General features: G+C 41.9%; 202 protein-coding genes, 5 pseudogenes and 1 riboswitch (2 of these 208 only partly in view). Of the genes and pseudogenes, 86 read left to right on the forward strand and 121 right to left on the reverse strand.

The features are described from left to right. The 4 genes from SNR28_RS17880 to SNR28_RS17895 form a co-directional block, all read right to left on the reverse strand. Positions 1–669, reverse strand: partial view of a methyl-accepting chemotaxis protein gene (locus tag SNR28_RS17880; protein WP_375754019.1) — the 5' portion only. It extends 1,236 nt beyond the left edge of the window; only the first 669 of its 1,905 coding nucleotides appear in the window; the start codon lies at positions 667–669; its stop codon lies beyond the left edge, outside the window. A 230-nt stretch (positions 670–899) separates the two neighbouring features. Further along, positions 900–2,975 (reverse strand): response regulator, encoded by a 2,076-nt coding sequence (locus tag SNR28_RS17885; protein WP_375754020.1) that lies wholly within the window; start codon positions 2,973–2,975, stop codon positions 900–902. Then, entirely contained in the window at positions 2,968–4,179 is a 1,212-nt protein-coding gene (locus tag SNR28_RS17890) for an FIST signal transduction protein (RefSeq protein ID WP_375754021.1), read from the reverse strand. The genes SNR28_RS17885 and SNR28_RS17890 overlap by 8 nt, the downstream gene beginning before the upstream one ends. A gap of 91 nt (positions 4,180–4,270) precedes the next feature. Beyond that, positions 4,271–4,636, reverse strand: a complete 366-nt coding sequence (locus tag SNR28_RS17895; protein ID WP_375754022.1) for a hypothetical protein — start codon at positions 4,634–4,636, stop codon at positions 4,271–4,273. Between the two features lie 252 nt (positions 4,637–4,888). Here SNR28_RS17895 and ccoN point away from each other — a divergent pair, with 252 nt between their 5' ends. From ccoN to ttcA, 11 genes are all read left to right on the forward strand, one after another. Next, entirely contained in the window at positions 4,889–6,316 is a 1,428-nt protein-coding gene (ccoN, locus tag SNR28_RS17900; RefSeq protein ID WP_375754023.1) for a cytochrome-c oxidase, cbb3-type subunit I, read from the forward strand. 12 nt (positions 6,317–6,328) lie between these two features. Continuing rightward, the gene (ccoO, locus tag SNR28_RS17905; protein WP_375754024.1) at positions 6,329–6,949 is read left to right on the forward strand and encodes a cytochrome-c oxidase, cbb3-type subunit II; all 621 of its coding nucleotides are present in this window, start codon (positions 6,329–6,331) and stop codon (positions 6,947–6,949) included. An 11-nt stretch (positions 6,950–6,960) separates the two neighbouring features. Then, the gene (locus tag SNR28_RS17910; RefSeq protein ID WP_375754025.1) at positions 6,961–7,137 is read left to right on the forward strand and encodes a cbb3-type cytochrome oxidase subunit 3; all 177 of its coding nucleotides are present in this window, start codon (positions 6,961–6,963) and stop codon (positions 7,135–7,137) included. Beyond that, positions 7,137–8,114, forward strand: a complete 978-nt coding sequence (gene ccoP, locus SNR28_RS17915; RefSeq protein WP_375754026.1) for a cytochrome-c oxidase, cbb3-type subunit III — start codon at positions 7,137–7,139, stop codon at positions 8,112–8,114. Before SNR28_RS17910 ends, ccoP begins: the two co-directional genes overlap by 1 nt. Positions 8,115–8,246: 132 nt before the next feature. After that, positions 8,247–8,726, forward strand: coding sequence for a FixH family protein (locus SNR28_RS17920; protein ID WP_375754027.1), 480 nt, complete (start codon positions 8,247–8,249; stop codon positions 8,724–8,726). 18 nt (positions 8,727–8,744) lie between these two features. Further along, on the forward strand, positions 8,745–11,114 hold the full coding sequence (locus tag SNR28_RS17925) for a heavy metal translocating P-type ATPase (protein WP_375754028.1): 2,370 nt from the start codon (positions 8,745–8,747) through the stop codon (positions 11,112–11,114). Then, complete coding sequence (ccoS, locus tag SNR28_RS17930) at positions 11,107–11,274, forward strand: cbb3-type cytochrome oxidase assembly protein CcoS (RefSeq protein WP_375754029.1); 168 nt, start codon at positions 11,107–11,109, stop codon at positions 11,272–11,274. Before SNR28_RS17925 ends, ccoS begins: the two co-directional genes overlap by 8 nt. Further along, positions 11,267–11,935, forward strand: a complete 669-nt coding sequence (locus SNR28_RS17935; RefSeq protein WP_375754114.1) for a sulfite exporter TauE/SafE family protein — start codon at positions 11,267–11,269, stop codon at positions 11,933–11,935. Before ccoS ends, SNR28_RS17935 begins: the two co-directional genes overlap by 8 nt. A 101-nt stretch (positions 11,936–12,036) precedes the next feature. Continuing rightward, positions 12,037–12,786 carry an FNR family transcription factor gene (locus SNR28_RS17940; protein WP_375754030.1) on the forward strand — a complete coding sequence of 250 codons (750 nt, stop codon included), beginning with the start codon at positions 12,037–12,039 and terminating at the stop codon, positions 12,784–12,786. A 178-nt stretch (positions 12,787–12,964) separates the two neighbouring features. Further along, a complete protein-coding gene (gene uspE, locus SNR28_RS17945; RefSeq protein ID WP_375754031.1) occupies positions 12,965–13,912 on the forward strand; it encodes a universal stress protein UspE in 948 nt (315 codons plus the stop codon). A gap of 121 nt (positions 13,913–14,033) precedes the next feature. Beyond that, a complete protein-coding gene (ttcA, locus tag SNR28_RS17950; protein WP_375754032.1) occupies positions 14,034–14,963 on the forward strand; it encodes a tRNA 2-thiocytidine(32) synthetase TtcA in 930 nt (309 codons plus the stop codon). Positions 14,964–15,026: 63 nt separating this feature from the next. Here ttcA and SNR28_RS17955 read toward each other — a convergent pair whose 3' ends face one another. Genes SNR28_RS17955 through SNR28_RS17965 form a run of 3 tightly spaced genes read right to left on the reverse strand, consistent with a single transcriptional unit; the run spans position 15,027 to position 17,309 of the window. After that, positions 15,027–15,677, reverse strand: coding sequence for a DUF2987 domain-containing protein (locus SNR28_RS17955; RefSeq protein ID WP_375754033.1), 651 nt, complete (start codon positions 15,675–15,677; stop codon positions 15,027–15,029). After that, the gene (locus tag SNR28_RS17960; protein ID WP_375754034.1) at positions 15,677–16,459 is read right to left on the reverse strand and encodes a glucosaminidase domain-containing protein; all 783 of its coding nucleotides are present in this window, start codon (positions 16,457–16,459) and stop codon (positions 15,677–15,679) included. The genes SNR28_RS17955 and SNR28_RS17960 overlap by 1 nt, the downstream gene beginning before the upstream one ends. Beyond that, positions 16,452–17,309: a hypothetical protein gene (locus tag SNR28_RS17965; RefSeq protein WP_375754035.1), complete on the reverse strand. Its 858-nt coding sequence runs from the start codon at positions 17,307–17,309 to the stop codon at positions 16,452–16,454. The genes SNR28_RS17960 and SNR28_RS17965 overlap by 8 nt, the downstream gene beginning before the upstream one ends. Before the next feature lie 331 nt (positions 17,310–17,640). On the opposite strand from SNR28_RS17965, the gene potA reads away from it, so the two are divergent. The 4 genes from potA (at position 17,641) to SNR28_RS17985 (ending at position 21,535) form a co-directional block, all read left to right on the forward strand. After that, positions 17,641–18,741 carry a spermidine/putrescine ABC transporter ATP-binding protein PotA gene (gene potA / locus SNR28_RS17970; protein WP_375754036.1) on the forward strand — a complete coding sequence of 367 codons (1,101 nt, stop codon included), beginning with the start codon at positions 17,641–17,643 and terminating at the stop codon, positions 18,739–18,741. Beyond that, on the forward strand, positions 18,728–19,591 hold the full coding sequence (gene potB / locus SNR28_RS17975; RefSeq protein ID WP_375754037.1) for a spermidine/putrescine ABC transporter permease PotB: 864 nt from the start codon (positions 18,728–18,730) through the stop codon (positions 19,589–19,591). The genes potA and potB overlap by 14 nt, the downstream gene beginning before the upstream one ends. Beyond that, the gene (potC, locus tag SNR28_RS17980; RefSeq protein WP_375754038.1) at positions 19,588–20,358 is read left to right on the forward strand and encodes a spermidine/putrescine ABC transporter permease PotC; all 771 of its coding nucleotides are present in this window, start codon (positions 19,588–19,590) and stop codon (positions 20,356–20,358) included. Before potB ends, potC begins: the two co-directional genes overlap by 4 nt. Positions 20,359–20,482: 124 nt before the next feature. Continuing rightward, positions 20,483–21,535 carry an extracellular solute-binding protein gene (locus SNR28_RS17985; protein WP_375754039.1) on the forward strand — a complete coding sequence of 351 codons (1,053 nt, stop codon included), beginning with the start codon at positions 20,483–20,485 and terminating at the stop codon, positions 21,533–21,535. Positions 21,536–21,742: 207 nt separating this feature from the next. On the opposite strand, the gene cobB is transcribed toward SNR28_RS17985, so the two are convergent. Both cobB and SNR28_RS17995 read right to left on the reverse strand, forming a co-directional pair. Beyond that, positions 21,743–22,474 carry a Sir2 family NAD+-dependent deacetylase gene (cobB, locus tag SNR28_RS17990; RefSeq protein WP_375754040.1) on the reverse strand — a complete coding sequence of 244 codons (732 nt, stop codon included), beginning with the start codon at positions 22,472–22,474 and terminating at the stop codon, positions 21,743–21,745. Positions 22,475–22,625: 151 nt separating this feature from the next. Beyond that, on the reverse strand, positions 22,626–23,846 hold the full coding sequence (locus tag SNR28_RS17995; RefSeq protein WP_375754041.1) for an ammonium transporter: 1,221 nt from the start codon (positions 23,844–23,846) through the stop codon (positions 22,626–22,628). A gap of 399 nt (positions 23,847–24,245) precedes the next feature. Between SNR28_RS17995 and SNR28_RS18000 the strand changes: the two genes are divergently transcribed. After that, positions 24,246–26,591 carry an AAA family ATPase gene (locus SNR28_RS18000; protein WP_375754042.1) on the forward strand — a complete coding sequence of 782 codons (2,346 nt, stop codon included), beginning with the start codon at positions 24,246–24,248 and terminating at the stop codon, positions 26,589–26,591. 1 nt (position 26,592) lies between these two features. Then, positions 26,593–27,468: a mechanosensitive ion channel family protein gene (locus tag SNR28_RS18005; protein ID WP_375754043.1), complete on the forward strand. Its 876-nt coding sequence runs from the start codon at positions 26,593–26,595 to the stop codon at positions 27,466–27,468. 47 nt (positions 27,469–27,515) lie between these two features. Here the strand turns inward: SNR28_RS18005 and SNR28_RS18010 are convergent, their stop codons facing one another. After that, the gene (locus tag SNR28_RS18010; protein ID WP_375754044.1) at positions 27,516–28,949 is read right to left on the reverse strand and encodes a sigma-54-dependent transcriptional regulator; all 1,434 of its coding nucleotides are present in this window, start codon (positions 28,947–28,949) and stop codon (positions 27,516–27,518) included. Positions 28,950–29,136: 187 nt separating this feature from the next. Here SNR28_RS18010 and mobA point away from each other — a divergent pair, with 187 nt between their 5' ends. The 3 genes and pseudogenes from mobA to SNR28_RS18025 all read left to right on the forward strand — a co-directional run bounded on the left by mobA (position 29,137) and on the right by SNR28_RS18025 (position 30,520). Next, positions 29,137–29,724: a molybdenum cofactor guanylyltransferase MobA gene (gene mobA / locus SNR28_RS18015; RefSeq protein ID WP_375754045.1), complete on the forward strand. Its 588-nt coding sequence runs from the start codon at positions 29,137–29,139 to the stop codon at positions 29,722–29,724. Further along, positions 29,717–30,235 (forward strand): annotated as a pseudogene (gene mobB, locus SNR28_RS18020) (molybdopterin-guanine dinucleotide biosynthesis protein B); the annotation flags it as partial. The gene mobA and the pseudogene mobB, both read left to right, overlap by 8 nt. Positions 30,236–30,259: 24 nt before the next feature. Beyond that, entirely contained in the window at positions 30,260–30,520 is a 261-nt protein-coding gene (locus SNR28_RS18025; RefSeq protein WP_375754046.1) for a DUF2960 family protein, read from the forward strand. Positions 30,521–30,602: 82 nt separating this feature from the next. On the opposite strand, the gene nagK is transcribed toward SNR28_RS18025, so the two are convergent. The 3 genes from nagK to SNR28_RS18040 form a co-directional block, all read right to left on the reverse strand. After that, positions 30,603–31,511, reverse strand: a complete 909-nt coding sequence (gene nagK, locus SNR28_RS18030; RefSeq protein WP_375754047.1) for an N-acetylglucosamine kinase — start codon at positions 31,509–31,511, stop codon at positions 30,603–30,605. A gap of 144 nt (positions 31,512–31,655) precedes the next feature. Continuing rightward, complete coding sequence (locus tag SNR28_RS18035; RefSeq protein WP_375754048.1) at positions 31,656–32,393, reverse strand: tRNA-uridine aminocarboxypropyltransferase; 738 nt, start codon at positions 32,391–32,393, stop codon at positions 31,656–31,658. Between the two features lie 124 nt (positions 32,394–32,517). Further along, a complete protein-coding gene (locus SNR28_RS18040; protein ID WP_375754049.1) occupies positions 32,518–43,413 on the reverse strand; it encodes a retention module-containing protein in 10,896 nt (3,631 codons plus the stop codon). Between the two features lie 162 nt (positions 43,414–43,575). On the opposite strand from SNR28_RS18040, the gene SNR28_RS18045 reads away from it, so the two are divergent. Further along, positions 43,576–43,929 carry a DUF2750 domain-containing protein gene (locus SNR28_RS18045; RefSeq protein ID WP_375754050.1) on the forward strand — a complete coding sequence of 118 codons (354 nt, stop codon included), beginning with the start codon at positions 43,576–43,578 and terminating at the stop codon, positions 43,927–43,929. 59 nt (positions 43,930–43,988) lie between these two features. Here the strand turns inward: SNR28_RS18045 and queC are convergent, their stop codons facing one another. Next, on the reverse strand, positions 43,989–44,702 hold the full coding sequence (gene queC, locus SNR28_RS18050) for a 7-cyano-7-deazaguanine synthase QueC (protein WP_375754115.1): 714 nt from the start codon (positions 44,700–44,702) through the stop codon (positions 43,989–43,991). A gap of 123 nt (positions 44,703–44,825) precedes the next feature. Between queC and SNR28_RS18055 the strand changes: the two genes are divergently transcribed. Further along, positions 44,826–45,632, forward strand: a complete 807-nt coding sequence (locus SNR28_RS18055) for a Cof-type HAD-IIB family hydrolase (protein WP_375754051.1) — start codon at positions 44,826–44,828, stop codon at positions 45,630–45,632. A gap of 69 nt (positions 45,633–45,701) precedes the next feature. Here SNR28_RS18055 and SNR28_RS18060 read toward each other — a convergent pair whose 3' ends face one another. The 8 genes from SNR28_RS18060 to SNR28_RS18095 form a co-directional block, all read right to left on the reverse strand. Next, positions 45,702–47,939, reverse strand: a complete 2,238-nt coding sequence (locus SNR28_RS18060; RefSeq protein ID WP_375754052.1) for a diguanylate cyclase — start codon at positions 47,937–47,939, stop codon at positions 45,702–45,704. Positions 47,940–48,024: 85 nt separating this feature from the next. Then, positions 48,025–48,504, reverse strand: coding sequence for a GNAT family N-acetyltransferase (locus SNR28_RS18065; RefSeq protein ID WP_375754053.1), 480 nt, complete (start codon positions 48,502–48,504; stop codon positions 48,025–48,027). Between the two features lie 108 nt (positions 48,505–48,612). Continuing rightward, the gene (locus tag SNR28_RS18070; RefSeq protein ID WP_375754054.1) at positions 48,613–50,490 is read right to left on the reverse strand and encodes a propionyl-CoA synthetase; all 1,878 of its coding nucleotides are present in this window, start codon (positions 50,488–50,490) and stop codon (positions 48,613–48,615) included. A 20-nt stretch (positions 50,491–50,510) separates the two neighbouring features. Then, a complete protein-coding gene (gene prpF, locus SNR28_RS18075) occupies positions 50,511–51,704 on the reverse strand; it encodes a 2-methylaconitate cis-trans isomerase PrpF (RefSeq protein ID WP_375754055.1) in 1,194 nt (397 codons plus the stop codon). 10 nt (positions 51,705–51,714) lie between these two features. Next, the gene (acnD, locus tag SNR28_RS18080) at positions 51,715–54,294 is read right to left on the reverse strand and encodes a Fe/S-dependent 2-methylisocitrate dehydratase AcnD (RefSeq protein WP_375754056.1); all 2,580 of its coding nucleotides are present in this window, start codon (positions 54,292–54,294) and stop codon (positions 51,715–51,717) included. Positions 54,295–54,370: 76 nt separating this feature from the next. Continuing rightward, entirely contained in the window at positions 54,371–55,501 is a 1,131-nt protein-coding gene (prpC, locus tag SNR28_RS18085; protein ID WP_375754057.1) for a 2-methylcitrate synthase, read from the reverse strand. 109 nt (positions 55,502–55,610) lie between these two features. Continuing rightward, the gene (gene prpB, locus SNR28_RS18090) at positions 55,611–56,498 is read right to left on the reverse strand and encodes a methylisocitrate lyase (RefSeq protein ID WP_375754058.1); all 888 of its coding nucleotides are present in this window, start codon (positions 56,496–56,498) and stop codon (positions 55,611–55,613) included. Then, a complete protein-coding gene (locus SNR28_RS18095; protein ID WP_375754059.1) occupies positions 56,495–57,202 on the reverse strand; it encodes a GntR family transcriptional regulator in 708 nt (235 codons plus the stop codon). The genes prpB and SNR28_RS18095 overlap by 4 nt, the downstream gene beginning before the upstream one ends. 300 nt (positions 57,203–57,502) lie before the next feature. Here SNR28_RS18095 and SNR28_RS18100 point away from each other — a divergent pair, with 300 nt between their 5' ends. The 3 genes from SNR28_RS18100 to SNR28_RS18110 all read left to right on the forward strand — a co-directional run bounded on the left by SNR28_RS18100 (position 57,503) and on the right by SNR28_RS18110 (position 60,545). Further along, positions 57,503–58,465: a tripartite tricarboxylate transporter substrate binding protein gene (locus tag SNR28_RS18100; protein ID WP_375754060.1), complete on the forward strand. Its 963-nt coding sequence runs from the start codon at positions 57,503–57,505 to the stop codon at positions 58,463–58,465. Positions 58,466–58,576: 111 nt separating this feature from the next. Continuing rightward, positions 58,577–59,008: a tripartite tricarboxylate transporter TctB family protein gene (locus SNR28_RS18105; RefSeq protein WP_375754116.1), complete on the forward strand. Its 432-nt coding sequence runs from the start codon at positions 58,577–58,579 to the stop codon at positions 59,006–59,008. A gap of 10 nt (positions 59,009–59,018) precedes the next feature. After that, complete coding sequence (locus tag SNR28_RS18110) at positions 59,019–60,545, forward strand: tripartite tricarboxylate transporter permease (RefSeq protein ID WP_375754061.1); 1,527 nt, start codon at positions 59,019–59,021, stop codon at positions 60,543–60,545. 34 nt (positions 60,546–60,579) lie between these two features. Here the strand turns inward: SNR28_RS18110 and SNR28_RS18115 are convergent, their stop codons facing one another. Continuing rightward, a complete protein-coding gene (locus tag SNR28_RS18115) occupies positions 60,580–61,281 on the reverse strand; it encodes a response regulator (protein WP_375754062.1) in 702 nt (233 codons plus the stop codon). After that, positions 61,278–62,762, reverse strand: a pseudogene (locus SNR28_RS18120) (ATP-binding protein); the annotation flags it as partial. The pseudogene SNR28_RS18120 and the gene SNR28_RS18115, both read right to left, overlap by 4 nt. 69 nt (positions 62,763–62,831) lie before the next feature. On the opposite strand from SNR28_RS18120, the gene SNR28_RS18125 reads away from it, so the two are divergent. The 5 genes from SNR28_RS18125 (at position 62,832) to SNR28_RS18145 (ending at position 69,087) form a co-directional block, all read left to right on the forward strand. After that, positions 62,832–63,848, forward strand: a complete 1,017-nt coding sequence (locus SNR28_RS18125) for an IS110 family transposase (protein WP_375748966.1) — start codon at positions 62,832–62,834, stop codon at positions 63,846–63,848. Positions 63,849–64,396: 548 nt separating this feature from the next. After that, positions 64,397–65,815 (forward strand): TolC family protein, encoded by a 1,419-nt coding sequence (locus SNR28_RS18130; RefSeq protein ID WP_375749947.1) that lies wholly within the window; start codon positions 64,397–64,399, stop codon positions 65,813–65,815. After that, positions 65,812–66,786: an HlyD family secretion protein gene (locus tag SNR28_RS18135; RefSeq protein ID WP_375749948.1), complete on the forward strand. Its 975-nt coding sequence runs from the start codon at positions 65,812–65,814 to the stop codon at positions 66,784–66,786. The genes SNR28_RS18130 and SNR28_RS18135 overlap by 4 nt, the downstream gene beginning before the upstream one ends. Positions 66,787–66,788: 2 nt before the next feature. After that, on the forward strand, positions 66,789–67,940 hold the full coding sequence (locus tag SNR28_RS18140; RefSeq protein WP_375749949.1) for an ABC transporter permease: 1,152 nt from the start codon (positions 66,789–66,791) through the stop codon (positions 67,938–67,940). 4 nt (positions 67,941–67,944) lie between these two features. Continuing rightward, a complete protein-coding gene (locus SNR28_RS18145) occupies positions 67,945–69,087 on the forward strand; it encodes an ABC transporter permease (RefSeq protein ID WP_375749950.1) in 1,143 nt (380 codons plus the stop codon). 32 nt (positions 69,088–69,119) lie between these two features. Here SNR28_RS18145 and SNR28_RS18150 read toward each other — a convergent pair whose 3' ends face one another. Beyond that, complete coding sequence (locus SNR28_RS18150; RefSeq protein ID WP_375749951.1) at positions 69,120–69,857, reverse strand: chromosome partitioning protein ParA; 738 nt, start codon at positions 69,855–69,857, stop codon at positions 69,120–69,122. A 20-nt stretch (positions 69,858–69,877) separates the two neighbouring features. After that, entirely contained in the window at positions 69,878–70,036 is a 159-nt protein-coding gene (locus SNR28_RS18155) for a hypothetical protein (protein ID WP_375749952.1), read from the reverse strand. Between the two features lie 300 nt (positions 70,037–70,336). Continuing rightward, positions 70,337–70,436, forward strand: a riboswitch (glycine riboswitch). A 111-nt stretch (positions 70,437–70,547) separates the two neighbouring features. Here SNR28_RS18155 and SNR28_RS18160 point away from each other — a divergent pair. Further along, positions 70,548–71,921 carry an alanine/glycine:cation symporter family protein gene (locus SNR28_RS18160; RefSeq protein ID WP_375749953.1) on the forward strand — a complete coding sequence of 458 codons (1,374 nt, stop codon included), beginning with the start codon at positions 70,548–70,550 and terminating at the stop codon, positions 71,919–71,921. A gap of 69 nt (positions 71,922–71,990) precedes the next feature. Here the strand turns inward: SNR28_RS18160 and SNR28_RS18165 are convergent, their stop codons facing one another. Continuing rightward, positions 71,991–72,629 (reverse strand): LysE family translocator, encoded by a 639-nt coding sequence (locus SNR28_RS18165; RefSeq protein WP_375749954.1) that lies wholly within the window; start codon positions 72,627–72,629, stop codon positions 71,991–71,993. A gap of 110 nt (positions 72,630–72,739) precedes the next feature. Between SNR28_RS18165 and SNR28_RS18170 the strand changes: the two genes are divergently transcribed. Further along, positions 72,740–74,341: a carboxypeptidase M32 gene (locus tag SNR28_RS18170; protein WP_375749955.1), complete on the forward strand. Its 1,602-nt coding sequence runs from the start codon at positions 72,740–72,742 to the stop codon at positions 74,339–74,341. A gap of 126 nt (positions 74,342–74,467) precedes the next feature. On the opposite strand, the gene SNR28_RS18175 is transcribed toward SNR28_RS18170, so the two are convergent. Further along, positions 74,468–76,030, reverse strand: a complete 1,563-nt coding sequence (locus tag SNR28_RS18175) for a diguanylate cyclase (RefSeq protein ID WP_375749956.1) — start codon at positions 76,028–76,030, stop codon at positions 74,468–74,470. Between the two features lie 512 nt (positions 76,031–76,542). Next, positions 76,543–77,565, reverse strand: a complete 1,023-nt coding sequence (gene trpS / locus SNR28_RS18180; protein WP_375749957.1) for a tryptophan--tRNA ligase — start codon at positions 77,563–77,565, stop codon at positions 76,543–76,545. 339 nt (positions 77,566–77,904) lie between these two features. Between trpS and SNR28_RS18185 the strand changes: the two genes are divergently transcribed. The 4 genes from SNR28_RS18185 to SNR28_RS18200 all read left to right on the forward strand — a co-directional run bounded on the left by SNR28_RS18185 (position 77,905) and on the right by SNR28_RS18200 (position 82,883). Continuing rightward, the gene (locus SNR28_RS18185; RefSeq protein WP_375749958.1) at positions 77,905–78,027 is read left to right on the forward strand and encodes a hypothetical protein; all 123 of its coding nucleotides are present in this window, start codon (positions 77,905–77,907) and stop codon (positions 78,025–78,027) included. A gap of 842 nt (positions 78,028–78,869) precedes the next feature. Continuing rightward, on the forward strand, positions 78,870–79,508 hold the full coding sequence (locus SNR28_RS18190; RefSeq protein WP_375749959.1) for a hypothetical protein: 639 nt from the start codon (positions 78,870–78,872) through the stop codon (positions 79,506–79,508). A gap of 82 nt (positions 79,509–79,590) precedes the next feature. Then, positions 79,591–81,264: a relaxase/mobilization nuclease domain-containing protein gene (locus SNR28_RS18195; RefSeq protein ID WP_375749960.1), complete on the forward strand. Its 1,674-nt coding sequence runs from the start codon at positions 79,591–79,593 to the stop codon at positions 81,262–81,264. A gap of 779 nt (positions 81,265–82,043) precedes the next feature. Then, positions 82,044–82,883: a hypothetical protein gene (locus tag SNR28_RS18200; protein WP_375749961.1), complete on the forward strand. Its 840-nt coding sequence runs from the start codon at positions 82,044–82,046 to the stop codon at positions 82,881–82,883. Between the two features lie 62 nt (positions 82,884–82,945). On the opposite strand, the gene SNR28_RS18205 is transcribed toward SNR28_RS18200, so the two are convergent. Together SNR28_RS18205 and SNR28_RS18210 are read right to left on the reverse strand one after the other, a co-directional pair. Further along, positions 82,946–83,356 (reverse strand): hypothetical protein, encoded by a 411-nt coding sequence (locus SNR28_RS18205; protein WP_375749962.1) that lies wholly within the window; start codon positions 83,354–83,356, stop codon positions 82,946–82,948. A 9-nt stretch (positions 83,357–83,365) separates the two neighbouring features. Beyond that, positions 83,366–83,593 (reverse strand): hypothetical protein, encoded by a 228-nt coding sequence (locus SNR28_RS18210; RefSeq protein WP_375749963.1) that lies wholly within the window; start codon positions 83,591–83,593, stop codon positions 83,366–83,368. Positions 83,594–83,997: 404 nt separating this feature from the next. On the opposite strand from SNR28_RS18210, the gene SNR28_RS18215 reads away from it, so the two are divergent. Together SNR28_RS18215 and SNR28_RS18220 are read left to right on the forward strand one after the other, a co-directional pair. After that, positions 83,998–84,351, forward strand: coding sequence for a hypothetical protein (locus tag SNR28_RS18215; protein WP_375749964.1), 354 nt, complete (start codon positions 83,998–84,000; stop codon positions 84,349–84,351). A gap of 60 nt (positions 84,352–84,411) precedes the next feature. Then, a complete protein-coding gene (locus SNR28_RS18220; RefSeq protein WP_375749965.1) occupies positions 84,412–84,915 on the forward strand; it encodes a hypothetical protein in 504 nt (167 codons plus the stop codon). A gap of 566 nt (positions 84,916–85,481) precedes the next feature. On the opposite strand, the gene SNR28_RS18225 is transcribed toward SNR28_RS18220, so the two are convergent. From SNR28_RS18225 to SNR28_RS18250, 6 genes are all read right to left on the reverse strand, one after another. Next, on the reverse strand, positions 85,482–87,377 hold the full coding sequence (locus SNR28_RS18225) for a hypothetical protein (RefSeq protein ID WP_375749966.1): 1,896 nt from the start codon (positions 87,375–87,377) through the stop codon (positions 85,482–85,484). 292 nt (positions 87,378–87,669) lie between these two features. After that, on the reverse strand, positions 87,670–87,945 hold the full coding sequence (locus SNR28_RS18230; RefSeq protein ID WP_375749967.1) for a hypothetical protein: 276 nt from the start codon (positions 87,943–87,945) through the stop codon (positions 87,670–87,672). A 43-nt stretch (positions 87,946–87,988) separates the two neighbouring features. Next, the gene (locus SNR28_RS18235) at positions 87,989–88,471 is read right to left on the reverse strand and encodes a hypothetical protein (protein WP_375749968.1); all 483 of its coding nucleotides are present in this window, start codon (positions 88,469–88,471) and stop codon (positions 87,989–87,991) included. A 44-nt stretch (positions 88,472–88,515) separates the two neighbouring features. After that, positions 88,516–88,731: a hypothetical protein gene (locus tag SNR28_RS18240; RefSeq protein ID WP_375749969.1), complete on the reverse strand. Its 216-nt coding sequence runs from the start codon at positions 88,729–88,731 to the stop codon at positions 88,516–88,518. Between the two features lie 40 nt (positions 88,732–88,771). Further along, the gene (locus SNR28_RS18245) at positions 88,772–90,433 is read right to left on the reverse strand and encodes a methyl-accepting chemotaxis protein (protein WP_375749970.1); all 1,662 of its coding nucleotides are present in this window, start codon (positions 90,431–90,433) and stop codon (positions 88,772–88,774) included. Between the two features lie 19 nt (positions 90,434–90,452). After that, positions 90,453–90,815 (reverse strand): DUF413 domain-containing protein, encoded by a 363-nt coding sequence (locus SNR28_RS18250; protein WP_375749971.1) that lies wholly within the window; start codon positions 90,813–90,815, stop codon positions 90,453–90,455. Positions 90,816–91,086: 271 nt separating this feature from the next. Here SNR28_RS18250 and SNR28_RS18255 point away from each other — a divergent pair, with 271 nt between their 5' ends. Further along, entirely contained in the window at positions 91,087–91,914 is an 828-nt protein-coding gene (locus SNR28_RS18255; RefSeq protein WP_375749972.1) for a mechanosensitive ion channel family protein, read from the forward strand. A 23-nt stretch (positions 91,915–91,937) separates the two neighbouring features. On the opposite strand, the gene SNR28_RS18260 is transcribed toward SNR28_RS18255, so the two are convergent. The 7 genes from SNR28_RS18260 to SNR28_RS18290 all read right to left on the reverse strand — a co-directional run bounded on the left by SNR28_RS18260 (position 91,938) and on the right by SNR28_RS18290 (position 98,316). Beyond that, positions 91,938–92,837, reverse strand: coding sequence for a LysR family transcriptional regulator (locus SNR28_RS18260; protein WP_375749973.1), 900 nt, complete (start codon positions 92,835–92,837; stop codon positions 91,938–91,940). Positions 92,838–92,898: 61 nt separating this feature from the next. Then, complete coding sequence (locus tag SNR28_RS18265) at positions 92,899–94,242, reverse strand: magnesium transporter (protein WP_375749974.1); 1,344 nt, start codon at positions 94,240–94,242, stop codon at positions 92,899–92,901. A gap of 7 nt (positions 94,243–94,249) precedes the next feature. Continuing rightward, positions 94,250–94,699, reverse strand: coding sequence for an ATP-dependent zinc protease (locus tag SNR28_RS18270; protein WP_375749975.1), 450 nt, complete (start codon positions 94,697–94,699; stop codon positions 94,250–94,252). A 22-nt stretch (positions 94,700–94,721) separates the two neighbouring features. Continuing rightward, a complete protein-coding gene (locus tag SNR28_RS18275; RefSeq protein WP_375749976.1) occupies positions 94,722–95,729 on the reverse strand; it encodes a succinylglutamate desuccinylase/aspartoacylase family protein in 1,008 nt (335 codons plus the stop codon). Then, entirely contained in the window at positions 95,729–96,634 is a 906-nt protein-coding gene (rimK, locus tag SNR28_RS18280; protein WP_375749977.1) for a 30S ribosomal protein S6--L-glutamate ligase, read from the reverse strand. The genes SNR28_RS18275 and rimK overlap by 1 nt, the downstream gene beginning before the upstream one ends. A gap of 129 nt (positions 96,635–96,763) precedes the next feature. Then, positions 96,764–97,603 carry a hypothetical protein gene (locus SNR28_RS18285; protein WP_375749978.1) on the reverse strand — a complete coding sequence of 280 codons (840 nt, stop codon included), beginning with the start codon at positions 97,601–97,603 and terminating at the stop codon, positions 96,764–96,766. After that, positions 97,603–98,316: an IclR family transcriptional regulator gene (locus tag SNR28_RS18290; protein ID WP_375749979.1), complete on the reverse strand. Its 714-nt coding sequence runs from the start codon at positions 98,314–98,316 to the stop codon at positions 97,603–97,605. Before SNR28_RS18290 ends, SNR28_RS18285 begins: the two co-directional genes overlap by 1 nt. Positions 98,317–98,565: 249 nt before the next feature. On the opposite strand from SNR28_RS18290, the gene maoP reads away from it, so the two are divergent. Further along, a complete protein-coding gene (gene maoP, locus SNR28_RS18295) occupies positions 98,566–98,853 on the forward strand; it encodes a DUF413 domain-containing protein (protein ID WP_375749980.1) in 288 nt (95 codons plus the stop codon). A 257-nt stretch (positions 98,854–99,110) separates the two neighbouring features. On the opposite strand, the pseudogene SNR28_RS18300 reads toward maoP, so the two are convergent. Beyond that, positions 99,111–99,313 (reverse strand): annotated as a pseudogene (locus SNR28_RS18300) (IS5/IS1182 family transposase); the annotation flags it as partial. A 251-nt stretch (positions 99,314–99,564) separates the two neighbouring features. On the opposite strand from SNR28_RS18300, the gene SNR28_RS18305 reads away from it, so the two are divergent. Together SNR28_RS18305 and SNR28_RS18310 are read left to right on the forward strand one after the other, a co-directional pair. Next, a complete protein-coding gene (locus SNR28_RS18305; protein WP_375749981.1) occupies positions 99,565–100,761 on the forward strand; it encodes a type III PLP-dependent enzyme in 1,197 nt (398 codons plus the stop codon). Between the two features lie 335 nt (positions 100,762–101,096). Beyond that, on the forward strand, positions 101,097–102,257 hold the full coding sequence (locus tag SNR28_RS18310) for an MFS transporter (RefSeq protein WP_375749982.1): 1,161 nt from the start codon (positions 101,097–101,099) through the stop codon (positions 102,255–102,257). Positions 102,258–102,663: 406 nt separating this feature from the next. On the opposite strand, the gene SNR28_RS18315 is transcribed toward SNR28_RS18310, so the two are convergent. Further along, positions 102,664–103,392, reverse strand: coding sequence for a hypothetical protein (locus tag SNR28_RS18315; protein ID WP_375749983.1), 729 nt, complete (start codon positions 103,390–103,392; stop codon positions 102,664–102,666). Between the two features lie 227 nt (positions 103,393–103,619). Here SNR28_RS18315 and speA point away from each other — a divergent pair, with 227 nt between their 5' ends. From speA to SNR28_RS18340, 5 genes are all read left to right on the forward strand, one after another. Continuing rightward, a complete protein-coding gene (gene speA, locus SNR28_RS18320; RefSeq protein WP_375749984.1) occupies positions 103,620–105,530 on the forward strand; it encodes a biosynthetic arginine decarboxylase in 1,911 nt (636 codons plus the stop codon). Continuing rightward, positions 105,531–106,457: an agmatinase gene (speB, locus tag SNR28_RS18325; protein WP_375749985.1), complete on the forward strand. Its 927-nt coding sequence runs from the start codon at positions 105,531–105,533 to the stop codon at positions 106,455–106,457. A gap of 392 nt (positions 106,458–106,849) precedes the next feature. After that, a complete protein-coding gene (locus tag SNR28_RS18330) occupies positions 106,850–107,275 on the forward strand; it encodes an Hsp20/alpha crystallin family protein (RefSeq protein ID WP_375749986.1) in 426 nt (141 codons plus the stop codon). 215 nt (positions 107,276–107,490) lie between these two features. Next, complete coding sequence (locus SNR28_RS18335; RefSeq protein WP_375749987.1) at positions 107,491–107,724, forward strand: hypothetical protein; 234 nt, start codon at positions 107,491–107,493, stop codon at positions 107,722–107,724. Positions 107,725–107,797: 73 nt separating this feature from the next. Continuing rightward, positions 107,798–108,781, forward strand: a complete 984-nt coding sequence (locus SNR28_RS18340; protein WP_375749988.1) for a YiiX/YebB-like N1pC/P60 family cysteine hydrolase — start codon at positions 107,798–107,800, stop codon at positions 108,779–108,781. 85 nt (positions 108,782–108,866) lie between these two features. Here SNR28_RS18340 and SNR28_RS18345 read toward each other — a convergent pair whose 3' ends face one another. The 3 genes from SNR28_RS18345 to SNR28_RS18355 all read right to left on the reverse strand — a co-directional run bounded on the left by SNR28_RS18345 (position 108,867) and on the right by SNR28_RS18355 (position 110,903). Then, positions 108,867–109,157, reverse strand: a complete 291-nt coding sequence (locus SNR28_RS18345) for a chaperone modulator CbpM (RefSeq protein ID WP_375749989.1) — start codon at positions 109,155–109,157, stop codon at positions 108,867–108,869. 25 nt (positions 109,158–109,182) lie between these two features. After that, a complete protein-coding gene (locus SNR28_RS18350) occupies positions 109,183–110,124 on the reverse strand; it encodes a DnaJ C-terminal domain-containing protein (RefSeq protein WP_375749990.1) in 942 nt (313 codons plus the stop codon). Between the two features lie 275 nt (positions 110,125–110,399). Further along, positions 110,400–110,903 carry an MgtC/SapB family protein gene (locus tag SNR28_RS18355; protein ID WP_375749991.1) on the reverse strand — a complete coding sequence of 168 codons (504 nt, stop codon included), beginning with the start codon at positions 110,901–110,903 and terminating at the stop codon, positions 110,400–110,402. 378 nt (positions 110,904–111,281) lie between these two features. Here SNR28_RS18355 and SNR28_RS18360 point away from each other — a divergent pair, with 378 nt between their 5' ends. Further along, positions 111,282–114,674 (forward strand): mechanosensitive ion channel domain-containing protein, encoded by a 3,393-nt coding sequence (locus SNR28_RS18360; RefSeq protein WP_375749992.1) that lies wholly within the window; start codon positions 111,282–111,284, stop codon positions 114,672–114,674. Between the two features lie 493 nt (positions 114,675–115,167). Here the strand turns inward: SNR28_RS18360 and SNR28_RS18365 are convergent, their stop codons facing one another. From SNR28_RS18365 to SNR28_RS18385, 5 genes are all read right to left on the reverse strand, one after another. Next, on the reverse strand, positions 115,168–116,424 hold the full coding sequence (locus SNR28_RS18365) for a Y-family DNA polymerase (RefSeq protein WP_375749993.1): 1,257 nt from the start codon (positions 116,422–116,424) through the stop codon (positions 115,168–115,170). Further along, positions 116,424–116,831, reverse strand: coding sequence for a S24 family peptidase (locus SNR28_RS18370; RefSeq protein WP_375749994.1), 408 nt, complete (start codon positions 116,829–116,831; stop codon positions 116,424–116,426). Before SNR28_RS18370 ends, SNR28_RS18365 begins: the two co-directional genes overlap by 1 nt. A 384-nt stretch (positions 116,832–117,215) precedes the next feature. Further along, positions 117,216–117,767: a hypothetical protein gene (locus tag SNR28_RS18375; RefSeq protein WP_375749995.1), complete on the reverse strand. Its 552-nt coding sequence runs from the start codon at positions 117,765–117,767 to the stop codon at positions 117,216–117,218. A gap of 32 nt (positions 117,768–117,799) precedes the next feature. Beyond that, positions 117,800–118,513, reverse strand: a complete 714-nt coding sequence (locus tag SNR28_RS18380; protein WP_375749996.1) for a hypothetical protein — start codon at positions 118,511–118,513, stop codon at positions 117,800–117,802. A 7-nt stretch (positions 118,514–118,520) separates the two neighbouring features. After that, positions 118,521–119,492, reverse strand: coding sequence for a helix-turn-helix transcriptional regulator (locus tag SNR28_RS18385; RefSeq protein WP_375749997.1), 972 nt, complete (start codon positions 119,490–119,492; stop codon positions 118,521–118,523). Between the two features lie 219 nt (positions 119,493–119,711). Here SNR28_RS18385 and SNR28_RS18390 point away from each other — a divergent pair, with 219 nt between their 5' ends. Continuing rightward, positions 119,712–120,077, forward strand: coding sequence for a hypothetical protein (locus tag SNR28_RS18390; RefSeq protein ID WP_375749998.1), 366 nt, complete (start codon positions 119,712–119,714; stop codon positions 120,075–120,077). On the opposite strand, the gene SNR28_RS18395 is transcribed toward SNR28_RS18390, so the two are convergent. The 12 genes and pseudogenes from SNR28_RS18395 to SNR28_RS18450 form a co-directional block, all read right to left on the reverse strand. Continuing rightward, the gene (locus tag SNR28_RS18395; RefSeq protein ID WP_375749999.1) at positions 120,074–120,673 is read right to left on the reverse strand and encodes a metallophosphoesterase; all 600 of its coding nucleotides are present in this window, start codon (positions 120,671–120,673) and stop codon (positions 120,074–120,076) included. The two genes, SNR28_RS18390 and SNR28_RS18395, sit on opposite strands and share 4 nt — an antisense overlap. A 240-nt stretch (positions 120,674–120,913) precedes the next feature. Beyond that, the gene (locus tag SNR28_RS18400; protein ID WP_375750000.1) at positions 120,914–121,558 is read right to left on the reverse strand and encodes a hypothetical protein; all 645 of its coding nucleotides are present in this window, start codon (positions 121,556–121,558) and stop codon (positions 120,914–120,916) included. Positions 121,559–122,190: 632 nt separating this feature from the next. Next, positions 122,191–123,093: a recombinase family protein gene (locus SNR28_RS18405; RefSeq protein WP_375750001.1), complete on the reverse strand. Its 903-nt coding sequence runs from the start codon at positions 123,091–123,093 to the stop codon at positions 122,191–122,193. Positions 123,094–123,265: 172 nt separating this feature from the next. Continuing rightward, entirely contained in the window at positions 123,266–123,802 is a 537-nt protein-coding gene (locus tag SNR28_RS18410; protein ID WP_375750002.1) for a hypothetical protein, read from the reverse strand. 81 nt (positions 123,803–123,883) lie between these two features. Continuing rightward, positions 123,884–124,792 carry a hypothetical protein gene (locus SNR28_RS18415; protein ID WP_375750003.1) on the reverse strand — a complete coding sequence of 303 codons (909 nt, stop codon included), beginning with the start codon at positions 124,790–124,792 and terminating at the stop codon, positions 123,884–123,886. Between the two features lie 94 nt (positions 124,793–124,886). Next, a complete protein-coding gene (locus SNR28_RS18420) occupies positions 124,887–125,351 on the reverse strand; it encodes a hypothetical protein (RefSeq protein WP_375750004.1) in 465 nt (154 codons plus the stop codon). A gap of 141 nt (positions 125,352–125,492) precedes the next feature. Next, entirely contained in the window at positions 125,493–125,789 is a 297-nt protein-coding gene (locus SNR28_RS18425) for a hypothetical protein (RefSeq protein WP_375750005.1), read from the reverse strand. A 161-nt stretch (positions 125,790–125,950) separates the two neighbouring features. Further along, positions 125,951–126,079, reverse strand: a pseudogene (locus SNR28_RS18430) (hypothetical protein); the annotation flags it as partial. Positions 126,080–126,147: 68 nt separating this feature from the next. Continuing rightward, the gene (locus tag SNR28_RS18435; protein WP_375750006.1) at positions 126,148–126,786 is read right to left on the reverse strand and encodes a hypothetical protein; all 639 of its coding nucleotides are present in this window, start codon (positions 126,784–126,786) and stop codon (positions 126,148–126,150) included. A gap of 83 nt (positions 126,787–126,869) precedes the next feature. Beyond that, on the reverse strand, positions 126,870–127,271 hold the full coding sequence (locus SNR28_RS18440) for a hypothetical protein (RefSeq protein WP_375750007.1): 402 nt from the start codon (positions 127,269–127,271) through the stop codon (positions 126,870–126,872). A gap of 1,060 nt (positions 127,272–128,331) precedes the next feature. Next, a complete protein-coding gene (gene xseB / locus SNR28_RS18445) occupies positions 128,332–128,544 on the reverse strand; it encodes an exodeoxyribonuclease VII small subunit (RefSeq protein ID WP_375750008.1) in 213 nt (70 codons plus the stop codon). Then, on the reverse strand, positions 128,544–130,280 hold the full coding sequence (locus tag SNR28_RS18450) for an exodeoxyribonuclease VII large subunit (RefSeq protein ID WP_375750009.1): 1,737 nt from the start codon (positions 130,278–130,280) through the stop codon (positions 128,544–128,546). Before SNR28_RS18450 ends, xseB begins: the two co-directional genes overlap by 1 nt. Before the next feature lie 307 nt (positions 130,281–130,587). Here SNR28_RS18450 and SNR28_RS18455 point away from each other — a divergent pair, with 307 nt between their 5' ends. The 9 genes from SNR28_RS18455 (at position 130,588) to SNR28_RS18495 (ending at position 140,736) form a co-directional block, all read left to right on the forward strand. Beyond that, positions 130,588–131,199, forward strand: coding sequence for a restriction endonuclease subunit S (locus SNR28_RS18455; RefSeq protein WP_375750010.1), 612 nt, complete (start codon positions 130,588–130,590; stop codon positions 131,197–131,199). A gap of 12 nt (positions 131,200–131,211) precedes the next feature. Beyond that, complete coding sequence (locus tag SNR28_RS18460) at positions 131,212–132,729, forward strand: type I restriction-modification system subunit M (RefSeq protein WP_375750011.1); 1,518 nt, start codon at positions 131,212–131,214, stop codon at positions 132,727–132,729. Then, positions 132,719–134,008: a restriction endonuclease subunit S gene (locus SNR28_RS18465; RefSeq protein ID WP_375750012.1), complete on the forward strand. Its 1,290-nt coding sequence runs from the start codon at positions 132,719–132,721 to the stop codon at positions 134,006–134,008. The genes SNR28_RS18460 and SNR28_RS18465 overlap by 11 nt, the downstream gene beginning before the upstream one ends. A gap of 61 nt (positions 134,009–134,069) precedes the next feature. After that, entirely contained in the window at positions 134,070–134,891 is an 822-nt protein-coding gene (locus SNR28_RS18470) for a DUF6933 domain-containing protein (RefSeq protein ID WP_375750013.1), read from the forward strand. Between the two features lie 15 nt (positions 134,892–134,906). Further along, complete coding sequence (locus SNR28_RS18475) at positions 134,907–135,998, forward strand: PD-(D/E)XK nuclease family protein (RefSeq protein WP_375750014.1); 1,092 nt, start codon at positions 134,907–134,909, stop codon at positions 135,996–135,998. A gap of 11 nt (positions 135,999–136,009) precedes the next feature. Continuing rightward, entirely contained in the window at positions 136,010–139,282 is a 3,273-nt protein-coding gene (locus SNR28_RS18480) for a type I restriction endonuclease subunit R (RefSeq protein WP_375750015.1), read from the forward strand. Next, entirely contained in the window at positions 139,282–140,058 is a 777-nt protein-coding gene (locus SNR28_RS18485; RefSeq protein ID WP_375750016.1) for a M48 family metallopeptidase, read from the forward strand. The genes SNR28_RS18480 and SNR28_RS18485 overlap by 1 nt, the downstream gene beginning before the upstream one ends. 29 nt (positions 140,059–140,087) lie before the next feature. Continuing rightward, the gene (locus tag SNR28_RS18490; RefSeq protein ID WP_375750017.1) at positions 140,088–140,261 is read left to right on the forward strand and encodes a hypothetical protein; all 174 of its coding nucleotides are present in this window, start codon (positions 140,088–140,090) and stop codon (positions 140,259–140,261) included. Beyond that, a complete protein-coding gene (locus tag SNR28_RS18495) occupies positions 140,254–140,736 on the forward strand; it encodes a DUF1643 domain-containing protein (RefSeq protein ID WP_375750018.1) in 483 nt (160 codons plus the stop codon). Before SNR28_RS18490 ends, SNR28_RS18495 begins: the two co-directional genes overlap by 8 nt. A gap of 48 nt (positions 140,737–140,784) precedes the next feature. On the opposite strand, the gene SNR28_RS18500 is transcribed toward SNR28_RS18495, so the two are convergent. The 12 genes from SNR28_RS18500 to SNR28_RS18555 all read right to left on the reverse strand — a co-directional run bounded on the left by SNR28_RS18500 (position 140,785) and on the right by SNR28_RS18555 (position 153,535). After that, entirely contained in the window at positions 140,785–141,030 is a 246-nt protein-coding gene (locus SNR28_RS18500) for a hypothetical protein (RefSeq protein ID WP_375750019.1), read from the reverse strand. A 277-nt stretch (positions 141,031–141,307) separates the two neighbouring features. After that, positions 141,308–143,683: a hypothetical protein gene (locus SNR28_RS18505; protein WP_375750020.1), complete on the reverse strand. Its 2,376-nt coding sequence runs from the start codon at positions 143,681–143,683 to the stop codon at positions 141,308–141,310. Positions 143,684–144,065: 382 nt separating this feature from the next. Further along, positions 144,066–144,650, reverse strand: a complete 585-nt coding sequence (tmk, locus tag SNR28_RS18510) for a dTMP kinase (RefSeq protein ID WP_375750021.1) — start codon at positions 144,648–144,650, stop codon at positions 144,066–144,068. Continuing rightward, positions 144,638–145,894, reverse strand: coding sequence for a B12-binding domain-containing radical SAM protein (locus SNR28_RS18515; RefSeq protein WP_375750022.1), 1,257 nt, complete (start codon positions 145,892–145,894; stop codon positions 144,638–144,640). The genes tmk and SNR28_RS18515 overlap by 13 nt, the downstream gene beginning before the upstream one ends. A 100-nt stretch (positions 145,895–145,994) precedes the next feature. Beyond that, positions 145,995–146,315, reverse strand: a complete 321-nt coding sequence (locus tag SNR28_RS18520) for a hypothetical protein (RefSeq protein ID WP_375750023.1) — start codon at positions 146,313–146,315, stop codon at positions 145,995–145,997. Positions 146,316–146,378: 63 nt separating this feature from the next. After that, positions 146,379–146,963 (reverse strand): hypothetical protein, encoded by a 585-nt coding sequence (locus SNR28_RS18525; RefSeq protein WP_375750024.1) that lies wholly within the window; start codon positions 146,961–146,963, stop codon positions 146,379–146,381. Next, complete coding sequence (locus SNR28_RS18530; RefSeq protein ID WP_375750025.1) at positions 146,950–147,879, reverse strand: hypothetical protein; 930 nt, start codon at positions 147,877–147,879, stop codon at positions 146,950–146,952. The genes SNR28_RS18525 and SNR28_RS18530 overlap by 14 nt, the downstream gene beginning before the upstream one ends. Further along, positions 147,872–150,583: a CHAT domain-containing protein gene (locus SNR28_RS18535; protein ID WP_375750026.1), complete on the reverse strand. Its 2,712-nt coding sequence runs from the start codon at positions 150,581–150,583 to the stop codon at positions 147,872–147,874. The genes SNR28_RS18530 and SNR28_RS18535 overlap by 8 nt, the downstream gene beginning before the upstream one ends. A 72-nt stretch (positions 150,584–150,655) precedes the next feature. Next, complete coding sequence (locus SNR28_RS18540) at positions 150,656–151,429, reverse strand: hypothetical protein (RefSeq protein WP_375750027.1); 774 nt, start codon at positions 151,427–151,429, stop codon at positions 150,656–150,658. 71 nt (positions 151,430–151,500) lie between these two features. Beyond that, positions 151,501–152,622: a hypothetical protein gene (locus SNR28_RS18545; RefSeq protein ID WP_375750028.1), complete on the reverse strand. Its 1,122-nt coding sequence runs from the start codon at positions 152,620–152,622 to the stop codon at positions 151,501–151,503. Positions 152,623–152,935: 313 nt separating this feature from the next. After that, positions 152,936–153,163 carry a DUF6765 family protein gene (locus tag SNR28_RS18550; RefSeq protein ID WP_375754117.1) on the reverse strand — a complete coding sequence of 76 codons (228 nt, stop codon included), beginning with the start codon at positions 153,161–153,163 and terminating at the stop codon, positions 152,936–152,938. 21 nt (positions 153,164–153,184) lie between these two features. Further along, complete coding sequence (locus tag SNR28_RS18555; protein WP_375750029.1) at positions 153,185–153,535, reverse strand: hypothetical protein; 351 nt, start codon at positions 153,533–153,535, stop codon at positions 153,185–153,187. A gap of 468 nt (positions 153,536–154,003) precedes the next feature. Here SNR28_RS18555 and SNR28_RS18560 point away from each other — a divergent pair, with 468 nt between their 5' ends. Continuing rightward, positions 154,004–155,491 carry a hypothetical protein gene (locus SNR28_RS18560; protein ID WP_375750030.1) on the forward strand — a complete coding sequence of 496 codons (1,488 nt, stop codon included), beginning with the start codon at positions 154,004–154,006 and terminating at the stop codon, positions 155,489–155,491. A 181-nt stretch (positions 155,492–155,672) separates the two neighbouring features. On the opposite strand, the gene SNR28_RS18565 is transcribed toward SNR28_RS18560, so the two are convergent. Next, positions 155,673–157,580 carry a recombinase family protein gene (locus tag SNR28_RS18565; protein ID WP_375750031.1) on the reverse strand — a complete coding sequence of 636 codons (1,908 nt, stop codon included), beginning with the start codon at positions 157,578–157,580 and terminating at the stop codon, positions 155,673–155,675. Between the two features lie 78 nt (positions 157,581–157,658). Here SNR28_RS18565 and SNR28_RS18570 point away from each other — a divergent pair. Then, positions 157,659–157,937, forward strand: a pseudogene (locus tag SNR28_RS18570) (carboxypeptidase M32); the annotation flags it as partial. 72 nt (positions 157,938–158,009) lie between these two features. Here SNR28_RS18570 and SNR28_RS18575 read toward each other — a convergent pair. Genes SNR28_RS18575 through SNR28_RS18585 form a run of 3 tightly spaced genes read right to left on the reverse strand, consistent with a single transcriptional unit; the run spans position 158,010 to position 160,710 of the window. Further along, complete coding sequence (locus SNR28_RS18575; RefSeq protein ID WP_375750032.1) at positions 158,010–158,678, reverse strand: Crp/Fnr family transcriptional regulator; 669 nt, start codon at positions 158,676–158,678, stop codon at positions 158,010–158,012. A 42-nt stretch (positions 158,679–158,720) separates the two neighbouring features. Further along, entirely contained in the window at positions 158,721–159,248 is a 528-nt protein-coding gene (locus tag SNR28_RS18580) for a hypothetical protein (RefSeq protein WP_375750033.1), read from the reverse strand. A gap of 49 nt (positions 159,249–159,297) precedes the next feature. After that, positions 159,298–160,710, reverse strand: coding sequence for an alkyl sulfatase dimerization domain-containing protein (locus tag SNR28_RS18585; protein WP_375750034.1), 1,413 nt, complete (start codon positions 160,708–160,710; stop codon positions 159,298–159,300). A 139-nt stretch (positions 160,711–160,849) separates the two neighbouring features. On the opposite strand from SNR28_RS18585, the gene SNR28_RS18590 reads away from it, so the two are divergent. Beyond that, the gene (locus SNR28_RS18590) at positions 160,850–161,356 is read left to right on the forward strand and encodes a hypothetical protein (protein ID WP_375750035.1); all 507 of its coding nucleotides are present in this window, start codon (positions 160,850–160,852) and stop codon (positions 161,354–161,356) included. Here the strand turns inward: SNR28_RS18590 and SNR28_RS18595 are convergent. Together SNR28_RS18595 and SNR28_RS18600 are read right to left on the reverse strand one after the other, a co-directional pair. Beyond that, the gene (locus tag SNR28_RS18595) at positions 161,342–161,980 is read right to left on the reverse strand and encodes a Crp/Fnr family transcriptional regulator (protein WP_375750036.1); all 639 of its coding nucleotides are present in this window, start codon (positions 161,978–161,980) and stop codon (positions 161,342–161,344) included. The genes SNR28_RS18590 and SNR28_RS18595 overlap by 15 nt on opposite strands. Positions 161,981–162,121: 141 nt before the next feature. Next, on the reverse strand, positions 162,122–162,886 hold the full coding sequence (locus SNR28_RS18600) for a hypothetical protein (RefSeq protein ID WP_375750037.1): 765 nt from the start codon (positions 162,884–162,886) through the stop codon (positions 162,122–162,124). Between the two features lie 503 nt (positions 162,887–163,389). On the opposite strand from SNR28_RS18600, the gene SNR28_RS18605 reads away from it, so the two are divergent. The 6 genes from SNR28_RS18605 (at position 163,390) to SNR28_RS18630 (ending at position 169,306) form a co-directional block, all read left to right on the forward strand. Next, a complete protein-coding gene (locus tag SNR28_RS18605) occupies positions 163,390–163,953 on the forward strand; it encodes a CBS domain-containing protein (protein ID WP_375750038.1) in 564 nt (187 codons plus the stop codon). An 84-nt stretch (positions 163,954–164,037) separates the two neighbouring features. After that, on the forward strand, positions 164,038–165,567 hold the full coding sequence (locus SNR28_RS18610) for a hypothetical protein (protein ID WP_375750039.1): 1,530 nt from the start codon (positions 164,038–164,040) through the stop codon (positions 165,565–165,567). A 121-nt stretch (positions 165,568–165,688) separates the two neighbouring features. Continuing rightward, positions 165,689–166,645 (forward strand): diguanylate cyclase, encoded by a 957-nt coding sequence (locus tag SNR28_RS18615; protein WP_375750040.1) that lies wholly within the window; start codon positions 165,689–165,691, stop codon positions 166,643–166,645. A gap of 319 nt (positions 166,646–166,964) precedes the next feature. Next, positions 166,965–167,696 carry a nucleoside recognition domain-containing protein gene (locus SNR28_RS18620; protein WP_375750041.1) on the forward strand — a complete coding sequence of 244 codons (732 nt, stop codon included), beginning with the start codon at positions 166,965–166,967 and terminating at the stop codon, positions 167,694–167,696. Beyond that, on the forward strand, positions 167,696–168,163 hold the full coding sequence (locus SNR28_RS18625; protein WP_375750042.1) for a YjiG family protein: 468 nt from the start codon (positions 167,696–167,698) through the stop codon (positions 168,161–168,163). Before SNR28_RS18620 ends, SNR28_RS18625 begins: the two co-directional genes overlap by 1 nt. Before the next feature lie 9 nt (positions 168,164–168,172). Continuing rightward, a complete protein-coding gene (locus SNR28_RS18630) occupies positions 168,173–169,306 on the forward strand; it encodes a M20 family metallopeptidase (RefSeq protein WP_375750043.1) in 1,134 nt (377 codons plus the stop codon). Positions 169,307–169,393: 87 nt separating this feature from the next. Here SNR28_RS18630 and SNR28_RS18635 read toward each other — a convergent pair whose 3' ends face one another. The 3 genes from SNR28_RS18635 to hrpA form a co-directional block, all read right to left on the reverse strand. Then, positions 169,394–170,206 carry a substrate-binding periplasmic protein gene (locus tag SNR28_RS18635; protein WP_375750044.1) on the reverse strand — a complete coding sequence of 271 codons (813 nt, stop codon included), beginning with the start codon at positions 170,204–170,206 and terminating at the stop codon, positions 169,394–169,396. 243 nt (positions 170,207–170,449) lie between these two features. Further along, a complete protein-coding gene (locus SNR28_RS18640; RefSeq protein WP_375750045.1) occupies positions 170,450–170,932 on the reverse strand; it encodes an outer membrane beta-barrel protein in 483 nt (160 codons plus the stop codon). A gap of 90 nt (positions 170,933–171,022) precedes the next feature. Then, on the reverse strand, positions 171,023–174,943 hold the full coding sequence (gene hrpA / locus SNR28_RS18645; RefSeq protein WP_375750046.1) for an ATP-dependent RNA helicase HrpA: 3,921 nt from the start codon (positions 174,941–174,943) through the stop codon (positions 171,023–171,025). A 161-nt stretch (positions 174,944–175,104) separates the two neighbouring features. On the opposite strand from hrpA, the gene SNR28_RS18650 reads away from it, so the two are divergent. After that, entirely contained in the window at positions 175,105–175,461 is a 357-nt protein-coding gene (locus tag SNR28_RS18650; RefSeq protein ID WP_375750047.1) for a hypothetical protein, read from the forward strand. Here SNR28_RS18650 and SNR28_RS18655 read toward each other — a convergent pair. Then, the gene (locus tag SNR28_RS18655; RefSeq protein ID WP_375750048.1) at positions 175,458–176,180 is read right to left on the reverse strand and encodes a sulfite exporter TauE/SafE family protein; all 723 of its coding nucleotides are present in this window, start codon (positions 176,178–176,180) and stop codon (positions 175,458–175,460) included. The two genes, SNR28_RS18650 and SNR28_RS18655, sit on opposite strands and share 4 nt — an antisense overlap. Positions 176,181–176,316: 136 nt before the next feature. Between SNR28_RS18655 and SNR28_RS18660 the strand changes: the two genes are divergently transcribed. Further along, positions 176,317–176,763, forward strand: a complete 447-nt coding sequence (locus SNR28_RS18660; protein WP_375750049.1) for a TerB family tellurite resistance protein — start codon at positions 176,317–176,319, stop codon at positions 176,761–176,763. A gap of 21 nt (positions 176,764–176,784) precedes the next feature. Here SNR28_RS18660 and SNR28_RS18665 read toward each other — a convergent pair whose 3' ends face one another. Next, positions 176,785–177,003, reverse strand: a complete 219-nt coding sequence (locus SNR28_RS18665; protein ID WP_375750050.1) for a hypothetical protein — start codon at positions 177,001–177,003, stop codon at positions 176,785–176,787. A 106-nt stretch (positions 177,004–177,109) separates the two neighbouring features. Further along, on the reverse strand, positions 177,110–177,640 hold the full coding sequence (locus tag SNR28_RS18670; RefSeq protein WP_375750051.1) for an exonuclease domain-containing protein: 531 nt from the start codon (positions 177,638–177,640) through the stop codon (positions 177,110–177,112). Positions 177,641–177,867: 227 nt separating this feature from the next. On the opposite strand from SNR28_RS18670, the gene SNR28_RS18675 reads away from it, so the two are divergent. The 3 genes from SNR28_RS18675 to SNR28_RS18685 are packed head-to-tail and all read left to right on the forward strand — an operon-like array spanning position 177,868 to position 183,136. Continuing rightward, entirely contained in the window at positions 177,868–178,506 is a 639-nt protein-coding gene (locus tag SNR28_RS18675; protein ID WP_375750052.1) for a DUF2760 domain-containing protein, read from the forward strand. Next, positions 178,506–180,347 carry an Hsp70 family protein gene (locus SNR28_RS18680; RefSeq protein ID WP_375750053.1) on the forward strand — a complete coding sequence of 614 codons (1,842 nt, stop codon included), beginning with the start codon at positions 178,506–178,508 and terminating at the stop codon, positions 180,345–180,347. The genes SNR28_RS18675 and SNR28_RS18680 overlap by 1 nt, the downstream gene beginning before the upstream one ends. Further along, positions 180,344–183,136: an Hsp70 family protein gene (locus tag SNR28_RS18685; RefSeq protein WP_375750054.1), complete on the forward strand. Its 2,793-nt coding sequence runs from the start codon at positions 180,344–180,346 to the stop codon at positions 183,134–183,136. The genes SNR28_RS18680 and SNR28_RS18685 overlap by 4 nt, the downstream gene beginning before the upstream one ends. A 62-nt stretch (positions 183,137–183,198) precedes the next feature. On the opposite strand, the gene SNR28_RS18690 is transcribed toward SNR28_RS18685, so the two are convergent. The 8 genes from SNR28_RS18690 to SNR28_RS18725 form a co-directional block, all read right to left on the reverse strand. Beyond that, positions 183,199–183,672, reverse strand: a complete 474-nt coding sequence (locus SNR28_RS18690; RefSeq protein ID WP_375750055.1) for a DUF2947 domain-containing protein — start codon at positions 183,670–183,672, stop codon at positions 183,199–183,201. Between the two features lie 21 nt (positions 183,673–183,693). Continuing rightward, complete coding sequence (locus tag SNR28_RS18695; protein WP_375750056.1) at positions 183,694–184,284, reverse strand: HD domain-containing protein; 591 nt, start codon at positions 184,282–184,284, stop codon at positions 183,694–183,696. Then, positions 184,285–184,866 carry a ribosomal protein S5-alanine N-acetyltransferase gene (gene rimJ, locus SNR28_RS18700; protein ID WP_375750057.1) on the reverse strand — a complete coding sequence of 194 codons (582 nt, stop codon included), beginning with the start codon at positions 184,864–184,866 and terminating at the stop codon, positions 184,285–184,287. Next, positions 184,866–186,413 carry a transcriptional regulator TyrR gene (gene tyrR, locus SNR28_RS18705; protein ID WP_375750058.1) on the reverse strand — a complete coding sequence of 516 codons (1,548 nt, stop codon included), beginning with the start codon at positions 186,411–186,413 and terminating at the stop codon, positions 184,866–184,868. The genes rimJ and tyrR overlap by 1 nt, the downstream gene beginning before the upstream one ends. A 96-nt stretch (positions 186,414–186,509) precedes the next feature. After that, positions 186,510–187,535: a YcjF family protein gene (locus SNR28_RS18710; protein WP_375750059.1), complete on the reverse strand. Its 1,026-nt coding sequence runs from the start codon at positions 187,533–187,535 to the stop codon at positions 186,510–186,512. After that, positions 187,532–188,920, reverse strand: a complete 1,389-nt coding sequence (locus tag SNR28_RS18715) for a YcjX family protein (protein WP_375750060.1) — start codon at positions 188,918–188,920, stop codon at positions 187,532–187,534. Before SNR28_RS18715 ends, SNR28_RS18710 begins: the two co-directional genes overlap by 4 nt. A 123-nt stretch (positions 188,921–189,043) precedes the next feature. Continuing rightward, complete coding sequence (locus SNR28_RS18720; protein WP_375750061.1) at positions 189,044–189,229, reverse strand: hypothetical protein; 186 nt, start codon at positions 189,227–189,229, stop codon at positions 189,044–189,046. 141 nt (positions 189,230–189,370) lie between these two features. Beyond that, complete coding sequence (locus tag SNR28_RS18725) at positions 189,371–190,882, reverse strand: fumarate hydratase (RefSeq protein WP_375750062.1); 1,512 nt, start codon at positions 190,880–190,882, stop codon at positions 189,371–189,373. A 147-nt stretch (positions 190,883–191,029) separates the two neighbouring features. Here SNR28_RS18725 and pabB point away from each other — a divergent pair, with 147 nt between their 5' ends. From pabB to SNR28_RS18760, 7 genes are all read left to right on the forward strand, one after another. Beyond that, positions 191,030–192,412 (forward strand): aminodeoxychorismate synthase component I, encoded by a 1,383-nt coding sequence (gene pabB, locus SNR28_RS18730; protein WP_375750063.1) that lies wholly within the window; start codon positions 191,030–191,032, stop codon positions 192,410–192,412. After that, positions 192,413–193,015 carry a CoA pyrophosphatase gene (locus SNR28_RS18735; protein ID WP_375750064.1) on the forward strand — a complete coding sequence of 201 codons (603 nt, stop codon included), beginning with the start codon at positions 192,413–192,415 and terminating at the stop codon, positions 193,013–193,015. Between the two features lie 64 nt (positions 193,016–193,079). Continuing rightward, positions 193,080–193,550: a GNAT family N-acetyltransferase gene (locus SNR28_RS18740; protein ID WP_375750065.1), complete on the forward strand. Its 471-nt coding sequence runs from the start codon at positions 193,080–193,082 to the stop codon at positions 193,548–193,550. Positions 193,551–193,754: 204 nt separating this feature from the next. Then, positions 193,755–195,155 (forward strand): asparagine--tRNA ligase, encoded by a 1,401-nt coding sequence (asnS, locus tag SNR28_RS18745; protein WP_375754118.1) that lies wholly within the window; start codon positions 193,755–193,757, stop codon positions 195,153–195,155. 247 nt (positions 195,156–195,402) lie between these two features. Beyond that, positions 195,403–196,878, forward strand: coding sequence for an HD-GYP domain-containing protein (locus SNR28_RS18750; protein ID WP_375750066.1), 1,476 nt, complete (start codon positions 195,403–195,405; stop codon positions 196,876–196,878). A 196-nt stretch (positions 196,879–197,074) separates the two neighbouring features. Next, positions 197,075–198,265 (forward strand): amino acid aminotransferase, encoded by a 1,191-nt coding sequence (locus SNR28_RS18755; protein ID WP_375750067.1) that lies wholly within the window; start codon positions 197,075–197,077, stop codon positions 198,263–198,265. A 752-nt stretch (positions 198,266–199,017) separates the two neighbouring features. Further along, a complete protein-coding gene (locus SNR28_RS18760) occupies positions 199,018–199,443 on the forward strand; it encodes a MarR family winged helix-turn-helix transcriptional regulator (RefSeq protein WP_375750068.1) in 426 nt (141 codons plus the stop codon). A 43-nt stretch (positions 199,444–199,486) separates the two neighbouring features. Here SNR28_RS18760 and SNR28_RS18765 read toward each other — a convergent pair whose 3' ends face one another. The 7 genes from SNR28_RS18765 to SNR28_RS18795 all read right to left on the reverse strand — a co-directional run bounded on the left by SNR28_RS18765 (position 199,487) and on the right by SNR28_RS18795 (position 206,801). Continuing rightward, positions 199,487–200,233 (reverse strand): TetR/AcrR family transcriptional regulator, encoded by a 747-nt coding sequence (locus SNR28_RS18765; RefSeq protein ID WP_375750069.1) that lies wholly within the window; start codon positions 200,231–200,233, stop codon positions 199,487–199,489. A gap of 334 nt (positions 200,234–200,567) precedes the next feature. Then, positions 200,568–203,681 (reverse strand): efflux RND transporter permease subunit, encoded by a 3,114-nt coding sequence (locus SNR28_RS18770; RefSeq protein WP_375750070.1) that lies wholly within the window; start codon positions 203,679–203,681, stop codon positions 200,568–200,570. 3 nt (positions 203,682–203,684) lie between these two features. Next, complete coding sequence (locus SNR28_RS18775) at positions 203,685–204,770, reverse strand: efflux RND transporter periplasmic adaptor subunit (protein WP_375750071.1); 1,086 nt, start codon at positions 204,768–204,770, stop codon at positions 203,685–203,687. Between the two features lie 75 nt (positions 204,771–204,845). Further along, positions 204,846–205,469, reverse strand: a complete 624-nt coding sequence (locus tag SNR28_RS18780) for a TetR/AcrR family transcriptional regulator (RefSeq protein WP_375750072.1) — start codon at positions 205,467–205,469, stop codon at positions 204,846–204,848. An 18-nt stretch (positions 205,470–205,487) separates the two neighbouring features. Then, positions 205,488–206,012 (reverse strand): cytochrome b, encoded by a 525-nt coding sequence (locus SNR28_RS18785; RefSeq protein ID WP_375750073.1) that lies wholly within the window; start codon positions 206,010–206,012, stop codon positions 205,488–205,490. 10 nt (positions 206,013–206,022) lie between these two features. Further along, positions 206,023–206,349, reverse strand: coding sequence for a c-type cytochrome (locus SNR28_RS18790; protein WP_375750074.1), 327 nt, complete (start codon positions 206,347–206,349; stop codon positions 206,023–206,025). An 8-nt stretch (positions 206,350–206,357) separates the two neighbouring features. Next, positions 206,358–206,801, reverse strand: coding sequence for a hypothetical protein (locus SNR28_RS18795; RefSeq protein ID WP_375750075.1), 444 nt, complete (start codon positions 206,799–206,801; stop codon positions 206,358–206,360). Between the two features lie 114 nt (positions 206,802–206,915). Here SNR28_RS18795 and SNR28_RS18800 point away from each other — a divergent pair, with 114 nt between their 5' ends. Continuing rightward, the gene (locus SNR28_RS18800; RefSeq protein WP_375750076.1) at positions 206,916–207,359 is read left to right on the forward strand and encodes a MarR family winged helix-turn-helix transcriptional regulator; all 444 of its coding nucleotides are present in this window, start codon (positions 206,916–206,918) and stop codon (positions 207,357–207,359) included. Positions 207,360–207,473: 114 nt separating this feature from the next. Here the strand turns inward: SNR28_RS18800 and SNR28_RS18805 are convergent, their stop codons facing one another. Then, positions 207,474–208,358 (reverse strand): MBL fold metallo-hydrolase, encoded by an 885-nt coding sequence (locus SNR28_RS18805; protein WP_375750077.1) that lies wholly within the window; start codon positions 208,356–208,358, stop codon positions 207,474–207,476. A 400-nt stretch (positions 208,359–208,758) separates the two neighbouring features. Between SNR28_RS18805 and SNR28_RS18810 the strand changes: the two genes are divergently transcribed. The 3 genes from SNR28_RS18810 (at position 208,759) to SNR28_RS18820 (ending at position 210,835) form a co-directional block, all read left to right on the forward strand. After that, complete coding sequence (locus tag SNR28_RS18810; protein ID WP_375750078.1) at positions 208,759–209,367, forward strand: substrate-binding periplasmic protein; 609 nt, start codon at positions 208,759–208,761, stop codon at positions 209,365–209,367. Positions 209,368–209,656: 289 nt separating this feature from the next. Next, positions 209,657–210,052: an antibiotic biosynthesis monooxygenase family protein gene (locus SNR28_RS18815; RefSeq protein ID WP_375750079.1), complete on the forward strand. Its 396-nt coding sequence runs from the start codon at positions 209,657–209,659 to the stop codon at positions 210,050–210,052. 114 nt (positions 210,053–210,166) lie between these two features. Continuing rightward, the gene (locus SNR28_RS18820) at positions 210,167–210,835 is read left to right on the forward strand and encodes a hypothetical protein (RefSeq protein ID WP_375750080.1); all 669 of its coding nucleotides are present in this window, start codon (positions 210,167–210,169) and stop codon (positions 210,833–210,835) included. Between the two features lie 453 nt (positions 210,836–211,288). Here SNR28_RS18820 and SNR28_RS18825 read toward each other — a convergent pair whose 3' ends face one another. Together SNR28_RS18825 and SNR28_RS18830 are read right to left on the reverse strand one after the other, a co-directional pair. Continuing rightward, entirely contained in the window at positions 211,289–212,305 is a 1,017-nt protein-coding gene (locus tag SNR28_RS18825; RefSeq protein ID WP_375748966.1) for an IS110 family transposase, read from the reverse strand. Between the two features lie 119 nt (positions 212,306–212,424). Then, complete coding sequence (locus tag SNR28_RS18830; protein ID WP_375750081.1) at positions 212,425–213,078, reverse strand: outer membrane beta-barrel protein; 654 nt, start codon at positions 213,076–213,078, stop codon at positions 212,425–212,427. 167 nt (positions 213,079–213,245) lie between these two features. On the opposite strand from SNR28_RS18830, the gene SNR28_RS18835 reads away from it, so the two are divergent. The 3 genes from SNR28_RS18835 (at position 213,246) to SNR28_RS18845 (ending at position 216,747) form a co-directional block, all read left to right on the forward strand. After that, positions 213,246–215,132: a DUF294 nucleotidyltransferase-like domain-containing protein gene (locus tag SNR28_RS18835; RefSeq protein WP_375750082.1), complete on the forward strand. Its 1,887-nt coding sequence runs from the start codon at positions 213,246–213,248 to the stop codon at positions 215,130–215,132. 2 nt (positions 215,133–215,134) lie between these two features. Continuing rightward, a complete protein-coding gene (locus tag SNR28_RS18840; RefSeq protein ID WP_375750083.1) occupies positions 215,135–215,851 on the forward strand; it encodes a 3'-5' exonuclease in 717 nt (238 codons plus the stop codon). Positions 215,852–216,003: 152 nt separating this feature from the next. Beyond that, positions 216,004–216,747, forward strand: coding sequence for a dienelactone hydrolase family protein (locus tag SNR28_RS18845; protein ID WP_375750084.1), 744 nt, complete (start codon positions 216,004–216,006; stop codon positions 216,745–216,747). 86 nt (positions 216,748–216,833) lie between these two features. Here SNR28_RS18845 and SNR28_RS18850 read toward each other — a convergent pair whose 3' ends face one another. The 13 genes from SNR28_RS18850 to SNR28_RS18910 form a co-directional block, all read right to left on the reverse strand. Continuing rightward, positions 216,834–218,417 (reverse strand): BCCT family transporter, encoded by a 1,584-nt coding sequence (locus tag SNR28_RS18850; protein ID WP_375750085.1) that lies wholly within the window; start codon positions 218,415–218,417, stop codon positions 216,834–216,836. A 189-nt stretch (positions 218,418–218,606) separates the two neighbouring features. Next, the gene (locus SNR28_RS18855) at positions 218,607–219,245 is read right to left on the reverse strand and encodes a response regulator (RefSeq protein WP_375750086.1); all 639 of its coding nucleotides are present in this window, start codon (positions 219,243–219,245) and stop codon (positions 218,607–218,609) included. Continuing rightward, positions 219,221–220,606, reverse strand: coding sequence for a cache domain-containing protein (locus tag SNR28_RS18860; protein ID WP_375750087.1), 1,386 nt, complete (start codon positions 220,604–220,606; stop codon positions 219,221–219,223). The genes SNR28_RS18855 and SNR28_RS18860 overlap by 25 nt, the downstream gene beginning before the upstream one ends. A gap of 108 nt (positions 220,607–220,714) precedes the next feature. Further along, positions 220,715–221,998, reverse strand: coding sequence for a TRAP transporter large permease subunit (locus SNR28_RS18865; RefSeq protein ID WP_375750088.1), 1,284 nt, complete (start codon positions 221,996–221,998; stop codon positions 220,715–220,717). Further along, complete coding sequence (locus tag SNR28_RS18870) at positions 221,995–222,546, reverse strand: TRAP transporter small permease subunit (RefSeq protein ID WP_375750089.1); 552 nt, start codon at positions 222,544–222,546, stop codon at positions 221,995–221,997. The genes SNR28_RS18865 and SNR28_RS18870 overlap by 4 nt, the downstream gene beginning before the upstream one ends. Before the next feature lie 145 nt (positions 222,547–222,691). Further along, the gene (locus SNR28_RS18875) at positions 222,692–223,789 is read right to left on the reverse strand and encodes a TRAP transporter substrate-binding protein (protein WP_375750090.1); all 1,098 of its coding nucleotides are present in this window, start codon (positions 223,787–223,789) and stop codon (positions 222,692–222,694) included. A gap of 340 nt (positions 223,790–224,129) precedes the next feature. After that, complete coding sequence (locus SNR28_RS18880) at positions 224,130–224,501, reverse strand: MarR family transcriptional regulator (protein ID WP_375750091.1); 372 nt, start codon at positions 224,499–224,501, stop codon at positions 224,130–224,132. Between the two features lie 194 nt (positions 224,502–224,695). Beyond that, entirely contained in the window at positions 224,696–225,349 is a 654-nt protein-coding gene (locus tag SNR28_RS18885) for an MBL fold metallo-hydrolase (RefSeq protein ID WP_375750092.1), read from the reverse strand. Between the two features lie 69 nt (positions 225,350–225,418). Continuing rightward, positions 225,419–225,955: a DUF882 domain-containing protein gene (locus SNR28_RS18890; protein ID WP_375750093.1), complete on the reverse strand. Its 537-nt coding sequence runs from the start codon at positions 225,953–225,955 to the stop codon at positions 225,419–225,421. Between the two features lie 74 nt (positions 225,956–226,029). After that, the gene (locus tag SNR28_RS18895) at positions 226,030–227,589 is read right to left on the reverse strand and encodes a murein L,D-transpeptidase (RefSeq protein WP_375750094.1); all 1,560 of its coding nucleotides are present in this window, start codon (positions 227,587–227,589) and stop codon (positions 226,030–226,032) included. An 83-nt stretch (positions 227,590–227,672) separates the two neighbouring features. Further along, on the reverse strand, positions 227,673–228,776 hold the full coding sequence (locus tag SNR28_RS18900) for a DUF1513 domain-containing protein (RefSeq protein ID WP_375750095.1): 1,104 nt from the start codon (positions 228,774–228,776) through the stop codon (positions 227,673–227,675). Next, a complete protein-coding gene (locus SNR28_RS18905; protein ID WP_375750096.1) occupies positions 228,757–229,770 on the reverse strand; it encodes an imelysin family protein in 1,014 nt (337 codons plus the stop codon). The genes SNR28_RS18900 and SNR28_RS18905 overlap by 20 nt, the downstream gene beginning before the upstream one ends. A gap of 10 nt (positions 229,771–229,780) precedes the next feature. Then, on the reverse strand, positions 229,781–230,686 hold the 3' portion of the coding sequence (locus SNR28_RS18910) for a di-heme oxidoredictase family protein (RefSeq protein WP_375750097.1). 480 nt of this gene lie beyond the right edge of the window; only the last 906 of its 1,386 coding nucleotides appear in the window; its start codon lies beyond the right edge, outside the window — the gene reads right to left on this strand; it ends in the stop codon at positions 229,781–229,783.

The raw sequence follows: 230,686 nt of genomic DNA on the forward strand, positions 1-230,686 counted from the left end.
GAATGTAGCTTGATCGGTTAAGGTATTCGTCGCTTCAATTTGTGGATGATTAGACGCTAATACCGCACTGTTTTGATCAAGAATAAAAGCATAAGCGCCTTCAATATCGATGGAGCTAACAATGTCATTCAATCTATCAAGTGTGATGTCCGCTATCAGAGCACCGTTAGGAATCTTTTCGGCAACGCTAACCATGGTTGTGTTAGTCGTATGATCCACATAGATGTCAGTATAGAAAACACCGTTAGCTTTCTGAGCATCTTTATACCAAAAGCTTTCTGCAGGTTTGTAACTTTGAGGGGCAACACCATTGTCCCAACCTTCCACGTTCAAATCGTTTGTATAGGCACTATTGTCACTGTATCCCACAGTGAGTATCTCTATGCCACTAGCTCGACTATAGGAGGTAAGTCTTTCTACATCACCTCCAGCATAATCCGGATTGCGTCTATAATCATCGGCCATCCCGGCAACTGATACGCCGATGTTGTTCATAAAAGTATGAACTTCACCACTTTCAGATTTGGCTCTCTTAGATGTAGAGTCAGAGATGGTTTCCTTCAGCGTATTGTATTCACTTTTGTAAGATACGTAATTAACGATACCTACAGATAGTGTGATCAGAATTGAAGTTGAGATAAGGAGAGATTTCTTAAAGCCAAGCTGCATAAGGTTACCGCCAGAAATTTTATACAAGTTTGAAGCAATATTCTTAGGCAGGCGCCTTTATTGCTATCTAATTTCAGCGATTCTACTCATTATGGCGTATTAAACTGTTACTAATATCTCAATTAGTCAATAAGTTACATTAATGTATTGATAAGTTGATCAGAACGGAATATCGATGTTAAAAAGCATGATATTGAGAGTCAGGACTGTGAAGTGGAAGTGATAATTTGTTATTTCCTATACTCCTCTAATATATTTTTAAGCTCATCAATACGTATTGGTTTGGTAATGAAGCCATTCATTCCTGCTTTTAAACACTTTTCTTTGTCACTTTCCAGGGCATGCGCTGTTAACGCAATAATCGGAGTATTGACCGACTTTCTTCTGAGTAACTCTGTTGCCTTCAACCCATCCATAATGGGCATAGATACGTCCATAAAGACTAAATCAAAATATTGATTGGTTTGAGTTTGATCCAGTAATAAGTTTACCGCCTCTCTTCCGTCACAGGCGAGTTTTACTTTATGCCCCAATCTTTCAAGTAACAGTTGAATTACCTTTTGGTTGGTTTTGTTGTCCTCTACTAAGAGAATACTTTTATTTTCAGTACAAGGCATACCTGTATCCGAGCAAGTCTCTTTAGCAACTGAGTTAATTCGAACCACAGGCAGGTCAACTTGAAAAATACTTCCCTGACTTAATCGGCTAGTCACAGATATACTCCCGCCCATTAAATCAATTAAATGCTGAGTGATGGTCAAGCCAAGACCGGTTCCGCCATATTCGCGGGTAATTGAGCTATCTGCTTGTTGAAAGGCATTGAACAAGTATTCAATTTTCTCTTCTGCAATACCAATTCCGGTATCAGCCACTTCGATTCGAATTTTATCCTTTTCGATCATTGCTATAGTGATATCAACCGAACCGTTAGACGTGAACTTAACTGCATTACCCACCAGATTAAATAACACCTGTGTCAATCTTACTGGATCGATATGAATATGCTCGGGTATCTCAGACCCTATAGTTAAGTTAAGAGACACGCCTTTTTTGCTCGCATGTGCTCGATGGTGGTCGATACTATTGGAAATCACTTCTGGCAAATTTGCCTGTTGTGCATTCAGCGAAAAATGTCCGGATTCGATTTTTGATAGGTCGAGAATATCGCTGATAAGGACGTTCAGTAGTTCCGCTGACGATTCCATTTTACCGAGCAATTCATATTGAGACGGCGATATTTTGTCACCCTGTAACACATCCACGTAACCAAGAATGGTGTTCAGAGGTGTTCTGATCTCGTGGCTCATCACTGCCAGAAACTCAGATTTAGCATTGCTCGCTTTTAACGCTTGCGCACGGGCTCTTTCGAGCTCAAAAATTTGCGCTTTCTTGTCAGTGATGTCTTTCGCAGAACCTCGGTATCCTTTGTAGGTTCCGTAATCATCGAAATAAGGTTTACCGCTAACACTAATATACCTGTTTCCATCTAACTCTACTTCAATCTCTTCAAATGGTGCTAATTGGCTTGTCGCCACAGCGATAGTATGAAGTCCTCTGGGTTTTGTTACCTTAGCTAAACCATCCAGAATGTTTTCATTAACTTTCACAATTGAAGATCGTGATGAAGTTTGATAACGAATATTTAAGTTGCTATCTGTTTCCCATAACCAGTCCCCTACAGACTGAGCAAAATCAATAAATCGTTGTCGGTTGTCCGCCAACTCTCTTGTTCTTGCAGTCACCAGTTGTTGCAGTTTTTCTTTCTGGTCGATGTCGTGAATAGCTCTTTCGACGAGAGGCATTAATCGGGTTAAGGTGTTTTTAGACTCAGTATTTAGCTGCCCTTTTTTACTCCCTACGAGTACGATGACGGATTCACTGACTTCGGACGATACACCACAAATTAGAGCAGATTGAATAGAGTTCTTTACTCTGGAGTCAAAGCTTTTAAAAAATTCGGTTTGTCCGGGATCAAATAAAACGATGCACTCACCAAGGATCGCTCTGGTGAATTTGGAGTCTTCTTTCCAAACCGTATTTTCAAATAAAGGATTGGTACACAAGAAGGTATTGTAAGATGTTCTGCTATCACTTTTTACGAGAACTAAAGCATTGTCGAAATGAATGTACTTCTTGAGTACTTTAAGAAGAGCGTTGAATATTTGATGTCTGTTTTCTGCACCACTTAAAGAAGTAATAGCAGAGAGAACCGCATCACTTTCCTCAGCGAGTTTCCGCTCTCGGTAACGACTTTTTTCTAACTCTACCAGTGCTTCCTGAAGCTCTTCGTTTTTAAAATCATTCATAGTGGTTTGCTTTAGAATAGAAAATGGCCGAGGAAACCATCAAATTCCCATGAGCATTCTCTCCGTTGATAAAACAACCTTGCTCTCCAAAGGTAAATGGGCAGATAAAGGGGTGATTTCCGTATGCTTTTGCCATTGATTCATACACCTTATCGGCCTTATCCAGGATGATACTCATAGAGCCCGCACAAAAAATGTTTACTCCTCCGAATAAAGAGATATCGGTTGGGTGAGCATTAATGGCTGATTGAGTCACCATGCCGGCCCTTTTTATCAGTTGCTCTTTACCGCCAGCCAAAAGGTGCACACGATCACCTTCATCTATGTTAGTAAACAGAGGTATGCCGTCAGGAGTAATATCTAATGGATGGGAGAGCTTAAAATACGGAGACCCAAAAACTTCTCCGGCAACCCTTCCCAGAGGATAGATCGCTGTTAGTTTTTTATAGTCCCCCTCTTCTACCACCTTAGAAAAATGCGCTTTTACCCAGTTGGAATAGACATCACTTGCATTTTCGCCATCGATTTCTAGTAGTGTTCGACCACTGGTTTTAGTGGCAATGCCTTGAAAGTCGGTTGGAAAATGGCCAGAACTAAACGCGGTTGAAGATTGCACTGAGGAATAGAGTACCGAAACAGACAATCCAGAATGGCTGTATTGGTTATCACAAAGGATGCTCCATTTGTTTTCCAGATTATTATCTGCTGCCGAGCCACCGATAAGGTTAACGTTTCCTCCAAGTCTGCTTTCAATCGATTCAACCAGACCCTCTTCGTGACCAATAGTCGAGTGAAGAATCACGAGACTTGGCAATTCTCCTATTCTATTTGCTTGTTCAATGGCTCTATCTAATGTTTTTTGCGCTAACTCTGATATGTCTTGCTGTGAACACTCTTTCGCTGGGAAGTGTTCTAACGCACTACCAAATCCAGCTAATTGAGAGTTATCGAAAAAGGCAAGAATTGCGACAACAGGGCCTTCGTGGTACCCCTCATCCGTTACAACACCCTGGAAGGAGCTACAACCTTGGATTATGGATTCTGAAAACGTGCCAGACAACGCACTAGAAAGGAGAGGAACAGAATACTCCTCCGTGTAATAACAAACGATGAATGCAGGTCGATCTGAACCTAGCTTCTTCGCTATTTCTGCTACCGCTTCTGATTCACTTCTATTGTGACTAAAACAAGAGTGGAGCTGCATAATCGTAAAACCAATATATCCTTTATCGGTGGACACTCAAAAGAGTTGTAGCGATATAGTATATAACACTGTAATTGATGGAAAGTTCAAATTATTGATTAAGGTTAACTATGATGCTTTCTGCAGTATTTTCATCTTTGATTTTCAACTGAGCCATATTACTTTGCAGTAGGATCGTTAAAGATCCTTGTTGCTGCATCAGAAGTCCCTCTCCTTTTGTTAACTCAACATTAAGCTTTAGATCACCACTAACTTTAGACTTGTACTCTTTTAAATCTTCATTCCAAATGAACTCCAATTGATGTCCATCAATGTGGCTAATGCATGCTTTTTGGGGAGTACAGTCTACAACCGTCTGAAAGTGCACAAAAGTTCGCCAAAAGAAAGCTGTAATTAAGACAATCATCATGATTAATATATGTACTAATCGCTGTTTTGTTAGTCGTTCGGCTGCCATTTTTATATCCGTGATGCAACAAGCTTCAAAGTTTTAGAAATAAATGTTCTAACAATCAAAAAATTAGAGGTTAACTCATTGTCATTAAAATGTTAAATCCATTATCATTGTGAGGAATATGTTATTTATCCTAAGGGAAATTACAGGAAATTCTAACTCATCAGCGCATATTCCTGTAATTCCTAAAATAGCATTCTGACATTGAAGTCGTTTAATAAGTAAAGTAGTCAATCATAAACTGGAAGCATGATAATGAGCCAAGTAAATCAGCTTGAGCACAATTACAACTATACCGTCGTACGTCAATTCACCCTGGTAACAATACTATGGGGAATTGTAGGTATGGCCGTTGGTGTTCTTATTGCTGCTCAACTCGTCTGGCCACAGCTAAATTTCGATACGCCGTGGCTTACATATAGTCGTTTACGCCCGCTTCATACGAACGCGGTTATTTTTGCATTTGGTACCAGTGCACTGTTCGCAACCTCTTATTACGTTGTGCAGCGTACATGTCAAACGCGCTTGTTTGGTGGAGTTTTAGTCCCGTTCACATTTTGGGGATGGCAGGCGATTATTCTCTCTGCAGCCATCACACTACCTTTGGGATATTCAACAGCGAAAGAATATGCAGAGCTTGAGTGGCCTATCGATATCGCAATTGCGGTAGTTTGGGTAGCTTATGCGGTCGTGTTCTTTGGTACGTTAATTAAAAGAAAAACATCTCATATTTATGTAGCAAACTGGTTCTTTGGTGCGTTTATCATCACCGTAGCAGTTCTGCACATCGTTAACAGTGCAGCAATTCCGTTATCTGGTATGAAGTCATATTCAGTATATTCTGGTGCTGTCGATGCCATGGTTCAGTGGTGGTATGGTCACAACGCAGTAGGTTTCCTACTGACTGCAGGTTTCCTAGGTATGATGTACTACTTCGTACCTAAGCAGGCTGAACGTCCTGTCTACTCTTACCGTCTGTCTATCGTGCACTTCTGGGCGCTTGTTTCTCTATACATTTGGGCCGGCCCTCACCACTTGCACTACACTGCGCTTCCAGACTGGACACAGTCACTGGGTATGGTGATGTCTTTGGTACTATTTGCACCGTCATGGGGTGGTATGATCAACGGTATCATGACACTTTCTGGTGCATGGCATAAACTTCGCTACGACCCTATTCTACGTTTCCTAATTGTTTCGCTTTCTTTCTACGGTATGTCGACCTTTGAAGGTCCGATGATGTCGATTAAGACCGTTAACGCCCTGTCGCACTACACAGACTGGACGATTGGTCACGTACACTCTGGTGCACTTGGTTGGGTAGCGATGGTTTCAATTGGTTCTGTATACCATCTGATTCCAAAACTGTTTGGTCAGGAAAGAATGTACTCTGTAAGCCTTATTAACGTTCACTTCTGGCTTGCTACAATTGGTACGGTTCTTTATATCGTTGCTATGTGGATCTCTGGTGTAATGCAAGGCCTTATGTGGCGCGCAGTAAACGCAGACGGAACACTAACATACAGTTTCGTTGAATCTGTACAAGCTTCTTACCCGTTCTACACAGTTCGCTTTATCGGTGGATTAATCTTCCTGTCCGGTATGTTCCTGATGGCTTATAACGCATATAAGACCATTAAAGCACCTAAAGATAGCCTTAAAGCTATCGAACAACCGGTATAAGGAGGTTATAGAATGAGTTCCAATTCAAATAATCGCCATGAAATTGTCGAGAAAAACGTTGGTTTGCTGGCCATTCTTATTGTTGTAGCCATCAGCTTCGGTGCATTAGTAGAAATTGTTCCGCTAATGTTCCAAAAACAAACGAATGAACCGGTTGAAAACCTAAGACCTTACACAGCGCTTGAAATGGAAGGCCGTGATGTATATATCCGTGAAGGATGTAATACTTGTCACAGCCAGATGATTCGTCCTTTCCGTGCTGAAACAGAGCGTTACGGTCACTACTCAGTAGCTGGCGAATCTGTATGGGAACACCCATTCCTATGGGGTTCTAAGCGTACAGGTCCAGATCTAGCTCGTGTAGGCGGACGTTACTCTGATGAATGGCACCGCGTGCACCTAATCGACCCACGTGCGCTTGTTCCTGAATCAAATATGCCTGGTTTCCCTTGGCTCGAAGAGAATGTTCTTGATGGTGAATTAACGCCTAAGAAACTTCAGTTGTTCCGCGATCAGTTTGGCGTTCCATACACTGATGAGCAAATTGCAAATGCTAAGAAAGATGTTGAAGGCAAAACAGAAATGGATGCTCTGATTGCTTATCTTCAGTCTCTTGGTCATGCGATGAAGTAAGGAGAATAGATATGGATATTGGTACGTTCCACGGTCTTTGGACTCTTACTTTATTTATTAGCTTCCTTGGTGTGGTTTGGTGGGCTTACGGTAAGAGCCGTAAATCCCGTTTCGATGAAGATGCGAATCTTGTCTTCGCTGATGAACCACCAAAACCTGAAAAATCAGAACAAGGAGTGAACAAATAATGACAACTTTCTGGAGTCTATGGATTATTTTATTAACGCTCATCACTCTGGTTGGCTGTGCGGTCATTCTGGTTTGGTGTCTACGCGATAATATGGGCGTTCCTGACGGTGAAGATATGGGACATGAATACGATGGTATTCGTGAACTCAACAGTCCACTACCAAAATGGTGGAGCTATCTTTTTGTCGGAACATTTATTTTTGCTGCTATTTATCTGGCGCTATATCCTGGCATGGGTAACTTTAAAGGTTTCCTTGGCTGGACTAGCTCGGATCAGACAGTGACAACGCTTGCACAGTCAAAAACTTCGATTGCTGACTCTCAGAGCAACAAACAGCTCGATCAGTATGCTCGTGAGTTAGGCGAAGCCGAAGAGTACTTTGGTGAAGCATTTAAACGTCTGGCATACAAAGAAGATGGCAGTGGCTTCCGCTCTATCCCTGAGATTGCTCAGAACGAAGATGCAATCAAGGTAGGTCAGCGTTTGTTCTTACAGAACTGTTCACAATGTCACGGTTCTGATGCACGCGGTCAGAAAGGTTTCCCTAACCTTGTTGACGATGCATGGCTATATGGTGGTGAACCTGAAGCGATTCTGACAACCATTATGGATGGTCGTATCGGTCAGATGCCACCGTGGCAGGCAGCACTTGGCGATGATGGTATTCGCGAAGTGGTTACCTATACACTTAGCCTGTCTGGCCGTAAAGTCAACGCTCGTGAAGCTGCGGCTGGTAAGAAACGCTTTGTCGTTTGTGCTGCCTGTCACGGCACAGATGGCAAGGGTAACCCTGCAGTCGGTGCACCGGATCTGACAGACAAATACTGGCTATTTGGTGATTCACGTGCAGAGATCACTGCAACGGTCGCAAACGGTCGTTCTGGTGTAATGCCTGCATGGAAAGACATTCTGGGTGAAGACAAAGTACAGCTAGTTGCTGCTTATGTCTGGAACCTAAGAAACGCTGAGAAATAATCAAACTTAAGCCCCATAACATGGGGCTTTTCTTGATCTGTTCCTAATTTTTATATTTATTGTTTTTTTAAGCCCAATATTTAACATGAATCAATGTTAAATTCATAACTCTTTCAGTCGTAGAGATTTTTTATGGTTAAGCCTTGGTATAAACAGTTCTGGCCCTGGTTTCTTATCGCATTGCCTCTTTGTGTTGTTATCGCCAGTTTTACAACACTCGCTATTTTTTCTAAAAATTCCGTTAACCTGGTTGCTGAAGATTATTACAAAAAAGGTAAAGCAATTAATATCGATCTGTCTCGCGTAAACGCAGCGAGCGGACTAAAGATAAAAGCTTCCGTTCATACCGAAGGGAATCAAGTCATTGTTGATTTTGATAAAGGGGAATTAAACCATTACCCTGCCCTGAATGTAATTTTTACCCACCGTACACTCGCTAATCAGGACTTTCATGTCCTGCTTAGTTCAGATGCGAATGGTGTTTATCGCCATACTCTTGAAGAACAAATTACTGGTCCTTGGTTTGTAGAGTTAGAACCTCACACTAAAGAGTGGCTTGTACAGGGAAAAGTAACATTCCCATCATCTACGCCTACAGCACTTTCTAAATAACAAACGCAGGGATATTCTATGTCAAAGAGCTGTTATCACTGCGGTGAACCGGTTCCCGATAACACGCATTTTCATATTGAAATACTAGGCGAAGTTCGGGAGATGTGTTGCCCTGGATGCTTTGCTGTAGCAGAAACCATCGTAAATAGTGGACTGGTTAGTTACTACCAATATCGAACGGAACTTGCAGACAAAGCAGACCTTGTGCCCGAACAACTGCAAGCGCTGGTCAACTATGATAATGAAGAGGTTCAGTCGGAGTTTGTTCGCAAATCCGATAATCAATCCGAAGTGACACTGTCATTAGAGGGTGTTACTTGTGCTGCTTGCGCCTGGCTAATTGAAAAGCAGATGAATGATAAGCCAGGTGTCGATTCAATCCGAGTAAATACAACCACTAACCGTGCCATCCTTCGTTGGGATAACACGCAAGCAAAACTGAGTGAACTCCTCTCTTCTATTCATCACTTGGGATATAAAGCAGCACCTTTTGAGGCCGATGCCTACGAGGCTTCCTACCAGCAGTCCATGAAACAATACCTTTACCGCCTTGGTGTTGCTGGCATAGCTACAATGCAAGTAATGATGCTTGCTGTCGCCCTCTATTTTGAAATGTTTAGCGATCTTGACGCAGAGTTTAAGCAGTATTTTAGGATTGTTAGCCTGATTTTTGCTACTCCTGTTCTCTTATATTCTGCTCTACCGTTTTACCTAAATGCATGGCGAAGCATTCGAGGCCGTACTTTAGGCATGGATGTCCCGGTATCTATCGCATTAATATTTGCCTATATAGCAAGCTTTGTAGCCGTTGTTGGTGAAAAAGGTGAGGTGTTTTTCGAGTCGATCTCAATGTTCACTTTCTTTTTGCTACTTGGCCGCTTTCTCGAAATGCGAGCGAGACGTAAAGCCGCAGCAGCCAGTGCCAACCTTCTGAAGCTGATCCCTGCAATGGCGACAAAGATCGATGGTTCTCAGGTACCGGTGAAGACCCTTAAAAAAGGAGACAAGATACGCGTTCTTCCTGGCGAACATATCTCCGCAGATGGCGTTGTTCAGAAAGGCCGTATTCATGTAGACGAGTCAATGTTAACCGGAGAATCCATCCCTGTAGTAAAGAGCGTTGGTGATCAGGTCTATGCTGGTACTTTGAACACGGATGAATCTTTTGAGCTGGAAGTGACTCAAAGTAAAGCAGAGTCCATGTTGTCCAACATTGTACGCCTTCAGGATGAAGCTCAGCTATCAAAACCTAAGGTTGCAGAAATTGCAGATATCGTCGCAAGGTACTTTGTTGCTGCGATTCTGATTATTGCAGCAGCAACCTGGTTCTACTGGCAGCAAAACAAACCAGAAGACGCTTTCTGGATCATGCTTGCTGTGCTGGTAGCCACTTGCCCTTGTGCCCTCTCGCTAGCGACTCCGACCGCCATTACTTGTGCTACCTCCAGACTTGGTGATCTCGGTATTTTGCTTAGAAAAAATCATGTGTTTGAAACGCTTTGTAAGGTAAACCATCTTGTCATAGACAAAACAGGAACCCTAACCGAAGGAAAAATAGAGATCGATTCGGTCGAAGTATTCAATGGCTTTGATGAATCACTGGCGTGCGCTATAGCTGCTACAATGGAAAAACACGCGAATCACCCCATAGCAAAAGCGTTCAATAAGTTTGATACACTCGATGTTGACGTTGATAGTGCTAAAAACATTATCGGGTCCGGAGTCAGTGCGAACTGGAATCAAAAGGAATGCCGTATTGGTAATGCTCGTTTTGTTTTATCTAACGAACAGATCCGTGATTCAGCATCAGTATACCTGTCCGTCGATGGTGCGCATGTTGCCACTTTCAAATACAGAGACCCTATTCGCAATGAAAGTATCAATTTTATTTCCAAAGTGTCTAACGCAGGTATAAAGACAACGTTATTAACTGGAGATACAGCAGTTAACGCTGAACATGTTGCAAAAGAGATTGGTATCGACTCTGTAGTAGCAGACGCCTCACCTACGGGAAAACTGGATTACTTAAACAGTCTTGAAAGTGACGATATTACTTTGATGGTCGGTGACGGAATTAACGATGCACCAACTCTGGCTGGAGCGCACTTGTCTGTTGCAATGGGTGGAGGCACTGACATAGCAAAAGCATCAGCGGACATGGTTTTGTTAGGTGATAAATTGGATAAATTGTTAGCAGCCCGTCAACTTGCATTGAAAACCCGCAGTATAATCAGACAAAATCTACTTTGGTCTCTTGGATACAATGTTCTTATTTTACCTTTAGCAGTAGCCGGACTCGTTGCCCCTTATATTGCGGTTGTAGGAATGTCTGCCAGCTCAATCATCGTAGTTTCGAACTCTTTAAGGTTGTTAAAACAAAATGGCTAGTCTTTATATTCTCATACCAATTGCAATAGTGTTCGTTTGTCTGGCGGTGGCTGTTTTTATTTGGGCTGTAAAAAGCGAACAATTTGAAGATCTTGAACGTCATGGCTCAAACATCCTGTTCGACGAAGACGATAAAGTAAAAGATAAAGATGATAACTAACGATTGGTTAGGCGCTTTCATGATAGGTGTGCTGGGTTCAGCACACTGCATGGGAATGTGCGGTGGCATCGCATCAGCGATTGGACTTACTTCTGATTCTAATAGCGGGAAAGTATTAACTCCGCTTTTCTATAATACCGGACGACTACTGAGTTATGCTCTGACGGGCGCTATAGTCGGTGGCGTTGTTGCAAGTGCGTCACAGATCGCCACTGATTTTGCAGCACTAAACTGGCTTAGGTTACTTTCAGCCATCGTGATGATTGTTTTAGCACTCTATATTGGTAATTGGTGGCAAGGTTTACTCGCTGTAGAAAAGCTTGGCCAGCATATTTGGAAGTACATTTCTCCGCTTACGACCAGACTTCTACCACTAAAATCACCGGCTCATGCCATTCCGCTCGGGTTCTTGTGGGGTTGGCTACCATGCGGGCTTGTCTATTCAACATTAACCTGGGCAGCAGTCTCAGGAAGTGCTTTAAATGGCGCCATCATCATGCTGGCGTTTGGGGCAGGAACATTACCTGCAATGCTGGCCGTTGGCGTTGGTGCAAGTTATCTGACCAAGATTAAGAACTCTACCCTATTTCGACAAATAGGTGCGGCAATTTTGCTCGCATATGGTGTATTCATCATTACTGAAACAGTACGACTTTTATAACACTTTTGATATCTTTCTGTAATCGTAAGGTTTTTTTAGCTGTCCTTTACGGTATTGCAATGCTAAAATATTGATGTATATCAAATAGTGACTTGGAAGTTATGATTTCGGAAAAACCAGCTACAAAAAGAATTCAATCCGGTGGTTGTGCAATTCATTGCCAAGACTGCAGTATCTCTCAGTTGTGTATCCCGTTTACACTTAATGAATCAGAGTTAGACCAACTTGATCAAATTATTGAACGAAAAAAGCCTATCCAGAAAGGACAAGAGCTATTTAAAGCTGGTGACGAACTAAAGTCATTATATGCTATCCGTTCAGGAACCATTAAAAGCTACACCATCACTGAACAGGGTGACGAACAGATAACAGCGTTCCATCTTGCAGGCGATCTGGTTGGATTTGATGCCATCAATGGAAATGCTCACCCCTCTTTCGCACAAGCTTTGGAAACATCCATGGTTTGTGAAATCCCTTATGAGATCCTTGATGACCTGTCTGGAAAAATGCCTAAATTACGTCAACAAATCATGAGATTGATGAGTAGCGAAATTAAAGGTGATCAGGACATGATTCTGCTACTTTCAAAGAAAAATGCAGAAGAGAGACTGGCAGCATTCCTGTTTAACCTTTCGACTCGATTCTCTCAACGCGGATTTAGCCCAAGGGAGTTCAGGCTAACAATGACGCGTGGTGATATTGGTAACTATCTTGGTTTAACCGTTGAAACAATCAGTCGACTACTGGGACGTTTCCAGAAATCTGAAATCCTGAGTGTTAAAGGTAAATACATCACTATTCTGGACCATGATGAGCTGAAAATTCTGGCTGGAATTTCACCTGAAGAGTGACACCTCAGTCAGCACTCAATTTCAATAGATAAATACCCGAAGTGGCTCGACTAAGAGCCACTTCATGTTTCTGCCTATCCTACTTCTATTTTGCTAAAAATTTCACTCTAAATAAGCTACATTTAAGTTGAAGGAACGATTTAACTCTTTGGTTCTTCTCCATAAATAAGGAGCTTTCATGAGTATTTACAACAAGATTCTGGTCGTTGCGGACGTCAACAATGAAGCCCAGTCAGCACTAGCGAGAGCAATGCAGCTGGCTCGTAAGAGCACCTCGAAAAGCCATATCACTTTCTTCCTGTCTATCTACGATTTCTCTTATGAAATGACATCGATGTTATCTAGCGATGAAAGAGATGCAATGCGTCGTGGTGTAATACAGCAACGTGAAACCTGGATGAGAGAAGTTGCCGCTCCCTATATAGACGATACTGTTGATTTTGATGTGAAAGTTGTCTGGCACAACCGACCATACGAAGCCATTGTCTCTCAGGTGTTCTCTGGTAAGCATGAGATTTTGATTAAGGGTACAAGAAAACATGATGTGTTAGAGTCCGTTATCTTCACCCCAACTGATTGGCACTTGTTAAGAAAATCACCTTGTCCGGTGCTTCTGGTGAAAAATCACGAGTGGCCTGAAAATGGCAACATTGTGGCTTCAGTACATGTCGGTTCAGAAAACCCAACGCATATTGATTTGAATGACTGCATGGTTGAACAGTTAAAGAACTTATGCCGACGTTTAGATGCAACCCCGTATTTGGTGAACACCTATCCGGTTACGCCAGCCAACATTACCATCGAATTACCAGAGTTTGACCCCGCTACTTATACAGACGCGGTCCGCGGCCATCACCTGAAATCCATGAAAGCCTTAAGACAGAAGCATGGAATAGAAGAAGAAAACACCCGAGTGGAGCAAGGATTACCCGAAGATATTATTCCTGCCGTTGCCAGTGAACTTGATGCGGGTCTTGTCATTTTAGGTACAACAGGTCGCACCGGTTTATCGGCTGTTTTCATCGGAAACACCGCAGAACACGTAATAGATAAAATTAATTGTGATGTGTTGGCACTGAAACCGGCCGGATACATCAGTCCTCTTGACCCGGAAAATGTTGAATAGCCAAGTATTTTCTTCAAGAAATCCCCGGCCTTAATCGTCGGGGATTTTTTATAACTGGAATATCCAAAAATTATCCGTATCATACCCTCTCCGAATTGTACAAGGTTACGACAGCAACATTATGACTGAACAGAATCAAGAGCGTACCAAAGCTCAGCAATATAACTTCAATAAGCTACAAAAGCGTATTCGCCGCAACACGGGTCAGGCTATCGCTGATTTCAACATGATTGAAGAAGGTGACAGGGTAATGGTATGCCTATCTGGCGGTAAAGATAGTTTTACAATGCTGGATATCTTAATGAGCCTGCAAAAGAGTGCTCCAGTTTCTTTCGAGCTAATCGCTGTAAACCTTGACCAAAAACAACCAGGCTTTCCTGAACATATTCTTCCTGAGTACCTGAATAGTCTTGGTATTGAATACAAAATAGTAGAAGAAGACACCTACTCGATTGTTCAAGATAAGATCCCTGAAGGCAAAACAACTTGTTCGCTTTGTTCACGTCTGCGCAGAGGCATCTTATACCGCACAGCTAAAGAGCTCGGTGCTACTAAAATTGCTCTTGGTCACCATCGTGACGATATTCTAGAGACTTTGTTCCTGAACATGTTCCATGGCGGCAAAATGAAAGGTATGCCACCAAAACTGGTATCTGACAATGGCGAACACGTTGTAATTCGACCACTTGCCTATTGCCGCGAAAAAGACATCATCAAGTACGCTGATATGCGTGAGTACCCTATTATTCCATGCAACCTTTGTGGCTCTCAGCCAAACCTTCAGCGCCAAAACATCAAGCAGATGTTGAATGCATGGGACAAGCAATTCCCGGGTCGTATTGAAACCATGTTCAGAGCAATGCAAAACGTTGTTCCTAGCCATCTAGCCGATTACGAACTATTCGACTTCAAATCAATCAACCGAGATTCAGGGGTCATTAATGGTGGTGATATCGGCTTTGATAAAGAAGAGTTTCCTGCTCAATCACCAAATAACGATGACGTTGTAGAGTTTGACCCTTCTCTCCAGCTGGATGTCACAAACCTATAAGCTTTCGAGCAGACTAAAAAAACGGGCTTTAAAAAGCCCGTTTTTTGTTGGAAGTGGATTACCCTATTTTGCAGAAGGCAACCAGGGTAAAATTCTTTTTGTTTTATACGGTAACTCTAAATACCCATCTGGAGCTATGTCGGCTAGCAAAATACGCGCGCGTCCGTTCTCGATAGGAACACTCTTACCGTTGGAAAGCATGACATTCCCCTCCTGCTCAGCGAACTCCAGAGTTACTCCCTCTACATCAGGTGTAAAGAAACTGGCAAACATACCTCCTAGAGATTCCAGTATCTCCTGCATTTGAGGTAATAGAGGTTCAAGTTCCTGATACGATACTTTTCCTTCTAACTGCTTCTTACCCATCACTACGACAGAGTAATCACATCGACGATCCTGTGGGGTTTGAATGAAAACTAGCGGGTTGGCTGACTTTAAATTGCCGTCCAGTGGTACCAGTACCTCGTTCACATCACTGATGCTTAACTCTTCGTAATGCTGCTCTTTTTCCATCCAAGCTTTTTTAATCTCGCATTGAGTTTTATATTCAGCATCATTGAAAAATATAGCTACTTTCACATCGGTGAACTGTTCTTCAGCATTATATTTAAGCTGCGAATACAGCTTAGAGTATGTGAACATATATTCCTGAGCATTGACGCTAGGAGCCAATAAACACAAGCTGGCAGCGAAGGTACAAAGTCTTTTTATCATTATTGGGTCGTCCAGTATTTTTTATTCACTCGAATCATGGCCTGTAGATCATCAACATAATCCTGGCCTCGTTCAGAGTATCGTAGCAATCCTTGAGTGAGCTTAATCGCAGCATTGGTGTCGAGGAGGCTACTTCCATCTTTCACCAGGTCTGCACGAATTTGTCTTAGCTCACGATAAGCGTTGTTTCTATTTACGTTCATGAAGTAAGCATGAACAGAAGCGTTGACGGAAGGAAACTTTGCAACTTCGTGGGTTGCGCCTTCACTCCTCTTCAACGGAACAAGTCCACACCCTTTGCTATAACACCATTGTCCAAAATAGTTATTAGCTTCAACCGCGAACCGAGATGTTCCCCAGGCAGATTCATTCGCTGCTTGTGTAAGAACAAGTGCTTCAGGAAGCACGTTGACCTTAATTAAAGCTTGATCGAACCAGTCTGAAGTTATTTCCGTTTCAGGTAAATCTACTTTATAGCGCTCTGAAATACGACCAATGAACTGAATCTGCTCTTCTGTAAAAGATCGAAACGAAATCAGTTTCTGCATCGCACTCAACTGATTTCGTTCATTTTCGATGCGCTCATTTTCTACCTGAACTCCAGTACGCATATAATCAAAAAATGCAGCTTTCTTTTGGCTCACATCCGTAATTGAAGAGAAATCAGGACGCTCATCCAGCGTAATGTCCGTTGGTTCTTCTGCCTTCTCTTCTTTAATAAAGGGATAAAAAATAGCGATGACCAGAAAAATGGCCACCGCTAACTGAATTAGTTTACGCATTAAAAATCTGAGAGTCCTTCGAATCGTTATTCTCTTTATCTTCGGAGTCTGAAGGCCCTGCGTCATCTTCATCATCACTATCGTCGTCATCATTAACTTCGTTTGTGGTGACTATCTTTAACGTTATGCCAAACATATTCCTGTAAATAATGCCCTTTACATGGAAAAACATAGGCAATACAAGAATCAAAAGAAACCCATAGAAAACTGCAGCGGTCACAAATGCTAGCATCATGACTAGGTACAGAGTTGCCACTGGAAACAACTTTTTGTTCACGGCTCTGAGTGAAAGAAACAGTGAACGCATCGGTGATACTCTTTTTTCACAAATCAGCAGTACAGCATTACTAAAGGCAATTGAAAAGTACATGGAAAGTAGTGGCAATAACATTCCAGCGATACCTTGCAACAGCAAACCAGCCAGTGTCGCAACAATCACAGGAATGGTGAACTGAAGCCCCTTAAAGATATGTCTCGAGTAGGTCTTCAACCCTGCCGCATGACTCATCGCCATCAGACTGACACCAGCAAAGATGGGTGCGCTTACCACTTCATAACTGAAATTTGCAACAAATACGGCCTGAAATACATTCGGGTCTAGTGTTTCAGGGTTTTGAATCATCTCTATGATTTGCCACGGGTCGCCAATCTGCATCTGTAGTGCAGTATAGAAAATGGCAGCCTGTACCAGCAAAAGGAAAAGGATAGCTGGTGAGAAAGAGAGGAAGTTTCGCAGTGTAAATTTCCACGCCTCCTGAAGCACAGGTATTACTTTTAGTTCATAGTCACCGGATAGCGCTTTTTCAACAGAACCACCCAGATTGAATGTTTTATCGACACTTTTGTTCATATATACATCCGAGGCTCAACTTAACTCAGCCTCTAAATTAAAGATGTTTCACAGTATACTGAATTGTTAAGCTTTCTTAAAAGCTTATCTAATTGTGAAAATGTTAAATTATACTAATTGCTCATTCATTCCTCAGGTTTTGCTGCTTCTATCCATCCCTGTATCTCTTCAGAAACAAAATAATTACAAGAAATTGTTGTAAAAATACTTTATTACGAAATAAACGCGTACTATGATTCACGCAAACTTTGATAGGTAGAATTATCTTCGATTCTATTACACTCGCGTTTTCGCATATTTTTTTAGGAGGTGAGAGGAATTGGAAAGAAAAATGAGTTCTGGGCATCCAGTTGTAAAACTGGAAAACGTGTCTAAAAGCTTTGATGGAAAACAGGTAATTAGCGCATTAGACCTTACGGTGAATGATGGTGAGTTTTTAACCATCTTAGGACCGTCAGGTTGCGGCAAAACTACAGTATTGCGAATGATAGCTGGGTTCGAAACCCCAGATAGTGGCCGCATCATACTTGATAATGATGACGTTACCGAAGTTCCATCAGAAACACGTCCGGTAAACACCGTATTCCAGAGCTATGCTCTATTCCCTCACATGACGGTATTTGAAAACGTCGCCTTTGGATTGAAGATGCAGAAAGTACCTGCTGCTGAAATTGGTCCACGAGTTATTGAAGCATTAAAAATGGTTCGACTCGAAGATATGGCTCAACGTAAGCCCCATCAGCTATCTGGTGGTCAACAACAGCGTATTGCGATTGCCAGAGCGGTTGTCAACAAGCCAAAAGTTCTTTTGCTCGATGAATCTTTGTCTGCACTAGATTATAAGTTACGAAAGCAGATGCAGATCGAGCTTAAACAGCTACAGCGTCAGCTCGGTATCACCTTTGTTTTTGTCACGCATGATCAGGAAGAAGCACTGTCCATGTCTGATCGTATCGTCGTGATGCGAGAGGGCGTAATCGAACAGGACGGTACCCCAAAAGAAATATACGAAGAACCTAAAAACCTATTTGTTGCAAAGTTTATTGGTGAAATTAACGTTTTCGATGCTAAGGCCATTAGCCGAATAGACGAGAAACGAATCAGAGCCGAAATCGAAGACTTTGAAGCCATTGTCTACTATGACAAAGCATTTGTAGAAGGCGAAAAGCTACAAGTTTTGTTGAGACCAGAAGATCTGCGCCTTGAAGAAATCAAAGAGAGCCAAAGCAAAGGTATCGTTGGCCATGTTACTGAGCGAACCTACAAAGGTATGACGCTCGACTCTGTCGTCGAGTTGACTTCGGGCGAAAAAGTCATGGTTAGTGAGTTCTTTAACGAAGATGATCCCGATGTCGATCACTCACTCGGTCAAAAAGTCGCTGTAACCTGGGTTGAAAGCTGGGAAGTGGTACTAAAAGATGACAACAAGTAAAATTAGCCTCGAAAAGGTAATTGTATTTCTGATTGTTAGCTGGCTGCTGCTCTTTGTATTTTTGCCAAACTTAATGATCATAGGAACCAGTTTCCTTACCCGAGACGAAGCAAACCTTATCGACCTCACGTTGACACTTTCTAACTATGTAAGGTTAGCTGATCCGCTATATCTGAAGGTGCTGATGCACTCTTTCTATATGGCGAGTATTGCAACGCTTCTTTGTCTGGTAATCGGATATCCATTCGCCTATATCATCGCAAAGATGCCAGTTAATAAGCGACCTATTATGCTTTTTCTGGTTATTGTTCCGTTCTGGACCAACTCATTAATCCGAACTTACGGACTCAAAATAGTGATTGGTACTCAGGGCATATTTAACAAGTCGCTAATGTATCTAGATATCATCGATAAACCATTGCGAATCATGTACACCGAAACCGCGGTCATGATAGGTCTGGTTTACATCCTACTACCGTTTATGATTCTCCCGCTCTACTCTGCAATAGAAAAGCTGGATCATACTTATATAGAAGCCGCTAAAGATCTAGGGGCCAATAAACTTCAGACCTTTATAAGAGTCATTCTACCGTTAACCATGCCTGGCATTATAGGTGGCTGTCTGTTGGTTCTGCTTCCTGCCCTTGGCATGTTCTACGTTTCAGATTTACTGGGTGGAGCTAAAAACCTACTGGTCGGTAACGTTATTAAGAGTCAGGTCCTTAATGCCAGAGATTGGCCATTTGGTGCGGCTACCAGCATTTCGCTTACCGTCGCAATGGCTATCCTGCTTTATGCGTACTACAAAGCCGGGAAAATGCTTAACCGTAAAGTGGAGCTGGAATCATGAAGAACCTATTTAAGTTCAGCTTTATGGGGTTGGTATATCTATTTTTATACCTACCTATCATCGTTCTTATCGTTAACTCATTTAATGCCAGCAAGTTTGGTATGAAATGGGGTGGATGGACAACCAAATGGTACAGCGCTCTGGTAAATAACGATAGTCTGATGCAGGCAGCATGGCACTCCATCAACATAGCGGTATTTTCGGCTACAGCAGCAACGATTCTAGGTTCACTGACTGCAGTTGCTCTTTTCCGTTATCGTTTTAGAGGAAAAGGAGTAGTAAATGGCCTGCTTTTTGTCGTTATGATGTCTCCTGACATCGTGATGGCCATATCGCTGCTCGCGCTGTTTTTGCTAATGGGAGCGCAGTTAGGGTTCCTGACACTCTTGATAGCCCACATAACCTTCTGTCTCCCGTTTGTTGTTGTTACCGTATATAGCCGCCTAAATGGGTTTGACGTCAAAATGTTAGAGGCTGCAAAAGATTTGGGCGCGGGTGAATGGGTTATTCTGAAACAAATCATCCTGCCTCTGGCAAAACCCGCAGTTGCTGCTGGTTGGTTGCTCAGCTTTACGCTCTCATTGGATGATGTGATCATCAGTTCATTCGTTACCGGGCCAACCTACGAAATTCTACCTCTTAAGATCTACTCTATGGTTAAGGTGGGAATTTCCCCGGAAGTGAATGCTCTCGCTGCGGTAATGTTAGTGGTTTCTCTTGTACTGGTATTGTTTTCTCAGCTACTTGCCAGAGAAAAAATAAAGTAAGCATATATATCTAATTTTCAAACTTAATTATCTGGTTTAGAATTCGTGAGAATGACTAAAGCGGATGGTAAATGTGACGCTTAGTCGAATAATCAAGTGTCATTGTCAAAAAAATGGAAATGTCATGAAAAACTGGTCAAAAACTTTTAAGAGCGCTTTGTGCGTTGCAATTTCGAGTGTCGTAATCGCTTCACCTGCTATCGCAGATGACAAAGAACTCTACTTCTACAACTGGTCTGAATATATTCCAAACTCCGTTCTGGAAGACTTTACTGAAGAAACCGGCATCAAAGTTATCTACTCTACATACGAGTCAAACGAGACGATGTATGCCAAACTTAAAACTCAGGGTAAAGGCTACGACCTTGTTGTACCTTCAACGTACTTCGTATCGAAGATGCGTAAAGAAGATATGCTTCAAAAGATCGACAAAGAAAAACTATCACACTTTAAAGATCTGGATCCCAACTACCTGAACAAGTCTTTTGACCCAGGCAATGACTACTCTATTCCATACATTTGGGGTGCAACCGGTATCGGTGTTAACTCTGATATGCTGGATAAATCTTCCGTTAGCAGTTGGGACGACCTGTGGGATCAGAAATGGGAAGGTCAGCTGATGATGATGGATGACTCCCGCGAGTTTTTCCATATTGCTCTGGTTAAACTAGGCTATTCAACGAATACGACTAATCCAGACGAAATCAAAGCGGCTTATGAAGAGTTGAAATCGCTAATGCCAAACGTGCTAGTGTTTAACTCGGATTTCCCAGCGAATCCATACCTAGCCGGTGAGACGTCTTTAGGAATGTTGTGGAATGGCTCTGCTTATATGGCGAGACAAGAAGGCGCTAACATCGAGATCGTATGGCCTGAAAAAGGTGCGATTTTCTGGATGGATAGCCTGGCGATTCCAGCAGGTGCTGTAAACACAGACGCTGCGCACAAGATGATAGACTTCCTACTTCGCCCAGAAAACGCAGCGAAGATCGCGCTAGAAATTGGTTACCCTACTCCGGTTAAATCGGCTTATCCTCTACTTCCTAAAGAGTTCGCTGAAGACCAGAATGTATTCCCACCACAAGAAGTGATGGACTCTGGTTTCTGGCAAGATGAAGTTGGCGAAGCAAGTGCACTTTATGAAGAGTACTTCCAGAAGTTAAAAGTAAATCAGTAATAATCTGATTTCATTGTATAAAAAGAGCGGCTCAATAGCCGCTCTTTATCATTTTTGCCAACCATAATGTGAAAGCGATTACTGGATATGCTCTACTCTGCCCAACCGCTGTTTTAATGAAAGGTTATCAAAATAAAGTTCATCTATTTTGCATGTTGGCTCCGTAGAGCATAACCAGCAACCGCACCAAGCTCTTTACTTAAAAAGTTATGCCCTCTTTGCTTCTAAATGGGCAAGCAGTTCCTCGACTAACTGAGGCACTTCAATACTTGCTTTTCCATAACGCTTTTCTTCAAACTCGGACTCTACAGCACTCGGCTCAAGATTTATCTCAATGGTGTGTGCGCCATGCATTCGTGCATCGTGAACAAAACCAGCTGCCGGATACACCACACCAGAGGTACCAATAGAGATAAACAGATCAGCTTTTTCCAGAGCGTCATAAATATCGCCCATTCTCAGAGGCATCTCACCAAACCAAACAATATGCGGTCTCATTTGAGCGGGAATTTGGCAACAATGACATAACTCGCCCGTAAGAATGTCGTCTTTATGTTCTACAACCTGTCCTGTCTCAGAGCATCGCGCTTTGAGCAGTTCACCGTGCATATGAATTATGTTAGAAGTTCCGCCTCTCTCGTGCAAATTATCGATATTTTGGGTAATGACCGTCACCGTACCATCTAATTCGGCTTCAAGTCGCCCTAGTGCAATATGAGCGGCATTAGGCTTAATCGAATCGCTCTGAAGTTTGCGTCTGCGCTTGTTATAGAAATCCTGAACCAGATCCGGGTTAGCGTGAAAACCTTCCGGAGTAGCAACATCTTCAATTTTGTGGTTTTCCCACAGCCCGTCCTGAGCTCGAAATGTTTTAATACCTGATTCAGCAGAGATACCAGCGCCAGTAAGAATAACGATATTTCGGTATGGGAATGCCATAGTAATAAGTCCTTTTTTGCCAATCCGTCTTTAAGTAAAGTTTAGCACTTAGGAAATATCACTTATAGAGATAAGGTTTTAGACAATGGTCGTAAAAAAACGGTGAGAACACCGTTTTTCTAACTCAAGTCATACTTTGTGCGTAAAGACATTACTCTTCATTTACAGAACTTATCTTGTGAATAGCTAAGTCAGCACCATTGAACTCGTCTTCTTCCGACAAGCGCAATCCAGTAACTTTGTTAAGTACACCGTATACAAGACCAGCACCAGCGACAGCAACAACGATACCCAGAATAGTACCAAGTACCTGAACAATTAAGCTCACACCACCTAGACCACCCAGAGCCGACTGTCCAAAAATACCAGCAGCAATACCACCCCATGCACCACAAACACCATGTAATGGCCACACACCTAATACATCATCGATTTTGGTTTTGTTCTGCATAAAGGTGAAAAGCCACACGAATAGCACGCCAGCAACACCACCAGTAATTAACGCACCAAGTGGGTGCATTAAATCGGAACCCGCACAAACAGCAACCAATCCTGCTAATGGACCGTTATGAATAAAGCCTGGGTCATTTTTGCCAGCGACAAGTGCTGCAAGAATACCACCGACCATCGCCATCAACGAGTTCATTGCAACTAAACCGCTTATGCCATTAAGTGTCTGTGCGGACATTACGTTAAAGCCAAACCAACCTACGCAAAGTATCCAAGCACCCAACGCTAGGAAAGGTATGTTAGAAGGTGCAAAGTTAGTGTGCTTGCCAGCGCGAATACGCCCTTTACGCATACCAAGGAAGATCACCGCAACCAGTGCAATCCATCCACCAACCCCATGAACCACTACCGAACCTGCAAAATCATGGAAACCAACACCAAAGGAAGATTCGAACCAGCCTTGTATACCAAAGTTACCATTCCAGATTATCCCTTCAAAGAAAGGATAAACTAAACCAACGGTGAAAAACGTCGCAAGAAGTATTGGATAGAATCGAGCCCGCTCTGCGATACCACCAGAAACAATAGCTGGAATAGCGGCAGCAAAAGTAAGAAGGAAAAAGAATTTAACGAGCTCGTACCCATTACCCGCAGAGAGCGTTTCTGCACTTGCGAAGAAAGTTGCATCGTACGCAACCCAGTAACCGATAAAGAAATATGCGATAGCCGAAACGCCAAAGTCTGCAAGGATCTTTACCAGTGCGTTTACCTGATTCTTTTTACGAACAGTACCCACTTCAAGAAATGCGAAGCCAGCGTGCATCAAAAATACCATGATGGCACCAAGCAAAAGAAATAGTGTGTCGGAACTCTGTGTCAGAGCCTGAACTGCACCGTGAACCTGTTCAATATTGTTACTCATTCTAAATACTACTCCATGTAACCGCACAGCTTTAGTGCGCTTTTATATCTTTCTAACCAAAATGGTTAATTTCGTTAGGATGGAGAGCTATCAGCAATTACCGTACCATATACAACACCAGTGGACATCACCTCAGATAATTCACCTATCCAACTGATTTATAAATAGTTAAAGATACATCTCATTTATGCTTAAGTATCAATCTAAACGGGATCAACAACTCAATGGCACCATCATGGTGCGAAGATGCACCGATTTGGAATACTCCATTGAACTGCATAAACACGAGCGGAGGCGGATGTCAGGAAACAGACAAAATACCATTATGCAACTTGGTATATATCTATTTTTATCTAAAATTGGGAACGAAAATAACGAAGTTTCAGTTGGTTAGCTTATATGTTCTGCAAGAATCTGCACCGTTTATTGTTATCTATGGTGCTTTTAATATTCTCCTTATCGGTTTTTGGTTGGGAGTATCACCATGACACAGGCCCCAGAATCAGTAACTCTGCTCGGGAAATCGCATACGAAATCACATTACTCCCCGATCCTCTTTACGTGACAAGTCAGGACGCTGAGAAAGTGCGTCAATTGATGAATGCTGTCATCAGCGATCAGGATATGCATTCTAATAAACTCTCTACTTCTATCGCTTTATATCATGACTCAAATGGAAACAAGGAATGGAACAATGCCGAGTTCCATTACCATACCCTCTCTAGCCTCAGTGATAGTAAACAGGCCCTATTAGATTTAAGCACAAACGAGACAAGAGACCAGCTCACCGGATTTGGCCCTAAAGGTGTGACTCAGTTTAGGAAAGAGCTACAACTTATCAAACTTAAGACTGAATACCTGGCTTTGTTCCAGGTAAGAAGTTTTCATTCTTTTGTTAGAGATATCTACATATCTCCAGTACCAGTCATCTCCACCGCCGTTAAAGTTATTTTGGTCTATCTGGTGCTAACCTGGTGGCTAGCAAACAACAAACGGCTAATAAACAAGTTCAAGCAATCTAAGATTGAAAACAGCACTCAGCCACCAATGTGGGCAAAGGTCGCCTGGTATGTGTTTAAAGCTAACGTAGCAATAGCATGGTTAATAGCTATAACCGTCACGCTTCAAATAGTGTCTGCGCTGCCCAGCCTTCAACATCTGGTGTTTTTAGAAATCTTCACCTGGTGGGTACTTGGAGGATCAATTGCAATTAGTCTTATATTAGAATTTGTTGCTCGACACTCGAAAACGTCAAACCAAAAGATAATCGCTTTGCGACTTTCAACAGTCAGAAGATATGTGTGGAGCATTATTTGCGCTGGTGTCGTTTTACAAATTTCTATGCGCATCTTAGGTAAAGGGACCATTTATTATTGGATAAGCAGTACCTTCACAATCTGGTTCGCACTCATTACCGTTCTAACCCTCCGAAATTGGCGTCCAGTCGTGTTTGCTAGTGCCGAAAAAATCGTAGAGAAACCACCAGTTGTCACATGGTCAATCCAGAAAAAAGATGCCTTTGTTCTGGGCTTGATAGCGACTGTCATCGTAATTGGCTGGCTTATATCCCATAGAGCCAAGTCGGCCGTAGTTTCGGTGCTCTCAAGATACAAAATATTTGGTCAGGTTTTAGCGTATCTCTTTAGGATCGAAATCGCGAAACAAAACAACAACTCGGATGCGAATAAAAACCTGGTGCGAGTGCGCGGAAATGAAGCTTTTGAGTATGTTCTTCCCGGTAGCGAAGACTCAAAAATTACCGACTATGGTGCATCTGAAATCAAGCAACTCTCTAAGTTTGTGCTGACCGATAGCCCCGCAGTTTGCGTTATTTCCGGGGAACGAGGCATAGGAACCACAACATTCCTACGTCAAATTCTTCACAAACTAAAGAATGGTACCCCTATTTATATCAACTGCCCGTATGCCGGTTATACTGCTTTGTTGCAACAACTCTCGCCAAGTTTAGGCCTCGATGAAGATGCATCTGAAATCCAAATTCTCACAGCATTGAGAAAAAGTAACACCAACTATTTAATTACTGTAGATAACGCTCAAAGGTTAGTTAAGCCAATGGTTGGAGGCTTATCAGAACTCATCAGGTTTACCAACCTTTTACGACGTTCTAAAAAGAATCACCGCGCACTTCTTGCTATTGAAAAGTCAAGTTGGAGATTTGTCGACAGAGCAAGAGGAGAACGACTGCTGTTCGATTGGGTTGCATTCTTACCTCGCTGGAGTGAGTTACAAGTCTCAGAACTACTTACAAGCCGTATAAATCAGAGTCGACATATCTCGTTTGAAGGCCTCACGGTTCCCAAACAATGGGACCACGAAGACATGAGCGAAGATGAGCGAGCCAAGCGTGGATTTTTTCGGGTGTTATGGCACTACTCAGATGGTAATCCTACGGTGGCACTACGTTTCTTCCGCTTCTCTCTCAATAGAAATAAAGAAACTGAACAAGTTGTCGTCCGATTGTTTCATGCCCCTTCTTCACAGGAGTTAGAGAAGATGCCCAAGCCGATGCTCGCAGTGTTGCGCTCGATTGTTCAACTTGAGGTTGCTTCACCTGAAGAGTTATCTGATTGCACCCAGCTCAGTATCGCAGAGGTCACAGGTACGCTCCGATACTTCCAAAGCCGTGGTTTTATTGAATGGAGTGAAGAAAAAGCAAGGGTCTCTGACCATTGGTTTAGGCACATAACAAACGTGCTTCATCGACAACATCTATTGGTGAAATAAAATGATCTTGTTATCGATAATATTATTGACGTTAAGCCCAACGGTTTACGCTGTTGAAGGCGTCCCGGACATAAAGAAAATTGAGGAGTTTGCCAGTCTGATACGTTGGAGCGGTGTCTTGCTCTCTTCAGGCGTTATAGGTGGAACCTGGTTACTGCTGCGATTTATTGATTCTGTAGTAGAAGGCATCAGCAATCAATTTGTGCAATATAGAATGGTGCTACAAAAGCTTCAGTCATTCTTCCAGTTTTTTATCTATATCACAGCTGGTCTTGTTGTGTTTATGATGAGCTTTCGCATTAACGATCATATTCTCGCGCTTATTGGGGGTACTTTAGCCGTGTCCGTTGGTTTCGCACTCAAAGATCTGGCTGCGTCTTTCATAGCGGGGCTTACGGTCATGATTGATAGGCCCTTTCAGGTTGGTGACCGCGTCACATTCGAAGGTAACTACGGAGATATAATCACGATTGGATTACGCTCAGTTCGGATGAGAACACTGACTGATGACATAATCACCATTCCAAATAATAAGTTTCTTAATGAAGTCACCATGAGCGGCAACTATGGTGCGTTGGATATGCAGGTGGTCATCCCCTTTTTTGTCGGAATAGATCAGAACATCACTCTTGCCAGAGATTTAATACAGGAAGCAGCTGCATCAAGCCGCTACATCCATTTACCAAAACCTGTCACGGTTCTGGTTAAGCAAACAATTACTGAGAGCTATCTTGCTATTCAGTTAACTTGCAAAGCCTATGTTGTTGATACTGCGTACGAGAAGTTATTTGAAACGGATATCACGTTAAGAGTAATGAAAGAGTTTCAAAAGAATGGTATCGAGCCACCGCGTATAGCGGTGAACTCTCATCATTAATTGCGGGTTAGGATTAAGGCAGTTGCCAGTACTCTCTACGGTCTGCCTTACTCCTCTTTATCCCATAGCTTAAACTTACGCTCTAATGTCTTTCGTGCGACTCCAAGTTGTTTAGCTGCTGCGGACTTGTTTCCATCGTTGTAGTCCACTACCTGCTGAATATGTGCCTTTTCAACGTCCTTAAGCGTCCAGTCCAGCGGGTAACCGTTCGCCATATCCGAACCTAAGTCTGGTATCGTTGCTGAGTCTACCTGGTTTGAAGCCACCATAGAGATTCCGGCATTTTTATAACCCGTTATATCAAACCCAAGTTCACGCCAGTGTTGCGTTGGAGGCTTTCCAACAAGAATACATCTCTCGATAATGTTTTTTAGCTCTCGAACATTCCCCGGCCATTCATAATGAAACATGGATTTGATGTCATCTTCTTCCCACTCAAACGATGTTTCATTGCCCTGCTCCTCAAGTATTTGTTCAGTAAAGTACTTTACCAAAGCATTGAGATCCTCTTTGCGCTCTCTAAGAGGAAGCAAATCGACACAAAGTACACTGAGTCGATAATAGAGATCTTCGCGAAATCGACGAGCTCTTACGGCTGTTTTAAGGTCTTTATTGGTCGCGGCAATAATTCTGACGTCGATAGGGGTATGGTTAATCTCATCACTTACACGCATGCATCGCTCATCGATGATCCTTAAAAGCGCTCCCTGAATCCCCATAGGGAGTTCGCTGACCTGATCGAGAAACAATGTTCCACCTTTAGCAAGCTGAAAGACATTGTCACGCCTGCCAAAGAACTCTTCGTTGAGCTGTTTTTCTGATGCGCTGCAGTTAACAGGAATGAAAGGACCACAACGATGACTATGATGGTGAAGCCCTCTTGCGACTAGCTCCTTCCCTGTTCCTGACTCGCCTTCGATGAGTACAGGAGCCTTAGAAGGAGCTAACTGCTTTACCGTTCGGAGCAGTAGCTTGGTAGCTTCCGATTCCCCGACGATTTCATCCGAGTAATATCGCCTCAAATCTCTGTTCTGCGCAATCGCAGTTCGTTGATGAATAATGCGATCAGCACAACGCTTTATTGACTCAATGACACGAGGGTATTCGAAAGGCTTAAGGATGAGATCACAAGCCCCTATCCTCATCTGAGACACGGCTATAGAAACCGATTCTCGTTCGGCTGTATAGATAACACAACCAGGTACTTTATCACCACTTAAGTAATCAGCATCCCAGTTGCTTCCCTCCATCGCTGGGGGATTAATATTTAGAAGGATAATATCATAACGTTCAAGGACGCTAGATTCTGACTCAGAGACACCTGATATTACGCTCACGCGAAATGAGATCGCTGACAGTAACTCGGACAGCTTTTTTTGAATCGTGACATCGTCATCAACTATTAATACTGATAAACCTTTGTAGCGCGGTTCCACTGTTAATTTGTGAGCGAAAGAAATAGAATTTGCCGAGTTATTCATAAAGACAGTTATTGTTGTTCTTTATGCGCAAATAGTTGCGCAAATACCACTATGAACGCGATACCATATCAAAATCTTTTATCACACACTACAATTTTATTATGTGTCGTGTTGTATATTTTGTTTAAAAAGAAATCAACTTGTCTATAAGTTATTGGAATAATTATTGTTGCCGGGAAAGATTAAATTGAAAAAAAGAAACAACCTGAGCTGGACGATCCTCGCAGGAGGAGAAGCTAAAAGAATGGGTGGCTCAGATAAAGGATTAATAAATCTAAATGGCAAGCCTTTAATTGAACATGTACTCGATGTATTGACACCTCAAATCGCTACCATTTCAATCAGTGCAAACCGAAATATTGAAATATATCAGAAATATGCCCCTGTCATTAGCGACGAACGGGAGGGATTTCAAGGACCATTAGCTGGCATTGAGCGCGGAATAATGAACTCAGAATCCGAATGGGTGGGATTTGTTCCATGTGATTCACCAAACATCTCTGATGATCTGGTTTCGAGATTAAGCAGCAAACTAGACCCTGAGGTTGATATTTATGTGGCTTCCGACGCCAACAAACTTCAGCCCGTATTTAGTGTTTGGAATAAAAAAGTGCTACCAAAGCTGACTAACTATCTCGAGAACGGTGACCGAAAGATCATGCTTTTTTTCAAAAGCTGCAACACGGTTTCCGTCGACTTTAGTGACATACCGGAAATCTTTGCCAACCTAAACTCAAAAGAAGATTTGATTAAATTTGGAAACAACCATGATTAAGCGCCCTAACCTTCCACTTTTAGGATTCGCAGCATATAGCGGAACAGGAAAAACAACTCTATTAGAAGCTCTGCTGCCTTTGATTCGTCAACAGAACATTCGTGTTGCAGTACTAAAACACGCTCACCACGATTTTGATGTTGACCAACCAGGAAAAGACAGTTATCGACTTCGCAAAGCTGGTGCTGATCAAATGCTATTGGCTTCTGGAAACCGTCACGTATTGATGACTGAAACACCGGAAGAAGAAGCGAGCTTTGAATATCTGCTTAGTATGTTTGACCACTCTAAGTTGGATTTAATTCTCGTCGAAGGGTGTAAAACCCTTTCTTTTCCTAAGATAGAGCTACACCGAGATGAAGTTGGTAAACCCTGGCTTTATACAGACGATAGCGATATCATCGCCATCGCAGCAGATTGTACGCCGGTGACAGAGACACAGTTACCCGTGTTAGACATTAATGACATTACAGCAATCAGCCAATTCGTTGTTGATTACACAAAAAGTTTTATCCCAGAATCAGAGTAGTAACCTATGGCACGCACCATTATTTATGTATACAAGAAACAAGAAAAAACACTGGCCTTTTCTTACGAAAAGCATCGTACAATACATGAGGCGGTGGCTGAGGCTGAAGGAATTGACCTTACGGACTATCTGAAAATGGAACAGCAAATTGAAGCCGTATCTGACACCAAAGCAGTGAGAGATTACAGAGATTCTTATTTCAAAAAGATGGGTTTCGGAAAAATAACGCTAGCACAGAAAGAAAACAAAGGTGTAGGTAAAAAGTAAACATCTTGCTTTTCAACATAAGCTAATTCAAAAACGGGCAACTATCAGAGTTGCCCGTTTTTATATCAATCATATTCTGGAATTACTTGATATTCAGGAACGCAGCGCCACGTACACCGCCTGAATCACCATGTTTCGCCTTGATAATCTTAGGGCATTTCGCCACAGAAAGAAGATACTTAGGAATTCGTTTAGGCATCTCTTCGTAGATAAGATCGTAGTTCGAAAGACCACCACCCAGAGCGACAACATGCGGGTCAAACGCGGTGAACAAGTTAGCAAAGCAAATCGCCAGTAGTTCCATAAAACGCTCAACATGCTCGACCGCTTTCTCTTCACCTTCAGCCTGCGCTTTAATGATATCGATCGCTTTCTTTTTCTCACCGTAGTAGTGAGTGTATAGCTGTTCGAAACCACGACCAGAGAGGTAGTTATCAAGACAACCCTTCTTATCACAACCACAGTCAAAGATTGGCGCATTCTCACCTAAATGGAACCATGCATCCAAAGGAAGACGCATATGGCCTACTTCGCCAGCAACGTTGTTTCGGCCAGAAAATACTTTACCGTCAAACACAAAACCACCACCGAAGCCAGTACCAAGAATTAGGCCTGCTACTGAAGGTTCACCCTGAAGATCTTCATCCCAAGCTTCAGATAGTGCGAAACAGTTTGCATCGTTTTCTACCTTCACTTCACGGCCAATACGCGCTTCTAGATCTTTACGAAGTGGTTTACCTTTTGCAGCAGGAATATTTACGGTTAAAACAGTACCATCATCAGCATCTTCCATACCTGGCAGACCAATACCAATTTTGCCCGTAGTTTCCAACTCCGCATCGTACTTTTCAACAAGACCAGCGAGTGTATCTACCAGCAGTTGATAATCATCACCTGGTGTCGGCACGCGTTCAGTTGCAACGCGTTCAAGTTTATCGTTAAAAGCACCAAACTCAATCTTAGTGCCACCGACATCAAAGCCATAGTACATAGTTATTCTCTCCTAGAAATACGTGCTCCAAACGCGGAACACAAATAAAACTCTGTGCATTATCCATATCTCACGCGTGGTCGTCCGTGACGCAAGACAAATAAATTCTTTTGATACAACTTGTTGAGCGACTTATCACCAGATTTAGTCCCTTACGCAGTCTGACATACCCAAGTAACGCTTGAGCGCTGGGCGGGTTAAATCTGTTCTCAATCTTGTTTTGCTCAGCAAATAGCTTTCCCGAAATACAGCAAACCAGCTAGATAATACTTTAGATGCCGCAGGCTGAGACAATTGTTCCAGAACTAAAGAAGCCACTTCTGCTGTGGACAGATGGTTTTCATTATCAGAACTTCTCATTATGTATTCAGATACTTTTTCAGGTGTGACTGAGATGACTGGAAACCTATCCAGATATGGCGATTTTCTGAAAATTCTTCTCGCTTCACGCCAACTTCCGTCAATAAATATTAACAGCGGTGTTTTATCTCCCTGCATCATGGAGTCCGATTCGCTGACAATTCTCGCCTTGTTCTCCACATACTCTTGCGGGAAAACCACAACAGGTTGGTAGTTTGGATCATCGAGGAGTACCAGCAACTCTGAGGCTGGCTCTGTTCTGGACCATTGAAAGCAGAAAGTATTTTTTATCGTATCAGCAATTAGCCTGCCAGTATTACTGGGTTTAAGCACTTCATTTTCGGACATGATAATAAGTGCAGAAACATCGGTATCTATATCCGGCTGATGCTCGCAAATACAAAAGTTCTTTGCGATACAACAGCGCTCGCAGCGGTCAACTTTCGCTCCTCTGGCGCGAAATGGTCGCGTCGAGGCTTCTTTTCTGGAATCGATCAGTTTATGAACAGCATGAATTCTCATTGGGTCATGAGCCTAAAGCATTATCTGGCAAAAACAGGGATTGTACTTATCACTGTCCACAGGTCAAAGAAAAAGGGCTTACTTGAATAAAATAAGCCCTTTCGTACAACGATTATTATCAGAATCAATCTAAATTCATATTGCTCACCAAAATAGAAAACAGATCGTCTGATATTCCCGTTCCACCACTGATGCCATTTTCAAAGCTAGTGATGTCTTCATCGCTTAGGTGTTCCAGCTTGATGGTCTGCGTTCTGGCATCCGCCCCACTCCCAACGGTGATATCCATCGTTACGGATTTATTAGTTGCATCCGTAACATCCGTCTGGATATTCGATAGCAGCGTATTCATTTCATCGGCTGAAGAGTGATCTTGCAACAAATCACCAAAGTGCAGCTTATCTTCACCAAGGTTAAAGTCGGTAATCGTATCTGTGGCACCATTATCAATGGAAGCGTCAGACCAGGCGAAAGTATCAGCACCTATGCCACCTGTCATTTGGTCGCTTCCAAGGCCACCTATTAATACGTCATTGCCCTCACCGCCGAGTAGGATATCGTCACCCTCACCACCGATAAGAATGTCATTACCATCCCCACCGGAAATGGTTACACTCTGATTTGTTGTATTTACCAGGTGATCTTCCCCAGTGGTTCCGTCAATACTATTCCCAACATCCAGCGTCACGATTAAGCTGGTATCAGATGTTTGTGGCGATGCATCCCCATCTTTCGCAACAGCAGTAATCTTGATGTCACTTGTTTCAGTAACACCATCTACTCTTACTTCAATGTTCGCGGAGGCAGAAGCGATGGTATAAGTACCGTTCGAAGAAAGAACCTCACTCCCATCAACCCAGATCGATGCACCAGAAGGAACGTCGGTCACCTGCAGGGACACTATTTCCGTTGCACTGGCTTCCTGCATTGAACCAACAATACTCGCGATCATAATAGATGCAGCAGTACTGCTATTTATGGCTGCAACATAACGGTCTCTTTCTGTGGATAACAAAGGTATATCACTTATAGGATTCACCGTTACGGTGGCGGTTGTGGTTATCTGATTACCAGTGCTATCTTCAACAACATAAGTAATGATTTCCACGCCATTAAAGTTCTCAGCTGGTTTGTAATCAAAGATCCCGTTACCTTTATCGGTAAACACTCCACCTTGGTTACCTGAAACAGAAACGACTGACAACGAGTCTCCATCTGTGGCGATATCAGCGTCGCTAATTCCGGTCAGCAAGTTCAGCGGAGTTGTACTATCTTCATTTACCGATGTTGTAAGCGGTGTGTCTACTACCGGAGCATCATCTTTCGGTGTGATGTCAATCGTTACAACCTGCATGTCGAAGGCATCTACGTCGGTATCACTCGCTTCTGTCGTAGCGGAATCTCGTTGTCCATTATCGTCCGAGTATGCCTTGATGGTCACTTCCGGATTCCAGGTACCTGAAGAGTTGTTGTTTAGGTCCAATCCATTCATATCAAGCTCAACACTGCTCACTTGTTGCAGATTGGTTTCAACGATCCAGGCTCCGGTATAAGTACCGTTTACCATTTCAGGTTGAGCCTTATATTCATATGATGCTGCAGGATTTGTCGGATCGAACGCTGTTTTACTTGGTATCCCGATTAGAGCACCTTCCGGTACATTTTCAATACGTAAGTAGACTGTTTCTGCTGGATTTTCACCCGATAAAGAAGTAGAAAGTTCACCATCAATGACTTTGGCATTTATTGCGATCGTTACTTTCTCGCCTTCATCCAACGATACTGATGAATCTATACGCGTGTCGATAGTATCTGCAACAGGATTTACAGTAAGATTTATGTCTCCGGTTTGTTCTTTTGGCTCCTTGTCATCTTTTTCCTGTGTGTAAACAACATACCCTAAAGTAACGTCCCCACTGAAGTCTTCTGCTGGGATTATCTGAATTCCCGATAAATCAACAGTACCATTGTTTACGACACTCATGTCCAGGATTCTAATACTCCACTCACCATTGCCATTGTTACTCACTGTAAACTGGCTTGAGTTACTCGCCTGAACCAGGAAATCATCCGGAACGCTTGTTAGTTTGAATGACACAAACTCTTCAGATCCATCAGTGTCATCAAGTGTAAAGTTGAGTCCCGTCAGTGATATAGATGTGTCTTCATCGCCACTGATGTTCTTATCGCCCAAAGAAGCAGTCGTTACACCATCCACTACAGATTGAATATCAAAAGAAACCGTCGCATTGAAATTGGTATCGGTGACAGTAACACCCGCCCCTAAACCAGATGTTTTATCTATTATCGTCCCGCTCAAAGATAAGGTAACATCATCTCCAGAGTAGTCTTTCGGAGGCGTGTACTTAATACCACTCAAGACTGTTTCCATATCGGCTACACTAGCATCTATAGTAATCGAGCCATCCGCTCCCTGAGTCACACCTGTTGTTATATTGGTTGTGATAACACCGCCAACATTGGTGTCAGGAGTAATCGTAAGTGTTGAGAATGATTCTAGCCCCTCAGACAAGTTAGTACTGCTATCTTTCCATTCAAAGTGGTTTAGATTTAACTTTATCTGACTATCTTCATAAGCTTTACCTGCTTCAGGAGATTCTACCCCCGGCTCACCATGCTGGGCTTCACCATTTACACCATCAGTTACGATTCCCTGAACAATATCGTACTCACCATCAACCAGCGACGTATCTTTCACCCCATCAATAACAGGGGTTACTTCTACCGTGATGTTTCCAGATTGTTCGTTCTCATCACCAGATGTTATGTCAGTGACGATAACTGTATAAGGAACTGATAGTTGGCCTGCATAATCAGCCGGAAGCGTTAATGACAACTCACCCAGAGCATCTGAATTTAAAGTGCCATCTGCATTAATATTGGTGCTGGAAATAGTAACGGGGAATTTTTTACCATCAACAAAGTTATCTTCACCATTGTTAGAAGTAACGCTGGTGCCTTTCGGTGCATTAGTAAAATCAAATACCAAAGTGATCTGGTCTTGAGACAAATCACTCATAGTTGATGGATCTATCTTGATAGCACTTTCCATCAAACCATCAAGGTCAACAGATGGAATTTGATCCTCTAAACCTTGAACTACAACATCATCGGTTATTGGAGTGGCAGCTATCGTATCGACACTATTGTTAGTATCAGGATCTTCAAATATAAATGACACCGTTTTGGACGTTACTTTAGAAGAAACTGGATCAGACTCGTCCCCCATATCTGTTGCAGTGGCATGTATTTTCACATTTAACGTTGCAAGAGAATCATCGAGGTTATAAAGACCATTTGGCGCATTTATCGCAAAGTCTGATTCACTAGTGACAATCCACTGACCACCACCAATATTCACTGCCCCTGAGACAAACAGCTGATCAAGCAAGTGCTCCTCATTTGCACTAAGAACACCACCGCTTCCAAAACCGAAGTCAACAATGACCTGATCCACTTTTTCCACTGAATCATAGCTGCCTGATATTCCGGTATCCAGATCGGCGAAGTTAATCGAGTAATCGCTACTAGATGGGTCATTAACAGTAAACTCTGCCTTGCCCCCACTAATTGATTGCACTCCAGAAACGTCAGCACCGGATTGAGTAACATCAAGATCACTATGTTCAAGCGTTGCACGAAGATTGACGTTGACTGAGCCTGTGTATACTGCTTCGACTTCAACCAAGTTGCTGTTTGTTGACACATCAGATGTATCAGTATCTATCTCTTTAACCGTAACAGACGTATTGATAGAAAAATCTTCACTCGAGTCTTTTGGTGTGGTCGACGTGATCTTGAGATTACCTTTGGTAAGCTCTGCACCATCATTGGCAACGATGGTAACCTGCTCAGTGGCATTAAATGTATAAGATGCGCCTGCTGGCGTAATAAGGTCACCATTTGACGCGTACAGCTTGTAAGAACTGCTTGTTTCTATAGTTAGCGTAATACCATCTAAATTACTGCCACCACCCACAACAACTTTACTGACAAACTCTTTGTCGCCAGATTCCGAGTCATTAAGTTGCTGCCCTTGAGGATACCAATCAATATCAACGCCATTAGTACTATCTTCTTGCCCAGAAACACTGTTTGAATAAACACTGTTCTCAAACCCGGTGATTTCAGGCGTGACTTTAATATCAATGCGTTTAGTTGTGGTCGACACGTTGCCATCATTCTCGGTTACGATAATGTCAGCAAACAAATGGATATCATCTGTCGTGTTGTTAGTTGGAATAACCTTTATATCCGATCCCGTTTGCAGTTCGTACTTAGGGTAGCCATCCGCGGTTGTCCCAACATACGTAGTATCAATCCCGTTGCCTGTGTCAGCATCAACTATTTTGTACTCACCGGTACTGCCATTGTTACGTATTACTAACGTTATCTTTTCAGAGCTGTCTTCGCTGACGTTCTCATCAGCTCCACCTTCTCCACTGAATAGTTTGAAATCTAGTGTCGCTTCACCATTTTCGGAAATCGTTGTTTCTATGCCGTCAGCACTCTCGATCCAAGTGTTGGTCGTCCCTGTAGTGGATATTACGCCTTGATCGGCAATGCCCTTAATATCAACATAAATGCTACTGCTTCCGATCACCTGTGTATCTGTACCCTCTCCAGTGGAAAGTTGCGCGGTATCTTTGATCGATGCAGTTACGTTAATGTTGAAATCTATATTACTTTCGGCTGGTAATTTAAAAGTCACCAATCCATTAGAAATATCCGTATAATCCAGCTCAATCGGCTCGTCACTTCGTGTATAAGTATGGCCTGGCGCAGAAATTGAAGCGCCCTCTGGTAAACCAGTTATCGATACCAATACACTTTCCGAACCATCCGAAGAATCGTCCCCTCTATTGACCGTAATATGGTCATTGAGATCAAAAGAGCTATCTTCTTCAATACTTACTCTACTCACCGTCAGAAGAGCTGAATCCACATCAGCCACTGGCTCCACATCGTAAACCAAGTCTACTTTGTCGACGTCAAGCGTTTCAGCTTTCTCTGTATTAATCAATTTACCCTGTTCTTCAGAGATCGCACTGGCTTTAAAAGAAATCTGTCCACTAAACTGCGTCAAAGGTTCAACGACGACTTTACCTTGCTCAATATCGTCAGCATCCAGAATATAGTAGTAAACTCCGTTATCTTCCTTTGGTGTTACAACCTGCCCATCAACGATAAGTTGGTAATTCTTGGGTGAATCAGTTGCAGCATCTATCTCTCCTGCAGGAATCTCGAGTCGATATTCGATAATTTCTTCGTCGGTTGGATCAGAAGGCTGAGCGTTGAGTTTAACAACGACGGTTTCACCCTCAGAGATAGTCTCATGCTCTTTATGTGTGTCTGAATCTGATTTATCCCAAACAGGATTATCTGCAATTGCCTCAACTTTTATTTTGATATTGCTGTTACTGACATTTTCATCTTTGGCATCATCACGGCTAACACGAGCATCTAATACAAAAGTGTCGTACTTATTATCTGTAGTTGAGAAATCTTCCTCGGGAATAAAATAGATACCGCTAATCGTTACATTTCCATCGCTATCCGGTGCACTTATCAGGCTAGAATCGGTAACGGTATACCAACCAGGTTTAGTGGTGTTGTCCAGTAGTACATAGCTACCACCTGACAATGTGTAGAACTTCCCAGCTTGGTCACCCTTGGTATCTAGTTCCTTGATATAAAAAGCAGAAACTGTCTCGTTCGAATCCACATCACCAACATTAACCGTAAAACTTAGTTGCTTAGGTGTTAGCACATTGGAATCTGAGTTGTCATGAGCATCCTGACTTCCCTGATCTTCAACAACTGTTACTTTTTGTTTTGTGATAGATGAGTTTCGGTCATCAATATAGATTTTGAGTGGTTCGGTAACAATATCATTGTCACCATCAGTTGCTTTTACATAAAGCGGAATATGAATACCATTCGCACCAAAAGGTAGGTCATCACCACTTCCTGTAAAGGTTACTTTCCCATTAAAACTGTTATTTACATCCAGCGTACCAATTTCGTAAACCACTGAGTTAAAGTTATATTTTAATGTATAAACTGTTGTATCCGTTGTTGATTGCTCAAGGATGATGTTGGCGAGGTCTAGATCATAAGCACCAGGGAAGTTAGCTGCGATATCCGCGTCACTTTCGGGTAATACAATCTCTATATTTTGAATGCTATCGGAGCCTGCATGCCCATCTTCTGTTTTATTGTTGTTATCACTAAATACATCAATCGTCTTACTCTTAGTCTGATTCTCGTCCCTTTTTATATACAGATTCTCTCGCAACTCAGGCGTATCATCGGTAACAGTAACATCAAGACTAAAGTCTGAAGACTTATCTCCATCAGTATCGACGGCAATAACAGGAATATCTATTAGCAACTCGGTATCTGAGTTTGTTTTGTCATGATCCAAAGTTTCTAGCAGCTCAAATGAGTAATTACCATTCTGAGATACCTCAACGACAAATGCATCACTATCTAAAGTGCCATCACCATTACTATCAAAACGTCCGGTATATTGCTTATCGGGACTACCACCCGGAGACGTTGTTTCCACTAGCGTGATAGGTTTTCCGTCAGTAGAAAGGCTATTCTGAGTATTAAAGTTAGTTACGTTGATTTCATAATGATCAATGGCATCACTACCAGCATCAACGCTAATACTGCCTTGTTTTGTGGTTGCGACCGAATCCGGTTGAGAGCCATCAGATAGATTCGATTCATTTAAGCTTAACGGAGTATTTCCAGTGATCACCGGATCTGTTCCATCATCAATTTTTACGTTGATTTCAGCACTGGTGGTATCACCGTCGGTGTCTGTGGCTTTGATTTCTAAATCAAAATCACTGGCACTCACTCCAAGGCTATCACCATCTGTCGCGTTATCCTGATCGATTGGCAGATACTGCTTCACCGTGTACTCACCACTCAGGTTTGAGTTCAGAGTCAGCGTCATGACGGTTTCGTTACTGCCGTCCACTTTTACAGTGATCGTCTTGCCATCGGATGAGAGCTCATAACTGGTCTCTCTATCGTTACTGGTTAGGTTGTTCAAAATGGTTTGAGTCGCAGCAGGAATGACCCACTCGACATCTTCAATCGCGTCTGAGCCTTTCGAAAGCGCAACAGACTCTGTCGCTGTTAGGGCATGACCATCTGTACCATCTAATGTCTTCGTTTCTATCAATGTAACTGAGCTGTTCGTATTCCCTACCGTCGCGTTAGCACCGTCTACAATCTCGATAGCGACGCTTGCGGTCGTTTCATCTCCGTCTGTGTCTGTGGCTTTGATTTGCAAATCAAAATCACTGGCGCTCACTCCAAGGCTATCACCATCGGTCGCGTTATCCTGATCGATTGGCAGATACTGCTTCACCGTGTACTCGCCACTCAGATTAGAGTTCAGAGTCAGCGTCATGACGGTTTCGTTACTGCCGTCCACTTTTACGGTTATGGTCTTGCCATCTGAAGAGAGCTCATAGCTGGTCTCTCTATCGTTACTGGTTATGTTGTTCAAAATGGTTTGAGTCGCAGTAGGAATAACCCACTCCACGTCCTCAATTGCGTCTGAGCCTTTCGAAAATGCAACCGACTCGGTCGCTGTTAGGGCATGACCATCTGTACCATCTAATGTCTTCGTTTCTATCAATGTAACTGAACTGGTCGGATCCCCCACCGTCGCGTCTGGACCATCGACTATCTCGATAGAAATGGTTGCTCTCGTCTCATCTCCATCCGTGTCTGTGGCTTTGATTTGCAAATCAAAATCACTGGCACTCACACCAAGGCTATCACCATCGGTTGCGTTATCCTGGTCGATTGGCAGGTACTGCTTCACCGTATACTCACCACTCAGGTCTGAGTTCAGGGTCAGCGTCATGACTGTTTCGTTGCTGCCGTCCACTTTTACGGTTATGGTCTTGCCATCGGAAGAGAGCTCATAGCTGGTCTCTCTATCGTTACTGGTTATGTTGTTCAGGATGGTTTGAGTCGCAGTAGGAATAACCCACTCCACGTCCTCAATTGCGTCTGAGCCTTTAGAAAAGGTAACCGACTCTATCGCTGTCAAGGCTTGACCATCTGTACCATCTAATGTCTTCGTTTCTGTTAATGTAACTGAGCTGTTCGGCTCCCCCACCGTCGCGTCCGGACCATCGACTATCTCGATAGAAATGGTTGCGGTCGTCTCATCTCCATCCGTATCTGTGGCTTTGATTTGTAAATCAAAATCACTGGCGCTCACACCAAGGCTGTCACCATCGGTCGCGTTATCCTGATCGATTGGCAGGTACTGCTTCACCGTATACTCACCACTCAGGTCTGAGTTCAGGGTCAGCGTCATGACTGTCTCGTTGCTGCCGTCCACTTTTACGGTTATGGTCTTGCCATCGGAAGAGAGCTCATAGCTGGTCTCTCTATCGTTACTGGTTATGTTGTTCAGGATGGTTTGAGTCGCAGTAGGAATAACCCACTCCACGTCCTCAATTGCGTCTGAGCCTTTAGAAAAGGTAACCGACTCTATCGCTGTCAAGGCTTGACCATCTGTACCATCTAATGTCTTCGTTTCTGTTAATGTAACTGAGCTGTTCGGCTCCCCCACCGTCGCGTCCGGACCATCGACTATCTCGATAGAAATGGTTGCGGTCGTCTCATCTCCATCCGTATCTGTGGCTTTGATTTGTAAATCAAAATCACTGGCGCTCACACCAAGGCTGTCACCATCGGTCGCGTTATCCTGATCGATTGGCAGGTACTGCGTCAACGTGTACTCACCGCTAAGATTGGAGTTCAAGGTCAGCGTCATGACTGTTTCGTTGCTGCCGTCCACTTTTACAGTTATGGTCTTGCCATCTGAAGAGAGCTCATAATTGGTCTCTCTATCGTTACTGGTTATGTTGTTCAAAATGGTTTGAGTCGCAGTAGGAATAACCCACTCCACATCCTCAATTGCGTCTGAGCCTTTCGAAAATGCAACCGACTCGGTCGCTGTTAAGGCATGACCATCTGTACCATCCAATGTCTTCGTTTCGGTCAATGTAACTGAGCTGTTCGTATTCCCCACCGTCGCGTTAGCACCGTCTACAATCTCGATAGCGACGCTTGCGGTCGTTTCATCTCCGTCCGTGTCTGTGGCTTTGATTTGTAAATCAAAATCACTGGCGCTCACACCAAGGCTGTCACCATCGGTCGCGTTATCCTGATCGATTGGCAGGTACTGCATCACCGTGTACTCACCGCTAAGATTGGAGTTCAAGGTCAGCGTCATGACTGTTTCGTTGCTGCCGTCCACTTTTACGGTTATGGTCTTGCCATCTGAAGAGAGCTCATAATTGGTCTCTCTATCGTTACTGGTTATGTTGTTCAAAATGGTTTGAGTCGCAGTAGGAATAACCCACTCCACGTCCTCAATTGCGTCTGAGCCTTTCGAAAATGCAACCGACTCGGTCGCTGTTAGGGCATGACCATCTGTACCATCTAATGTCGTTGTTTCTGTCAACGTAACTGAGCTAGAAGAGTTACCAACTGAAATGTCAGCACCATCCGTAACATTAAAATCAATAGAATTAGTGACAATGTCACCATCATAATCGGTCGAAGTTACTGGCAGAGAAATATTCGTGATATCTAAGCTGGTATTAGATTCTTCTAATGGCTGGCTGAGAGTCAGAGTGTAGTTCCCATCAAGGCTTACTGTTGCTTGCAGAACAGAAATCGTAGGATCGTCTGCCAACACAACTGTTAGCGTTCTTCCATCATCAGACAGGCTTGCGACAAGACTTGAATTATTGGACAGAAGACTGTCAAACTGAGTTAGTACACTCTCATCAAATCGAATATCTTGAAGCGCATCAGAGCCAATCTCAAAGACTTGGCCGCTTGTTGCAAATGGGGTTGACGTTGATAGATCCGTGGCCTCGGTATAATCGATGTTAACTGGTGTAGCACTCTGGTTTGCACCATCGACAATCGTAATAGTGAGTTCGAGCGGGTCTAACAGTGTGTTTCCACCTACGTCTTCACCCTGAATTGAGATATCAATTTCCAGATTATTATCTGTAAAACGAACTAAACCAGTGGAACCTGCAGAAACATTGTGATCAATCGCTCTCTCAATTGTGGTTGTAAGTGACAGTGTGACATTAGCACCTGCAGAAACTGTATCTATATCGATGGTCAGTACTGTTTCGCCATCTTGGGTACCCACAATAGAGTTAGATGCTGCATCGTAAACAAAGGAAACGGGCGAACCTGACGATGTAATTTCTGCATTTAACTCCGCGAGTAACGCAGTTAGAGACGCATCTGTCGGAGCAAAAGTTGTTGGGTCTAATGCCACTGAGCCCGCAACGATGGTTGCTTCTGTGACAGTAGTTTGAGTATAGCTGTCATCTGATAAACTCCCCTCTGACACCGAAGTAGTAATTGAAAGCCCACCTTCTGCCGGGAAAAGAATATTGTTGTCGTCAAGATCGTCGTCTTCTGATGCTCTTTGCAAGCCAATTGTATCGAACTGTGTAGAGGCTAAGTTTTCTGCACGCGTGGCAGTGATCGTTACCAGACCATTGTTTGAGGAGCCCGCGCCACCAGCTCCAGCCGCAGGACCCGCAGCAGGTGCTTCCAAAATTTCGGTCGGGTCTTCACCAGCCAAAATGGCGGCCTGAATAGCGTCCAGATCTAGAGTATCTTCGCTGGGAGAAGCTGGATTCTGATCAACAACAATATCAGTATTAACCGGAGCAACCGTCAGTTCGACATTGCCGTATTCATATGGGTTCAAGCATGCAACACAGTTACGTTCAACCAAAAACGACTGTCCCTGAACATCTATTACGATTTCACCGTCGCGAGAAGAGAAGACAATGTCATCCCCTTGTAATTGCATATCAGGTGTAATGAGTACCGCAGCGTTACCTGGTCTCACTAAAATCGCATCACCCTTTACATCGACGACTTTGGCTGAAGCGTTTAGGACCTGCTCTCTCATAACTCTTACCTCAGAAGATCTATCAAACTTATTTACTAATAATAATGTTTATTAACAATTAACACTATTGTATTAAACATAGTCCTTTCTTACTAGATATGGGTGCGTTTCATCACTGCGAAATGATATAATTAACTAACCATTCCTATTGAGAACGATAAAATGACTAAACTTACGAGTGACATTCAGGCAAACCTAGAGCTGTTTGTACAGGAAACTAAAGAAAACAACTTAGTTTGGGGTCTTAGAAACAGTGAAGAAGGCTGGCTAGCATGTGACTCTTCGGAGTTTGAAAACAGCGAAGTAATGCCTTTTTGGTCATCTAAAGAAGATGCTGAGTTTCACAATGTAGAAGAGTGGGCTGAGTTTGAAGTGCTAGAAATTCCGCTGGATATTTTCGTAGAAGATTGGCTGATCACGCTAGCTGAAGACGGTGTACTGGTTGGTACAAACTGGAATAGCGGGTTGGAAGGTAAAGAGATGGAGCCATCTGAGCTGGCTAAAATGTACCTCTAATTACTAACGCTTTCAGATACTTTAAGGGTGAGTAGTTCTCACCCTTAATCATTTTTGCGTTATGAGTTTTGCTGTTTCTTTTCTAAAGACAACATAACTTCCTGTTGGTTGTCTAAGTACTCATCTAACCCTGCTTTTCTTAGCGAACAAGCCGGGCAATCGCCACAACCATCACCAATAACCCCGTTGTAACAAGTTAAAGTTTGATTCCTAACCAGTTCAAGCGCCTTATATTGATCAGCAAGCGCCCAGGTTTCCGCTTTGTTTAACCACATTAGTGGCGTTTTAATCTCTAGTTCACGATCCATGCCCTGAACAAGCGCACTATTCATTGCTTTTACAAAATCGTTTCGGCAATCAGGATAACCTGAAAAATCCGTCTCGCAGACACCAGTAATCACTGTAGAAGCTCCAATTTGATAAGCATAGATGCCGGCTAATGTGAGGAAAAGAATGTTTCTTCCCGGAACAAAGGAGTTAGGAAGACCATTTTCTTGCAGCTCATGAGAAACAGCAATGTCATCGCGAGTCAACGAGCTGATAGCTAACTCATTGAGCAAACTGACATCCATCACTTTATGATTCTTAATACCCAGCTCTGCAGTTAATTTCTGAGCAACTTCAATCTCAGCCTTATGTCGCTGACCATAATCGAAGGTAATTGCATGAACTTCATCATACTCTTTGATCGCTTGAACCAGGCAGGTCGTAGAGTCCTGACCACCACTAAAAACAACAACTGCTTTATTCACTCTGACACCATGTAGAACTATCTTAACGTTGCAGGGACATTAGTTTAATCCCAAAACAATATCAACTAACTTTAACTATCAATTCCAAGTCATATTGCTTATCCTTGCCGCGATTTTAGATTTTTCTTTTTTGATGGGTAAGTTATGTACAAGTTAGTTGCATTAGATATGGATGGAACACTCCTGAACTCCGATAAGGTGATTACGGAGAAAAACAAGAAGGCAATCCTTGAGGCCAAACAAGCCGGAACTAAAGTCGTTCTTGCGTCAGGCCGACCTTTGGAGGGTATGACCCGTTATCTGGAAGAGCTTGGACTCACCACCGAAAATGATTACGTCATTTGTTACAACGGTTCACTAGTAAAACGAGTCTCTACTGGTGAAACAATCCGTACACAAATCCTTTCAGGTAAAGATGCAAAAAGATTGGCGAAAATTGCTAAAGAGCAAAACAGTTACATCCACGCATTCAGTCCAGAACGTGGCTTACTAACACCAAAAAATAACCCTTACACCGAACATGAGGCTGTCATCAACGGTGTGGAAATCATTGAGTTTAATTTTGATGAACTGAGTGACGATGAGCAGATCATTAAGGCGATGATCGTCAACGAAAAAGAAGCATTAACACAAACCATTAATGAACTCCCAACAGAACTTTACGAAGACTACACCATTGTTCGCAGCGCTGATATCTTTCTTGAGTTTCTAAATAAGGAGAGTAATAAAGGCGTTGGCGTGCAATCTGTGGCTCAGCTATTTGGCATCGACTCTAAAGAGGTTATCTGTATGGGAGACGCTGAAAACGACCACCATATGATTAAGTATGCCGGTTTAGGTGTCGCGATGGAAAATGCGACTGAAGATACCAAGGCCATTGCCGATCATATTACTCACAGCAATGACGAATCTGGTGTTGCCAGCGTCATTGAGCAATACATCCTCTCTTAAGTAAAAAACACGCCACCAGCAAACTTATCAACTATAGCTCATGAGTTTCATAGGTTTGCTGGTTAGTACTTACAGATAAGAAACCCTGTTCCTGCCGTTATTTTTAGATAGGTAAAGCGCTTTATCCGCACGGGATACAAGACTATCAGCCGTGTCGTCTGCACCATATGTCGCTGAGCCGAAGCTCGCGGTAATCTTTTCATCTTCCGGCAGCAGTTGTTCACAAGCTTCAAGTAGTTCCCGTAAATGCTCAGCCAACTTCATCACACCTTCTTTATCGGTATGGGGGCAAACAATTAAGAACTCTTCCCCACCCCAACGGCCGATATAGTCAACAGAGCGAATGCTTTCTTTAAACAGTCTGGTGGTATGCTTTAAGACCTCATCTCCGGTCTGGTGCCCATGAGTATCATTAATGGACTTAAACCTGTCGATATCGACCATGACGACACCTAAATCATGAGAATCGTATCGCTTAGCGGTTTGAATCTCCTCATGTAAAACTGACTCGATTTTCGCTCGGTTACACAATCCTGTCAGCGCATCGGTATCAGACAGCAATTTCAGCTCTTCGTTTTTCTGCCTTAACACATCCTGTACTTCCTGCAGTTTTTCCAATGCCTGTTCAGTATGAAGCTTTTCTCTTCTGACACGGGTATTCCATACCGCACTTGCAACTAATAGCATTGTGGCTGCGATAAGCACTACTAACAACAATGTGTAATCGATGGTTTCAACCTTATGCAACGTAAACCATTTTTCCCGGATCAACATATGATCAGACGGAGATAAGTTTTTATACCCTTTCGACAAAATAGAGGCGAGTTCGGGCCATTGCTTTGGAGCAACAAAGCTAAAGTGAACGTTGCCATACTCTGTTGGCGCAGCAACCTTGATATTTTTTAACTCGCCACTTGCCATTAAATAATTGGCAATAGCCAGGTTTCCTATGTAGGCGTCAGCCTTTCCTTCGTCAACGACTCTAAGTGCTTCCATAGAGTTCACTGCGTTGATAACTTGAATATCAGGATAATCTCTTGCGAGCCATTTATTGGTTAGATAGCCGCGTTCTAGCACAACTGTCTTTGACTTCAGCTCTGTGAGCGCACTAATAAACGACGAATCTTTATGACTGATAATGACCATGGGATACGAAAGGTATACGTCACCAAAAAGAACCCTTTTACTCCTCTCCTCAGATTTCACCATCATGGTTACGGTATCAAATAGACGCTCTTGCTTATCTATCTCATCGATGGCCTGAGATGGTGTCATTTCTGTGGCAACAAACTCTGCGTTGAATCCTATCTGGTTGGCTATCAGTGTGATGTAATCAACGGCAAGCCCTTTGGCTTCACCATTCTCTTGATATTCGAATGGTGCACCATTGGGCCGGACGCGAAAGCGAATTGTAGGATTGCTTTCAATAAACTCCAGCTCATTAAAAGTAAGTTCATTTGGACTGTGGTTTATCACCGATTCAGACAACCAAAAATTGAATATTCGCTGATGAGTGCTTTCCGGAATCGCGTTCGCTAACTTGCTCATAATATTATGAAGCAAAGGCTCGTCATTTCTGGTGCCAATGGACTGTTTCCAACTATCAGCAAATGTCCCGTTGATCTTTATTCTTTCAAAGTAGTGATTTTGTATTATGTATGCAAGAACACCTAAAGTACCGGCCACACCATAGGATTTACCGTCAGCGACCAGTTCCAACCCTTGCTCCAGGTTGGCAACTTCAATGAGTTTCAGGTTAGGGTAACTTTGGCGAATATAAGTCGTGGACGCATAGCCTTTTACAACCGCAACCGCTTTCCCATCCAACGCTTTTAGGTTGTCAATCATAGGTGCGTTTGACAGTGTCGCCAGCGCAAGTGAGGTATCAAGATAGCCTTCCGTGAAGTCCAAGTACTCTCGTCTATCAGGTTTGTTAACCAGGGCAGTCACAAGATCACAATCACGGGATTTAGCAACCTTCAATGTGTCACCCCATGAGTGAGTTGGCACAAACTCAAATGGAATGTTTAATGTAGTTGAGAACAAATTGACGTAGTCAGCCGTCATACCTATCAATTCATTGCTGACATTTTTTGAATACGGCATCCAATCAGGATCACCGCAAAAAGTAATCTTCTTCTTTAAGATTAAATATCTTTGCTCTTCACCTGTAAGTTGAACGTTGAGAGCAAGCTCAGCAGGTTCAGACGCGCGAGTTACAGATACAGAAAAGAGCTGAGCAAGAGTTACGATGCACAGAAAACATATCTTGAAAAACTGACAGCTGTTTAGGTACTGCTTATACACTCTTTAATTACCCGCATAATCCTAGCTTTCATTTATTGACAACATAAATGTTAGAGCGAAATACAATCAAAACAAAGTAGGTTATTCAATTTTTGAGTGTTTTCCTTAAATAATGAATGTGATTTTTAAAGTCCATCTTGTTATATAAATTGATAGCAGACTGGTTAAAATCCCACACTTCCACAAAGACTTGCTTCACGCCAAAGTCTTCAAACATCTCTTCCATTTTCAATATTAGGCGCTTTGCCACGCCCATATTTCTATATTCTGGGTAAACATACAATTCATCGACGCTGCCCATCTGAACCGGCTTACTTATGGTTGATAGCAGTTCACAAAAATGCCCTGTAACGAAACCAACTATCGCGCCCTCGACTTCCGCTACATAAATTAAACACTGAGGATCATCTAGATAAGTAGATATGTTTTTTTCTAACTGAACTTCTTCAGGCGTTTTAAAATGTTCTGGCTGTGCAAGGTGATGATATTGATGTAGCAAATACATCTGCTCATTTAGCACATCTAAGTCTGTTAACCGAGCGGGACGGATGGTTGGTGTATTCACAATAAGAACCTGAATAACAAGATATTAACTAGAGTATACATACAAAAGCTAAGGGCGATAACTTTTAAGTTATCGCCCCTAAAATTATAGCAATCAGTATAATTTTATTTACTGATGCAATACCTTCTCGATTTCATTCAGACTCGTAGGGTCATCGATGGTTGAGGGAACCGTATATTGTTCACCATCGGCTATCTGACGAATGGTTTTACGAAGGATCTTGCCTGAACGAGTTTTCGGCAGTCGATCCACCACCAGTGCGTGTTTAAAACAAGCAACCGCACCAATCTCTTCGCGCACCTTGCCAACCAACTCACCTTCTAACTGAAGATCGTCGACCTTCACCCCGTCTTTTAACACCACGAAACCCAGTGGTAGCTGACCTTTAAGGTCATCGTGAACACCTACAACCGCACATTCTGCAACTGCAGGGTGGCCGCCAACAATCTCTTCCATTTCACCGGTAGAGAGTCGGTGTCCAGCGACATTAATGACATCATCAATACGGCCCATAATGAACAGATATCCGTCATCATCAAGATAACCACCATCACCTGAAACGTAATAGCCTTCAAACTGACTCAGATACCCAGTTTCGAACCTGTCGTGATTTCTCCAAACCGTTGGTAAACAACTTGGTGGTAAAGGAAGTTTCAATGAAACAAATCCCTGTTGGTTTGCAGTAGTAGGTTCACCTAACTCATCCAGAATCTCTACTTTGAATCCCGGAATAGGCTTGGTTGCAGAACCCGGTTTCACCGCCATCGTTTCGATTCCCGTTGGGTTGCCTGAAATAGCCCAGCCCGTTTCAGTTTGCCACCAGTGGTCGATAACCGGTTTAGAGGTTTGTTGTTCAACCCACTCCAATGTTGGCGGATCTAATCGTTCCCCCGCCATAAAGATGTTCTCAACGGAAGAGATGTCATACTTCAGCAAGTGCTCTCCGTTCGGATCTTCTTTTTTAACCGCACGAAATGCAGTTGGTGCAGAGAACAGAGCGTTAACTTTGTACTCATCACACACACGCCAGAACGCACCCGGGTCAGGAGTGCGAACAGGTTTTCCTTCGTACATAATGCTTGTACATCCATGGATTAGCGGAGCGTATACTATATAAGAGTGACCGACCACCCAACCAACATCAGAAGCTGCCCAGAACACACCGTCCTGATCGATGTTGTAGACAGTACTCATGCTGTACTTCATGGCAACAGCGTGGCCGCCATTATCTCTCACCACGCCCTTGGGTTTACCTGTCGTACCCGAAGTATAAAGAATATAGAGTGGATCGAGCGAGTTAACTGGCACACAGTCACGTGGCTTGGCATTCTCTACCGCTTCTTTCCAGTCGACGTCGCGCTCATGATTCAGCTCTGCTTCTTCTTCCTTACGCTGGAACAGAATCACTTTTTCTGGCTTCCAGCGACTGTCCATAATCGCTTTATCAACCAGAGGCTTATATGGCAATACCTTATTAATCTCTATACCGCATGAGGCCGTCATGATCACTTTTGGCTCGGCATCTTCAATTCGAACCGCAAGTTCGTTTGGTGCGAAACCACCGAACACCACAGAGTGAATCGCACCAAGTCTCGCACAGGCAAGCATCGCAATGGCTGCTTCTGGGATCATTGGCATATAAATAACGACACGATCCCCTTTAGTGACCCCCTGCTCTGCCAGCATACCCGCTACTTTGGCTGTTTGGTCTCGCAACTGTAGGTAGGTATACTTTCTCTTGGTTAACGTCACCGGAGAGTCATATATCATGGCGATTTTATCACCACGCCCCTGCTCAACATGGTAATCCAGTGCCATGTAACAGGTATTCATCTCACCGTCGACAAACCAACGATCAATGCCATTTTCATCCTTTGCAAGGATAGTTTCCGGGAACTTATACCAGGAAAGTTGTTCAGCCTGTTGTTTCCAAAACTGTTCCGGTTGTTCTATTGAGAATTGATACTCTTTTTCGTAGGCAGACATATTGCTTCCTCCAGTATGTCTTATATAGTTTCACGCGGTACTCGCGCCCAACCTTCCATAATTACCCGGGCACTGCGACTCATGATCGCTTTTTCCACTACCCAGCCTTTATCTGTTTTTCCTGCTTTTGCTCCGACTTTTAGTGTTCCTGAAGGGTGACCAAAAGTGACTGACTCTTTCTCACCGCCACCAGCGGCCAGATTCACCAGAGTTCCCGGAACACTCGCAGCCGACGCAATCGCGACAGCCGCAGTTCCCATCATGGCGTGATGTAACTTGCCCATGGACAAAGCACGCACCAACACGTCGATATCATTCGGTTCTACTCTGGTGCCACTCGAAGAAACATAGCTTTCTGGCTTGGCCACAAACGCCACTTTAGGTGTGTGTTGCCTCTGCTCCGCTTCAGAAATATCGCTAATAAGTCCCATCTTGAGCGCACCATAAGCACGGATGGTTTCGAACATCTTCAGTGCTTGTTGGTCGTTGTTGATATCGTCTTGCAACTCAGTGCCTTTGTAATTGATGGATGAAGCATCGATAAACACCGTTGGTATGCCGGCACTGATCATGGTTGCCTGCATCGACCCCACACCAGGAACCTCTAAATCATCAATCAAATTCCCGGTTGGGAACATGGAACCGTCACCATCTGCCGGATCGAGAAAATCAACCTGAATCTCTTCCGCAGGAAAGGTCACACCATCCAGCTCAAACTCTCCGGTTTCCTGAACACAGCCATCTACGATTGGCACATGAATATGGATAGATTTACTGATATTGGCCTGCCACACCTTCACTACGACGGTGCCGTTTTCAGGGATACGATCCTCTGGGATCAAGCCACTCTGGATGGCGAACGGCCCGACTGCAGCAGAAAGATTTCCACAGTTGCCACTCCAGTCGACAAATGCTTTGTCTATGGAGACCTGTCCAAACAAGTAATCTACATCGTGATCCTGCTGGGTGCTTTTAGAAACAATAACAGTCTTACTGGTACTTGAAGTTGCTCCTCCCATACCATCAATCTGTTTCGCATAAGGATCCGGGCTTCCTATGATTCTCAAAAATAGCTTGTCTCTAGCAGAGCCTGGCTGTTGAGCTTCTTCAGGAAGATCTTCCAGATTAAAGAACATCCCCTTGCTAGTCCCACCACGCATATAAGTAGCAGGGACACGAACCTGAGAGCGAATAGTCGTTGTATGCGTCGTCATATTCACTCTCCTAGCTTGCGAGGAAGTCTTGAGCAAAGCGTTGAAGTACACCACCCGCTTTGTACACTGAAACTTCATCCGCGGTGTCCAGTCGACATGTCACGGCAACATCTAGCTTCTCACCATTTGCTCTGGTGATAACCAAAGCAAGGTCTGTCCCCGGTTTGATATCTCCGACCACATCGTAAGTTTCGGTTCCATCCAACTCTAAAGTCTTACGTGTTACACCGTCTTTGAATTGAAGTGGAAGCACACCCATACCGACTAAGTTGGTTCTGTGGATTCGCTCAAAACCTTCAGCTGCAATGGCTTCGACACCGGCCAAACGTACCCCTTTTGCAGCCCAGTCACGGGACGAACCCTGACCATAATCAGCACCGGCAACAATAATCAAAGGCTGCTTTCTGTTCATATAGGTTTCAATCGCTTCCCACATGCGAGTCACTTTGCCCTCTGGTTCGACACGAGCCAATGAACCCTGCACGACTTCACCGTTTTCCAGAACCATTTCATTGAACAACTTAGGGTTAGCAAACGTCGCGCGCTGTGCTGTCAAATGATCACCACGGTGCGTTGCATAGGAGTTAAAGTCCTCTTCCGGAAGCCCCATCTTCGCCAGATACTCACCGGCAGCGCTACTTGCAAGAATGGCATTAGAAGGCGACAAGTGATCCGTTGTGATATTGTCAGGAAGAATCGCCAGTGGTCTCATCGATGAAAGCGTGCGCTCTCCGGCTAGTGCGCCTTCCCAATATGGAGGCCTGCGGATATAGGTGCTTTGTGGACGCCAGTCATAAAGCGGAGAGCCTTTTTCAACATCGTCATCCAGCTTAAACATCTGAATGTAGATCTGGTTAAACTGCTCTGGCTTCACGTGCTTGTTTACGACTGCATCGATTTCAGCATCGGACGGCCATAAGTCATTGAGATATATTGGATTGCCATTTTGATCGGTTCCTAAGGCATCACGCTCTATATCAAAACGCATGGTACCAGCCAAAGCATAAGCCACAACCAAAGGTGGGGAAGCCAAAAATGCTTGTTTAGCGTATGGATGAATCCGGCCATCGAAGTTACGGTTGCCTGAAAGTACCGCTGTCGAATATAAATCACGCTCGATGATTTCGTTTTGGATTTTAGGGTCCAGAGCGCCACTCATACCATTACAGGTAGTACAAGCATAAGCCACGATACCAAAGCCAAGTTTTTCCAACTCAGGCAACAAGTCAGCGTCTTCAAGATACAGTTTTGCCACTTTAGAACCTGGCGCGAATGAGGTTTTCACCCATGGTTTGCGTACCAGGCCCAGTTCGTTCGCTTTCTTCGCCAATAAACCTGCTGCAACCACGTTTCTTGGGTTACTTGTATTGGTGCAAGAGGTTATGGCAGCAATGATCACGGCGCCATCTGGTAATAGACCGTCCTCTTGATCCCAACTCTGAGCAATGCCTTTCTCTGAAAGCTGAGATGTCGGTAAACGACGATGTGGATTAGAAGGACCAGCCATGTTCCTTTCAACAGTAGAAAGGTCAAATTCCAGTACACGCTCATACTCTGCCGTGTCTAAGTCATCAGCCCACAAACCCGTGTGTTTAGCGTACTGTTCTACTAACTCGACTTGTTTTTCATCTCTACCAGTTAGTTTTAGGTAGTTAATGGTTTGTTCATCGATGTAGAACATACCCGCGGAGGCACCATATTCTGGCGTCATGTTCGAGATAGTCGCTCTGTCTCCGATCGTCAGATCTTTAGAACCCTCACCAAAGAATTCAAGGTAACAGGAAACAACACGTTCACTGCGCAAAAACTCTGTAATCGCCAGAACAATATCAGTGGCAGTAATTCCGGGCTTTCTCTTACCAGTTAGCTTCACACCGACAATATCCGGCAGTCGCATCATTGATGGACGGCCAAGCATAACGGTTTCCGCTTCAAGACCACCAACACCAATGGCAATCACGCCAAGCGCATCAACATGTGGAGTATGGCTATCCGTACCAACGCAGGTATCCGGGTAAGCAACGCCATCTTTTAACTGGATAACCGGAGACATTTTCTCCAGATTGATCTGGTGCATGATGCCATTGCCCGCAGGAATTACGCTGACATTCTCAAATGCGGTTTTACACCACTCAATGAAATGGAATCGGTCTTCATTGCGTCGATCCTCAATCGCACGGTTTTTCTCAAATGCCTCTGGGTCAAAGCCACCATGCTCAACAGCAAGAGAGTGGTCGACAATCAATTGTGTTTCAACAACAGGGTTTACCTTCGAAGGGTCGCCACCTTGCTCTGCAATAGCATCTCGCAAACCAGCCAAATCCACCAGAGCCGTCTGACCCAGAATGTCATGACAAACCACCCGTGCCGGATACCAGGGGAAATCCAGATCGCGTTTGCGTTCTATTAGCTGTTTTAGGCTATCGGTTAGCGCTTCAGGTTCACAGCGACGAACTAATTGCTCCGCCAGAACTCGGGACGTGTATGGCAACTTTTCATAAGCGCCTTGTGAAATATTATTGACTGCCTCTCTGGTATCGTAAAAATCCGCATTGCTCCCGGGCAATTTCTTTCTGAACTGGGTATTCATAGCTTCCATCCATGATATTTCTCATCAGCAGGCACCTATAAAACGCTGCCTGCTGATTCAACTTATTACCTTACAATCAAGAACGCTGCTCGATTGGTAACCAATCCTGATGTTCAGGTCCATCATAGTCCGCACTTGGACGAATGATTCGGTTATTGGCACGCTGCTCGTAAACGTGTGCAGCCCACCCCGTCAAACGGCTCATTACAAAGATTGGGGTAAATAATTTGGTTGGAATATCCATAAAGTGATAAGCCGAAGCATGGAAAAAGTCAGCGTTACAGAAAAGATCTTTTTCACGCTTCATCACTGATTCGACACGTTCAGAAACCGCGTATAAATGGGTATCTCCTACCGCCTGCGAAAGCTCTTTGGACCAACGTTTGATAAGCGCATTTCGAGGATCAGATTCACGATATACCGCATGTCCAAAGCCCATAATTTTCTCTTTGGCTTCAAGCATCGCCATTGTTTTTTCTTCAGCTTCTTCTGGAGACGTCCAGTTCTCAATCATCGCCATGGCTGCTTCGTTCGCACCACCATGAAGCGGACCGCGAAGTGTGCCTATCGCAGCTGTAATACAAGAGTGGATATCAGACAAAGTTGAAGCACAAACACGCGCTGCAAATGTCGATGCATTAAACTCGTGCTCAGCATAAAGAATTAGTGAACAGTGCATGACTTGTTTATGCAGTTCTGTCGGTTCTTTGTCGGTAAGCAGTTTCAGGAAGTAACCACCAATCGTATCTTCGGACTGATCTTCCGTGTCGATTCGCACACCATCGTGACTGAAACGATACCAGTAACAGATAATGGCAGGGAAAACCGCCAGCATTCTTTCCGTAGCAGCCTGCTGCTCAGAAAAATCCATTTCCTGTTCAAGATTACCCAACACTGAACAGCCAGTACGCATAACATCCATCGGGTGCGCTTCTTTAGGAATCAGCTCTAGCGCGGATTTTAGCTCCGCCGGAAGACCACGCAGACCAACCAGTCGCGTTTTATAGTCATCTAACTCTTTTTGATTCGGTAAGTGACCTTGCAGCAGCAGGTAAGCTACTTCTTCAAACTGTGCGTTATTCGCTAAATCGGTAATGTCATAACCACGATAGGTTAGCCCAGTTCCGCTCTTCCCTACGGTACATAACGATGTTGTTCCGGCACTCTGTCCTCGTAATCCTGCGCCACCTAGTTTCTTGTCAGGCATGACGAACTCCTTTTCCAGTGTTGCGATGTACTCACCGCATTGTTTACGTATTGATTAGTAGATAAATATTTAATAAATAAGTAGTTAATAAATGTTTAGTCATTCGTTGTTATTTTTGTGAAAACAACTTATCCAGTTTGTCTTCGTAGTCGTGATAATTCAGGTGTGCGTAAAGCTCTTTACGCGTTTGCATGTGCGGAACCATGGCTTCCTGGTTACCTGTTTCCAGCAAATGTGCGTAAACCATCTCTGCTGCTTTGTTCATCGCACGGAATGCACTTAACGGATACAAAACCATATCCACACCGTGAGCAGCCAGCTCTTCACCACCGTAAAGTGGCGTCTGACCAAACTCAGTAATATTGGCTAAAATCGGAACATGTTTACCTGTGGCTGACTGGAGCGCAGAAGAGAATTTCTGATACTGCTCGAGTTCTGTCATCGCTTCCGGAAAAATCATATCCGCACCGGCTTCGATACACGCAATTGCTCGCTCAATAGCAGAATCGATACCTTCAACCGCTAGCGCATCGGTACGAGCCATAATGACAAAATCACTGTCATTTCGGGCATCAACAGCAGCTTTGACTCTGTCAACCATCTCTTCCTGACTAACAATCGCTTTGTTAGGTCTGTGTCCACAGCGCTTTTGCGCTACCTGATCTTCCATATGCACAGCGGCAGCACCTGCTTTTTCCATCGCTTTGATGGTGCGGGCAATGTTGAAAGCACCGCCAAAACCCGTGTCGATATCCACCATAAGAGGCAGGTCGCAAGCGTTAGTGATACGATCAACATCAACAAGTACATCGTTCAATGTTGTTATACCGAGATCAGGCAGTCCATAAGAGGCGTTGGCAATACCACCTCCAGATAAGTAAATTGCCTGATGTCCGACATTTTTTGCCATCATGGCGCAATACGGGTTTACAGTGCCGACAATCTGTAGAGGATCATTTTCCTGAACGGCAACTCTGAATTTTTTCCCCGGACTCATGACGCATTCTCCTTTGCAGTTTTCATCTGTTGTTCAATTAGGATTTGGCTACCAGATATGTGCCTTCTCATCAGCAACTCTGCTAACTCTTCATCTCGGTTTTTAATGGCATTCAGAATCATGCGATGCTCATCTAAAGCGTGTGAAGGTCGAGAGTGCGTTGAAGGAGACTGATAGCGATACATTCTCAATAGGTGGTACAGTTCATCGCAAAGCAGTGATACAAGCTTGCTATTACGACTCGCTTTAATGATTTGGTAATGGAAATCGAAGTTACCCTGTTGATGGATATAGGACTTTCCATCGACGTCGTCAATGTATTGGGAGTGAGTGTCTAACAATGACTCTAGCTGATTCACTTCACTCTTGGATATATGGCGAGCTGCAAGCCGGGCAGCCATACCTTCAAGAGACTCACGAACCGCATATAACTCACATAGGTGTTCCTGTGAAAGTGTGATGACACGAGCACCTACATGAGGGATTCGCTCAATTAACCCAAGGCCTTCAAGACGCATAATGGCTTCGCGAAGCGGGCCGCGGCTAACACCCAGCTTCTTCGCTATCTCAGGCTCAGATATCTTCGCCCCCGAAGGCAAATCGCCTTCCACAATGGCTTCAACCAGATACTCCGTCAGGTTATGGGACTTTGTCCCTTCTTTGTCTGACGTTTTAAAGTCTACTTTGTCGACAATATTACTCACCTGACACTCACCTCTTTACATAAATGTTAACAATGTAACCGTTATGTACAGAAAATAGCCTATGTAACGGGAGAATTACAAGCACATTGTCGACAATTACTACCAAGGTCTAATAAGAAAGGTCCATTAGCGTGAACTTTATGAACAAAATAGACAGAAAAGAGCTAAATCTCATTATCTCCATAATCTAATAAATACGTTAACCATAATGTAACATTTCTACTGCTTTTAATAATAAACCCGGCGCTACAACTACCGGGAACAACGTGAATAAGTTAAGTAGACAAAAGGAATGTAACGATGTTTAAACCTGTTCTTGTATCAACCTTGATAGCGACAACACTTTCATGGAATGCCTTCGCAGCAGACATGGAAAAAATTCACTTTCTCATCCCTGGTGGCGCAGGCGGTGGTTGGGATATGACAGCCCGAGGAACGGGTGATGCGCTTGTTAAAGCAGAGATTGTCGACAAAGTTTCATTCCAGAACCTTTCAGGAGGCGGCGGTGGTAAGGCCATTGCTCACCTGATAGAAACCGCAGCGCGCCAAGGCGACACTTTGATGGTGAACTCCACACCGATTGTTGTACGCTCTCTCACTGGGGTATTTCCACAATCATTCAGAGATTTAACTCCTGTAGCCGCCACCATTGCTGATTACGGCGCTATCGTTACCTCTCCTGACTCAAAGTACAACACATGGGAAGATGTCGTCGCCGACTTCAAAGAAAATCCTCGTAAAGTGAAAATAGCCGGAGGTTCCGCCAGAGGCAGCATGGATCACCTTGTTGTTGCAGCAGCGTTCAAGGGAGAAGGTTTTGATGCTAAAGCCGTACGCTACATCTCTTATGATGCTGGTGGTAAAGCGACGGCAGCCCTACTCTCAGGAGAAACTCAGCTGCTTTCGACCGGTCTTGGCGAAGTTTTAGAAATGTCTAAATCCGGTCAAGTTAAGATCTTAGCAGTTACCGCACCTAAACGTCTGCCGGCCGCACCAGATGTCCCAACGCTAACCGAATACGGTAATGAAACTGTGTTTGCTAACTGGCGTGGATTCTTTGCAGCTCCTGGAACCAGTAAGGAAAAAATCGCTGAATATAACCAAGCACTAAACAAGATGTACGGAACCAGTGAGTGGGCAGTGGTCAGAGATAGAAATGGTTGGATCGACAATTACAAACCAGATCAGGAATTTTATTCGTTCCTTGAAGATCAAGAAGAAGTTATGGGTTCACTGATGCGTGAGCTTGGCTTTCTTAAATAATAAATAAGCAACACCTGACCTGAATCATTAAGGTCAGGTGTCATTTTTATCTGGAGTTCAATTGTGGCCGCTCAATCTAACCCTTTGTTATACAGAGATCGTATCGGGGCAATGATATTTCTTATCGTTAGCCTTTGCTACGGTTATCAAACCTCTCTCATACCCATGTTTCCAGGGGACGAGTATGAACCTTTCACTGCGAGAACACTCCCTACTCTATTAACCGCAATAGGTGTTGTTCTGTCCTTAATTCTATTGGTAACCGCAAAACCAGACACCGATAGCGGCGCCATACTAAGCTTCAACTGGAAGTTGTTGCTCGCTTTTATCGCGCTCATGGCACTTTACGGATTGGGCCTCACCTATCTTGGATTTGTGCTCGCAACAAGCCTGTTTTTGATGGCTGGCTTCTATCTGCTTGGAGAACGACGAAAGTCTGTTCTTTTTGGGGTATCTTTCCCCTTTGTCGTCGCTTTTTATCTTTTGTTAACGCAGGTTCTCGATATTTATTTAGAACCTGGTTATCTGTTCCTGCTGTTCTAGGAGAGCAATCATGTTAGAAGGAATCTTTGCAGGTCTTTCCACTGCTGTTATGCCATTCAATATTCTAATGGTGGTAGTTGGTTGTTTTGTGGGCACTTTTATCGGAATGTTGCCAGGTCTGGGGCCTATCTCTGCGATTGCCTTAATGATCCCAATTACTTATGGGCTAGAACCTTCATCAGGGCTCATTCTAATGGCCGGTGTTTATTACGGAGCCGTATTTGGTGGATCAACCTCTTCAATCCTGATTAACGCGCCTGGTTGTTCTTCCACTGTGGTTACGGCTTTTGATGGCTATCCCATGGCGCAAAAAGGCCAGGCGGGTAAGGCACTGGCTCTTGCCGCATACTCGTCATTTACTGGTGGGACCCTCTCTGCAATTATGCTGCTTGTTGCCGCACCCGCGCTTGCGAGTGTTTCGCTCAGTTTCCAGTCATCGGATTATTTTGCATTAATGCTTGTTGGCCTTTCCGCGGTAGCTGCATTCGCAGGGAAAGGACAAGTGATTAAAGCCTGGATGATGACCATTCTCGGGCTAATGCTATCAACCGTTGGTCTGGATAAAGGCGTAGGTGTTGAACGCTTTACCTTCGGCCTGACTGACCTGATGGATGGCTTCAGCTTTTTGCTGCTCGCAATGGCGACTTTTGCTCTAGGCGAAACACTAATGGGTATACTGAAACCTGAAGCCGATACCCGCTCTGAAGAACAGCAAAAGATGAGCGACATCGGCAGCATGAAGGTGACCAAAGAAGAAATCAAAGAAGTTGCCCCAGTTTCAATCCGTTCATCTATCGTAGGATTTTTTACCGGTGTCCTGCCAGGCGCCGGTGCCACTATTGCAGCATTCCTTAGTTATGGAATGGAGCGAAATCTGGCTCCGAAAAATAAGCAAAAAGAGTTTGGTAACGGGAGCATTCGTGGGTTAGTTGCGCCTGAGAGCGCCAATAATGCCGCCTCTAGCGGGTCGTTCGTACCACTATTAACTCTGGGTATTCCAGGTTCAGGTACGACCGCAATTATGTTAGGGGCTCTAATTGCCTATGGCATTCAACCCGGACCAAGGCTCTTTGTCGATAACCCTGAGGTTTTCTGGTCGGTCATTATCTCAATGTATTTTGGCAATATTGTGCTGGTTATTCTGAACCTGCCTTTGATTCCCTATATTTCGAAGCTGTTAGCAGTACCAAGAACCGTATTGCTACCTATGATATTGTTTTTCTCTATTACCGGCGTTTATCTGGTTTCATTCAACACCATGGATGTGTTTATCATGCTGATAATCGCGGTTGCAGCGATCGCATTGAGGCTGGCTAACTTCCCGCTCGCACCGCTCTTGCTTGGTTTTATCTTGGGTGGCTTGATGGAAGAAAACTTACGACGCGCACTCATGATCTCAGACGGTGAGCTTAGTTTCCTATGGGAACGTCCTCTCACACTCATCTTTACGTTTATCGCACTTCTAGTGTTACTCAGCCCCGTGTTTGTGGCTGCCACTAAAACGTTTAGAGCAAAAAGCAAAGTGGTCAAATCTTAATATCTGTACATCAAACTAACAGAACGGCAAGCCATTAAAAAGCTTGCCGTTTTTTTCTGTAACTACGTTCTGGCCTGCCCACCGTACCATAGCTTAAGTCAGCCTCTAACTCGCCATTGGTGATCAGAAACTCTAGGTAACGCCTTGCTGTTGTTCTGCTTGCTCCAATCGCCTCACCTGCTACATCCGCAGTAAAGTCATCTTGTGAATTAAACAGTGCACGAATTTTATCTAAAGTCACTGCATCTATTCCTTTCGGCAGAACAGTTTTAGTTGGTAAACTGGATGTCTCTGATGAGGCTGACTCTGTACTCAAAAACTTATCTACCATCGCTTGATCGATATCGGTCGTATGACTGAGCTTTTCTCTCTTGCCCAAATAAGTTTCCAATGTCGCCTTAAGACGCGGAAACATCACCGGTTTTAAAAGATAATCAACCACCCCGCCTCTCATCGCTTCTTGCAGCGTATCAACATCTCTGGCAGCAGTTATCAAGATGACATCACTCTCTTTTCCATCTTGTCTTAGCGCCCGCAGCAGTTCCAAACCAGTACCGTCAGGCAGAAATACGTCGAGCAATATCAAATCTGGGGTGTAAACCTCAAGCAAGAGCTTTGCTTCCATTACCGATGTTGCTATCCCTTGAATCTCTATTCCGTTCATCTGTTGCAGATACTTCTGATGCAACTCTGCGATTGCTGGGTCATCTTCGATTATTACTACCCTAGTCTTCATTTCTTCCTTTCCTTAGGTATATATGCGGTTACACGAGTACCCGTTGGACTTAGTGCCATCATCTCAAGTTGCCCTCCGTAGTGCTTGATAAGTCGGTTCACCAAAAACAGTCCCACTCCTCTGTTACCAGGATTACTAGAATCCGCTGATTTTGTTGAAACGCCCCGATCTAGCAAAGCAGCCGTCGCCATCCCTTCCGGCAAACCTGCACCAGAGTCTTCTACTTCTAAGATTATTTCTGTACCAAAATCTGATACCGAAAGTTCGATGACTCTGGCAGCTTCATCACTTGCGCTGTAACTCAAAGTGGCATCAAATGCATTGTCTATCAGATTGCCTAGTATCGTCGTAATATCTTCAGCATTAATGTTGTCTGGCAACTCAGAAAGCCTCGATCCGTTTTCGATGCTAAGCTCTAACCCTAACTCTCTCGCCCTTTCCGCTTTGCCCAGAATCAATCCAGCAACCAGAGGATCGTCGATCGCTGAGCGAATAAACGAAATCATGCTTTGATAGTGCTCACTTTCTTGCCCTATTAACGTGTTAACCGCTTCCATTTCATTCATTTGAATTAAGCCAGCGATTGTATTCAGTTTATTTCGATGCTCGTGCGTTTGCGAACGCAGCATATCTGCGTAACGCTTTGTCTGAGCGAGTTGTTGTGTTAACTCTGATATCTCATCACGTCGTCTGAAACTTGATACCGCCCCATAAACTTTTCCATCTACCATTATTGGATTTCTATTAGCGACTATGTTTTGCTCATTGACGTATAAGTTGGCGTCATGTTCTGCTTTTCCTGTCTCTAGAACATCCCCTAAATCACTACCCGGCAAAGCTATTTCTACAGGCCTATCAACTATATTTTCACGATCTAACTTTAGTATTTCACACGCACTTTTGTTGACTGAACGAACAACACCATTTTTATCAATACTGACAACACCTTCTTCAATCGTACTGAGAGTAACGTCCAGCTCCACATACAGTTTTCCTATTTCTTCGGGTTCGAATCCAAGTATCGCTTTTTGAAATCTCTTCGATACATAAATAGCCAACAGCGTATTAACGGCTAGTACAACCAATGCCAAAGAGATCAGAAAATAGAGAAAGGGTTCTACTCGATCTTCTAGTGAATCCAGCAGATAACCAACAGAGATAACGCCAATAATGTTTCCGGACTTATCGAAAATTGCTGTTTTACCTCGCACCGACTTGCCCAAAGACCCTACCGCCGCTGAAATGTACGACTCACCATTTTGCAAGGCTCTAGTGTTGTCACCTCCTTTCATCGGCAAACCTATTCGTTCATCCAAAGGATGTAGCAACCGCACACCTTTTTTATCACCGATCACGATGAAAGTTGCTCCAATATGCTCTGTGAAATCTCGTATCTCCTGTTTCAGGTGAATCGCAGATCCACTATTAACCGCTGCGATCACTCTGTCGGACTTGGCAAGAAACTGGGAAACGCCTAATGCTAATTAGATGGTACGCCCCTTCATTCCACTACACTCGATAGTATTGAGGAAAGGGAAAAGGTGACCATCATGCTCAACACACACATTATCGGCATCGACTTAGCAAAACATGTTTTTCATCTTGTCGGCCACGATTTTTCGGGCCGGGAGACTTTTCGCAAAAAACTATCCAGACAGAAAACACTTCAGCTACTTTCAGTTCATGAACCAGTCATCGTAGCAATGGAGTCATGCGGTGGGTGCCATTGGTTTGCTCGAAAATGTCAGGAATATGGTCATCACGTTAAACTGCTCCCTGCACAATATGTAAAGCCTTACGTCAAAACGAACAAAAACGACTTCATTGATGCTGATGCAATAGCAGAAGCAGCTATGCGACCTAAGATGAGGTTTGTTTCGCCAAAGAGTGAGCAAGCACAGGTAGCTATAGCAATCCGTAGGATTCGGTCTGGTTATATTAAAGAACGAACTGCTTGTATGAATCGAATAGGCTCTATGCTTCTTGAATTTGGTATCAGCTTTCCCCGTGGCCATCATTACATGAAAGGGCTTTTTCAGTGGTTGGCAGATAAAAAAGAGCCTGTACCACCACTATTGATTATGGAATTAAGACAGCAACTAGATTATTACAATCTCTTAAACCAATGGATAAAAGAGCAAGAGAAGAAACTTGAACAGCTTAACGAAGGGAATGAACTCATGGGTTTATTGCAGAGTGTTCCAGGCATAGGACCTATGACGGCTTCTTGCTGCTTGTCGGCGGTAAGTGATCCACAAGACTTTTCAAATGGAAGAAACTTTGCTGCGTGGATTGGTTTAGTACCTTATCAGTACTCAACAGGGGGTAAGCCTCGAATGCTTGGTATATCAAAGCGTGGAAACAAAGAACTGCGAGAGCTGTTCATTCACGCTGCGAGGTCAATTCTATGGCGAGATTCCTCGGTAGAGCGGTACTTTGGCCCTTGGTTAACTGAAATGAAACGCAGGAAACCGTTTAATGTAGCTGTTGTGGCACTGGCTAATAAATTGGCCCGAATATCTTGGTCAGTTATGGCAACACGAAAACCGTTTGAAGTAAGAGTTTAAACCAAGTTTGCAAATGATAATGAAAGATGACAAGACGGTCAGACCACCAGATTGAAGACCTGAGGGGCAAAACAGCAACTTAAGTAGTGCTTTCACGCTTATGAGGACAATCTGGCGCGGATCTCATCGTAGAGCGGGACTAATGAATAAAAGTCCATATAGACTCTGAATACATTGGCGCAAACCAGCTCAGTTATTTTAAGTTATCTACTTGCAAAACTGGGGCGTACCATACATTTTTGCCCCATATCTTGTTGCTGGCTGTTAAGAATGTAGAAGAATCCCGACCAAGAAAGGACTAAAAGTTGGATAAGCCCGGAAAAGGTCATGATAAGTATCAGACGCTTTCTGAAACCAATACTGCTCCAGTTCACACTCACCTCTTCCAATAAACAGATTATTTACATAAAAGTTACATATATATCTACATTAAGGAAAAAGTGTAAATTTGGACAAAGTTTTTTTCATTTTATTGGTGTGACGCACTGAATAAATTTTAAATTAGAGTTTATACTCTAATGATTCTCCAATTTGATGATTTAGTTACCATGAATTCAAAGCGATTCAAGTCAGGTCTACTGGCTTTTTTTGTAGCTGGCGCATGCACTAGTGTTTATGCTCAGCCAATAAGCTTTAGCGATGCATGGCATGTACTGCAGCAAAATAACAACTCAATTGCTGCTCAACGCGCCAATGTTGAACGCTACAAACAAAACGAAAAATCAAAAGACAGCTTAAACTATCCTTCTGTAACGCTTGGTGCGACTTATACCCGACTGGATGACGACGTTAGCCTATCTGGCGATGATCTCCTCCATAGTCTTGACGCCAAAAGCGCAGCAACCTTATCTGCTGTTTTAAAAAATATGGGCATCACCGGCAACCCAGTTTCTACGATAGCTGAGAGAGACGTATTTAACTCATCCGTAAGAGCAGTTTGGCCTATTTATACTGGTGGCCGGATTTCTTCCGCTCAGAATATTGCGTCGGGCCAGACTGATGAAGCCGTTGCTGATCTCGCAATGGAAACTATGCATCGCTATCAGGATCTCGCTCGCTACTATTTTAGTGTGGTGCTTGCGAAGTCTGTTGTAGAGACCAGAAAAACCGTTGAAGCAGGTTTATCAAAGCACCTGGAGTTCGCTATAAAGCTCCAGGATCAAGGGCAGATAGCAAAGGTAGAACGCCTTCAGGCAGAAGCCTCTTTAGATCATGCGATAGTAGAAAGAAAGTCCGCTGAAAAAGACTTAGAAATTGCACAGTCTGCGTTAACGGAAATCCTCAACCAAGCCCAAATGGTCTCACCTGATACTCACCTGTTTATCAACGAGTCGTTACCCAAGGTAGAACTCTTTATTGAGCAAACGCTGGCGACTTATCCGGGGCTGGATTTACTGAGTGCGAAACAAAAACAAGCCACCAATTTGATAAATGTGGAGAAAGGCACTTACTACCCGGAGGTCTATCTTTACGGCAACTACACACTTTATGAAGGTGAAGAGCTGGCAAACAAGATGACGCCCGATTGGTTAGTCGGTGTGGGTGTCAGTATCCCGCTTATCGATTCATCCGGTCGAAGTGAAAATGTTCAGGCAGCTAAATCAACCTTGCTTCAAGTCAATCACCTTAAAGCACAGGCTAATCAGGATCTCACCGTACTGGTAAAAAAAACTTACTTTCAGGCCGAGCAGGCAATGCAAGAAGCCACGGGTTTAAACTCAAGTCTCAATCTTGCACGCGAAAATCTTAAACTTCGAAATAAAGCTTTTAGTCAGGGACTATCGACATCGCTTGATGTTGTTGATGCTGAGTTATATATGGCGCAGATCGAAACTCAACAACTTGTCGCAAAATATAACTACCTTATCGCCCTGAACGGTCTGCTGGCAGTTTCTGGCCAGATGGATACCTTTATGAAATATGAACTAGACGCAAACCAAAACAGCAATACTAAGGAGAAACTATGAGCGCTGTAAAATCTTCGGTATTTGCTGTAGCGGGCATCGCTGTAGCCGGATGGATCGGATATAGCTTTTACGAAGCATATCAACCTCAACCCGTAAGGCTTCAGGGGCAGATTGAAGCTCAGCAATATAGCATTTCATCAAAGGTTCCCGGACGAATTGAAAAAGTCTATGTGCATAAAGGTGATCAGATAAAACAAGGCGATCTGGTTTTCTCAATATACAGCCCTGAGATTAATGCACGCCTTGAGCAAGCGATAGCAGGCAAAGATGCTGCCAGTGCCCTTGCGCAGGAAGCTGAAAATGGAGCCCGGGAGCAACAGATCAGAGCCGCAAAAGATCAGTGGCAAACGGCTAAAGCTGCCTCACAATTGGCAGAAAAAACCTATAAGCGTGTTGATTCACTCTACAAAGATGGTGTCGTAGCAGAGCAGCGCCGTGACGAAGCTCAGACCCAATGGCAAGCTGCCAAATACACTGAAAGTGCTGCTTATCAAATGTATGAAATGGCCAAAGAAGGTGCGAGAAGCGAAACCATCAAAGCAGCGACGGACAGAGCAAAAGCGGCCGCCGGTAAAGTCGCGGAAGTCGAAGCCTACGCTGAAGATACTCAAATCAAGAGTTGGTTTAATGGTGAAGTATCTCAGGTCTTACTTAACGGAGGAGAGCTGGCGCCACAGGGATTCCCAGTTGTTACGGTTGTTGACTTAAACGATGCATGGGCAGTCTTTAATGTCCGGGAAGACCTATTGAAGAACTTCAATAAAGGCAAGGAGTTTGAAGCATTTGTACCTGCGCTGGACAAAGATGTTCGTTTCAAAGTCAGCCACATTTCTGTAATGGGGAACTTCGCCACGTGGCGTTCGACGGACGCAACCCAGGGCTTCGATCTGCGTACTTTCGAAGTTGAAGCGAAACCGGTAGAACCTACTGAAGGTTTGCGTGTTGGTATGAGTATCTCGGTAGAGCTGTAGATATGAAAGGCAACTCATTATCGCAGTTACATGTCCTCAGGAATGACTGGTGGTTAATCGCTTGTTTAACAGTGATACCAGTGGTTCTTGCGTTGTTAGTTTGGCAGATATTCTCTGCTAACATCGTACGCGATCTTCCTTTTGGTGTGGTATCTGATTACGAGACACAACTATCCAGATCTTTAGTGCGAGATTTCGATGCGACACCAACGCTCTCTGTTACAAAACACTTTGTTAGTACCGAAGAAGCAAAAATCGCTATGAGAAACAATGAGATTTACGGTTTCGTCACCATCCCCAGAGATTTTGCAGAACAGGTATATCTTGGCAAACAGCCGCAGGTTTCTATCTTTTACAACAGTCAATACATACTGATCGGCCGCTTAATTAGTAGTGCTTCGGCTTCTGTACTTGGCACCTTTAATGTGAAGGTAGGTACCGTAAGTGCTCTGACTTCCGGGAACAACACTTTTGCTAGTGCGCTTGGACGTTCAGTGACGATACAAAACCAGATAACGCCACTGTTCAACAAAAATACGAACTACAACCAGTTTTTAGTTGGGGCAGCGGTACCTGCGATTTGGCAAATCATCATTGTCGTCGGAACAATTCTGGCCTTAGCCGCAAACCACAGGATTTACGGATTAGAAGCCATGCTTCAATCCGGTGTGTTGCGATCGGTTTTAAACATATCATCATTCTATTTGCCATTTTATCTTGCTCAGGGTGTCGCATTTGCCTTTTTCTTTTACGTGATATTAGGCTGGCCGATGAATGGAAGTTTTGCTGCACTATTTTTTGCTCAGCTCGTCACCACGATAGCGTGCATTTTTATGGGAAGTTTTTTTTATTTCCTTACTCTGGACCCAGCCAGAGCAATGAGTTTTGCAGGTGCCTTTACTGCCCCAAGCTTTGCCTTTATGGGAGTAACCTTTCCAGTTTCAGACATGGGAAGCGTAGCGCAGTTCTGGCGTGATTTACTTCCAATCAGCCATTATATTGAGGCACAGATAGCGCAGTCTAGTTACGGCGTCACCAACTGGCTTACCATCGAAAGCCTAGTGCCTATGCTTTGGTACTTGGTACCTTTCGCACTCGTTTCACTATTGGGTAAAAAACATTTAGCCAAAATTCATCAAAGTGCGGAGGGATAATACCGTGGCATTCTCTCAGTTACTTAAACACGAACTTCAGGCAATTTTTTCAAACCCAATTATCTTGCTGACGATATTCGGTGGCGTTTTCTTTTACTCTATCTTGTATCCTCTTCCCTATTCACATCAAACCCCAAGAGAACAAACGGTTTCTGTAGTAAATCTGGATAACAGTGCGGTAAGCCGGCAATTAGAACGTATGGTGGATGCGACACCACAAATAAAAATCGTTAACCGAAGCTACTCTATAGAAGAGGCAAAACAAAGATTTCTCTCCGGAGAAGTCAGTGGCGTATTTGTTATTCCAAGACACTTCTATAAAGATCTTTTGTTAGGTCGCGCTCCCGTCATCTCCTATGCCGGAGATGCTTCTTTCTTTTTGGTGTATGGCACCATTGTAGAAGGTTTATCCAAAGCTTCAGGAACGCTAGCAGCTCAAGCTCGGGTTAGCCGATTGCTAATGGAGGGAGAGTCTGTTTCATCGGCTTCGAGCCACCATTCCGCACTAAGTAGCAACCTGAAGCCAACATTTAACCCTACCGTGGGATACGTCGATTATGTTGTCCCTGCTGTATTTGTCCTTATCTTACAGCAGACACTCATTATGGGCGTGGGAATATTAGGTGGAACACAAAAGTACGGGTATGGGTACTGGAATAAGAAATCACCACTTTCCATCATCACGGTTCGTACCACGATATTTGCAATAATCTACTACGTACTTGCTATGTACTACATGGGATCTAGCTTCGAGTTCTACAGTATTGTCAGACTTGCCAGTATAGAGGCGATTTTATTCATACTTGCGCCCTTTATTCTTGCATCCGTGTTTATTGGCATCGTTTTGGGAGCAATACTTCCAAGGCGAGAGTTAGTTACCGTTGTAGTTTTACTAAGCTCTATGCCCCTGATATTTAGTGCTGGCTTTATCTGGCCGACAGAAAGCCTACCGGAACTAATTGTCTGGTTATCGGAGTGTTTCCCATCGACGTTAGCAATTCAATCCTTCCTGGCCGTCAATCAGATGGGCGCGTCTCTGTCTGAAGTAATACCCAAAATTGCACATTTGTGGGGTTTAGTGTTCTGTTGGGGATTAATTGCTTTTGTTACTTACAAAAACGCACTCAAACAAATAGAGCCGGCATGAGCCGGCTCCATTTTATGCAAACACCCTATCAATTATATTCCAACTGAATCAGCAATTTTTTGAATTTCCAGTAAATCGAGCTTATGCACTTCAATCATTTGGTCGATTTGGGATAAGTTAGAATTTGCCTCGTCCTGCTTATCACAAGACTCTTTAGATGCATCCCAGGATTTTCCATCTAAATAAATATCGCACTCTTTTTTGTAGCGCTCTAACTTAGGTAAAATCTGCTCTCGTTCGGCTTGTAGTTTGTCTAGTTCTTGCTTGATTGACAGTTCTCGTTGAAAGAGTTCTCGTGATCGCTCAAGTACAATTGCCTGCATCTCACCCTGTTTATTCAAATCCGAGATGCTTTTTTCTAATTCCTGAAGCTGCGCTCTTAAATCGCTTATTTGAGATTCGAGGTCCAGGTTCACTTTTTCAAGCTCTGTAACCATACCCTGAGAAGCGGCCAACTCTTCAACGTGAATCTCTCGCTCTTTTTCTAACTTTGCAGTCAGTCTCGTTTCGATTTCAGAATCAATTTGTGCTTCTTTTTCTTCAACTTCAGTGACAACCTGCGATTTGGCTTGCTTTAACTCATCAATTTGAAGCTCAAGTTCTTGATAAGCGGTTTCCCACTTACCCTTAGTGAGTACAGAACCTGCTAGGCCACCCAGCGCTAACCCGAGTACCGCAGCAATCACAATATAAAGAATGGTATGCTTGTCGCGTTCTTCAATAACGACCACATCATCTTCTTCATGTAAGTTTTCATTGTCTCTGTTCACTCAATACTCCGAATTTATGCTTAGCGAAAAAGCTCGCTCAAAACGATCATAACCGTATACACAGCCAGTCCGATAATTGCGGATACGACTACACCACGTTGTACTTTTTCGTTGGTTCGGTATTTAAACAAAACCACGGCCAACGCCAATAGCGCTGCTATTGCTAACAATCGAGTCATAGTTCCTCCTAACTTCTTATATTTATAGCATTTAAATAAGTGTATTACGTCAATTAGCTGCTAATTAGATCGTAAATGATGAATTAATATCCAATCATCAAAAAGTGTGATGACAAACAAATTTTTTTGTGTAGAATTCGCAACACAGAATAACTGTAACTTACCAAAGTTCAGTTGTTTGTTTCGATGAAGGCTACAGGAGAAGGTATTTCGTGCTTCATTCTTGTTAAGAATAAGTAACAAAATATCGCCGAAGAAGTAAATCTTTCAGGTGCGAAGCAATTCGCGGGGACTGTAGTTGGAGAAGCCTCTGGAGAGAGTCGTTAAATCGGCCGCCGAAGGAGCAAGCCAGATCCATGATCAGGTGAAACTCTCAGGTACAAAGGACAGAGGAGTGGAAAGACCGATCTATACGTCTTCGTATTCTGATACATGCGCGTTTTAAGGTTAATTTATATTAACCACCCTTTCCCTCTTCTCCTTAAATATTATGTTTTATTAAGGGGAACTCATGAACGATATTCAATCTCTATTACAAACCATAGACAGCTTTGTCTGGGGACCACCACTACTTATTCTACTTGTTGGTACAGGTGTTTATTTCACTTTTAGCTTAGGCTTACTCCAGTTTCGTCACTTGCCAACCGCTTTAAAGTTCGTATTTTCCAAGTCCGGAAACAACAACTCAAAAGGTGATGTATCGAGTTTTGCTGCACTATGTACAGCATTATCGGCCACAATCGGTACGGGTAACATAGTTGGTGTCGCTACGGCAATCAAGCTTGGTGGACCAGGCGCGCTATTTTGGATGTGGCTTGCTGCACTGTTTGGTATGGCAACTAAATATGCAGAGTGTCTGCTGGCAGTAAAATACCGGAAGACAGATGACAAAGGTCAGATGGTTGGCGGACCTATGTACTACCTCCAGTATGGTGTAGGTTCGAAAGCCCTGGCTATTTTCTTTGCTATTTCAGCGCTTGGTGTTGCATGCTTTGGCATTGGTACCTTCCCGCAGGTAAACGCGATCCTTGACGCATCAGAGTTGTCATTTGGTGTATCTCGTAACACTTCTGCAGTAGTACTCACCCTGTTGGTTGCCGCGGTTACGATTGGCGGAATCAAATCAATTGCTAATGTAGCGGGCAAAGTTGTTCCTGCAATGGCTGTGTTTTATGTGCTGGCGTGTGCAAGTGTATTGGTTTCAAACGCAAATCAACTACTCAACGCTATCGAGTTAGTTGTTGTGTCTGCATTTACATCAACAGCAGCAACAGGTGGGTTCTTGGGTGCTAGTATCATGCTGGCGATTCAGTCGGGAATTGCCCGTGGTGTCTTCTCGAACGAATCAGGGCTCGGTTCTGCGCCTATGGCAGCGGCTGCGGCTAAAACCGACTCTTGTGTTCGTCAAGGTTTGATCTCCATGACAGGTACTTTCTTCGATACCATCATCATTTGTACTATGACAGGCTTGGCTCTGATCATGACAGGTGCGTGGCAAAGTGATTTTGCTGGTGCTGCTATGACAACACACGCTTTTGCGGTTGGCCTGAACTCTGAGACTATCGGACCTATGATGGTAACAATTGGCCTGATGTTCTTTGCCTTTACGACGATTCTTGGTTGGAACTATTATGGTGAAAGATGTGTGGTTTTCCTGCTTGGAACTAAGGCTGTTCTACCGTACAAGGTAATCTTCCTTGCGTTGGTTGCATCAGGAGCTTTCCTTCATCTGGATATGATCTGGTTGATTGCCGATATTGTGAATGGATTAATGGCAATACCAAACCTGATCGGTTTGATTGCTCTGCGTCATATTGTTATTGAAGAGACTAAACTGTTCTTTAGTAACCCTAGTGATGAACATGATTTAGTCAGCCAGAGCTAAAACCAAAGAAGCGCCTCGTTTTCGAGGCGCTTCTTTTTTCTATCTAATCAGCACAAGGTTTAAAGCTTGTTAAACCTGCGTATCATCAAGAATTAGCTTAAATCCCAAAAAGATCAGAACGCTTCCCGTCACACCTTCCATCTTATTGATGAGCGATCCATTTGAAACCAACTTTTTGGCCGAGTTTAATGCACCAGCCAAACCACATTGCCACGCCATCGCAACAAAAAAATGAATGCCTGCAAGTACCAGAGACTGAATAATTGGCGAATGCTCAGGGTTGATAAACTGAGGTAGAAAAGCGAGATAGAACACAGCGGTTTTAGGGTTTAATACGTTCGACAAAAATCCCTCTCGGAAAGAACGTTTGGCATTAAACTCAAGCATACCTTGACCGGATACATCCATATTGCCACTGTTTTTCAACATTGACCGAATTCCACCGATACCTAACCAGATTAGATAGCATGCACCTACCATCTTCATGGCCTGAAATAGTTCGGCAGATTGCAGCAATATTGCAGATACACCGATAGCAGACAACGTCGCATGAATAAACAAACCAAAACAAATCCCGAGGCTCGTCACCACCCCATCTTTTGCTCCCGAACGACTTGTGTTCTTAATCACCAACGCGGTATCCAATCCCGGTGTCAGTGTCAGTACCGTAATAGCTATTAAAAAAGCTTCAAAATTTTGAATATACATATAAGCAACAACTCCTTTGCTGACGTTATATCAATATTACTTTTACTTTCCAACTACCTTTAGTGATTGATACACTTGTTTCCTTATTTAAAAAGTCACGGATTACAAACATGAGCTCATATAAAAAACTAACAGAGCACTTCAAAAAGATATCTCATTTCAATCACCTCTCTGCGATCTGCGGATGGGACCAAGCATCAATGATGCCTTCTGGCGGTAACCAGGCTCGATCCGAAGCGATGGCAGAGCTATCGGTTCATATTCACAAACTTATGACTCAATCAGAGCTTGGAGAATTATTTGATAAGGCGGGTGGCGAATCTCTCTCTACTGATGAAAGTGCATCACTTAGAGAAATGAAAAGACAGTGGCAACAGGCAAATGTATTGCCTGAAGAGCTTGTTCAGGCTAAATCACTCGCAGGTTCGAAATGTGAGCACGCCTGGAGAAGTCAGCGCGGTAAGAATGACTGGACAGGATTTGAAAAGAACTGGGCAGAAGTTGTAAAGCTATCTAAAGAAGAAGCTCAGATTCGAGCAGAATCTCTTGGCACAACACCTTACGATGCAATGCTCGATCTTTATGAACCGGGGACAACAACAGAGTCGTTAAACAAAACATTTTCTGATGTGAAAGAATGGCTTCCTGGGTTGATCGATGAAGTCATCGAAAAACAAAAAGCTGAGAGCTATATTGCGCCAACAGGAAAGTTCGCGGTTGAAGAACAGAAGGCGCTTGGTTTAGAAGTAATGGAGCTGCTACAGTTCGACTTTAACCATGGCCGACTTGATGAGAGCGTACACCCATTCTGCGGTGGTGTTCCGTCTGATGTCAGACTTACGACTCGCTACGATGAAAACGAGTTTGTTCAGTCCCTCATGGGTATCGTGCATGAAACCGGTCATGCTCGTTATGAACAAGGCTTACCAACATCACTTGCAGGCTTGCCGGCGGGTGAAGCTCGATCGATGGGTATCCATGAGTCTCAGTCTCTGTTCTTCGAAATGCAGGTAGGTCGTAGCGACGAGTTTATTAAACACCTTGCTACCAAAGCAGCACAGCACTTTAACGTTGAAGATCCAAAAGTGCTTTCACTGGGTAACTTCCATAAGATTTACACGAGAGTAGAAAAAGGCTTTATCCGTGTTGATGCAGATGAGCTCACCTACCCTGCGCACGTAATCCTACGCTACGAGATTGAACGCGACCTAATTAATGGTGTGATTAAACACACTGACGTGCCTGAACTTTGGAATCAGAAGATGCAAGCGTATCTTGGACTTTCAACTGAGGGCAACTTCAAAAATGGCTGTATGCAAGACATACATTGGACCGACCCCAAACGAACAGTCATCACTAACTCCCAAAGCACTGATAAAAAAGAGAAAAGGCTATTCAAACATAATTACAAAGATGGTTGCATGCAAGACATTCATTGGTGTGATGGAAGTTTTGGGTACTTCCCTTCTTATAGTTTAGGTGCGATGTACGCCGCTCAATTCATGGCTTCTATGAAGAAAACTGTAGACGTCGACGGTGCTATTAGAGCTGGTGATCTTACGCCTATCTTTACTTGGTTAAGCGATAACATCTGGAGTAAAGGAAGCTTGCTGACAACTGATGATTTAGTGAAACAAGCTACAGGAGAAGTATTAAATCCTAATTTCTTTAAAGCCCATTTGGAGAACAGGTATCTTAGATCACAAAGATAAAGTTACACGGTGACGTAGTGTTCAGTTACCCTTCTTTTTTGTCGAGGGAACCATACAGTTCCCTTAGTTATGCCTAAATGAGTTCTACTCTTGATACACCAACCATCAAATAAATAAGGGGTGCCCTCAAAAAACGACTTTATTCTTACCTGTTCCTTTAGCCTGATATAGAGCTTTGTCTGCTCTAGCCAAAACCGAACCTACGCCTCTATCTTCCACCTGATATTCTGACGCACCTACACTGACAGTAGCGCAGAGAATGTATTGTTCAAACTGTATCCTGAGCTTTTCAACTTCTAATCTTACTCTTTCGGCTGTCTCTAATGCTTGTTGGCGTGTGGCATTTGTTAAAATAACAGCAAACTCTTCACCGCCTATTCTAGCAACGACATCTGATCTACGAGATACTGAGATAAGCGCTTTCGCTACGTTTTTAATGACACTATCACCAGCGGCATGACCATAAGCATCATTTATCTTCTTAAATCCGTCGATATCAAGCATGATAACAGTGTAATTATTGCCAGTTCTTTGGGTTTGGTTATGAATTAACTCACCTAATTCAAAAAATGCTCGACGATTACTAATACTAGTAAGCTCATCAACTCGAGCAATTTTTTCTGCTTCCTGATGAAGAATCGATAGCTCCTTAGTACGCTCATCAACCTTTTTCTCTAGAAGTTTCCGTTCTTTAGATAGAGCGTTTTTAACTACTTTGAGTTTCCCATTGTAGATAATGAGCACTATCAATAGCACCACTAAGACTAGCGAGAAGACTGTGAAAATAACTGCTTCCTTTTTGTGCTCCTCCCATAAAGAAGGGGGTCTGTACCGAATTTCAGCTTTATCACTGATTTTGCTCTGGTATCCCCAACGAACGATTTCATTCCAGTCGTAAACAAACTCAAAACCATTGTGGAAGAACTTTACTGGGTTGCCCTCAATGATGTCCAGAATTGCTTCTCCAGCCATCATCCCAAGCTCTGTTGGAGAATGCAGATAACCGCCAACCGAACCGAAGCCTAGTTCAGCAACCGATGTTGCGAAAATTGGTACGTCGGCTACGTTATGCAACTCTTCGAGAACAAAGACAGGTGGCAAACCTTTACCCTCATGTTCCCGATAGATAGGAGTAAAAAAGACTGCATTAATACTTGGTATTTCCGAGATTGCTTTTGTAAGAGCATTTAAGCTTTGGTTTTCTAAGGTTTTATAGTTTACACCTATCTGCTCCAGTTCATGAGTAATACTTTCTAGCCTATGTACGTCGCTGGGCTTATTTGTGTCCCCAACTATAAAAAAGGTTTCTGGATTGGACAAACGAATGGCTTCCTTGACCATTAATGAATAGTCAATCTCTGTCTCTATGATTACCACTCCATCTATCTCGTTGATGTTGTGAGACTTTGGTTGAACTAGAATTCGCGTGGAAGTAGAAAAAAGGTCAGGATGCTCAATTGAGAAGTGTGATGCAGCGGGGCCAGCTGAGATAAATATGTCTGGCGTTTTGTTGTCAAACTTCTTTTTTAAATAATGATACATGGCATTGTGTTGTCCTACTTCATCGAATCGTCCAGCATCAAGATGGTCTGTGTAGAAAACATATGGCCGAGTGGATTGATCGAGGTTCTTCCTAACCCCCTGACTAACAGACTCAGTCCATGGGGACTCAGAGCTACCCGAACCCAAAAAAAATACTCTGGTAGGTTGTGGTACCTCGTAAGAGAGGGCTTTAAAAGAAGCCAAAACTGCTAATAGGGAGACGCTTAACCATCTCTTAATTAAGTACATGTTACTTATGACACTGCTCAAAGTAGCTACTCATGAAGATAATTGTATGCATCTCATTTCGCTATTAAATTTATATCAATGAATTTAGCACAAAAACATAAAAGACGGTCAAGAGTATCCTTTAGCCAAGAGCTGCATATGTGATGCTCAAGTTGAATTGAATAACATTCGACCACCTTTGTATAACTTAGCTCCTTGAAAAAGTGGTAATAGTGGAAGTTTATGCCCAACTTCGTGTTTAAGTCCTTCGCTGGCGGGAGAAAATGTCCCATGAGCACTTTCTCCCGAAACTATTCATATAGCGCTCGTTTCCTGCTACGGTGGGTATTGCGTACCAATGCAACTCGGATCACTTCGGGAACATTACTCGCTAATTTGAGTTGAGTCTCCCGAAGCACGGGCTGTTCAGTTCAAAGGATATTCAGTCCAAATATATCTTTGATATCAAAAAGTACGCTTTCCGTTTTCTCTTTAGATACATGGTTTCCTTTAGCCAAAATGTCGATTAACTGGGCTCTATCATCTAATAGTTCTGCTCTTTTCGCTCGAATAGGTAGGAGTAGTTCTTGCAGGCATTCTTCAAGGATTTTTTTTGTTGTACCATCACCAAGACCTCCTTGTTGGTAGTGCTCCTTCAATTGAGCGATGTAGTCTGAATCTGGGTGAAATGCATCAAGATATGTAAAAACAACGTTTCCTTCAACACAACCAGCATCCTCAATCTTCAAGTGATTTGGATCGGTATACATTGATTTTACGGCAGCACTGATCTCCTTCTGGGAAAAACCAAGGTTGATAGCATTGCCCATTGATTTTGACATCTTGTTCTTTCCGTCTGTGCTAGGTAGACGTGATGCATTACTTAGTAGTGGGCGGCATTCATTGAGAACTGTTTTTCCTGCTAGGGTATTTATTTTCCTTACAATCTCATTCGTTTGTTCAAGCATAGGCAGTTGATCATCCCCAACAGGAACGAGAGTCGCGTTGAAAGCCGTGATGTCGGCGGCCTGAGAAATTGGATATGCCAAAAAGCCAGCAGGGATTGAGCGTTTGAAACCTTTATTTTTAATCTCACTTTTCACCGTAGGATTTCGCTCCAACCGCGCTATTGTCACAAGATTACTGTAATACATCGTTAGCTCAGCTAATGCGGGTAATTGGGACTGGAGACAAATTGTTGTTTTGCTCGGGTCGATGCCTACCGCAAGATAATCTGCGACGACATTAAGTATATTGGAAGATACCTTAGATGGATTGTGAGCGTTATCTGTTAGACCCTGCATGTCAGCGACAAGAATAGTCTGGTCGTGAACATGTTGCAAAGAGACACGCTGCTTCAGAGAACCGATATAATGGCCAAGATGCAATGGGCCCGTAGCTCTGTCACCTGTTAAAATGATTTCTGATTTATCAGAGGGTTGATTAGTGTTCATGATTTGATCTCCTAGTATGCAAATAGATCGCTACTGGAGATAATGAGAACACAGTCCTAGCTACCTTCCAGCAGCTTAAGAATGTGAGAATCCCGTGCCGCTCTAGTTAGAGCGCCACCAAAAGAAAAATGATGAAGGTGTTGTGGTACGTTTCATCCCAACAAGCTAACAATCATTAGTTTTAACCTCAACCCCTGAATAAACCATTACCAGATTGATTTCTCCGAATCTTAAGAAGTAGCTATTTTAAGAGCGTTTTCATTCTCTTCGGGTATGAGCTAGGTATTGCATACGTGGTGAAGACATCTGCATAAAGCAAACCTGAACCACAGATTGAAGGTGGCAGGAACTGTCCAGTTCTGCTCAGACTCACCACTGCTGGCAACGGTTGATTTTGTCATTTGGGGATACGAGAAGTTATTTGAAAATGATGTACACTGGATCACTGCATCAGTAAATTAATCATAAAGAAACACAGCTATCGGTTTTTAGCCTAAATAGATTGCACAGAGAAGAGTACCAGTGTTCGGGAAGTCCAGAATTTAAGTGTTCGGATGTCTAGAATAGCTGATCGGTTAACTCCTAATAGGCATTTACAACATCAGACTGAGCAGTACGCTAGTCCTTATCTGACTCAGACGATAAATTATTTGAAGATCTAGAGTATCTAATGATAGCGACCTAGATGAGTTTCAGGGTAATTGTTCGCAAAAAACAGCGTCAGCATTACCAAAGCACACCAATCGAACCAGGAAGAAATCCTTCTTAGTTCACAATTTCAGAGGGCTCACAGCCCTCTTTCATAGCAATTCACCTCATTTTTCTGACTCATTTAGGCTCAGCCGCACTTTTTTTCTGAAAAAATTATGTTATGGAATTCGATATTTCTATTTTTCAGAATACATTCAATTTTTATTATTATGCAATTTATTAATAATATCAGATAACTCTGATCGAATAATAATAACTGCAAGTATAACAAACAATAAATATAAAGTCAGTTGATTATTAAAATTATTAGTTTTAATATATTCTTAAGCACTGATAAATATTAAGTGTATCTCTTTAAAAATATATTAATTGAAACGCACACTGTCAAAGCGACCAATATTCCAATCGTAAGGCAGTGACACTATTAAAAAACACGGAAACAAGCCAGTACTAAATATTTCTCGTACCTCGAAATATATTAGCAGCTTGTCCTGCGGAGCAATCCTCACTACGTTGCGGTGCTCGACCCTTTCGGGTCTGCGCTGGTCGCTCCGCTCTAACTACCAAAAACAATAATAATAAAGGTATTAAATATGAGTATTTTTAAATTAAGCATTAGAGAAAAACTAGACAGATTGACTAAAACCCAACTCATCAACTTTAGACAGGAAATCTTTGACGGTAAACACCGTAGCCTTGGTGCTGAGGGAGAAGTTGAACTCCTTCGCCTAATAGAAACAAGAATCAACAAGGATAGAAGAGGTCGCCCAAGGAAGAATGAGGCAGATAGATGTAGCAAGCAGATCAAAATCAACGTCACCCCTGCTGAGCAAGCTGAGCTCAAAGCTCGAATGGAAAACCTGGGCTACACGAAGCTATCAACTTACATGAGAGACATGACTCTCAACCTAACCCCTGAACTAAGGGTGAAGACCATAGAGAGACCTGCGCATGATGAAGAACTTCTGGAGAGTATAAACGAGGATATTCAATTCATGAGTCTCCAGTTAATGCATGCAGTACAGGGAGAGGTTCTGGGCTTAGAAGCCGCTCAGGAAATCATTAGACATTTATCGTCAGTTCAACAATCCATCATCGAGAGAGAGCAAAGAGAGCTCAACGAGTACAACGCTGACTTTGCTCTGTTGCTTGCTAACCAGCTCTTAAGCAAGGAACAGCTTGAGATGCTATTGAACTTCAAAGAGTCTAAAGAGGCAGCTCAGCACTATTAACTAAAAAGGGGCACTCCGTGCCCCCTATCCCGCCCCAAGGGGCAAATTCATCAATCATAATAACAATAATAATGGTGAACCTATGATTCATAAGATATTTAAAACTAAAAAAGCAAGCAAGCGTCAATCCCTAGAAGCTGGCGCAGAGGCACTAGCAAACTATGGAGCTGGCACAACAAAAGACCACAACACGACGGAAATCAGAGTTTCATACGCTGCTGGCAAATCAAAGCCTCATAGCGAGGAAGATGTCATTACAGAAAAAACTGAGTTTCTACTAGCTCACAATATCACCTCCCCGCTTCCAATATTGACCACCCCACACCTTAAAACTCATGAAATGAATTGGTCACAAATTGGACGTGAAATCGTAGAATTCAAAAGCATCAGCGGCATGCAGAAGGCGACCAGCCATAGAATGATTTCATTAAGAGAGGGAGAAAGTTTAACTCCAGCCCAATGGAGAAGGTTGGTTAAGGATTACATGAGGGGAATGGGCCTTCACAATACTAAATACGTCACATTCATCCACAGGGATACTAATAAGCAACACATTCACATCATCTCAGGCCACATTGATGTCAAATCCAAAAAGGTAATCAATCAATGGCAAAACCACAAAGTGGCTACTCAGCTAATGAGGAAATTCGAGAAGGAATATGGATTAGAAGCAGTTGCCAACCCAGGCGACACATTCAATCAGACTACTACAACTAAACATAATGAAGACGTTCCAGACAAGGGTAAAACTAAGCATGTAAGTGGTGGTGATAAAGCCCAGATCAAACGCAAAATTGATTTTGTTCAGAAGCAAAACCTGAAGCTAGGTCATACCCCCTCCCTCCCCGAGTTTATAGAGCAGCTAAATGCCGTGGGAGTTCAAGTAAGACTCTCATATAAAACTATCGCAGACCAATTCCCTTCGGGTATGTCGTACAGATTAAACAGGTACGAAAAAATCAGAGGAAATGCCGCACATGGCAACACTAATGCCAAGGATGCCAATAAACGTGCCGCAGGTGGCAAAGTCAGTGCCAAACCGTACTTCAAAAGCTCTAAACTGGGCTCTGGGAATGTTTATTCATTCGATCATCTAAAAGGAGCTGGAGCATTCACACTAAGCTCTGAAGACGGTCAAGCTCTTAAGCGACTAAAGATGAGAGAAGAGTCTAGGGCATATGGCGTAGCCAAAGATGAGAGGCCAACCATCAGTCCTGAGCGCTTCATTACAGAGGATATGAAGCACATCAATGTAGTCCTCAGATTCAGGGAGAAAGACCTCGCCAAGCTCAAGGCTGTCCTAAAGCATTCGCTTCTCAGGACATACATCCAGCTCTATAATCCAGCAGGTTCAAAATGCTTTGATTCAAAACTCAACGCTTACGTATTTAGAGTAAGAATCAACAAAAAATGGCATAAAGAACCACTCGCAAAGGAATGGATTAACACTCCACCGAAAAAAATGAGCAAAGATGAATATCTAACAAAAATGGACAGAAAACTGGCTGAAATGGTTATAGAGTTCATTGAGACTCTACTCGCAATGCTTGGCTTTGGACAACCAGAGATTGAACCAGAAAGTCACCTTGGAGACTATCAGTCGCAGACTGATTTCCAGCTCAGTCGTGACGATGGACTTGGCACCGTTCTGACTATTGAAGACATCCTGAAAGCGATAGAGGACGCTGGAGCTGGAGGTCACATCAGTAGATACAATGCCCTGTGTGAAGAGTACGGCCTTACTGTCAAGAAGTAGTTTGTAACAAAAACGCCCCAGCGAGCTGGGGCGTTAATACAGGAATTTGTGTTTTTAACGTGGGGATGTTCCTACCACCACAAATGACAGAGGTTTGTGTGTTTAACGAGAGGATTCCTCTACCTGCTCAAAAACTACTTTCGTGCTCAAAAACTACTTTCGTAGCGACATGCAAGCTCTCATGATGAGTTGCAACTAATGCTTACACTGGTACAGTGTAGATGATATCAGTTCTGTATACAACCCAGCCCCCTTAATGGTAGCAACGTCCAACTAGGAAGAGTTTCTTCTTAGTTCCTCTTTGTAAACAACCCAGCCACCCTCGCGGTGGCTTTTCATGGCTAATCACTAATTGTGCAGTTCTACTCCTGTCGGTTTACCCGACATAGAACACGAGAATCAGTAGTCAGATCTACGAAAGATGCTCGTAAGGTTCACTTCAACCCCGAAGAACAGAATACTCAAAAGTCGAACGCAAAGCCCAGCAAATAACTGTAAATAAACGAATAAAATCCCACTCAACCACCCTTCTATCTTAAATTATATTATTTATTAGTTAGATTCTGAAAAGTAATATTTACAACATATTTAATCGAACTTGAATAATATCTATATCCTTCTATATTTTTATTTAAAACAATATACACAACTAATATTATTTGTCAGGTTATACTTATTAAAATGATCTTCTAAATTGATAATTATATATATTGACACCAATATTATTTAATGATAGCTTTTATATACACTAACAATAAAAATAATAAATGGTGATTATAATGACTCTCCAAGAAGCAATTAAAAATGTGAATATTGAACTTTCCATCAAACTAAAAAAAGAAAAAGTTTCGGTATCTTACAACTGTCCAAAATTAAAATCAGGATCAAATATAGTTGATGTTCGAGCTATCGTTACAGAATATGGCGAGGATGGTAGGCAGGAATCCAGATCAAAATCTCAGTCAATCATTAAAGTTGATCTGCGAAAAATAGCTAAAGTACCTAGTGAGCACGAGCTTGAACTAGAATATTCAACTAAATACTTCAGAGACAATGCAGACATCATGAGCCTTCAGCAACGCGAATACGCAAAAATCAAAAGGTATTGCGTGGCAGCTATCGCAGCAAATAGGGCTGAAAGGGCTGCAAAACTTAGAGGTAGAGCCGTAATTTTTGGCGACACAGAAATTCATCAATGTGCTGCATCAATTCACGAGCTTTGCGCATGGATAGATGATATCGAAGATGTCGATGAGCTTAAGGCCGACGAAGCACAAGATATTCAACAAGCTGCGGCAAGGCTGGAGTCGATTTTGGAAAAACTGGGTTACGAGAGAAGATCGTTCAACACTGAAAAATACGAAAATGATGAAATAGCGCAAAAATTAGACGACAAATACGATGTATTCAACAGAAGAACTAGAGTTGGCAAAGGTATAACTAAAGAGCAAAAAGAAGGAGAGTTGAAGCAACAAAGAGCTGATCGAATGATGAACTGCGATGCATCAGCTATAGACCCTCTTTCTGACACAGTGACAATAAATACTGTATCGAATACGAGAGTTGCTTTTGAAGAAGCAGCAGGAAGGAAAGTAAAAGAGGGAAAAAGGCAGAAATAGAAACTCGACCAATTCGACGAAGTCGGCAACAGCTAGCATATAGAGGGCTCAGCGAGCCCTTTTTAACCATATTTAATACCCCGCCCCTTCTCAGCAGCCAGCTCTAATAATGAGATGAGCCCCCTAAGTTCAGAGCGTCTCAGAGAGAAAAATATCAGAAATTCTCTGGCTCTTGTGTAGTCTAGAGACTCAAGAAATTCATCCACCTCATCAAACTTGTTTGCAGGATAAAACTCAGCATAATCTCGAAAACTATATGACCTGATACTTTCCAGTTTTAGCGCGACTTCACTGTAAACCTCAGCGCACCTCTGAGAAGAAACTTCCCCATCCGCATCGATGAATAACGACTGAAGCGACAGATCGAACTCGTAATCTATTGCAGACAAGAAATCTCTAAATATTTCAAATCGATAAAAGCTAAAGTTCAGACTTGCACCTTCTTCATTGCACATGTTGATTGATATTCCCATTTATACCTTCTACTCATCATTAGAGTCATTAACAGCACTCTGAAGCGACTCATCTTCATCCATCGAAGAACAAAAGCGCTTCTCAACTTCAATCACTTGATTCGTCTGAGTATCAAAACTCAAAGAGGTATGCTGCCTAAAATCAAATCCATCAGGTAACTCATATCCAAATTCACGAAGCCGATCCCGTGCCTCCTGCTCTGACATTATCTCAAGATTCAGTTTAATGATATCCATTGCTCCTGTATTCCTGTATGTATAGAATTTAGTATAGACGTATACAACGTGCTTTTAAATAAATTTTCACATAAACAAATTTCAGCCTCACCCTATTATTATAACTAATATATTATTTATAATAATCGCCTATCAAAATGCACAAAGATTATTTTTTACTTGCATTTCTAAAAACACTAATTTATATTTAGATCAGCCTTTCGATATGCAGATGTTAAATCCATATCCAAATAATAGTCAATAATACTTTAGGCAGGCTCACTTAAGTGAGCTTAGTTAACAGTGTTTTGACAGTTTGGAGAATGAAATGAACATACTGAAGCCATACCTATACAAACCTCCTTAACTCCACCATCTTGATATGTAAGTTTTTATATTTTTAACAGGATACTGGAGTTCACATTATGGATATAAAACAACCCACTATAAAGAAATGCGTTTTTTATATAAACGAACATTTTGATACGATCAAGAACAAAGATACGATCGATATCTCATCTCCACCATTTTATATCGAAGAGAATCTTTTTAATTTAATTCTCAACGGTGTCGTGATTATTAAGGATAATAATCGCATATCAGAAGGTGAATTTATCATGAAAATGAAGTCAACTAAAAGAGCTGTCGAATATAAACTAGGTGGATTTGAAAATTTCAGGGAACTTGTTTTAGGTGAGGACATTCATTTTGATGTAATTAGTGATTCGAAACTTATGCCAGGATCTGAAAATGTATACTTGCTTGACCAGTTTCGCTAATTTAAAGGGATAGCCACTTTAAGGAGTGGCTATAAAACACACCAACCATGGTCTTTTAATATGATTAAGTTTGATATAGGTTCCCCCCAGGAAATTGAACACATAATCTACATGGATGAAGAATATCCGACATTACGTGTCTTAGAAAAATTACCCGATGTGGCAGATTTCATTCGGGCCCCTAGGCTAATCTGCATGATGATAATATTTAAAATCATCTTCAAATTGGAAATTGAAAATTTCGACTATGATGGTCAAGAGTTTAAGTTCGAACACAGCGACTCTGACCGTGTTGAAGAGCTATTTGATCTATATAAGTCAGTTTTCGAAAAGTACAGCCAGTATTTGGTTATTCTTTACGAAGATAGTGACGGACTTCCACAAACTAGGTTTGAAACTGACGTTAATCTAAAACCAAAAATCATTAAGGAAACTAGAGAACAGTTTAAGCAAATCGATCTGCTTCAAGTTGCTAATGGAGTCATCATTGATGCTATCAGCATAAGGAAATTTGGCGGCTACTCAGAGCTAATAAATCGGATTAACTCAGCTCCTATTAGCTAAAGAACTGGTATTAATAACCAAATGCCCATGAACCCAAGAAAATCTCAATCGTAATGAGTTGCTTGCGCTCTCCTCAAAGAAACGTAACGCTCACAACATAAAATTTCATCATGGGCAAATATTCTTAAGATGACCACCATTTGATATCAATTAGTTGTGTTAATATATACTGTACTTCCATTAATCCACTTGGAAATATTACTTAAGAAGTTCAGGTGTATCTTACTGAGTTTTGTATTGTGACATCTTCACAAGACTTGATGATTATCGTAATCATAGTGCCTTCCAGTGCCTATTTCACGAACATATCTATATATACACCTCTAGCACAGTTATTTGTGACATAGCTTACAATCGACTTTCGGATTACTTTAAGTGTCACTAATTATAAAACGGTACAACTCATTAAAACTGTATCAGTAAAGGATAATAAACCGTATCATTTAGAAACCTGAATGAGACTACGCTAAAACATCTATTATCGTGAACTGCATTTTTATATGTCAAGCATATATACGGAAAAAAGTCAGAATACCTGCATATGTCTTTGCGTATGTACAAATTGCCTAATTTTCACATACAGATATAGAAAAGAAGTGAGAGTTTAAACATCTTTCAGAAAACACATTCAGTAGTTCTCTAATAAAGTCATTATACTCCCGCTCCATTACCTCACATCCCTTATATGGAGCTCCGTTGAAATAACGTGATAATGAGTCAGCATTTATGATAATAGTGTAATCATGTATATCATTTCCAGCCATTCGTAGTGCTCTTTCAAGCTCTAAGGCAAGTGTTTCTGTGGTGGCCATATTGGATAAATACATATCCGTTATGTAAAGTACATGTCCGTAAACTCCACTAAACATTTCGTCATTATTCTGAGCATATGTCGATAGCTCATGAAGCTCACTACTTATTGAATACATTAATTGAGCATGAGTTCCCAACACAGATAGATCATTTAGATTGGAAATAGATGTTCCATGAATTACAAACTCTGTTCTAGAGTGACTATTGACTCTTTCAACGGTCAAATATTCCATTGTAAAGGGTATGATAAAAGGCAGGCTCTGAAAATACTCCTCAGCTTCCTCTTCGGCTTCTTCTCGTGCGTCTTCGATAATAGCCTCAAGCTGCTTAAAATTTAGCTCACCGCATCTTACGGCCTCTTCTAGCTTATTTCTTAGCCTACACTCATCGAAATTGACAAAGTCATTTACTGCTTCATCCTCTACATTAATTAATATATTGTGATATCCAAGCCTATCATCTTGCCTAGAATATGGCGTTATAAAAACATGTAAGTTATCTGGTGACTGATAATGTCGACTGAACTCAGACTGTTCTTTTATAAACCACTTGTCTGAAAAAAGCTGCGGTGGTTCGTAGGGAACGAACGTCAAATCCCAGAGCGTTTTTGTCCAATCTTCGTGCATTTTGAGCCACTGCTCAGCAAGAGTTTGAAGTTCCTTTGTGAATGCTTTGCTCCAAAAAAATTTCTCATAAAACTCGTACTTAGCTTTTGAAAAATCCTCTATGCAGGGTTTTACACTATCAAGCTCAGACCAAATGAGGGTGTCATACTCTTTGGAAGACAATATCATTTCGTTAAGAATACAATGGCCTTGAATGTTTTGTATTAACTCACCATAGAGATTGTCAGTTAGTGAGTGCACTAACTCTTCAGAACGAGCCATATTATTGGGTGGACATGGCTTACCTAGGAAAATATTTGATAGGTGCTTCACTACATCTGAAAACAAGAATGATGCAAGAAAACTTATATCTATCTTTGCTCCTCTTTTGATCATAAGCGGCTTTTTGCACAACTCTCCAGCAACTTTCTTAATGTGCAAAGAGTTATATTTATCCCAATAACTAAAGCACATGTCTTTGATATTTTGGCCCACGCGTTGTGCTATTCGATCTGTTGTGTCTGACTCAGAAAACAGGATGCTTGGTTCTACTGTGATAGAATTGATATACCTTGAAAGGTTAGTTTGACTTGCGCTAAGCCATGTACCCTCTCCACTCGGTGTCAAACCTTTTGGGATTGGTTCTTCCAGCAACGCATCTATAGTTTGATCCTTTCCAAAAAGAGAGATGATAGATGCGAAGCTATCCTTGTTAGCTTCTGTCTGTAAGTCACTAACAATTGCTTTCCATACCAGACTCCGTTCCTCTTTAGACAGATGAAATCGTTCTGGAAATGGGAAATTTGCAAGCGAGAAATGAGTTGCTATCTTGTATGTTTCTAAGAACACATTATTTAGCGTATTCGGGAATGTGTCATCAAATTCCAGAGGAAGGTTTTCCAACAACAAAGTAAGTGTCCTATGTCCAAATGCTTTCGCTGTAGCATCACTAACGTTAGAAAGCTCTATCTCTACTTTATTGCTATTTAAAACACTATGAATATGTCGGCATAATAACGAAAAAGCTTGTCCATCAACAATCACTAGATTCACCCTTTAGCATAACATTTGTATAATCCTAGAATTTGTTGGCTTGAATGACTAACAATGTATCAAATGTTTTATTCAGTATGAACTTGACTCTAATAACTACATTTGGGAACTAGTACGAATAGAAATGTCGTAGATTAAAGTTAGTAACATAAAAGCTATGTATCATCCTCTTCATCATTATCTTCAATGATGAAGATAATCGAAATAAACAATCTACATTCTACTTTTCGGCAATCGTCAATTTAGCCAATTAACCCATATGGAAATAACAAAATTGTTTTAATCATATTATTTTCTTAAACCCATCCCCTTCAAATGATATAGCTATTTCTGATAACTCATTCAAAGCCGCTAAGTTCTCGGGGGTTTTATTATATCCCGTCGGCATGTTCAACGACAGAATCTTTTCCCTACCAGGAAATAGCATAATAATCAGCTCGTCTATTATGTAGATCGGATTGGCTATGCCCCAATAATCTCTAAGCCTCTGGTTTGCATCTGGGTCTTTAACCGACAAACATCCTTGTAAGCCCCTATATTTGTATCTAAAATCAACCATTGATGTTTACTCACCGTAAAGTATGAAACCTATACACCCCCTCTTAGTCAGTACGTAAAAAACTGTAGTTTTCTTGATAGTCGGCAGAAGAACCATTAAATAATTCATTATCCAATGTTATAAATTGAACTGCTGTTACACCCTCTACTTCAAGTTCAGTCAATACAACAGTGTTATCAACCAACCTGACCTTATCCAATCCACTACATACGTCAAAACTAGGACTAAAACGAACGTTATCAGCTCCGACCTCAATAAAAGATACGACATCTTGACAATGGTTGCCTCCAGTACTGGCCATAAGGACAATGTAATCCTTACCTTCAAGACCACCTAAGTTTTGTGCTTTAACATCCATCCATTCACTATAGCCTATAACTTTGTCAGCAAATATATAGCTTTGCGAAAACCAGTCTCTCGTTGCTTGGTTATTTGTAATTGTTAAACTTCCATATGGAGTATTTAGGGTCTGTTCAGCGCAAATAAAAGCGCTGAACAATAAAAAAACTAATGGATACTTATTCATTGTCTAGTTATTTATCCTTGACCAGTGGTATCAAAACCACAAAGTCATATTAGACCTATCGTATCTTCTGTGGACACAACTCCAGAAGCATTGATGCTATAATCCATTTCAAAGTTAAACTCACAACATGGGCAAATATCATGCTCTGTTAAACTATTACTGTGAGAGAGCGTAAAATAACAATTGGGACAGACTTTTTTACCAAGGTTGGCGTTTAATTCGCTTTTTATTTGCCGTATTTTCTTTACTGTAATGGTCATTTCGACCTCCTCAAATTTCAACGACCAAATCTAATTAAAACTAGAATCTAAACTGAGATACCAACTTATATAAATCATCAACTTGTTCACTTAACTCTTGACTCTTATTTCTGTTTAATCTGCTTAAATCAGCAGATTCATCACTCTGTTCAGAAATTTTCACAATTCTCTCTGAAATATCATTGCCTACTAATGATTGCTCTTCAGTAGCTGTTGCTATAAGAATGTTCACTTCTGCAATATCACTTATAGCATTTTGTATTTGTTCCAGAGCTTTCTTAGCTTCATCAACTTTCTTTACTGTATCTTCACTTTTATCGTGACTACTATGCATCGAGGATACTGCGCTATTTGTAGTAGACTTCAGTACCATCGTCATTTCTCGAATTTCCTCAGTACTGTCTTGTGTTCTACTCGCAAGCTTACGAACCTCATCAGCCACTACAGCAAAACCTCTTCCTGACTCTCCTGCTCTTGCTGCTTCAATGGCAGCATTCAGAGCAAGCAAATTAGTTTGCTCTGCGATGTCTTTAATCACTTCTAGTGTTAACGTTATGCTTTGAACATTGTCTTCCAATTGGCTAATTACATCGCTGGTATCAGATATTTCCGAGGCTAATAAACGCACAGAATCAACAGATTCATTCATTATGTTAGATACTTCTGAAGCAAAATTATCTGCATTAGTTACCGAAGTTGCCGCTTGCTGAGCATTCTGAGAAATTTCACCCGCAGTAGTAGTCAACTCAACCATCGCAGTTGCAACTTGATCAGTTTCCTCTCTTTGAGACGCAGCTATAAGATCTACGCTCTCTGCTCTTTCAGTAATTGACGCTGTTTCCTTCAACACTTCACTACTTACATCATTGATTCGCTTTATAATTCTATGAATTTTATTTATAAACTCATTGAAATATGTTCCTAACTCAGCGAATTCAGGTATTGAATTTTGGGGTAGTCGGTCTGAAAGGTTAGCCTGACCACTAGAGAAATTTTTCAAAGCTACCGTTATCTTTTGCAATGGATTAGTTATCGTTCTTGAGAAGAAAATGGCACAAATCATAGCAACGATAAAAGTAGTGATTAGTATCGTTGCAATATCAACTAAGACTCCATTAACACGCTCTTCAACGTTTCGCTCGATCTTAGATACCATGTCATCAAGTGAATCAACGTAGAAACCTAACCCAATAACCATATCAAAAGCAGGCATGTAAACTGAGTAAGAGATTTTTTTCTGCTCTTTCCCTCCAACTAATGGCGGCATGTAATACTCAGTAAAATCACCTGCTTTCGCATTTCTTATGATCTCTTTGATATAGTAATTTCCTTTGGAGTCCTTGGCATTTAAAAAACTTTTACCAACATCGGTGCCTTTGTCACCGATAAACATCCGAACACCATTTGTCGAGTACCCAAAAAGATAACCATCTTCACCGAATTTAAGACTCTTAAGTCTATTGATTACTATTGGTTTGTTCGCAGGGTCATCAATCAATTCAGAAACTGATGACATCGCTAAATCTAAAAAGTCCTTAAGATCGTCCTTCTTCACTGAAATAAGATTACTGTGCGACGCTTCAATCTGCTCCTTTGCAAGCCCTTTTGTATCCATATAGGTGACAATGAGCACTGCCAACGAAACAAATAGTAGCGGTAGCAATACAAGTAAAAAAATACGGTTCTTAATGCTTATCTTCATGGGTACTCTTAAGTTTCAATTAATATTCTTCAGCTAATTCTTCAGAATCGGAAGTGTCAGACTCAAAAGTTTCCTGATGTTTACTTCTTCCGTTCAAAGTATGAAAACTCTTTCTTCCTCTAGCGAGTTGAACGTATTTCAACCATGTCTGCTCTATCTTTGATTTAGCCTTACCTGGATTACGTAATACTTTCAAAAAGTGTTTTTCTTCTGGGTTTTCTGGGAATATGTCTCCCAGCTCCAATGCCAACAACGTTTGACCATAAGAGCTTAGAATGTCATCTTCAGCTATAGTAAAATATCCAGACTTTCCAAACCCACGCGGAAAGGCTTTATTGTCATAGAATCGTCTTTCACCGACTCGAATATTGCTATCAACCATTTCTTTATCCTCAAAGACACTAATTGGTCTGCTTCGAGCCAAAGGTATTTGCTAATTGATAATAAATCCAGCTAATAATTTTTTACGTAACCACAAATATTATCTATTAAAAACATAAACTTATTGACAAATAATTTTTATCATAACCATAAAAATTATTGTCCTTAAAATTCAAAAAAAATGGCCTTCACCTAGTGACAGAAGAAGACTTTTACCTATAATTGCCGCTCATTTTTTATCCTAATAAATCATTCAAACAAAGAGCAGAACAATGTTCATTCCAGAACTTCCAATACCCCCTAAAGTAACGTTTACTATCGCCCTCATTTTTGGGGTTTGGGCGATTAAATGTCTTTGGATTACGGCTATCAAACGATCTCACCGTCCATTAGAAGAAAGGCAGAAAAACTGGATAAGTGTAGTTAAAAATTTGAGTAACCTTGGGGTGGCTATTGGTATAGCGTTCGTTTGGCTATCCGAGCTTCAGAATTTCGCCATATCAGTAGCAGCATTTACTGTTGCTATTGTTATTGCAACAAAAGAGTTATTGCAGTGTTTTCTTGGTTTCTTCACTTGGGTAACTAATCGTCCGTTTCGTGTCGGAGACTGGATAAAGATCAATGATCAATACGGAGAAGTGGCAGATATTGATTGGATTAAGTTTCGTTTGCTTGAGGTCGATTTTGAAAACGGCTACACATACACAGGTCGTTCAATTACCGTAATGAATAGCGCTTTACTTACACAACCCGTAATAAGTCTAAACTTCATGCGAAGATATGTGATGCATAAGTTTTCTATTTATAGAGATAACAGCGTAAATTTATTTGAGCTTAGAGAACCAATAACTGACAAGATAAATGAGCTGATTAGTCCTTTCAAGGAAGTAGCATCACGTTACTCCAACTTGATAAGTAAAAGACTAGAGATCGAAGCAACCTCAATAGAGCCATTTATTGATATTCACACTACAGATTTGACACATCAGGTAATATCTATAACGATTTTCTGTCCTACAGAAGAAGCTCATCAAATAGAACAAAAGATCACAGAATGTTTTATGGCGCTCTGGTATGAGCGCCTTAAAAAAGAATCCTAAAAGGAGGATATTTAGAAGCAGACTTAACCTTCTTCATTAAGTTCTGCTTCACTAGCCTGAACCAAGCTATAGGCAGTTGACGGGTCAATATTCTGAATAAGTTTCTCGACCTCCTGAATTGCCTCGATAGAAATACTTTTCTTGCGATAACTCAAATAGAGTGGTCTATCCAACTCCATACTGTTTTCAACACCTAGTAATTGCCCTGAATTTAAAAATGGTTCAACAACTGACGCAGGCAAATAAGCACTCCCTCCTTTTTCAAGAATAAAGTCCAAAGCGATACGCCCAGTCGATGTCCTTAGATATGGGGCATATTTCTGAGGGTGTCGTGATGCGTGTTCTGAAGCAAAAGCTGTTCCCCAATCTACATAGACATAACGTTCAGAGAGTGCTTTCTCTACATCACAATGATCGGTTGATACTAAAACTAAAGTTAAATCTGCTACTTTTTTACATTCCAACTCTTCTGCCTTTAATGGATCAAAAGCAAACGCCATATCAAGCGTCCGCTCTATTAATCCACGGTTAATCTGATCCCTACTTAACACTTCGGCATTAAAACCATAACCCTGGAATGCATCTGTCACGACGCTGAGGCAGTTTTGTAGGTATGCATCCCAGATATTAGGCGTTCCCGCAATCGTTAACTGTAGCGCCTTGGAGCTTTCCAATGATAGCTCATACTTAGCCTGCTGAAGTGTTTTCACCATTACTTCAGCGTAACTGACGAGCCTTTCACCAGAAGATGTCAACTTGATGTTATTCCGATTTCTGGTAAACAGCACTGTGCCAAAATAACTTTCTAATTGCTTGATACGAGCACTCACCGCTGCTTGAGTGATATGCAGGTTTTCTGCGGCTCGTCCAAAATGTCTAACTCGAGCCAGTTCTAAAAATGTACTTAGTACTCTTACGTCCACTTTTTACTCTTTAATAAATTAGTAAGTCACGGTGTATATTATGTAACTATTTGATCGCACTCTAAACTAAAAAGATAGCACCCAACCCTAAAAACACCAGAAAACCCACAACATCCGTCACAGTTGTTAGTACCACTGAGCCCGCTACCGCAGGGTCAATATTAAACTTCTTAAGTGTAAACGGAATTAAAGTTCCAGATGCAGCCGCAGCTAAACTATTTACTGCAATCGCACAACAAATGATCAGCGCTAATGGTAAAGAAGCAAATACATAGTAAACAATACCACCTATTACTGTTCCCATAACAAGGCCGTTGATTGCAGCTATCTTTAACTCTTTGTTGACCAACAATTTCAAGTTACTTTGATGTAGGTGGTTTAATGCTATCCCTCTTAGAGATACGGCTAAAGTCTGACTTCCAGCAATGCCTCCCATACTCGCAACAACAGGCATCAATATAGCCAACGCTACAACTTGTTCCACCACACTATCGAAAATGCCTATAATTGCAGATGCAGCAAATGCGGTAATCAGATTTATAACTAGCCATAAAGCTCTTAAGCGTGTTGCAACTCTAAGCGGAGTAAAAAGGTCTTCTTCGCTTTTAACATTCTCTGGGACAACAGCTTGTAAACTAAGCTCACGCAGTGTTAATGCTATGGTCGTCATTGACATAATACCCATCACTTTTCCACCCGCAAGAACTGGGAACCATGTAGCAGTACCATCTATCGATATTTGCTTACAAACTTCATTGATATCCTGAGTATCTTCGAGTAATGGTGTCACCATGGCAAGCGCCTTCAGCTTTACATCATTGTCATAAATCAATAGAGTGTCGGGATCCACCGTCCCAACGATTCCCGAAGAATCACGGACAACAATCAACCGTATAGGGCTCTCTGCTCTCCTGGCAATTTCGTTCTTGATTCGGCCTACGCTATTTTTTGTATTTGCTACTAAGAAAAAAGGTTCAGCATAGCGCCCAACTTTATCGTCTTCGTAAGAAAGAGCTTGTTGGATATGAGCGACCGTTTCTGAACTTTGTGTTAGAAGATATTCGTCGACAAAGTCTGTTGGCAAAAAATCTGAAAAAGTGATTACGTCATTTTCAGTAATATGAGACAGCCGTTCATTTGCTAGCTCCTCTGAAAGAGAAGCATGTATATGCTTAGCCGTCTCATACTGTAAAAAGTTAAGAATAGTCCAATATTTTTCAGCAGGGAGGGCTTCAATAATAGTTCGTCTATGCGGAACATGGACAGACTCCAGTATGTTTGCAACCTCGGTCTCTTGCCTTTCATGGAGAAAAGTCAAATTCTCATTTGACTCAATAGCAGTTATACACTCTGCCAGTAAATCTGAACTGTTTTCCATTACTTGCTGTTGGTTGAAGTCTGTCATTATATTTTTACCCTGAACTTGGTTCTTTTGGTTCATCTATTAAAGTAAATGCTTTACTGGGATCAACATAGACTCGATCTCCCATCCCTTCCCGTCCCAATAGCATCAAGTAGCTCATTTCCTGTCGATTAGTTAACGTTATTTCGATAGGCCATGTTCGGCCACCTATACCAAAGTTAGTTTGAATTACATAGCGTTGTTCCGATTCGCCATTAGACGATTTAATCTTTCTTGAATCCACAACAGGTGCAGAACATTTTACGGTTTGCTCAAGGTTATAAATGTCTGGGTGAAGATCAAATTCGACAAATAATTTTCCTTTCTTCCGAAACCTACGAATATTGTCCACATGGAGTGAAGAAGTTTTTGCCCCAGTATCGACACGAACTTCCAGGTCAAAAATACCGAGTTCTGGCAGATTGCACAGCTCAAGGTTCCCGATAATTAATCTGTCCATTGAATCTCTCAATATCTCTTTATTAATTGAGGATGGTTTCTTGCATTAACTCAATATGCTCAGCAACATCATCTTCGTCTTTACCAAAGTATGCGATGTGGAACATCGCATCCCCTTCCTGAACTAGTGGTATATTCTGTTTACCAATAACAATGCCTGATCTGGTAGAAACTACCTTTTGGATTAGTTCTCCAAGAGGAGAGTTAATTTCCGCCAGAGTTTGACCCTTTTCTACTTGTTCACCCAATTTGGCAAACTCGTTAACAAATCCACTCCCTGTAGCCCGAATCCATTCACTCTTGTTCGCGACAAAAGGTTCTATCTTACGTTTTCGACTGCGACGTTTTCTCAATACCCCAAGGCTCATCAACACATTCAATACACCTTTTACGCCAGCTTGAATGGATAGTTCGTCAAAGCGGAGCGCTTCTCCCGCCTCATATAGAAGTATTCGGGTATCATTTTCGGTAGCAGCTTCACGAAGAGAGCCGTCTCTCAGCACCGAATTGAGAAGCACTGGGACACCAAACACTTCAGCAAGCTTTAACGTTTCTTCATCACTCAAGTCAGCTCTTATCTGTGGTAGATTTGACCGATGTATTGCTCCCGTATGAAGGTCGATACCATAGTCACAATGCTTTACGATGTTTTTCATAAAATTATGAGCTAACCTTGCAGCAAGTGACCCTTTTACCGAACCAGGAAAACTTCTGTTTAAATCCCTTCTATCTGGCAAATATCGGCTTTGGTTCAAGACACCATACACATTCACCATCGGAACAAGAATCAAAGTCCCTCTTATTATGTTCAGGTTTGATTCGATTAATCGCCTGATAATTTCGATGCCATTTAGTTCATCACCATGTACTGCCGCACTGACAAATACTGTTGGGCCTTTTCTAGTTGCTCGCTGTACATGAACAGGTATAGAAAGTTCCGTATCGGTATAAAGCCTTGCAACTGGTATATCTATTTGATATTTCTCACCTGGTTTAATATCAACATTTGCGATCGACAGTACATTGGACATCAGCCTTTTCCTCTCGTTCTATTTGCATTTGGCTTAGCACTTTTTTCGATAAAGTCGAATATCATTCCAGCAACATCTTTACCCGTTGCCGTCTCAATACCTTCTAAGCCAGGTGAAGAGTTGACTTCCATAACAACAGGGCCATTGTTTGATTGAAGAATATCTACTCCACATAAGTTTAGCCCCATTGCTTTTGCTGCATTCACCGCTGTCATTCTTTCTTCTTTAGTCAAACGAACTAGCTGAGCACTGCCACCTCTATGCAGATTCGACCTGAATTCACCTTCTTCTGCTTGACGTTTCATGGCAGCTATCACCCGATTTCCTACCACAAAACAACGAATATCAGCACCGCCAGCTTCTTTAATAAACTCCTGAACCAATATGTTCGCTTTCAATCCCATGAAAGCTTCAATGACACTTTCAGCAGCCTTATTAGTTTCTGCTAGTACAACACCAATGCCTTGCGTACCTTCCAACAGTTTGATCACCAATGGAGCACCACCTACGTTTTTGATCAAATCCTGAATTTTATCTGGTTTGCTAGCAAATCCTGTTCGAGGTAATCCAATTCCTTTTCTGGACAATAGCTGAAGCGATCTCAATTTGTCGCGAGAACGACTTATCGCAATTGACTCATTCACACAGAATGTTCCCATCATTTCGAACTGACGTACAACTGCTGTACCATAAAATGTAATTGACGAGCCAATCCTCGGTATCACTGCATCATATTGAGGTAAGTCTTGACCGTGATACCGTACTTTAGGATTGCTACTGGTAATATCCATATAGCAATGCAGAGTATCAATAATATCAACTTGATGACCTCTAGCTTCACCTGCTTCTTTCAAACGACGAGTAGAGTACAAAGATTCATTTCTAGACAAAATAGCAATACGCATAAAACTTTCCAACTATGTGAGAATTAATATGGCGCGAATTTATCTGCGATTGGATGAATTTGAAAGCAAATAAATTCTATCTTTACGATAAAAATATTTTTCAATAAAAATTAGTAAAACTACATTGTATTAGGCAGCATAATTTACGTCCTCTCTTTTGGCTCTTATAACATCCAGTACTTTCTTTGCCTCATTAGAAAAAATCAAATTCTCCGAATCTCCAGTCAAATGAACTAATGAAACCTTATTGGATTTCATTAACGTTTGAATAATTGACAACACCGTTTCAAACTCTAAGGCAAACGGAGGGTTAATGGTCATCCCTCGAACTATCGTTCTAAGATCAATATTCAATGCGATGCAATCATTTCTGTATATAAACGTTTCCAACTCTCTATATAATTTACTAGAGTTCATTGGGCTGAATAGAGCGCTACTCACCCAACGAACACTCATCGACTTCGCCATGTTTATATCGCTAGGGGAAATGGCATCTTCATAAATACCCAGGCTTAACAATTCCACATCCGATTTTTCTGTCATTATGCTGCTGAAATTTTGCATGGGTACGAAGCTAATACCACTCGTTAAGTCAATATTTTGATTGATATTGACGACACCGACCTTTTGAGAACTAAAGTCTGCAATGCATTCAGTGAAACTTTCGCAACTATTTGAAATAACAACAGGCAATGCCCTGTACTCGAGTAAAGAATGGACATACCTCGAGAACTCCATAATTTCTACAATGTTTGTCGATGTGATTGGAAAATAACCGCCATTTGTCATGCGAGCGCCATAAGGTGCATCGGTAAATCCATACCAATAAAACACATATTCAAGAGCCTGTTCCGCTTCATCGTAAAGCAAATAACTGTCTTCTGTTGCCTTTATACAGGTTCCAACCAACACCAGTTCTTTACCAAAATTTCTTTTTTTATAAAACCTTTGAAATAAACGCTTAAACATCAATCCATTCCACTCAATATTGAGGCTTCATTTAATAAGTTTTGGAGCACTAGTTGTGTCATTCCATCCGTTCTTCTTTGTGGAGACATAATAGATAGCGCCCCTACCACGGTTTTCTTATGTTTGACTGGCACACTAATTCCAACAACGCCTTCGTTGTACTCTGAATAACTAATGCAAAACCCGTCTTTTTTTATCTTCGATATCTCTGATACCCACTTGGGACTATCTATATCAACTCCATAAAATTGCGCCACTTTCCTTTGTCTTCCTGAGGGCAAGTTTGCAAGTATTATTTTTGATGTTGCCCCCTTCACTAACGGTTGGGTTTGACCGATTTCAAAAGAGCACCTGAGTGCATTATGACTTTCCCTGCTTTCAACACATAACGCATGGTAACCAGCGGGTACCATATAGACACTTGTTTCCCCAGTGATATCTCTCAAGCGTTCTAAGGTGGCTTCAATTTCTTTGCTTTCTCCTTTAGTTTTTTCATAACTTTTGGTTAACAATAAAGAGGTTGAGCCAATAAAAATCTCTTTTGTTATTGGATTTTCCTCGATGTAGTTCCAATCTTTTAATAAAGAAATATATCGATAAAGACTGCTAAGAGGCATACGTAAATCATGACCAAGTACCTTTATACTGACAGGAAATCCATATGTTGAAATTTGCGTCAATATTAGAAACGCTTTGTCATTTGTATTACTCATAAAAACCATCTAGTTACAAATTTAGAAATCTTCTCGATTTTTGAGAAAAATATTTACCTAACCTGATAATAAACTGTGACGTATAAATCACCAAAAAAATCTAATCAAAAAATTTTAATCGTGAAGGAAAATAATATTTATCCTATTCATTGATTAATATATTTTGTTGCACAGATAAATTATTTTAGTTAGCTATTATTTAATTATGCTGATATTAAGGATTTCAGTTTAAACAGCGTGGTGTTAAAGATGAAACACATTAGCTTTCGTATGGGGCAACACAACTTCGAAGATGTTGTGAATTTTCCTGAAGGATTCGTTAAATCTGGATTGTTTAGTGATGCTGAAGAAGAAATCTTGGTTTACTGGGGGGAAACCATGCATGGTTTAGACATTGGAGAACTATTTCCCGAAAACCAAGAAGAAGAGCATTTTGTTCGAGTGTTAGACAATCCGAAACTAGCCAACTCTTCTTTTGAAAAAATTTGGCTTAAATATCGAAAAATTGCAAATAATTACCTGCCAAAAGAACAATGAGACTAATACTCACCTTTTCGAGTCGCTCCCTTTTCTTAAGTGAACTACTGTTAGTAATAATAAGAAAAACCAGAACTTTAGGTTAAATCATGCTTGAGTACGTTCAAAATAGTAGCCTTATAAAACAACTATTGATGGTGGCATTACTGCTCATCTGTTTTCGGCTTATTAAAAAACAGGCCTACTACTGGTTAACTGCACTTGGGCGTTGTTGATCAATTCAGCCTTGGGAGCGATTGAGCTCTCTGGGTAGCTTCTTAATAGCTCAGTCTCTGACGAACAGGCATACCAAGCCCAGTGCGTTTGCTCAATACCTTTACGTTAGCAAAGATTTTACCTACTTGGTCATTGTATTTTCTCAATGTCACTTCCCACTGAGCAGTTGCTTATAGCGATACATCGCAGTCCCAACCAACGAACGCTGGTGATAACAGTTGTCCGTTTTCCATTGCTCCAGTTGGTCAAACATTCAAAACACAAGATAACGAAACCACAGGTTGAAAATATATTCGAAATTTTTGTTGCGCAGACATTAATCACGCATTAATATCCGCTCGCTTCTTGCTGATAGCCAATCCGAGTACATCACATTTTGCTATGTGACAAGGCGATAGAGCAACTATCCAAGAGTGACTTTGACTGCGGTTCCCGTGTTTATTGACGCTCACTTTTCAAAATTGCTTGAAAGGTTATCTTTTTAGGAGGTTGCTTATGGCACATGCAGCGTTAGATTTTTCAGCTTTTTCTCCTCCAGTACTCAATACTGAAGAAACTCAATTAATCGAATCTTCTGTAAGACAATTTGGCTCTCCGTTGCTACTTCTAGACTGTAACGTAGTACGGGAACAATATAGAGCACTTAAAGCTGCTCTACCGAATGTAACTTTGCACTTCGCTTTAAAACCATTACCAGATCCTGCTGTTATAAGAACATTGCTGTCTGAAGGTGCGTGTTTTGATCTCGCTACATCTGGTGAAGTTGACCTCGTTGCATCCCAAGGAGTTCCAGCAGAAAAAACCATTCATACTCACCCAATTAAAAGAGACCAAGATATTCAGGATGCTCTAGACTACGGATGCAGGGTATTTGTCGTTGACAATATTAACGAGCTAGAGAAGTTTCTTCGTTATAAAGACCGTGCTGAAATCCTAGTTAGATTGAGTTTTAGAAATGAAGAAGCGTTTGCGGACTTGTCCAAGAAGTTTGGATGCAGCCCCGATCTCGCCATCGAAATCATATCTCGAGCCAAAGACCTAGGTATTTATATCAAAGGGCTATCATTCCATGTTGGTTCTCAAACAACGAATCCGAATAAATACGTTGATGCTATTGGTGTATGTTGTAATTTAATGAACAAAGTTGTTTCATTAGGATTGCCAGCACTTAGCATGTTAGATATCGGAGGCGGATTTCCTGTATGTTACTCGAAACAAGTTCCCTCAATAGACGAGTTCTGTAAACCAATTAATGAAGCGATATCTAACCTTCCAGAGACAGTATCGGTCATTGCAGAACCTGGACGTTTTATTGTCGCACAATCAGTAATGAGCATTGCTTCTGTTATGGGACAGGCTGAAAGAGATGGTAGAACCTGGTATTACTTAGATGATGGAATTTATGGTTCTTTTAGCGGCTTAATGTTTGATGAAGCAGAGTATCCCATTCTAACAATCAAACAGAGTACACTTTGTTACACAAGCGTTTTAGCAGGGCCAACATGCGATAGCATTGACATAGTTGCTGAAGAAATCATGTTACCGAAGCTAGAAAACGGAGATTTGATCGTGGGTCGTATGATGGGTGCTTATACGAGTGCAACAGCAACAGACTTCAACTTCTTTAAACGAGCAAAAACAGTCGTTTTGAACGAGTTCTCAGACAATAAAATTTTACTCTTAAGCGAATAGTAAGGTCGTCCTTTTAAAATAAATCTCATAGGTTTGCGCTTGTTGTATTGCTCCAAATAATTTAGGTCTGCTCAGTAATTTATCTCCCTTTGAACTAAGATAAGTTACTGACGCAGCAATGGCTCAGTAACTTTACAAATTACGTCGACCACGTTTTCTACCATTTTATAATTGCCGTAAACTTCGATAATTAAGCGTAACAACGACAAACGTTCGTTATCTTGAAGATAAATTTATTTCGTTTTACTAGAATCCCACAAAGCCTCATAGTCGCGCAAAACATACTAAAACCCTCTCAACTAAAAATTTTCGCGATTAATTTGGAGATTCTGCTAGTGGATAACACTACTGATATAGCAGCAAGCACTGGTTACAAGGTGCCCATTTTTGCCCTATCACTTTATGCTGTCGCCTCAGGTTATTTGATGAGTCTTATACCCTTAATGCTAAGCGACTATGCTATCGATTTTAATCAAGCAAGTTGGTTAGCTAGTTCCTATTTTGCTGGGTTACTTATAGGAGCATTAATCGTTGAGCCTTTTATAAAGCAGTTAGGTCATCGCAATGCTTTAGTTACCTGCTTATTGTTGTTTATGATCACTATCATAGTCCTGCCTATCGCACCTTCAGCACAAGTATGGCTTGCTGCCCGATTTACGGCAGGTATCGTAGTCGCTGGTGTGTATGTAATCATTGAATCCTGGTTATTGGTAGGAGATGAATCAAATCGAGTAAAGCGGTTCGGATTGTACTTAGGGTTTCTCAATGGTGGTTCCGCTTTAGGGCAGTTGGGTATTGGTTTTATTGGTGTTCATGGAGGCACTCCATTTGCAGTAATACTTTCAGTATTGGGCGCTGCAATTCTCGTAATGTTTTTGGTTCCAACTCAACAGCCTCCAAGTACAACTTCTACCTCGTTCTCATTCAAACAAGCATCAAAGCTAAATCATGCTGCTATTATTGGTTGTATTGTTTCAGGCTTAACTCTGAGTGCAATCTATGGATTAATGCCAATGGAGTTGTTGAACCGAGAAATATCACAATCAAGCTTAAGTACCTTAATGGCAACAATCATCTTAGGCGGGATGGTAATACAAACTATCATTCCTAGACTAGTTCGCAACCTTGGTCATACACTGTCGATGGGATTACTATGTTTAGTTGGTGTATTTGCTTTAGGTCTGGTTGTTCTGAGCAACAACCTAAGTGTGTTGACAGTCAGCTCATTCTTGATCGGTATGGCCGCTTTTTCACTTTATCCGATAGCAATTAATCTTGGATGCAATAAACTTGATGAAAGCCAAATCATTTCTGTAACCCAAATGATGATGTTTTGTTATAGCATAGGTTCAATAGCTGGCCCAATGATAGCTAGCCAGTTTATGACCAATGCCCAAGGCTTAATGGCATACTTACTAGCTATATTGATGTCCACAGCTATTTTCATGCTCATTATTAGTATTCGAGCTAAAAATCATTTAGCTACAGGAAAATAAAAAGAACATAGCCTAATATTAAATTTATTAGGGATATTAGTTATCACATGAAAAATCATGTGTTCATTAATACGCCGTATAGGTTAAGAGTGTATGCAGAAAGAAAAGCACCATGTCTCTGTACCGAGACATGGCAATCAACAAAGAACTATATTATAAGAACAAATGTTAGCATCAATTTATTCATAGTTGTCTTGTTGATAATTAGCTAAGAGTTTTGAGTCCAAAAAACATCATTTAAAATGAAAGAAAACTAACACTGTCTAACAACGTGTTAGGGAGTAACCATCATTGAAAACAACAATCACATTATGCACAAAAGACATTTGCATTAGCAACAAATTATTTTAATTGTTTTGAATAAAATAATTTATAGACTACCATAAAATATAATTATTACGGTTGACTACTTGAGTACATCACTCTTGAGTTTAGGTGATACTCCTATCAACTCTTTGGTATCTGATTTTATTAATGCTGCACTCGTTTTAATTTCTAATGTAAATGCTTTGATTATAACGGTGTCTGCAAAAGTCAGGTATGAATAGTTCTTGAATGCAGATGCTTCCTGCCTTGCGTATTTAGCAGTAGCTACCAATTCTTTTAGGTTCGATAAATCGTATTTAAGAGCTTCAGTTGACAAGTCACCTCCTTCCATAACTTTTAACTTATTGTCCAAGTTGACAATAATAGCACTTAAATCTGAAACAACGGCTTTAAGCTTTGCTAGTGCCATATTCGCAGCTTCAACCATACAATGATTTTCAGCTTTCAAATTATTCCTAGTCGATTTTTCAACATCGTGCAACGCAAGATTAGGATGAGCATAATTCTTTTGTTTCAATAAAGGAATCATATAAGTAATAGCTTTGTCTATCTTACCGTTTCTATTTAGATCACACTCATCTAGAACCTTTTTGGGTATCTCTGAAAACTTTAAATCATCTTGACATTTTAACTCACTCTCAAGATTGTCCCATTCCTTCCAACTCATTCCTGTTTTTTTAAATGAACCAATTATGCCATTACTATCAAAGTCACAATTTTCTAAAATGTTTATTTTTGATGGTGCTGCATTAGCATTTATTACGTAGTTAAGTATTGTTAATAGCGCGAGGCTAGTTACTAGTTTCATTGATAGTTAACAATAGAATATTTCTAACATCCACAAACATTACCATCATCGGACATAAATATCTAAAGAACGAAAACAATTTATTTTTATAGTTACGATTAATAATTTTTTGACATTTAATAAAAGGGACTTGTTAATACGATAACTAAATACATTTGAAGTAATACTTCATCTGATAGATTATTTATTCTCCAAATAACTATTTACTTTTCGTGAGAGCGATAGCATTGAAGACGTACAAATCATTAGGACAGATACGTTCTGATTTTAATGTTAATTACTGGACTGGTGGTTTTTTTGGGGTCGACGAACATGGTGACACCTATGTTAATCCCAAGCTAGATCCAAACCATCAATACACTTTTAAGAAGCTAATTGTAGAATTAGACAACAAGGGAGTTGGCCTACCTGTTCTGGTAAGAATGCCTCAAATCATCCATCAGCGTATTCATAGTGTATGTGGTGCTTTCAATAACGCGATTGATGAGTATGGCTATAAAAACGAGTATCTTCTTGTATATCCTGTAAAGGTAAACCAACAGAAAGATGTTGTGGATGAGATACTGGCTAGTCAACAAGCCCTTGAACAAAGCCAGTTAGGCCTTGAAGCTGGCAGCAAGTCAGAACTCCTAGCAGTGCTTTCAATAGCGAACAAAGCTAGCTCGACCATTATTTGCAATGGCTACAAAGATACAGAGTATGTCCGCCTGGCACTACTAGGTGAAAAGCTGGGACATAAAGTATTTATCGTGATTGAGAAACTATCAGAGCTATCTATAGTGCTTGATGAAGCGGAAAAGCTAAGTGTCGTACCAAGGCTTGGTCTCAGAATACGACTGGCATCTCAAGGTGCAGGTAAGTGGCAAGCCAGCGGAGGAGAAAAGTCTAAATTTGGTCTGTCCGCATCTCAGGTTATCGATGTTGTAGATACGCTGATAACAGAAGGGAAACTATCAACATTACAACTGGTGCATTTTCATCTTGGCTCGCAAATGGCGAACATCCGTGATGTCAGAAAAGGTGTTAGTGAAGCAGCTAGATTTTACTGTGAGCTTCAAAAGCTAGGAACAAAAATCAGTTATCTAGACGTTGGTGGAGGCTTAGCAATCGATTATGATGGAACGCGCAGTCAGTCACCAAGCTCCATGAATTATGGGTTAGCTGAATATGCAAAGAATATAGTATCTTCTATTGGCGATATCTGCGCAGAATATGATTACCCACATCCAACAATCATCTCTGAATCGGGGCGGTATATTACTGCGCACCACGCTGTTCTGCTCACGAATGTGATCGGTGAGGAAAGCTACGTACCTGAGACAGTAAAGGCTCCAGGAAAAAAGGCACCAAATCTACTGTCAAACATATGGAACAACTGGTTACACCTTATTGAAGGTAGAAACCACACTTCTCTAATAGAAGTTTATAACAACACTAGAAGTGATCTAGCCGAAGCCCACACCTTGTTCGAAGCAGGTACTTTGAGCCTACATGAGCGTGCCTGGGCAGAAAAATTATCATTAAAGATCTATAACGAGCTGAGATCGCAAATGAGTGGTGGTTCAAGGATCTATCAACCTGTGTTAGACGAGCTAGAAGATCGGCTAGCAGATAAGCTGTACCTCAACTTTTCACTGTTTCAATCTATGCCAGATGCATGGGGCATCAATCAAGTATTCCCAATACTACCTATTAGTGGCCTAAAAAATGTGTCAGATAGGCGAGCGGTTTTATTAGATATAACCTGTGACTCCGATGGGGTTATCAATGAATATGTGGACTCTCAAGGTATTGAACGCACAATATCTATCCCTGATTGGGAAGATGATGAAGATAAGACTATAGGCTTCTTCCTTGTTGGTGCCTATCAGGAAATTCTGGGAGCAATGCATAACCTATTTGGTGATACCAACAGTGTTACCGTTCGATTTGATGACGACAATAACCTGAACATCACCTCCGTAGACTTTGGCGATACTGTTGAAGACATGTTGAAGTACGTTCATATCGATGTGAACGATATTCGCAGAAATTTCAAAATAATGGCTTCACAGGAAGCAAATTATCAAAATCAGGTAGAGATACTTGAAGAACTCAACTCAGGTTTAACAGGTTATACCTATCTAGAGGATTATTAGATGAATGACATATTCAGCAAGAAAGATTATTCATTGTACTCCAATGCAATGACATTCATGCGCCAACCCCTATGTAACAATCCACTAGAAAGCCGAGCGGATGTCGTGGTAGTTGGTGCTCCTTTGGATATTGCTACTTCTGGTCGACCTGGAGCAAGGTTAGGGCCTGATGCAATAAGAAAAGCATCAGTCAATCTTGCATGGGAAGAGAAAAAATTCCCGTGGTCATTTAACGTCTTTGAACACATTAATGTAGTAGATATGGGTGATCTGGTCTTCGACCCTGGTGATGCTCAGGATTTTACGGAACGATACGAGTTCTTATTAAGCCAACTCATAAAAAACGGGAAAACTGTACTGGGATTTGGTGGTGATCACTTCATTACTCTTCCAGCTCTTCGCGCCTACCATAAAGAATACGGTCAAATGGCATTGATCCATTTCGACGCACATACCGATACTTATTCGAATGGTAGCCAGTTTGACCACGGAACCATGTTTTATCATGCACCTAAGGAAGGATTAATATCAGCTACCAATTCTGTACAAATTGGGATCAGAACCGAATACGAAGATAAGGATCATGGTTTTAACGTTATTAGTGCGCCTCAGGCAAATCAAATGAGCATTGAGGAAATCTCTTTCCTTGTTAAAAAAGTAGTAAAAGATATGCCTGTATATCTTACGTTTGACATTGACTGCTTAGATCCTGCCTATGCCCCAGGAACAGGTACTCCCGTTTGCGGTGGGCTGACTACAGATAAGGTACTCAGCATCTTGCGTGCTTTAGATGGCATTAACCTGGTTGGGATGGATGTTGTTGAAGTCAGTCCAGCTTATGACCATGCTGATATTACATCACTAGCAGCCGCGACTGTAGCTTTAGAAATGCTCTATTTATGGGGTTCTAAACGAATACCGTCATAGCCCAAACAATTATTATTACCATTTCTCCTATACCCCTACTTTGGACGTCATCCTTGATGACTTTACGGGTTCCAAGCTTTTTGGAACCCTTTTTTTCTCAAAAAGTCTCACTTCCAGAAGACATTTTTGAGCTACCAATAATTACCAATGACATCGCTGTTAGCCCATAAAAAACAGATAGCAAAAACAACACTTTACCCGAATAAAGACCCACAATACTCCCCATCACCTTATAAGAAGAGAATATGTAATTTTAATCGTTAAAATACAACACGTTAATTGAGGTAAAACATTAATATATTTTATGAAAATTATACGATATTTCCTTAGCAAACTAGAATTTTTTACCTACTATTAAATTGGTAATAACAGTGAATGCGTAGGAGGAGAATATGAGCTTAATACCTCGCGAAACTTGGCCTGATCTGTTCCGTGTATTCGACCATGATTTTCCTACATTGAGGAGTCGATTAGGTGGCATGGGAACATTCTCACCAAGGCTAGATATCATCGAAAAAGAAGATAAGTTTGAAGTACAAGTCGAACTACCTGGAGTAGACAAAAAAGATATCACCTTATCCTGTAAAAACGGGACACTGACAATTGAAGCCAGCACTTCAAGAAGTGACGAAACCAAAGACGGTGATAGAGTGATCCATAAAGAACGCTATGAAGGCAAGATGGTTCGAAGCTTCACACTAGGTGATAACGTCCGTCAGGAAGACATCGATGCTTCATTTAATGATGGTGTTCTGAAAGTAATGATTCCGAAGAGTGAACCAAAAATTGAAGAAGCCAGCCGAATAGAAATTAAATGATACGCACCAATTGATAGCTGAGAGCCGACATGTGTCGGCTCTATTTTCAATTCTATAATGTGAGCGTGTGTTAGCTCCTAAGGTTTAATACCTCCACAATTAACACTGTCTCTTTTGACTTACATCGCCATATACAACTAGTATGAAACAAAGAACCTATCAAGGTCATAGCATACAGCTCACAACTACCGTTAAGCACCGCAGGAAAAAATCGAATGACATACAGAGTATTTACGAAGCTACAATGCCCGTGCGGTCATGTTGGGCAAATCGTCGAAAGTGAAAACGATCAACCGTTTTCAAGAGAATGGTCACGAACGAGCCTTCGTGACCTCGACAATAAAGGAGACTACTCTGGTAAACACGGGTTAATCTCCCGCATGAAGCCATCTTGCCCTAAGTGCGGTACTTCGTTAACACCAGAACACATAATTAGTGAATCAATCTAATTACTAAAATCACCATACTTCAATAAAAACAAAAAGTTAAAAACAATAGGTTCAAGAGTTAAGTAGCAGAAATATGTATATCTTTGACGTTGATAAGCTGGAGCCTGGTGATATTCTCCTCACCCGATCTAATAAAAAGCCTAGCAAGCTAATATGCTCAGCTACCAGATCAGATTACTCGCATGCCATTCTATATGCAGGTGGCAGTAGCTATATACATTCTGATTTAGATGGTGTCCATTCTGGCAACATTCAGAGATTGCTTGTCGAAGAAACTCATTTCGCAAAAGTTGTTCGTTTAAGAACTCCAGATCATATAAATAAAGCGGTAGAGTATGCCCGACTGCAAGTGGGAACTTCTTACTCCAAAGTTGGCGCTGTAAATGCGGGCATAAAGATTTCTCAGAACTATCGCACGGCCAAACAGTTTTGCTCTCGACTTGTGGCAAAGGCTTATGCATATGCTGGTATCAATTTGGTGGATAACTCTGATTCATGCTTACCCAAGGAGATCCTATTATCAGAACATGTATACGCAGTAGAAGGCTGTGTTCGCCAGGCAACGGTCGCGGAAATTGATTTTGCTTTAAGTTTCAGTCCGATACAGAAACAGACAGATATTACCAATCATATCCTTAACCAAATTAAGTCAACCGTCAGTAGTAATATTCATACCTTCGCAGATGTCTCTGATTTTTTGGTCAAAAATCCTCAACATGATAATAATGTGACTGAAATAATTGAAAATTCAGGTTATCTAACCATGTGGGAACATGAAATCAAATCAAACCCATGGCGCTATGATTTAAGCGAATTTTTGGCTCTACCTTTCGATCATGACGAACTAATAGATACAGCAAATAAAGAGATTAAAGTAGCAAATGAACTACTTGAACGATATAAAGGTAACTGTGAGCAATTTTATTATTTAAAAGAAATTCATAAACTTAGATATGCTGAGCAGCAGTTCAACCTTTATGTGCAGTTGATAAAAAATACTTTGGCTCATCGGGACACCATGGATTCAGCACTTATCTTTCTAGAATCATCATCATAAACTAATGATTTTTTTATAAATATTAACCAGCATGCAAGATCGGAGGCTAATAATAGAAACCCAGCTCAGCCAACATATACCACATTCAACTCTCAAATCGATCCAGTCGGGTTCTTATCTCCTCAAGCTCTTCCACAAGATCTAGCACTAGTGCAACTCCTGGTGTGTTGATGCCTAAATCCTGTTGCAATCGACGCGCACTGCATACACGCTTGACGCTCACTGCTGAAAAGCGCCAGGTGCGAGCTGACTTTCCCTGGGGTTCTATAACACCGTATTCGATGAGTTCAATTATTTGCTCAGCAGTGGATTGACTAGCCCTACATAACTCAACCAAATTAAGATCAACCTGTTCATCTAAAACTTGAACTGACATTATGCTTATTAGCTCTTTTTTCATCTTATCCCCCAAATCCTTCGCGTGGGTTAAAATCTACTGCTTGCTTAAAATCAGCATACGCTTTCTTTGCTTCTTCCGTATCAGCCCTTGGTAGAATCACCTGAAGCACTACGTATAGGTCACCTGGAATTTTAGACGGAATACCTCGTCCTTTGAGTCTCATTTTTCTGCCACCCACCGACCCCGAAGGAATTGTTAAATCGACGATGCCAGTTGGAGTATTAGCCTTAACCTTAGCCCCTAATGCCACTTCCCATGGTGCAACAGGCAGATCAACATATACATCTTTCCCTTCTACTTTGTAGATTGGATGAGGGCGCAATTCGACTTCCAGATACAAATCACCAGACTTCCCATCAGCTAGCCCTTTTTCACCCTGGCCTGCTAAGCGAATACTTTGTCCCTGTAGCACGCCCTTAGGAACTCTAATGTTTAATACTCTTTCTTTAGGCTGTAAGTTTCCACCTGCTCCGATTTCCGTTTGCCTTAACGTGAGTGTACGTGTAGTGCCATTATATGTATCTTCTAGGTCAATTGTGACTTTAGCATGGGAATCTTGACCACGAGCGTTAAATCCCCTTTGCGCACGTTGATTAAAACCACCTCTGCCAAACAGATTCTCGAAAAAATCACTAAAATCAGCAGAGTTTGCATTGGTAAAACCACCGCCACGAAAATCAAACCCCTGATCCCAATCAGGGGGGCGTTGAAATCGTTGACCTTCTTTCCAGTTTTCACCGAGTTGATCATAAGCTGCTCGCTTTTCGGGATCTTTAAGAACCTCATATGCTTCTTTCACTTCTTTGAAGTGGGCTTCTGCATCTGCCTCCTTACTTACATCTGGGTGATATTTTCTACCTAGCTTTCGGTACGCTCGCTTGATTTCATCTTTGGTTGCGTCCCTACTAACCCCCATTATCTGGTAGTAGTCTTTAAATTCCATACAGGCTCATTTAACTCTCTTAGTCAAATCATCATCAATTCAGCACCATCAGTCTCGTACAATTCTCACATGGTACTGAATCACTATCTAAGTGAAACTCAAACACAAAAAATAAGTTTTTCTCTTTTTTATATAGGTTAGTTCAATCCCACCCACCAACAACTTTGAAACACATAATGCACCATATTAAAACTAGCTCTTCGCACGGCGGTCTCCTCTCATGTTCAGGGCTATTGCAGTGCTCGCCTATACTGAGAACGTCACAGCTCAAAACTCTAAGTTCGCCTCCTTGCTCGACGACTGGCTCTACGTATTTTGATATGCTGATGTACTCCATTTCTCAAAAATCGAAGGCTAGCTTCTAACTTATCAACCCCTATCAATATTGAAATAATGATGCTCGTTAGTATTAGGGCTGTACTTATGTATCCAACAGCAATCAGCACTCCTAAAGCGGCCAGTAGCCACACAGCGGCTGCTGAAGTAACACCATGTACCTGACCATTCTGTGTCATCATGACCCCAGCCCCCAAAAAGCCTATACCTGTCACAATCTGAGAAAGCACGCGAGCCTGATCTGCTCGGACATCAGAAAGATCCATCCCCAAAGACATAAATGTATAAGTGCCAATAATGATGAGACTTGCAGTACGTATGCCTACAGGTTTGCCACGATATTGACGTTCAATTCCTAGCAGCAAGCCACAAATCAAACAAGTGACAACACCTTGCCAGCTCAAAGGGGAAATATTCATATACAGGTTCATGTATCTAATCATCTGGTTAGTATGGAAATTACCAATATTTTAATAGATAAAACGGAATGAAATATTAGGTGATAAATATCAAATTAACGAGCAAATATTCAACAAAAGTTAATTAACCATATGATAAAAAATGTGATTTGAAGTCTAATAAATCACCATGGGATAATTGTCGAATCTACATCATCAACGTAAACCACATGATAATAGTAGAACGGTTCGCACTTCTTACGCTTCTCTGATTTCGCCTCGCGGAAGGTTAATCGAATTGAAATATATTCCGTCTGTAGGGTCTAGTTAACCTAAAATATTAAATAGAAATATGTAGTTATTGTCGAGAAGTGAAACTAAAAGAGTGTTAACGATAACGTTATGCCAGATAAAGGGACTAAAATGAAAAAAAGCAGTCGCCCTAAGCAGGTGGAAGCATTCCTTCTGCCTGCCAAATCTATCCGCATCCTACTGTTACTTTCCACAACTCTTTTAGTGGTAGGGCTATCAACAAAACCTATGGCTCAGACTGTTGATTCTACATCTATCCAGGACTTTGATATTTCGCTACAAAGCAGAGAGCAGTTAGATATTCGTCTAGAAGAATCAAGGCAAGCCGTTGTCCGCTTACCAGAAGACTCTCTAGCTACCGAGCAGGAAAAGCAGCTCAAAGCAAGTCTTCAGCGTCATATTGCTCTGCTACAGGAGTACCTAGACCAAACAGATACTTTATTGCAACTTCAACAACGAGACGCGGACAACACTGAGAGCATAAAAAAGGCAAAAGAGATGATTGCCACACTTTCATCATTGGCTCCAGTTCCCCCTGTAACGAACCCTTTAAAAATAGATCATCTAACGCTTGAAAGTAACCTAAATAAAGCTCGCAGCCAAAAAAGTAATCTTCTCAACCATCAGGTACAACAGCAGCAGTTAGAAGAAGAACTTTCCAGCTATCTGGAGTTAACTAACCTCCGTTACCAAGAAGCTGACCAACGTGAAAGTATGCTCTTTAAATCTAAGTCACAAGACCAGACACAATCCACTTTGCTACTGGTCAAGAAGCAAATAGAAAATTCGCAATTAGAAAAAATCATTGCCCGCCAGTCCGAAAAGTTATTTGATGAACGTAGAAAATGGTATCGCAACAAAGAGCCTCTGATACGCCTTGAATTGGAGGCTGCTGAGTTGAATATTGTTCGTTTGGAGCAACAGTTATCAGCTTATCATGAAGCTTTACGACAGCAGTTGGAGAAACAGACCAAGCAAGCAGAAGAGGCTTTAATGGAGAAGGAGGAAAGTGTTCAAAAGGCAGCAGCCCCTGATGAGCGCTTCATCGCAAGCTGGGAAGCATCTATCGCTCGCTCAAAAAGGGATATAAGTGAATCTCAAGCACTTGTTGTTAGCCTTGCCGCTGAAGTGACAGAACAAGAAAAGCAGTCAATATTGGAAAACGATGAATTTCAAGCTATCAAACACCTTATGTCTAGTCAGGATAATTACAATTCGTCTGAGCGAATCAAGTTGGCATTGGTTCAAATTCAACAGCGCAGCGCATTACTGACGCAATCATTAAGCTCAGAAAACCTTACTGCCCTAAATATGCACAGAGAGCGCAGCTACAAGATTTCAGACATTCTATTTGGACTAACTGACGAGTTTAAAAACAAACGAGACGATGTTCTGGGTAACTTGTCAGAGGATGAAAAGCAAGAATTCAAGGTAACAACTAATAAATTATTAGCGGAATACCGTAGTGTTTTGAAAGATGAAAAGTCGGCACTTACTGAGGTGGTTAGTCAGAGTCAAAAGCTACAATTGTCTATTGAACAAAGGCTAACTAAGCTCAATGAGTTTGAGTTATTTATTCGAAATACCTCTTTTTGGATACGAGATATAAAACCATTAGGCTGGAAAACATTCCTGTCTGTTCCAGTAGAACTTATAGAAAATGTAATAACAATTCAAGAGCTATCTTTGATAGAAATAAGTACTCAGTTGTCCGAGATGATTCAGACACCTAAAACAACTGTTTACGCTCTTACGTTGTTCCTGATCCTTCCTGTAGGGTTATATCGTTTACGCTTATACCTCCGCGAGGCGTATCACAACATAAATGATCAAGTACAAGCACAAGGCAAATTGAGCCAAATGGCAGCACTTGTCGTAACGGCTTGTCTACTAAGCGCAGCCTTGCTTCCAGCGTACTTTTTCATCATTGCACGATTGGCTGAATCATCTCAATTACCTGCTAACCTGAATAATATTATGAGTCAGATATTTGATCATCTGGCACTCTTCTTTTTCTTTTGGTTTTTAAGCCGTTCATTTTTTGCACGTCGCAGTATCTCCGAAGTGCAGTTTGGCCTCCCAAGAGTTGCAGCAAACTCATTATTTTCCGCCCTCAGGTGGTTCTTGATTGGATATATACTAATGCTGCCTTGGAGTGTGCTCAGTCAAGCTCCTTTTGATAACGTAGCAATACCTCGCTTAAGTTATGTGTTTTTTCTGTTAGTTTTGACCATTGGTGTATACAGGATTACCCGCCCAAAATCTGCTTATGTTCAGCACCAGTTGGAAGCCCTAAACAATGATGTCATTTTAAAAAACTGGAAGGTGCTAGCTAAAGCGTTAGTTACAATAGCAGTAGTTTCACTGTCTCTTGAGGTTACTGGCTATCAGTATGCGGCAAGAACTATAGCCTTCAATCTAGGAGGCACACTAGCCATTTTAGTTGTATTACCACCTTTATACCGCCTACTTAAATGGCGAATGCTTCGTTTTGTAAACCGCCGCCTAAGCTCTACAGCGGAAACCGATGATAAAATGCCAACCCGATCTGATTTGAAGATCAACTCTCTGCGCATTTTCAAGCTACTATCCGTTTTAGTAAGTATTGTTTTGGTTTTACGTATATGGGGGATAGACGAGCAGGCTTTACAAACATTGGATGATATTCAGTTGTATACAGTTCAGATATCAGGAGCCGACCCAGAGTTCGTAACCTTAGGTAGCCTTCTGCGCTGCCTGCTATTCATATTTATTACGTACTCGGTGATCCGAGGGCTACCTAGTCTTTTAAATATTACTATCTTTCCCAACTGGAGTGCTGATGTCGGTGTTAAATATGCGGTTCAAACCATCTCAAAGTACATCACCTTTCTAATTGGATTTTTCTTTGTTATAGCGGAACTTCATCTGGATTTAGCCCAGCTTGGCTGGTTAATGGCTGCAATTGGTGTTGGTCTAGGTTTTGGCTTACAAGAAATAGTATCTAACTTTGTTAGTGGGTTAATACTCTTGGCTGAGCGACCAGTAAAACCAGGTGATATCGTTACTATCGGGAACCTTACTGGCACAGTAAGCCGAATAAACATACGGGCTACTACCATTGTTAATTTTGATAGACAAGAAGTAATGGTTCCCAACAGAAATTTGATCACCACGGAAGTTATCAACTGGACAAGAAGTGACACGGTGAACAGAGTGGTTATACCTATTGGTGTTGCCTACGGTAGTGATGTGGATTTTGTAAGTAGTCTTTTACTATCAATAGCTAAAGGTCAAAGAGAAGTATTAACTGAACCTGAGCCTACTGTCATCTTTATGCTGCACGGGGAAAGTTCTCTCGATTTAGAACTACGTGTATTTGTCTCTTCGCCAGATAACATCATGCCCATCAGAGACAAGCTCAATAGAGAGATAAGTAAGGCATTTGCCCGTGAGAACATTGAAATACCATTTCCTCAGCGGGATCTACACATTAAGTCAGGAAATTTATTTGCTCAAGATTAGTGCATGAGACTGGTATAATCAATGTCTAGCTGCATAGCTTAAAGCACTTCCTTTGACAATGATATTAATGCCTGCACAGAAGAAATTCTCGACATCGTTACTTCAGGCTAAACTGATAAAACATCAGTATTTAGAGTCATTAATTAGATCTATTCATGGGGTGACAAATTAGGACGTCTTTTTTACGCATCAGTTAGCGGAAAAGCGGTTTCTCGAGAAGAAATTGATTACAATATAGATTAATACTAAAGTTTATATATCCGTCTGATAAAATCAACTGTCCCGATGCAATAAGCCGTTGAATCATGAGCTACCCCAGTACATTGAACTTCAGAACGATTCATTAATCGTTATAAAGTCTATTGCTCTCATGTTATTTGCCCAGTATTTTAATTAGGCTAACACTTTCGAGAAAAAACCCAAGAAATAGCATATTATCTATCTGTTTTGTATATATTTATTGGTATAAAATGAATCGATAAAATTGATAGATTTAACATACTATTTTTGGTATATCTTTCCAGCTTGTCGTATACCTTGGAGTCAAATACTCCCTTCTCATTTTCCATTTTTCATCTGTTCCTTGAGCCGCTAAAAACACAGTATCTGAGCCATATTTGTTGTTTATGCAATCAAGTACATTCATTAGTGTTTTGTTGTTCGGTGTCGGATTAAATAAGTCTGGTTGTTCATTACGACCATCGACAAGTTCGATTAGGCCTACCCCAATTTTGTAATACCTTACCCCTTCACGAAACAACTGCTCTGTCATTTTGCTCACTGCTTGCGTGATCGTAGTGACATCGGATGTCGGGTGGGAAAAACGGTGAACAGCGCGGAAACTGGCAGGTTTGTCATCATATGGTGAGTTACCAGCGAAACAAATCATGGTTTTACAGAGAGATTGTTGCGCTCTTGCCTTCTTTGAAGCAATGCCTGCGTGTTTACTCAACGCTTTTCTTAGACACTCTATTTCTAGGATCCTTTTGCCTACACTTCTGGTAGAATAAATCTGTTTCTTATCAGCTCTAGCGGTATCCCAACTGATGCAGGCTTGAGCATTTAACTCCAAGATAGTTCTTTGTACTTCAACATTAAACTCTTTTCTGGCTAAAGCAGGGGGATAATGCGCTAAATCAAGAGCTGTATTTACTCCAGAAAGCCTTAACTTAGAAGAAGTTCGCTTACCAATACCCCAGACGTCTCCGACGTCTAATTTAGCAAGTATAGCTGTTCTCTCCTTTTCGGAGCCAATCAAACAAACACCTTTGTAATTTGCCAGCTTTTTAGCAGCATGGTTTGCGATTTTGGCAAGAGTTAACGTCGGTGCAATACCAACACAAACAGGCAACCGACACTCCTTCCAAACAGCTCGCCTCAGTTTCGTTCCATGCTCGGTCAGGCATGGAATAGCTGGATAACTTCGATGAAATGAAAGGAACGACTCGTCGATGGAATAAATATGCTGCTCTGATGCAAACCGCCCGATTACATCCATCATTTTTGCAGAAAGATCTGCATATAACTCATAGTTGGACGAAAGGGTGATAACACCTCTTTTCTCACAAAGATCTTTGACTTGAAAGAACGGTTTAAACTTAGGTATGCCAAGTTCTTTAGCCTGCCGATTTGCCGCTACTACACACCCATCATTATTAGAAAGGACAACGATTGGCTTTCCTCTCCATTCTGGGCGGAAAACCTGCTCCGCACTACAGTAAAAACTGTTTGCATCCACCAGCGCGTACATTAATCACCACCCAGCAAGTTGCTAGGCCGATGGCACCTAATAGATCGGATGACTACACCTTCTTGCGTAAAGTTGTCGAATTCGTTGATGACGACTGGCTGAACAGATTCATTTGCGGACAGCAATAACCTGCGGTGCGCATCTATCAACTTGCAAACAAACTCTCCATTGAAATTAGCCACAATAACATCGAGATGCTTTACTTGGACATGTCTATCAACTATCAGAAGATCACCATCAAAGATCCCTACCCCTTGCATAGAGTCACCACATGCCTGCCCCAGAAATGTGGCACTTGGGTGCTCGACTAAGAGTTCATCAAGGTCAATTGGAAGCTGAGTATATTCTGCCGCAGGTGATTCAAAACCTGTGACTCCTGCACTAGCTAAGATTGGTATAACTTTCATAAAAACAATAATACTGTATATATGCACAGTATTATTGTCCAACACTACCAAAAAAGGCAAGCAGGTATTAGAAAGTCCTGGTTCGTGTGGTAGTTATTTAGCCAACTACCAGTTGAAAAATAAGCCTTTTTGGGGAAATTCTTAACAAAAGAAATAGTTGAACAAAAATCGAGTGGTTCAACACGAAGTGTTGGCATTTCAAAAGGGTCACTTTTACTTTATTTATATATAACTAGCGGAAGTGCCCCTAGGTGACTATTCCCCATGAGCAACCCTACTACAACTCGCAGGTTGCCAACCAGACGATAAAACCAACTCGGAATTCAAAAATACCTAGTGCTGGGAATCACTAAACTAAATCATAAACATAAGCGCCTTGTATATTTACAACTTGCCGTTGTAGGAAATCGGAGATTTGTCTATGCCAATATCTTTGCGAACTTCATTAATCAGCCCTAAGGCTAGTTCTCGAACTTGTTCCCAGTCATAGGTAGCATTTCCATGCGAAACCAAAAGTAACAAATCAACCAACTTGTCTTGTGCATCCATAACCTCTTGTGGAGCAAGCATCCCTAAGTATCCATAAAGTCTGATGCGATTTTTGTTAAAGCTATTAAATGCTTTCGTCGCTTCTTCGGGTGTAAGCTTTTGTGTTTCATTGGCATCAAAAGCTGCAAGGATGTCAGCTACTGTATCAAGCACCATACGATAGATTGCAATCTTGTCTGAATGGTTACTTAACAGCTTATCTTTTGCTAAGTCTAGGTCGCGCTTTACAGCCTCTAACTCTGTAGCCATCCGATTTTTTTCTTGTTCTAGAATACGTTGAGCCCAGACTTTTCCAAGCCAGCTAGATAATCCCAATATAATTGCGCTAGCGGAACCAACCGAAGCTAAAAAACCTGCTGACACTTTGAATATGCTTTCCCAATCCACCAACATCCCCTTTAAATGTTGTTCTCTGTATTTTAATAGTTTTTTTCAAGGAACTGACAGAATGAACTCTTACCCGTAGTCCCTTTTTTAGTCTTTCGATTCCACCACACGCTAGCGGGATGAGCCGTAACAATATGCTTATGTTCTGATAAATGAGGCTTGATAGCCTTACCAACTTTTTTTGAAACGACAACCACAAGATCTGGCTTTAATGACTGAAGAAGATACTTCAATGTAGCTTCTGCTACCTCTTTATCCATTTTAGTCACGTTGATACTGCCACCAGTTTTTTCAGCAGGCCTTTGGAAGTAGTTATAGTAAGCAACATGATCTATCGTATCTAAATAATTATCTTTCTGAAAACACACTGAGTTCAGTGAGCTGAAGATGTTTCGATAAATGGCATGACCTTTCGCTGAAAACTTCTTCCTTTTTTCTTTGGGCATATCGGTAGAACGAGCTCGTAGAATGCCAGATGTACTGATGTATTTTATCCCATTTAACTTATCATCTTCATGGATACAACTGCTTTGAACATCATTCTTCAAATCCTCCTCATTGCCTGCGTACCAGCGTTCTATATCATGGTGGTAAGTGACACCTTCAGGAAGATAGTGACTTTCACCAATGATTAATATTTTTTTCCCTGATGGGTACTTTGAACCAACCCACGGAGTCAATCTGGGATATTTTTTGAAATGGCTATAGAGAGCCAGCAGCTCCAAGAGCTCTTCTCTTTTACTCATTTTTCCTCTACTGATAATTTGCTATTGCGCTATTTAAGCGATTGAACACTAATTTCCTTATATTACAAGGGGATTCACATACTACATCATGACTGAACTTAAGAATCCAACTGATTAAGTCATATGTGGGATAACACGAAAAAGTCACTTTCCACCACTCTTCATCCACTTGCTCGAGCATCTGATCTTGTGCCAACTTGTTATGGGTAACCACATCGAGTGCATAGCCCTTCACCCTGAGAACAATGTGCTCTTGCTTATCTTTGAGTAGCCACCCCGTGGGGTTCTTCGCAAAATACTCTTCAATAGTGAAAGACGTTGGTTCAGTAATGTCAGAGTACGTCTTAACTGCGAACGAAATTCGGTGAAACAAAAACAACAGAGGTATCTCTGGGGTCTCTTCCTTTGTAGCGACAAGGTAGTGGCTTTGATCTCTAATGATCAGGCCTAAAGGATTAAGCACGTACTCTTTCACTTGGTCTGATTTGTCTGACTGATAGGAAATCTGTATCTGTTCTTCATTGAGAACGCAATCATAGATCATCTTCCGATAGTCTTCGTCGATGTGGCGCTCATCGTAGATTATCGGATAGCTGTCTGAAACGACATTCACCTTACTTTTCCAGTTTGAAAATAAGTGCTTCGCGGACAACTTAGCGTCAGCTTTGTTGAGCCATTCCTCTAGCTTTTCAGACAAACTGACTGGAACAGTCTTCCGAAGTAGTTTTTCCGAAAGTACAAGAAGAAAAGCTTCAGAGGCAGGTACAACATCCATTACATCTGACTTCTTTATGTCTCTAAACCAACGTCTATGACCGTCTTCGTCATCCTCATGATCAAGAGCGGCCCATTCAGACAGTTTTTCAAGATCTCGCTGAACAGTTCTCTTTGAGATGTCATAGCCTTCACCCTTTAGAAACTGATGGATTTGAGCTGTGGTCGCCCCTTTCTCAGGATAAATCGGGATACTATCTACCATAATAAGATTCCGAAGTATGGCGCTTTTCAGTCTACGTTCCTGAATTATATCTTCCATCCTGTTCCCTATTATCAACAAGGTTTAGCTCTATTATCTAGTAAGTTAAGTCACTATAAATTGACTCGCGTCATCTAATGTCGCTATTCAACATGTCGCTTAAGACATTACATGTCACATGTGTTTCTATCCTCTGTGTATACACTATGAAGGAGGCATAAGATGAGAACACACGAACAAATCATTTTTGAGATACTTGATATCTATCCACGACTAATAGAGGGGAGAGGTTACGTATTTTTTGGAACCCTTGAGGAGAAGCCACCGTATGAAATGGCTGGCTATCAGAGTTGGCGTTTGGCCATTGAAGACAACCATGAATACCGAAAAGCCAGAAAATCAATAGGTTATTTATTTGAGTCCTTATTAGGAAATATCAACACTCCTTCCCCTAGACCTCACGGCTACATAAAGATTGAGGATTCAAAAATTACTTTGCAATGGACGAGCAGTGATATCGTCGAAACAATGCTCGATAACATTGACAAGGCATCAAAGTTAGAACCTTACCGAGGCTTGACTGGTTAAATGTTTATCCAGTGATGATTAGGGATCTTGCCATCCAGGTTTGAGCCTGGATTTGAAATACAGCAATTTCGAAATTTTGACGCATTCTTGAGGGGCGAATGAACATGGCCGCACAATAACCAATTCAAAGATAATGTCCCATCCTTAATGGCCTTGGTCAGATATCGTGAACCAAAGTCCTTTTGTCCTTGCTTCGCGACTTTTAATCCCGATGGCGGTTCATGGTGAAGCAGTACCTGACATCTAGCAAAATGACTTAAGTCTGTTGTCCCGTATGCTGCACAGCCATAGGTAACTCCTTTTATTTCTGTAATCGAACCGTCAGGGAAAACTCCAGCTACTCCCTTAAGCCAAGATGAATCGAGTTCATCTCCAATTTCATCATGATTACCCGAACACACCAGCACAGGAATCTTAAAGTCAGATAGCCAGTTTTTTATTTGATTAACCTGCTCTTCTATTTGCACTTCGCAATCGTACCTACTGTCAATAAAATCACCTGTGATACAAACTAAATCGGCATTACCCGTCTGACCGTGAATCCATGCCATATGCTCTAGGTTAAAATGTATATCAGTTACGTGAAGCAATTTCATGACATGAGGCTTATTGAATTCAAGTTTGATTGAACAGCGATTAACAATGATAGCTCATGATGTGACATCTAATGTCACCAACTAGAACAATTTCTATGGGTGAAATGGGTGATTTGATATCTCAAAACGTAATGAATTAGCGCAGTAAAACCTCAAAGTAAAAATCCACCTAGAATAGCAGGTGGATTAAACGGGCCCTACTCGAAGAACACCATACCTAGCTTTCACTACCTAATAGAGCTAACAAAACAAACTATAGTCGAGTTTGAAACCTTCTTGAGAGAACTCTATTTTTCCCTCTTTATGCTGCTCTGCCATTTCCTCAGCTCTGCTGAGAACAGCATCAATTTCTGGGTTTGGTCGAATACGCATCTCTGACATCGATTTCAATCTAGAATATGCATTTGCCGTCCAACCTCTCACCATATGATCCAACAGGGAGCGACAAGGTTTATCCAGCAATGTAGAGAGCTCAGCTATCAAGCTACTCTCTTGCTCAGTTAGATAAGCCTCTGCTATCGTATAGAAATCTTCATTTTTCAACCAAGGATAGGTTTCTATCGATCCCATAGTTTTCTTGATCGCATTAGTACGGTTACGGCCCGATTTCGCATCACCAATAGCAAACGGAATCCATTTATTCTTCAGTTCGTTATAGTGATTCAAGTTTTCTATTATTGCCAAAGGATTGAATAAAATATCAGTACCATAATCGGTTATAACTGATTGATCTTCTATTAAAAGATGAACCACTTGTTCTTTTTCAAGATTGGCAACAATGTCATTTTTGTGCAGTCGGCATTTGAAACTGCGATTACTCGACTGAAGGTTGGCATGAACGTACTTTCTGCCGACAGAGGTAATTTCGAACGTATTATTTTGCATTATTTTCTCGCTTTTGTTATTTGTGAATGAACCTACGCTTACGCGCATAAAAATGCTAAAGCCCATCTTTGTGAAGGGAAATAGACACCGCTAAGCATCATTAGAGATAGCAATTTTTGTTCGCCCGTTCCTCAAGACAGACTTGCTCGATTAATTACGAGCCACACCCACATACTTGCGAGAAATTTTTTGAGGATAAGACCACTTTTGTTAGTGGAATTGCGGCACTGATCCATTGCCGATATTACTTATTAATCTCCATCAATTTATCCATTGAGTAGTCACTCCATTTTGAGCCTTAGAACCGTTCCTTCATTCAGAACGGTTGTCCAGTTTTTGCGTGTGCCACCAGATGTTTCATAATCAAAAATGAAAGCGTTGTCGGTATCTTCTCATCAGACATGACAGCAACTAGTCGATTTCTTTCAAAGCGTTGCTTTGGCTAGCAGGTAGGGTACTTTTACATTGTTAAATAAAAGAAAAAGTCCCCGTGCCCCCTACTTCAAGGAAGGAGATTACTTTGTTGATGAGTTTCTGCTCCCTCACCTATCAAAGTGTTCCTCTTTGAAATGATCAACCTTCATTCGCTAAATCTCTATCAATCCCTTAAAAAGATAATCAAGTTAGTTACTTTAATTGGAGACCACACTGTTTTTCGAATTCCTCGGCGCAATCCCTTGTATCGCTATAAACTCTGCTTGCGCAATCAACGGCGGATAAAAATCGTCAATCTCATAATTTGATTGGTCTGCAACACGATGGTTGGTTGAGTGTATAGTAAACTTCTTTAGTCCAAAAAGAGCAGGATTCTTAAGAATCGACCGAATTGTCGATACAGCCCAAATCTCTTTACCCGTAGGTGACTTAATACCTAATTCAGCCAACTCCCTAACAATACTCTTAATCCCTTTCTGGGCTAGATACATTTCTACGATTATTCTAATTGTTTTAGCGTTTTGATTGAGCACGAATCCGTTTTCCGTACTAGATATCCAGTGAGGAACCTTTGTGAAGAACTTCGTGGGCTTGCCCTCTTCGTGCTCTCGAATTTTATGTCTTAAGCTGCTAGCAAACCGAGTTCTTTTTGTCATTGATTCTTGGAATGCACGATCCATAACAGTAAGAGCATAAAGCATCAATCCTGGCCGCTCGTTCATTTCTGTTCTGTCATATGTATTGCCATCACTTGTGGTCACGATGGTTATATCATTCTGAATTAAACGATTAAGTAGCTCCATCGCAGAAGAAACTGATTCACATCTGAATTGGTCTAACGATTCTATGACTAGAACAGAACCACTCGCTACCTTCCCTTCTTCCACTGCATGGAGGAACATGCCAAGTTTCCCCATTTTATTGATAGCCGATTTGTCGCTATCAAGCACGAGCAGATCTTCGTTGATTTGAAGGTTACATTTTTTAGCAACACGCAAAGCAGATTCATACTGCCTGCTATGTGAATTACTAAAACCTCCCTTTTTGCGAGAAAATAGTGGGAAAAGATAAACTTGAGAATCTTCGTTATTATTGAGCATTTGTTACTTCCTATAAAATTATTATGATATTAGACACGTTATGTGTATAGCCGTGTTACATTGTAACCACATGAATTGTGATGACTGTTGGACTATACGTAGTCTCTGCTTATGAAGATTGCCTACATATGACAAAACCAACATTTAGAGAAAACTCATCAAATATCATGTGTTATTCACCCATCTTCCACATCCGAGTCTTTCGCACTAATTTATGTGGAGGCTCCTGCATCCAGATCTGCATTTGCTTATTACCGTTGAGAGGATTAGCCACCTGCTCCTTAACAGCAGAATAGAATTCTTTTGTTAAACCTGTTGGCATTGTTATCTTTCGAAAACCACGTAACCGCTTAGTTCGAGAATCAACAATATGAACCTCTATTACTAGATTAGCGTTTGGGGTATCTAAAAAATCCATTTCGAGATCGGGGATTAATCGAGCATCAAAAGGACTATCTAATGTGGTTACTTTGAGCCTTCGATCTTTAAATTGCCAAAGAAGCAGTATTGCACCATTTTCGGCAAGTAACCCACAACGCATGTCGCCTCTACTCAATGTTTTAGATTCGTAATCAGATATATCTGGCATGACTATTAAAAGTGTATTTGAAGGTCTAAGAAACTCAGATACTGCTCCACCTTCAGCCGTCAAATTAGGTAGTTGACCGCTATATGGTAACCCTACGATATAAGATTCAAGTTTGTTCATATTTCATCCTTATTAGTTTTATAGTTGTACGAATCCCAGCTACTCAAAATTTTGAGTAGCTAAGTTCAATGAAAATGTGTACTAGTTAATTGGCTTCAAATTAACGATCTGACTCAAACTCAAATAGTCAGCATCGATTCGATCAATTCGATTGTCGTTATGGTCATAGAACTCAAGAAGTGCCGAGTTTGAGTATTTTTTGTCCTTTAACACATCTATGACCCTTCCGACATCACTTTGAATGCTACGGAAAGTTTGCTTGTCAGAGGCATACATAAAACCTTTGATTTTAGCGAGACTTACCAGTTTTAATGCCTTGTTGATATTCTTGAGTAGGTCATCAACATCCTCACCAGTAAGATCTTCAAAATACGAAGCTTTTTTCAGGTTCTCGGCTTCTTTTAACAAGCGTTTTTCTTCTTGTCGCTTTCTTGACTCTTCTAGAATACGTTGAGCATCTTCAAGCTCTTGTTTGCGTTTAGCCTCTTCTTGCTCTCTAGCGATTTTTTCTTGTTCTTCTTTGTAAACCGCTTTAGGGTCTCTCTGATCTACAATTTTGTCTAAAAAGCTTTTAGTCATTTCTCGAAAAGTAAATCTCATAAACCTTCGGTTGTTTTCACGTTCAGCTATAAGATCTCTAAATGCCGAGTGTTGCTCGTCCGTCATAGAGTACTCTTCAACAATTTCCATGATGTTAGCTTCTCGTTTGGCTGCTTCTTCAGCCACTTTCTTTTGATACTGTTCTTCTTCAATCAAGTAAATCTTTTGAGTAGCAACTTCTACGATAAGCTCTGCCTTGGTCTTGCTTCTCAACTTCCACCTTTTATTTCTGGGTTCCCACTTCCCACCCATTTCTCTAATTACATCTTTAATCTTGTATGTGTCACCATAGATAGCCTTTTCGTCGACTAAGTTAATGCGATCACTAGCTTCAAACTCTACATTAACCAAAAGATCTTCGATTTTTTCTTTAATTTCTTGTTTTTTCATTATATTTTCCTATTTGAAATTTTATTAGGGGTGCAAAAATCCATCCGTTCATAATGACGAACAGTTAGTCTTAATAAATTTAATGTTTAGCAGATCACTTTGACGTCAAATCGATCATCTTCAAAACGTTCAAGAAGCATTGATGGAATTTGAAGTCTAAGTACCGTTCCTTCAGTAAGAATGGTTTGCCAGTTTTTCGAGAACCACCAGATGTTGCATAACCAGAGATGACAGCGATGTCAGCATCTATTCGAGCGCCAGAGTCACGGTCATAAGCTCTGCACAGAGGGCGACCAAGGAAATCGATTCCTTTCTTACTTTCGCAAATCTCTCTGTTTGCAGTAATTTCAATTGTGATCGGAAAACTATTGAAAGTTTGGTTAAGTTCTTCCACTTCATCGGCGACAAAATCAGGAAAAACCCAAACTTTTTCTTCATCGTTCCAGCGACCACCGAGATGACGGCACTGGTCAATGAGAATTGTATTGTATGGAGCTTTAAGAGATGTTGTGCCTTGCTCGCTTCCAACGGCAAGATCAGTAGTAATAGATAAATTCATTTTTTTATTAATCCGTAAAATTATTTAATTGTCATTTTGTTTGATTCCTCTTTTTTTATCAGTGCATCTATTAAGATGATTCCCCAACCACCAATATCGTATGTATTCAATTTAATTCATATCTTCATGTCAATTCATGCTTTAAGTCCTCTCATCTAGCGTTAAACTGAAACCCATTTCATCAAAGCTCCGATGCAGTGGAACTATCTGACCTGTATGTAGTTTCATGATAGTAATAATTGTCCCAGGTATTGGGTTTTTGCCACTCCAGTATTTCTCTAGAGCTGAACGTGTTACAGGAAAAACTTCCGTTGCTGCATCGTAATCCAGTGACATAGAGCTACCTGTAGTAGTTCTCCTATTCTTGGTCAGTCCATAGATCCTGCAAAAAGATAAAAAACTTTTGTGTCTTAAGTCTCGAAGTTCTTCTTCGTCCATTTTTATGTCCTCGGTATGGCTAACTACATATACATGATACACACATAATGCACAAATGCAACACCTAAACACATATAATCTTATTAAAGAGCTTAAAACGCATAATATCTGTTATAAGTATTTTATACGCATAATATCCATCATTAAAATCAGGGAGGCATATTGATAAAAAACATATCCGCCTCTATCAATTCAGCATTAAGCCTTTTTGCCATCGTAGATTTACCAGAACCAGGGATACCACGAATGAATGTAATATTCTGTTTTTTCAAAGTATTTGCCTTTTTAATAATTTTTTGTGGCCGTACAGAACCCAACCTCTCAATAATTTTGAGCAGTTAGTTTCTGTAAAAATAAGTTATTGGATTACTTTGACGTCAAACCGATCGTCTTGATGTATCTCAAGGATCTTTGAAGGTATTTGAAGGCGAAGTACTGAGTCTTCGTTGAGGATAGTCGCCCAATTCTTATGCGAACCACCCGAAGTCGCATATCCAGATATGAGCGCAATATCGCTATCAATACGAGCTCCTGAATCACGCTCAAAAGCTCTACAAAGTGTGCGACCTAGGAACTCAATGCCTTTACCGTATTCGCGAATTTCTTCGATTGCGGTAATCTCTACCGTGATGGGTGCACTATTATAGATTTCGTCCAACTCTTCTACCTCGTCAGAGACAAAGCCAGGAAATATCCATGCGTTTTGCTCTTTGTCCCATGTGCCACCTAACCAACGGCATTCCTCGACTAGTAGAGAGTTGTAATCTGATTTGAGCGACACAATGCCCTGCTCTGCTTGAGCCTCCGCACTAGCGCTAAGTTTGTAAATTAGGTCTGTTCCGTACTTAGATCGTACAGAGATATCTTCTACTGCAAGGCAGTGTTCACCGAGCTCTAAGTTTTCAGAATTTGAATCAATAAGCAGCTTACATTTTCGTTTGGCATCTGTTTCTGCTGCGAAATATTTGCGGTTTCTTTTCATTATCTTGAGAATCATTTTTGTTCCTTTTTATATATTAATCATAGTGTTGTATTCCCCTTAATTTTTTTGTTTTTGCCCTACTACTAGAGCTTTGTTAATTAATCCTGGATGTCAGGACAGACTATTCTTTGTGTTTCGCGAACGATTTTGTAAGCAATTTGTTCTTTATACTTATCAAGGTTATGGATCTGAATATCTGCTGTAATGGCTCGATCGCGTCGAACTTCTACTAGCTTCCATCCTCTTGTGTTCCGTACAAAATCCACGAAAGTGGCGTTTGCGACACCTCTATAAGCACCAGGTATATCAGCGTATACAGTAATAGTCGCTTGAATTCCTCGCTGATCTTTCTTGTAAAGAATGTCATCTAGCTTTTTTTGCAACTCGTCTATTTTTGCATATATATTCACCAAAGTTAATGTTCTTCTCTTTACTCTAGACTGCCCCTTTTTAAGTTCACACTCAAGATTACGAATTTCTTTTGTAATTTTATTTTCCATAGCAAAACACCTTTATCTTTATGTAATAGTTAGCTTTTTATTATTGTTTTTGCTTTCGAGACAAATAATATAACGATGCCTAAAAAGTTTCAATTAGGACTAATAGATATTTCATTAGCAGATTATTATATATAATATTTTTGCATATTATTTGCATAATAATATTATATATAATAAATAAAAAAATAACGGTTATTCAAAGAGTTAAGGTTCTAATTAATTTTTTCTGACTAATTTTCAATCAATTATGGGGAGGTAAAATAAATCTCGCACAAAATTGATCTGTATCAAATTAAAATTTATTTCTAGGTAATTCAGACAGACTCACCACCGATAAAAATCGTGGTGAACATAACTTGGTTTGACATTAGATGATGTGTCCAATTGCGCTCCGCAGTATGGACAAAAGGCTATAGGTAATATGATCAAAGAGGCCGTTTGACCCTCATATTCAAGATAGTGATTATTCTCTAAGTCTTCCAGAGTCACTTCTATCGAAAGACTCAACCACCACCCGCCTGTATTCAGTTGATAAACTTCGCAACCAGATCACTCTGTTGGAGTACACTTATGGATAGCGATTACTTCTTCATCACACATAGTTAAAGTCTCAGGTATTCGTGTTGCTGGTAATATTATGATTTACTTGATAAAAGGCAGCTCGACTATCATAGAATAGCTGAGTCAAACTCCTTCGCTGAGCTATGAAGACTGATTGTACCTCACTGTCGATTCGGGTAGTTATGATACTGCGAAGCTCGAAGGTTAGATCACAAGACAGCGGAGCCAGGCTATCGCAATTATCAAACCACAACAGGACATTGCCTGATGGACTCTCCAGGGCGTTTTTGAAAGCATAATTTTCTGGAGCCCTAACGGCTTGTTCGGGACTTTCATACCTACTGAAATCCAGATAGTGCACAGCTATACCTTTTCTTTGCGCCAAATCAGAAGCCTTCCCAATGAATGTTTCATCCAGTCGGCTCTTGTCGGCAGAACAAATTCTAAGATCTAATGACCAGGCATTATCAACAAACCGCTCAGGCGTGACTGTCATAAACTACTTATTAGCTGGCTTAGCTTGCTGCTCTATTTCTTGAAGCAACTTTTCTACTTCTTCAATACGACTCATACAATGTCGATAAGCTGCTGTGCCTTGTTGTACCAAGGGTATAATTTTATCTACATCTGGCACATTCTGTTGAGAAAGTTCATCAGCAGCAGATTTGAGCTTGTTGTAGTTTTCCATATAAGTATTTGTGTTTTGGTTCATTACTCTTCTCCTGTATTAACTGGCTGATTTATCAAAGAAACATTACCGTCCTGTAGCTGCACTTGATACTCCTGTCCTTTACTAAATTGACCAACATGCTTAACCACACCTCCTTCATGGCTATACACAATCGCATAGCCTCTTTCCAATACCTTTTGTGGATCATAAGCATCTATGAGTCTGAACTCGCTAACCAGCTCTTGTTTATTTATTCTGATGTTTCGCTGAGCACTAAGAAGTAGCTCACCATGGTATTGATTAAGAACTTGTCTTTGATGATTAGAATGCCTTTGCCCATGGAGAGCTAAAAGCTTTGCTGTATCAATAGCTTGATATCGAGCCGTTTGAATATTGTTCTTTGCAGACTGGCTCATATTGAGCCAAATCTGACGAGTGTCCTGCTTTTGCTTCTCTAGAAGCTTGGTAGAGTTGAGCTTCAAGTGACTTAATGATGATGTTACGTCTTGCTTCGCAGAGGCTAACGAATACTTACTGGATGAGTTCAATAGCTCGTGATTGCTTACAACAGTAGCTTTCGCATCTTGAATATTTTGGTGCGCATAGCGGATCGAAGCTTGCTGATAGTCCCGAAGCTCCAATCGCTGTACGTTAACATGATGTTTACCACTGATAAGCAATGACTGTAAATTCTCAGTTACCTTAAACTTACTGTCACCAATTTTTTGTTTTGAGTTTGCAAACAGACGGTCACCTAATTGCCCAATATAATTTTTCCAGTAGGATAAAACCGAAACTTGTCCAGTTTTTATACGGTGCAAATCTTGCTGATGAATCTGTTTTTGATGGCCGCAAAGGGACTCTGCCTTCGCTTTCAACCTAAGAAATGCCTCTCTCGATTCTAAAGCATTTTGGATAATAGTCTGCTGAATGTGGTTTATAACCATCGATGGTGTGCCGAACGAACGATGAGCATATTCATCAAGCAACACACTATCTTCTTTATGTCCAATACCAGTATACACAGGGTACTTACATCTACAGACTGATCGGACTAACTTTGATTCACTAAGCTCATTAAGACCAGCTTTGTCACCACCACCTCGGATCAAACAAACTACATCGTAGTTATGATCATTACGAATGAGCTCATTAATAGCCAATGGAATTGAGTTCAACCTTTGCTGGCCCTGAAAAACAGCGGTAAAGTAGTCAAAATGACAAAGTCCATGGTGCTGAAGCATATCTGCTTTACTCCTGAAATCCCCTAAGCCAGCAGCATTCGCTGGAGCAACAACAGCAACCCTTGTAAATTCCTGAGGTGACCTTAAATTCTTATTTAGTTCTTCTTCACCTAACTCCTTTATGTGCTCCCGAATCATTTGAAGTTTTAATTCAAACGCACCCACCGTAAAGCTTGAGTTAATATCAACAACGATCAGATTCATTCCAAATTGTGGATTAAACTGAACTTCCACCAGTAGCATCACACTTAAATGGGGCGCGAATCGAACTTTAGTCTCTTTTTCAAACTTACCAATAATTCCAGTACGGTTAGACCATATCACAGCCCTTGCTTTAGCAGTTTGACCACCTTCGTTAGTATCAGAAAGCTCGAGATAAACATGACCAGATTGGTTTCTGTTGGTCTTTACAAGCTCTGCTGTAATCCAATATCGGCCATTAAAATCACGTCGCAAAACAGCCCCAACATGTGTAAGGAGTTGAGTAAGAGATTGACTTGAAATGCCTTGGTGACCAGATTCAGCAGGATTCATCTATTGTCCTCTTATTGTGATAAGTAATAGGCTAACTCGCTCAAGCTTTAACTAAATTGAAGTGGCTAAAATTTCCATATAAAAAACTATCTTGTATCGCACATAACGTTACCCTGTAGCTGAATTATTGTCTCAACGACACACCACTCAGTGCACCATTTACATACTGCATGCAAAACAATATTCACTTTAGTGCAAAAAGTCAAAAGTTTTATTTGCATCATGTGAATACTGTAAATGAGAATTGAAAGATTCTGGTTTGCTGTCAAAATAAGGGCACTAATCAAAACTTCAGAGATATAACTGCATGATTGAGGGAATTAAATCCTCAAAAACTGTTCCTCTATCAGAGCTTGTGACTATTCAGGCTGGTTATCCTTTTCGTGGAGCTATTAGAGAAATACCGACTGGTGATGTCAGAGTAGTCCAGGCCAAGGACATATCTGATCTTGGTGAGCTACTTTCTGATGATTTAATCGTCACGGAGCTAACGGGTAGAAAAAAAGCAGAATGGCTGAACAAAGGTGATGTACTATTTAGCGCGAAAGGGATCAGGCATTTCGCTTGTTATGTTGATCGAGAGATGGAAAACACAACATGCTCCCCTAGCCTATTTTTGCTTCGTCCAAGATCAGACATGAAGGATGCCATTAATAGTCAATTCCTCACATGGCAACTTAATCAGCAACCAATTCAAAACTATTTCAGGCGAAGTGCAGAAGGAAGTCTTCAGATAAGCATCCGAAAGCAGGTGCTGGCTGAAACACCTATCGCCTTACCTGATATCGAAACACAAAACACTATTGCCAAGCTTTATGCTGCCAGTATCAAAGAGAACGCAGCACTTCAGAAGCTTATTAACAACCGTCAGATGCAGCTTAATGCAATAGCGTCTGACCTAATCAAACATTCAAATTAAGAGCCAGAAATAATGGTAAATACACCGATTAACCAAGACGAAATCAACAAAGCTGTTTGGGGCGCATGTGATACATTCCGTGGAACTGTAGATCCTTCTATCTATAAAGATTTCATCCTAACCATGCTGTTCCTTAAATACATCTCAGATGTTCATCAAGACAAGTATGACGAATTAAAAGCAGAATACGGTGATGAACCTGAGCTTATTGCTGAAATGATGGTTAGCCAGTCATTCCAGGTTCCAACTGGATCAACTTTCTGGGATCTATATGAATCACGTCATGAAGCTGGTAACGGTTCTCGCATTGACCAGGCTCTTCATGCAATTGAAGAAGCTAACGGCACCAAACTTAAAAATGTATTCCAAGACATCAGCTTCAATACTGACAAGTTGGGTGATGAAAAGCAGAAAAATGAAATCCTGCGTCACCTTCTAGAAGATTTTGGTAAAGAAACTCTGAACCTTCGTCCAAGCCGAGTTGGCTCTCTGGATGTCATCGGTAACGCATACGAATATTTGATTAAACACTTCGCTGCTGGCAGCGGTAAATCAGCAGGTGAGTTCTATACCCCAGCCGAAGTATCAGACTTGCTTTCCATTCTTCTTGCTCCGCAAGAAGGCGACACTATATGTGATCCAGCATGTGGCTCTGGCTCCCTACTTATGAAATGTGGTAAGCAGGTTCAGAGCAACTTTAATGGCTCCAAAAAGTACGCGCTATTTGGTCAGGAAGCGATTGGCTCAACATGGTCTCTATCCAAGATGAACATGTTCCTGCACGGTGAAGATAACCACCGAATTGAGTGGGGCGACACTATTCGCAACCCTAAGCTTCAGGATAAAGATGGTGGCCTACTCCATTTTGATGTTGTAACCGCAAACCCGCCGTTTTCACTTGATAAGTGGGGCCATGAAGGTGCCTCCGATGATCACTTTGGTCGTTTCCGTCGTGGCATTCCACCAAAAACCAAAGGCGACTACGCGTTTATCTCTCATATGATCGAAACGCTAAAACCTCAAACAGGTCGAATGGGTGTTGTAGTTCCTCATGGTGTTCTTTTCCGCGCGTCAACCGAAGGTAAAATCCGTAAAGCGCTAATCGATGAGAACCTGCTTGATACCGTAATTGGCCTGCCTGAAAAACTGTTTTTTGGAACAGGTATTCCAGCCGCAATTCTGCTCTTCAAAAAGCAGAAGGACGACAAAGAAGTACTGTTTATTGATGCTTCGCGTGAATTCAAATCGGGTAAAAACCAGAACCAGTTAACAGTAGAAAACATCCAGAAGATCGTTGATACCTACAAGGCTCGTGAAAGCGTAGATAAATATGCCTACCTAGCCACTTTAGAAGAAATCCAGGAGAACGACTACAACCTCAATATCCCTCGATATGTCGATACTTTCGAGGAAGAAGAAGAGATAAATCTGATGGCAGTTCGTGCAGAGCGTCTTGAGCTAAAAGATGAACTAGCTGATCTTGAAGCTGAAATGGCAGGTTACCTAGAGGAGTTGGGTTATGGTGCCTAATGGGTGGAAAGATGGTCGAGTTGGTGATTTGCTGCTAGGGCTTGAGTCTGGTGTCAGTGTTAATGGCGAAGACCGTCAAATGAAAAATGGTGAAAAAGGTGTGTTAAAAGTAAGTGCAGTTTCTTACGGAATATTTGACCGAAATGCCACAAAAGTTATCGATTCACCTAACGAATTGCATCGTGCTAAAACAAACCCAAAACAAGGGCAGATCATAATTAGCCGAAGCAACACTGAAGAGTTAGTTGGAGCCAGTGCATATATAGAGCGTGATTTTTCTGACTTATTCCTTCCAGATAAGCTGTGGCAAACGCTCCCTAAACCAAATTCAGATATGAAGTGGTTAAGCTACGTTTTAGCGTCTGAACATAGTCGTTACACATTATCTAATCTCGCTACTGGTACTAGCGGCTCGATGAAAAACATCACTAAGGGAGAGTTACTTGGCTTAAAAATTGGTATCCCCCCACTCCCAGAACAACGTAAAATCGCCAAAATCCTCTCAACCTGGGATAAGGCTATTGCGACCAACGAAAAGCTGATTGAAACCAGCAAACAACAGAAGAAAGCGCTGATGCAGCAGCTTTTGACGGGTAAGAAGCGTTTGTTGAATCCTGAGACGGGTAAGGTGTTTGAGAAGGATTGGGAAGAAGTTAGATTGATAGATACCGCTGGTAAAGAAAAATACAGTTTTACAGGAGGCCCCTTCGGATCTGACTTGAAATCTTCAGACTACACACAGTCAGGCGTTCGTATTATTCAACTTCAAAACATTGGAGATGGCTGCTTTCATAACTCATACCAAATATTTACTAGTCAACAGAAAGCTAATGAGTTAGCTAGCTGCAATATTTTCCCTGGCGATATAATTATTTCCAAGATGGGTGATCCTGTCGCGCGGGCAACTATAATACCTGCTTTCCATCAAAGATACTTGATGGCTTCTGATGGTATTCGATTGGCAGTAGATAGATCGAAGTACAATAACAACTTCATTCTAGAAATGGTCAACTATAGTAACTTCAGAAACAATGCCCTTTCTAAAAGCACAGGTTCAACTAGAAAACGTATAGGGCTCACTGATCTAAAAAATATTAGATTAAAAATACCTCAATTAGAGGAGCAACAAAAGATCGCCTCTGTTCTCTCCATTGCTAATAAAGAAATTGAAGTATTAGAAGCCAAACTATCTCACCTCAAGCAAGAGAAAAAGGCGTTGATGCAGCAATTGCTGACTGGCAAGCGTCGAGTGAAGGTGGAAGAAACAGAAGCTGCATAAAGGGAAATAATTAGATACGGCAGATAGCATCTACCGTTTTCATAACAAAACAGGAATACCGATGTTAGTTTACAACTGCACCAAAGCCGCTGTTGACTTCTTTACCGTTACACGTAAAGGTAAGAAGGACTCACCATTAACTGAGCCGCCGATAGATTCTATTAGCGATTCAGGGAATGACGTCAGGCACATCTCCCAATGGCTGGTTCATGCAATCAAGGTTCAGCGCAAGCATGTGCTGATAGTTATGCACATCCATACCCGCTATGCCATGATCTTTTGTAACCTTAAAAAAGGGGACTGGAACACCTTCTTAGAACTGCATCTTGAGCGGTTGTTTAACAATATGCAGTTTTTCGGTGAAGAGTTCGAAATGTGTGATGAACACACCTTTCATAACATGTTCCGTCGTTACCTGCGTAAACATCCAAAACCCTACTTCTGTAAGCGTGGTGATCGCAGCGCACAAAGCCACATCAACGAAGTCGTCTGGCAATTCGAAGATCGAGTTAACGAAATTGGTGTTCTCCCCAACAATCAGGAAGAAGCTGCATCCTTCGATGAATGGATAAACAGCATGATCCGCAGTACTAAACGTCATCCAGACTACTTTTATCCTGATGAAGAAATGTTTTTCGACTGGATGTTGGAATATGGCGATTTAGATCCAAGTGAACGAGAATTTGTACAAGCTAACTTTGCTTCACTTCGACAACAAATGCGAGCTACTGGTATCTCTGACCCAGATAAGATTGATGAAATACAAGCTGCGATGGAAGCGGTCATGGAACAACATAATAAGCGGATTAATAAAACACAGTTAGACTCGCTACCAGATAACGTTGTTGACTTTCAAGCTGCTAAGGCTAGTCAAAAACATTAGTCAGAAAGGCTAGATATGAAAACAAAAAAAATGATAAAAAAGATGCGTGAACTGTTAAAACGCGCGGAATCCATTCCCAATGAGGAACCCAACGAACCAACTATTTTCAGCATAGGCAGCAAGGGCTACTACGAAAATCCAACAACAGATATCTTAGCTTTTTTCACGGACAATAATGCTTCACACGGATTAGGTTCATTAGTATTAAAGTCCATTATTCAGTGTTTACCAGATCAATTCCAAAAGCTAGATTGTTCTCTTACAGAGTCCCCTGAACGAGAAGTTGCGACTAAATCAGGTAAACGTATTGATCTGTTGCTTGAAGGTGAACAATGGGTAATTATTCTTGAAAATAAAGTGTTTCATGAGCAAAACAATCCATTCGAAGAGTATGAAAACTTCCTAAGAGAGGAACGAAATCAAGATCGTTTTGACGGCAAACAAGCAATCTTCGTTGTACTTTCTCCTACAGGCCAAGCCCTGAAAGAAAATTGGCACGGCATTAGTTACATTGAGCTTATTTCAACAACTAAGCATAAATTAGCTGAGCACTTCATCGACCATCCACTGAACAAGTGGACTTTGCTTTTACGTGAATTCCTTATGCACCTGGAGACCATGATGTCAAAACCTACTACATCTGAAGAAACTATCAGTTTTGTTTTAGAAAATCTAACCGCGATAAAAAATCTTCAGGATATGAAAAAAAACGCAGTCAACGATTATCATCGTTATCTTCAACTCAAGCTTCAGCAATCGCTAGAACAAACCGTAAACATCAGTTTAAATCATTGGGACAGCATGCCTGCATTGCGTTTTTCACTCGATAATTGGGCTAAGAGCAATTCCGATGTAGTTCTATACCTAGATGGTAACCCTGATGAATCACATATTAACTTCTACGCTGAATTACTTGAAAAGAATAGTACTGAGTTTGCTGATAAGTATATAGATACAAATAGCTGCACCGATATATGGGTTGAACAAGCAGGTAAATTCAGAGGTTATCAGCGCATATTCAAAGGTAAGTCTGAAAGTGATATTTTAAGTGAACTCAAATCAAGATTACAGCAGTTAGATAATTATGAGCAAGCAGCAAGATCGTAAGGAACTTCATTGTGAGTAATGTATTACCTAATTTCCGTGAAGAACAAAGTGCCAAGATTCCTGCTCTTACACTTCTAACAAATCTTGGCTATCAGTTCATTCCACCTACAGAATGCGTTGCTAAACGAGGCAACCTATCAACGGTGATTTTGCCAGATGTTCTGCGAAATGTGCTCAAGCACAAAAACTACAGTTTTATGGGTAAAGAGCACAAACTCTCAGAAGCAGCTATCGATAAGATAGTTCAGGAATTAGCCAATCCAGCTATGAATGAAGGTCTGAAAGCCGCTAATGAAAAGCTATATGATGCCCTAACCTACGGCATAAGCGTCACCGAGTTTATTGATGGGAAAAAGGCAAACTCAACTATCCACGTAATTGACTGGGAAACACCAGCGAATAACCAGTACCACTTCACGGAAGAGCTGGAGGTTGAGAATGCACATGGAACGGGTAAACGAATTCCTGACATTGTTTGTTTTGTAAATGGCCTGCCTTGGGTAGTCATTGAAGCCAAAAGGCCTGATTCGTCTCATGAAGGTAAGCCAACTGTCCCAGAAGGTATTTCACAGAACATTCGCAATCAGAAAGTTGATGAGATCCCTCATTTATTCGCTTATAGCCAGTTGCTGCTTTCTGTAAACGGTCATGAAGGCCTTTATGCAACTTGCGGTACTCCAGAGAAGTTTTGGGCGAAGTGGAAAGAAGAAGAAATTACCGAAGCTACTTTTTCTAGGTTGAAGAATTCACCTTTAAGCCAGAAGCAGTTAGAAGCTATTTTTGACCACCGCCCAGGTAAAGTACTGGACGAATACCTAAGCCTCATTGCAGGCGGTGAACTAATCGTTACCGACCAAGATAGACTTCTTGTATCCCTACTCCGCCATGACCGCCTTCTAGAAATGGCTCGTCTGTATACCTTGTTTGATAAGAAGGCTGGCAAGATTGTCGCTCGCTATCAGCAAGTGTTCGGAATCAAAGCTCTGATTGATCGTGTGACATCGTTTGACGATCAAGGTGCCCGTAATGGTGGCGTGATTTGGCATACCACTGGCTCTGGTAAATCCTTCACCATGGTATTTCTCTCCAAGGCACTTATCTGGCTAAAAGAGCTAACAAAGTGTCGTGTTGTGGTAGTCACTGACCGCGTAGATTTGGAAGATCAGTTAGCCAGAACCTTTGCCTCAGGTGGAGCCTTATCGGAAAAAGATAAAAAGCATGCAATGGCTACAACAGGCCGCCGATTAGCAGAGCAAATCGGCAAAGGTAACGAGCGCATCATCTTCTCTATCATCAATAAGTTCGGTACAGCGATAGAATTGCCTGAATGTTATAACGACAGCGCTGACATCATTGTGTTAGTCGATGAAGGGCACCGTAGCCAAAATGGTGAAAACAACATCCGCATGCAGCAAGCATTGCCTAAAGCTGCGTACATTGGATTCACTGGTACTCCCCTACTCCAGGATGATAAAACCGAGAACAAGTTCGGAAAGATCATTCACTCTTACACTATGCAGCAAGCCGTTGAAGATAAAACCGTAACTCCCCTTCTTTATGAAGAGCGTATTCCTGATCTTAGCACTAATGACAAAGCCATTGATGCTTGGTTCGATCGAATTACTGACAAACTTTCCGAAAAGCAGCGCACTGACCTGAAGAGGAAGTTCTCACAGAAGGGCCAGGTGTACCAGGTTGAAGGACGGCTGGAACTAATAGCCCACGACATCTCAGATCATTTCCAGAATTTCAAACAACAGCGTTTGAAGGGCCAACTAGCATGTGACTCCAAAGCCTCTGCAATCCAATACAAGAAGCTGTTGGATGACATTGGCAAAGTGACGTCTGTTGTCGCTATGTCTCCTCCTGACACTCGTGAGGGTCATGATACCGTTGACGGTGAAAGCAAAGATCTGGTGCAAAATTGGTGGAAGGAAAATGTCGGGAATCAGGATGAAAAAGTCTATACCAAACACATCATTGAAGAATTTGGTAAAGACGATGGCCCTGACATTATGATTGTAGTTGATAAGCTTCTTACTGGGTTTGATGAGCCTAAGAACACCGTACTATACATCGATAAGCCGTTAAAACAGCATAACCTCATCCAGGCTATTGCTCGAGTAAACAGACTCCACCAGCAAAAACAATTTGGTTATCTAATCGATTATCGAGGCATCCTGAAAGAGCTGGATGCAACAATTGCTGATTATCAAGATTTGGCAGAACGTACTCAAGGTGGTTTTGATATCGACGATCTGAAAGGTTTGTATAGCCGAATGGATACTGAGTACAAGAAGCTACCAGGACTCTATGCCGACCTATGGGCTATCTTCGACGGAGTGAAGAACAAACAAGATGGCCAGGCACTTCGCCAAGTTCTAGCTCCAAAAATCGATACTATCGATGGTCAGCTTACTGATACGAACCAGAAAAAGCGCGACGACTTTTACTCAGCCCTAACCGCATTTGCTAACTGTTTGAAGGTGGCTCTTCAATCAGCAACGTACTTCGAGGATAAGAGTTTTGACGATAAACGAGACCTCTACAAAAAGACTCTCAAAACCATGTCAGAACTTCGTAAGCAAGTTCGTGAAGATGCAGAAGAAACCGTTAACTACGATGAGTATGCGGAAAATATTCGAACTATGTTGGACAAACATATTGGCGGCGTAGAGATTCAAGAGCCCGAAGGTGCTTATCTTGTTGGCAATATGGGTAAAGCTCCTCATCCTGAAGAAATGAGTGATGATGAAGCGCGTAACAAGAAAGATGCAATAACTGGCCGTATCACTAAGATGATTGACCAGGATTTGGCTGATGACCCTTATGCTCAAGAGTACTTCTCAAGGTTGCTGAAGCAGGCGATTGAACAGACTAAAGAGATGTTCGATGCTCCTGTTAAGCAATACCTGCTATTTGCTGATTTCGAGGAGCAGGTAAAAGAACGCAAAGTTGATGGTATCCCAACCGACTGCTTCAGTGATCTAGATCCTAAGGTTAAGCGTCATGTACAGTCTTATTACTGTTTGTTTCCTCATCACTTTGGCGATGACAATCCACTATCTGAAGATGATTGCTTCAATTACGCAATTCAAATCGATGAGATTGTTACGGCTGCTGTTGCTGAATTTTCGATTAATCCTCAGGAGATAGAAAATCAGATCAACCGTAAATTGTTACCACTGTTGTTTAAAGATGCTGGACTTGGGATGGATAAAACCAAAGCCATCATTGCAGACATTATTCAGATCACCCGTCTGGGCGTGTCAGGTCATCACTAATGACCTCAGTAGGCTCTAAAGAAAGAGATAAGGAAGAGTACAGCTTCATCTATGGCGATGAAGCTGTTAGCTACGAAGTCGTTCGTAAACCCCACCCTGAAGGAATAAAACGTAAGATCACTATTAAGGTTCATCCCAACTGTGAAACTGTGGTTACTGCCCCTGATGATGCAGATAGGACTGATATTCATGAAGCAGTAATGAAGCGTGCAAAATGGGTCTATGATGCCTTGAAAGAATTTCGAGACCATCTGGAGTACGTTCAGCCGAAGAATTATGTCAGTGGTGAAATGCAGTTCTATCTAGGTCGTCGCTACGTTTTGAAGATCGTCGAAGATAATGATGCTCTACATACGGTAAAAATGACTAGAGGAAAGCTGTTAATTACTCTCACCAGGTTTAACGAAGACAAAACCGCTATGGTTAAAGCTCTGGTTAGCAACTGGTATAAAGTGCGTGCAGAGCGAATTTTCCATGAACGGTTAGCAGAGCTCCTCCCACAAGCCACTTGGGTTAAGGGTATCCCAAGCTTTCGTGTTCTGCCGATGCAAAAACAGTGGGGAAGCTGTTCCGCGAAAGGGAACTTAATGCTTAATCCACACTTGGTTAAAGCGCCTAAAGAATGTATCGACTACGTGATTCTTCATGAGCTTTGTCATATTGCTGAACATAACCATAGCGAACGATTCTGGCGTTTATTGACCAGCGTTATGCCTCATTGGAAAGAAGTCAAGGCTCGGCTTGATGGGATGGCGGAGCTGTACTTAAATGAGTAAAAGTAAAACAACAGCTAAGGAAACTTGTTATGCACTGCCCTACCTGTGAAAAACATATTGGCTGGGACTGGCTTGAGGAAGAGTCCATTGAGCCAAATGAAGAGTTCGAATGCCCTCATTGTGGAGAAGCTTTGCGTTACGAAATCGACGAAGGTACTTACTATGGGGCTCAGCATATAACCATTGAGGTTGTAGATGATTAAATCTGCCGTTTTGTCTGAATGTAGAAAATACCGATATGAGCTTTGGCGAACCTGGGATGACGCCAAGCCCTATGCCATGTTTATAGGGCTGAATCCTTCTACTGCCGACGAAATAGAAGACGATCCAACTATTCGTCGATGTATTAATTTTGCCAAGGATTGGGGATATGGTGGCCTTTGCATGACCAACCTTTTTGCTTTCAGAGCTACCCAACCTGAACATATGAAGAAAGCAAAAGATCCCGTGGGTGTTCGAAACAATGACACCCTACTTTCCCTGTCTAGAGATGCTGGGGTTATTGTAGCAGCATGGGGTAATGATGGTAGCTTCTTGAGTCGGTCATCGAAGGTCAAAGCCATACTACAAAACCTTGCCGCTTTGAAGGTAAACAAGTCTGGTGAGCCAGCGTACCCTATATACAAAGACTACGTCCATCCCTTTACCTCTCGGCTGAACATTTTGGATCAGCTGTAATATGGTAGCCACCAGATGGTGGCCCTGAGTATAAAGAACTTTTAAAAATCAATGTACTGAATATGCAGGTTGTTTAAGCCCAAACTGCAAAAGCAAGTGTTCAAAGTAAACACCTGAAACTCCATTCTCAGCCAACATACGCTGTGAATTTCTCATGCTTATATGAAGAATTTCCGACAATGTTTTGGAACATGGATTATTCAAATGATTAATATAACCAAGTTCCTTCAGGAGGGAACTTAGCTCATCGGCACTAAGTTTATCTTTTGATGCCAGCTCCTTTAGTATAATCATGTCTCTACCTGTAAAATACCAATACTGTATGGATGCACAGTATCATTAATTGTAGAGAGTTGTCAATTTGAGTACGGCTTTATGTATAGTGAAATGCTAATTTAGCAACATTAAAGACTAAACTTCCATTTAATGATACTGATTTAGAATGAATGGGAGTTTTTGAGCAGCAAGCCTTACCGTGTCACTTTATGTGTATGGTTCAGTTGGGAGTGCCAGAACTGATTGCCAACGTACCCCCTATGGAAAATTTAGTTCCCAACCGCCCTTCTATTGTTTAACTAAAATAATCAGCGGCACTTCGTGCATAAGGTGAGAGTGTGTAGACATAACAGTTAATAGAACGTCCATCTATCATACGCTTTACTCTCCTACCCTGAAACCCAGCAGCATCCAACACTGCCCTGATCATAATGAGTGCTTTATCAGGTTTCACTCTCGCTTTTCCAAACCGTAAGGGTTGAGGTAAATCTACATCAACTTGACCAATATCCGTTGTCTGAAGTCGTTCGATCAAAGAAGACGCAATCTTCTGATTTGCAACAATTTCACATAATGTATAGTCAGGCCCTGACGCTATCTTTCCAAATTCCTGACGCAGTAGAGATTCTCGATAATAATGAGCATCTGAGTGGAATAACTTATATACACTAATATCGAAACTAGTACAGAACTCTACCTCCTTCTTCGTTATGTTATTTACTCCTGTTATTTGCTGAATATGGTGCCGTTTAAGACAGTATCCTTCAGCTTTTGTCTTCCCTTGCTTACCCTCTAACACAACAGCTTCTGATTCGGAGATATCTGATTCTGATAGAATTTCTTTGATTTCACTTATCTTTAGTTGTTTTTCGTTTTGCTTTCTCTCGTTGAATGCAAGATTTCTATCTTCTTTAGATGCATCGAGTGATGGGTGATCGACCATGTTAAATTTTAGAGTTTTTAGGGCTTCTGGAAGAGTAATAGCAATATTGCTGGTCAACAATTCATGCTCAGTTTTATACTCAGCTAAAAGCTCAGCGAAGAATGGTTCTGCTGCACCTTCTCCTTGCACCTCTGTTAAATGTTGAGTGTGGTCAACAGTCTTGGAGCGTTCCGTATTAACGCCATAAACAAACTTAGTAGCGGTTCTAAAACGGCGAGGAAATTGAATCAAGCCAGCAGGATCCAAGGTACCGTTGGCAATAATGTATATTTTGTCCGTGTAGTGTTCCGTGATAGAAAATCCTTTGCCTAAAGTTGGAGAACACAAAATTGCACGATATTTCCCCGATTTAATTACTGCATTTGGATCTTCAAGAAACTCCTTCTGCGCCTCTCTGCCATGAGTTTCAGAATTAAGTACCAGAATACTCTCATCCAAAGCAGTTTCATCATTAAGAGATTTATTGTCACGACCCTTCAACCCTTTCAAAAAGACATTAAGATCCTTTAGTCTGTCAAACAGAACCACAACAGGCTTATCATTCGCAGTAACCGCAGCTGTAGCTTCCTGGAATACCATGTCTTTAGTTGCTGTACTTACTTTGATATGACTGTAGTCCTGCTCAATATTGAATATTTGGATATCTGGTCTTATAGAAGTCAGTAGCTTGGCAGTTAATGGCGAGATATCTGCGTCAGCAACAACCAGGCAAGGGGCACTCTTGATAACTCGAATCAATGAATCAATAATTAACTTCCTGGTTTCCACCGTCATACGATTCTTAGACTTTGGGTTGTCGTTTCCTAAAAGGATATTTCTGATACATGATTCGATTTCATCAATCACAACAAGATCACTGGACAAAACTTGCTCAAGAAAAATCTTTTGTCCCAGGGAGTTAATACAGACTGAAAAAGCTTTAGGATTAAGATAGTCAATGTTACTTGCGCCAGTTTCATAGCTAACAAAGCCTTCACCGATGCCACAATGAGTCGTGCTATTTTTGTTAATGATTGTTTTTAGAGAAGAGATAAATGATACTTTTTTTTCTGAGGCTAAGTACGCTCTTATCAATGGATCAATTAGTTCAGTATTTTTTCCCGCACCAGTCATAGCTTTAATAGCCAAAACTAAAGCCTTTGATATCTCAGAAAGCCCTGACACGTCGATGACATTATCATCAGGGTTTAACAACAGGTTTTCACGTACAACTTTAATAAGAAAATCATTCTTACTTTTTGCTATCTCCCCCGATTCAACTTTTGATACACCATACTTCTCTAACCTTTTCTTAAATCCCGTTCTTGAGTACTCAATACCCACAGATGATGCAGCTATAGAACAAAGTAAGCGTTTGAAGTAATTATCGCCAGAGATCGCATATAGACGCGCGTTCATGTGCAGGTAATTGTTGGATGAAAACTGTTCTCCAGTATCAAAACATAGGAAGCCTGATGCTGAAGTATACGTATACTTTTTGATAGTACTGGCAAGCTCTGTACTACTTGTAACCAGAGTGATCTGATGTCTCTTGGTTGGCTGATAGTAATTTAGCACATCCGCAATTTGGCAAGATGGCTCAATAACATAGGCGTCGGGATAAGCTTTGAGGAAGTCGCTAACTGGTATGTCGACCAATAGGAAAGCAGTTGACTTTTTGTTTGTTTCAGGCTGATTATATACAGCGTGACGAGCAGTATGCTCTGCTCTTATTTTCTTTATACTCATTTTGTGAATCTCTGTAATTATTATAATGATTCTTTTACTGTTCATCCATACAGTATCGCGACAGATTGGCGCTGTCAACAGTTCATTCGATTAAAAAATATCCTCATTGGCCCTGCTACGCAGGAAATTAGCGATGTTAAGGCTTATTGGTTGTCATGCCTCCATCGCCATGTTCAATAGGTAACTACAAATCTACTCACCTAGCTCTTTTTATATATAAAACAGGAAACATGAGTAGTTGCGGTTGTTTTTTAACCAAACATCTAAATTCGATTCATACATGAAGCTCGATTTTTCGTCGCATAGCGACGGCTCTATGTGTCTCGCAATCAGTAAGGTATAAGGCTGGGAACCTTGATTCCAGCTCCCAGCGTTCTTGACGTTAGAGCAAGCCCTCCTGACAAATGTTGTCCAATACCGTATCTACGATAGCACCAACACTTTGTGAAGCATCAACGCTAAGCCACTTGCCCACAGGCTCTGAATCACTCATCTGCTCATAGAGATTACGCAACGCATCATCCGCTTTCAGTGTTAATGTCTGACTATCCTCTGCCGTACAATTGTTTCTATTGTTAATTCTCTTTTTCCTCTCATGTTTCGGCAAATCAAGGAAAACCGTAAGATCAGGCTTTAGGAGATCTCTTTCTATTTCATGCAAATTGTAGTGTTGTCCATTGGTCATCCAGCAATGATAGACCTGAGTTGACAACCAGTAACGGTCTACCACTACGTTCTGACCAGAAGCTAGTAAGCTTTGAGCTTTATCAGCCACATTAAGCACTGTAGCCATGTAGAACAACTGCCTTGCCTTGAGATTATTCTTGAAAGCGGCATCAAGTTGTTTACGTGTACGTTTAAAGTCTTCTCCTGGTGTAGTTAACAACTTAGCGTTGAGCTTCTTTGCCAGGTGTTTTGATACTGTTGACTTACCCGCACCATCAAGTCCTTCGATTACGATAAACATTCTAATACCTCCTCAACTGGTAGTTTCTTCGCTATCTCTCTCATTGCTTTCCATTCTTTATTTGTGAAGCTGTCACTTTCGACAACATGCGGGATCCCTGAATCATCGATTTGGCCTTCTTTAATACCGTATAACTCTCTGTCATCTGATAGCTGCGTTCCTTCCAGCAGCATCAGTGGAAATGCCTTGATATTCGAGACATCACGACTCTGAAGGAAATGGACACTTTGAGTGAAACTATCTAGTGTTTGTGTTGGTAATCCATAGATAAGGCTAACTTCAAATGACATGTTTTTCTTTTTAAGCATTTCGATAGCTGAAGAAACTTTATCAATGTTGTTACGACGGTTAATCACAACAGATTCGGCCTTGATGGCAGTCTGTAATCCAAACTCAAGGTGAGTGTTAAGTTTTGAAAACAGATCTAACAGGCGCTCATTGATGTCCTCAAAGCGTACTTGAAATACCAGTTCTGCTTTCAATCCAATCTCTATTGCGTACTCCAGGATTTCATAGGATCTGCGTCCTTTGCGAAATATTGGATCAAGCACGTTTATTCGTTGGACATTTTTTTCTTTAAACAGGCGCAGTTCTTTTTTGATGGTCTCGGGTAAGAAACCGTAAACCTTGTTGTTTACTACATCACGATGAGCACAGAATGAGCAGGCATAATAACAGCCACGCTGGGTCTCCCAATGTATCATTGGTTGGTTCTCAATAAGCTCAATGGAACCATTTAAATACGGTGAATCAAGCGAACCAAAATCTACCTTATTAGTCAGAGTTAACTTATGGAGAAGTTTATCCTGCATAAAGGCCTCTGGTAGCGATACTTCTCCATAGCTTGGTAGATAGATATCACCACTAGGATAGAGTTTCTCACAAGTATCCTGATGAATTTGATACCCACCTAAGATGATATTTCCCTGAAAGCCTTTATTTCTGCATTCTTCAATCAAAGGCTCAATTAAATCAGTGTTCCATACGTAACACCCGATAGCTAAACCATGTAGCTCTTCCAATCTATATTGACTGTCGATTTCTTTAGTAATTTCTTTTACAGACGGGTTTTCCATTTTGTTTTCGTGCATTTCGACGGACAAGTGTTTTACTGAAAACTCGTCACCATATCGATGGTGTTGCTTACATGCAGACACCAATACTCCCGCAGCGAAGCTGGTCGCACTTTTTCCTTTCTGGGTAAAGTCGAAAGTAACTAATAGACATTTCTTATTTTTGTTCATCGCAAGATCCATAATCCTAATTCTGTAAAGTGGCCACGAAGTCTTGTGACGGTCTCAAGTACACACTTCGTAACCAGTAAAAAATAAATAACGTGGTTTATCAGAAGTGTTTGAAGTACTTTTCATAACCTTGCCGTCTGCAAAGTTTGAAAACTTGGTTGTGTTTCCTTTGCGAAAGAATCAAGCGAAAGCTACGTCCTATTCTGAATCGAATCAGGGATGGATTAGATTTGACTATTTTTCCACCAAACAAAGAGCATGGAGTGCCGTTAGCAATAGCGCTAACTACGCTGAGTGTTTTTTTACGGGTGGAGTCTGGCAGTTCACGCCAGATTTTTTTGTCGACAAGACAGATACAGTCAGAGCTAGATTTGGTGAGCTCCGAGCTGTTTGGTTGGCTTTTGAATACGATATTTTGCATATAGACGTACCTTTTTTTGTGTTGGTACGTCTATACGCATGAAAAAATGATTTTTTTCGCTTTTTATTTCAATGAAGGCAGCAAAACGACATAACCCACTGATTTTGCGTTATTTAAACTTTCAGTTAGATCGTCGTTTTTCACACCTCCATCTGCGAACGTGAGCATTACAGCTCCTTCATCAGGAGAGAATTCCCACCTATCATCAGAAGTGATCCAGCCTTCTGAGTCCTCATATCTATAATGTATTTGAATCTCTGACTCGCAATTGAACAGAACGATTTGCTCGCTACAAATCTCTATTATCTGCTGGTTCCCCCATTCGACAGTAACAAGAAGCGCATCCGTTATCCTGTCCTTCTCATTAAGTGATAATGCTAAGTCACCTAATAGCTCTCCTTCTCTTATCAGAGAGACTTTTGGAGAGTTGATAGACTTTTTAATAAAGCGCTTAGCTTGCTGGTAATGGTTTACAAACTGCGGCCACTTCGCAGCAAAATAGCAGAACCGATCCAAGTTTTCTCTACGCTTGACAGCCTCGCTCCAAACTCGCTCACGTTCAGGATCTTTAATCAGTTCTTTCCAGTCACCTGTATCAGTGTTTCGACCTTGAACCATCTCATCCAATGAAAGTTTATCTAATGCCATGTGAAATCTCCTTTCGACGGGGAGATTTCAACGCAGTAAGCTTGCCTCTTAGCTCTTCAATGTCTGTATAATCGTCGTTCTTGATTTTATATTGATCCAATAAACTCTTCCCCCCTACAGACTTGAGTAATACCAAACATAAAGGGCTTGGTTCATCGCAATAAACCCTATAAAAGTAATCGATAATTTTTTTCACGACGATTCTAATTTCACTCGTTGTATGGTGAGTCTCCCTTTCGTTTTTCTTCGCAGTGTACTGCGGCTTGTTTTCCCCTTTTGTTAAGTATTTGCTCTTATACACGTGAAAACCAGGGATATGAGGCTCGATATCAAGAAAGACACATAGATACCTAAATGAAGAATCCACTTTGTACTTGGTAGGACTTTTTTCTATGTGACCTTCCATGTCGTGTTCGACGGGCAGCCTTGCTTGACCTAATTCATCCAATAGCTTCTTGTTAGCATGAAGCCAAAAATAAACCATATTTGCTGCTACCAACTGACTATAGGTGCCAAGGCAACTCGAAAGCTTATTTAAATCAGCTTCAAGAGTCCCACCGTTCGTATGACTATCAATTATATCAATCTCATCATTTCCGAGTTTCTGAAGTCCAGCGAACGCCACCCCAGACTTTAGTTTGCACCAGTAATCAATTTGACTGAACAACTTGATATCACGAGGTATACCATCAGGTAGCTTTTTGTCTTCGAAATTATCAGATGAAAACATATCAATTATTCGATCTACTGCAATAGACTGGCTACCAAACGCCAAAGATATCTTTCGTTCATCAAAAACCTCGAGGGCCTCATATAACACCAACTCAATACACGACCTATTGCGCTCGAGGTATTGCTTACGACCTTCAACGCTCCAGTCAGTTATGGGCAATAAGTCTTCAATCACGTCAAGCATAATTCATAAATCCAGATTTTAGTTTTAGTTCGGCCAATTGACTTTTTATTTGGTTTATCTCATCTGCTGATAGGTCTATTTTGTCTTTGTAAACGGCTTGGTTAATATGCTCGGCAATACCACAAAACCTTAAACCAGCCCAAGAAGAAGGATGTAGGAATAATCTCTCTGCTTCTTTTAACTCATCCTCATTCCGCGACCCTTTTGCCTTCACTGGCCCCAACAGTCCATCCATAGTTTCATTACAACCCAGGGTACTTAGATATGACGGCAACCCTAACTCTCTCATTTTGCTTAGTTCAGCTTTTGCACCTTGTTTCACCCACCAGCGTTGAGCTGTAAGTAAAGCTCTTGATGGTGAGGTACCATTACTCATAAGTTGGTCATAGTGTGATTTGATATGGGCTGTAACAATATCAGGCAGCGCCCACAATGAACCGATTGAACTCACTGCCCCCCACTCTATCACCCGCATATCAAAGCCAAATGCTTCATTTACGGGAATAGAAAAGACGCTTAAAGGGATATTACTACCACTCTGGCAAGCCCAGAACTCTACACGCTCCATACCAGCAACTTGATTAACTAGTTCCAAATCGTTCAGGTCGAAATTTTTAGTTTTTAGCGATGGTCTATTAGGGAACTCATGTACACAGTGGCCATAATACGAAACTATTTCACTATTTTTCACTTCATCGACAAAATCACTCTTAGAGATATCACCCTTCAAATTAGATACATATTGGTTAGCAACATCGTGGAAACGTGTATCACCACCATTGATACACATGCTTCCACTTCTTTTGTTAAAATGCGTTACATGATTACAGAGGTAAAGGATAGTTGGGAGCCAATTTACCTCTTCTACTAGTGTGTATAACTCGCAACCTTTAGCTCCTGTTGCAGCCCACGGAATCTGAGAAGCAAAAAACGATGTTAGCAAACCAATACGCTTACAATCGTCAGGTAAGATTTTCCTCCAATCAACAAAATCTAAAGACCATTGTTCACCCGCTTGTTCTTCTCCTCGAATGTAAGCACCCATATGGTTTATTAAGCCATCGGGGACATTAACAATATGACCTTTGACAGCGAGTCTATTGTTTTCCATATTTGCGACTAGGATTAGCGCATCATCATACCCTTCCTCAATATCAATTCTTACAAGAGTTAAGTCGCTATGTGAGCTAAGAGCTTGCTCAAAATGTGCATTTTTTATGACCAAGTCACTATTTTTTTGATGTGTGAAACTTGGATCTAGCTCATAGATTAACTGTTCTACTTTTTGAAAGTCCTCAAGGCAATGTCCTGATTGCTTACGGAAGAAACCTATTGGATCCCTCTCGTTTAAAGCATTTATGAGTACTTGCGGATAGTTCTTTTCATTGAAAAAAGTCGTAGATTCAATTAAATCGTCTAGGATCCAAGGTGTTAGTGACCTTTCGTAACACGCTTGGATAGCAGGTTTTAGATTTTCTTCTTCCACATGTTCCAGCATTAATGCCAGCTCATTTAAATTAAACTGAGTCGAACCTAGTTCAAGTAAATCAGGCCACAGTTTAAGCCCTAGCTTTTCTGACGGCATTTTCCAGTGTTTGTCAGCACTTTCGCAAAAACGTAAAGCACTACAGTTTTCTAGAAATCGTAGAGCACCTAAAGCATCATCTTTTTGAATCAATATTCGTCCCAACCCAGAACAAGCTCTCTGTGCTAATGCTGCCAAGTTGTCAGATTCGGCGTCGTTACGGCAAAACCGACGATTATCCATTATCTCCGCTTGTTTTCTCTTTAAAGCCGTCACATTCATTTCAGTGGGATTCTCGTATGCCTTAGCTACAAGGTAGGTAATTTGTGTTTCAGGCTCAGAAAGATCGACTTTAGGGTTAACTGTCATAATCGCTAGAGGATCAAGCCCGAACTGTGGTGCTCTATCGAGAATGGTTTCGCATAAGTCTTTATGTTGTTGATATTTCGAAAAGTGCATCAATCTAGCAAAACTAAGCCCTAAAGCTTGCATGGGTGGAATCACCTCCATAAAAGAAGGCAAATTAACGCTATGATATGCAAGATATAATTCAACCGACTCAGCTTGAATTTCACATGCTCTCTGAGTCAACCCTTGGTCAAGCAAAACGCTGGCAAGATTAAAGTAAACTATCGAAAGTTGACCAATTTGGATGATCGCTGGAATTTTACTATTACTGAGTAGACCGACAGCCTTAAGGTGTAACGCCTGAGCTCTTTCGAGACAGTTAACACCATCCTCTGGCCATAAGTATTCAAGAGCAGCTCTTCGATAAGTTGCTGCTAATTGAGAGACACTCGAAGCATGTTTTTCTGGGTACTTCTGTCTTTCAGGCGTATCTATTGCACGGCTAAGATACTGAATAGCCTTCAATAGGTTTTGGGAAGTTCCACCTGGTAACTCTGTAAGATAAGTGAAATATAAAACGCCCAAATCATGGCAAGTAGATGCTCTAGCAAGAGAGTTTGTTGATGCTATCTTTAGAGCCTTAAGTAGTTGCTTTTCCGCTTGTATTAGCGAAGATCTATCATTTCGTTTAATCAGCCTTTGTGCTTCTTCAGTATGCTTCGACCATTTAGGTTTTAATCGTTTACGTTTCTGTATATCTTGCATAGCCAAATAACGATAGGCACTCTGTTCTTCTGCTTGTTGTTGAAGTCTCATATTCTCGTTTGTCATATAAACAGTTAATAATGGGTGAAAAGAGGTCGTTATTTTTCTGGTAGTACTAGTTGAAACTCTTCTCTCCACCTAAGTTCGTATTGAACTATATTTGTTAGTCAAATAACGGCTTCTATAGTCTAGAAGATTATCAATCTTAACCTTCCAATCTTTAGGCAACTCAGGTTCTAACCACTGAATATCATCCAACCAGTCAGGAAAATGTCGTTCGTCAAGTCCCCCGAGGCCAATGACGTTATCACCGTATAGATCAAAATGCCTTTTATAGAAGCATACTTTTATACTCTTCATTTGATCGGTAGGTTTAGAAAACCCTTTTGGAATTAACACAACATTTGATGCCGAAGTAAAAAGTCCATATGGCTCTGTTTTCGTATCAACAGTTTTAAATACTTCCTTTTCAAGCGTTCTCTCTGCTCTTTTATGAGCAAATACGTGTGCTAGTTCAAAGTTAGCAAGACCACTGGATGACCACATCCCAGCGGAACCACCTGAGTATGCTTTGTTTACTGATAGAAATGCCCAGATATGACGCGGAAATGTATTATCGTTAAGAATGGTTCCATCCAACGTATTTACATTATTCTTCCACTTTCCTATCTTTTCGCTGTTAATTGGACGCCTAAAACCTGGAAATACACAATCTGAATTTGGGTATAGGAAATTCTGACTGGTGCAGTTCCAAGGGCTAATCGACTGAAAAACTCTTTCAAAATTAACGTTTTGTTCCGAGATATACTTAACGATATCTGGATGGATGTGATGAGTGATTCGCCCTAAAAGCAAGGCCAATTCTCTTTCCATCGAACTTGAAAAATCTTTGTAACGAAAGTCTCTAGTCATTTTCTAAACGTCTACTGTTAACTATTTATACTATGCCAAGTCTCCATGACCATTTACTAGAAGGTGAGTCTTTATTCTAGTAATTCCAACTTAGAGTAATGGGATACCTTAACTACTGAATCAAATACAGATACCAGTGATTTGTTTTTTCTTGTTAATTGGCGAAAATATTCACATACACGCTTATCAACTGTAAATACATCTGTAACAATCGCGAATACACACATATGCTTATCCTGCATATTGCTACCATGAGCAAACTTCTCATATTTCATCGCGCTTTCAAAGTGATCCCATATTTCCCATGTAATTTGAGACTTATACGGGAGCTTTCTTTCTAGTTCTTCTGGCAAACCCAACGAACTCAGTATCACTTTAACTTGTTGATTATACGCAGCTATGTTCCCTAATTGACCAATTGATGTATTTGGAGTTACTTGATCAAGCCTTACACCTGCTGACAATACGAAAGCTTCGTATAGAGACATATCAGTACTAAACAAATCTATAGAATTGTTTAATACTTCCCTAATGAAATTAGTTGCAACTTCTTCTACGTCCGTTAGTTTCGGATCACCACTGATTTGCAAAGACTTACAGAGATTGCTTTCAAACTGCTGCATGCTTTTCAGCATATCATTTGGGCTTCTTAAACTACTGTCAAACAAGCTAGATAATTTTATTTTATCGACTTCTTTATCTCGCACATGGCCGATTGACTCAATTTCTTTGTCTCTCTGACTATGAGGAATTCCTAACTCACGGACATTCATATAGAGGTCTTGAAAACGCTCTACAAACTCACTCCCTTTTGTATATTGGATTAAGGACGCTTCGACAGCCTTTGCGAGCAAGTTAATATCATTACCTTCCCCAGCAAGAGTCAATGATACTTCGACTTTGTGAACATCTATGATTGAGCCAAGTCCAGCATTGGGATCATGGCTACTCAACCATGCGACATAAGGGAACTCAGTGAACAAAGACCAGCGGTTTAGCACGGTATTTATATCTTCATGCTGAAGTATTTCTAAAATGTGATGGTAAGTTACAAACGGTATGTACCCATTTACGATTAAATGATCAACTGTGCTTTTTGCTTTTCGGCGTAAGACTTCGCTTGTAGAGAAGTAGTCTTTTGCTATATCCCCAAAGATTGATGTATCGATAGAAATTAAATTTGATTTGCTCATAAGCTCCATTTACGGTTAAAAAGCAAAAAATAACCCCAACCTAATCAATCGTGCTAGGGTGCTGTGCTATCGTTATTTTTAATACGATTGTTAAAATTAAGGCAACAACTAAGTTCTTGCTTTTCGCTTCACATTCCATAAAAAATGACATGGGTTTGCAACTACTTTTGATTTGTAATCACTCCTTTATAAAACCGCCAAGTCATACCCCATCTTACGGAAAATAGATGATAGAAGCTCAACCCCAAAACGCTTATGCGCTTTTACGGCTGATTGGAACTTAAATCAATCAGTATCCTTTTTATTAATACCATCACTTTCTATACAGGGCACCCGCCAAAGAAGTAAAACGAGAATGATTATTTACTACCGAATCAATCTGTCGGTTATCTTCCCAGTTGTGGCACACCCTGTCAGGATGATGTTCCCCGTCCGCATGCCCAATATCAAGTTTGATGCCTAATCCGATGTTATTGAAATAGTCATACCATCCAACGAAGTTCTGGTGAGCCCATGTATCAACAAATGCATGGGTAGAAATTGGCTCAGTTAGGTTTAGGAACTACTGGCCTGCTTTCCACTTATAAATAAAGTATGTAATTAGGATATCAAACAGCAGATGAGTAGCGGTTGTCACATATGGGTGGCTTGCCGAAAACATACATGCATATAGGTCAAGTTGTTTATGGATATCATAAAGCGAACTTTGGGCTTCATACAGTTTTGGGAGGTTACTAATCACAAACAAGAACCATGCTAGCACAAACAGTTTCCTTTGATCAGTGGTTAACTTTTCTGCTCTTTGCGCTACGTAACCAATTATCCCAACTGCGACAACAATATAGATATTCCAGTAAATCATTACTATGTTTGATTGTGAAATAAATATCGGTATCCAGTCCTTTGCATCCATCTATAACTTCCCTAATTTGTCTAATCGCTTTTTGATATTAAACTTTGCATAGCTAACATAATTACTTTAGTTTTCATTAGTAATTAGATATATGATCGCCAGTATTATTATTGAGAATGAAGCACGGTTTATCTGATCATGTTTGTTAAATGAAAATCATCTTACCCCACACCATCATGCTGTTTAAAAGAGTATCGGCGATTCAGTTTAAAAAGTGACATAGAGGGATAATGTATGAGTTTCAGCTGCATATATTATTTTTAATTATTGATAATTTTATTTATTTCTTTTGAAATAGCACTCAGATCTTTAGTGCACCATACTATCAATCGAAATCGTCATAAGTACTTTTGATTACGGTATTTCTAACCTATCATTCAAGATGAAATCAATAGAGAACTAATATACAACCTGGATCGCAGTATCAGTATTTCCAGCGTCTTATTTATTTGACTAGGAATCATAGATATGACTGCAAAACTGTTCACCATCGGCGATAGCATTTCACAAGGTTTTATGTCAGGAGCAGCCGCAAACACTCACCAAAGCTACAGTACCTTACTTGCGCAAGCGATGAACATAAACGACTACCGTTTCCTCAATTGGGATCAACGTTACAAAACCAAGTTTGATATGGAAAGGATATTTCGTAAGCTTGAGAAACGCTATGGTTCTGATATTCGAGGGCTTGAATGGATCGGTGTAGCTCCCACAATTAATAATATATTGGATGAAGCAGAAGACTACTTCGAGCGAGGTGATGGTATGCTTGGGAATGCGGTCTCGTCTCCTCATTCTACAAAAGGCTTTCACAATGTCTCCGTCGAAGGCATGGATGTTGGTGATGCATTTATGGTTACCCCAAATAAATGCCGTCAAGCCATTGAAGAAAACATGAAGAAAAACCAGAAGGATAATTGGCTAGAAGGAGCAAGTGCACCTTTCTATCGTAATGCTTACCGCGTACTTAATCCACTTGGAGATAGTGGTGAACAAAAATTTGGCGATTATTCCGCTGTTAGTTGGTTAAAGCATGTTGCTGAAGATGAAGGAGTCGAAAACCTTTGCCTATGGCTCGGTGCCAATAATGCTCTCGGTACTATACTAGACCTTAAAATTAAGCCTAGTCCGAACAAATCAGAACCTGCCTGGAAGGTAGATAGAAGCAAACGACTCAACTGGAACCTGTGGCATCCAAATGATTTTCGTGATGAATATAAAGAGTTGCTAGAGAGAATCGTCGATGCAATGCAGTCAAATGTTCATAAAGATTGGCATGTATTTATCGGAACTGTACCATTAGTCACGATTGCCCCGCTAGTAAAGGGGGTTGGCCAGCAGAGAATAACACGAGATCCTTCAAACCCTACCAATCAAAGTCTGTATTATCAGTACTATACTTATTTTCCGTTGTCTTTAGATTCCGCACTAGCGTCCAACAAGCTTCTGAATTTTGAACAAGCCCTGTTTATAGACGAGACGATTACAGAATTTAATCGTATCATACGCGAGTTGGTTGATATGGTTAACAAGTCTTTCCAAGTTAATAGATTTCATATTGTAGAAGCTAGTGATAGTCTTTCGAGAATGGCATGGAAGCGAAATATGGGCAAACCTACGTATGAATTTCCAGACGAACTAAAATACATATATCCAAGAATCAACACCAAGTATTACCATGTTAATACTGACGGCGATATTGAGAAAGGCGGCATTTTCAGTCTTGATGGCATTCATCCTACAGCAATAGGGCAAGGTTTGATTGCTTGGGAGTTTTTAAAAGCAATACAAAAAGTTCGCCCAACCCTGTCAGGGTGCAAGTTGGACTGGGAAGAAATAATTGCCAGCGACACTCTCAGAAGCAAACCAATAACTCTAATGCATGAGCTTTATCAACATGATAAGTTTATTGAGGTTTTTGCCAAAATTGCCAATATGATTAGGTGTAAGGACTAGTCAATAGAGCCATTATAGATAAGATGTGTGATTCATAGACATCCTTTCAACTATACTGGATGTCTATGGACAGAGAAGGAAATGTAAGGGCTAGACAAGCTAACCGTCGAAATATTCATGCGTAGCATGGTACAAATAGTCGATACGACCCGTTAGCTGAAGAGCCGCTTCATTACACCCATCAGATTGATGACAGATTATCGTCCTCATCTCCCAGTACAGAATCTATAACGTCATCGTCAATACAATCTAAAAATGCCTTTGAAATTTCTTCTGCGGCAACCGAAGTTAGCCATAGATTTTCAGCGCTAGAAGGATCATTGTTTGGACTACTATCCTTTTCGAATAGTTGTTGCAATGTATCCCAGCCTTCGCTGTTCCATAATTGCAATTGTTCTTCAGTGAAACTGCCCAATGATTCGTCAGCAAAATCATCACATATCTTAGAAAACAATAACTCATTGGTTTCAGCGCTTACAAAAATAGATAAGGTCTTGTCGGTGTAAAATTCTACATCTACCACATTAACCAAAGAATTATTACAGATATTTGGATATCCGTAGCACTCCAACTTTTTCTTTTCCATATGCACTGAAATCTTTCGAATACACTGCATTAGAATGCTCTTTACAAACTTTCTTGCTTCGTTGTTTTGGTAATCTCTCGCATCATTAACTTTACCGATAAAGCTCTTGATATCCTCAGGGCTAATTTCATGCTGCTTAAAATCTGATTTCTGCTGAAGCAGTTCTTTTTTTTCATTTTCAAGATTTTTGTAGTCTTCCTTCAGTTTCAATTTGGTTTTTGGGTCTTTAACAAAGCGGAACATTTCCATAAAATTATTTATTTCAATCTCAATATCTTCCAACCTTTGGGAGTTTTTAATAATATCTTCAGGCTTTACCTGTGTGTTGATTAAGTTGTAATCAATATGTCTTGCTACTGAAACCAAAAATGCATCTTCAATGTAATCTTGTACGATACTTTTACAGCAGTTCTCCGTTTCCTTATGCTTGCTACAATGTAGTCTTCTCCTGATACGATATTTTTGCTTTTGGGGTTGTGAACCTACACTGCTGCCACATTTGGCACAGAATGACTTCTCACCATAGTCTGTGAGCAAATACACTAACCCACCTTTATTACTCTTATCCCCTTTGTGAGCTCCCGACCGCCTTTTTTTAATAGCTTGCATCGACTCAAAATCATCAGTACTCATTATTTCTGGATAATATGACTCTAAGGTATATGCCTCTTTTTGCTTTTTGCCGTCTTTAAGGTATTCCAACTTAAATTTGTGCCTACCACATAAAGCTGCATTGCAAAAAATTGAAGATAAAGTTGAAACACCCCAAACATCTCCGCCTTTTGGAGCTTTTATACCTAAGCTATATAACTCTCGACTTATTGTTCGAAGCCCTTTACCTTGAATGTAATACATATCTACTAACAAACGGATTGTTTCCTCATGTTGATTTAACTGAAATCCAGTTTTGATTTTCTTATGAGGGCTTGGTTTTCTGCTGATCCAAAATGGAATAGATCCAGCCACATCTGCAACTACTCCACTTTCGTGTTTCAATATTTCTGCATGTATGAAGTCTACAGATTTTTCAGTTTTTATTAGCGATTCCTTATGTGCTTGAATCATTAATAGAAGCGACTGAAGCATTGTACTGAACGGATCCTTTGCGATAGTCTCCTTCGAGTAAACTTGCTCATCGGCAGCTGTAACAACTTTAATGTCAGCATCAACTAAAGCCGCTAGAGTTGCTTGTGCAACGTATGGTTGTTCTCTACTTAACCTGTCAAGCGACTCTACAATTAGTACCGAACCAGGCTTGATGACTTTATTCTCTACTGCTTCTAAAAATATACCCAAGGCTCCTTTTGATTTGTGATGACCGTGAAAGGCAGATAGCCCTTTATCTGTCATCACGAAATCTTCATTAATGGGTAAATCAAATTTTTCAGCGATTTCTTCGGTTAGCTTTTTCTGTCTAGCAAGTGAACGTCCTTTCTCTTGTCTCATGTTCGAAAAACGTCTGTATGAATAAATTTGAGGTTGAGAATGCGATAAATTCAGCATCGTATAGTGTTCCAATAATCTAATTTACAAAAAGTATGACTGTTCAATCAGCATCAGTCTATACTAAACTCCTAATAAATGATGAGTGTTCACTGGACAGATGGCGCATTCGGGTATTTCCCAAGCTACACATTAGGCGCAATGTATGCCGCTCAATTTATGGCTTCAATGAAGCAGAACGTAGATGTCGATGGCGCGATTCGTAGTGGTGATCTTTCTCCGATCTTCAATTGGCTTTCTGAGAATATCTGGAATAAAGGTAGCCTTCTGACAACTGACGAGTTAGTGAAGCAAGCTACTGGGGAGACTCTGAACCCTGCTATTTTCAAGGCTCATTTGGAAAACCGCTACCTATAACAATACCTGAGAGAACGGTCTGATAGACTGTTCTCTCATTAAATTGTTTTATCTAATTGAAATTTCAGAACTTTACAAGCTACAATCTTCACCAACTTGCAGATTATTGACAACGTATCCACCCTCCACTTCTTCAAGCCCTCCTTGCTCTATTAACTTCTTGATTTCTTTACTGACTGTATTTCGTGACATGTACAGTAAAGAGGCGAGGCTTATTAAGTTGATTGCGGCAACATTGTTATCAGACATCTCCGCTATTACCTTTACAGCACGGCACACTTTCTCTGTGTTTGATTTCATCGCCCTAAGTTGAAACAAGGTATGAAAGACTCGTTGTTTTTTAGCCAGAGAGACACCAAGAAAGTTAGAAAACTCAATACACTCTTTAAGAAGCACTTCACAAGCAGAGAATGACACCTGCAGAACCACAGAGTTTTTAGTAGCCAATATATCGGCTAAACAATCTTCCCGAAGTAATAACTGAACCTCATTCAAAGCAGTTCCAGGCGTAATTATGCTAAAAACACTATTGGCGCGTTCAATACAAGAAGAACTTAAACCAAAGCGACCTTCCAATGGAAAAGTTAAGAAATCCACTGTCTGCTCTTTAAACACTACGAAACTCCCTTTAGCAACAGGTCTTACCCTTCCTAGTTCCAGTAGTTTCGTCGCTAATTGATGGCTGACACCATATTTTTCTATCAGGGTTTCAAGACGATTCATGACAACTAGGCCACTCATTTTATTGAGTGGCCTCCATTAAAATTAAACAAAAAGACAGTTCTACTTTATGGTGTGAAGAAACTTACAGGACTCATCACCTTCTGTTAGGAGTGCGATAATTCCAACGTTATATTTTTCATTTATCGCCTGGCCTGTCCCCTGCTCCATTGCAGTAACTATATGGCGACAAAAGTCACTACGGCACTTCTCATCACTGGTCATTCTCATCAGGTCATCACATACAACACAGGTAGTCTCAACTCTTATGGCGTTGCCTTCTGAGTCGTTATCCCAATGACCTTCTACTCCTAATATCGGATCTTCATAATCATGATAAGACCCGACGGACTGAGCATCAGAGATGTCAATATTCATCTTGTTAATCAAGTAAGACGAACGGTGATTACCATACTCACGAAAAGCAGGAACCCAGAATGACTGCCATGCCGCTATCCCACCTTTTTTATGTTGGCGTATCAGGTAACGAACTAATAGTGAGTTGCCGCTTCTGAGTGCTCGCCTTACTAGTGAGCTTTTCTCAGCCAAACGCATCATGGTGTGCAGGTAGATAGCAAATAACTTTTTCATAATTCACCCAAACTGGCCTCATACAGTTTTGTATGAGGCCACGACTTGATTAGTACTCACCAGTAAGAATAATTGGCAGTTCGATTTCGCCTTCTAGCACCAATGCGTGTGTCAGCATCCAGTTACGGGTGTTAGATGCCGTTGCTTTCTGAGCCATTGCTCTTAGAGAGTCTGCCTTCACTTGTTTTGCTGCTTCGTCACCAGAGCGGATAGCGTAGGTTGCAAGCTGTGCCGCCCACTGATGATCGTTGTCTACTTGAGCCTGTTTAGCCAGTTCTATTACCTTACCAGTACCACCCATGGCTTCGACCATTTTCTCAGCTTCTACATTTCTTGGCAGTGGGTGAAGATCGATAGAGTCATTTCCGAACCAATGCATTACATGGTTGTAGTAACGACGCACATGATATGACCACTCACCATAGTTTTCTGCTACCCAAGGTGAGTCCGCAATTTCTTCTGGGATAGTCACAGCATATTGAAGTTCATCAGGTGACATGCCTGCACCAATGGCCTTTTCAGTGTCTGAAACCAATGCGCGTGTAGCGATTAGCTGATGTTCTAGCTGCTCTTTGAACACGTCACCAGCCACAGGTTTGCCATGCACTTTTAAGCTGTGTTCGATATCTTTCGACAACAACCATTCAATAGCAGCTTCCATGTGACTGATATCTCGCCAGCGGTCACCACGTAAAGTCGAGTAATTGAACAAACCATGAGCCCAAAAAGTGTTGTCTACACTTACTTTTTTCTCTGGTACATAAATGCTGAGCCCATCAAGCGTATCGGTGTGTGCCTGATGAGTAACAAACTCCATACCGTCAATAACGATTGTGGTTTCTTCATCGCCAACTAACATCGTAGGAGGTGTATAGGATTTCATTTCTTCTGGGGTAAAGTCCACATTCACAAGCCCTGTCACAGATGGAGAGTCTGGACCTTCAGCAGGTAAAAATGAGCCAAGTTGAATGCCACCACGGATTTGACGGACTTGTGCCATAGGGGAATCAGTAGAAAGTGCAGCGCCTAGCTCTGCCTTGTGGTTTTCATGCGCGACAACAATGGTGTCCTCAGATACATTCCAGTTACCAGCACCCACGATGTAGTGCCAGTGAGTGTAAATAAGACCAACTACGGGTAGATTTGCAATGTGCTCTGGTAGCATAGACATTGCTTTCTCGGCATACGCTCTGCTCAGGCCACCATCAAAAACAACAATACCGTTTTCAGTCTCGACAACGTTTACGTTGTCCATTCCCATCCCAGTGAGTGACCAAACACCAGGTGCCACCTGGTATGCACCATCAGTGTATTGTCCATCTTTAGCATTCAGGCTTTCTTCCACAATTGCGCCTGTAGGGCTGACCACGCTTTTTTCACCTACAGATAATGAAGTATTCGCCATTACAGACGTTGATAACACTGCTGACATAACGACAGCCAGCTTAGATAGTTTAGACATGTTTATTTTCCTGTTTTCATTAGGTTGAATCCAGAATAACAACATGTTTGCCGTCCAAAATTGCGGAATGCAACTTTGGAAAAATAAGTTCAAATTATTATTGCCTCACTACTTATATTGGTGACAGTAATGGTGAGAAATGTTTAAGAAAAGTATTGTGATGCTGCTAAGCCTGGTTGTTTCATTAACCACTCTAGCCTGCCCACTACATTTTGGGTTTGACGGATTTGAACAAGAAACCATTCCTGGAGCAGACAAAATGAAATTCGCAACCATCTTCTATTCGAAACACGGTGATATCGAGGAGCCAACAACCTTGCCACCAGGGCCAACTTTCCAAAGAGCTTCCTGGTGGTTGAGTTTATTAGCAAATAATTTAAAAGATCCCGCTTTTGAGTCAGCCTATATTATCTTGATCGACATTCCATTGTGGTCTCGGGTTGACCCAGAAAGTGCGAGAGGCATATCCATCGATATTCAGCCACCGGAGGCCTTATCAAAAGTAATTCTAATGACTCAAGCCAGTTTGAGTGCCGTTGTAGAGAAAAGAATTTCCATTTCAGAGGCCATAGAAAAAGGTTTAGTTAGCTTCCATGAAGCTGAAACAAACACCAGAGAAGCATTCACGAACCTACTTATCGACTAGTTGAACACTTCCATAAGCATTTATTATTAAACCTTCCTCTTCGAGGTTTTTAAGCACTCTATGCACCCTATGTTTACTGACAGCTAAATAAGAAGCTAATTTTTCTGCCGTGATAGAGACTTGATTGCCTTCATCTTTAAGGCGCTCAAGTCTCTGCAAGACTCTTTCGTTCAAGGGCAACAATAAGGCAGTAGACAGCAACCTTTCTGCTATTCGATACAACGAAGCTGCACATAGACCTGCTATCAAGGTTGCTTCACGACAAAGCTCAACATCAGCTCTAAGTCTCGAGTATGGAATAAATAACACTGTGCAATCAGTTACCGCCACTACAGCAGCTGGAGAAATACCACCATCTATAAACGCAACTGCGTTGATTAAACTATTCGAAGAAAACTTTTCTGGGATAAGCAAATCACCATCATCTGAAACAATTTCAATCTCTGCTTCACCAGACAGGATAAAGCCCATTTTATCAAGCTCTACGTTTTGAAAGACTATCTGCTCCCCTGCTTTATAGGTTTTTCTATGCGGTGTAGTCATGAACGATTTATAAAGGACAGGATATAAGTCTTCACTTAGCAACAAACTGAAAGACTCGTATGGGTCATACCTTGTATCCATAACATTCCCTCCACTTAGAAATATGTTCTCATCAAACGAGCCGGCATTAGGCAGTTACGATGATACTTTAACAATACGAAATATGAAGACTTTTTATATTTAGAACACAGAGCTTTCGGGCCTTATGGTGATAGGACGAGACTAAAGTTGATAATTTACTTCTAAGCGGTGCTCACCATCCATAAAGTCATCATGCTCAGTCCAATTGGCAAAATATCTTACGTTCAGTCGCGGATTAATTTGATAAGAAGCGGCAAACTCATGCGCGAGAAGTTCTGACTCTCCAGCCATTCCCTGATTCTTGAAGTTATCTGACCCAGATAAAGTCGACATCCACATTGGATTATAATTTAGCCAAATTGTGTCAGTAATATCGAGTTTGCCATAGGTTCCGATAACTGCGAATGTACCAGGAATCGAATACCCACTAATTACATCACCATTATCGCCAACAACATTGTTACCAAATGACGCACCTACTCCAGCCAATGGGTAGAACTGTATTGGTCCAATTTTTGGGAGTGTCTGAATAACACTGTAAGAGAGAGTTCCGCTTTCATTAGCAAAATCGTAATTAGCATCAATTTGAGACCCACGACCATTAGTCAAATCCGCACCAAACCTTCTAAATCGAAATGAGTCAACGCTATTGTTCGCGTCATCATCCCAGCTAAAGGTCTCCCCCATGAATCCCTTAAGCTCAAACACGTTCATACCCATGGTGTTCTCATTTCCAGTATCGAATGTTTGACCTAACTTAAGGTTCAAGCCCCTGTCTGTGTAGCCCACTCCTATCTGAGTGTATACAGCTAACGGGTCGGACATATCTTGTACTGCATCACTTTCACTTGCCATTGAGACAGTAGCTACTGTAGATAACGCTAACACACTAAACAACTTTGTCATTTTACGCCCTATTCTGGTTTCATTATCTACATGAAACTAACAGCTAAGCTAAAAACATGTTGCACTGTCAGTGCAGCGATTCATACATCTCGAGCCTAATATCCTCAGAGTTCATAAGATTCAAATACTTAATGCTCATATGAAATAGCTCATGAAATACTTAGTTACACTTACACAGTATCAGTTTTTCTGATATCTCATATCAATCTACAGCTCGGTACAATCAACACCCCAACCATCTGTTTTATATAGTCTTTCCTCTTCAAGCCTGCAGTTCCTCATCAAAGCGACGACACACATTAAATAGCCCCTATTTATGCCTACTTTTGTTCTTACTCGTCCTCATGAATAACTAACCTTGTTTTTGTCATACAAAATCAAAAAAATTGAACAACGGTGTAAGAGGAATCAATTTCACTGATTTAGCATCGCTATTTACTATTTTTTGAGCAGCGATGATTTATCAAAGCTGCTTTTCATCCCCCCAATTTTAGGAGAAGACGATGAGTAGTTTATTGATAGTGAAAGATATAGTGAATGAGAACGCGACTACCCTGAGACCAGACATGCCTTTGGCATCCGCTATAGATATTTTATTGAACAGCAAGTCTTACGGTGCGCCTGTCTGCGACTCCACCGGAATTCTGGTTGGTTTTTTGTCCGCACATGACGTAATGGTTGAGATGTGGTGCCAGGACTATCAACCTGATACAGATATAAAAGTTCAGGATCTGATGAAGACAGACCTAGTAACTTTGGATATCAACGCATCTCTTACCGATGTACTTGAATCTGTCGCACTGGACAAAGAACAACTTTATCCAGTTACTTCAATGGGCTATGCCACACAGCTCTCTTCTTTATCCGTAGAACAACGAGCAAAAGAGATGAAGGTAAATAAACCGCAGATTTTGCCAGTACTAAATCAGGGAAAGCTATCCGGCGTTGTATCTCGCCAAGAGATCTTAATGTCTCTTCGCACCCTTTTTCCTGAAGTTCCACTTCCAAAAAAAGATGACGCAGAAGAACAAGTTGTTTCAAAGGCTCACCCAAACGCGGTTGTATGAACCAAATATTACCCAAATACACACTCAGTTGAACTGAAACAGCAGGCACTGAGAGGACATTTTTTAAGTTAACGCGGAGTTAAAATGGAACAAGTTTTCCACTTATATGCCTTAAACCATTTCTTTCTGGCGATGATGATCCTGATCATCATGGTTCTCGTCGCTCGAACTCTCGTCGCAGGAACAAAATACTCTTCACTGCTTGTGATTGTCGTGTTTGGTTTAGGGCTTGGTTCACTGCTGGTAAAAGGTGGTATGACACCACCAGGTCTGGGGGAGTTTCCCGTTGTCGTTTTGATTAGTCAGGCAACTGTCATAGCCTTGATTGCTTCCTTTTTTGTTGGCGGTCAGGAGATCAAGCGCCTGTTGTCAAAAGATGTACTCGCAGAAGGCAACCTTATCGAACCTTCTCAAAAAGAAATCGTTGTGGGTACCAGTACTACTCAACTAACGTATATTGGCCGTGCATTTTTGTTACTGGTCGGTATTCAGACTACCGATGTGCTGATTGCAGGCAAAGCGAGTGAAGTCATGCTAGGTGAATCCTATCTGTTGCTTGCTTACGTCTGTCTTGCTGCCGCATTTATCTGGCTAGATGCTGGGGCAAACATTCGCAATAAATCGCTGTACATACGTAAAGGTTTTATAGAGGTCGTGACAGTTCTGGCTGTACTGACCCTGTCACGAAGTATTGCAAGTACCGTAGAGGAGTACATTAGTTTACCGCAGATCTTTTTTGCGATGATTCTCTCTTCAAGCCTTGGCATGCTACTACCTAAATGGAAGTTAGGTCCAACAATGAATGCCCTTCTCTTTGCGGGTATTCCACTAGTATTGGCTGGAAGCTTTATTGTTGGTGGCTCTCATATGCTGGAGGCATTTGCACTACCGGGGCTTCAGAGTGTTATTGTGTATGGCTTTGCAGGTCAAGTCTTCTGGATGTTTAGTGGGTTAGCACTATTGATCTTTGTAGGATACGCAAACCACGTACGCAATCTGGCTCCGGGAATGGCAGGAGGCCTTTCTCATACTGGCCTTACTGGTGCGTGTACAGCTGGTGATTTTGGTAATACCGCAGCATCCCGCGCGCCAATTATGATTAACATTCCTTTTGTGGGACACATCTTTGTGTTCACCATACTGGCAGCAAGTGCAGAGGCTGGTACGCTGATGACACATTGGACGCTTCCATTACTGCTTGTTGGAGCGGTCTTCGTTGTGTTGTCATTAAGGAACCTGCGTAAAGCGAACGGATGTGAGAGCACCGAGGTAAAAGGCCTTATGCAGTTCTCTCTGGGCTGGCAAATTATGGCAGTGTTTGGCAGCTTCACGATTCTGGCGTTCGCTGGTATGTCTTTGGAACACGCATCAATGGCGGCATCTTCAGGCCTGTCGCATTTTGGCCTATTTGCCGCAGTGCAGGAAGGGATGTTTGGTGCAACAGCTGCGAGCCTGATTACTTTTACCTTCGCAATGACATTTCTGGTTCATCCACTGGTATTCAGTATGTTTGGTAAAGCAGCGGAAAATGGTGGTCAGATGGCTAAGAATCTGGCGCTAACCTTTGCGATTCTAGGCCTGACCGGAGTGATATACGCTATCTATCTAGTGTAAATAAAAAAGGTGGGGTGCGTATTTGTAGCACCTTGCCTGTATTTTCAGAGTCTATCTATAAAGATTTACAACTAGCCAAGCGAGAACTAATCTTAAATAGTAGCTGGCAAGGTCGTCGATTATGATAAACACAACTTCAAAGTCAGATAAAAACTTCTCTGCACTCCTCAGCGCAATACCTGACAGAGTGTTTGTGATTTCTTCTGAAGGCGTATTTTTAGATGTATTTGGTGGGTCAGATACGAATGTCGTGTACTCATCAAGTAAAGTTCTGGGCATGTCTTTTAATGATTTGTTTCCAACAGCAACTTCATCAAAGTTTCAAAAGGTGGTTCTGAAAACCATAGAAACTCAGTCTACACAACAGTTTATCTATCACTTTGATCCTGAGAACTTCCCTCCTCTGCCAGATGGTATAAGGCCGACTACAACTCAATGGTATGAGAGCCGTGTCCATCCGCTTCCTGAAGAATACAAAAATAAAAATGCCGTTATCTGGGTTGTCCGAAATATTACCGATTCAGAAGAGCTAAAACGAAAGTTAAAGCGTCATGCAACTATAGATGACCTGACTGGTGTAATGAATAGGCGTTCTTTTTTAGATTCTGCTGAGCGTGCTCTTAGTTCAATGAACCGCTTTGGGGAACAAGCCTCTCTTTTGATGTTAGATATCGATAACTTTAAGAGCGTCAATGACGTATACGGGCACCATGTAGGTGATCAAGTCATTCGGGGAGTGGCATATATTCTTATCGACCATGTTAGAGACATAGATATTATTGGCAGATTGGGTGGTGAAGAGTTTTCCATCATTCTACCCCACACAGATGAGAAAGAAGCTTCTCATGTCGCAGATAGGATCTGCACAGAAGTAAGAAACACCTGCTTCGAAGATACGTCTCCACCGCTTAATACGACCATCAGTATTGGCGTAACAGAAATACAAAACTCTGATGACGAGATAAAGCACGTTCTAAAAAGAGCTGACAAGGCACTCTATTTCGCGAAAAACACCAATAAAGATAAGTTTGTACTCTATTCTGATTTACAGAAACCAGCTAAAGAGTTCAAAGTTTAACTTGTTTACAATTCCACGTGAGAAGTTAAGTCCATTAGACACAGTTAATATATGATCGTTCTTGATTTTCACCTCATTTACTTGCCTTCACTAGGCTAACACTAGCGTTGTCCAACAAACCTATCATTTACTCCAAAAATCACAACCAAAGGTAGATAACATAGCCTTATTTTTTAAATTGGACTCAGATCTCAGTATTAACCACCAAATGTGATTGACATCACATTAAATCAATCGAATTGACTTAGATCAATTTAAATTCACCTTAACCCGTCCAGTATCCCGCCGTTTATTTGCAACACAACACAAGTGAGGATGTATGTCTAATCAACCAGCGGAACGCAAGGTAACTATTGGTAGTTACCTTGCTTTAGCTTTCGCTATTGTTTTTTTCTCGGGCTTTATGAAATCTACTGAGTGGTATGGTGTATTTGACTTTACGACACTAAATGGCTCTTTTGGTAACGTTGTTCATTCAGTAAACGAGACCGCTGATGGCGTAGAAGCCGCAACGACAAGCTTCCGTGGTAAAGGTGGTACGGGTGCACGCGATGGTTTTATTTTCGCTCTTACTCTGATTCCAACAGTCATGTTTGCCTTGGGCATGATTAACGTTCTCGAACATTATGGCGCGTTAGATGCAGCTCGTAAGCTCCTTACACCACTACTTAGACCACTAATGGGTGTTCCGGGAACAACAGGCTTAGCACTAATAGCTTCCCTTCAAAGTGCCGATGCCGGTGGCGCAATGACCAGACAATTAAAAGATGAAGGTCAGCTTACAAAAAGAGAGACAGACGTGTTCACTATGTTCCAGTTCACTGGTGGTGCGATGATAGTGAACTTTTTCTCATCGGGTGCCGTTCTATTCACACTGACCGATCACAATGGAGAACTTGCCGTTCACTCACCTATTGGTCTGGCAGTTGTAATCATGTTCGCATTTAAAATCATTGGTGCAAACCTATTCCGTGTTTACCTCAATGTCACCGAGGGCAAAGCAAAAAAACAGAAAGACAACGCTCAGAAAGCTGAAAAAGGTATCGCATAATGAATCAGGCTAAAGCTAAGAAACCAATGGTTACGGATATTTTTGTTGAAGGTGCCAAAAAAGGCTGGGCTATCGCGACATCATCAACGGTTCCAAATGTCCTAATGGCATTCGTACTTATTCACGGTTTAAAAATAACAGGGATGTTAGCTATGATCGGTGCTGCTTGTGAGCCAGTTATGGGGATTTTCGGCCTGCCTGGTGAAGCGGCAACCGTTCTTGTTAGTTCATGGATGTCTATGGGTGGTGCTATCGGTGTCGTTATTACACTGTTCGACCAAGGCCTGCTCAATGGTGACCATATCGCAATTCTCGCTCCAGCCATCTACCTGATGGGTTCTCAAATCCAGTATATGGGACGAATTCTCGGTCCTATTGGAACTGAATCACGTTACATTCCAGCGATGGTTATCATCTCCATCCTAAACGCTTGTGGTGCGATGTTTATTATGAATATTTTAGTGTAGGAATTGGACATGAACTTTTCTCTTAATACATATCTGGATGAGCTTCGTCCTGTCATCGATGTAGACTGTGGCACCTTTACTCTAGATGGAAATAAGGCAGTAGCAGATTACTTTGAGTCGCTATATAACAACATGCGTGGCTGGAACGTACAACGAGTTGATTGCGGTGCCGCAGGTGTTGGCCTTGAGGTAAGAAACAAACCTGACACAAACGATATCGACGTAATGTTTGTGGGTCATTTGGATACCGTATTTCCTAAAGGTACGGCAGCAGAACGCCCGATGACTTTCGACAACGAAAAAGCATATGGTCCAGGTGTGTCTGACATGAAATCCGGCCTGCTTAATGTTGTTTATGCCCTTCGAAACGCAGACCAAGAGGCTTTGGATAAACTTTCTATCTGTGTATGTATGAACCCTGATGAAGAAACGGGTTCGCACTACTCTGTTGACTGGATTGAATCAGTGGCGAAAAAAGCCAAGCATGTACTGGTTGCTGAAGCCGCACGTGCAGATGGTAGCCTTGTTAAAGCACGAAAAGGTCTGGCTCAATACACCCTTAAGTTTTCGGGTGTCGCAGCCCACGCAGGTAACGATCCACAAAGCGGTCGAAGCGCCATTACTGAAATGGCAAACTGGATCCTTGCTATCAACAATATGAATAGCTTTGATACGGGTACGACGCTCAATGTTGGCGTTGTCGCTGGAGGGGCTGTCGCTAACGTAGTACCGGATTCTGCAGAGGCTATTCTTGACGTTCGATTTTGGGAGAATGCTGAGTATGATCAGGTAGATACTCAGTTAAATACTCTCACTTCAACACCGTTCATTGATGGCGTTACCATCTCGATTGAAAGAACGGCATACAAGCCATCTATGGTACCAACTGACAAAACCAAAGTACTCATGGCTATGGTTGAGGAGGCAGGGCAAGAGTTAAATATCCCAATCACGTGGCAAGAGGTTGGTGGCGGCTCGGATGCTAACTTTACTGCGTTTATCGGGGCACCGACATTGGACGGCCTTGGTCCTGCTGGCGCTGGATTCCATAGTGAAGCTGAATATTTATTACTTGAGTCTATTGAACCAAGGATCAAATTGCTGATCTCATTACTGAATAAAATTGCTGAACAAAATTACTGAGAAGCAATCGAAGTTGAGCGCAGTAAAAAACGAAAAGGAGCCAACGTTTTGTTGGCTCCTTTCTTTTATATCATCAAATGATCTAGTTTATTGCTGGCTCTGGGACTGCAGTTCTTGCCTCTTAATTTCCCGATAGCGACGCATTACGTCACTTTTTGGATGATACTCTTCAATCAGCCGCTCTAACTCACCATTGTTTCTAAGTTTTTGATAGGAGTTGATCAGCGCATCAACCACTTTTTGTGATGTTTTCTTACTTGCAACAACCCATAAATACTTTGATAGGGCATCGACTCGAAGTACAGGTTGATACTCTTCCGGATTCTCTCCGTATTGCTCCATTCGGTAATAAAAGCTCGATGCTACTAAGGGAGCATAATCTACCCTATTCGCTTTTAATAGCTTGATGGCTCTTCGCCCATAAGTAACCGACAAAATATCTTTAACATCATTTTCGATAAGGTAATCTTCAAATGCTCCACCAGCCTGAGCACCAAACCTAAATTCTTTTATATCTTCTAATGTTTCTGGTTTTATGTTTGGTCCACTTTGGTGTTTATATAAAATCACATCATAGGGTGATACTTCACCTATCCAGTGATATTGAGGCTCCCTTGAAGGTGTTCTTGAGATAGAAAAAAACAGTACGTTTTCTTTATTTAAAGATGCACTTATTGCTCGTTTCCAGGGAACAAAATTGATTTCACCTACCGACATAGGTTCACTTTTAGACGCATCTTCGACAAGTAGTTTTAGGAAATCAATAACATACCCTTTATACTCGCCATCAACCTGAACCTGTAGCGCAGGAAACTCTTCCGTATATAAATCCAATGTCGTGACATCAGCAGCATGACTTCCATTTATTAATGCTGAAGAAAGACAAGTCAATAATGCCAATTTGCGCACTTTATTTAACATTCCCACTAGCGTTGTATTCCTTAAGCTAAGAGCTAAAGTTTATTAGTAATTTCTAATCGTTAATGTTAGCTATTATATGCAAAGGATAGAACACTTTGTCGTAATATAAATCAAGTTTATTCAAATGAGTGCTGTACTTCAGAATACAGAAGTAACAAATGTTAGAGCGAAAAAGATTATGTGAAGTGTAAAAAAGCCGGCATGAAAGCCGGCTTAGTATTCTTATAAGAAGTGGAAAGTAGCTGAAACGCTAAATTGTTCGATGTTGTCTTCACCATCGATTTCATAAACATTGTAGCCGGCACCTACAGCCAGAGGACCAAATAAGAAGTATTCTGCACCTATGCCGTACATGATGTCTGTACCATCTTTATTGATTGCTCCACGCTCCAGATCCCATTTATGCAGACCGCCACGAGCATAAATGTGTAGAGGTCCCAAATCGATGCTAGGACGAACGGCAAAAAACGTTGAAGTAACGTCGGTATCAATACCCGGAGTTAACTGGAATGAACCATGATCAGTATAACCCGCTTCCAGGCCAATAAACGGCAGAATACCAGTACCAACATGGACACTTGCTGCGGTTGAAGAATCACCACCCATGTCTGACTGACCAAACATAGCACCACCATAAAGTAGTGAGTCCGCTGCGGCTGTATTTGCCATACCTACAAGCGCCAGTGCTAAGAGTGTCTTTTTCATACCTTACCTTCTTTGTCGTATAAGGGAGGCAATGCGTTACCACTTTGCCCCCAAATGTATAAGTTGTTTTTAATTATGCAATATTCGCGCCTACAATGCATCCATTGCATTTTTTATTCGCTTATCTGAAACCGGATAGGGTGTGCCGAGTTGCTGAGCAAAGTAGCTCACTCGCAGCTCTTCAATCATCCAACGAACTTCTCGTATTGCCTCCGGTATTTCAACACCCTTTGGAATCTTATTAAGAAGTTCTTTGTAATCTTTAGTGATTGCTTCAATTTTTAACATGTGCAATCGATCTTTATTTGGATCAATCGGCAATTTCTCCATTCTGCGCTCAATTGCTTTCATGTATCTGAGTATGTCAGGAAGCTTTTTCCAGCCACACTCAGTCGCAAACCCTTTAAATATTAGACTTTTTATCTGAGCCTGAATGTCAGAAAGAGCGAAAGCCATTGTAAAATCAACCTTTCCTTTGAGCTTTTTGTTGATGCTAAATGCAGTAGTCAAAATAGTTTCAACCTGCTTAGCAATATCGACAACCGTGTCTCCAAGCTCTGCCCTTACATGCTCTTTCAGCTTTTCAAATTCTTCTGACTGCCAGACGATACCACCCTTTTCTTCAATAAGCTTATCAACACCACATGCAATGCAGTCGTCAATCAAATCAAGAACTTTCCCATATGGGTTGAAATAGAGCCCAAGTTTCGATTTGTTCGGCAAATTCGAATGCAAATACTTTATTGGAGAAGGAACATTAAGAAGCACTAGCCTGCGCTGACCAGCCTTCATCGCTGATACTTGCTCTTGTTCCGTTTCAAATAGCTTAATCTCAACACTATCTTTGCCATCAACAATCGCAGGATAGGCTTTAACATCAAAGCCGCCACGTTTCTGCTTGTACACTCTAGGAAGCTCACCGAAGCTCCATGTGTGCAGATCTTTCTGTTCAATATCATCATCCGCCACTTGCGACAACGTTTGTTGAACCTTGTCCTTTAAGCTCTCTTTCAGCTCATAAAGATCTTTGTTTTCCTTAAGCTTACGATTTCGATGATCGACAGCTCTGAAGGTCACTTTAAGATGCTCGGGAACCTGCTCCAGTTTCCAGTCTTCTCTCAGTACTTCTACTCCCGACATTCTTCGAAGCTCTTTCTCTAAAGAGTCCAGTAATGGTGCTTCCATTGCAGTAGCACGAGCCAAAAATGCATCTGCATAGTTTGGGGCTGGAACAAAATTACGCCGTATTGGTTTCGGTAACGATTTAATCAGAGACACAATCAACTCTTGACGCAAACCAGGGATCTGCCAGTCAAAGCCTGCTGGCTCTATCTGATTAAGAATTGGCAACGGAATATGAACAGTGACACCATCATTGTCATCACCCGGCTCAAACTGGTAACTCAGTTTAAGTTTCAAACCACTCTGATGCCAAAAGTTAGGGTAATCAAGCTCTGTAACATGGCTTGCGTCCCCTTTAAACAGCATCTCTTTTTCGAAATTGAGTAACTCTTTGTTATCTTTAGAAGCCTTCTTCCACCAAGTATCAAAGTGACGTCCGGAAACCACTTCTGTGTCGACGCGCTGATCATAAAAATCAAACAGATCATCGTCATCAACAAGAATGTCACGACGACGAGATTTATGCTCCAGCTCTTCAACTTCACGCAATAGCTTCTGGTTCTGTTTAAAGAAGTGATGCTTGGTTTCCCACTCGCCTTCAACCATTGCGCTACGAATAAAGATCTCACGGCTGATGACGGAATCTATCGCTCCATAGTTAGTCAGACGCTTAGGGACAACCGGAATGCCATAAATGGTCACCTTTTCGTACGCCATTACCGCAGCACGCTTTTTAGACCAGTGCGGTTCACTGTAACTTCGCTTAATAAGATGAGATGCCAATGGCTCAATCCACTCAGGCTGAATCTTGGCAACAATGCGTCCCCATAGCTTGGACGTTTCCACTAGTTCCGCAGCGATCACCCATTTAGGTTGCTTCTTGAATAGACCAGACGCCGGGAAGATCTGAAAACGCGCATTTCGGGCGCCCTGATACTCATTCTTCTCCTGGTCTTTCATACCGATATGGGAAAGCAGACCAACGAGCAAAGAACTATGAACGCCCTGATAACTACCGGGTTCGTCATTGAGCTTAGTATCTAACTCTCGCATAACCTGATGAATCTGGAAGTAAACATCCTGCCATTCACGAATACGCAGATAGTTCAGATAGTCCTGCTTACACTGTTTACGGAACTGGTTGCCTGACAGTGCCTTTTGCTGCTTCTGAATGTAATTCCACAAGTTTACAAACGTCAGGAAATCTGACTCCTCATGGAAGAATCGACGATGCTTATCATCTGATGATTGCTGCTTATCCGAAGGTCTTTCTCTCGGGTCCTGAATTGACAACGCAGAAGCGATTATCATGACCTCTTTCAAACATCCATTTTTCGGTGCTTCAATCACCATCCTTGCCAGTCTTGGGTCGATAGGCAGGCGTGAAAGCTTGCGGCCAATTCCTGTAAGGCGTTTTTTAGGGTCTTTCGCTTTATCATTGATAGCACCCAGTTCTTCCAGAAGACGAACGCCATCTTGAATATTTCGCTTGTCAGGCGCTTCAACAAACGGGAATGCCTGAATATCGCCAAGACCAAGCGCTGTCATCTGCAAGATAACCGATGCTAAGTTGGTTCTCAGAATTTCCGGGTCAGTAAACTCAGGGCGAGAGAGGAAATCATCTTCGGAGTAAAGACGAATACAGATGCCCTCTTCCACTCGACCACATCGACCTTTACGCTGATTTGCACTTGCCTGAGAAACGGGCTCAATTGGAAGGCGCTGAACCTTAGTTCGGTAACTATAACGACTAATACGCGCTGTACCAGGGTCGATAACGTACTTGATACCAGGAACAGTTAACGAGGTCTCAGCAACGTTGGTTGCCAAAACAATACGTCTACCTGCATGTGGTTGGAAGATTTTATTTTGTTCACCCGCAGACAATCTTGCATATAGTGGAACTATTTCAGTATCACGAAGATTTCGTTTACCAAGTGCATCAGCCGTATCTCTGATCTCTCGCTCACCATTCATAAAGATCAGGATGTCGCCTAAGCCTTCTTCACAAAGCTCGTCTACCGCCTCAAAAATCCCTTCAAGCATATCGCGATCATCTGCGTCATCACTGCTTAATGGGCGGTAGCGGGTTTCCACCGGGTAAGTTCTGCCTGATACCTCAATAATAGGCGCATTGTTGAAGTGTTTAGAAAATCGTTCCGGGTCAATCGTCGCGGACGTGATAATAACCTTGAGATCCGGTCTTCTTGGCAACAGCTCTTTCAGATATCCCAAAATGAAATCGATGTTCAGTGAACGCTCATGCGCTTCATCGATAATAATAGTGTCATATTGATTTAGGTATCTGTCGTGCTGAATCTCTGCCAGTAAGATACCGTCGGTCATCAGTTTGATTTGAGTATTATCCGAAATCTGGTCGTTAAAACGAACTTTATAACCGACAAACTCACCGAGTTTGGTCTTCATCTCTTCAGCAATACGATTCGCTACAGAACGTGCTGCCAACCTTCTTGGCTGAGTATGACCAATCAAACCAAATTTTCCACGTCCTAGTTCTGTACAAATCTTAGGAAGCTGTGTGGTTTTACCTGAACCCGTTTCACCCGCAACGATAACAACCTGGTTTTCTTCAATGGCTTTAGCAATATCGTCGCGCTTTTGGCTGACAGGTAAGATTTCTGGATATTCAATTGTTGGTACTTGCTGGCTGCGCTCTTGCACTACCATCATAGACTTCGCGATATCCAACGCGATGTCATCAAAAACGGCATTTCTTGACTCTGCGTTCTTTATTTTACTTGCACCATGAATGCGTTTCTGGAATCGAAAACGATCGCGAATCATGCACTCGTTAAGTGCTTTACGCAATTTTGAAGGCGTATTTGCTGCCTGTGGCTCGTTCTTTGAGCCTTGCTGTGACTTAGTCAAAGCTTTACCTATGCTCTCTTTAAAAATTGCGGCGATTGTATCATAGGAACTTTAAATGCCCAGAATTCATAGTCCAATCGCGCGTTTTCAATAATAAATACTTAATCTTTAAGGTTAACTACCGATAAAATAGGACAATATTTTTTTAAAGTAAGTACACAGTGAAAACATCCGAACTTAAAGCCTTTCTCGAAATGCTTCCTGAAAACAAAGATCCAGACGTAGTGACTGGAGAAGAGTGGCTTCCCGAACGATTACTTGATGTGTCCTATGATGGTGAAATGGTTCATCTTAACTTTGACAATGCACCAGACGAAAATGCCGGAGACGAAGAGGCAAGAGGCTTTGTAGAGCACGAGATTGATATGCTCAGAGATAAGATAGAAGTATTAATGGAAGCCTCTCATGACCCTAAAACCAAAGCCGAGATATTCTTGCGGTTGTTTGTTATGAGTCATGAAAAGAGCAGTTCTGAAGTCGTCGAAATTCTGGAAGACCCAGAAAGCTGGACGAACTAGAAAAGCCCCTGAACGATCGCACTGCTACCACTGATAAAACAGAGTCCCAAAGCGAAAATTCGAATCCACTCTTTTGGTATCCGGTTAACACACAGCCTGGCTAACCGGTACCCAAGCCACACAGCTGGAATTAGCGGCAAGCTTATATACAGATGATGCATGGTGAAATGCCCCATCACCACCAGCACAACAATAGACAAGATAGAACTGAACAGGAAGAAGGCCGATAAGTTTCCGCGTAACGAATTTGCTTCCTGGTGCTGCAACAACAACGCCATTGGAGGGCCACCAATACCTGAACTGGTTCCCATTAAACCAGACATTAAACCCGCTATTGCCATACGGTTAGACGTAGGTTCGAGCCTAAAAGGTAACAATGAAATACCTAAAGCGATAAGCACCAAAGCACCAAGCCAGAGAGAAAGAAACTTAGCTGAAACAATACTGAGCAGAAGACCTCCCGCAATGGAGCCGGGGATCCGCCAGAGAATCGCAACCTTTAACCCTCCCACAGATATATCCTGTCGATATTTCAGTGCATTCATCACCGACACAACAAAGCCAGCCACACATATAGGGCCAGGAACATACTCTGGCGCCATTGGATAAAGAAGCGGTGCAGCGACAATCGCCAAACCAAACCCTATGGCACTTTGTACAAAGCTTCCAAGCAGGAAAATACCCATTGCAAGCAAAGTCACCATATCTATCTCAAACATCGGCTTATTGATCCTATATCCATGACGGCCAAACTCGTAAACAAAGTTTGCGAACGTAAATTTTTGTAATGATTAGCTTGTAAATTGTGTCATTGGCTACAATGTATTGATGAACAAGATGTAACCGAGAAGTCCTATGATTCAATCTATAGCTAACCTGTTTAAACAGGTTTTAGACGGAAATGACCTGTCAGGCAGTGAACTGAACAACCCTAACCTGGCGATTGCTGCACTTTTGTGTGAAGTGTCAAAAGCCGATTATGAGGTCGATGTTTCAGAAAACATAGCCAAACGAAAACTTGTTCAACATCTTACAGGCATTAGTGAAATTGAAGCAACGGCCTTGCTCGCCGAGGCGGAAGATAAAGTTAAGCAATCCGCATCACTTTACGACTTCACCTCTCACTTAAGAGAGCTAGAGCAAGACAAACGATATGAGCTGGTAAAAGCCATGTGGGAAGTTGCGAATGCAGACGGCGTAATCGACCCGATGGAAGATGCCGTTATCCGTAAAGTAGCAGAGCTCCTGTACGTTGATCACAGCGAATTTATTCGCGCGAAGTTATCTGTGGTCGATAAATAACATCATTTGGACGCACACAAATCATCTTAGCGCCCATCTTTGATAATCATTACCCGTTAGTTGATCGCTTATCAGCGATATATGAGAAATCAAAGAGGGCGGATAGCCACGGTTAAATGTGTAGTCGGTAATCACCGCACTACCGCGGCGTAGGCATTCGCCACCGTGGCTCTGAATAAAACGGTAAACCATGGTAGCGGAAGAGGCACTTGAGGTCTCAATCTTATAAACACTATTCATAATCTTACCCCTGACAATTGATGTTATCTGATGGTAAAAATGATAGTGAAAACGTTCCTCTAAGTTTATCCGAAATATTACTAGCTGGCTGAGTAACATTTACCAGTTAAAGCATCGTCAGAGCCAGTTTAGCCAAATTGTAGGCATCAACATAACCAGAGTGTTGGCGGCCCTCCCACTCAATGCCCTTCTGTTCCTGGGCAGCACGATGTCCGATACGTTTATCTTTCAACCGATTTTGAATTCGATACAGAGTTGCCAAATTAAGAAACTCATTGAAAGGCATCTCTATGCCTTTGTCTTTGCATTCCTCAGACAGAATCAAATCATCCCGGCCCCAAGAGGCAAAAATTTTATTTGGACCACCAAAGTTTTTTACTATCGACTTAATCACGTCTTGTAGCGGACGACCCTGTTTTTCAATTTTCTTAGGCGTAATGCCTGTCAGCTCTGCACAAAAAAGTGACACCTGATCTTTTTCGGGTTTTACGTAATACTGAGCACGCTTAACTATCTCACCCTTTGCGAGATCAATTTCAGCCAACCCTACTTCGATGATTTCTCCTGTCGTGCCTTTGCCGTCTACATTCCAGCAACACATCTCCAAATCGAAGCAAACAACCCGGTTATAGTTCATGCCAACCCTTAAATAGAAAATCAGAATCGCGAATTTTATAGGACTAAAATGACAATGCAAATTTTCAGAGAAATTTAAAATACGTTCTCAACAGTTAAACTTCAGGTACAATAGGCCTTAAAATACTTGAAATTCATACCAATAATCCCAATTCTTAAACCCATACAAGTCATCAGATTCAAAAGCTAGCCGATGCTTGCTTAAAATTTTACCAAAGAGAGCAATTTATGAACTTTGATTTGAACCTTATTCCTACAACGTTAGATATGTATCACGCTGCTCTTGGCGGTGCTGCAGTTTTATTTCTGCTGATTTCTCTTTTCAAAAAGGCAAAAATTGTCGAAAAAGAGGTCGAAGTACCGGTAGAGAAAATTGTTGAAGTGGAAAAGCCGGTTGAAAAAATAGTCGAAGTTGAAGTAGAAAAAATTGTAGAAATAGAAAAAGTCGTGGAAAAGGTGGTTGAAGTAGAAACCAAGCTAAAAACGGCATCAACAGACTCTGCGATGCAGTTGCTTGCTATTATGCAGCAAGAATCTCGCTTAATTGATTTCCTAAAAGAAGATCTTACTGACTTCTCAGATGAAGAAGTTGGTGCTGCTGCTCGTGTCATTCACAGTGGCGGTCAAAAGATCCTTACTGATTACGTAACACTTTCCAATATCCGAACAGAAGACGAAGAATCCCGTATCCAGATTGAAGAAGGCTTTGACCCACAATCTGTACGCCTTACAGGCAACGTGACCGGCCAGGCGCCGTTCAATGGCACACTAATTCACAAAGGCTGGAAAGCAGAAGAGATCAAGCTACCGAAAGTATCGGAGAGTTTTGACCCTTCAATTATTGCTCCAGCAGAGGTAGAGCTTTAATGGATTTACACAACGCAAAATACAGTGTCGGTATCGATTTAGGCACAACACACTGCGTATTGTCTTATACAGAATTACACCAGGAAGAAGCGAAAGTGCAGACTTTTGCGGTCCCTCAACTCACCGCTCCCGGACAGGTTGAAGAGCGCTCACAGCTGGGATCATTCCTTTATCAACCTCATGAGCATGAAATGGGCTCAGGTTCACGCACACTGCCGTGGACAGAGACACCAAACGCACTTGTCGGTGCGATCGCAAGAAATCTGGGTGGAAAAACACCACTTCGCTTGGTCTCAAGTGCAAAATCTTGGTTGTGCCATGGCGGAGTTAACCGACATGAAGCATTCCTTCCGTTTGGGAGCCCAGACGAAATTGAAAAAGTGTCGCCTTTACGTGCAACAGAACTTTATCTGGAGCACCTGAAAGAGGCATGGAATCACAAGAACCCTGAACACCGACTGGAAGATCAGGAAATTACCATTACTGTACCTGCATCGTTTGACCCGGCGGCTCGCGATCTTACTGCTGAAGCCGCACGCAACGTTGGTCTTCATCACCTAACACTGCTTGAAGAGCCACAGGCTGCACTTTATAGCTGGATCAACAATAGCCACGAAGAGTGGCGCAGTCAGGTTGAAGTGGGCGATGTCGTACTTGTCGTGGATATCGGTGGTGGTACTACCGACCTTTCACTTGTCGCAGTCACTGAAGAAGAAGGTAACCTGAACCTAAACCGTGTTGCGGTTGGTGAACATATTCTTCTCGGTGGTGACAATATGGACCTTGCACTTGCCTACCGTCTGAAAATGAAGATGGCGCAAGAAGGCAAAGACCTGCAACCATGGCAAATTCAGGCAATCACACAAGCATGTCGTGATGCAAAAGAGAAGTTATTAGACGATCCAGATACGCACTCAGTACCAATTGTGGTACCAAGCCGTGGTTCAAAACTACTCGGTGCAACACTGAAAACTGAACTGACTAAGCAAGAAGTTGAGCAAACTCTCGTTGATGGCTTCTTCCCTCAGGTTCAGATACAGGAACACCCGGTACAGAACACCCGTAGCGCTCTGACTCAAATGGGTCTTCCATACGCTCAGGACGCTGGTATCACTCGTCATATTGCTGGCTTCTTGTGTAAGCAATCTAACTCCACTCAGGATGTGTTTTCTGGTATGTTCGGCGAACAAGCTCAGCCAGAATTTATAAAACCGACGGCAATACTATTCAACGGGGGTGTTTTGAAATCCACACTGCTTGAAGAACGCCTGACATCGGTAATTAATAGCTGGATTACTCAAACTGGTGGTAATGAAGCGAAGAAACTAAGCGGTTTCGATCTTGATCTTGCAGTTGCAAACGGTGCCTCTTACTACGGCTCTGTTCGTCAAGGCAAAGGGGTACGTATTCGCGGTGGTATCGCAAGCAGTTACTATGTCGGTATCGAAAGCTCTATGCCTGCTATCCCTGGTATGGCTCCTCCAATGGAAGCAATATGCGTTGCACCATTTGGAATGGAAGAAGGCTCTTCAGAACAAGTTCAGGATCGCGAATTTGGTTTGGTTATTGGCCAACCTGTACAGTTCCAGTTTTATGGTTCTACTGTACGTCGAGAAGATTTGGCAGGTACTCACCTTGATTACTGGAAGCCGGAAGAGCTTGAAGAGTTACCCGAAATTCAAGTAACACTCGATGCGACAGATGGCCGAAAAGTTGGTGAAATTGTACCAGTTACACTAGCCTCACGAGTCACAGAGCTTGGTACCCTTTATCTTGAAGCGGTTGCTTCTGATAATGGACAGAAGTGGCACGTCGAATTTGATGTACGAGAAAGCGCATGATCGCATCGCGCTACCTAGTCGGCATTGACCTAGGCACGACAAATATTGTCGTCGCCTACTGTGAGCTAGGGGAAGAACTGAAGACCGCACCGGTCAATATTTTTGAAATTGACCAGCTAATCGGTCCCGGTGAAGTTGTCCGTAAACCTCTGCTCCCTTCTTTCCGTTTTCACCCGGCTGTCAATCAACTGGGTGAGAATGACCTTGTTCTACCGTGGGAAAACACCACTGTAGAAGGTGATATCAAAAACTCAGTTATTGGCGAATGGGCTAGAGAGCTTGGAGCCAAGATTGAAGGCCGACAGGTCTCTAGTGCAAAAAGTTGGTTGTCTCATCAGGCAGTAGACCGCGAATCTGATATTTTGCCTTGGGTGTCAGGACATGATGTCGATAAGGTATCACCGGTAATAGCCACGGCTAGCTATCTGAATCATGTAAGACAATCCTGGAACCACCACAACCCGATCAATGTGCTGGAAAATCAGGATATCGTTATTACGGTGCCTGCCTCATTTGATGAGAGTGCTCGGAAGCTTACACTTGAGGCTGCGAAGCTTGCTGGATTAAACGATGTGTCTTTGCTGGAAGAACCACAGGCTGTTTGTTATGACTGGTATGCACGCCACTCTGATACTGCAAAGCAAGAGCTTCAAGACGTATCCTCCATTTTGGTTTGTGATGTGGGTGGTGGTACAACCGACCTTAGTTTGATTGAAGCGAAATTAAATGAGGATGAACTTTCTCTAAACCGTGTCGGTGTCGGTGAACACTTGATGCTGGGTGGTGATAACCTCGACCTGGCACTCGCGCACCTTGCCGAGCAGCGCTTTTCGAGCTCGAAGAAGCTTAATGCTTCTGCCCTTTCCAAGTTAATTCAACAAACACGGAAGGCGAAGGAACAACTGCTTTCCAACACAGATATTGGTGATGTAAAAATTACCATGCTTGGCAGTGGTTCACGATTAATCGGTGGGTCCAAAAGCATACCGCTTTCCAAAGAAGAAGTTCACGGTATTGCACTGGATGGATTCTTCCCCATAACAAATCTCGACCAATTTCCCGATAAAAAGCGAAGCGCTGTTGTTGAGTTTGGTTTGCCATACGTTTCAGATCCTGCTGTTTCAAAACACATCGCTGAGTTTTTATCATTCCACCAGAATACTGACACAGATAAGAATCGTGTTCCTAAAGGACTACTCTTAAACGGTGGTGTTTTTAACAGTGACCTTGTCACGTCTAGAATCAAGCAGTTATTAGAAAACTGGCGGGGAGAAGAAGTTACCCTACTAGACAACCCCCACCCAGATCTCTCTGTTGCTTTTGGTGCAGTCGCTTATGGCAAAGCACGAAGAGGCGCTCAGTTAAAAATTGGCGGTGGTGCAGCCCGCTCCTACTTCCTTCAACTCCCTGAGAAAAAAGGATTAGGCAGCGCAGTTTGTTTGCTTGCGAAAGGAACGGAAGAAGGACAGGAAGTTCGCTTAACAGGAAGAAAGTTCGCGCTAACACTGGATGAGCCGGTTCGCTTTAATCTACTTACTTCAACCCACGATCGATTGAGCGACAACAAAAAACCGCAGAACGGCCTACTCACGAAAGTAGATGCGGATGTTTTCACACCGCTTCCACCTTATATCACAACTCTGGGTAGTCTGGTGGAAAGCGAAGGCGAACTGCACGCCAACCAAAAACAACGTGTGAATGTGCAACTGGCTTGCAAACTGACCGAAGTAGGCACACTAGAACTCGACTGCGTTAGTGTTGATGACGACTCTCAGAGATGGAACGTTGAGTTCGAAATTCGTAAGAAAGGTGAGCAGTTTGAGGAAGACGATCCTATTTCTCCTCAGTTGGAACAATCGTTATCTCTCATAAGCTCTGTTTACAGTGGAAATAAGAAATCCGCAGACTCAAAAACGATCAAAACATTAGTTAAAGAGCTGGAACGCAAGCTAGGTAAGCGTGACGAGTGGGATTTCCAAACCTCACGACAGCTTTTTGATGCCTTTGCCCGTGGACGTAAGCGCAGAAGACGCTCCGAGCAACATGAAAAAAACTGGTTAAGATTGGCTGGCTATACACTCCGCCCAGGATTTGGTGACCCAACGGATAACTGGCGTATGGAACAGGTCTGGAACGTCTATCAGCAAAATATTCAGTACCAAAATCATCAGGGTTGGAGTGACTGGTGGGTGTTCTGGCGCAGAGTCTCTGGAGGCCTTACACAAGAGCAGCAGGAAACTATCCTTGCCGATATCGCTAAGTATCTGCATCCGGGGTCTTTACGCAACGCTAAAGTTGCTAAAGAGTCTCAGGAGAAAGGTTATGAGGCGATGGTAAGACTAGCGGCCTCATTAGAAAATCTTGATGTTGAGGATAAGGTGCTTCTTTCAACCTGGTTCCTGAATAAAGCGACTTCTCAAGCACAGCATGCTCAGGCTCACTGGTGGGCTTTAGGTCGATTGGCTTCTCGTTCACTTATGTACGGTAGCCAACACTCGGTTATTCCAAGAGAACAAGTTGAGCACTGGTTACCACAACTGCTAGAACAGAACTGGAACAAAGAGCCCATCGTTGGCTTTGCAGCCGTAATGATGTGCCGTAGAACCGGCGATCGATTATTTGACGTGTCTGATGAATTACGCAAGCAAGTCATTGAAAAACTTGGTTCTAGCAAGGTTCCGGCTTCATGGGTGACTCTGGTACAGGAAGTGAAAGAACTCGATAGCTCTGATACTAAGAGAGCTTACGGTGACGCGTTACCTAATGGTCTGCTACTCATTCACGAATAGCAAAATAAACAGTACACTGACAAAAAGGACACCTTAATTGGTGTCCTTTTCTATTTCTAAAGCTAATCTCTTTTCCCGATACTAACCTTACCTTTCGAATTAAACCATAGCGCTTCTTTGCGTCTGCGGCCGATAAGAATAGGGCCATCATCGTAAAACAAAAAGTTTTTCCAGCAGCGTTTGAAGACTGACCATTTGGTTTCGACAATGTTGTATTTCTCGTAACAGAAAAATACGGTTACATCGTCCTGCCAATCGATATGATCCAAAACCTCTTGTGGCATCATCTCGTCATCAGATTCCCATTCAACAGACCAATCCGCTTCTGTCACCCAGTTACCTTTCTTTGAGGGCCAGTCCTCTCTCGAGAACCTGTCTGCATCCGGACTCATTGCACTGATGTTCTGCTTCCAAAACTGGGCAGACCGAGCCTGAGACATAGGTTTTATCGCTTGTAAATCTTCTTCAGAAACAGGCATTGAGGAGTGGGTGAAAATCCACTTTCGATTGTATTCAGTAATGTCTATATAACTCATCTACACTTATCCGGTTTCCTGCTATGGCTTAAGCCAGCCTTTTTCTACTGCGTTATCAATCACTTCACTGGCAACAGACCACAGAGCTTGCGAACCATCTACAATGCGTCCATTAATATTAATTACCTGTTGTTTGGCAATGCCGTGCTCTACCCAACTTTGACCATCGTTATTGTAGTTCATCAAAATAGGAATGAGCCTATCCAGTGCTTTCGCAAATTTGGCTTCCGGGCTTTCAGCCTGTTCAAACTCAAGCCATATAGCTTTTAAATCATCAGCTTGATCGTCAGGCAGCATACCAAACAAACGTTCAGCTGCAGCAAGCTCTTTCTCTTCTTGCTCCTGTGATGCTACTGCATCGTAAACAAAAGTATCGCCTGCATCAATTTCAACAATATCATGCAGTAAAAGCATCTTAACGACTTTAGTTATATCAACGGGTTCATTGGCATGTTCTTCAAGCAAGATTGCCATCAATGCCACATGCCAACTGTGTTCTGCACTGTTTTCCAACCGTTTGTCGGCATCTTTTACTCTGGTTCTGCGAAGCACAGACTTGAGCTTATCCAACTCCATCAACAGTTCCAGTTGTTTCATCAACCTAGAATTCATCTATCTTTTCTCTTGCCAATTTTTATTAATCAGAGCCGTTATTTTGTGATCTTCCCACTTTCCATTAATGAGCAGGTAATCCTTCGCAAACCCTTCTTCGTGAAAGCCAACAGATTCTAATACGGCTGCACTTTTGAGATTCGAGGGCATATAGCTAGCGGTAATTCTATGCATATTCTGAGTAGCAAAAACCCACTCGCATGCTTTCTTTAGCGACTTACGCATGATTCCCCGGCCTTGTGCATGCTCATCCAATGAATATCCCACAAAGCAGTTGTGAAGAGGAAAACGGGTAATGTTACTAAACGATATGGTCCCGAGCATTTTGTCAGTCTCTTTATCGATGATCAGACAATAAAATCCCAGTCCCATCAGATGAAGCTCGCATAGCTTCACGAGTTTCTTTGCCCAGCCATACTCGGTATAAAAGTCTTCTTCCCTGTATGGCTCCCAGGGACAAAGGTGATCTCGATTGTTCCTAAAATACTCACTGATTCGTTTAGCATCATCCTTTTCAGCCAAACGAACAACAACTCCGTCCAACTCAAACTTAAGACGGCTCACTTTGATATCACGCCACATTATTGCTTCCTGATGTCATAATCACGCAACTTGTTGGCGATAGAGGTATGCGATACACCGAGCCTTTTCGCGAGTTTTCGACTGGATGGGAAAGATTGATAAAGCTTGTCCAGTATCTTAGCTTCATATTCTTTCATGATGTCATCCAATGAACCGTCAAGGTTTACCCCAATCGAGTTTGCAATCGCTGATTCAACCTTAGGCAACTGAAAGTGCTCAATAGTGAGTTCGTCGCCAAGCATTCGGGTCAAAGCACGAAGAACCATGTTATCGAGTTCCCGGATATTACCTGGCCATGGGTAGCTGGATAAACCTTCCATGAGCTCTTCTGTAAACTCTGGTTTATCAACACCTAACTGTTGACAATACTTAGTTGAAAATAGATCCAATAAAGCAGAGACATCGTTCGGACGCTCTCTCAGCGATGGAATCGAAAGCGTAAGTACGTTCAGTCGATAATAGAGGTCTTCACGAAATTCTTGTTGTTCGGTTAACTGGGCGAGATTTTGTTTTGTCGCAGCGATAACTCGCACATTGACGTGAATCTCATGCTCTTCCCCTACCCGACGGAAAGTACCGTCCTGCAAGAAGCGCAGTAGTTTGATTTGCAGATGCGGACTCATCTCCCCAATCTCATCAAGGAAAACCGTACCGCCATCAGCTTGTTCAAAGATGCCTTTGTGCTCTTCGTTTTGGTTAAAAGCACCCGCAGCATGACCAAAGAGCTCCGTCTCCGCAACATCATCAGGCATAGAAGCACAGCTCAACACGAGGAAAGGCATTTCAGAACGGTCTGAACGATTGTGGCACGCTCTTGCAAGCATCTCTTTACCGGTTCCCGTCTCTCCTTCTATCAACAAAGGTTGATCCATCATTGCCAGCTTTTTAGCTTGCGCAATTAAGGCCTTATGACGATTGGAAATTCCAACAAAATGCTCAAAGCCAAGGGTATTGTGCTCTGGCAAAAACTCGACTTCTCCCTTAACCGTTGCGCTTGCTCTTAGAGTAACCAAGGCACTAGCCAATACAGACTCTGTCGACGCTTCTCCCTTAATGTAAACAGGCATGATATCCATAACGTAATCCAGCCCATCAATAATGACTGTTTCACGATGCCTTGTTTTATCCCCTTCCAACCACTTTGAGAAGTTGAATGTAGAGATAAGATTGGAAACCTGCTCACCACTAAGCTCTCCTTTCTGCTTGGAGAAAAGTGCTTCTGCGGCATGATTACTTCTGTCCACTTGTCCTTTCAGGCTAATAGAAAGTACAGGTTCAGGCAGGTTATTCAGAATAGAAACCAGCTCAGTATTATGCCTTTCACTGGGCATAAACTGAATTTTACGAACGTCCGTAACACCGGAGATCTTCCGGATCTGAGACATGAGTTCACGGAATGTTTCAAAATCCAGCTCAGGGCAGTTGAGATAAATGATGCCAATAACATCAATCTCAATCCCTCTAAGGTCGATATTTCTCGATGCTAGTAGATCGAGTAGTTCGCGGGTAAGGCCTAATCTGTCTTCACATAAAACTTCAAGACGCACAGTGGTTCCTTTGAGGTGTCAGGAAAATTTTACACAAGTTTGTATGAAGCCTTACACATCGTCAAGGTATCCAACGCAAACTAATCATCTAATTGATTAGATTTTGTCTTTAAGTTTGAAGATCAGCTCTTTTCGTATCTCTCCCAGACGCACTCTATCCTCGTTTTTCCAAGGAATTGGGCGAAGCAAAGCCATCGCTCTGATACCTAATCGAGCGGTGAGAATACCGACACCAAAGCCTTGTGCAACTCTGGTTGACACTTTACCTGCCAGATCCATAGAGAGTAGATCCATACTTGCGTCAGTCGCAAGTTCAGTCGCTCCAGCTGCAGCCATGTTAACCAGTACGAGCTTGAACAGTTTGAGACGAGACCAATATCCGAGTTCAACACCGTAGATTTCACCCAATTGGTCAACCAACTTAAAGTTTCCCCATGCAATCAAAAGAATATCAGCAATGGCTAATGGGCTAACGGCAACCAATACCGCAGACTCGGTTGATAATCGAGCCACCAGCTTTTTCGCTTCCATATCCTGTTGGCGAATCACCATGGCATCGTACATTTCCAGCACTTCAGCATCGCTGTGGGAGCTGTTCACACTGTTGCGCCAGCGATCCAAGTGAGGATTCTCCGACGCAATCTCTGCTTCCTTTGCCAGAGACTCACAAAAGGCTCTACCTTTACCAACGCTGTCACTTTTTAAAAGCTCTTCACTCTGCTCATGTACCGAGAAGTGGTTTCTGAGCTTTCTCAACTTCCAGAGCTCTTTACCGATTGCACCAACACCTAAACCAGCAACCGTAGCCGCTAGTGCAGACCAGCCAACCGTTAGCCAGTCCGACGTTTGAACCGCAGTCACAACTGTGTCTACCGCTTGCCAGCCAAGAAGCCCAGCGAAAGATGTCAAAAGACCAGTGGAAAGCCAACGGCTCTTGGTTTTCGGCCTGATTATTTTTTCAAGCTGCTGCTCTGCTTCCGCTTCTTTCTCTTCAGAAAGTTCAGTGTGAACCGGAACAAACTTCTTTTCTTGTTCAAATTGAAGCTGAGCGGTTAGCTCGTTGTCGGAATCGTTTATCTCCGGAGCATCATTGAATACTTGTTTTGACTTAAACTCACTCATTTTAATTTATCTCCAATCAGGTACTCCAGAGCCTTATCTAATCTTAGGTGCTTACATGGCTGGCTCTGATCTCCGGGCATCGGTCTGAAGCTTGAAAACTCAAAACCCGCTTTATCCCAGTAATCTGCACTCGGTAACTTTTTAGGCACCTCTCCCGGATAAAGCGTCATAGCTTTTCCGTTTAGCATGTTGCCCTGAATTGCTGGAGAATTCTCTCCCTCACTCGATACAAAACCCGGTACCGTTGCTTGAATAGAAGCCATGCTAATACAGTTCATTTCAATATCTTCAAATGCCGCATGTTGCCATGATGGATGAACCAGTTGTTGCAACAAGGAGACCAAATTTGGATGTTGATCTGGTGTGACATGATCTGCCTTGGTAGCAGCAAAGAGCACTTTATCTATTTTGGGGGCGAATAATCGCTTTATCACTGAGCTTCTACCATAACGAAAGCTTTTCATTATCTGCTCTAGCGCGGATTTCATATCACTAAATGACTCATAGCCTACATTCAGCGGCTGAAGGCAATCAACCAAAACAATTTGTCGATCAAAAGTAGAGAAATGGTTTTTATAAAACGCCTTAACTACTTTCTTTTGGTATTCCTCATAGCGCGATTTCAACATTCGATATGCGCTTGTTTTCTCAGACTTAGATAAGCTTTCTGTATCACTATTTTCCAATAGAGGAAAAAACTGAAGCACTGGTGCTCCAGCCAGTTCACCAGGGAGTACAAAACGACCGGGTTGCACCCAGTGAAACCCTGCTTCTTTGCAGTCGTATAGGTACTGGGTGTAAAGTTCAGCGACAGATTGAATCGCTTTCTCATCGGCATCGTCCATTAAATCAATGTCACTTGCCGCTTCAATCCATTTCTCAGCTAGCTCTTTTCGCTTGCCTGTCATGCTGGCGAACTGTGTTTCAGACCACTCTTCATAACTCAGATCGAGTAGTGGAAGGTCAAGCAACCACTCTCCTGGGTAATCAATGATATCCAAATAAAGGGTCGATGTTTTTGTTAGAAGGCTTTTCGCTCCTTTCTGCGGCCGATACCTTATCGCGAGTCGAATTTCACTTACATCTCGTGTGGGCTCTGGCCAGTGCGGAGGTTCTGCATTGAGCGAATCCATGGCCTCATCGTAGGCGAATCGAGGTACCATCATGTTTGTTTGTGGTACACGTTTCGCCCCAATGAGCCTTTTATCCTGAGACACTTTTAACAATGGCAGGTTGTCATGAGTGGAAGAATAGACAAGTTGATTGACTAGTGAAGTGATAAACGCGGTCTTTCCTGCCCTGGACAGGCCCGTTACCGCCAGCCTTAAATGGCTATCCATCCCACGGTTAATAAGATCGTTAACTTCACGACGTATGTTCTTCATTACCTACCCTGTTTTCTTCTCAAACGTGATACAAGACTCACGAACCCATATTCTACATACAAAAACGGCCAGTAATAAACCGGCCGCTCGTAAATCTAAGTAAATTATTCGTCAGTCGAATAACTAATCATCTTCTATCAGTTTGTAAATGACAAACAGTGCTAACTCAAGAAGCAATGTACTTACGATAGAGATAACTACCCATGTTTCACTATAAATACCAATACCGTGCAAAATAGTATCGCGAATCAAGAAAAAGCCGATGATGATAGCAATCAGAAGCTGCACAACCTGAACAAAGCGAGGCATTTTTACTCCTTTTTATTGTTGATAGGGCATGCCCTAAGATCTATTGATCCAAAGTTAAGTTCCTAAATTATAACATTAGTTTGTAAAAACTAGCGCGGCAATCCGTTCATAACCTGCCGCGCTATGTCAAATTTAAGAAATTTATTCAGCTTCAGCGATTTTAACCTTCCAGGTATCAGGTCCTATCTGGTGCGCATTGGCGCCAGATGAGTCCACAGCTACCGTTACGGGCATGTCTTCCACTTCAAACTCGTAAATGGCTTCCATTCCCAGCTCTTCGAAAGCAACCACACGCGCTTTCTTAATCGCTTTAGCTACAAGGTAAGCTGCACCACCAACTGCCATCAAGTACACCGCTTTGTGTTTCTTGATGGATTCAATTGCAGCAGGCCCACGCTCAGCTTTACCAATCATTCCAGTTAAGCCAGTCTCAGATAGCATCATATCTGTAAACTTATCCATACGAGTGGAAGTCGTCGGACCTGCCGGACCCACAACTTCGTCTCCAACCGCATCAACTGGGCCTACGTAATAGATAAACTTGCCATTAAAATCGACGCCTTCTGGTAACCCTTCACCACTTTCCAACATGCTTTGGATACGTTTGTGCGCAGCATCACGACCAGTCAGAATTTTTCCTGATAGAAGAACCGTTTCACCTGTCTTCCATTCCTGCACATCTTCTTTGGTCACTTCGTCTAGATTCACACGACGAGTATTTTCGTCCGCTTCCCATGTAATCTCAGGCCAATCTTCCAGTTTTGGTGGCTTAAGATCAGCAGGACCCGTTCCATCAAGAGTAAAGTGTACGTGACGAGTCGCTGCACAGTTAGGGATCATACAAACAGGCTTGGATGCCGCATGTGTTGGTGCCGTTTTGATCTTGACATCAACAACTGTTGTCATGCCACCTAGTCCCTGAGCACCAATACCCAGCTTGTTTACGCGGTTGAAGATATCCAGCCTCAGCTCTTCTTCGGCATTTTGTGGGCCACGGTCAATAAGCTCCTGAATATCGATGTGTTCCATCAAAGATTCTTTTGCCAGTACTGCCGCTTTCTCTGCAGTACCGCCGATGCCAATACCCAGCATACCTGGAGGGCACCAGCCCGCTCCCATCAGTGGCACGGTTTTTTCAACCCATTCAGCAATATCATCGGATGGGTTTAGCATAACCATCTTGGTTTTGTTTTCAGAACCACCACCCTTGGCAGCAATCTGAACTTCGACTTTATCGCCTGGAACCATATCAATATGAACAACAGCAGGCGTGTTATCTTTGGTGTTCGTACGCTTACCTGCTGGGTCAGCAAGAACGGAAGCGCGTAATGGATTGTCCGGGTTGGTGTAAGCTTGTCTTACCCCTTCGTCAACCATTTGCTGAACAGTCAGGTCACTATCCCACTGAACCTGCATACCAATTTTAACAAAGCAAGTTACGATACCCGTATCCTGACATATAGGTCGGTGACCTTCTGCAGACATACGTGAGTTAATTAGAATTTGAGCGATAGCATCCTTAGCCGCCTGACTTTGCTCTTTTTCATAAGCTTTTTCCAAAGCTTTAACAAAATCGAGAGGATGATAGTAAGAAATGTACTGTAGGGCATCAGCAACACTACTGATGAGGTCCTGTTTCTGGATTACGGTCATTGCTTCCCTCTTATAGTTGTTGTTTTTGTTCTCATATATTCCTTCATGGAACCGAACAAGTTAGATGTTTAAAGCTAGATTTATGATACTCTTGCTCAGCATTGTGCGCTACGCAGTGTTTTAGGTTCCCTGTCACAGTTTATACAAATGAATAACAATCCAAATCACAAGTTAGAAATCCGAAACCTTGAGTACTCTTCTGAAATAGCGAATCAACTCTTCGCCCCTATTTCCCATATTCCATGGGCTATGCTCCTGCGTTCAGCGTCAGAAGAACACCCTGATAACCGCTACGATATCCTTGTGGCGAATCCCGTTGCGACTATCGAAACGTTGGGTGACATCAGTCACTTGCGCTCACCAAACTCAAAGGGAGAATCCTTCGAGGACCCGTTTACTCTGGTTGAACAATATATCGACAAATATTTGCCCAACCAAGAACCAGTAGAAGCGCTTCCATTTATTGGCGGGGCTTTGGGTTACTTCTCTTACGATTTAGGTCGTCGCGTAGAAAAACTTCCAGCTGATGCCATCCATGACATCGATGTACCAGACATGGCTATCGGTATCTATGACTGGGCACTGATTGTCGATCACAAATTGCAGCGCGCAACACTTGTCGGACTGAATATTGATTCAAAACACACCTGGTTAATGGACCAACAATTGTTCGCCCCTGAGCATGAGACACCATTCCAGCTTCAATCTGACTGGTGTTCTAACATGTTGGAGAAAGAATATCAGCAAAATATTGAATCTATTCATGAATATCTGCTTTCCGGTGACTGTTATCAGATAAACCTTACGCAAAGATTCTCAGCCAAATATCATGGTAATGAATGGGATGCCTATCTTAAATTAGAAAAAGCGAACAAGGCTCCATTCTCTGCTTTTATCAGAACAGAACATGGCGCGATTCTTAGCTTATCACCCGAAAGATTCCTTCAGTTAAATGAAGGCAAGATTGAAACAAAGCCAATCAAAGGTACCAGACCCAGACACTCAGAAGCAAAGAAGGACAGTCTGATAGCACTAGAGCTCCAAAATGCTGAAAAAGATCAGGCGGAAAATTTGATGATAGTCGACCTGCTTCGAAATGACATAGGCCGAGTGGCAAAAGCAGGTACCGTTAAAGTGCCGCATCTGTTTGAAATAGAGAGTTTTCCAGCGGTTCATCACCTGGTTAGCACAATAGAGGCTAAACTAGATATTAACTACAGTGCTTGCGACTTGCTCAGAGCCTGCTTCCCTGGAGGTTCAATTACTGGTGCTCCTAAAGTAAGAGCAATGGAAATTATCGAAGAACTGGAACCACACCGGAGAAGTGTTTATTGCGGCAGCATCGGCTATATCAGCCGTTGTGGAAAAATGGATTCAAGCATCACTATACGAACGCTTATCGCACATCAGCAGAAAATCTATGCTTGGGCCGGAGGAGGTATTGTTGCGGATAGTCAGTGGCAATCTGAATATCAGGAAACCTACGATAAGCTGAGTAAAATTCTTCCAATACTAAAACAAGGTGCATAAATGAATAAAAGTCAGTTTCTCTCAAGCTTTTTACTAAACCAACCTGTTGAGTATCACAGCGAGGGGCTTGAGCGAGTGGCTGGCTTTGATCGGGCAAAACTTCGAAATGCTGCTGTGCTCATTGGTTGCGTGGAAAGAGAAAACGGACTCAACGTTATTCTGACCAAAAGAGCGATACATTTGAGACATCACCCAGGCCAAATTAGTTTTCCCGGCGGAAAACAGGAGGAGGATGACTCGACACTCGCTGATACTGCAATACGTGAAGCCGAAGAAGAAATTGGCATTTCTGCATCTATGATAGAAGTGGTAGGCACCCTCCCCCCCCTGATCACTATTAGCCGATTCGATGTTACGCCTGTAATAGGATTGGTGTCACCGGATTATGAACCTGTCATTGATCCCAATGAAGTCGCTTCGGTGTTCGAGGTACCTGCATCACACCTGTTTGATATACAGCAACTTTATAGCCAGAAATTTAATATCAAGGGTGTTAACCATCGCGTATTTGCCATCCCCTATAAGCATCACTTCATCTGGGGAGTTACGGCTCAGATCATACAGGCGATGCAGCTTCAACTCTTGTACGAAAACCAACGCTAGCTCTAATACGGTTATTGATTTAAACTTGTTGTAAAACCAAAGTGTTAAAAGCGTGGTGAACCGGATGATCACAATCAGAAAAGCAAAATTAAAAGATTACTCAATACTGATGGACATGACGGTTTCGGAAGAACAGAAGCCTTATGTAACCAGCTTTTCAGATCTCTATCATGACCGTAAACCCGAACATGAGTTTTATGTGGTCAATCAAGGCTCTGAACTGGTCGGTTTTTTCATGCTGGACAAAGCCTACTCAAAAGAGTACACCTTCACCGAGCAAAAGGAGCTAGGTCTGCGTAACCTGGTCATCGATCAGAAACATCAAGGTAAAGGCTACGCGGTTGAAGCACTTAAGAAACTGTTCAATTACCTCTATGGCGCTTATCCGGACTACAATTCCCTTTGTCTGACGGTAAACAAGAAGAATCGCAATGCCTATAGCGCTTACGTCAAAGCTGGATTTCTCGATAGTGAAAAGATGTACTATGGTGGCGACGCCGGGCCACAACATATTCTGAGAAAGCGCATTGGATAACATGTTTAGCGACGGTTACATCCTTATCTACGCTTAATTCCTTACAAATTATCGAATATTTCATATTTTCTCTTGAAGCTATCTGTTTCACAGGTAATATTGCGCTTTGTATAAAAGTTTCGAGCCTCAAGAAGAGAACCAGAAGGTAATTTCTGCATCTGCTTCCTCTTAAGGTAAATAATCCCAATGGAGAACATTAATAACATGACTTACGCGCCTGTAACTGACGTGCTGAGCGGTAAATTAGCTGTAGACAGTGAAGTCACTGTACGCGGCTGGATTCGTTCACGTCGTGATTCCAAAGCCGGAATCTCTTTCCTTGCCATCTATGACGGCTCTTGTTTCGACCCGATTCAGGCCGTGGTCCCTAATGAACTGAATAATTACGAAAGCGAAGTACTTAAGCTAACTACAGGCTGCTCTGTAGAAGTAACGGGTAAAATCGTTGAGTCTCCGGCCAAAGGGCAGGACTTCGAACTTGCTGCGACGGCTGTGAAAGTGGTTGGTTGGGTTGAAGACGCAGATACTTACCCAATGGCAAAAACTCGTCATTCTATTGAGTATCTTCGTGAAGTCGCACACCTTCGCCCGCGTACTAACGTAATCGGTGCGGTTGCACGTGTTCGTAACTGTCTGTCTCAGGCAATTCACCGCTTCTACCACGAGCAAGGTTACTACTGGGTATCTGCTCCGCTGATCACTGCATCTGATGCAGAAGGCGCTGGTGAGATGTTCCGCGTTTCTACACTGGATATGGAAAACCTTCCTCGCACTGAAAAAGGCGACGTTGATTACAACGAAGACTTCTTTGGTAAAGAGACGTTCCTGACGGTATCTGGTCAACTTAACGCTGAAACGTATGCTTGTGCACTAAGCAAAGTTTATACTTTTGGCCCGACTTTCCGTGCTGAAAACTCAAACACCAGCCGCCACCTGGCGGAGTTCTGGATGGTTGAGCCTGAAGTGGCATTTGCTGATCTAGATGATGTGGCAAAGCTATCTGAAGATATGCTTAAGTACGTATTTAAAGCGGTTCTTGAAGAGCGTCGTGACGATCTTGAGTTCTTCGCTCAACGTATCAACAAAGACGCGATCACGCGCCTTGAGAAGTTTGTAGATTCAGACTTCGCTCAGGTTGATTACACAGATGCCATTCAGATTCTTCTTGATTCAGGTAAAGAGTTCGAGTTCCCTGTTGAATGGGGTATCGATATGTCTTCTGAGCATGAGCGTTACCTTGCTGAAGAGCACTTCAAAGCGCCAGTAATCGTGAAAAACTACCCTAAAGACATCAAAGCATTCTACATGCGTCTGAACGATGACGGTAAAACAGTAGCAGCAATGGATGTACTGGCACCTGGCATCGGTGAAATCATCGGTGGTTCTCAGCGTGAAGAGCGTCTGGATGTATTAGACAATCGCATGCGTGAAATTGGTATCGACCCAGAACACATGAACTGGTACCGCGACCTACGTCGTTACGGCACAGTTCCTCACTCTGGTTTCGGTCTTGGATTCGAGCGCCTGGTTTCTTACGTAACAGGTGTGGCTAACGTTCGTGACGTTATTCCATTCCCACGTACACCACGTAGCGCAAACTTCTAAGTTCAGCTTAAGACCTAACCTTTTATCAGAGTCGCTTTTAGCGGCTCTTTTTTTATCTTCTATTAGATCAATAAGTTCGAACCTAGAGCGACTTCTATTTAAATTCTTATAGCGCTTTTATGGCAGCCCAACTTCAAAGTATTTTAATTACTCATCTATTGATACGAAATTTTAAGTTATGATTTGTGGTCACATAGATATAGTTAACTAATAATAAAATAGAATTTCAGGTATCAGGCCAGTAACCATGATTAAAATGAAATACGATGCTCGACAAACTTTCCTCTTCTACCTGATCGCTGCAGTGTTATACGGAACTTATGGTGGCCGCGTCTGCCCCTTTCTTGCGACACTTACTTATGGCGACATCATGCTCCAAACCGGAGGCATCTTCACTGCTCTGTTCGCAGTGAGACACTACGCTTCCACAAAAGGCGGCTTTTTTGGTTTTAACAGCCTGGCGAAGCTAGACAGTATCTTGTTTTTTGCATTCAGCATTCCGTTAGCGATTTATTATTCCGTCGCCTACGAATTTCCTATCGACAGCAATGCCAAAGTTTTATTTGGCATGACCATCTTTGGGTTCCTGACCGGGTTTGTTTTAGAGTTAAAATCAAAGATCTTCCTACTGGATTCCATCGAAAACAACCTTGCCTCAGTGGAAAATGCTCAAGGTGAGCGTCAGTCGATGGTTAAACAAGCGATAACACTGGTCTTGGTACTTCTTATCTCTTTAACGGTTACTCTGACTATGATTGCAGTTAAAGACGTTTACTGGCTTCAGCACAATCCAATGTATCTATTGGATGGCTCTGGCCAAATTAGTGTGATCAAAGAGTTTATCTATATCTCGTCAGTTCTTATCGGATACTCGATTTACATCATGATGCTCTGGAGCACTTTGATGAAGAGGATTCTTTCGGGTCACGAAAGCGCCCTTGAACTGGTGACTGCCGGACAAATTTCTCAACGACTGCCTGTTTATTCAAATGATGAGCTGGGAGCCGTTGCATCAATGACAAACAACATGCTTGACTCACTTGAAGAGAGTCAGGATGAAATTCAGATCACCCGCGATGCTGCTATCATCGGCCTGTCTGCACTCGCTGAATCCCGCGACAATGAAACTGGTGCACATATTCTACGTACACAAGAGTACGTTAAAGCACTTGCAGAAGACATGTCGACCAATGACAAACATCGCGAGCTACTCAATCATAATTACATCGATCTGCTGTATAAGTCGGCTCCACTTCACGATGTCGGTAAAGTAGGCATACCTGACAGTGTTCTACTTAAGCCTGGAAAACTGACTGATGAAGAATTTGACACCATGAAACAGCATCCGAATATTGGTGCGGAAGCGCTGGCTATGGCCGAAGATCAGCTTGGTAGCAGTTCCTTCCTAAGGCTAGCGAGAGAAATCGCCCTAACCCACCACGAGAAATGGGATGGCTCGGGGTATCCAAACAAACTTTCCGGAGAAGAAATCCCGTTGTCAGGTCGCTTAATGGCTTTGGCTGATGTTTACGATGCCTTAATCTCGAAAAGAGTCTATAAACCTGCATTTAGTCATGAAAAGGCGAAGCAAATCATCTTAGAAGGTTCAGGTACTCACTTCGACCCAGAAGTGGTTGAGGCGTTCCTATCCGTCGAATCTAGCTTTGTAGATATCGCCGCTAGACATAAGGACAAGAGTGATAAAACTGAAGCTCAGGCTTGAGGTTCGTGAATTTTAAGTTCTTAATTATTTTTATCCATATTTTTGATGACTTAAGTTAGTAAATAACTGACTTAAGTCATGATCTCTTTCCAAATTAAAATAAATTCAACTTTTGTGTTTTTTAGCGGTTGTCACAAACTGTTCATACAGGTATAAATACCAGAGTTACCGTTATTAACACATGGATGAATGTATTATGTTTGAAAAAGTCGCTGCTGCTCCGGCAGATCCAATCATGGGCCTTACTGAGGCATTTAAAAATGACCCTCGCGCTGAGAAGATTAACCTTGGTGCTGGTATCTACAAAGACGAGCAAGGTACTACCCCTGTTCTGGCTACTGTTAAAAAAGCAGAAGCAGCACTTTTAGAAACAGAAAAAACAAAATCATACCTAACCATCGAAGGTACAGCTGAGTACGGACTAGCGGTTCAAAAGCTGCTATTCGGTGCAGATGCAGAAATCATTGCTTCTAAGCGCGCTAAAACAGCACAAGCACCTGGTGGTACTGGTGCACTGCGCGTTGCAGGTGAATTTATCAAACGCCAGTTAGGTGCCCCTCGTTTATGGATGAGCAACCCAACTTGGGCAAACCACAATGGTGTGTTTACTGCAGCTGGACTTGAAACGCTTCAGTACACTTACTACAACGCTGAAACTAAAGAGAAAGATTTCGATGCAATGGTCGCTGATCTACAAAACGCTCAGCCTGGTGACGTAATCCTTCTGCACGGATGCTGTCACAACCCAACAGGTATCGACCCAACACCGGAAGAGTGGGAAACTCTGGCTAAGCTATGTGCTGAAAAGTCATTACTTCCACTATTCGACTTTGCGTATCAAGGTTTTGCTACTGGCGTTGAAGAAGATGCGAAAGGCTTACGTATCTTTGCTCAGCACAATAAAGAAATGCTTATCGCGAGCTCTTTCTCTAAAAACTTCGGCCTTTACAACGAGCGCGTTGGTGCATTTACATTAGTTGCAGAAGATCAGGGCGTTGCTGTTACAGCATTCTCACAAGTTAAAGCAATTATCCGTTCTGTTTACTCTAACCCACCAGCACACGGTAGTGCCGTTGTAACTCATATCCTGAACAGCCCTGAGCTTCGCGCGGAATGGGAAGAAGAAGTTGCAGAAATGCGTGTACGCATCAAAGAGATGCGTGAGTTGTTCGTAGCGACACTGAAAGAAGAAGGTGTTGAAGCGGACTTTAGCTTTATCGAGCGCCAGAACGGTATGTTCTCTTTCTCTGGTCTGACAAAAGATCAGGTAGAAAAACTGAAGAGCGAATTCGGTATCTATATCGTAGGTTCAGGTCGTATCAGCGTTGCCGGCATGACAAAAGCAAACATGGGCCCACTGTGTAAAGGTATTGCTGCGGTTCTATAATAGCCGTACCTGAACAGATGAAAGCCAGCTTATCTTATGAGCTGGCTTTTTTGTTTTTAAATACTTATTTCTGCCGGTAAGCAACTAAGTCTTTAATTCTGACTATAATGTTTGAATTTTTTTTCTGGTTGTATGTAACTGCCTATTTTTGGTTCTGGCACATTTCTGGACAAAAGTCATTTAACGGTCAGAGGCAGAATCTACCCTTCGGATAAGTTTTAGTACTGAAAAATGCAGTGCTAGGCTCTTTGTCGAGATGTTGTCCGTGAACGATTATGGACAGTTTCGTGCATCGCTGGTTTTGCCAACAAGTTCGTTTTATACACATTAAAAAGACAAGTATTCTATTAAGAACGAATGCATGAAATATGTTTCGGCATACATCTATAAGCTGATCTATTCCGGGACTCAATTACTCTATAGTTCCCTACCTAAGTATATGATTTTATCTTGCTTAGTTAACATATAAGTACATGACTCGTTGATAACGTGGCAATCAGGATTGACCAAAGATATTCTTGTTATAGGAAAATAACTCCCTTACTCGTGGGAAGTATCGTTGACCAAATCCATCTTCTAAATCTTTTTAAGTCAATTGATTAGTTTATTTTACTAGCATTATCCAATCGTCTAAATGGCAGTGCTCATACTGTTATTTGAGGAAAATTAAGTGTTTTATCCGAAAACTTTTACATATATAATTAGCAACATGTTGTCACTATGGGTGCATTCACAGTTTACCGGATAAAAGTATGCCAAAAACAGAAACTGGAGAGATCTTTACAAAAGCTATTTGGGAGATTTTTCGGCTAAATGGATTATTAACGATAGAAGGAGATCAACTCGCTAAAGAATTTGGTCTCAGTAGTGCACGATGGAAAGTCATGGGTGCGATTGTAAGAACCGAAGGCCCACTGACAGTTCCACAAATAGGCCGGAAAATCGGCCAGAGCCGTCAAGCCGTTCAAAGACTAGTTAACGCAATGAAAAAAGATGGTTTGTTGTTGGTAGAAAAAAACCCAAACCACAAAACATCTAGCCTTATAGGTTTAACTGAGAAAGGGTTTTGTATTTACCAATCGCTATATATCAAACAGCTTTCGTGGGCTCAAGAAGGGGCGAGAAAACTTTCCAGAGATGAGTTAGAGCTCACTCTGACAACACTAAAAAAGTATTAACCTTCATCCAGTTGAAGAAATACTATTCTACAGCAAAGCCAATCTAACATTCCGTAGAAAACTCTGTGCTTCTCAGTGGGTGAGACAGATATAAAATCAGGTCATCAATCTCTTCGAGAGACATTTGTTCAGAATCATCAAGCTCACAATAATCAGCAATAATTTTGCTATATAGCTTCCAGTGTTGAACTTCCATATTTTTAACAAATCTTTGGCTGATTCCAGACAATAACGTTAAGTTTGCACCTGTGTAGCAGCTTGAAATGAGTATCCATTTTAAGTCGAGCATACTCTCACCAAAGTGTGAGTTCATTTCATCAAACCTACAAAGAATCGGCGAAATAACTTTTGTAGCTTCACCAACTTCACCTCTGAAAGGATTTTCAAGATGGTCAAGAATACGCATCGCTTCTGACATATATTTTATCGGTATGGGGTAGCGAATTAACAGCGCAATGACATGCACAGAAAACAAGTATACTTTCTTTTTGGAACACTTTTCTTTTTGTAGGTACGCATCCAGTGCCCTCACTTCTTCAACCATGTAGGCATAAATGTAATCACCGATGTCTAACCAAAGTTGTTCTTTGCTTCCAAAATGGTGCGAAATGCAACTATGCGCAACCATGCTAGCCTGGCTAATTTTTCTTATACTTGTTACTTCATAACCTTTTTCGCAAAACAACTGGATAGCCGACATTAATATTTGCTCTTTAGTTTGGTGGCTCTCTTCTAGGCTTCTCTTTCCTCGAGTTCTTCTTTGCATATGAGTAACGTTACTTATTGTCATAACGTTCATTCATTAAATCGTGTGTAGATGGGTTACGATTTATGTTGTCTGGATTCCAAACATATACTGGAGCAGAAGCTGCGCAGTCATTGCACACTACATGCATCTCTTTGTTGACACAGCCCCATGCTGATTGCAAGGATTCGATGGATAGATTATTACTTCCACAAAAAGGACAAGGTCTACACTTCATAATCGGCCTCATTAAACTAGTATTTTGTACTTTCAAATAGAATTAATTGAGAACTCAGCAAAATAGCTGTATCGATGTAACACTAAGTTCGTACAATCCAGAGCCATGATTGACTCTGGATTTGGGTTATTGTTTTGGGACTTATTTAGCAAGTATGTCTAATGGTTCGACTTGGGATTCAGGGAAAGACTTAATACCAAACAAGAAAGTATACGCAACAGGCAGAACCACTAATGTCAACAAAGAGGAAAACCCTAAACCAAATATAATGGTTATTGCCATTGAGCTAAAAAAGGCATCGTTTATCAACGGAAGCATACCAAGCATCGTTGTTATTGCTGCCATTAATACGGGACGTACACGACTGACAGAAGAATCAATCACGGCCAAATAAGCGTCTTTACCTGAAGCCAGTTCGACATTAATTTGGTCAACAAGTACGATACCATTTTTTATCACCATTCCAGTTAAACTAAGTAAGCCTAGTAGCGCCATAAAGCTAAATGGAGCGTTAAACAGAAGCAATCCAGCTACCATTCCGATGATGGCCAATGGGACCGTGAACCAAATGACCAATGGTTGACGAACAGAGTTAAATAAGAGTACTGTAATGATAAACATCACTAAATAGCCTGCAGGTAGAGAGCCAAATACGGAAACTTTCGCCTCCATAGAGGTTTCGTATTCTCCACCCCACTCAAGCTCATAACCATCTGGCAATTCGATACTTTCCACATTGTGCCTAATCTTTTTCAACACTGAATCTGCAGTCTCTCCACTAGAAAGCTCCGGATCTGAAAATACAGAAATCATGCGCTTACGATCACGTCGGATTATCAAAGGGTCTTCCCATTGAGTATCAAACCCTGATACAAGTTGCTCCATTGGGACAAATGCGTTCGACTTAGTGCTCCATACTTGTAACTTCCACATGCTGTCAGCGTCCAGGCGTTCATCCTTAGGAGCTCTAGCTACGATAGGCAGCAAATGACTCGTTTCACGATATGTACCAACTGTTTTACCACTGAAGTTCACTAACAACGCATTATCTATATCTTGTTTGCTAATGCCTGCTTCCCTCGCTTGAGCTTCAGAAATACTAGGTCGAACAAGACTTACCTTGTTTCGCCATGTATGCCGAATGTTATCAGCAGTAGGTTCTGCATCAAAAATGGCTTTTGCCTTAGCGGCAAGACTGCGTAAAACCTGTGGGTCATCACCATAAAATCTTGCTTCCAGTTTTGCTGCAGGAGTGGGTCCATTTTCAAGGCGTTTTATTCTAAACTGAGCCTCTGGGAAGTTTTCTCGCAAGTGGCTTTGTATCAGGGGCAGCTTTTGTACGATGGTTTCAAGGCTATCCATTTCAACTAACACCTGAGCATACGCGGCATAACCTTTTTCTGGAACATATGGCAAAACAAAGCGTTGCATTCCCTGACCAATGACCGAAGTGAGGGACAAAATTCCAAGATTCTGATCTTTATTGGCTACCAATAGTTTCGTCTCCAAAGAAGAAATAAATTCCTCAGTGGCTAATATGTCGGTACTTTCTGGTAGCCAAACATCAACAAAAAATACCGGGGTATTTGATGCTGGAAAAAACACATTTTTGATGAGTCCAAAATTCATAACGGATGCGACAAGAGCAGCAATGATCAATGCGATTGTGAGGCCCCTGAATCGAACCGCAAGTTTCAAGAATGCTCTATACAAGGTGAAAAACCAGCCTTTATACGGATCAACCTGAGTTAAGTCTCCGTTTTCAGTATCAGTCTGCTCTTTAAACAATGTGTGACAAATGAATGGTGTCAGCGTCATAGCCGTGATCCAACTGATAAACAGTGAAATCATGAGTACTTTGAATAGCGAGTTACAGAACTCTCCTGCACCTGTTTCCGATAGCCCTATAGGAGCGAAAGCGATAATGGCGATGATTGTTGCCCCTAATAAGGGCCATTGTGTTTGCTTTACAACCGACATGGCAGCCTGTAAACGGGTTTGTCCACGTTGCAAACCAATCAAAATGCCTTCCGTAACCACGATAGCGTTATCAACTAACATGCCCAAAGCAATAATTAACGCACCAAGAGAGATAATTTGAAGCTGAATCCCCATGATGTTCATGATGATGAATGTACCTAAAATGGTTAACAGCAGTACCGTGCCCATCAACAATCCAGAGCGAACACCCATGAACACAAGTAATACGACAATCACGATGCCTACAGAAGCGGCTAGATTCAACAGAAAACCTTGAATCGTGTTATCAACCATTTTACTTTGGTTGTAGACCGTATCTAACTGAACCCCAATAGGTCTATTTTCATCAAGTTCCAAAAGTCGTTGTTCAACTAACTCTCCGACTTCTACGACATTGACACCGGTACCAAATGAAATACCCATGGAAATGGCTTTCTTACCATTAGCATGATAAAGCACTGAAGGAGTTTCAGTCAGAGACTTATAAACTTTAGCAATGTCACCAAGATAAACGAGTTCACTACTTCCCGGGGGACTGACGAGTAAACGCTCCATTTCTTCAACACTCTGGAATTCTCCAGTTGGATGAATTCGAACGCGATTCTTACCAACAAGTACGCTGCCGGCATTAGACACCACGTTCTGGCTGGTTATCAACCCATAAATATAGTTTTGGTCCAAACCTAATGCAGTGAGTTTTTGTTGTGAGATCTCAACTACGATTTGATCTGGGATCATACCTGCGACAGACACTTTCTTAACACCAGGAACCAGTACCAACTCTCGCCTCAAAAAGTCAGCGTAGTTTTGTAGCTCACGATAGCTATAACCCTCTCCGTAAATATTGAAAAGAATGCCGTATACATCACCAAAGTCATCAATTACTTTTGGGGGCATCGAACCAGTAGGCAACTCTCTCGACTTGTCATTTACTTTACGTCGAACCTCATCCCAAACTTGTGGAAGATCAGATTTATCGTAATTATCTTTTATCGTTACCTCTATTTGAGACAAACCAGCGCTGTTAATAGACGTAATATGCTTAACAGCATCAAGTTGCTGGATGGCATCTTCAAGCTTTAAGGTCACCTCTTCTTCGACTTGTTCTGCACTTGCACCAGGGTAGCTTGTTATCACCAAGGCGTTTTTAATCGTAAACTCAGGAAATTCCAATTGTCCTAGTCCAAAAAAAGCACCACTACCTCCTATCAACAAGAGTAAGGCAAACATCCAGCTAACCACTTTGTGGCGAATCGTGTACTCGGCAATGTTCATATATTACACTCCACGTTCCCATTTAAGTGGTTTGACTCGCATTCCCTCTTTTAGGTGCTGAACCCCAACTGCAACAACCTGATCTCCCGGACTAATACCGTTGAGCACTTCGATTCCATTTGATCGAACCTGGCCTAACGTGACAACAGATGAGTTCACGGTTCCTGTACTGTTATCAAATAGCCAAACTATGCTCTCTGCACTGTTATCACTCATTCCAATTGCCGATGCAGGTAGAACCATAGTACCCATGGAGAAATTAGTGGATGAAAAATCAATACTTAGCTCTGCACTCATGCCTGGTAAAGCGTCAAATTCCTCCGGTTGCTTCAAGACAAAAGCCGTCTTATAAGATTGCGTTCCAGAGCTGACTTGGGTGGAAGACTCTTTAAAAGTAACGGGGTAAGACATGCTCGGATAAGCCGTAAACTTTACACTTGGACTAAACTTAATACCCGACTTTAGCTTGGCGTTTACTTCTTGTACAAATGATTCGGGTACTTGGATAACCACATCTACAACGTCGTTTCGATGCAGTGACAAAATCGTCTGGCCGGCCTGAACGGTTTGATAGTTATCAATGATTCGACTAGCGACCACACCGCTGAACGGCGCGAGCAACTTAGTGTAACTTAGTTGATCTCGAGCACTAGCAAGGTTAGCTTGAGCGGATTTTAACTTGGCTTTTGCCGTGTCGTATTCTGCTTTTGAGATTAGTTTTTTTGTATACAGTTCTTTCTTGCGTCGATAATCAGCGTCAGATAGCTCGAAGTCAGCTTCTCTGAGAAGTAAATTATTTTTTGCGTCGCGACTATCGAGCTCTGCAAGTACATTGCCCTTGCTCACTTCTTGGCCTTCCAACAGTGGGAGTGTGGTTAGCTCTCCAGATATACGAAAAGCAAGATCCGCTTTCTGGTTTGCTTCTATTCTGGCAGGAAAACTGCGTCGATGAGGGTTAATCAGGTTGTCCGCTTTTATCAACTTCACTGGTCTAACGAGGTCGATGTTTTTCTGGGTATCTGATGGATTGCATCCTAATAAACTAGTAGCTGATAAAGTTAATAGTAATGCAATATTAGATAGCTTCATTATAAGCTCTCCGTAAGGGTTGAATAATAAACATTAACTTGGTTGCAACGATATCTAATAGAGAAGTAAGTTGGCTTATAGCTTCTTATCCCTAATTATTGCGGTTAATATTTCGTAATTATTTCTTTGTTGTTCTTCGATAGTAGGAGCATTTATATCAATTGAGTTATTAACGAATGGAGAAAGCAGTAAGTTAATAAAAGTACTCATTTGGCTATTGATATTTTTCCTTTCATCAAATGAAAAATAGCGGTCATGTTTTATCACCTTCTGTATAGAGTGATAAAAATACTCACGAATATGCTTTACTGATTCCAGATAGTTTTCATCATCCAGTGTGTTCCCTGTTAGTCTTACAATCAGTGCTATCGTTTCGACGTCTTTTGATGCGTCAATAAAACACTTTTGTATGATGCTCCCGGGTACGGAAGGCACATCTTGGCTTATTACACGCTGTATCCGAACATTAAATCCTTCTAGTTGCTCTTGAAGCATAGCCTGAATTAGTCCGTCCTTATTGCCGAAGTAGTAACGAATAAGCGAAACGTTAAAACCAGAACTATCAGATATAAGTCGAGTGGTAATTTGAACTCTGTTTTTTGATAAGCACAGCAATTTAGTTGCGTTTAGAATTTCATTTCTTGAGTTTATTTTCCCACAAGGCCTTCCAGCACTTCTAATTTGGTTTTTAACATTCATAAAATCTGACTTTTGATTTTATTGATCTTTGGCTTTGCCAAACCACATTTTAGAGAACAAATTATCTTTAACGATAAATTGGTGGTATAGAGCTGCTAAAATATGAAATGCGACCATTACAACAAGCACTTTAGTTAGAACTCCGTGAACTCTGCGTATAGGTAAATCCGAAAGTGACTCTGGTAAAGTGGTACCCTGTTGCAATACAGATTGCATGTCTATTTGAATCGCGGTGCCAACTCCGGTTAGAACAACGCCAAATACAGTAATGTATAATAGGTTGTGAAAAACTCTTGCTGTTTTATCCAACGTTTTTAACTCATCGTTGTTACCTGTTGATGAGAGAAAAATCTTAAGCAGGACTCGAGCAAAAAAGGCACCTCCAATGAACATACCTGCTACCATGTGTACCGCTAGTCGATCCACCTTCAAGTCCAGATCATTGGACAATGAAGCAATATCATTCCCCATATATAAAGCGACGAATAAAGCAATGGCCAGTAACCAATGCAATACAACAATAACCGGTGAATATCTCTTCATAACAGGCTCCTTATTCGCTTGTTATTTGTAAGATATAATCAATTGCGCTGTTAATGTCTTCATCAGTACACTTTGAGCACCCTCCCTTCAGTTCGTGATCATTTAGTCCGTTCATGACAATGTCACGCATCTCGTCATGGGTGTGTCGTCCATGATATTTACCCCAGGCCTCTTTATCATTCACATCCGGAGCGCCAGAGACCCATCCTTTAAATCCACCGGTATGACAAGACTGGCAAACTTTCTCAAAAGTCGCATTTTTAGCAACTCCCGGGGCACTAATGGCCAATAGAAGTGCAGTTACAAGTACGCGTATATTGTTTGTTCTATTCATCATAATGACTCTCAGGCTTTTGCTTTCTTTGGGTTAAATTTTTGTCCATCTCGGATATTCATAACCATCAGGCTCAAGTTGGTGAGTCCTGCGAGCAACTCCATCGCTTGGACAATGTAAAACTTGGTATCAAAACTGCCTGCTTCCGCCCATTGATTGAGTAGTATCGCGGCAGGAATAAGAATGAGGAGGCCGTTTGCTGCAATAATCGGCATACGCTTTTTCTTTCTGTCAATCACTCGCCCCTTTCTTTGTTTGGCCATAGAAGAACCTGTCGCCCCAGCAACAGCGATTGCTGGTACAAGAATATAAAGGCCAGGAAATACAATTAATGCCTTAATCTGGCGGATAGAGTCCATTGAACCAAACAACTCAACGATGAGTGTTGAACTAAAAAAAGTAGCAATGCATAACGTAGCGATAACTGCAGCAATTTTATGAACTAAGGGTTTCATACGTATCTCCAGAAGAGTATAATTGGCAACATGCTGTCAATTATAGACCCATTGACAACATGGTGTCAATTTTAATTTGGCAATATGTTGTCACTTATTAATCGGAAATGAATTATGTCGACAAAAACTAATGGTGAGATATTCACACAGGTTGTTTTAGAAATTTTTAAAGTGAGTGGAATGCTAAACGCTGAGGGTGATGCACTGACAAAGGAGTTTGGTTTAAGTAGTGCTCGATGGAAAGTGATGGGGGCAATTGTTAAATCAAATGCTGCATTAACAGTGCCTCAAATAGGACGCACAATGGGTCAAAGCCGACAGGCGACACAACGAATTGTTGATGTAATGACAAAAGATGGGATGCTCTTACAAGTTGACAACCCTCATCACAAAAAAGCTAAGCTAGTAGATTTAACAGAAGAAGGTCGTCGAGTATACGATCAGCTAGATATCAAGCAATTTGCGTGGGCCGCCAAAGGGGCAGAAGATATAACAACAAGTGAGTTAGAAATCACACTAGCGACACTGGAAAAAATGGCACATCATTTCAGTGACTGATGGCGGTACCCTCACATAGGGACTTAAGGGCTTCTAGTGCTGACTTTTTAAAATCTGAGCGGCCACCAAAATGACCGCTCAATTAAGTGTGTGGACGTGAGATATGGAGCATCGTTAATTCGTTAGCAAGCCATAAATCATCATGGTCATCTTTGTGTTGTTGATATAAAACCAACTCCATTCATTGTATTTCTCTAGTGGCTTTTGTTTTAGAATTTCTTCTAAGTTCATTCCTTTGTCAATCATAGATTTAATACTATTTTTTGCCCCGGTTAACATATCGATACCAGCTTTGATATCAGCCTTTGTTGCTAGCGTTCCATGTCCTGGAATAATTTTCGTATCATCATCACCTAAATCTAGAATTAAATACTGTCCCGCGATAAACCGGTCGATATCTCCACCATTTCTTAAATCAATATTCGGAAATATATTTTTAAATACCATGTCTCCTGCATGAATAACATTGGCTTCAGGAAAGTAAATAATAATATCACTGTCGGTATGAGCATCAGGTATAGTGATGAGCTCAATTGTCTGGCCATTCAGGTGTAGTGATGTTTTATCTGTAATAGCAACGTGAGGGAGCCCTTTCTTGTTAAATTTCTCGTCCTTCAACAGTGCTTTTCTAGTGTTTTCATGAGCAATGATAGTCGCGCCTTTCTCTGCAAAAACGAAGTTTCCTGCAAGATGGTCAGCATGAATGTGTGTATTAATGACGAAATCGACTTCTCGACCAGCCACTTTTTCAACCGCTTCCAAAGTCACGTTAGCCGCCTTTTTTAGCCCGCTATCAATAAGCAGAACACCCTCATCGCCAACTAGGAGACCCAAATTGCCTCCCGGGTTTCCACTTTTGCCTTGCAACATGTAGATACCATGTCCCAAATCGGTTGATTTCCAGGAGTCGTCGCCAGATGGCATTGAAATGCCACTATAAGCAAACGACTTTGCGACCAGGGTTAACGTTAATATAGTACCAAAAATAATTTTCATCATAACGATCAAGCTCCTATTAATGGGTTACTAAGTTGAGCACTCAGAAGCCAATGTTAATCGATTTACTACTGAATGTTTACATTGACAACATGATTACATTTTGACACAATACTGTCAAAACAGAACTCACTAGTAGAACCGATTTGGTTAAGCAAACTGAGTCGAAAATGAGAAATGTTCTTACTAGAATAAAATGGTTCATGCTAGGGCTAGGTCACTCTTTGGCGATTTGCCAATAACTATTATTAATTAATAGATAAGTTGTGGTACTACAAATATGCTAACTCCATTGATTCTAAAAGCTCTGTTGCTTTATTTTCTGACTAGTTCAGTTTTTGCAAATGTTTCAATACAAAGCACTTTGATTTTGAGTCACTCGATGCAAACGGATTCATCTAGGATGAGTCGCGCGCTACAGATGATTCAAGCGTTGGAACAACGTTCTAATATCAAATTTACCCTTCAATCTTTTCCCAGTAAACGAAGTTTGCATTACGCCAATATTGGCAAAGTCGATGGTATTTTCGCTAGATTGAAGACATTAAAACTTGACCCAAGGTATTCAAACTTGCTGCTTGTTGATGCTCCTTGGATGGAAGACGAGTTGGTTGTCATTTCGAAAAAAGAAAATAGCATTGAGGTGAGCGATTGGGCCGATTTGGTAGGTTATGACATCTGTTACTTAAGAGGCACGTTAGTCGTTGAGCGTCAGTTACAATCCTATCCTTTTACGGCCTACCCTTTAAGTAAAGATATTCACGCAGTCAAAAAAGTTCACGCTTCTCATTGCAAATTCCTAGTTACGTGGTTAGCACACCTTTCACCAGCAGCGCTATCTTTTATCCAAGAAAACTCGTTACAAGTTGGAGCATCCTTAGCTTCATTCAAGGGGTATATGTACATCCACAGAAAACATGAACATCTTCTTCCTCTATTGCAAGACGCACTCGTTAATATGGAGAGAGAAGGTGTGAGAGCGAGCATTTTTCTAAACCCCTCTAAAAATTAGTACGCTGATCCAAATTAAACAGAAATTTAAGGCTCGCAATCGTTCAGTTCTTTAGTTCCTTGGTTAACACCGAGCAAACCACGTGTGCCATAGCCATACCTAGATTAATTTATGAACCTGACTTTAAGCAGAAGTTGCATCAATACTATAGATTATTTCTCAACACGGCATTGACACCATGATTCCAATATGACAACATATTGCCAAGTTAACATGAGCGCTACATAGTATATGCATCCAGTTAACATGAATCACATACCGATCAACAACACATACGGAGAGCAATGTCATGCGAATCATCAATCTAGTCGCGACCAGTATACTAATGAGTGGCGTATTGTTACTAAATTTGGCCCATGCGAATCAAGGTCAGGTTAACCACGATAACAACTCTGCAGTTACGCTGATTAACCCATTCATCGTTCCAGTCAATAAGTTAGATGAAACCATCGCGATGTGGGAAAAAGCGCGAGATTTCTTACAACAACAACCTGGTTATATCTCGACTGAACTACATCAGGCTATCTCTACCGACTCCGAATACCAGTTAATAAACGTGGCTAAATGGAAAAGCGCAAAGGAATTTAAAGCAGCAACGAAGAAAATGCATGCCAGTGGAGAGATCCCTAAAATTGATGGAGTTAAATATCGACCAGGTCTATACAAAGTTATAAGAAAAGATTAGTTCCTAAACTATGTCATTTAGTTCGAAGCAATGATGGCTTCGTAGAAAGCCTTTTCAGATAAATACTACTAGTGTCAGTTATATACAACTCAACAGACTTGAGAGAGTAAAGATATGTATCTTCGTCCATTATCAATGCTAACGGCATTTTGTCTTTTAGCTACGTTTTCAAGCTCTTCATATTCTGAAGACTTCGGTGTGAGATTAGAGTGGAACATTGAGAACAAAAATGAGGTTCTGTCTGATATTCCAAATCAGAAATTGTCATTCATAAAAATGGTTGAAAGTGGTGAAATCAAGGAGGTTTATATTCAGGATGAGACAGACTTTGGTACCCGATTGTCTTATGCAAACTTTGTTATTGAAGCCAATGACGAAACAGAAGTAAGGGAGAAATTGTCCTCATTGCCCCTTTATAAAAAGAATGTATTACGAATCAACGAAATAAAATCGTTGGGAACAAAGTGGCTTGATAATACACCGACATATAAAAATTTTTCATTGTCTTTTTATTGGAATGAAAACGTCAATACCACTGAACTGAACCGAGTTTTAAGTGTTGATCTTCAACGTGTTGTTGCTCTAACGCAGTCTGGGTTAATTACATCTTCATATATCAACGCTCATGACAGTGGAAATGGAAAACAAACTACGTATCTAATTTCCGTACTGGCAGACAACAAAGAGCATGCACTAGCTTTAAGTGAACAATTTGAGTCCGTACAAAAAGGATACGTTGACGTATCTGTTAGATATCTAGGAAGAAAACTAGACTTAAAATGATACTTACGAAGCTAAGAGAGCTAAAAAACAAGAGGTGCAATAACATGCACCTTTTGCATATCTTTTCAAAAACACAACTATTAGTCGATGGTCGCAAAATGAAAAGAAATGTCCACTAGCGAGCATGACCTTCTTCTCGTCAGGCATTAGGAAATGTAGGGCAAATTCTGACGAGATTTATCGGTCAACAATCTCGCCAACAAAGAAAGGGGCAAAATGTATGGTACGCCCCAGTTTTGCAAGTAGATAACTTAAAATAACTGAGCTGGTTTGCGCCAATGTATTCAGAGTCTATATGGACTTTTATTCATTAGTCCCGCTCTACGATGAGATCCGCGCCAGATTGTCCTCATAAGCGTGAAAGCACTACTTAAGTTGCTGTTTTGCCCCTCAGGTCTTCAATCTGGTGGTCTGACCGTCTTGTCATCTTTCATTATCATTTGCAAACTTGGTTTAAACTCTTACTTCAAACGGTTTTCGTGTTGCCATAACTGACCAAGATATTCGGGCCAATTTATTAGCCAGTGCCACAACAGCTACATTAAACGGTTTCCTGCGTTTCATTTCAGTTAACCAAGGGCCAAAGTACCGCTCTACCGAGGAATCTCGCCATAGAATTGACCTCGCAGCGTGAATGAACAGCTCTCGCAGTTCTTTGTTTCCACGCTTTGATATACCAAGCATTCGAGGCTTACCCCCTGTTGAGTACTGATAAGGTACTAAACCAATCCACGCAGCAAAGTTTCTTCCATTTGAAAAGTCTTGTGGATCACTTACCGCCGACAAGCAGCAAGAAGCCGTCATAGGTCCTATGCCTGGAACACTCTGCAATAAACCCATGAGTTCATTCCCTTCGTTAAGCTGTTCAAGTTTCTTCTCTTGCTCTTTTATCCATTGGTTTAAGAGATTGTAATAATCTAGTTGCTGTCTTAATTCCATAATCAATAGTGGTGGTACAGGCTCTTTTTTATCTGCCAACCACTGAAAAAGCCCTTTCATGTAATGATGGCCACGGGGAAAGCTGATACCAAATTCAAGAAGCATAGAGCCTATTCGATTCATACAAGCAGTTCGTTCTTTAATATAACCAGACCGAATCCTACGGATTGCTATAGCTACCTGTGCTTGCTCACTCTTTGGCGAAACAAACCTCATCTTAGGTCGCATAGCTGCTTCTGCTATTGCATCAGCATCAATGAAGTCGTTTTTGTTCGTTTTGACGTAAGGCTTTACATATTGTGCAGGGAGCAGTTTAACGTGATGACCATATTCCTGACATTTTCGAGCAAACCAATGGCACCCACCGCATGACTCCATTGCTACGATGACTGGTTCATGAACTGAAAGTAGCTGAAGTGTTTTCTGTCTGGATAGTTTTTTGCGAAAAGTCTCCCGGCCCGAAAAATCGTGGCCGACAAGATGAAAAACATGTTTTGCTAAGTCGATGCCGATAATGTGTGTGTTGAGCATGATGGTCACCTTTTCCCTTTCCTCAATACTATCGAGTGTAGTGGAATGAAGGGGCGTACCATCTAATTAGCTTATTAATGCAAAAAGACAATCTGCGACAATTTCCTATTCAGGAGAGTTTAAAATCTGAAACGTGCCTTTAAACCAATAGCCGTTGTATTCGATTTATCCCCTATTGCCTCAGATACATAACCACCAAAACCAAACTTGTCACTCGAGTAATAAACAATATCAGCTGTAAATTGAGTTTCATCCAAATGATCTGCGTCTGTGTACTCAACACCCAGTCCGCCTTCCCACTTTTTGCTGAAACCGTATCGGTATTCTGCACTAATACCATACATAAAATCTGTGTCTGAGCTGATAGTACTGTCATCTGAGCGCCTAGTGGCTTTGGTTCGCATCACACCCAGTTTTGCTCCAAACAGCACATCAGATTTATCGTTTAAAGAGATACGATAAAGCCCGCGAACTGCAGCCCTATCATTGCGTAAATCCGCTTTATCACCATGAATAAAGTGTCCTTCGTAATCCAGCTCGCCAATCCAATGCTCACTTAACATTCGTTGGTAAGATAGACCTAACTCTGTGAGGTTATCCTCATCAATAGCATCGCTATCGGGGTCAATATGGCCTCCCCCGACGTAGAACTGGAGATAGCTGTAGTTCACCGGTGAATCATACGCGCGGTAAGATTTGTTTTCGTCAGCAATTACTGATGTGCAACAGGTTAGCAGGCCAGCTAACATAAGAGGTTTAATTGATTTATTCATTGAGCACAACTCACCAATTTCTTCCATAAAATCTGTAGCTAACAGCATAGCTTAATATGATAAGAGGTGTTTAGAATCCACATCTCAAAACAAATAATTCAGTTACTTAGGGCAAATTTTTGTAGATCATGTAACATAACAGTAATGCAAAACGTACGGAAAAGATTATGGATGCGGAACTGACTGAGATACAAAACTTTATCTCCCAATATCCTCCTTTCACAGAACTCCCGGAAGAAGCACTAGAAAAGATTACCCGCAATATCGAAATCTCTTACTATCGTGCTGACACTCCCATCATCCACTTTGGCGACCATATACACGACCTTTATCTGGTTAGAAGCGGTATTGTTGAGATCTATCGTCGTAGTGGTGAGCTCTACAACCGTTTGGATGAAGGAGATCTCTTCGGTCAGATGGGATTGATGACCAACAATAAAGTACGTTTCCCGGCTAAAGCAACCGAAGACACGCTTTTGTACTGTGTGCCTGAAGAAGTATTCCATCACCTTTATGAAAACTACGATAATTTCGCTGATTTTGTTGAGGTTGAAAACACAGTTCGCTTAAGACAAACCGTGTCGATGAACAAAGAGGCTAATGACCTGACGACGTCTAAGGTTACGACTCTGATTACAAAGGACCCGGTGAGCATCCCAAAAACAGAAACTATTCAAAACGCGGCAAAGAAAATGGCAGAAGAAGCCGTCTCTTCTTTACTCATCTATGATCCAGAGATTGTTCCGGAAGATGATGACAATAGCCAAATGGTTGGTATTGTCACCGACCGCGACCTATGTACTCGCGTTCTGGCGGAAGGGCTAGACCCTCAGGAAGAAGTCTCTGAAGTAATGACTTCGGAGGTTATTCCGCTCGATCACAACGCCTATGTTTATGAAGCGATGCTTACCATGCTCAGGTACAACGTTCACCACCTTCCTATAATGAAAAACAAGGTTCCTGTGGGCGTGCTGGAATCGGCAGACATTGTTCGTTACGAATCTCAGAGCTCATTACTGCTTGTAAACACGATTTTCCTTCAGACCTCTATCGAAGATCTAAAAACTGTTTCAGAGCAAGTAAGAGACAGCTTTGTACGTCTAATCAACGAAGATGCCAACTCACATATGGTGGGTAGCGCCATGTCTGTTATTGGTCGAAGCTTTAAACAAAGAATCATAGAGTTAGCGGAAGAGGAACTTGGTGATCCACCGGTGCCTTATTGCTTCCTTGCTCTGGGCTCAATGGCCCGAGATGAACAACTTTTAGTTACCGATCAGGATAACGCCATTATTCTTGATGATAGCTACAACAAGAAGAAGCACGGAGAGTACTTTGCCAATCTGGCCAAGTTTGTATGCCACGGATTGGATGAATGTGGTTACAGCTACTGCACTGGCGACATCATGGCAACAAACCCGACTTGGCGAATGACGCGCTCAGAGTGGGAAGAATGCTTTGCTGACTGGATTGATAACCCAAATCCAAAGGCGTTGCTAAACAGTTCTATTTTCTTCGACCTTGATGGTGTTTACGGAAGGTTAAAATGGGCCGAGCAACTGAACAGCTTTATCGTGAGGCGCGCTAAAAAGAACAATCGTTTCCTCGCTTGCCTTGCCAGAAACGCACTGAATCGTACCCCACCACTTGGCTTCTTTAAGAGCTTCGTGATGGAAAAAGATGGACAACATAAGAACTCAATTAACCTGAAACGTCGTGGTACTGCGCCACTGGCCGATCTTATCCGTGTTCATGCACTGGCTGTCGGTTCTCGTTCACAAAACTCATTTGAACGTCTTGATGATATTGAAGAGGCTGGAATATTACCCAAAGGCAGAGCACAGGACCTTCGTGATGCAATGGAGTTTATCTCCATGGTACGAATACGCCATCAGGGTATCGATGTTGATAATGAAATCGAACCAGACAACAACATTGAGCCAGACAACATATCGGACTTTGAGCGCAGAAACCTGAAAGATGCGTTCCAGATTCTGAGCAATGCGCAAAACTTTCTTAAGTTCCGTTATCAGGCAAGCAATAAGTTCGGGTAATCATGAAACTATTTAGTAAACAACAGGCGATGAACTGGCCTGAGCACTATGACAACGCACTTAAAGGTGCGAAAGATGATCGCCTTGTGAGCTTTTATGGGCAAGGAGTAATCTCACCAGATACGCCTCTGGCACAAGTTGAGTTTGTTGCATTGGATTTCGAGACAACGGGTCTGGATCATGAAAAGGAAGACATTATCAGCATAGGTCTGGTGCCATTTAATCTGAACAGAATTTTCCTGAGGCAGAAAAAGCACTGGATTGTAAATCCTAACCGGCCATTGGAAGAAGATTCCGTTGTCATCCACGGAATTACTCATAGTGACATTGTCGATGCCCCTGATCTTACGCGTGTTCTGGAGGAAGTATTAGAAGCTCTGGCCGGTAAAATCGTTGTGGTCCACTACAAACGTATCGAACGAAACTTTCTCAATAAAGCGATGAAAGATCGTATCGGTGAAGGCATTTTGTTTCCTGTCGTTGATACGCTTGAGATAGAAACGATTATTCAGCAAAAACAAACAAAAGGCTTGCTGAATCAACTAAAAGGAAAGAAACCTCAGTCCGTCAGACTTGGACGAAGCCGTCAACGTTATGGTCTTCCTATCTACCCTCCTCATCACGCACTGACAGATGCGATAGCAACAGCAGAGTTACTACAAGCACAAGTCGCGTATCACTATGCTCCTGACATGCCGATCAGTGAAATTTGGGGATAATCATCCCCATAATTTCGCCTGGCTACAAATCTATTGAGAATTTAATCGATAAAGATTATAGAAAAATTTCATAACCTATATCCCTACTACTTTCTGAGAATGTATTAAGCTTTGAAGACATCACTAATATGTCGTACAAATAAGGATATGGTATGAAAATTTCACTCAACAAACTCATCTTGTTAGCGACAATTGCTAGCACTTCCGCTGTCGCTGGAGAAAATATCACATACAAAGTTGACGGTGAGTCTTACGAGGGATACTGGTCAAAAGCCAAAGATGGTGCTCCATTGGTGCTTCTTGTTCATGATTGGGATGGACTGACTGAATATGAAGAAAAGCGCGCCAGCATGCTAAATGAAATGGGTTACAACGTTTTTGCCGTTGATCTATTTGGTAAAGGCGTACGACCAACAAAAGTTGAGGACAAGAGACAACATACTGGTGAGCTGTATAAAAACCGTACAAAACTTCAGTCTTTGATGAGTGGTGGACTTGCACAAGCAGGTGCACTTGGTGGCGATTTAAACAACACTGTTGTAATGGGCTATTGCTTTGGTGGTGCCGCTGCACTTGAGTCCGCCCGAGCGGGAATGGATGTTCGCGGTTTTGTCACTTTTCATGGTGGTCTGAAAACACCACAAGGTCAGAGTTACTCCAATACCAAAGCCCCGATTTTGATTCTTCATGGTACTGCCGACTCAGCCATTCCCATGTCTGACTTCGCTCAGTTAGCAGTTGAGTTGGAAGAAAACAAAGTACCGCATGAAATGATTACTTACAGTGGTGCACCACATGCCTTTACCGTATTTGGTTCCAACAGATACAGAGAAGACGCTGACAAAAAGTCCTGGAATGCTTTCTCCGGCTTTCTTGCAACCAATACCAAGAACTGACACGCCTTAGTGTTGATTCTTTGTGTAACTAACACATAGTAAAAGAGCGGCTGTTCAAGCCGCTCTTTGTCTTTATAGGGAATGTGTTATCTATAGTCGCCTCGAGGCTCGGTACTGAGCCCCATAGTTAAGCTAATACACATCAGTATCAACACAACCGTAAATGGTAGCGCTGTTGCGATAACACCTGCCTGCAAGGCCTGAAGCGCCTCTGCCCCACCGATATAAAGTAGAACCGCTGCAATCGCACCTTCAATCACAGCCCAAAAAACGCGTTGCGGTACAGGGTTATCAACCTTGCCACCCGCTGTGATACTGTCAATAACCAGTGAACCTGAGTCTGATGAAGTTACAAAAAAGACCATGATAAGCACCATCGAAAGCAGTGAAATCGCAGTACTTAATGGTAACGAGTCATACAGATGGAACAGTGCCAGGCTCACATCACTTAGCCCATGCGCGCCAAGTTCACCAATCTTATTGAATACTTGATCGATAGCGACACCGCCAAAGGTTCCCATCCAGACGAGTGTCACCAGCGTAGGAACAATAATGACCGCAACGACAAACTCTCGAATCGTACGCCCCTTAGATACACGTGCGATAAACATACCAACAAATGGGGACCATGAAATCCACCAGGCCCAGTAGAACACTGTCCAGCCATGCATCCAGAGTTCATCTTCTCGACCAATTGGATTACTAAGCGGAATAAAGTTCTCGATGTATCCAATAGCCGTTAACACCATGTAGTGAGGGCTGGTATCTAACGTCACAAGGATAACGAAAATCAACAGCGCGACAGCCACGATGATATTGATGTTACTGAGTAACTTGACGCCACCTTCTAGTCCACGATATACCGAGAAAGTCGCAAGGGCTGTAACAAACGCGATGATGATCATCTGTGTCGTCAAACCACCATCAGTACCAAATACATAGTTGATACCGGAAGTGATTTGCTGAGCCCCAAGGCCTAATGATGGAGCCAAACCAAATATAGTGGCCAACACCGCTAAGATATCAATCACGTGGCCGAACCAGCCCCAAGCTCTATCTCCCAGAATGGGGTAAAAAATGGAACGGATAGATAGTGGCAAACCTTTATTGTAGGCAAAGAATGCGAGAGAGAGTGCAACAACCGCGTACATCGCCCAGGCATTAAAGCCCCAGTGATAAAGCGTCGCACCTAATGCAACTTTAATGGCTTCCTCGGTGTTAGCTTCAACACCTAACGGAGTCTCGTACCAGCCGGTAAAATAGGCCATTGGTTCCGCAACCCCCCAAAACAGAAGTCCAATACCCATACCTGCAGCAAACAACATTGCCATCCAGGAAAGGTTTGAAAACTCCGGTTTGGCCTCTAGCCCACCAATTCGTATCTTTCCGAAGGGTGATAAAACCAACACGATACAAAAAAGTAAGAAAAAGTTGCCTGACCACATGAACAGATCATCAAACTGATTGATAATCCCCCACTTGATACTGTCTAGTGCTGATTTTGCCGTGTTTGCGTCTAAGAAAACTAAGACTGCGATAAGAAGCACCATGATACCAGCACTCATTCCAAACACGGGGTTATGTACGTCAAAACCCCACTTCTGAACATTGTCCTGACCCACGGTGTAATCGGTACTATCGATACTGTATTTGTCTATCCCTTTAGTCAAAACTTCACACCTTGTGATATCTCACCAAAAACAAAAAGAACCCTCGTTCTTATTGATGGTTAAAATTAAAAAAATACTGACGATAATCCTCTATCCTTCGGGAAAAGAATTTAAATGCGTCAGTTAAAAGAACAAGCTCTATATAACCTAGAGCTATGTGATCATGTTAACACTTATTAATACTTAATATTAGTCCATCAAACCTCTTTCTACCGCGTAACGAGCCAGCTCCGCGGTTGAATGCAAGTCCAGCTTATGTTTGATGTTTTGTCGATGGGTCTCTACGGTGCGATAACTGATATTCAATAATGAAGCAATTTTCTTACTGCTACTTCCCTGCGCGACAAGTTTAAGCACCGCCTCTTCACGTCTGCTTAGCGGGTTTGACTTTTGTGTAGCCGGAATGACTTGTTCAGCAAATAATGTTTGGGTGGTGGTTTCACAAAAGTAGGTCGAGCCGTGGTTAACCGTCTTTATGGCCTGTACCATCTTCTCTGCCGTGACCTCTTTTAACATATAGCCCACGGCACCAGCCTGCATTACCTTCATGATGTACTCGCGGTTGTCGTGCATGGTCAGCATAAGGATCTTGATGTTAGGAAGTTCTTCCTTTAACAACCGGGTCGCATCGATGCCACTCATGATAGGCATACTGACGTCCATCAATACCACGTCTGGCTGATGCTGTTTAATAACATCAATCGACTCCAGTCCGTTTGACGCAGTCGCAACCACTTCAATTTCTGTTTCTAACTGCAACCGAGCAATAAAGCCTTCGAGTACCACTTTATGATCGTCGACGATTACAACTCTGATCGGTTTTTCCATAACATCTGTCCATCTAAATTCAATAGTACGGTTATTTCCGTACCGAAATGTTGTTCGCTTATCAGTTCAAAATCCCCACCGATAAACTCAACTCTTTCACGCATGTTTCTTAATCCGATGCCTTTATTATTGGCGACATCTTTGTCATCAAAGCCAACACCATCATCTCTGATCATCAATTGCAGCATGTTGCCCATCTGTTTAAGAATGACAGCCACATGTTTTGCTTGCGCGTGTTTCTCGATATTGGTGAGCGACTCCTGAGTCACTCTATACAATGTCGTTGCAGCTTCAGACTTGAGCTTACCGGGTTCGGTTTCTAATACGGCTTCAATTTCAAAGTTAGCATGCAATCTAAAGTCATTGACCAAAGTAGTGAGCGCAGCTTCAAGCCCGATATCATCCAGTGCACTTGGTCGTAAGTTATGGGAGATATGGCGAACTTCATTGATCGCGGTGACTAAAGATTGCTCCGATTTCTCAATGTGTTCATATAGCTCACTGGAACAATTTCTGTCTTTCAGCTTTGTTGCCAACAACTCAAGGTGGCACTTACTTGAAACAAGGAGTTGGTTGATACCATCATGTAATTCTCTTGCCAGATGCTTCTTTTCATCCTCCTGAAACATCACTGTTTTATGAGCAAGATCTTTTAAGTTGTTGTCCGCGATACGGTGTTCGTGAAGGTTTACCGCCAGAGTTAGAACAATAATAACCGCAACAGTAACCGCCAGTATGGACACCACCGAGAAAAAGGTTGTTTCGATATTTACGTTGATAAGGCTCTTTATCTGCGCGACCTCTTCACTGATGTCCTCAATGTACATACCCGTGCCGATCATCCAGTCCCAATTGTCTAACCACTCAACGTAGCTCAATTTGAGAACAGTCTCATTGGTTGATGGCTTTTGCCAGAGGTACTCATGAAAGCCACCACCCTTCTGCGCTTTAAACAGAAGTGCTTCAATTAAGAAATCCCCTTCTTCATCCTGAAGGTCTATCAGATTCTGTCCGACCAGCTCCGGTAATATGGGATGGACGAGATTTGTCCCCGTCTTGTCATACACGAAAAAATAACCGTCTTCCCCGTACCTCAACTCGTGCAATATTTTTTTGACTTGTTGCTTTGCCTGCTCATCATCTTTTTCAGCGTTGGAGTATACGTGCCGGATAGCACTCATCGCGATTTCTACACTGTCCTGAAGCGCGGCTTCTCTGGTTTTAATCAGATTTTCACGAAACACTTTTACTTCGCTAGAACCGAGTTGTTGAGCCTGATAAATAGAGATCCAACCAATACTGGCACTTACCATTATCAGAGGGATCAACGTCAGAAGTATCAGTTTTAGTTTCAGAGACATGCGTAACCAACAAGCAAAAATAAAAAGAGCGTTTGCACTAACAAACGCTCTAATATTAACAAGTTGATATCTTTATTGAAATCTAACTGTAACCATTCAAGAATTGGATCACATTCCGTAAAATCCTGGGAACAGCAGCAATGTTGCCAGTACAGCAACCTGTATAGCGATAAATGGCATCACTCCACGATAAATATCACCTGTCGTAACACCTTTCGGAGCCACTCCTTTCAAGTAGAACAGACTAAATCCAAACGGTGGGGTCAGGAAGGAGGTTTGAAGGTTCATCGCAATCAAAATTGCAAACCAAACCATATCGATTCCCATCAACTCTGCGACAGGTGCGATTATTGGCACGATAATAAAACAGATCTCAACGAAATCGATAAAGAAGCCAAGAATCAGAATAACCAGCATTACGATGATGAGGAAGCCCCACTTCTCGCCCGGTATCTCAAACATCCACTCTTCCACGAGCAGATCACCGCCAGTGTAGGTAAACGCCATCGAGAACGCTGTTGCACCCAGAAGTATGGCAAATACCATCGCGGTTACTTTCACCGTCTCTTTCGATGCGTCATAGACCATTTTCCAGCTAAAGGAGCGGTATAAAAACGAAAGCATAATTGCTCCTGCACCACCCAATGCCGCTGATTCGGTCGGTGTTGCCACACCCGCAAATATCGAACCTAAAACGACAACAATCAGAGCTAATGGTGGTATTACAGCTTTTAGCGCAGTAATAACTTCTTCACGTCGAGAAATAGACTCATCACGTTCAATAGGTTGTGCCGCTTCGGGATTTAACTTCGCATAAATTAGGATATAGAGAATATAAGCGCCTACAAGCACGACACCCGGCCAGATAGCAGCCTGGAACAAGTCACCTACTGGTACACCCAGAACATCACCCAAAAGGATCAACACGATGGAAGGAGGAATAATCTGTCCTAATGTTCCCGAAGCACAGATAGTTCCGCAGGCTAATCCTTTGTTGTAATTGTACTTCAGCATGACAGGCAGTGAGATTAACCCCATTGCAACTACAGAAGCGCCAACAACACCCGTTGATGCCGCAAGCAATGCGCCAACCAGAACCGTTGAGATAGCGATACCACCACGAACCGTACCAAACAGGCGCCCCATGGACTCTAGTAGTTGCTCAGCCAGCTTGGTTTTTTGCAGTACCAAGCCCATAAAGACAAACAGAGGAACCGCCATCAATACCGTGTTTTCCATGATGGACTGGATACGATACGGCATAAAGGCGAACATCTCAGGGCCTTCAGCCCAGACACCAAACAGCAGTGCAATACCACCGAAGGTAAATGCCACTGGGAAACCAAGTAAAAGGGCTGCCAGAGCGACAAAAAACATCACAATTCCGATCATAGCTCGTTCCCCGGATGATTATCGATACCATGCATCGAGTGTTTTGGATTGACGATGTTGTTTATCGAATGCAATAGCATTCCAATGCCACTAATCGCCATAAAAGTGAATGACAATGGGATCATCGCTTTGATTATCCAGCGGTATGGTAAACCACCCGGATCGCCCGAAGTTTCTCCTAATTCAAAACTCTCTTTGGCAAAGTCGATTCCAAACCAGGCAACAAGCATACAAAATGGGAGTAGAAAAAAGAGCGTGCCCAAGATATCGATCACCGAACGTGCTTTGACAGAAAGACGCTCATAAAAAATATCGACCCGCACATGACCGGCAGAACGAATGGCGTAAGGAACACCTAGTAAAAACACAGCAGAAAATAGGTGCCATTCCATTTCCTGGAAGGCGATAGAGACATCATTAAACACATAACGCATGACAACGTCATACACAACATTGGCAAGAAGCAAAATAAACAGAATACTGGATAACCAACCCAATAAATCTCCAAATTTATTCAGCCCTCGTTCTAAATAGATCAGGCTTCTCATTCCGAACTCCATGGAATTAAAGATAGGTATTATAAATTATTGATACTCTTCGATAATAATATCGCAGAGACCTTCAAATTTAATTGGCTGGACTCTATAAGTCCAGCCTTATTATTTATTTAATTTATAACTAGCATTTGAATCATTATTCAGCAGCCTGACTATTCAGATATGCTCTATGAGAAATGTCTGTCCATGAACGAACCTGCTTTAGATAATTCGCCTGAGATTCCTGAATCTCTTTAGTCAGAGGATCTTTCGCTGCATGCTCAGCCAGTAGCTTAGCGTTCGCATCTTTCATCGCCTTCATTACTGCAGGTGGGAAGTCTTTCACCTGAACATTAGGATATTCAGACTTAATAGAAACCCAGTTTTTTCCGCTTTCGTGAGTAGCCTGAGTATACATATCATATGCTGCTGTGCGCATCGCTATACGTAGTATCTCTTGCAGATCTTCCGGCAGACGTTTCCATGTACGCTTATTCACTAGGAACTGAAGTTCGGAGCCTGGCTCATGCCAACCTGTATAGTAGTAAGGTGCAATTTTGTGAAAGCCCATACGCAAATCAAGTGAAGGACCAACCCATTCAAGCGCATCAATTGTGCCGCGCTCCAACGCTGTATACAGTTCACCCGGTGCGATGTTTGTTGGTTTTGCCCCTAACTCGGCAAGCACCTCGCCAGCAAAGCCTGGAATACGCATTTTCAGACCTTTTAGATCATCGATGCTGTTGATCTCTTTTTGGAACCATCCACCCATTTGGATATCGGTATTACCACCAGGGAAGGATAATAGGTTGTGCGGAGAGTAAACCTTCTCCATGAGCTCCATACCACCACCATGGTAGAACCAGGCATACTGCTCTGATGGAGTCATACCAAATGGCATAGACGTAAAGTAAAGTGTGTTAGGTACTTTACCTTTCCAATAGTATGAACCAGAGTGTCCCATGTCGTACTGACCTGATTTCACCATGTCAAACACACCCAGCGGTGCTTTATGTTTGTTTGCAGAGTCAATACGAATTTGTAGGCGACCATTTGACATCTTTTCAGCCATTGCAGCCATGTTCTTAGTTGCATCACCAAATACCGGGAAGTTTGGTCCCCATGTTTCAGCAAGTTTAAGGCGATACACTTTGTCTGCTGCTGACGCGGATGTCGCAACAAACGCAGAGCAAGCTAGTGCAGCGATTGCTGTACTCGATAACACTCGTTTTACTGTTTTGGAAATTAGGCTCATTTCTTTACGTCCTTTGTTATAGGGTTCCTTAATAGGCGGTATAACAATGGCGTAACTGAACAAAGAAAAGAATCGGCATGAACACGCAGGATCTGTTTTTAAATTTATTCCTTGTCGACCTTGGTATTACGTATAAATACGTAGTCTTTAATCCTTTATGAGTTTTATTTTCTATAAATACAGCAAATTAACTATTGCTCTGGATTAATTATCTGGAAAATACACTTAGTTGTTATCACTTCTAATTTATTACATATTGATTAATAGATTGTGATCACAATACAAATCAAGGGCATAAAAAAAGGCCCCGAAGGACCTTTATCGCGTCTGATCTCGTATATTAAAGCGCTTTATAGATAACCTTGTTACCTGCTAATTGCTCTTTCACAACAAGATTTTCTTCAAGTAGTTTCTTAAGCGCACCCGTTGCCCAAGATGCTGCTTTCGCATCTTCCTGACCAGCTTCAAGGCCGATACCTTTAGGATTAATACCTTCAGGGTTCTTAGCAACGATATCCATTACCTGCTGCTGTTTTGGCGTTAGTGCGATATCGACAGTTTTTACCGCCTTCTCAGGAATGTTCGCAGCAACTTCTTCTACTTTTTTTGTCTCTGTTGCTGTTACTTTTGGAGCTGCAAGTTTGTTACCTACAACTGCTTTGATACGTTTTTGCAGTTTCATCTGCACTTTACGTTTATGAGCCAGTCTCATCAAAATGTTCCTTTGTTCACTGCAAACAGGCAGTGGTAAAAAATTCGAAAGGCGGTTTTATACCAAATAAATGCGGACATTTGTAGCAAATGGCGAAAACATAGGCATTAATTTCTTCAAATAATCGTTGATCGCTCACCATTTAAACAAAAGCCTGTCACATGGACAGGCTAAATATTAAAACTTCAATTCATTTAGTAGAGTGGCATTTCATCTGCAACAAACGGATTCGACGCACGCTCACGGCCAAAAGTAGAGGTAGGACCGTGCCCAGGGATAAACTCTACATCGTTACCCAAAGGCCAAAGCTTTTGCTTGATAGAATCAATCAGTGTGTTGAAGTCGCCTTTCGGAAAGTCTGTTCGCCCAATACCACCATTAAAAAGCACATCGCCTACAAAGGCTGTTTTGGATTCTTCACTATAAAACACAATGTGACCTGGAGTATGACCTGGTGTATGAATAACCTTGAGAGTCTGATTACCAAACGAGATATCATCACCTTCGTCGAGCCAGCGGAAAGGTTCAAACGCCTGAGTCAACGGAAAGCCAAACATCTGGCTCTGGCCTTCTAACCCTTGCAACCAGAAATGATCATCTTTATGTGGTCCCAGAATCTTAGCATTCAACTCATGTGCAAGAGGCTCTGTGCCACCAACATGATCCAGATGACCATGGGTAAGAAGTAGGTTTTCGACTTCAACACCCAACTCTTTAACCAGAATCGCTAACTGCTTTACATCACCACCAGGGTCAATAACAACACCCTTCATAGTTTCGTCACACCAAACGATAGAACAGTTCTGAGAAAAAGAGGTTACCGGAACGATTTGATATTTAAGGCTCATTGCACAAACTCTGTAAATTTAACTGATGCGGAACTATGACACTGCTTCGAAGACATTACAAGTAACGAGTTACCAGCGCCTGACTCGCCCGGTATCAATATGCACAAAGTGTTTGTACCGCCCTACACCACCAGCGTTGAGACTGAGCGCAGCTTTTTGAATATGAGCTAAATCCACACCTTCAAAATAGAAATCCAGCGCTTTACCTTGTGTATGCTTACTTTTGTCTGCAACTTGCGAAGATTTTCCGCGCAGCATTGTATTCGTCTCTGGAGATCGATAACCAGATATCAGCTGAACTTCTTTATTGATGCCGAGTTTGGACTGAATTGAATCAAGCTGAACCAATATACGACGATCGATCGGCATGATCTCGTTTCTTCTGAAATCACGAAATATGTGGTCAATATCGCTCATAGCATCTTCGACAAATTGCTGACCATCGAAGTAACATGCGGTTAGCTTCTCTCCAGTATGCAGGTTATGAAAAGAAAGCTCTTTAGGTTCTGCTGACTTGAAAGGTGACGCGTGGGAAATGGCTGGTGACAGGGTAGCCAATGCAACACTTCCGGTTGTTAGCTTTAAGAAGTGTCTTCTACTTAGCATTAAGGAACGACCTCAAAATATAATTGTATGACTTTTAAATTGAGGTCAAAATTTAGCGTACATAGATTAGGCGGTCAATCCTTTTTAGCCAGCTCTTTAACACCTGTATCGTAGCTGTAGATATCTTTCCGGTAGTTGATATATCCAGATTGATACCAGGCTGTTTGATAGACAATTTTAACCGGAATGGGTTTCTTCATTGGAATCAGTAGCTTCTGTTCAGCCTGGTTCAGAGCGTCTTGCTTATCATCGATTCCCTGAGTCTTTAGCAACACGTTAGCAAACTGGTCAGCATATTGAACTCGTATACAACCGGAACTGAATGCCCTGCTATCTCTATCAAACAAGTACTTGGTTGGGGTGTCGTGTAAGTAAATGGCTCGGTTGTTTGGTGTATTGAACTTGTATCTGCCAAGAGCATTTAACGCACCCGCATCCTGACGTAACTGGTAAGGGAAATGCTGATGAACGGAAACTTTGTCCCAGTTGATGGTGCTTGGGTCAACTTCCTCACCAAAATAACCGTTCTTTAACACCTTAAAGTTATGTGTTTGCAGATAAGTATTATCTCTCTTTACCTTAGGCAGGATATCTTTATAAACCAGTTTCTTAGGTACATTCCAGGTTGGGTTTACTATCATGGAGTCCAACTTGATATCGAGCAGAGGTGTTTTTCTGCTGCGCTTACCAACAATTACCTTAGAATGAAAAACCGGCTCACCGTCATACCAATATGACATACGAAAGTTTGGAACATTGACCACAATAAGAGATTCACGTTCTTTAGGCACCAGCCTGGTTCTTTCACTATTTAATGCCAAAATCCGCAAGCGCTCTTCATAAGGAAGATTGAGCCAGTACATGGTATCTGAGCCAATGACACCATCACTTTTTAATCCATGTTGCTTTTGGAAGGTTTTAATCACAAGTGATAGCTTGCTATCAAATAGCTGATTCCCTGTATCAATGCTGGCAACGGGCAAACCCACAGCGCTTAACTTAGTTACAAGAGTCGTTTTATCCTCTAGCTTATCTCCCTTTTTCTTGATGCCGCGTTGAATGTAATCTTGTTTGCCCTGCTGAGATGAGTGCTCTTCAAGACGTATCATTGCCTGACGATAAAAAGCAAAATTTGCTGGTGCATGCATGGAAAGATAATTTTTTAGCGCTTTGCTACTGACTACGTTGCGCAAAAAAGTGAGATCATTCTTCACAAACCCAGACAGTGGTAACTCTACCGAGCCGTTGAAATACCATTTGTTACCCTCTTTTTCTGCGCTCTTGGAATAGGACACATAGCTAACTAACGTATCCGTTGCTAAAAGATCATATTCAAACAGCTGATGATTCTGTCGGTATTCCTTTAACTTCTGATAGCGAAATGAAAAATAAGGACTGATCTCGGAATAATGAAGAATAGATAGCTGATCTTCGAATAGCTGAGCGACTTCAGGGTTAAACCAGATAAGTTGGTAACCCTGACCTTCGTAGATATTGGTAAGCTCTTGTTTGTTTGACAGCATTACTTCAAGTGGGCTACCAGGTTGAACCCACCCAAGTTCGTGAAACTTCTCAAATGCATAAGCATTAACAGAAACTATTATTGTTAGTAGAAACAGGCAACCTTTCTTCACGCGCATACCTCACAAAATGCTTATATACAGTATGGCAAAGAATAAGTTTCAGGGTAACGACAATTTCAAAAAAGTTCAGTGAATCAACTTATTGATGACCAATGGTTATCCCATTGAATACCTGAGTTTATTTTGTACTCGATTTTGTTTGCATCTCTAACCACTACCTTGCCTGAGCCTGAACTCACCACAAACTGATTGTTTAAACTCACGACCCCAGAGGCATCTGGCAAAAAATCGAGTTCTAATAATCGATTTTTAGATACAGACCAAATTCCATAACAATTTCCCCTAGGGGAGGTCGCCAACAAGTGGTCACCGATCACGGCAACACTCGCTATGTAGTGATTAAAACGAGCCCACTCTTCAGGCTCAGCATTGAGTAACTGAATAGGTTCTCCACGTCGATGTATGCCAATTAATGATGGGAAATCGTCTGGCTCTCCCCGATACTGCTGACCACAGACCACAAACTCATCCTTGGCAGCAATACCTTTGAAGGTGGACAGATGTCTGATACTCAGTTTATGGTCATCTAAACCAACTTGCTCTATTAGCCTCCCAGTTTTGTCCAGATAACTCAGGCTAGGCTTCATGCTCTCAAGGTTAGTCGGTTTTCTTCCATCAGTTTGTACACCCCCAACACCCACCACGATTGTGTCGTCTTGCAAAACAATCAACTCATGCGGGCCGATGCCGAATCCCGAAAACTCATCAACTTTCTTAAAATTATCATCAACGTCATAAACGCCTATCAAGCCATTGCTTGTTACATCACCTTCTGTTGTATAGAGCCATTTTCCATCGTTTGAAAATGCACCATGCCCATAATAGTGACGCCCGGGCTCTGCTACTTTTAATGCTAACTCTTCACCGGTAATAAAGTTGAAAGGTTGGAAGTAAGAACCGGGGCGTCTTGCAAAAACCACCGCCAAAGCTCGTTTTTGACAGACAGCCACACCATGGCCTCTATCAGGAATAGGCAGCTTAAATATTGGGACACCAGTTTTATCAGCAACGACAGCTGAATATCTTCCTTTGCCCTGAACACTGCATCCGATAAGCGTTGGGGATTGTTGCTTGACCGAAGCAAAAGCATCGGAAGACAGCGTTGAGAGGCCCGTAGAGCTTAACAACGCTGCTTTTAGTAGGTTTCTTCGGGTTAAATCAGTCACCATCGGTTGCATTGAACCCCACTACGACGCCAAGTGCGATGGCCGCTTCTTCGTGAATCAGATAGTTCAAATACTCAAATTTATTGTAGTGAGCCAATACTTCACGATAACCCTCTTTCGATTTCAGCAACTTAAACAAGCTTTGTTCATCAGTCCAGGTCTGCTTCATTGTGGCAAACTGATTCTTAATGCTGTCCGCAACCTGAGCATGACCTAATTCTCTCAGTATCGCATCTAGACCGTTACCATTGCCGAGATATACCTTTTCCAGGGAAACGATGTTGAATTTAAGGTTTGCCATCGACATCTGAGAACGCCAGGATTCAGAAAAATAAGGCTTAGGATTGGCGAGCTTAGCCATTGGTCGACTCATTTTTTTCATACTGTAGTCGAGCTGATTAGAAAGTAACGCCAGATATTCAGAATGCCATTGCTTGGTATTTACTTCCGCCCATGGGTTCTCAGACCAAGCTTCATTAATCGCATTTGCATTGTTCGCTAAGTTTATTGAAATGGCTTGTCCTGTACTACATACAAGTTCTTTGTTCTCCTTGATTGGTGACTGCGTATCAAAAAGCAACCATTCAATCGCTCCAATACCCTGGACAGTTACACTGGAATTACCAATAACTTCCGAAGTGACAGGCGTTTCCTGCCTTAACAACTGAATCATCTTTCTTCCAGTCGTGTTCTTTTTGTCCGGCCAGAATTGAATCGACCAGCTTTTCTCTAAAGCCACTTCAGGTCCACGCTCCTGTCCCTGAAGATACATCCATGCATGAATCGTGTCTTTCCAGCTTTGTTCTAATTCCGATCGTTCCAGCTTACCGTTGCAGAAAGCTTCAAAATTCTCACTCAAAAGCTCAGATGTAGCGGAAAAATGTGTCGCAGACTGTTTCTGAATTTGATAAACCGCAACAGAAGGACTCTCCTGTGATGCAATAGCATCAGCAGACACAAGAGAAGCTGCTAATGAAACGGCAAAAACAGTGAGTTTTTGATTCATTTTGCTACTCCTATAGCGAGTTCAAGAAAGCAATAAGAGCATCACGCTCATTTTTACTCATTGCTAAAACCTTCTGTTTAGAACTCTCAGCTTCACCACCATGCCACAACACCGCTTCCATCAGATTACGAGCGCGACCGTCATGAAGGAAATAAGTGTGTCCATTTACTTCTTGCGTATAGCCTATACCCCACAAAGGCTGGGTTCGCCATTCTCTACCATTTGCCTGATATTCAGGACGGTGATCAGCAAGCCCCTCTCCCATATCATGCAACAGCATGTCGGTATACGGATGGATTAGTTGGTTTGAAATAGCAGGAAGATCAGGTCGTTCTCCTGTTATAATGTTTGTTCGATGGCATGATTCGCAACCAGACTCATCAAACATTTTTTGTCCTAACTGAACTTCAGGACTCTTCACGTTTCTTCTGATCGGGACTGCAAGGTGCTGAGTATAAAACTCAACAAACTTTAGAATGTTGTCACTAACTTCTATGTCACCACCATTAGGCAGCTCTGAACATATAGTCTGATTGGAGGTACAGTTTTCTTGCTGAAAAAGAGCTGATGTGAGACCAATATCTCCATTAAATGCTGCTGCATTTTGTTGCATGAGTGTGGGTTGTCCTGACTTCCATCCAAAACGTCCCAAAGAAAAGTCATTTTTGGTAACGTCCCATACATAATTCGGCTTTCCTGTGACACCGTCACCACTCTTCTCTTGTTCAGCCGCAATATCTAATATTGTTTGTTCTGGTATTGATTCTAAAAGACCAAGTCCAATCATAGGCGGAGCAACTCTGGCCGACATCATCATTTTAGGATGCATCGGACCGTAATTGAGGTCTTCTATACTAAGCGTTGGCTTTCGCAGCGTGACGATTTCACCATCGTTGAACTGAACTTCAACATCTTG

The sequence above is a fragment of the Vibrio iocasae genome, from assembly GCF_042245395.1.
GTDB classification, from domain to species: domain Bacteria; phylum Pseudomonadota; class Gammaproteobacteria; order Enterobacterales; family Vibrionaceae; genus Vibrio; species Vibrio iocasae.

Excerpts from the sequence above, each read along its gene's own strand:
- SNR28_RS18900 (WP_375750095.1), bottom strand. The coding sequence starts at position 228,776 with ATGCAACCGATGGTGACTGATTTAACCCGAAGAAACCTACTAAAAGCA.
- SNR28_RS18275 (WP_375749976.1), bottom strand. The coding sequence starts at position 95,729 with ATGTCCAATGTACTGTCGATCGCAAATGTTGATATTAAACCAGGTGAG.
- prpB (WP_375754058.1), bottom strand. The coding sequence starts at position 56,498 with ATGAGTCCGGGGAAAAAATTCAGAGTTGCCGTTCAGGAAAATGATCCT.
- SNR28_RS18385 (WP_375749997.1), bottom strand. The coding sequence starts at position 119,492 with ATGGTAGATAGTATCCCGATTTATCCTGAGAAAGGGGCGACCACAGCT.
- SNR28_RS18855 (WP_375750086.1), bottom strand. The coding sequence starts at position 219,245 with ATGGAAAAACCGATCAGAGTTGTAATCGTCGACGATCATAAAGTGGTA.
- SNR28_RS18800 (WP_375750076.1), top strand. The coding sequence starts at position 206,916 with ATGTCGACAAAAACTAATGGTGAGATATTCACACAGGTTGTTTTAGAA.
- rimK (WP_375749977.1), bottom strand. The coding sequence starts at position 96,634 with ATGCGTATTGCTATTTTGTCTAGAAATGAATCTTTGTACTCTACTCGT.
- SNR28_RS18805 (WP_375750077.1), bottom strand. The coding sequence starts at position 208,358 with ATGATGAAAATTATTTTTGGTACTATATTAACGTTAACCCTGGTCGCA.
- SNR28_RS18165 (WP_375749954.1), bottom strand. The coding sequence starts at position 72,629 with ATGTATATTCAAAATTTTGAAGCTTTTTTAATAGCTATTACGGTACTG.
- SNR28_RS18770 (WP_375750070.1), bottom strand. The coding sequence starts at position 203,681 with ATGAACATTGCCGAGTACACGATTCGCCACAAAGTGGTTAGCTGGATG.
- asnS (WP_375754118.1), top strand. The coding sequence starts at position 193,755 with ATGACTTACGCGCCTGTAACTGACGTGCTGAGCGGTAAATTAGCTGTA.
- xseB (WP_375750008.1), bottom strand. The coding sequence starts at position 128,544 with ATGAACCAAAACACAAATACTTATATGGAAAACTACAACAAGCTCAAA.
- SNR28_RS18255 (WP_375749972.1), top strand. The coding sequence starts at position 91,087 with ATGTTCATTCCAGAACTTCCAATACCCCCTAAAGTAACGTTTACTATC.
- SNR28_RS18845 (WP_375750084.1), top strand. The coding sequence starts at position 216,004 with ATGAAAATTTCACTCAACAAACTCATCTTGTTAGCGACAATTGCTAGC.
- SNR28_RS18465 (WP_375750012.1), top strand. The coding sequence starts at position 132,719 with ATGGTGCCTAATGGGTGGAAAGATGGTCGAGTTGGTGATTTGCTGCTA.
- SNR28_RS18560 (WP_375750030.1), top strand. The coding sequence starts at position 154,004 with ATGACTGCAAAACTGTTCACCATCGGCGATAGCATTTCACAAGGTTTT.
- SNR28_RS18605 (WP_375750038.1), top strand. The coding sequence starts at position 163,390 with ATGAGTAGTTTATTGATAGTGAAAGATATAGTGAATGAGAACGCGACT.
- pabB (WP_375750063.1), top strand. The coding sequence starts at position 191,030 with ATGAATAACAATCCAAATCACAAGTTAGAAATCCGAAACCTTGAGTAC.
- SNR28_RS18125 (WP_375748966.1), top strand. The coding sequence starts at position 62,832 with ATGCTCAACACACACATTATCGGCATCGACTTAGCAAAACATGTTTTT.
- SNR28_RS18755 (WP_375750067.1), top strand. The coding sequence starts at position 197,075 with ATGTTTGAAAAAGTCGCTGCTGCTCCGGCAGATCCAATCATGGGCCTT.
- SNR28_RS17960 (WP_375754034.1), bottom strand. The coding sequence starts at position 16,459 with ATGCGTAAACTAATTCAGTTAGCGGTGGCCATTTTTCTGGTCATCGCT.
- SNR28_RS18200 (WP_375749961.1), top strand. The coding sequence starts at position 82,044 with ATGACTCTCCAAGAAGCAATTAAAAATGTGAATATTGAACTTTCCATC.
- ccoP (WP_375754026.1), top strand. The coding sequence starts at position 7,137 with ATGACAACTTTCTGGAGTCTATGGATTATTTTATTAACGCTCATCACT.
- maoP (WP_375749980.1), top strand. The coding sequence starts at position 98,566 with ATGAAACACATTAGCTTTCGTATGGGGCAACACAACTTCGAAGATGTT.
- SNR28_RS18475 (WP_375750014.1), top strand. The coding sequence starts at position 134,907 with ATGAAAACAAAAAAAATGATAAAAAAGATGCGTGAACTGTTAAAACGC.
- SNR28_RS17920 (WP_375754027.1), top strand. The coding sequence starts at position 8,247 with ATGGTTAAGCCTTGGTATAAACAGTTCTGGCCCTGGTTTCTTATCGCA.
- SNR28_RS17885 (WP_375754020.1), bottom strand. The coding sequence starts at position 2,975 with ATGAATGATTTTAAAAACGAAGAGCTTCAGGAAGCACTGGTAGAGTTA.
- SNR28_RS18410 (WP_375750002.1), bottom strand. The coding sequence starts at position 123,802 with ATGAACAAACTTGAATCTTATATCGTAGGGTTACCATATAGCGGTCAA.
- SNR28_RS18405 (WP_375750001.1), bottom strand. The coding sequence starts at position 123,093 with ATGCTCAATAATAACGAAGATTCTCAAGTTTATCTTTTCCCACTATTT.
- SNR28_RS18725 (WP_375750062.1), bottom strand. The coding sequence starts at position 190,882 with ATGACCGTAATCCAGAAACAGGACCTCATCAGTAGTGTTGCTGATGCC.
- SNR28_RS18680 (WP_375750053.1), top strand. The coding sequence starts at position 178,506 with ATGGATTTACACAACGCAAAATACAGTGTCGGTATCGATTTAGGCACA.
- SNR28_RS18170 (WP_375749955.1), top strand. The coding sequence starts at position 72,740 with ATGAGCTCATATAAAAAACTAACAGAGCACTTCAAAAAGATATCTCAT.
- SNR28_RS18590 (WP_375750035.1), top strand. The coding sequence starts at position 160,850 with ATGTTTAAGAAAAGTATTGTGATGCTGCTAAGCCTGGTTGTTTCATTA.
- SNR28_RS18660 (WP_375750049.1), top strand. The coding sequence starts at position 176,317 with ATGATTCAATCTATAGCTAACCTGTTTAAACAGGTTTTAGACGGAAAT.
- SNR28_RS18630 (WP_375750043.1), top strand. The coding sequence starts at position 168,173 with ATGAACTTTTCTCTTAATACATATCTGGATGAGCTTCGTCCTGTCATC.
- SNR28_RS17965 (WP_375754035.1), bottom strand. The coding sequence starts at position 17,309 with ATGAACAAAAGTGTCGATAAAACATTCAATCTGGGTGGTTCTGTTGAA.
- SNR28_RS18420 (WP_375750004.1), bottom strand. The coding sequence starts at position 125,351 with ATGAATTTATCTATTACTACTGATCTTGCCGTTGGAAGCGAGCAAGGC.
- SNR28_RS18140 (WP_375749949.1), top strand. The coding sequence starts at position 66,789 with ATGAAAGGCAACTCATTATCGCAGTTACATGTCCTCAGGAATGACTGG.
- SNR28_RS18495 (WP_375750018.1), top strand. The coding sequence starts at position 140,254 with ATGATTAAATCTGCCGTTTTGTCTGAATGTAGAAAATACCGATATGAG.
- SNR28_RS18825 (WP_375748966.1), bottom strand. The coding sequence starts at position 212,305 with ATGCTCAACACACACATTATCGGCATCGACTTAGCAAAACATGTTTTT.
- SNR28_RS18505 (WP_375750020.1), bottom strand. The coding sequence starts at position 143,683 with ATGAGTATAAAGAAAATAAGAGCAGAGCATACTGCTCGTCACGCTGTA.
- SNR28_RS18885 (WP_375750092.1), bottom strand. The coding sequence starts at position 225,349 with ATGAGCCTTAAATATCAAATCGTTCCGGTAACCTCTTTTTCTCAGAAC.
- prpC (WP_375754057.1), bottom strand. The coding sequence starts at position 55,501 with ATGCCTGACAAGAAACTAGGTGGCGCAGGATTACGAGGACAGAGTGCC.
- SNR28_RS17890 (WP_375754021.1), bottom strand. The coding sequence starts at position 4,179 with ATGCAGCTCCACTCTTGTTTTAGTCACAATAGAAGTGAATCAGAAGCG.
- SNR28_RS18760 (WP_375750068.1), top strand. The coding sequence starts at position 199,018 with ATGCCAAAAACAGAAACTGGAGAGATCTTTACAAAAGCTATTTGGGAG.
- SNR28_RS18025 (WP_375754046.1), top strand. The coding sequence starts at position 30,260 with ATGGCACGCACCATTATTTATGTATACAAGAAACAAGAAAAAACACTG.
- SNR28_RS18830 (WP_375750081.1), bottom strand. The coding sequence starts at position 213,078 with ATGAATAAATCAATTAAACCTCTTATGTTAGCTGGCCTGCTAACCTGT.
- SNR28_RS18000 (WP_375754042.1), top strand. The coding sequence starts at position 24,246 with ATGTTCTGCAAGAATCTGCACCGTTTATTGTTATCTATGGTGCTTTTA.
- SNR28_RS18160 (WP_375749953.1), top strand. The coding sequence starts at position 70,548 with ATGAACGATATTCAATCTCTATTACAAACCATAGACAGCTTTGTCTGG.
- SNR28_RS18190 (WP_375749959.1), top strand. The coding sequence starts at position 78,870 with ATGAGTATTTTTAAATTAAGCATTAGAGAAAAACTAGACAGATTGACT.
- SNR28_RS18195 (WP_375749960.1), top strand. The coding sequence starts at position 79,591 with ATGATTCATAAGATATTTAAAACTAAAAAAGCAAGCAAGCGTCAATCC.
- nagK (WP_375754047.1), bottom strand. The coding sequence starts at position 31,511 with ATGTACTATGGCTTTGATGTCGGTGGCACTAAGATTGAGTTTGGTGCT.
- SNR28_RS18585 (WP_375750034.1), bottom strand. The coding sequence starts at position 160,710 with ATGTCTAAACTATCTAAGCTGGCTGTCGTTATGTCAGCAGTGTTATCA.
- SNR28_RS18455 (WP_375750010.1), top strand. The coding sequence starts at position 130,588 with ATGATTGAGGGAATTAAATCCTCAAAAACTGTTCCTCTATCAGAGCTT.
- SNR28_RS18740 (WP_375750065.1), top strand. The coding sequence starts at position 193,080 with ATGATCACAATCAGAAAAGCAAAATTAAAAGATTACTCAATACTGATG.
- SNR28_RS18335 (WP_375749987.1), top strand. The coding sequence starts at position 107,491 with ATGACATACAGAGTATTTACGAAGCTACAATGCCCGTGCGGTCATGTT.
- SNR28_RS18070 (WP_375754054.1), bottom strand. The coding sequence starts at position 50,490 with ATGTCTGCCTACGAAAAAGAGTATCAATTCTCAATAGAACAACCGGAA.
- SNR28_RS18330 (WP_375749986.1), top strand. The coding sequence starts at position 106,850 with ATGAGCTTAATACCTCGCGAAACTTGGCCTGATCTGTTCCGTGTATTC.
- SNR28_RS18370 (WP_375749994.1), bottom strand. The coding sequence starts at position 116,831 with ATGAAAGTTATACCAATCTTAGCTAGTGCAGGAGTCACAGGTTTTGAA.
- SNR28_RS18515 (WP_375750022.1), bottom strand. The coding sequence starts at position 145,894 with ATGAACAAAAATAAGAAATGTCTATTAGTTACTTTCGACTTTACCCAG.
- SNR28_RS18750 (WP_375750066.1), top strand. The coding sequence starts at position 195,403 with ATGATTAAAATGAAATACGATGCTCGACAAACTTTCCTCTTCTACCTG.
- SNR28_RS18795 (WP_375750075.1), bottom strand. The coding sequence starts at position 206,801 with ATGAAACCCTTAGTTCATAAAATTGCTGCAGTTATCGCTACGTTATGC.
- SNR28_RS18245 (WP_375749970.1), bottom strand. The coding sequence starts at position 90,433 with ATGAAGATAAGCATTAAGAACCGTATTTTTTTACTTGTATTGCTACCG.
- SNR28_RS18860 (WP_375750087.1), bottom strand. The coding sequence starts at position 220,606 with ATGTCTCTGAAACTAAAACTGATACTTCTGACGTTGATCCCTCTGATA.
- SNR28_RS18775 (WP_375750071.1), bottom strand. The coding sequence starts at position 204,770 with ATGAAGCTATCTAATATTGCATTACTATTAACTTTATCAGCTACTAGT.
- SNR28_RS18820 (WP_375750080.1), top strand. The coding sequence starts at position 210,167 with ATGTATCTTCGTCCATTATCAATGCTAACGGCATTTTGTCTTTTAGCT.
- SNR28_RS18640 (WP_375750045.1), bottom strand. The coding sequence starts at position 170,932 with ATGAAAAAGACACTCTTAGCACTGGCGCTTGTAGGTATGGCAAATACA.
- speB (WP_375749985.1), top strand. The coding sequence starts at position 105,531 with ATGAATGACATATTCAGCAAGAAAGATTATTCATTGTACTCCAATGCA.
- tmk (WP_375750021.1), bottom strand. The coding sequence starts at position 144,650 with ATGTTTATCGTAATCGAAGGACTTGATGGTGCGGGTAAGTCAACAGTA.
- SNR28_RS18215 (WP_375749964.1), top strand. The coding sequence starts at position 83,998 with ATGGATATAAAACAACCCACTATAAAGAAATGCGTTTTTTATATAAAC.
- SNR28_RS18905 (WP_375750096.1), bottom strand. The coding sequence starts at position 229,770 with ATGAATCAAAAACTCACTGTTTTTGCCGTTTCATTAGCAGCTTCTCTT.
- SNR28_RS18400 (WP_375750000.1), bottom strand. The coding sequence starts at position 121,558 with ATGCAAAATAATACGTTCGAAATTACCTCTGTCGGCAGAAAGTACGTT.
- SNR28_RS18240 (WP_375749969.1), bottom strand. The coding sequence starts at position 88,731 with ATGACCATTACAGTAAAGAAAATACGGCAAATAAAAAGCGAATTAAAC.
- SNR28_RS18435 (WP_375750006.1), bottom strand. The coding sequence starts at position 126,786 with ATGATTCTCAAGATAATGAAAAGAAACCGCAAATATTTCGCAGCAGAA.
- SNR28_RS18005 (WP_375754043.1), top strand. The coding sequence starts at position 26,593 with ATGATCTTGTTATCGATAATATTATTGACGTTAAGCCCAACGGTTTAC.
- SNR28_RS18035 (WP_375754048.1), bottom strand. The coding sequence starts at position 32,393 with ATGAGAATTCATGCTGTTCATAAACTGATCGATTCCAGAAAAGAAGCC.
- SNR28_RS17995 (WP_375754041.1), bottom strand. The coding sequence starts at position 23,846 with ATGAGTAACAATATTGAACAGGTTCACGGTGCAGTTCAGGCTCTGACA.
- SNR28_RS18545 (WP_375750028.1), bottom strand. The coding sequence starts at position 152,622 with ATGAGCAAATCAAATTTAATTTCTATCGATACATCAATCTTTGGGGAT.
- SNR28_RS18045 (WP_375754050.1), top strand. The coding sequence starts at position 43,576 with ATGACTAAACTTACGAGTGACATTCAGGCAAACCTAGAGCTGTTTGTA.
- SNR28_RS18155 (WP_375749952.1), bottom strand. The coding sequence starts at position 70,036 with ATGACTCGATTGTTAGCAATAGCAGCGCTATTGGCGTTGGCCGTGGTT.
- SNR28_RS18130 (WP_375749947.1), top strand. The coding sequence starts at position 64,397 with ATGAATTCAAAGCGATTCAAGTCAGGTCTACTGGCTTTTTTTGTAGCT.
- SNR28_RS18610 (WP_375750039.1), top strand. The coding sequence starts at position 164,038 with ATGGAACAAGTTTTCCACTTATATGCCTTAAACCATTTCTTTCTGGCG.
- SNR28_RS18675 (WP_375750052.1), top strand. The coding sequence starts at position 177,868 with ATGAACTTTGATTTGAACCTTATTCCTACAACGTTAGATATGTATCAC.
- SNR28_RS18575 (WP_375750032.1), bottom strand. The coding sequence starts at position 158,678 with ATGAGTGGCCTAGTTGTCATGAATCGTCTTGAAACCCTGATAGAAAAA.
- SNR28_RS18380 (WP_375749996.1), bottom strand. The coding sequence starts at position 118,513 with ATGAGTAAAAGAGAAGAGCTCTTGGAGCTGCTGGCTCTCTATAGCCAT.
- SNR28_RS17985 (WP_375754039.1), top strand. The coding sequence starts at position 20,483 with ATGAAAAACTGGTCAAAAACTTTTAAGAGCGCTTTGTGCGTTGCAATT.
- SNR28_RS18340 (WP_375749988.1), top strand. The coding sequence starts at position 107,798 with ATGTATATCTTTGACGTTGATAAGCTGGAGCCTGGTGATATTCTCCTC.
- potC (WP_375754038.1), top strand. The coding sequence starts at position 19,588 with ATGAAGAACCTATTTAAGTTCAGCTTTATGGGGTTGGTATATCTATTT.
- SNR28_RS18835 (WP_375750082.1), top strand. The coding sequence starts at position 213,246 with ATGGATGCGGAACTGACTGAGATACAAAACTTTATCTCCCAATATCCT.
- ccoO (WP_375754024.1), top strand. The coding sequence starts at position 6,329 with ATGAGTTCCAATTCAAATAATCGCCATGAAATTGTCGAGAAAAACGTT.
- SNR28_RS18765 (WP_375750069.1), bottom strand. The coding sequence starts at position 200,233 with ATGACAATAAGTAACGTTACTCATATGCAAAGAAGAACTCGAGGAAAG.
- SNR28_RS17955 (WP_375754033.1), bottom strand. The coding sequence starts at position 15,677 with ATGATAAAAAGACTTTGTACCTTCGCTGCCAGCTTGTGTTTATTGGCT.
- SNR28_RS18865 (WP_375750088.1), bottom strand. The coding sequence starts at position 221,998 with ATGATCGGAATTGTGATGTTTTTTGTCGCTCTGGCAGCCCTTTTACTT.
- SNR28_RS18840 (WP_375750083.1), top strand. The coding sequence starts at position 215,135 with ATGAAACTATTTAGTAAACAACAGGCGATGAACTGGCCTGAGCACTAT.
- SNR28_RS17925 (WP_375754028.1), top strand. The coding sequence starts at position 8,745 with ATGTCAAAGAGCTGTTATCACTGCGGTGAACCGGTTCCCGATAACACG.
- SNR28_RS18520 (WP_375750023.1), bottom strand. The coding sequence starts at position 146,315 with ATGCAAAATATCGTATTCAAAAGCCAACCAAACAGCTCGGAGCTCACC.
- SNR28_RS18790 (WP_375750074.1), bottom strand. The coding sequence starts at position 206,349 with ATGATGAATAGAACAAACAATATACGCGTACTTGTAACTGCACTTCTA.
- SNR28_RS18500 (WP_375750019.1), bottom strand. The coding sequence starts at position 141,030 with ATGATTATACTAAAGGAGCTGGCATCAAAAGATAAACTTAGTGCCGAT.
- ttcA (WP_375754032.1), top strand. The coding sequence starts at position 14,034 with ATGACTGAACAGAATCAAGAGCGTACCAAAGCTCAGCAATATAACTTC.
- SNR28_RS18665 (WP_375750050.1), bottom strand. The coding sequence starts at position 177,003 with ATGAATAGTGTTTATAAGATTGAGACCTCAAGTGCCTCTTCCGCTACC.
- SNR28_RS18395 (WP_375749999.1), bottom strand. The coding sequence starts at position 120,673 with ATGAAATTGCTTCACGTAACTGATATACATTTTAACCTAGAGCATATG.
- SNR28_RS18625 (WP_375750042.1), top strand. The coding sequence starts at position 167,696 with ATGAATCAGGCTAAAGCTAAGAAACCAATGGTTACGGATATTTTTGTT.
- SNR28_RS18365 (WP_375749993.1), bottom strand. The coding sequence starts at position 116,424 with ATGTACGCGCTGGTGGATGCAAACAGTTTTTACTGTAGTGCGGAGCAG.
- cobB (WP_375754040.1), bottom strand. The coding sequence starts at position 22,474 with ATGGCATTCCCATACCGAAATATCGTTATTCTTACTGGCGCTGGTATC.
- SNR28_RS18315 (WP_375749983.1), bottom strand. The coding sequence starts at position 103,392 with ATGAAACTAGTAACTAGCCTCGCGCTATTAACAATACTTAACTACGTA.
- SNR28_RS18870 (WP_375750089.1), bottom strand. The coding sequence starts at position 222,546 with ATGAGAAGCCTGATCTATTTAGAACGAGGGCTGAATAAATTTGGAGAT.
- SNR28_RS18345 (WP_375749989.1), bottom strand. The coding sequence starts at position 109,157 with ATGTCAGTTCAAGTTTTAGATGAACAGGTTGATCTTAATTTGGTTGAG.
- SNR28_RS18055 (WP_375754051.1), top strand. The coding sequence starts at position 44,826 with ATGTACAAGTTAGTTGCATTAGATATGGATGGAACACTCCTGAACTCC.
- potB (WP_375754037.1), top strand. The coding sequence starts at position 18,728 with ATGACAACAAGTAAAATTAGCCTCGAAAAGGTAATTGTATTTCTGATT.
- SNR28_RS18305 (WP_375749981.1), top strand. The coding sequence starts at position 99,565 with ATGGCACATGCAGCGTTAGATTTTTCAGCTTTTTCTCCTCCAGTACTC.
- SNR28_RS18470 (WP_375750013.1), top strand. The coding sequence starts at position 134,070 with ATGTTAGTTTACAACTGCACCAAAGCCGCTGTTGACTTCTTTACCGTT.
- SNR28_RS18450 (WP_375750009.1), bottom strand. The coding sequence starts at position 130,280 with ATGAATCCTGCTGAATCTGGTCACCAAGGCATTTCAAGTCAATCTCTT.
- SNR28_RS18890 (WP_375750093.1), bottom strand. The coding sequence starts at position 225,955 with ATGCTAAGTAGAAGACACTTCTTAAAGCTAACAACCGGAAGTGTTGCA.
- SNR28_RS18205 (WP_375749962.1), bottom strand. The coding sequence starts at position 83,356 with ATGGGAATATCAATCAACATGTGCAATGAAGAAGGTGCAAGTCTGAAC.
- SNR28_RS18815 (WP_375750079.1), top strand. The coding sequence starts at position 209,657 with ATGCGAATCATCAATCTAGTCGCGACCAGTATACTAATGAGTGGCGTA.
- SNR28_RS18580 (WP_375750033.1), bottom strand. The coding sequence starts at position 159,248 with ATGAAAAAGTTATTTGCTATCTACCTGCACACCATGATGCGTTTGGCT.
- SNR28_RS18600 (WP_375750037.1), bottom strand. The coding sequence starts at position 162,886 with ATGACAAAGTTGTTTAGTGTGTTAGCGTTATCTACAGTAGCTACTGTC.
- rimJ (WP_375750057.1), bottom strand. The coding sequence starts at position 184,866 with ATGTGGCGTGATATCAAAGTGAGCCGTCTTAAGTTTGAGTTGGACGGA.
- SNR28_RS18780 (WP_375750072.1), bottom strand. The coding sequence starts at position 205,469 with ATGAATGTTAAAAACCAAATTAGAAGTGCTGGAAGGCCTTGTGGGAAA.
- SNR28_RS18390 (WP_375749998.1), top strand. The coding sequence starts at position 119,712 with ATGAGAACACACGAACAAATCATTTTTGAGATACTTGATATCTATCCA.
- SNR28_RS18010 (WP_375754044.1), bottom strand. The coding sequence starts at position 28,949 with ATGAATAACTCGGCAAATTCTATTTCTTTCGCTCACAAATTAACAGTG.
- SNR28_RS18210 (WP_375749963.1), bottom strand. The coding sequence starts at position 83,593 with ATGGATATCATTAAACTGAATCTTGAGATAATGTCAGAGCAGGAGGCA.
- SNR28_RS18250 (WP_375749971.1), bottom strand. The coding sequence starts at position 90,815 with ATGGTTGATAGCAATATTCGAGTCGGTGAAAGACGATTCTATGACAAT.
- SNR28_RS18710 (WP_375750059.1), bottom strand. The coding sequence starts at position 187,535 with ATGAGTGAGTTTAAGTCAAAACAAGTATTCAATGATGCTCCGGAGATA.
- SNR28_RS18460 (WP_375750011.1), top strand. The coding sequence starts at position 131,212 with ATGGTAAATACACCGATTAACCAAGACGAAATCAACAAAGCTGTTTGG.
- SNR28_RS18485 (WP_375750016.1), top strand. The coding sequence starts at position 139,282 with ATGACCTCAGTAGGCTCTAAAGAAAGAGATAAGGAAGAGTACAGCTTC.
- SNR28_RS18230 (WP_375749967.1), bottom strand. The coding sequence starts at position 87,945 with ATGGTTGATTTTAGATACAAATATAGGGGCTTACAAGGATGTTTGTCG.
- SNR28_RS18355 (WP_375749991.1), bottom strand. The coding sequence starts at position 110,903 with ATGATTAGATACATGAACCTGTATATGAATATTTCCCCTTTGAGCTGG.
- SNR28_RS18595 (WP_375750036.1), bottom strand. The coding sequence starts at position 161,980 with ATGGATACAAGGTATGACCCATACGAGTCTTTCAGTTTGTTGCTAAGT.
- SNR28_RS18350 (WP_375749990.1), bottom strand. The coding sequence starts at position 110,124 with ATGGAATTTAAAGACTACTACCAGATAATGGGGGTTAGTAGGGACGCA.
- SNR28_RS18525 (WP_375750024.1), bottom strand. The coding sequence starts at position 146,963 with ATGGCATTAGATAAACTTTCATTGGATGAGATGGTTCAAGGTCGAAAC.
- uspE (WP_375754031.1), top strand. The coding sequence starts at position 12,965 with ATGAGTATTTACAACAAGATTCTGGTCGTTGCGGACGTCAACAATGAA.
- SNR28_RS18880 (WP_375750091.1), bottom strand. The coding sequence starts at position 224,501 with ATGAGACTGGCTCATAAACGTAAAGTGCAGATGAAACTGCAAAAACGT.
- acnD (WP_375754056.1), bottom strand. The coding sequence starts at position 54,294 with ATGAATACCCAGTTCAGAAAGAAATTGCCCGGGAGCAATGCGGATTTT.
- SNR28_RS18720 (WP_375750061.1), bottom strand. The coding sequence starts at position 189,229 with ATGCCTCGCTTTGTTCAGGTTGTGCAGCTTCTGATTGCTATCATCATC.
- SNR28_RS18695 (WP_375750056.1), bottom strand. The coding sequence starts at position 184,284 with ATGAATTCTAGGTTGATGAAACAACTGGAACTGTTGATGGAGTTGGAT.
- SNR28_RS17910 (WP_375754025.1), top strand. The coding sequence starts at position 6,961 with ATGGATATTGGTACGTTCCACGGTCTTTGGACTCTTACTTTATTTATT.
- SNR28_RS18110 (WP_375754061.1), top strand. The coding sequence starts at position 59,019 with ATGTTAGAAGGAATCTTTGCAGGTCTTTCCACTGCTGTTATGCCATTC.
- SNR28_RS18715 (WP_375750060.1), bottom strand. The coding sequence starts at position 188,920 with ATGAAGAACATACGTCGTGAAGTTAACGATCTTATTAACCGTGGGATG.
- SNR28_RS18040 (WP_375754049.1), bottom strand. The coding sequence starts at position 43,413 with ATGAGAGAGCAGGTCCTAAACGCTTCAGCCAAAGTCGTCGATGTAAAG.
- SNR28_RS18115 (WP_375754062.1), bottom strand. The coding sequence starts at position 61,281 with ATGAAGACTAGGGTAGTAATAATCGAAGATGACCCAGCAATCGCAGAG.
- SNR28_RS18265 (WP_375749974.1), bottom strand. The coding sequence starts at position 94,242 with ATGACAGACTTCAACCAACAGCAAGTAATGGAAAACAGTTCAGATTTA.
- SNR28_RS18100 (WP_375754060.1), top strand. The coding sequence starts at position 57,503 with ATGTTTAAACCTGTTCTTGTATCAACCTTGATAGCGACAACACTTTCA.
- SNR28_RS18685 (WP_375750054.1), top strand. The coding sequence starts at position 180,344 with ATGATCGCATCGCGCTACCTAGTCGGCATTGACCTAGGCACGACAAAT.
- SNR28_RS18670 (WP_375750051.1), bottom strand. The coding sequence starts at position 177,640 with ATGAACTATAACCGGGTTGTTTGCTTCGATTTGGAGATGTGTTGCTGG.
- SNR28_RS18220 (WP_375749965.1), top strand. The coding sequence starts at position 84,412 with ATGATTAAGTTTGATATAGGTTCCCCCCAGGAAATTGAACACATAATC.
- SNR28_RS18875 (WP_375750090.1), bottom strand. The coding sequence starts at position 223,789 with ATGAGCCTAATTTCCAAAACAGTAAAACGAGTGTTATCGAGTACAGCA.
- SNR28_RS18785 (WP_375750073.1), bottom strand. The coding sequence starts at position 206,012 with ATGAAGAGATATTCACCGGTTATTGTTGTATTGCATTGGTTACTGGCC.
- SNR28_RS18620 (WP_375750041.1), top strand. The coding sequence starts at position 166,965 with ATGTCTAATCAACCAGCGGAACGCAAGGTAACTATTGGTAGTTACCTT.
- SNR28_RS17895 (WP_375754022.1), bottom strand. The coding sequence starts at position 4,636 with ATGGCAGCCGAACGACTAACAAAACAGCGATTAGTACATATATTAATC.
- SNR28_RS18235 (WP_375749968.1), bottom strand. The coding sequence starts at position 88,471 with ATGAATAAGTATCCATTAGTTTTTTTATTGTTCAGCGCTTTTATTTGC.
- SNR28_RS18360 (WP_375749992.1), top strand. The coding sequence starts at position 111,282 with ATGAAAAAAAGCAGTCGCCCTAAGCAGGTGGAAGCATTCCTTCTGCCT.
- ccoN (WP_375754023.1), top strand. The coding sequence starts at position 4,889 with ATGAGCCAAGTAAATCAGCTTGAGCACAATTACAACTATACCGTCGTA.
- SNR28_RS18415 (WP_375750003.1), bottom strand. The coding sequence starts at position 124,792 with ATGAAAAAACAAGAAATTAAAGAAAAAATCGAAGATCTTTTGGTTAAT.
- SNR28_RS18655 (WP_375750048.1), bottom strand. The coding sequence starts at position 176,180 with ATGTTTGAGATAGATATGGTGACTTTGCTTGCAATGGGTATTTTCCTG.
- SNR28_RS17940 (WP_375754030.1), top strand. The coding sequence starts at position 12,037 with ATGATTTCGGAAAAACCAGCTACAAAAAGAATTCAATCCGGTGGTTGT.
- SNR28_RS18530 (WP_375750025.1), bottom strand. The coding sequence starts at position 147,879 with ATGCTTGACGTGATTGAAGACTTATTGCCCATAACTGACTGGAGCGTT.
- SNR28_RS18615 (WP_375750040.1), top strand. The coding sequence starts at position 165,689 with ATGATAAACACAACTTCAAAGTCAGATAAAAACTTCTCTGCACTCCTC.
- SNR28_RS18490 (WP_375750017.1), top strand. The coding sequence starts at position 140,088 with ATGCACTGCCCTACCTGTGAAAAACATATTGGCTGGGACTGGCTTGAG.
- SNR28_RS18690 (WP_375750055.1), bottom strand. The coding sequence starts at position 183,672 with ATGAGTTATATAGACATTACTGAATACAATCGAAAGTGGATTTTCACC.
- SNR28_RS18565 (WP_375750031.1), bottom strand. The coding sequence starts at position 157,580 with ATGCTGAATTTATCGCATTCTCAACCTCAAATTTATTCATACAGACGT.
- SNR28_RS18135 (WP_375749948.1), top strand. The coding sequence starts at position 65,812 with ATGAGCGCTGTAAAATCTTCGGTATTTGCTGTAGCGGGCATCGCTGTA.
- SNR28_RS18285 (WP_375749978.1), bottom strand. The coding sequence starts at position 97,603 with ATGTTTAAGCGTTTATTTCAAAGGTTTTATAAAAAAAGAAATTTTGGT.
- potA (WP_375754036.1), top strand. The coding sequence starts at position 17,641 with ATGAGTTCTGGGCATCCAGTTGTAAAACTGGAAAACGTGTCTAAAAGC.
- SNR28_RS18290 (WP_375749979.1), bottom strand. The coding sequence starts at position 98,316 with ATGAGTAATACAAATGACAAAGCGTTTCTAATATTGACGCAAATTTCA.
- trpS (WP_375749957.1), bottom strand. The coding sequence starts at position 77,565 with ATGAACACTAATCAACCCTCTGATAAATCAGAAATCATTTTAACAGGT.
- SNR28_RS18425 (WP_375750005.1), bottom strand. The coding sequence starts at position 125,789 with ATGGACGAAGAAGAACTTCGAGACTTAAGACACAAAAGTTTTTTATCT.
- SNR28_RS18810 (WP_375750078.1), top strand. The coding sequence starts at position 208,759 with ATGAGTCGCGCGCTACAGATGATTCAAGCGTTGGAACAACGTTCTAAT.
- SNR28_RS18735 (WP_375750064.1), top strand. The coding sequence starts at position 192,413 with ATGAATAAAAGTCAGTTTCTCTCAAGCTTTTTACTAAACCAACCTGTT.
- SNR28_RS18270 (WP_375749975.1), bottom strand. The coding sequence starts at position 94,699 with ATGGACAGATTAATTATCGGGAACCTTGAGCTGTGCAATCTGCCAGAA.
- SNR28_RS18555 (WP_375750029.1), bottom strand. The coding sequence starts at position 153,535 with ATGGATGCAAAGGACTGGATACCGATATTTATTTCACAATCAAACATA.
- SNR28_RS18540 (WP_375750027.1), bottom strand. The coding sequence starts at position 151,429 with ATGACTAGAGACTTTCGTTACAAAGATTTTTCAAGTTCGATGGAAAGA.
- SNR28_RS18535 (WP_375750026.1), bottom strand. The coding sequence starts at position 150,583 with ATGACAAACGAGAATATGAGACTTCAACAACAAGCAGAAGAACAGAGT.
- prpF (WP_375754055.1), bottom strand. The coding sequence starts at position 51,704 with ATGACGACGCATACAACGACTATTCGCTCTCAGGTTCGTGTCCCTGCT.
- SNR28_RS18440 (WP_375750007.1), bottom strand. The coding sequence starts at position 127,271 with ATGGAAAATAAAATTACAAAAGAAATTCGTAATCTTGAGTGTGAACTT.
- ccoS (WP_375754029.1), top strand. The coding sequence starts at position 11,107 with ATGGCTAGTCTTTATATTCTCATACCAATTGCAATAGTGTTCGTTTGT.
- SNR28_RS18105 (WP_375754116.1), top strand. The coding sequence starts at position 58,577 with ATGATATTTCTTATCGTTAGCCTTTGCTACGGTTATCAAACCTCTCTC.